We start from the raw sequence: 228122 nt of genomic DNA, 5'->3' as shown, positions 1-228122 counted from the left end.
ACGAGTACGGCGACATCATGGGTAACGGCTACATCTGGTACCAACGCCGCAACCGACGTAACAGCCTGGAAAACCAGTGCTGGAAGGACTCCTGGGACTCCATCTCCTACCGCGACGGCCGGCTGCCCGGCCTACCCCGCGCCACCTGCGAACTCCAAGGCTACGCCTACGACGCCAAAATCCGCGGCGCCCGACTCGCCCGCGAATTCTGGAACGACCCCACCTACGCCGACCAACTCGAACGCCAGGCAGCCGACCTCAAACACCGCTTCAACCACGACTTCTGGGTCGAAGACGGACAGTACTACGCCCTCGCCCTCGACGCCGACGGCAACCAGGTCGACGCCCTGTCCTCCAACATCGGCCACCTACTGTGGAGCGGCATCGTCGACCAACCCCGAGCCACGAAGATCGCCGAACACCTGCTCGGCCCCCGCCTCTTCTCCGGCTGGGGCGTACGCACCCTCGCCGAAGGAGAAGCCCGCTACAACCCCCTCGGCTACCACGTCGGCACCGTCTGGCCATTCGACAACTCACTCATCGCCTGGGGCCTACGCCGCTACGGCTTCAACACCGAAGCCGCCCGCATCGCCGAAGGCATCCTCGACGCCGCCAACTACTTCGACGGCCGACTACCCGAAGCCTTCGCCGGATACCCCCGACACCTCACCCGCTACCCCGTGCAATACCCCACCGCGTCCAGCCCACAGGCCGGGTCTACCGGAACACCGTTCCTGCTGCTGCGGACCATGCTCGGCCTTGAGCCGTATGAAGATGACCTGATAGTGGATCCGGCGCTGCCCGCCAGGTTCGGTCGCATCGAACTGCTTGACATCCCTGGACGGTGGGGCCGAATGGACGCCATCGGTAACGTGCACATCGGCAACGCAGACACGGCCGACGCGTAGAGGCCGGTCGCCAGGCGGACAACCCGTCGTCCAGCGGATACAGGCCCTGGGGGCGCGGGCCGGTATCCGACAGGTCAGACCGCGACGGTGACCCCCTGCGCGAGGTCTGCGGCCTTCTCGGCGATCATCACCGTCGCCGCGTTGGTGTTCGTCGACACGATGGTCGGCATGACCGAGGCGTCGGCGATCCGCAGTCCGGACAACCCCTTCACCCGGAGCTGCGGGTCCACGACCGCAAGCGAGTCCACGCCCATCCGGCACGAGCCGGCCGCATGTCCGTAGGACTGCACCGCCTCTCGGACGAACGCCGTGACCGTGGCGTCATCGGCGGCCAGGAGCGGGTGCGATCTCGCCTTCCAGCCGTCGAAGGCCGGTATCTCGCTGAGCTGCAGGGCGTGCCGGACACCGGATACCAGGGCCCGAGTGTCGGCAGGCTCGTCGAGATAGCGGAAGTCGATGCGGGGCGCCACCGCCGGGTCCGGGCTGGCCAGTTCCAGCACCGCTCGGCTGGCGGGACGCATGTGCCCGATGCCGAAGGTGTAGCCATGCTCGGGCGCCGACTGCCAGGGGTTGGTAAAGGGGACGTGAATGAACACGATCTGCAGGTCGATCGACGCCCGCCCGGGTTCACTGTCCAGCAGCAGCGTCGTCTCGCCGAGATTGCCGCTGGGGGGCGGGAGTGGGCGGTCGGCCTCGACGGTGAAGCCGGCCAGGATGATGTGGTCTTGGAGGCTCTGCCCCACGCCCGGCAGGTCGTGGAGCACCTTGACGCCGACGCGCTCCAGGACCTGAACGGGGCCGACCCCCGAGGTGAGCAGGAGGTGTGGGGTCCCGATGGCGCCTGCACAGAGGATGGTGTCGATCTCTGCCGCGCAGTGGCGCCGCTCGCCGTCGACGACCACGTCGACACCGAGGCACCGGTCACCGTCGATGACCAACCGCTCCACGAACGCCCCGGTCGCCAGGTCGAGGTTCGCCCGGCCGAGCGCCGGCTCGAGGTACGCCGTCGCGGTGCTCTGCCGCCGCCCGTCGACGATGAGCAGGTCGTGGCTGCTGGCGCCGCGCAGCTCGGGGCCGTTCAGATCGTCGACGACCGGGTGGCCGGCCTGGGCCGCGGCGGCCAGGTATGCCTGAGACAGCGGGTGCAGCTGCGCGGCCGGTGCCGGGCGGAGCGGACCGGTCTGCCCCCGGTACGCCGGGTCGCCGTGGGCGGACGTCTCGGATCGCTTGAAGTACGGCAGCACGGAGGCGTAATCCCATCCCGTACAGCCGTAATACGCCCAGGTGTCGAAGTCGCGACGATCGCCGCGCAGGAAGGCCATCGCGTTGATGCTGCCGGTGCCGCCGACGGTACGTCCGCGCGGGATGTCGTGGACCTTGCCGGTGCCGGTTTGCGGGACGGTCCGGAAGGCCCAGTCCACGTCCGTCCGCTGCAGCGCCGGCCAGGTGGACGTAGTGGTGATCCGTGCGCTGGGATCGGCCCGGCCCGCCTCGATGAGCAACACCCGGACCGCCGGGTCCTCGCTGAGCCTGGCGGCGAGCACACACCCGGCCGTACCAGCTCCGATCACGATGTAGTCGTAGCCGACACGGGAGGCACTCACAGGGACACCACGACCGTCTTGGTCTCGAGGTACTCCTCCAGCGACTCCCGGCAGGTCTCCCGGCCCCAGCCGGACTCCTTGGTCCCAACGAACGGGAGCGCCGAGTCGGCCGCCTGGTAGCAGTTGACCCACACCTGGCCGGACTCGATCTCGGCGGCCATCCGGTGCGCCCGCGACACGTCCCGGGTCCACACTGCGGCGCCGAGGCCGAAGCGGGTGTTGTTGGCCAGCACCAACACCTCCTCCTCGGTGTCGAACGGTACGACCGAGACCACCGGGCCGAAGATCTCCTCGTGCATGATCCGCGAGTCCGGGCGGGCGTTGACGAGGACGGTCGGCTCGACGAAGTAGCCGCCGGCGTAGGCCTCGCCCTGCGGCGCGCGGCCACCCATGACCACCTCGGCGCCCTCACCTACGCCGATCTCGACGTACCCGAGGACCTTGTCGCGGTGCTCGGCCGAGATCAACGGCCCCATCTGGGTGGCGGGGTCGGTACCTCGGCCGAGCGTGATCGAGGCGGCGTGCTTCGCGAGCCGCTGGACGACCTCGTCGAAGACACCGCGCTGCACATAGAGGCGGGAGCCGGCGATGCAGCTCTCGCCCTGAGTGGCGAAGGCGGCGGCGGCCGCGCCGGCGATCACGGCGTCGAGGTCGGCGTCGTCGAAGACGATGTTGGGCGATTTTCCGCCCAGTTCGAGTGAGACGCGCTTGAGGTTGCCGGTGGCGGCTCGCACGATCGCCTTGCCGGTGGGCACCGAGCCGGTGAACGTCACCTTGTCCACGCCGGCGTGCTCGACGAGGGCCGCGCCGGCGTCTCACCGAACCCGGTCACGTAGTTCACCACGCCGGCCGGGATGCCGGCCTCGGCTGTGAGCTGCGCGAGCAGCGCGATGGAGATCGGGGTCTGCTCGGCCGGCTTGAGCACGACGGTGCAGCCGGTGGCGAGGACGGGCGCGAGCTTCTTGATGGCCATGAGCAGCGGCAGGTTCCACGGCACGATCGCGGCGACCACCCCCACCGGCTCTTTGAGGGTGTAGGCGTGGAACCTCCCGCCGTGGCTGGCCGGGTAGGAGATCGGAATCGTCTCGCCGGTGATCTTCGTGGTCCAGCCCGCGTAGTAGCGCAGTACGTCCACCGAGAACGGAATGTCGAAGTACCGCATCTCGTTGATCGGCTTTCCGCTGTCGATCGAGTCGAGCACGGCGAGCCGCTCGGTGTTCTCCTCGATCAGGTCGGCCAGCCGCCAGATCAGCGTCTCTGATTAGCTTAGCGATCCTGAGTCGGATGGGGTTTCCGGGATCGTTTCCCACCGTGGTGGAGTTGCATGGGCGTGGAGATGGAATCCTGCGCCCAAGGCGGCTCCTCGTGGCCGGTGGCCGGTGGTGGGTGTGCTGATCGTGTTCACGTCCTGGTGTCGGTGGGCTGCGCGGGGCAGCCTCCGGTCCGTTGGTGCGTGTCCCTCCGGACGCTTGCCCGCCCGGCCGTGGGGCCGGGTGGGGGAGGGTGCCCTGCGTCGCCTGGGCGCGGGGCGTGACGTGCGGGGCCGGGTGGGGCCGGTCTTCGACCGGTCCCTCCGGCTGGTCTTGGACATGGTGGGGGTGACGACGGCTGCGGCTTCGAGCTCGTCGACGACCGTGCGGATCACCATGGCGCCGGTGGTCTTGTCGGTGACGGTTTTGGTCTGGTGGGTGAGTCCGCGGGCGGCGATACGCCGCCAGGCGCCGTGGTCGCGGTCGCCCTGCCACCGGCAGGACTGGTGGGGGCAGATGGCCCACTTCCATCCCGACGCGGTGGGGCGGTCGGGGGCTTTACGGTGCTGTAGCGGGGTCAAACATTGGGGGCAGTGTTTGGACGTGTTGCGGGCGGGGACGGTGACCACGGCGATCCCGTGCTCGGCGGCGAGGTGCCGCATCCGGTCGCTGATCTTTCCGCGGACCTGCTGGGACAGGCGGGTATTCAGGGTTCGCCCCATGCCCTTGGCTTCCATCGACCGCAGGTCTTCCAGGTAGATCGCCGTCGCCCGGGCGGCGATCGCCTGGTCGACCGTCCAGCGGGCGGCAGCCCAGGCGAGCGCGTCGTTGAGGTTTTGGCGGCGGGCGGACACGTGGCGGATCTCGTCCCGGATCACCGCATGCTTGCCGACAAGGTGATGCCGCTCGTCGACGCCGATGAGCCGCTGGTACTGGTCGGCCTTGGCATGCAGCCGCTCACTCTGGCGGCGCAGGCGGTGCTGCTTGGCCAGGATGCCGGCGGCGCGGAACTGTCCACCGGCCCCCAACACCGTGATCCGCCCATCCTGTCCCAGTCGTAGGGCTCCGGCGCTGAGGAGGGTGTTGAGGCCCCAGTCCACGCCAAGCGCCACCGAGTGACCGGTAGTCCGCGCTTTCGGCACGGCATGTGTGTATGCCATGTCGGCGCGCACCGTCCCGTCGGTGAGGCGCAGGGTGGGCAGGTGCAGCACCGCCGAGGCGGGAACCGTGGACGGCAACGTGATCCGGCACTCGACCCATGTCCAGTCCCGATACGTCTGCGGATCCGGACGGGTGGGCAGTTGCAGCCGCAGCAGCGCCCTCGCCGGGTCGGTGTCGCTGCGCTCGATGGTGGCCTGCTGCCGGTCACACGCGGCCAGCAGCAACATCCGCGGAATCCTCGGGACGCCTTCGAGTTCGAACACGTCCACCGGCAGCCGACCATTGGCCTTGACGAACGTGACAACCTGCCGGGTGCGGCCCTTGATGACATTGGACGGCAGATGCTGCCCGCCCGGGATCGCCTTGCGGACCTGGTCCCACTCGGCGGGGGTGCGCTGACGCGGATCGGCCGGCCACGTCGACAGGACCCCGGCGGTCACCTCGGCACGCCACGCCGCCGAACGAAGCGCACGTCCCGCCTGCTCCTGGGCCATCCGTACGATCCGGTCATTAACCCTCACACCCTCCGGCGCGGTCACCGCCCAGCCCAGCCGCCGCAACGCCATCCACGCGTTCGACGGCAACCGCCGTCCACCCGCATCCACCCCGGCCGCCAGCACCTCCACATCCGCCGTGTTCCAGTGCTCGCCGATCAGCGCGGCCACCATGCCCGCCACCAGATCAGCACACCAACCAACCCGCTGCACAAGCACCGCCGCAGACAGGACCTCACCGGATTCCTCATCCACACCGGTGCGCAGCACAGCACGGGCACACGCAGTCCGGACCGTCTCGCCTTCGCCCAGCCGCAGCTTCCCGCTCACCAACTCAACGACCCACCATCGATCGAGCAGAACCAACGCTCACAGCCGGCCCGCGTCACCGGAATCCTCCCCGAACCAGCCCACACACCAAGCATCACGGGGTGAACACCGACAGACGCGCCGTGGTCTGTGAGAATCGAAGAAGACCCACGCGACCAACCTATGATCACTGACGATCCATAATCAAGTTGGTCAGCCTGCCGCGGGCCTGAGGGGTGAGCGACCGCCACGAGCCGCCCGGCGCGAAGGCCGCGCGAGCAGCCGCGACCGCCCGGTCGACGTCACTCGCGTCGCCGGCGGACACCTCGACGACCACGCTGCCGTCGGCAGGGTCATAGACCGGCAACGTCTGACCGCTGACGGCCGCCACCCACTCGCCGCCGATGAACATCTTCTCCGCGAGCCTGATGTCGGCCTAGACCGACGAGGCGGTCCGGAGCATGCTCGTCATCCTGCAACCTCCTGATAGTCCTGCCATACCAATAAAAAGCGTGGTGGCCGTACCTCTGTGCCACCGGATCGACTGTGCTGGTATTCCAGCAGTTCCGGCGTAGCACCGCCGCTGTGCAGGCGTGCGGACCTCAGCGACGGGGAGCCAGCCGCACGCTGATGCTCTTGACGTGCGAGTAGTGGTTCAGCGCCTCGATCCCCTTCTCCCGCCCGTAGCCGCTCTGCTTGTGCCCGCCGAACGGCATCTGGACGGATTGGGTCGACCATGAGTTGATGTAGACCTGCCCCGCTTCGATCGATTCGGCGACCCGGAAGGCACGGGAGATGTCCTCGGTGAAGACTCCCCCGACCAGGCCGAATTCCGAGTCGTTGGCGAGGTCGATGGCCTCCTGCTCGGTGTCGAACGGGATGACCACCAGGACCGGCCCGAAGACCTCCTCCCGGGCGATCCGCATCTCGTTGGTGACGCCGGAGTAGATCGTGGGCTCGACGTAGAAGCCGCCGTCGAGCTCGGGATCGGTGACCACGCCACCGCCCAGCTCGGCTCGGGCCCCCTCCTCGGCGGCGATCGCAAAGTACCGCTGCACGGTGTCGTACTGGCCTCGGGTGATCATCGGACCAACGTCCTGGCCGGGGCGCATCCGCCGGGTGGCCGCCACCAGCGCGGCGACAAGCCGCTCCTGGACCGACCGCTCGACCAGAAGCCGGGTTCCGGAGGAGCAGACCTGACCCGCGTTGGTCGTGAAGGCCCGGACGGCCTCGGCGGCGGCAAATTCGAGATCGGCGTCGGCGAACACGATGTTGGCCGACTTGCCGCCGAGTTCGAGAGTCAGCGGGAGGATTCGGTCCGCCGCGATCCGTCCGATGTCCTGCCCGACCCGCACCGAAGCAGTGAAGGCCACCTTGCGCACCAGCGGGTGCTGCACGATCGCGGTGCCGACCTCGTCGCCGCGGCCGAGCACCACGTTGAGCACCCCCGGCGGCAGCCCTTCCTCGCTGGCGATCCGGGCCAGCGCCACGGTCGTCTGCGAGGTGCTCTCCGCGGGCTTCGCGACGATCGTGTTGCCGGCGGCGAGCGCCGGGGCGCAGGCCCGGGCCGCCTGGTTGAGCGGCAGGTTCCAGGGCGTGATCACCCCGACCACACCGAACGGTTCGCGCAGCGTGTAAACGTGCAGGTCGGGCCGGATGTCGAGCACGTCGCCCGCCGGCAGGTTCACCAGTGCCGCGTAGAACTCGAAGTACTCCGCGGCACCGCGGATCTCGGCCGTGGCGAGGGCGAGCGGCTTGCCGGTGTCGAGGCTCTCCAGTTCGGCCAGCACGTCGAGGTCCGCGAGTAGCCGCCGGCCGATGGCCGCCAGGATCCGGCCGCGTTCCAGCGACGCGATTCGGCGCCACCCGGGTGCCGCGGTATGGGCTGCCCGCACGGCGAGGTCGACATCGGCCGCCGTGCCCTGCGCGACCTGTGCTCCCACGCCGCCGGTCGACGGATTGGTGCCGGAGCGGAAACCCCCGGCGGTCGGGGGGACGGCCTCGCCGCCGATCCAGTGCAGCAGCGGGGCGTTCACCGGTCACCGCCGATCAGCTCGTACATGGCGGTGTGGTCGGTCTGCGGCGTGACTTCCCCGGCGATGCGCCGCCACTGTCGGGCCACGCCGTCGGCAACCTCGGTGGCCTGGCCGAGTTCGCGTGCCAGGTCGACGGCGATCCCGACGTCCTTGGCCATCAGCTGCAGCGCGAACCCCGAGTCGTAGCTGCCGCTGATCATGAACTGGGTGGCCTTGTTCTCGCTGGTGTTGGAGCGCCCGGAGGAGCTGTTGAGCACCTGGGTCATGGTTTCCGGCGGGATGCCGAACCGCTCCCCCAGCCGGAGCGCCTCCACGGTGACCGAGATGGTGGTGGCCGAGACCAGGTTGTTCAGGGCTTTCGCCGCGTGCCCGGACCCGATGGGGCCGACTGGGATGACGGTCCGGGCCAAACGCTGCAGGGCCGGGCGCACCTCGGCCAGATCGATCTCCTCACCGCCGACCAGTACCGCCAGCGTTCCGGCGACCGCGCCGCGTACCCCGCCGGAGACGGGCGCGTCGAGCATCCGCAGGCCCCGGGCGGCCAACCGCTGGGCCAATGCGCGGGTGCGCAGCGGCTCGGAGGAGCTCATGTCGACGACCAGAGTGCCGGGTCGCAGCATTTCCGCGATCGCGTCGCCCTCGAGCACCGACTCGACAATCGCCGAGTTCGGCAGCATCAGGATCAGGGCGTCCACAGCGCGGTATGCGTCGACCGTGTGGGCGGTAGCCGCCTTCGGGTGGTCGGTCACGAATTCCTCGGCGACGTCCGGGGCGGCGTCGGCCACCGTGAGTCGGTAGCCCGCCTCGTACAGTCGTGCGGCCATCGGTCGGCCCATCTTGCCGAGGCCGATGAACCCGATGTGCTCGATTCCCATCCCGGTCACTCGGCGTCCACAGCGGCGAACACCTCGGCCGCGAGGCGGAAGCTCTCCAACGCGGCGGGCCCGCCGCAGTAGAAGGCGGTCTGCATGAGGACCTCCTTGATCTTCTCCTGGGAGACCCCGTTGTTCAGCGCACCGCGGACGTGCGCCTTGAACTCGTGGCCCCGGTTGAGGGCGGTGATCATGGCGAGGTTGATCAGGCTGCGCTCCTCCAGGCTGAGCCCGGGGCGGTTCCAGATGTCGCCCCAGCAGTACTTCGTCACGTACTCCTGCAGGTCCATTGAGAAGTCGGTGGCGGCAGCCAGCGACGCGTCAACGTGGGCGTCGCCGAGCACCCGGCGGCGCATCGCCATGCCGGCCTCGTACAGGTCCTCAGTCACGGTGGTGGGTTCCTTCCGAGCGTTGGTTCAGATCCGGGTCAGGTCGGCCCAGTCGCGGATGACGAACACGTCGTCGGCGGCGGCGACGTGACAGGCGGAGTGCCCGCCGAAGTGGGCCGGAAAGACCAGCAACGAGCGCTCCGCGGCCTCGGCGAGGAGGCGGCGACGGGACGCCCGAGCCAGCGCCGGGTCTTCGCAGAAGCAGCTGTTGACGTCCGGGTTTGCTATCTGCACGGGTGAGTGGATGATGTCGCCGACGAAGAGCGCGCCGGCGTTCCCGGACTCCAGCCGCAGCACCGCGGAGCCGGGGGTGTGCCCGGGAGCGGCCTGCAACACGAGATCGGAGTCGATCCGGTACTCGCCGCTCCAGAGCTCGACGAGTCCCGCGCGGTGTACCGGGACGACGCTGTCCTCGAAGACGTTCTGGTTGCCGTCGGCCGGCGGCCGCGGGTTCTTCACCGGGTCCCAGAACTCGAAGTCCTCCTGGGTGATGAGGTAGCGCGCGTTCGGGAAGGTGGGAACCCAGCCGCGGCCCTCCAGGCGGGTGTCCCACCCGACGTGGTCGACGTGGAGGTGGGTGTTGATGACGATGTCCACGTCCTCCGGTGCGATCCCCGCCGCGGCCAGGTTCGCAAGGTACGCGGTGTCGTGGTGGGCGTAGACCGGGGCGTAGGGGCGTTCCTTGCCGTTGCCGGCGCCGGTGTCGAGCAGGATCACCGCCCCTTGGCTGCGGATCAGCCAGGTGTGCAGCACCGAGCGGAGCTGTCCCCGACGGGCGTCGAAGAAGTCCGGGTCGAGCCATCCGGCGTTGTCCCGCCAGTACGCCGGGTCGCTCTCGGGGAACAGGAAGCCGGGGGTCGCCGGGCTGGGGCCGGCGTACTCCTGGATTCGGGTGATCTCGACGTCGCCGATGACGACCGTGTGCGGCCCGGTCGTCATGACCGGTTCACCGCGGGCACCGGGTAGGCCGCCTCGATCTCGGGGGTCACCGCGGGAAGCGCGAAGTTCGCCGTCTCCATGACCTCAGGGGTGAAGCCGTTGCCCTTGGCCAGCGTGCGGGTCTCGGCCATGTAGGCGCTGCGGGCCTGGGCGGCGTCGGTCATGGCCCGCTCGCGCTCCTCCCACACTGCGAGCGCCTCGCCGATCTCGTCGTACTGATCGAGGGTGTGGGCGAGTTCGACCGCGTTGACGATGCCGACGCTGGCGCCCTGCCCGAGCGCGGGACACATGGCGTGGGCGGCATCCCCGACGAGCACCGCCCGACCGGTCGACCACGGCGTCACCCGGTTGGTCTGGTAGCTGTCGTGCCGGCCACCCTCGGCCTTGCCCGCCAACTCCACGGCCGTGGCCAGGTGTGGGAAGCGCTTCGACCAGACCTCGACGTCGATCGGGATTCGCGAGGCACGTTCGTTGGTGGTCGTCGCCATCATGCCCATGTAGATCGTGTCGGGTCCGGTGGGGATGAACAGGATGCGCATCGGGTCCGGCTCCAGGGTCCAGAAGTCGATGACCCGGTCCCACTCGGGGCCCTGGAACTCCGCCGGACGCGGGATCAGGACCCGGCAGACGCCGTCCTGGTACTTCTTGCGTTCCTGGGTGAACTCGCCCAGCGAGTTGCGTACCGCCGATCCGGCGCCGTCGGCGCCGATCACCAGGTCGGCCGTCAGCCGGCTCCCGTCCGCCAGGAGCAGGGCGCCCGCCGGGTCGGCGCCGACCGCCCGGGAACCGGTGACGATCTCGACCCCGGCCTCACGGGCAGCAGAGACGAGCAGCGCGTGCAGCTTCGGCCGGGTTATCGCCCAGTAGGGGTAGCCGGCCAACTCCGAGGAGACCGGCTCGCCGTTCAGGTTGGTGTCGTAGGTGCCGGGTCGCACGCCGTTCGCCCGGATTGCCCCGGCCACCCCGATGACTTCGAGGGCCAGCATCGCGTTGCGCCACCGCAGGATGCCGGCGCCGAAGTCGCGCACCTGGTCGTTCTGCTCGTGCAGACGTACGGTCCAGCCGCGCCGGGCGAGCGCGATGCTCATGGTGAGACCGGCGAATCCGGCGCCCGCGACCTCGGCACGCCGGGAGCGGCCGGTGGGGCCGGCCGAGAGAGTTCCTGTCATTTCAGTGCCTCCACGAAACGGACAGATGGCTGCTGAGCGATCACGTCACCGTCACCCCGCCGCGTCCACCCACACGGTCATGCTCCCTCGCGCCAACGTGTGAAAGTGCAGGTTGAAGCCCAGGACGACCGGGGTCAGCTCGGGATCGATCTCGAGCGTGGGGACGTCGACGGCGTGGATGATGAACACGTAGCGGTGGCGGCCCGAGCCCGGCGGCGGGTTGGGGCCGATGTACTGGCGCATCCGCAGGTCGTTGGGGAGGGTGAGGGATCCCGCCGGCATCGGCCCGTCCGGCGCGCCGGCGCCGGCGGGCAGCGAGGTCACGGAGGCGGGAATGTTCGCGACGGCCCAGTGCATGAAACCGACCCCGGTGGGAGCGTCCGGGTCGTAGCAGGTGATCGCGAAGCTCTTGGTTTCGGCCGGGAAGTCCGACCAGGCCAGGTGGGGTGAGGTGTTGATGCCGCCGATGTCCGGGTCGCGGTAGGTCGGCGGCATTTCCGTGCCGTCGACGAGGTCGTTGCTGAACACCCGCAGCGGCGGGGCCGGGGTCACGGCTGCGTAGGGGTCGTCGTTGATCACAGTTTCTCCTGTCATGATCACTTGTCGGCGATCGGTGCGGTGTCGACGTGGACTGTGCGGATCGGGGTGCGGATGTCCCAGGTGCCGGCCCAGCCGTCCGGCAGGGCGACGGCGCTGCCGGCGGTCAGCTCGTGCGTGGTGCCGTCCGCATCGGTGACGGTTGCCTCGCCGGAGATGACGTACAGGTAGGAGGCCCTCTTGGCCGCCGCTCGCCGGAACACCCCCGGTCCGCGCTCCTGGACGGCGCACCGGCCGTCGGGCCCGTCGAACACGACGGTCTCGGCGACCGGTGGCGCCCAGGAGGTCCCTACCGCCGGGTCCGGGAGCTGTAGGTCGCGCTCGAGCACGTCGGCCGCGGCCAGGAAGGCGGACGGCTGCACCCCCGCGCGGTACGGCGGCACCGGGGTCGTGTGCAGGTAGACCTTCCGGATGGTTTCGCGGATGTCCCAGGCGCCGACCCAGCCGTGCGGCAGCACGATCACGCTGCCGGCGGTCAGCTCGTGGGAGGTGCCGCCCTCGTCCGTGATGGTGGCCTCGCCGGAAATGATGTACATGAACGAGCCCCGCTTGTCCTTCACCCGGGGATAGACCCCGGCGTCGCACGCCCAGACGGCGAAGAATGCGCCGGCCGCGTCGTACAGGACTCTCTCGTATGCGAAGGGCGCCCCTTGAATGATCGGCTCCATCGAGATCTCGACGGGGAGCGGGCCGTCGAGTACGGCCGTGGCGTCCAGGAACACCGACGGATTCGTGGTCTGGTTCGTCGTCATGACTCTCTCCGTGGGACGGTCAGCAGGCGGTTCGGGTCAGCTCGGTCGGCAGAGTCGGCGGGGGCGCCGCGGGTGCCTCGATGCCGAGCAGGTCGAACGAGGGGCGGTGCAGGATCCCGTGCAGTTCCTCGTCGGTGATGGGCGTGTGCGCGATCTGCCGCATCCGCGCGACGACCCGTTCGAGGGCGGCGGCGGCGCTGGCCGCGGCCACCATCGGTGAGTCGCTACCGAAGAGCACCTTGGACAGGACGCCGTACTCCTTGGCGGCCGAGAAGGCGTTCGCCAGCACCGTTGGACGGCTCGCGATCGCGGATGTGTCGGCAAAGACGTTGGGGTGCCGGCGCATCACGACGACGGTCTCGTAGATCCACGGGTGGCCCATGTGTGCGACCACGATCCGCAGGTCGGGAAAGGTGCACGCCACGTCGTCGAGCAGCAGCGGGTTGGCGTCAGGCAGTCGGCCGGCGTTCGCGAAGATCGCGCCTTGGTGGATCATCACGGGCAGGCCGAGCCGCTCCGCGGTCTTGAAGACCCGCATCGTCATGGGGTGCAGCGGCGAGGTTCCCTGGTAGATCGGCCCCATCTTGATGCCGACCAACCCAAGTTCCGCGTGGCAGCGCTCCACCTCGTCGACCGCATCGTGGCGGGTCGGATCGACCGACATGAAGCCGACAGTCTGACCGCCGACTTCTCGTACGAATGCGGCGACGGCATCGTTAGGGACCATGATCCCGGAGGCCTGCGCCTGGAGTCCGAAGACGATCGTCCGCTCGGCAGGCGCGACGCCCCGGCGGTAGGACTCCACGGTGACCAGGTCGATCTCGTCGGAGGCCAGCGTCTTCGAGACCCGTCCCAGCCCGTCCGTCCAGGGAGAGCGCTGGTGCTCCCGGGTCCAGAAGTGCGTGTGCACGTCGGTGATCAAAGTCAGACCTCACTTCGCAGATAAGGAACGGCGAGCGCCTCCGGTGCCTTGTGCCGCCGTTTGCCCTCGGCGGCGAGGGCAACGAGCGCCAACACGTACGGCATGGCGAGCCACAGGGACACCGGCAACGTCACGGCCGGTCGGACAATGGCGAGCACGACCAGCACCGCGACCGCGGCCAAGCCGGCAAGCCCGGCAGCGCTGGCCCGCCGCCGGTCGAGGCGGGAGGTGGCCGCCGCACTCCGGACGCGCCGGGTGCCGAGAGCCACCAGGATGAGTAGGGCCGCGGCGACCCATACCTCACGAGGGATGTCACCGACAGCCTGCAGCCGCAACTGGGTGGCATCGGTGACCGCGAAGATCGCGACGGCAAGACCCAGCCCGCTCAGCCGCCAGCCTCCGAACAGGACCGCGGCAATCGCCAGATAGCCACGCCCGCCGGTCATGGCCTCACGGAAGACACCGACGTCACCGATGGAGATGTAGGCGCCCGCCGCTCCAGCGCAGACCCCCGAGAAGAGGACGCCGGCCCAGCGCAACCCGCGGACGCTGACGCCGGCAGCGTCAACGGATACTGGACTCTCACCGGTCGCCTTCAGGTTGATGCCCCAGGTCGTCCTAGTCAGCGCGAGGGCCACGACAACGACGACGACGGCCGTGGCGTAGATGAAGGCGTCCTGGGTGAACAGGGCGGGCCCGAGGACGGGCACGTCCGAGAGCACCGGGATCGCGAGTCGAGGTAGCGGGTCGAAGGCGCGCGGCTTGCTGAAGACGTCGTCGTTGAGGAACGCCGTCAGGCCGTAGCCGAGCAGGGTCAGTGCGATGCCGGAGACGATCTGGTCGACCTTGGTCTCGATTGCGAGCACGCCCATCAGCACCCCGAAAAGCAGGCCGCCGACGATGCCGCCGAGGAAACCGACTGCGATGTTCCCGGTGCCGGCCATCACGAGGTAGCCGCCGAAGGCGCCGACGAGCAGCACACCTTCGAGGCCGACGTTCAGTACGCCGGCCCGCTCGGAGACGAGTTCCCCGGTGGCGGCGAGCAGGATTGGGGCAGCGATCGTGATCGCCGAGACGAGGAACGCCACGTCGAAGATTCCCATCTCAGGCCTCCTCGGTCCGGGCACCGCTGTGGACGACGACGCCGGAGCGTCGACGGGCGGCGGACTTGGCTGCAGACGGCGTCCTCGTGCGGCCGTGCAGGACGACGGCCGCCACCAGGACCAGCACGATGACGGCGCCCTGGAGAACCGAGGCCAGCGAGGACGGCACATCCAACTGGGCCTGCATGGCGGTCCCACCGACGTTCAGCGCGGAGAACACGACGGCGGTGGCGACCGCGCCGACCGGTGAGTTGCGTGCCAGCAGGGCGACCGCGATGCCGTTGAAGCCGACGCCGGCTTCGAATCCGTCGCTCATCCAGGGCGCGGAACCGGCGAAGAGCAGCGCGGCGCCCGCGAGACCGGCGAACCCACCGGAGATCACGATGGCCGCGACCCCTTCACGGACCGGATCGATGCCGGACCACCGAGCGGCCTCCTGGTTGCCGCCGGCTACCCGCAGGCGGAAGCCGAACGCGGTGCGGGACAGCAACAGCACCACGGCGATCGCGCACACCGGGAGGAGCACCACGTCGTACGAGAGGGTGCGGCCGGGAATCGATTCGACGCTCGGCCACAGTGCGGCGGCCGGGAAGTTCGCCGACTGGGGTTGACCGTCCAGGGAGCCCTGCAGCGGCCCTCGGACCGACCAGTCCGCGACCTGGATCGCGACCAGGTTGAGCAGGAGCGACGAGACGATCTCAAGTACCCCGCGCGAGGCCCACAACCAGGCGGTCAGGCCTGCCCAGAGGGCGCCGCCACCGATGCCGGCGATGGCGATGAGCACCACCGCGACCGGGCCGGGCAGGCTACCGCACTGCAGCCCGACGGCCGTGGCCAGGGATCCCCCGGCGAGGATCTGACCGGGAAAGCCGACGTGCAGGCGTCCGGCCCGGGTGGTCAGGATCCAGCCGAGCGCGACCAGGAGCAACGGCACGGCCTGGGTGAGGGTCGTGCCGGCGTTGGTCGGCGTCCCGAATGTGCCGCTCCAGAAGGCGTGGAGTGCGTCGGGCGGCGCCACCCCGATCGCCACCAGCAGGAGCGCGCCGACGGCCAGTGCCGCCAAGGCCACTCCCACCTGCACGAGCAACCGCATGATCAGGTCTTTCGACAGCATCAGAGGGCCTCTCCGGACGACGTCATGAGGGCGCCGAGGTTGGCGCGGGTGGCCTTCGCGGCCTCGACGACGCCCTGGATGCGTCCGTGAGCGAGCACCGCGATCCGGTCGGACATCGAGATGACCTCGTCGAGGTCCATCGAGATCAGCAACACGGCACCGCCGCGTTCGCGGTGCGCGACGAGGCTCCGGTAGACGAAGTCCGCCGCCCGTACGTCGAGACCGCGCACGGGCTGTGCGGCGATCAGCAGGGCCGGATTCCCCGAGAGTTCCCGGGCGAGGACGGCCTTCTGCTGGTTTCCGCCGGAGAGCCGCCCGATCGGCAGGTTCTCGCTGTCGGCGCGTACGTCGAACTCGTTCATCAGCCGGCGCGCCTCGGCGGACGCCGCCCGGACGTCGAGCAATCCCTGCCTGTTCAACGGCGCGGAGCGCAGCGACCGTAGGGTGATGTTCTCCCAGAGGGTCATCCCGGGGACGATCGCCGCGTGGTGCCGGTCCTCCGGAATCACCGCACCGCCGGCTCGGAAGAACCTCCGCGGCGACCGATGGGTGAATGGCCGCCCCGCCAGCTCGATGGCGCCCGACAGCGCCGGCCGGATGCCCATGAGCACCTCGACGAGCTCGGACTGACCGCTACCGGCGACCCCGGCGATCCCCAGGATCTCGCCTCGACGCACCTCGAGGTCGATGCCCTGGAGCGCCTTCGGACCGGCCGGCTGGTTGTCGTCTCGCGCGACGTCGAGACTGCGGATGGTGAGGACGGCGGGACCCGGCGTGCCGGCGGGAAGCGGCGGGCGGTCGGCCATTCGATCGCCGACCATCAGGGTCACCAGGTGGTCGGGGGTTGCCTCCGCGATGGTTCCTGAACCGCTCACTGCGCCTCGGCGCAGCACCGTGTACCGGTCCGCGACGCTGAAGACCTCCGACAGCTTGTGCGAGATCAGGATGACCGCATGACCGTCGGCGGCAAGCCGCCGCATCAGGTTGGCGAGTTCGTCCCACTCACCCGGGCTCAGCGCGGCGCTCGGCTCGTCGAAGATTAGGATCCGGGCACCGCGGCACAGCAACTTGACAATCTCCAGCCGCTGTCGCTCCCCCACCGACGCGTCGGCGACCAGCCGGTCGGGCGTGATCCGCAGCCCGGTTGCCGTAGCCACCTCCTGCGACCGGCGGCGCGCCTCGGTCAGACCGTTGCGCCATGGAACGGCGGCTGGTGCGATAGCGAGGTTCTCCAGCTCGGTCAGTGTCGGTACCAGCGTGAAATGCTGGTGGACCATCCCGATTCCGGCCCGCAAGGCATGCTCGGGCTTGCGGAAACGCACCGGCTCTCCGTCGAGCTCGATGCCACCCTCATCCGGGGTGTAGAGGCCGGTGACGATCCGCATGAGCGTGGTCTTGCCCGCACCGTTCTCGCCGAGGAGGGCGTGGATCTCACCCCAGGCGATGTCGAGGTCAACGGCGTCGTTGGCGACGAAGGAGCCGAACCTCTTGGTCACTCCGGTGAGCCGGAGAGCGGAAGCTCCGGTGCCCGTGCCGCGGCGGGCGGGGCCGGAATCGGGACGAGTCTTCATCGACGGCGGCCTAACGCTGCTCGAAGTGGTAGGTCGGCTTCGGGAGAAGAACACCCTTGTCGGCGACGATCTTGCCGTCGGTGATGTCCTTGGTGATCTTCTCGACGAGTCCCTTCTCCTCCGCCGTCCCCTTGCCCGGACAGAACTCGAATCGCAGCGCGCCGGTGCCTAGGCCGTAGCTGATGGCGCCAGCCGGCAGCTTGCCAGCAGCAGCGTCGGAGACGGCGTTCTTCAGGATGTCGGACCAGCTCACTACGCCGGATCCGATGATGTGGGGACTCGATTCGCAGTGCAGGGCGAAAACGTCGTACACGTCGGCAGGGCTGGCGGACCCACCGGCGGCCTGGTAGACGCCCCCGGAGCCACTGTCGAGGTCGGAGAGGATCGAGTCGACGCCACTGGCGATCATTGCTTCGGCGGCCTGCTTGGCCTTGCCGACATCGTTGTAGTCGCCGGTGTAGGTCTGCACGACCTTGGTGTTCGGGTTCTCCAGTGCGGCTCCTTGAGCCATGCCGTAGTACCACGCGCCGGACGCGGGCACCTGGAGGCCGGCGATCATCCCGAGCTTCTTGGTCCGGGAATGGGCCGAAGCGACGGCCCCGACCACGATGGCGTTGTAGCCGACGGCCGCGCTGACCGAGGTCACGTTCTCGGCGTAGGCGTCGAGGTCGGCGGCCACCAGGATGAAGTGCACCTTTGGATACTTCGGCGCCACGACTGCGACGGCCTTGTTGAACGAGGCGCCGTCGGCGACCACGATCTGGTTCTTCGCGGCCAGCGACTCCAAGCCCTGGATCTGCTCCTGTGAGTTGGCGGCGTTGTCAACGATGGAGGAGAGCTTGAGGTTCGTGTCAGCTTCGACCGCCGCGTTCACGCCGGCCAGGCCGAACTGGGTGAACCCGCCGTCGTTGCGAGGGGCCTGGGAGATGGAACCGATGTTCTTGGTCCCGTCGGCAGCCGCTACGTCGCCCGAGGACCCACACGCCGAGAGGGCGAGGGGTATGACGGTAACGGCTGACACGATTGCGATCTTGGTACGCATGCGAGCCCTTTCGTCGGCTGCTGCCTGTGCAGGTAACAGGGGTGAAACGGACCGGTGAAGAGAACTGGTATGGCAGATGCGAGCGCCTAGAGCGCTGGAGCACGGTAACGTGCACCAGATACTGCTGATCTGCCATACCAGTTGTCAAGAGGTTGATCCGATCCGAACTCCGGATGACGTGCCTCGGGCCAGGCCGACTCACGTCGGCACCGGAAGGGCGGCGGAAGCAAGGGCCACCTGGGCCGGCTAGGGCCTCACCGGCCGAGGACGGCAAGACTGCGCGCACGCGCCCACCCGGACGCGCGATCAAGGGCTGCGTGCCGGTGCCGGGCTGGGCTCACATACAGGATGGCGGGGTCAAGCCGCTGCTCACGTCCAGCGACGGGCCTCTCCTGGCCGCCGAGGTCGTCTACGAAAGCGCCGGAGCGGTCAGCGGCCGAACTTCGCCGTGACCTCGTCCTGGAGTTCGAGGCGGCCCTGCTGCACGTGGGCGCGCATGGCCTGCTCCGCCGCATCGGCATCCCGCGCGCGGATGGCGTACACCACGTCGCGGTGCTCCGCGAGCGACCGCCGCATCCGCCCCTCTCGCCTCGTCACGATCGAGGACAGCAGGCCGCGGTTCAGATGCTGGACCAGCAAGCGGTAGTGGTCGCTCAACCGTTCATTGCCAGCACCCTCGGTGATGAGCTCGTGCAACCGCGCGTCGATGGCACTGTAGCCGTCGGTGTCGCCGGCCTCGACGCAGTCCTGCATCGATGCCATCACCTCGTCGATCCGCGCGATGAGCTCATTGCTGGCGCGGTTCGCACACAGCCGGGCTGTCATCCCCTCGACCGCCTCGCGCACCTCGAAGAGATCGAGGATCTCGTGCCGACTAAGGCTCTTGACGAAAGTGCCACGGCGACGCTCGATCGAGACAAATCCGGCGCCTTCGAGCTCTTTGAATGCCTCACGCACCGGCATGCGGCTGACCCCGAACCGCTCGGCGAGGCGCGCCTCTGAGAGCTTCTCCCCCGGCGCGATAGCCCCGGACACGATCTCCTCACGAAGCCTCTGGACGATCACGTCCTTCTTCGAGACGTCGTTTTCGGCGACCCCAGCGGATGCCCTCTGCGCCGCCGACATAGCTCCCAAACTTCCTCTAGACCGCTGCCCGAACTCCCCTGAGCTTGATGCATGATACCCGCTACGGTGGCCAGGCCAGCACGTGCAGCGACGGCCCAACCTCCGGCAGCGGGCGTGAACGACTCGCTCAGAGAGGCGACCGGGACGCTCGCGGAGCAGTCAGCCTTTGTCCTCGCCGCTGCCGCTCGCGCAGCGGGCCGACGCCACCCTTGGGTGATGGCACTGCCGGCACCAGGACCGGCCCGGCCGACCACTCGGTGCCGGTCAGCGTAGCCCGGCGAACAGGTCGTCCTCCGGCGTCGGCGCACCGGTGGTGTCGCGGACCCGGACGAAGGTCTCCCGGCCCATGAGGTCGGTGAACCGCTCCTGGCCGAGTTGCAGGAAGAAGATGTTCTCGGCTTGGCTGGCGTGTGCGGCCAAGGATTCGAACTTCTGGCCGCCGTAGGCGCTCGTGTCCACCCAGGTGGTGATCTCGTCGTCCGGCAGGCCGAGCGCCGGCATCTCCCCCGACGGTCCGTCCGGCTCCGGAAACTCCACGCCGATCTCCTTCATGATGCGGCCGAAGTCCTGGAACGCGCTGCGCGGCACGGTGGTCCAGTACACCTTTGCGGGGATGTCCGTACGCTCGACCGCGGCCATGGTGATGCGGTGGGCCTGGATGTGGTCCGGGTGGCCGTAGAAGCCGTTCTCGTCATAGGTGACGACGACGTCGGGCCGGTAGCGCCGGATCAACTCGGCCAGCCGGTCGGCGGCCTCCCCCACCGGGGTGTTCCAGAACGCGCCGGGCGCGTCGTTGGCCGCCCAACCCATCATTCCGGAGTCGGCATATCCGAGCGTCTCCAGGTGCGTGACCTTCAACGCCTCGCAGCTGGCCGTCAACTCGGCGCGGCGCATCGCCACCACGGCCTGCGGGTCGTGCCCCGGGTCGCCCGGCTTGACCCCACCGGGCCCGTCGCCGCACCCCCCATCCGTGCAGGTCACGAGCACTGTCGTGATTCCCTCCGCCGCGTACCGGGCGAGGATGCCGCCCGTGCTCGTCGCCTCGTCGTCGGGGTGCGCGTGTACGGCCATCAAGGTCAGGGATCGGTCAGTCACCCCACCACCATACGAGGGAGGCCCCGATGCACTGGGCTTTGCCGCAATCCGGGACGGCTGCTGGGACGGGTCGTCGCTATCTGGCGCTGCCCTCGGACGTATCAGGGCGGACGCGGTGCGGCAGCACCAGCGCTTGAGCGGCGATGACGCGTTCACCGTTGAAGGTCAGCGCCGGCGACCCATACAGCTGGTAGCCCTGGTCGAGCAGGCCGCTGACGCGGGCGCAGAATGCCGCATCATCGGGTCCGGTGATGCGGCGGTAGCCAGCGACTCAGAGAGATCTGACACTGTCGCAGTGCGCCCGCCCGGCACAGGACTGGCGGGATGTGCTCCTGGCGGGCGATCTTGCCGAGGATGACTGGCCGGACCGCCTCAATGCGGAACTCCCCGATCAGGATTCATCAACCCGGTGAACGTTCATGGCCAGCGTACGAGGCGGAAGTCAGGAGCTCCACCGCGCCCGTCACCGCGAGGTGGCGGGCGGTCTCGGCTCGGATGCCCTTGGCGGCGAGCGCGTCCCGCTGCTGGCCCGTGTAGCCGATGCAGTCGAGGAAGACCACGTCGGCGCCACCGGCGGTGACCCGTCGTCCGGCGACCGCTACCTCGTCGAGTCCAGCCGTGTAGGGGTCTACGGCCGCCGCGATGACCGAGCGGCCCAGGCGCCCCTCCCACCGTTCCCGGATGTCCGTCAACTGCTCTGGCACGGGGCACAGCACGCCCAGGGAGCCCTCGCCGACGAGCTGCTCCATGAGCTCGTGGGCGAGGTCCTCCGCGTGGAGCACCGGCACCGACGTCGGGCCGTGCTCGACCCGGCCGGTGCACAGCACGAGGACGACCCCGCACCGATCGGCTACGCACCGTCGGATGGCGTCGTCGAGTGCTGGGGCGATGCTCGTCGCGCCGAGGCGGACGCGCGAAGCGTCCCGTAGGCGGGAAACGAGGGTGCGCTCCCCGGCGCGCGGCGCGAGCCGGGCGATGCCGTCCGCGTCGAGGAGGTCCAGCGCGCCGTGTTCGACCCAGTCGACGCCGGAGAGGACGGCCCCGACATCGGGGATGAGGTCGGTGCGGGGCGCCTGGCCGATCGTGACGAGACCGAGCCTCGGCCTCGCGTGGTTCGCCCGGCCCACAACCGGCACGTGCATCACGCCACCGCCTTCTCGGGCAGGTCTGCGGCCGCTACCCCACGCTCGACGATGCAGCGTCGCACGGCGCGGTCGACGCGCGCGTTGGGGTCGGCGATCGGGATCGCGGCGAGGAGCGCCTTGGTGTAGGGGTGCTGAGGTGCTGTGAAGATCTGCTCGACGGTGCCCTGCTCGACGACGCGCCCCTGGCTCATGACGACGATCTCGTCGGCCATCATTTCGACGACGGACAGGTCGTGCGAGATGAAGACGTAGGTGAGTCCGAGGTCTCGCTGCAGTTGCTTCATGAGGTCGAGCACCTGGGCCTGCACCGACACGTCGAGTGCCGATACGGGCTCGTCGCAGACGACGAGGCTCGGGTTGAGGATGAGGGCCCGCGCGATGCCGATCCGCTGGCGCTGGCCCCCGGAGAACTCGTGCGGGAAGCGGTCGATGTGTTCTTCCCCCAGGCCGACCGTCTCGAGGACCTCGACGATGCGGGCGCGGATCGCCGCGTCGTCGAGGTCCGTGTGCAACCGCAGCGGTTCGGCGAGTGCCCGGTGGATGGTCCACCGTGGGTCGAGCGAGGCGTACGTGTCCTGGAAGACGATTTGCATCTGGGAGCGGAGGCGGCGCAGCTCGTCGTCACTGGCCGAGAGGAGGTCGGCCCCGTTGAAGGTCACGGTCCCCGATGTCGGCTCGTGCAGGCGCAGCAGGGCCCGACCGGTTGTCGACTTGCCCGAACCGGACTCGCCCACGATGGCGAGCGTGCGGCCACGGCGGACCCGGAAGGACACGCCGTCGACCGCCGTGATGGTGTCGGCCGGACGTCCCAGACGGCGGCGTCGCCCGGTGAAGACCTTCGTCAGGTCGGTGACCTCTAGCAGCACCGGCGCATCGTCGTCCGGTGCTTCGGTGGGAGCGTCCGTGCGTGCTTCGACGCGAACCGACCCGGAGCCGTCGCGCCCCGTGCTTCCCTCGGCGAGCGCCTCGACCGCCTCGATGACGTGCTCGTTGGCGGAGGGGATGAAGCTGAGCAGCCGCTTCGTGTAGTCGGCCTGGGGCGCGGCGAAGAGCTGGTCCGTCGGCGCCGTCTCCTGCAGCTCACCGCCGTACATCACGGCGACCCGCTGGCAGGTCTGGGCGACGACACCGAGGTCGTGCGTGATGAGCAGGACCGCCGTCCCGTGCTGCTCCTGCAGGTCCATGATGAGGTCGAGGATCTGCAGCTGGGTCGTCACGTCGAGCGCCGTCGTCGGCTCGTCGGCGATGAGCAGCTTGGGCTCGCATGCCATGGCCATGGCAATCATGACGCGCTGGCGCATCCCGCCGGACAGCTCGTGCGGGTATCCCGCGAGGACGCGAGCGGTGTTGCGGATCCCCACCATGTCGAGCAGTTGGCCCGCTCGGTCGGCCGCCTGCCGTCGGCCTAGGCGCAGGTGCTGACGCAACGGCTCGGTGAGCTGGTCGCGGATTGTGAAGACCGGGTTGAGCGCGGTCATCGGCTCCTGGAAGATCGTCGCGATGTCCTTGCCGCGGATCTCGCGCATCTGCCGGTCCGACAGTGCGGCGAGGTCACGTCCGTCGAAGCGGATGTGCCCACCGGTGATGTGCGCCTGCCGCGCCGGCAGCAATCCTGTGATGGACATGGCGGTGACGCTCTTGCCCGAGCCCGATTCGCCGACCAGCCCGACCATCTCGCCGCGTGCGATGGTCAGGTCGAGGCCCCGGACCGGGTGGATCGGGCCGCGGGACGTGTCGATGCGGATTGAGAGGTTCTCGATCGACAGCAGAGTGTCAGCCATGTCCGTGCTCCTTGGTTCCGTATGCCGATGGGCTCGGTCTCGCGCCCGCTCAGGCGTGCGCGGGGACCTGCCCAGTCGTCTGCAGGTGGGTGGCCGGCCCGTAGAGGCTCTCGAGGAGCGCAGCCTGGGCCTCGTCGTGGAAGGACACCGCACCCGCGGTGAAGCCCTTGGCGACCTCGACGGCGAAGCGGGCGGCCAGGGCGATGTCGACCTCGTGACTCGCGCCGGTCGCGCAGCCGGCCACGGGCGTCACCGTCGTGATGGCGACACCGACGACGGGCGCGGCCGTCGCGACGGCCGGCTGAAGGATCGAGTTGAGGTGGTAGAGGCCGTTGCCGTACGGCGTGATGTCCTGCGTCGACAGCGGGAAGACGACGGCGGGCTCACCCGACACGGTCTCGAGGACGCCGATGAGGTCGGCGCTCGCGGGGAGGATGTAGCCGGCGCGGACCGTCGGGGAGATGGCGATGCCACGGTGGTTGATGAGGCGGTTGCCCTTTGTGGTGTCGATGGAGAGGACGGCGTCCATCTCCGGGGTGACCTCGTGCTCGTTCATCGCGGTGATGTCGACGGGCGAGTCCATGAAGGGCACGGGATCGTGTGGACGGGTCGGCGCGTCGGGGCAGATGTGCGTCGAGATGACGACGTCGCCGGGCAGGACATCGCCGCGGGCGTGCATCGCGAGGAGCTTGGCGGCCGCCGCGATGGCCGCGGTCGCCCCGTCGCCGTCGGACACGTAGCCGATCAGCTCCGGTCGGGCGCCGATGCCGCCAAGGCGCCCGACGACACCGAGCGTCGGGGCGTCGCCGCCGGCGGTCTTGCCGCGGCTGCCCGGGACGGTGACGCAGATGAAGTCGGTCGAACCCAGCTCACCCGCCACCGTCTCGACGGTGATCGAGCAGGCATTGTCGCCGAGGGTACGCAGGTGCTCGGCGACGAGGTCACCGGATGCGTCGGGGCGGTCGAGGAGGTCGAGGGCCGTAAGGACGTGGGACAGCACGATCATTCGCTTTCGACAGCGGTCTCGGCGACGCCGAGGTACCGGAGGGTGGTCAGGGCGTAGGTCTTCGCGGCGAGCACGACGTCGGCGACGGGTGCCTTCTCGTCGAAGCCGTGGATGGTGGCCAGCTCGGCCGGCCCGTACTGGAGCACGGGAATGCCGTGGCTGCGGAAGGTGCGGGCGTCGGAGGACGCCCACTGGAGCACGCCCTCTGTGGTGGGGTCGCCCGTCAATTCGCGCAGGGCCGCGACGAGCTCGGTGACGATGGGATCGCTCGGCAGCGTCCAGTTCGGCTCGCTGCAGAAGCCGATCGGCTCGATCGTCGCGTCGACGCCCGCCTCGGCGAGCAGCTCGTCGACCCGGGCGAGGACCTCGGCGCGCGACAACCCGATCGGCACGCGGGTGTCGACCTCGACGACGCACCGGTCCGCGACCACGTTGGAGGACGTGCCGCCGCGAATCGTGCCGATGTTGACGGTGACGTGCTCGAAGACGGCGCCGATGCCGGGGGCGTAGCCCTCGCGCTCCTCGGCGAACGTCTTCGAGCTCTCGATGAGGTCGAGCACGTCCTCGGGCGCGGACGGCTTCATGTCCCAGAGCTGCTGCAGGGCGACGACGGCCCGGGCCGCGAGGAGGTTCGCGCTGACGCCGTGCAGCGGCTGGAGGCTGCCGTGCCCCGGCTTGCCGTCGATCGTCATGCGGAACCAGTTGCTGCCCTTCTGGCCGATCGTCGGGTGCGTCCGCTCGGCGGGCTCGGCGATGATCGCGCCGGTCGCGCCGTCGAGGACCCCCTGGTCGAGGAGCCAGTCCGCCCCGCGGGAGCCGCCCTGCTCCTCGTCGGGGACCGCGGCGAGCGACAGCCTCCCGGCCAGTGGGACACCGAGGCGGTGGAGGACGACGAGCGTGTGGATGACGCCGGCGAGGCCGGCCTTCATGTCGCTCGCTCCGCGACCGCGCAGGTAACCGTCGACGACGTCACCCGCGAAGGGCGGGAAAGTCCAGCGGCTGAGGTCACCGACGGGAACGACGTCGGTGTGGCCGGCGAGCACGAGGTGGCGCGCCGTCGTGGGGTCGCCGCCCACCGCGGCGTTGCTCGCGGCACGGTGGACGACGATGCTGAGGCGACCATCGCCCGCGTCGTGGACCTCGGGGTCGAGGCCCTCGGCGCGCAGATGGTCGGCGATGAAGGTGCCGACGTCCGTGCAGTCCCCCGGGGGGTTCTCGCTCGGGATCCGGATGAGGTCTCCGGCGAGCGTCAGCAGTTCGTCCCGGGTGCGCTCGATCTCGTCGAGGACCCGGGTCTCCCAGTCGGAGGATTGCGTGGCCACGTCAGGCTCCAAGTGTCGTTTTGTCGGGGCGTCGGATTCGTGATGGTGCGCGGGGAGGCGGCCGCTGGCCGCGCGGCGGGATGGCAGCGGGCCCAGCGGCGCGCCTCCCCTTCTCGGCGTCAGCCCTTGTTGCTCAACTGGAAGAAGCGGATGATCCCGTCGGGGTACGACGTGTACCCCTGCACGCCCGCGCGCTCCGCGACGACGATGTTGTACTCGTACAGGTACGCCCACGGCGCCTGGGTGTTGATGATCTCCTGCGCCTTGCCGTACAGGTCGTTGCGGACGTTCTGGTCCGGCTCGGTCGAGGCCTGCTTCCAGAGCTTGTCGACCTCAGGGTTGTTGAAGTTGACGTAGTTGCTCGTGCCGTCGCTGGTCAACAGGAGGCCGAGGTGGTAGCCCGGGTCGTTGACGAACGAGGTCCAGCGGCTGATGTAGCTCTGCACCTTCTTCGTCGCGAGCGCCTCGAGGAACTGTGGGCGCGCCATCTTGTGGATGTTCATCGTCACGCCGATCTTCGCCAGTTCGGCCTGGATGAGCACGGCGTCGTCCGACCAGTCGTCGAAGCCGCTGCCGAGGGTGAAGTCGAAGCTGAAGCCGTTGGCGAAGCCGGCCTCCGCGAGGAGCGCCTTGGCCTTGTCGAGGTCGTGCGAGTAGGCGTAGCCGGCGTCGGAGAAGCCCGGGGTCGAGCTGGCCACGGACGAGCGCATCGGCGACGCCTGGCCCTTCATGACGTCGCTGATGAGCTTGTCGTACGGGATCGCGTACGACACGGCCTGGCGGACCTTCGGGTTGTCGAACGGCTTGATGGCGTTGTTCATTCCGAAGAAGAGGATCTTGTTGCTGGCGCGGGAGTCGATGGCGACGCCGGACTGCTTCGACAGGGTGTCGACGTCCTTCGCCGGCACCTCGAGCGCGAGGTCGACCTCGCCCTTGGTGAGGAGCTGGACGCGGTTGCTCGCCTCGCCGATGAACTTCGTGTTGACCTTGCGCAGGGCCGGCTTCTCGCCCCAGTAGGTGTCGTTGCGCTCGAGCACGGCCTCGGTCGCCGGGTCCCACTTCGTCACCCGGTAAGGGCCGGAGCCTGCGGTGTGGGTGTCGAGCCAGGCGGCGCCACCCTCTGCGTTGACCTTGTCGATGTTGATGATCGAGAACGAGTACATCGGCAGGATCTGGAGGAAGAGGTGGTTCGGTGCGGTGAGATCGATCTTCACGGTGCGCGGGTCGATCGCCGTCACCGTGCCGATGCCGGCCATGCCGTAGAGGAAGCTCGCCGACTTGGACTTCTTGATGAAGTCGAACGTCTTGACGACGTCGTCGGAGTCGAGGGCCGAGCCGTCCTCGAACTTCACGCCCTGCCGCAGGGTGAAGGTGTAGCTCTTCGAGTCGTCGCTCGCCTTCCACGACTCGGCGAGCATCGGCACGATCTTGTCCGTCTTGGCGGTCGGCTTGCCGTTCGTCGTCGTACGGTCGTACGTGACGAGCTGGTCGTAGGCCGCCACGACGAACGTGTCGGAGGTGACGTCGTTGGCCTCGGCGGGGTTGAGGGTCTTGCCGCCCTCGGAGTAGGCGGCGACGAGGGTGTCCTTGGCGGCCGCACCGGCACGCGAGGAGCTGCCCTGGTTGGCGTTGGCTCCACAGCCGGCTGCGGCGAACATGACGGCGACCGCGGCGGCCAGGGTGGCGCTGCGCTTCACGCTGTTCTCCTTCATGTACGGGTGGGGGAAGATGCGATGGAAGGGAGTGGATGGGCTGGCGCCCGTCGCAGATGCGAACCGGGTCATCGGCTCGTCCGCAGGCGCGGGTCGAGGACGTCGCGTAGGCCGTCGCCGACGAGGTTGAAGCCGAGAATCGAGGTGGCGATGGCGATGCCGGGGAAGACCGTCATCCACCACTCGCCGCTGATGATGTAGCCACGGCCGTCCGAGATCATGACGCCCCACTCCGCCGTCGGCGGCTGCGCGCCGAGGCCGATGAAGCTGAGCGAGGCGGCCGTGAGGATCGCGTAGCCCATGCCGAGAGTCGCCCGGACGAGGATCGGGGCAACGGTGTTCGGGACGATGTGACGGGTGAGGATCGTCCGGTCACGCAAGCCGATGGCGCGCCCCGCCTCGACGAAGTCACGCTCCCGGAGCGAGCGGGTCTGGCTGTAGACGATGCGGGCGAACTCGGGGATGCCGACGACGCCCACGGCGATCATCGCGCTGGCCAGGCCCGGGCCGAGGGCGGCGGCGATCGCCATGGCCAGCACGAGCGACGGGAAGGCGAGCAGCACATCCATCACCCGCATGAGCACGGCACCCACCACGCCGCCGAGAAAGCCGGAGATGGCGCCGATCGGGACACCGATGAGCAGCGAGATCCCGACGGCGATGAGCCCGGTCCAGAGAGAGATCCGCCCACCGGCGAGCACCCGGGCGAGGATGTCGCGGCCGAAGTTGTCCGTACCGAACAGGTGTGCGGCGGAGGGCGGCTCGAGGAGCCCTCCCGCTCCGGTCGCGGTGGGCGAGTACGGCAGCAGGCCGGCCACGAGAGCGCCGATGGTCCAGATCGCGATGAAGACGAGACCGACCATCGCCAGGCGGTTGCGGACCAGCAGGCGCCAGGCCGTCGTGGGCCGCGACCCGGCCCGGTCGCACGACGCGGCCCGGACGCCACTCGCAGGGGCGGACACGGTGGTGTCAGGCATTCTCGATCCTCGGGTCCAGTCGGGCGTTGAGCAGATCGACGCAGAGGTTGACCGTCAGGTAGATGGCCGCGGCGAGCAGCGTGAAGGCCTGGACCGGCGCATAGTCGGTGGCGAGCACGGACTGGACGACATAGAAGCCGACGCCCGGCCAGCTGAAGACGGTCTCGGTGATGACCGCGCCGCCGAGGAGTTGGCCGAACTGGAGCCCGACGACGGTCACGACGACAGGGGCGGCGTTCTTCAGCGCGTGCTTGAGGATGACCTTGGCCGGCGGCAGGCCTTTGGAGCGAGCGGTGCGCACGTAGTCCTGGTTGATCACCTCGAGCATCTCGGACCGGGTCATCCGGGCGATGATCGCCGTGCTCCCGGTGGCGAGGCACAGGGCCGGCCAGATTATGTGGGCCAGCGACGACTTCAGCGCGACCAGGTCACCGGTCAGGAGCGAGTCGAGGACGTAGAGGCCCGTGATCGACGTCGGTGGGTTCACGTCCTGGGCGATGCGGCCCAGCGGGGCCGGCTCCCACCCGAGCTTGTTGTAGAAAACGAAGATCACGATGAGGGCGAGCCAGAAGAGCGGCATCGACGCCCCGATCAGCGAGAAGATGCGGCTGGCGTGGTCGACCGGCCGGTCGCGACGCGTCGCGCTGATGACACCGATGGGGACCCCCAGCAGCAGCGAGATGAGGATCGCCACGATGGCGAGTTCGACCGTCGCCGGCAGCCGGGAGACGAAGTCCGCGAGGACGGGCTGGCCGGTGTGCCACGCGAATCCGAAGTCTCCGGCGAAGAGGCCGCGCACGTAGGAGATGAACTGAGCGACCAGCGGCTGGTCGAGGCCCATCTCGGCACGGATCTTGTCGACGGTCGCCGGGTCAGCCTGCTCCCCGGCGAGAGTCCGGGCGGGGTCGCCGGGCAGGACGCGGGTGAGCAGGAAGATGCAGAGCACGACGCCGAAGAGTGCCGGGATCATCGCGAGGACTCGTCGCACCACGTGGTTCACGGCCACCTCCAATCTGCGCTTCGTTGGGTCTGACCTGGTCTCGGCGCCCAGGATTCGCTCGCTCGTAATCCCTGAGCAATACTTTCTCTGTATTTGAGAGGGCGTCCCTGATCGGATCGGGGTGCGGTAGGTTCTCACCCGTCCCGCCCATCCCGGAGGACCCATGTCAGACACGGGCGCTCGCCCCCGCTCGCCGCTCCAGACCGTGGACCGCGCCCTGGAGGTCCTGCTGTCGTTCACCGAGCGGCGCCGCGACTGGGGCGTCATGGAGCTTGCCGAGGCCTTCGCCATCGACAAGTCGACCGCGCAGCGCATCCTCGCCGCGCTCGCCGCCCGCGGCTTCCTCAGCGCCGATCCGGTGTCCCGGCGCTACAGCCTCGGCCCAACGATGTGGCGCATGGCCGCCGTCTGGGAACGCACGGGAGGCCTGGCCGCTCTGGCGCACCGGGTGCTGGAGCCGCTCGCCTTCCAGACCGATCGCACGGCCCTCTTCGCCGTCCCGGACGGGCTCCACGTCCGGTGTGTCGCGGCCGTCGACGGCGGCGGACCGCTGCGCAGTCATCCGCTCGTCGGCGAGCTGTACCCGGCCAACGCGGGAGCCACCTCCCGCGGCTACTTCGCCTTCCTTGACGGAAACGAGCGGCGCGCCCTGATCTCGGGGCGGGTCTTCGCGACATTCACCGAGCTCACCAGGGTCGACGAGCACGAGCTCGAACGGCTCTTCGTCGAGGCCGTCGCGCAGGGGTACGCCTACTCCGAGGGCGAATACGACTACGCCACCCGGGCGCTCGCCGTTCCCATCATGCTCAGGGGGCGGCCCGTCGGCTCGCTCAGTCTCGGCGAGAGCAAGTATCCAGCGCGTTCCGACGACATCCGGGACCACCTGCCTGCACTGCAGGCCGCGGCGGAGCAACTGTCCGCCCTACTCGACAACCGGGCGAACTCGGCCGCCGTAGCCCGGCAGACCAAGCCGACCCGAGCCCACTGAGCGCCGCGCCATTGAGCCAGACCGACCACCGCAAGGAGACACCCATGCCCCAGGGCCACCCGAACCTCCTGCTCCTGTCCAACTCGACGGCCCCCGGGCGGACCTACCTCGAGCACGCGCGCGAGGCGATCCTCGAGACACTCGACGGCCTGCGCTCCATCGTGTTCGTCCCGTTCGCGCTGGCGGACCACGACGCCTACACCAAGACGGTCCGTGGTGCCCTGGAGCCGCTCGGCATCACCGTCCGCGGAGCACACGAGGGCACGCCGCGCGACCTGGTCGCCGGTGCCGAGGCCGTCTTCGTCGGCGGCGGCAACACCTTCCGCCTCGTCAAGGCGATCCACGAGCTCGGCCTGATCGACGTCGTACGCGCCCGGGTCGCCGAGGGAATGCCCTACGTCGGGTCGAGTGCCGGCACCAACGCCGCGACACCGAGCCTGCGCACGACGAACGACATGCCCATCGTCCAGCCGCCGTCGTTCCAGACCTTCGGCCTCGTGCCCTTCCAGATCAACCCCCACTACCTCGACCCGGATCCGGCCTCGATGCACCAGGGCGAGACCCGGGAGGAGCGGCTCACCCAGTTCCTCGAGGAGAACGACGTCCCGGTGCTCGCCATGCGCGAGGGCACCTGGCTGCGGGCGAGCGACGGTGCCATGCGGCTCGATGGCGTGGCCGCGGGCGCACGAGTCTTCTGCCGAGGATCCGAGCCGGTCGAGGTTCCGAGCGGCGCCGATGTGACCTGGCTGGTCGAGAGGGTGGGTTCGTTCGATATCCACCGTTGAGGTCAATCAGTCGACGAGGTCAGCGAGCCGGCGTCCGCAGGCGTGTGGGACCTGCGGAGGGCCGCACCTGTTCCACGATGATTTCCTCCATGTGCGGCGCCGCAGGGCCGAGCCGGGGTTGACCCTCTCCGGTCCCTGGGGCGCTGGATCGCCGAGCAGGACCGGGTGCTGGCGGGCCCGGCAGAGGAGCGCTACCTCGTCCCGTCCGCGCCCGGCGTACCCACGGCCGCGCTCCGCACGGAGGTCGCCTGGCCGGTCCGACCCCCGTCCGGGCCGCCCGACCAGCAGATCAGGACACCGAATGATCATCGATAATGTGGCGTTCCCCGCCGGTCAGCACTGCGAGACCACCACGCTCGGCGCCCTGCTGCGCCACGAGGGCCTCAACCTGTCCGAGCCCATGCTGTTCGGCCTCGGCGAGGGTCTGGGCTTCGTCTACTGGGACGCCAAGAACATGGACTTTCCATTCCTCGGCGGCCGCACCAAGCCGACCGCGATCACCCGGACCGTGGCCGACCGGCTGGGCCTGACGCTGCACATCCAGGAGACCGCCTCGCCTCGAAAGGCCTGGCAGAACGTCGCCACCGCCCTCACCGCCGGACGCCCGGTCGGCCTGCAACTGGACTGCTACCACCTGGACTACTTCACCACGAAAGTCCACTTCGGGGGCCACTTCGCCGCGATGTACGGCTACGACGACACCCACGCCTACCTCATCGACACCGCCCAGCAGGGCGGCACCGTGACGACCACGCTGACGAGCCTGCAACGGGCCCGCGACGAACGCGGACCGATGACCGCCCGCAACCTCTCCTACACCATCGCCAAACCCACGGGCCAGCCCGATCTGGGCGACGCCATCCGGGCGGCCATCCGCAACAACGCACACGCCTTTCTCAACCCACCCATCGCCAACCTCGGTCACCGCGGCATCGCCAAGGCAGCCCGACGGGTGGCGCGGTGGCTCGACCGCTCAAGCGACCCGTACCGCGACCTCCCGCTGGCCGCGGCGCTGATGGAACGCGGAGGGACCGGCGGCGCCCTGTTTCGCAACATGTACCGCGACTTCCTCGCCGAATGCGCCACGATCGTCGACGACGACAACCTCCGCCGCGGTCACCAGCTGTACGCCGAGATCGCCCCGCTATGGGCCGAGGTCGCCCACCACATCACGGCCGCCGGAGAAGCCACCGACCCAGACCACCTGAGCCGCGCCTCGGCCATCCTCACCGAACTCGCAGACAGGGAACGCCACGCCATGCAGCTCCTGACCGCGATTGCTCCAGCCGGGCGCTGATCTTGCAGACGGCACCTCGCACGAAGGCTCGGCGCATAAGGAAGACTGGCGGGCATGGCTGACTTGGACGATGCGAAGGCTGCGCTGCACCACTACCTCCAGGCGGCTCGCGAAGACCTGATCTGGAAGCTCGACGGGCTGAGCGAACGTGAGGTCAGACTGCCCCGCACCGCGACCGGCAACAACCTGCTGGGAGTCCTCAAGCACTGCCTCAATGTCGAAGCCGGCTACTTCGGGCCTACCTTCGGGCGCGAATTCCCGGCGCCTGAGGAACTGGTCGCCATGGAGGCGTTCGAGGAGGACCCGCAGGCAGACTGGTACGCGCGGGAGGACGAGACGAAGGATGGGCTGATCGACCTGTATCGCCGTGTCGGGGTGTTCGCGGACCAGACGATCGAACAGCTACCGCTCGACGCGCCGGGGCGGGTGCCGTGGTGGCGGCCAGGTAGACAGGCCGTGACGCTGCAAAGGATCATCGTCCACGTGACCTGCGACCTCGCTCGTCACGCCGGTCACGCCGACATCATGCGCGAGCAGCACGACACGGCGATCGGCCTGCGGCGGGAGAACACCAACATCCCTCACGACTATGACTGGCCGGCGTACGTCACCAAGCTGACGAAGCTGGCCGACCGCTTCGGATAGCCGCCCGGTCCCCTCGGTGCAGTCGGTGATTTCAGCATCCCCTCTTCGACAGGACCGGGCCTTGGCTTGATCCGTTCGGGGTGACAGTGCGTAGCGTCGGCAAGCGCGCACCGAATCCCTGCCAGGCCCAGGTCAGCTTGAGGGTGGTTGCGCGGGGAGCCCGGTGGAATCCGGCACGATGGGCCGGTGAGTGATCTGGTCGACCAGGGCTCAGGCGTACTGGCTGGCCCAGCCGGTCACGGCGGCGTGAGGTCGCGCCCCGTGCGACCATGTCGGCGATGGGATCCTTGCCCGACAAACTCGTCCCAGCAGCTACGCGACGGCTACAGGAACGCCGAACATGCGGTGCGGTCGGCGCTTGTGCCGCTCGACCATGGACAGCTCGGCGCTCTGGTGAGGTTCCTCGACGGCCGTTGGGCATCAACTGCGGGGTGTGGGGCTGGCCAGGCACCGCCGGCACCGGTGTCGGTGCCGCGCTGTTGTTCGATGCGCACCTGAACGTCACCGCCATCGCGAGGATCGCGGCGATGGTCGGGCCGCCGGCGCCACGCTCATCAACCTCGGAGCGATCACGGGCGGATGACCCTCGCTAACCGACGTAGGAGGAGGACGCAATGCAGGCGATCCAGAAGGTCCGCCATCGACAGGCCGACGTCAACGGTCTGGAGGTGTTTTTCCGCGAGGCCGGGCACTCCGGCCGACCGACCGTACTGCTGCTGCACGGGTTCCCGAGCTCGTCGCACACCTTCCGGGAGGTCATGCCAACACTGGCCGAGGTCGCGTACGTGGTCGCGCCTGATCTTCCCGGCTTCGGCATGTCCTCGTCGCCAACCGTCGACAAGTACGACTACACCTTCGAGAACCTCTCACGGGCGATCGAGAGCCTACTCGACCAGCTTGGGGTCGAGCGCTTCTTCGTCTACCTGCACGACTTCGGCGCACCGGTGGGATACCACCTGGCCACCCGCGCCCCGAATCGCATCCGCGGCCTGATCGTCCAGAGCGGCAACGCGCACGAGGACGGCCTCGGCGAGCAGTGGGACAGCGCCAAGGCGTACTGGGCCGACCCGACCGACGACAAGCGCGCCGAGCTGCCGGACTGGTTGAACTTTGCTGGCACCCGCGACCAGTACCTCGCCGGGCTGCCCGAGTACCTGCGCACGCTGCACCCTCCCGAGTCGTGGCACCTCGACTGGGAGCGCATGAGCCGACCCGGCAACATCGACGCGCAGTTCGCACTCTTCAGCGACTACGGTAGCCACGTCGCCCGCTTCGATGAGATCGCCGAGTACCACCGGGCTCACCAGCCGCCGGCACTCGTGCTGTGGGGACGGCGCGACCCGTACTTCGACGTCGACGAGGTCCTCGCCTACCACCGCGCCCTTGAGCGCATGGACGCGCACATCTACGACAGCGGGCACTTCTTGTTGGAGACGCACGCGGCCGAGTGCGCCAAGCTCATGCGGGCGTTCGTGCTCGACAACGCTTGAGCTGATCGCCGCCTGCGTGGACGGCCTCGAATACGATCTTGCTTTGGGCAGCGGCAGGGTCCAGGACACCTCTCCCTGTCTGGCGCCGTCACTGTTGGTGAGGAGCGGTTCGCGGCTGGATGAGTGCGGCGAGCGTGTGGCAGGTCGAGTCCGCAGGGGGCCACCTAGACTCCTTCGCGCCGGACCCGGCGAGACTGCACCCACGCCCGACCAACAGGAGAACCGCCGTGCCGCCCCGTAGAACCCGCGTCCTTTACGTCACCGATCTGGCATACGAGGCGCGCGGGCGTCGCTACTGCGACGAGGACATCTTCTTGTCGACCCAACTGCGGGAGCACTTCGACATCGCCCTGTGCCACCCGATCGATGCAGTTGACTTGATGGACTCCTTTGATGTGGTCGTGGTTCGCAACAGCGGCCCCGTCCTCTACTACCAGGATCATCACGACGAGTTCCGCGCTCGTGCGAGGCAGACGGGTGTGCGAGTCTTTACCGAGTTGACCGGCAAGGCCGACATGGCCGGCAAGCAGTATCTACTGGATCTGTACGGAGCCGGCTACCCCGTCATCCCCACCGTTGACCGGTTGCAGGACATCGAACGCCTGCCACCGGCCACCCATTACGTGGCCAAGCCAAAGTTCGGCGCTGATTCCGTTGGTCTGCAGTTCGTTCAGCGCGAGCAACTGCAGGAGCTGACCTATGACAACCTGCTGGTCCAGCCACGTGTCGATTTCGAGTACGAAGTCTCCTTCTACTTCGTCGACCGCACCTTCCAGTACGCGTTGTACGCGCCTCATGCCGACCAACGGTGGCTGCTCGAGCCCTACGAACCGACCGATGCCGATTTGGCGTTCGCTCAGCGGTTCATCGACTGGAACGACATCAGCCACGGCATTCAGCGCGTCGACGCCTGTCGTACACGCACCGGCGAACTCCTACTCGTCGAACTTGAGGACCTCAACCCCTACCTCTCTCTGGACCGCGTTGCTGCTCCGACCAGAGATGCCTTTGTCAAGGACATGACGGCATCCATCGCGGCCCTGGCCTCGAAGAGCCCAACACCTCGCTAACCCGAGGAAGCACGATTCGGCCCCAGCCGCCCGTCCTGGTGGCTGGAAGAGGTCTTTCGCGGCCACTGTGCCGCGGTCAGGCCAGACGGAAGCGCTGGTTGCGGGTGCCCGGGGAGCGAGCTCGACGGCCCCATGTCCCGGGCAATGCGAGAACCGACGAATCAGGCGCGGCGGTTGACGCGCCAGGCTGACAGGGTGACCGGTTCGCGCGTGCCGCGGTCAGCCGGCGGCGCTGACGGCGGCAGCGCCCCGAAGACCGCCCGCCTCGGCCTGCGCGCCGGCATCTCGATCGCCGCACCGCTTGCCGGAGCTGGTGCCCAGATCGATGCCGACCGGGCTGCTCCACCATCCCGGCGTAAGGACCGACGTGCCTCCCGGCGCTGGCCCGACCCTGCTCGCCAATCCGAGAGCTCATATAGTCACGGGGTGAAGATGGAGGAGGTCCGGCGGGCATATGCGTCCGTCGCAGAGCTCTACATCGGGCTCTTCGGTACAAGCCAGCAGGTACACGCCGACGATCTCGCCTTTATCGGGCGACACCTGGCGGGCCGGCCTGGCACGGTGCTCGATCTGGGCTGCGGGCCTGGCCATATCACCGATTACCTCCGCTCGTTGGGCGTCGACGCAACGGGAATCGACATGGTCCCCGAGTTCATCGCCCATGCGCGGGCAGCCCACCCGAACGGTAGGTACCAGCTCGGGTCGATGGAAAATCTCGCCGTTGCCAATCACTCCATCGCAGGCATCCTGGCCTGGGGATCGTTGATCCATCTGCCGCCGGAAGATCTCGACGGCGTGCTCGGTGAGTTCCGGCGAGTAATGGCCCCGGCCGGGACGTTAGTGGTCGGTCTCTTCGTAGGTGACGAGGTCGCCGCCTTCGACCACAAGGTCGTGACCGCCTATCGCTGGCCCGTTGACGAATTCTCCGAGCGACTGGCGCGAGCCGGCTTCACGGAAGTTGAGCGTCTGCAGCGGCCCGCCGAAGGCACTCATCGGCCACATGCCGCCATCGCGGCATCGCGACCGTAGGGTGAGCTGAGTCCGCGAGCCTCCGCGCACTCACATCGGCACGGCCGTGCACAGCACCCCGGCACGCTTCACTACGCACCGTAGCGCCCGATGCGCGGCAGCAGCGGATGGAGCGGGTGGGCGCAGCCGACCAATCGGTGGTCGTGCGGCACGCCACTGGACCGACGCTTGGCCGTCGTTGGCACGTCTCGTGCCCCCTGTTTGCCCCCGAACACGTCCGGCGGCCTTCCCAGGGTGAACCATGATGCGCAAGGATCCACCTCATGGCTACGCCGGAGCCACATTCCGCTCCAGACGAGACGACCGGCCCCAGCGATATTTCTCCATCAGCCAACCGGGTCCCGTCAGGCATCAGCCTGCCACCCCGGCGGACATTCACCGACGGATGGAGGCGGATCTGGCGGCGCCAGCCAGACATGAGCCACGCGCCGGTTGATCTGGGTCACGCTTTTGTTTCGGCTTGGCGTGTCTCATCCCCGGGGCGATCATCGGCATGGGCCTCGTGCTGTTGACGCCCTCGATCCCGCCGACCATCTTGCTCCTGACGGCTGTGTCGCCCTACCTCCAGGTGCACATCGAGGGAGTACGGCATCGATGGTGGGCTCTAGCTGCTGGCGCAGCTGCAGGGGTGCCGGCTGGGTTGGCGACCAACAAGCTGCTCCAGCCCAGTATCGGCGCAGACTGGGCGGCACTGATCGGGCTTCTCGCCGGAGGCTGGCTCGGTGTCATGACACACGCGGCAGTAACCCATGTGCCAACCCGAAGGATGCAACGAACCCTGCCGTAACAGCGGGTATCCCCCGGGCCTCGCCGCCCGACCTGCACCCGCCCCCAACACGGCGGGATCTTGATAGGTTCGCTCTTCGCTCTGGATCGACAAGGGGATGCACATGTCCGACGCGGGGGCCGGACCTGATTCAGGATCGACGGCGGACTGGGTGCGAGGTCCGGAAGCGGCATGGACGCCGCTGCCGGACGGTGCGGCTCCCGAGCCGGCACCGGTCCACGGCGCGCCACCGCCGCAGGTGCCACCCACGGCAGTCCAGCCGTTCGGACCGCCCACGATGGTCACACCGTTCGGCCCGCAACTGCCAGCCGACCCACCGCCACCCGGCCACCGCAACCGCGGCCTGATCATCGCCGTCGTGGCGCTGAGCGTACTGCTGTTGGTGGCCTGCTCGGGCCTGGTCGGCGGGGCCTTCCTGCTGCGCTCCACGAAGCGCGACGCGGCCAAGCCGGCGACCGAGACGCGGCGGTCGTCCACGACCGGTAGCCCGGCCCCGAGCCCTCACGCGGCCGAGAGCGCGGAGCCGGTGCCGCAGGGGCCGCAGCCCAGCGACTACGCGGCAACCCAGATCTCCGATCTGAACAACGTGTGCGACGGCATCCTCTACTACCCCCAGTCGCCCAAGCGCGCCGGCAAGGCCCCGCACCCGGTTGTGCTGCTCATCGGAGACGGCCCGGGAAACCACCGCCGTCAGGACAACGGCTACTACTACGACGAGGGCCTGTCGAAGCGGGTGGAACAGACCTGGGCGTCGGAGGATCCGAAGAACGTGCAGATGGTCGCCTGCCTGGACCGGGTCAGCACCGGCGCGACGATCCGTCGGTGCAAGTACGACGACCCGAAGCCGGACACGTTGACGCTGCTGAAGGCCAGTTACCGCCTTCGGGTGTACGAGGTGGCGACCGGCCGGAAGCTGGTCGACAAGGCCATGGGCGGCGACGAACAGGCTTGCCCGTACGTCGTCCTGGTCGGTCCCGACAAGAAGATCTACGCCGAGGTCAGCGACCGGTCGCTGGTCGCCGCGCTGCGCAACCTGGTGAAGCGGTAGCCGAACCGGAGCACCAGGTCCGCTCCGCCGCCAACTCACCACCCGATCCGTCACCCGCGCCCGCGCCCGGTCCCGAGCGGGGCGGCGCCGTCCTGAACAACCGGTCGTGCCTGGATCTCGGAGGCGCTACCGGTGACGGGCCGCACGTCCGGCAAGGGCACACCGCCGTGGGAGAATCAGCGAGTGCAGGTCGGGATGCTTGGATCATTCGAGGTTCGCACGAACGAAGGCATCCTGGCCGACGTTCCCGGCGCCCGGTTGCGCGCACTGTTGGTCGCCCTGGCACTCGAACCAGGCCGAGTCGTGCCGAAGGCGGCGCTCATCGACTGGATCTGGGGTGAGAACCCGCCGGCCGATGCGGCGAACGCCCTGCAACGCTTGGCTTCCCGGCTACGGAAGGCGCTGCCTGGCGGGGTGATCGACGGGCAGACGGGCGGCTACCGATTGATGGTGGGCCCTGACGCCGTCGACGCCCTTCGGTTCGAACGCCTCATCGGCCGGGCTCGCCACGAGGAGGGTCTCCAGCGAGTTCGGCTGTTGCGCGAAGCCCTCACCTTGTGGCGCGGTGCGGCTATGCAGGATGTGGGGTTGGGGGACAGTGAGGCGTTCGACGCGGCGGTGACGCGGCTCGAGGGGCTGCGCCTGGCGGCGATGGAGGATCGCTTCGAAGCGGAGGTCAGCCTGGGCCACGGAGCGGAGGTGGTCGCGGAACTGACCGACGCGGTGGCCGCGCATCCGCTGCGGGAGCCGCTGGTCGCCGCGCTGATGCGGGCCCTGGTGGCAGCCGGCCGCGACTCCGAGGCCCTGCTCGCCTACGAACGTACGAGGGAGGCACTTTCCGACGCGCTGGGCGTCGACCCCTCGCCGGAGTTGTCGGCCTTACATGTCGCCTTACTACGGGGCGAACTGGGGCGGCGGGAGGAGCACCGGAAGACCAACGTGCGTGCCGAGCTCACCAGTTTCGTCGGCCGCGACGCTGATGTCGCTGCCGTCCGCGAGCTCATCGCGGAGCATCGTCTGATCACCTTGATCGGGCCGGGCGGTTCGGGCAAGACCAGGCTGGCCACGGAAACCGCACGCACGCTGATCGGTGACCTGCCGGACGGAGTCTGGTTGGTGGAACTTGCCGCCATCGGCGCCGACGGTGATGTCGCGCAGGCAGCGCTCACCGCGCTCGGGCTGCGGGATGCTCTGCTCGGCGCGGGTCCGAGCGCGGATCTGGCGGACGGGCTCATTGCCGCGATCCGCGAGCGGGAAGCGCTGCTGATCCTGGACAACTGTGAGCATCTGATCGAGGCGGCGGCGAGGTTCGCCGATCGGGTGCTCGGGCAATGCCGACGGCTGCGTATCCTGGCGACGAGCAGGGAACCGCTCGGCATCACCGGTGAGGCGCTGTGGCTGGTCGAGCCACTGGCCGTGCCAACCGACGCCGGCCTTGCCGAGACCGCGTCCTCGCCGGCCGTCCGTTTGCTGCGGGACCGGGCCGGCGCGGTGCGCAAGGATCTTGGAGTCGACGAGCACACCTTGTCGACGATGGTGCGCGTCTGCCGGGCGCTGGACGGGATGCCGCTGGCGATCGAACTGGCCGCCGCCCGGTTGCGCACCATGACCATCGATCAGCTCGCCAACCGGCTCGATGACCGGTTCCGCCTGCTGACCAGCGGGAGCCGTACCGCCTTGCCGCGGCACAAGACGCTGCGCGCGGTGGTCGACTGGAGCTGGGAGTTGCTCACCGAGGCCGAGCGGACGGTCCTGCGCCGGCTGTCGGTGTTCTCCGGCGGGGCGAGCCTGGAAGCGGCCGAGTGGGTCTGCGCCGGCGATAACGTCGAGCCGGATCAAGTGCTGGAGTTGCTCACGTCGCTGGCCGAGAAGTCGCTGCTGGTCACCGAGGGCGACGCCGCCCCGCGCTATCGGATGATCAGCACGATCAAGGAGTACGCCGCGGATCGGCTCGCCGAAGCGGGCGAATCCGACCTGGCTCGCCGGGCGCACCTCGCCTACTTCACCGACCTCACCGAGACCGCGGAGCCACATCTGCGCCGCGCCGAGCAGTTGGCCTGGCTCGCCACGCTCGAGGCCGAACACGACAACATCAGCGCCGCGATGCGGGCGGCGGTCGCGGCTGGTGACGCACAGGCGGCGATGCGGCTCGCGGCCGCCGCCGGCTGGTACTGGTGGCTCGGCGGGCGCCGGACCGAAGGCCTCGAGCTGATGCTCGCGGCCACCAACATCCCCGGCGACGTGACCGATGACGTCCGGGCCATGGCGTACGGGATCGTGGTGCTCTTCGTGACCTCCGGGCGGGGCGACGAACACCTGGGCGCGGAATGGATCCACCAGGCGTACCGGTTCAGTCAGCAAAGCCAGCACCGCAACCCGCTGCTGGGACTGGTCGACGCGCTGGAACGCCTGCTGCAGGAGCCGGACGCCGCGGTGACCGCGTTCGAGTCGGTGCTGGACAACGAAGACCCCTGGGTACGCGCCCTGGCCCGGTTCCAGCTCGGCAAGATGCGGATCATGCTCGGTCAGGGCGGCCGGGATGCGGAGGCCAACCTGGAGCTTGCGCTCGCCGAGTTCCGCACGCTCGGCGAAAGGTTCGGCATGTCCATCGCCCTGTCCGAGCTGGCGGGCCAACTCGCCCGGCGCGGTGAGTTCGCCGGTGCGTGTGCGCACTACGAACAGGCGGTCACGCTCGTCACCGAGGTCGGCGCCGTCGAGGATGTCATCCGGCTGCGGACCCAACAGGCCCTGCTGTACTGGCTGCACGGCGACCGGGACTCCAGTGCGGCCGCCATCGCCGAGGCGGAGCGGTGCGCCGAAGGGGTTACCTGGCCGCACGCGCTGGTCGAGCTGGCGCTCGCCAAGGCCGACCTCGCGCGTTGGGTCGGTGACGCCGCGGAGGCACGCCACCAACTCGGGGTCGCGACGGCCCTGCTCGGCGACGAGGCGGCGACGGCGGACATCCGCGCGGGCATCCACGACGTGCTCGGCTACCTGGTCGACGATCTTCGGGAGGCTCGTTCTCACCGCGTGGCGGCCTGGCAGGCGGCGTCCGAGGCGGGACACGCTCCCATGATCGCCCAGGCCCTCGTCGGTGTTGCGGACCTCGCGCTCCGGCACGACCAGTACGAGCAGGCGGCGCGACTGCTCGCGGCCAGCGTCGGCGCACGTGGAGTGCCGGATCTCGCCCACCCGGATGCGGCCAGGATCGAGCGGGACGTACGGCGACACCTCGGCGAAGCACGGTTCGCCGAGGTGTCGCAGGAGGGTACGCAGGCGAGCTCGGCTCAGCTGGTCGAGACCACGCTCGCCTTCTGACCTGCGCGTCGAATGACGATGTCGCCGTGCCGCGTGCGGGCGTGGACCGAGACCCTGGTGCCCGCCGGGCCAGGGTTTCCCAGCACGGAAACGGCGTCGCGCACCGATCCTCGCTCGCTGTTGACGTCGAGGTAGGCGGCGGTGCCCTCGCTGATGCCGACCTCGATGTTTCCCGAGCCGTTTGTCAGCTTCGCCGGACCGTGTGTCATCCGCCCGATCCGGATGGCACCGCTGGCTGTCATGGCGGCGATGCTGCCGTCGGCGCGGTCGATGTCGAAGTCGCAGCTGGCGCTGCTGAGATCGAGGTCGGCCGAGGCGTGGCCGATCCAGGCCTGCCCGCCGGAGTTCGAGAGCCGCACCGCGCCCTCGACCTCGCCGATCCGGATCGCGAACGCCCCGCCCTCGATGTCGGCGCGCCCTGCGATGTGGCCGATCGCGACCTCACCGGACGCGATGTTCGCCCGCAGCGTGTCGATGCGGTCCACCTGGACCCGGCCCGATGCCACGTGCAGCTCGCACCCGCCGAACGAGCCGTCGGCATGAACCTCGGAGTGCGCCAGGTAGGCGGCGAAACTGGAGCCGGTGGGCAGCTCGATCGTGATGGCGACCGACCTGTTCTTGTGCCCGGGGACGGTCGTCTTGACCGAGAGTTGACCGCCGGCGAATTCGACCTTGGTCTTCTCTGCCACCTTGACGTCGGACCGGCTCGCCTCGTTGATGGGTTCGACCAGCACCGCGGTGTCGGTGCGGTCGCTCGCGGTGACCCGCACCTGAGCACCGGCGACTTCCACGGTGGCGGCGATGGGCCCGGGGGTGGCGAATGTAGGCATGGCAACTTCTCCCTCTTGCCTGGTACGTGATTTGTTGGTGTGCCCGCCCCGGTTGGTCACGCCCGCTTCTTGAAGGTGGACAGCGACCACACATATCCGACCAGGGCGATCCCGACGCACCAGACGACGGCGATGACCACCTTGCTTCCAGCAGGTTCACCGGTCAGCAGCCCGCGCAGTGCCTCGATGATCGGGGTGAAGGGCTGGTACTCCGCGAACTGCCGCACCCCCGCGCCCATGGTTCCGGCCGGCACGATCGCACTGCTCAGGAACGGCAGCATGACCAGCGGCACGGAGATCAGTCCCGCCGATTCCGGGGTTTTCGCCGCCAGTCCCAGGGCGACGGTGATCCAGTTGGTCGCGAAGGAGACCAACACGATGAGGCCGATCGCGCCGAGCCATTCGAGGAAGCTCGCCGCCGGTCGGAATCCCACCGCGTACGCCACTCCGATGATGGCCGCGATGGCGATCAGACTGCGGAGCATGCTGGCGGCGACATGAGCGCTCAGTACGGCACTGCGGGAGATATCCATCACCTTGAACCGATTGATGATCCCCTTCGTCATGTCGGAGTTCACGGCCAACGCGGTCGCGCTCAACCCGTAGCAGATCGTCAACACGACCATGCCCGGCGTCGCGTAGTCGATGTAGTTGCCGCCGATGTCGAAAGCGCCGCCGATCACGTACACGAACATCAGCAGGATCACGATCGGGAACAGGACCGCGTTGAACACCGCGACCGGGTTCCGGAGCGTGTGCTTGAAGTTGCGACCCAGCATGGTCGTCGCGTTGCTCATTATGCGTTCACCTTCGCGCGAGTACGGCCGGTCAGGGCAAGGAAGACGTCGTCGAGGTCCGGCGTGTGCACCGAGAATTCCTCGACCTCGATCGAATGTGCGTCGAGTTGTGCCAACAGGGCGCGAACCGATTTCGCCCCACCGTCGCTGGGAACCCGCAGGACCAGATCGTCCTCGGCGTCCCGCGCGGAGTCGGTCAGGACCCGCACCGCGGAGGCGAGTTCGAGGTCGTCCGCGAACCGGAGCCGGACATGACTGCCGGGGATCTGGCGCTTGAGCTCGGCGGGAGTGCCCTGGGCGACCAGCTTGCCCTGATCGAGCACCGCGATCCGGTCGGCGAGCCGATCGGCTTCCTCCAGATACTGGGTGGTCAGGAAGATGGTGACGCCCTCGGCCACCAGCTGACGGATGATGTCCCACATCGTCCGACGGCTACGCGGATCCAAACCCGTCGTCGGCTCGTCGAGGAAAATGATCCTGGGCTGGCCGACCAGGGTCATCGCCAGATCCAGCTTCCGGCGCATACCCCCGGAATAGGTGGCCGCCATCTTCTGCGCCGACTCCGTCAGGTCGAACCGCTCCAGCAGGTCGGCGACCACCCGCTTGCTCTCGCCCGGGCGCAGACGCTTGAGATCCGCCATCAACTGGAGGTTCTCCTGGCCCGTCAGGAGATCGTCCACCGCGGCGAACTGACCGGTGACCCCGATGGCCGCGCGGACGGCCTTGGTCTCGGTCGCCACGTCATGCCCGGCAACGCGTACCGTGCCGCCGTCGGCCTTCATCAACGTGGTCAGCACGTTTACCGTCGTCGTCTTGCCCGCCCCGTTTGGGCCAAGCAGGGAGAAGATCGTGCCCGCGGCAACATCGAGGTCGATGCCGTCAAGAACGATCTTGCCCTTGTACGCCTTCCGCAGCCCTGAAGCCGCAATCGCTGAACTCGTCATGCGACCACCATCGGCACCGGGCCTGCCACCCACCTGACACGACCCTGACACGGCCGCTGACATGATCGGCCGTTCATCGGCTCGTCGCCTGATCCCAGGCGCACACCGCCGGCGCCGGGGTACGGTCGTGGAATGCGCCTCCCAACCGCAGCGACCACCGCGGGCTCCCTTATCGGCGGATGGCAGCTCGCCCGCCGGACCGGTAACCGTCCCCTCGGCGGCGTGGTCCTTGCGGCCGGCGGTGTGCTGGCGGGACGCGAGTGGGCCCGGCGGACGAGCCCGGCCGTGACCGCGGGTCTGGTCGCGGCCTACCTCGGGGCGTTCGGCCTGTCGCACCCGCTGGCCAAGCGCATCGGTGCCTGGCCCGCCGTACTGGCCGTCTCGGCACTCACCGCAGCCGCCTCGTACGCCGTCGCAGACCGCCGCGCTCCGCGCTAGAGCACGCACCACCCGGACTCCTCGGATGGGCGCCGCGAACGTCCGAGCTTCGGCAGCCACCTGCCAGCCTCGTCACCGGGCGCACGCAGATCGCGCCATGAGTGGGTGTGCTGGAGTTCGCTAGCCCTGTGAGCCGGCGAACGGTGCCGGGCGTTTGAACAGCCGGAGCAGGCGGACGGCGACTTCGCCGTCACCTCGGATCGTGACGTCAGCGGCATGCAGTGGGGTGCCGCCGAAAGTGAGCGAGCGGAACACCGTGACACTGGTTACGATCACCAGCTCGGGATCGGCACCGTCAGCCCGCGTCAGATCGAGCCGTCCGTTGTCGACAGTGACGAGCAGGATGTCGCCGTCGAGACGAAGCTGACACCGCACGCTAAAGTCGCGCGCCGCGGCCGGGTCGAAGGTGGTCTTCAGCGCGAGGGCCAGCGCGTCAACACTCAGCTCTGCTGACGAAACCAGCGCGCTCCGACTGCCCCACCTGGCCAGCTGCAGCAGAGCGGGCTCGAGGTCCCGTCCCCATTCGGTCAGCTCGTAGGCCGAAGCGCTCGTGGGTGGACCGAGCCGCCGCCGGCGTATTACCTGCGCCTCCTCCAGCTCCACGAGTCGGGAGGTGAGCATGCTCTGGCTGGCGCCGGGCAGGCCGCGCCGAAGGTCGGTGAAGCGCTTTGGCCCGAGCAGCAACTCACGGACGACTAACAACGCCCACCGGTCGCCGACGAGGTTGAGTGCCCGGGCCAGGCCGCAGGGATCGTCATATGCTCGCGCCACCGGCTTAGCGTATCGCTATCACACTACGCGGTGCTAAATTCGCACCGTGGCGACCTACATACTGATCCCTGGTGCCGGCGGCGACGCCTGGTACTGGCACCGGCTGATTCCCCACCTGCATCAGCGCGGCCACGAGGCGATCGCCGTCGACCTGCCAGCCGGAGACGACAGCGCGGGGCTGCAGGATTATGCAGACACGGTGGTGGACGCGGCAGGTCAACGGAGAGGCCTGGTGGTGGTGGCCCAGTCGATGGGCGGCCTGACCGCACCGCTGGTCTGTGGCCGGCTGCCGGTCTCACGGCTGGTCCTGGTCAACGCGATGATCCCGGCGCCTGGCGAGACCGGCCAGGATTGGTGGACCAACACCGGCCAGGACCAGGCGCGTCGTGAGTGCGACGTGCGCGAGGGCCGTTCCCCGGACGAGCCGTTCGATCCGCTGGTCTACTTCTTCCACGACGTACCAGAGGACATCACCAAGGAGGCCATGGCGGGCGAGTCACCGCAGTCCGGAGCGCCTTTCGAGCAGCCCTGGCCGCTGGGCGCGTGGCCCGACGTACCAACCGAGGTGCTGAGCAGCCGCGAGGACCGACTGTTCCCGGTCGAGTTCCAGATCCGGACAGCCCAGCATCGCCTTGGCGTCACGCCCAAGACCCTGCCCGGCGGCCATCTGGTGGCGCTCAGCCAGCCCGAGGCATTGACCGCCGCACTGGATCGGTGACGCCCCATCATCCGCCCGTCGGCAGCGTCGCGTACCGGTGACCCGTTTCTCGCCAAGGCCACCGATGTTCACGCGCCCGGTGTGAGCTGGGTAACTGCCGGTGCGAAACTTGATCAATGCGGTACTTCAGTGCGACTGGTTGGACGGCGATCTTTAGCGGGACGGAGACCGAGAGCGGACGCATGCGACCAGTGGAGGCGTGGGATCCGGCTACTGGGGTGGCGCTTGTCGTGGATCCTCAACGTGGTGCGCTCCGACCCGTCACCGACTGGCCGGACTTCTCCCATTTGGAACGTGGAGAGCGTGTTGTGGGCGTCATACCTGGGGGTGGATGGCGTGCCCACTGGAACGACGGGTACGACGGCACGCCGCTAACTGAGGCGGTCCTCGCCTGGCTTATCCATTCTGATGGTCGAGCTACTCCCATCAGCGTTGACCCCGATGGCACAGTTGATACAGCAGATGTGGCGGACCGCATTCTCGCGCCCGAACAGGATCTGGAGTGAGGTCACCCAGGTCCTGGCGTGCTCGATGAGCCTGCGGCGCCCTTCCAAGGTGAACGGGCATTGCGGTGAGTCATGCGGCCAGGACGTCTTCGGCCGGCAGGGCAGGTTCGAGGTGGCACAAGTGCGCTCGTTTGGGCAGCAAGAGTGGGGTGGCGAGCAGGAGAACGCCGGAAATGGTGATCGCCGCGAGGGGGCTCGTGAGTCTGGCGAGGATGCCCCAGATCACCATGAGGGTGGCCTGCACGAGTTTGCTGCTGACACTCCATGCGCTGAGGACCTGGGCGGCATGATCCGCGGGAGTCCGTTGCAGGCGTTCTGTGGCGTAGATCGGGTTGAAGATGCCCATGCATGTGATCAGCAGGCCCTCGACGATGATCACGGTGAGGAGTCCGGTGATGCCGGGATGGACGAACGCGAGACCGAGCGGGAAGAACGATCGCAGCCAGCCCGAGACGGTCATGACCCGGTGCCGGCCGTAACGCTTCACCAGGCGTGCGGAGAGACGGGCGCCCACGAAGCCGCCGAGTGCCGGGATGCCGAAGGCGAGACCGTATTGCCAGGCCGGGAAGTGGTATTCGCCCAGCAGCAGGACGGCCAGGAGCGGAACGGTGGCCATGATCAGGCCGCCGACCAGGATCGAGTTGAGGAACAGGCACCGTAGTGCGCGGTCGTGGAGGATGAACCGCCAGCCACCAAGAAGGTCGGCTCCGCGCAACGCGGCCGGGTCGCGGGGTGCCGCGACGTCGCCGCCGCGGATGCGGAGGACCCCGAGCGCGGATAGCAGGTAGCTGAGGGCGTCGACCATGATGGTGATGACCGGGCCGAGCAGCCCGACGAGCGCGCCGCCGAGGGGCGGTCCGGCCGCGGTCGCCACCCAGCTCGTGCCCTCGAATCTCCCGTTCGCGGTAAGGAGATGGTCACCGCGGACGAGGTATTTCAGGTACGCGCCGGAGGCGGCGGTGAAGGCGATGGCTGCGGCTCCGGAAATGACCGAGACGACCAGCAGTTGGCCGTAGGACAGCACGCCGAGGAAGTACGCGACCGGAACACTCGCCATCGCGAGGAACCTAGCCAGGTCCATCGCGATCATGACCGGACGCTTGGACCGACGCTCGACCCACGGCCCGAGCGGGACCGCAACGATCGCCGCGACGGCAAGCCCGGCTGCCTCCAGAAGCGAAACCGCGGATGCCGACGAGTGCAGCACTCGAACCGCGATGAGCGGGAACGCTCCGAATGCGATCCACGTGCCGTACGTGCTGACCGCGTAGGCCGACCAGAGCCAGCCGAAACTCGACCCCAGTTTCAGGTGCACACGACTCCCCCGCAACAACCGATGTTTGGGTCCCGGAATCACATCGGCTACCGGAGAGCGGGATCAAACAACCGTCGTTCGGCGAGCCACAACTATCAGTTGGGCGGGCATAAGCTGGACCGATGGATACCGAGGCAGTGCGATCGTTCGTCCGAGCGGCCGAGTTCGGGCAGTTGCAACACGCGGCCGACGAGCTGGGCGTGACCCAGCAGGCGGTCTCGAAGCGGGTCGCCGCCCTGGAGCGCGAGCTGGAGGTCCGCCTGTTCATCCGTACCGCCCGAGGGGTCGAACTGACGCTCGACGGCCAGGCATTCCTCCCACACGCGCGGAGCATCGTCGCGGGTGTTGATCGCGCCGTCACCGCGGTCAGGCCGGGTTCGCGGGCCCTTCGGATCGACGTGCTAGGCCTGCGAAGCGCGCAGGCCGTCGTTCTGCACGACTATTGGCGGTCGCATCCCGAAACTGACCTCGACGTGGTGACCCTCAGGGTCAACGACCCGCACGTGGCGGCCGCCGCCGTCCAGGCAGGCGATGTCGACGCCTCGTTCCGCACCGTCACCGATCCGGCCACGCTGCCGCGCGACGTACAAATGATCCACGCCTTCGACTCCCCGCTGGAACTCCTCGTCGGCCCCAGGCATCCGCTTGCCTCCGCGCGAACAGTGACACCACCCCAGCTGCGCAAGCTTCGGATCTGGGTGCCGGGTATCGTGCCCCGGAGCGAATGGGCGGAGTTCTACGATCAGCTCGCCACCGCCTTCGACCTCCGCATCGACGCGGCGGGCCCGAACTTCGGTAACGAGGTACTCCTCGACGCCCTCGTGGACTCCGCCGACGTGGCCACCCTCGTCGGCGCGCGCGACCGGTACATCTGGCCGGCAAGTTACGACCTACGCCGCATCCCGATCGTGAACCCGACGCTCGCCTACCCGCTCTCCCTCATGTTGCCCAGAACGACTCCGCACCCGGGACTTCGGGCGGTCATCAACCACTTCGCAAGCCTGGCACCGCTCCCCGGGGCGGTCTGGCTCCCGTCCTGGGCAACGACACCACGCCGCAGCGCCGGCGACATCGCGCACACCCGCCACTGACAGTCGCTTGCGCAGGTGCCTCACCAGCCTGGCTCGCTCAACCCGCTACCACCGTTGTCAGGTGCTGTTCGACGCCGTTCAGTGCACCCGACTGCCGCCCACATGCCACCAGCAGCTGGGTGCCTGGGTGGCCGCCCGGCCGACCGGGGCAAGATGGGCGGGTGCTCGAGCCGATCGGTGTCCGCCCCGAGGACGAGATGGTCTACCGCGAACTCCTGTCCCGCCCCGAGGCGTCCCAGCGCGACCTCGCCGCGGCACTTGACCGTGGTGCGGCCGAGGTGGGCAGCTCGCTGACCAGACTCGAGGAGCTGGGCCTGGTGCACCGGCTGCCCGGCCAGCCCGCCAGGATGCGCGCGGCGCGACCCGACGTCGCCGTTGACGCGCTGGTCGACCGACGCCGCGATGAGCTGGCGCGCACTCAGCTCGCCGCGCGCACCCTGCTCGCTGAGATGCCCGCCGAGGAGCGGTACCGCCCGGAGGAGATCGTCGAGGTGCTGGTCGGCCGGGCAGCGATCGCTGCCCGGTTCGAGCACCTGCTCAGCACCACCCGGCACGAGCTCATGGTGCTCGATCGCCCGCCGTACGTCGCCGATCCCCGGCGGTCGGACAACTCGGTCCGCCGGCTCCTGCGCGCGAAGGTGCGGGTGCGCGGCATCTACGCCCCAGAGGCGCTGGAGCTGCCGGGCGCGCTTGAGGAGGTCCAGGATGCAGCCGGCGTGGGTGAGCAGTCCCGGGTACACACCGGCCTGCCGATGAAACTGGCGATAGGCGACCGCCGGCTGGCGATCCTGCCGGTCGGCGGGCAGAGCGCCGATGCGGCGGTCTGCATCCGACCTTCCACCCTCCTCGACGCGCTGATCCAGCTCTTCGAGCTGCTCTGGGCGCAGGCGACGCCGATCGTCGCTCCGGCAGATGAGGGCGGGTTCAGCGATCGCCAGCTCGCCGCGCTGCTCGCCTCCGGCGCGAAGGACGACGCGGTTGCCCGCAGGCTGGGCACCAGCACCCGCACGCTCAGCCGCCGGATCGCGGAGCTGATGGACCACCTGCACGTCCGCACGCGCTTCCAGGCGGGCGTGCAGGCGGTCCGGCTCGGTTGGCTCGAGAGCTCAGTGCACGACGTCGAAGGCCCGGACGATCGTCTGGTCGACCACTGAGCCGCCGGTGTCCTCCGCGTGTAGCCGCAGCGACACCAGGCCGCTGCCTGCCGGCAGCTCGACGCGCCAGCCGTCGGTACCGTGGGTGACGGCCGCTGGCCGCCAGGTCGCACCGTCGTCGTACGACGCGTCGATGCTCGGCTCCCCGCCCGGCGTGGACGGTACGCCGTCGGGGCGCCGCAGCCGCAGATCGAACGCCACTCGGCCCTGGCGGTCGGCCCGGACCCGGCTGTGCAGGTCGACGCCGACGTCGTAGTCCGGCAGGAGCAGCGGCTGGGTCTCCGCCGCACCTCCGGCGGTCGTCGTCGACGGGAAGCTCCAGGCGGTGGCGGTGTGTGTCGACAGCTGATTCCACGCCTGCGGGTTGTCCGCGGTGAACGAGATCGAGACGCGAGACTCGCCGCCCGGAAGCCGGACCGTGCCGGAGGGGAGGTTGTCCGTCTCCCCGACCAGGGTGCCGTCGGCCCTGATCTCGAGATGGGTGCGCACCCCACTCGGGTGGGTGTACTCCGTTCCGTGGTTTCCGTCCGCGTCGGTGAAGCCGTCGACGGCAACGCGTAGTTGATCACCGGAGCGCTGGACGGGCCGAGCGGGATTCGGGGCCGCCGTGATCGGCGCCCGGCCGAAGGGCAGCTGGTCCTGTTCGCGGTCCGAGTACGCCTGGCGCCCGGGCATGCTCAGGCTCATCGGCAGCACTGGCGCCTTGGGGAACATCGCGTTGTAGGGGGCCTCCGGAGCGAACACCGCGTAGCTCCATGCTGTGTCCGGGTCGGGGATGCGGTACTCGGCGCGCGTACGCGGCCCGGCCGCGAAGGGGAACGTCGTCGAGACGACGAACGAGTCGCCGGGCTGCCACGGGTACGCCGCTTCGGAGAACGTCGAGGGAAGCGTCGGCTGCCCGTACACCTGACGCACCTGAGTGGCGAGCTGCCCGGGGATGGCGACGTAGTTGGGGTTCTCGGGGATCCGGTCCTTCACCTTCAGGTAGAGGTCGTAAACATAGGGGCTGGCCTGCTCTCCCTCGACGGTCACCATGGCTCCCTTGGGGAGGTGGGAGAGCGCGAGGCCCTCTTCCCGGTTCAGCCGGATCGTCGGCACCTGCAGCTTGACCCCGGTGCCGCCCGGGTCGCTGATGTCACCGGCGCCGTCGTTGCGGATCACGACCACCCCCGCACCGTGTGCGGCGGCGTTGTTGGACTGTTCGGCGATCGACATGCCGGCAGAGTGCGTGACCAGCGCCAGCGCACCGTGCAGCTGCTGGCCGGCGAGATCGGCCGCCGTGGCGTGACCGACGTCCACCACGGGAAGGCCGGACCGGCCGTTGACGACCGGGAAGTCCGAAGCGACATCGGAGAACCAGATCCGGTCGACGTACTCCGGGTGCAGAGCCGGCGCGGTCGGCGCGGACAGGGCGATGTCGGGCGCCTCCAGCCGGACCCGGGTGCGCGCCTGGAACGTCCCGATGGACACCTGCGGCGTCGGCTGCAGGTAGAAGTGCTGGTCGAGGAGGTATGCCGGGCGCATGTCCAGGTGGACTGCGGACCCGTCCGCGGCGGTGCGGTCGTAGCCGATGAGCATGGCACCCTGCGGCGGCACCTTGGTGCTGCGACCCGGTGTACTGATCGCGAGCTGCCGGGCATCGCGGGCGTCGAACGCGATGGTTCGCGCACCGCTCACCGTCGTCTCCGGCTCGCCCACGAGCGAGATGTTCTGGAACGTGCGGCTGCTTCCGATGGTCGGCTTCTCGGCGGGCAGAGTCGTGACGAACGCCATCACCGAGTACTCGCCGGGCGGTACGAGCACGCAGGTGGTCCGGGCGAAGGTGGCCTCGGAGCACTCGTTGCCCGGATCCGGGTCGGTGACCAACTGCCGGGTCCAGGCCGCGCCGTGCTCAAGGTCGAACACAGTGATGTACGCCTGGGCGGCCCGGCCGTCCCGGCCCACCGCGGAGAAGTGCAGCGGCACGGTGTCGGCAGCGCTGGCGGCCAGAGGTGCGGCGTGGCCCTCGATCACGGTCGGCGTGCTGGCGGCATCGGTCGTCTGCACGGTCGTGGCTGTCTTGTTCGTCGCGACAACAAGGCCAGGAGTCACACCGTCGGGGCCGGGCAGCGCGGCGAGCGAGGTGGCGCCGGTGTCTCCGAGCGGCGTCAGGGCGACCTCGGCTCCGCCGCCCACGGAGACAACCCGCCCGGCCGGCGCCGGGGCGAGGCCATCGGTGGAGGCCGCCGCGTTCGCCGTGGACCACGGCGCCGCGGTGAGCAGGCCGACCACGACGGCGAGCGAGGTGACGGAGGCGGTGCTCGCCCGGTGCAGGGCCGAGAGTGGCATGGTCATGGGACTCCCAGTGGTAAGAGATGCGTCCCCCTTTCATAGTCGAGCCGTACCGGCGGCGGACAGCATGATCGCTGGCGACTACCGGAAATGGCGAGCGGCCGCCATCGGGCGGGCCGGCTCAACCAACCGGTGGGGAGTGATCACGGTCCGAGCCGTAGGTCGTCGAACGAGGCGGTCAGGTCGGAGGCCGTGTAGGGGCTGCACCAGCCCCGTCCACATAGTTTTGCCGTGGCTCCTCAAGAGATGCTCAAGTCCGGCTCACCCGACCGTTCAATGACAATGAATGCGCATACGCTCACCCCGAATCCAGCCGGCTCGGATATCCGATCTATCCGGCTCGTACATCTTTGACCTGCGCGGAGGTTGCGGACACGGATCAGTTCGGTCGGTGGGGCGACGTCGATGCGGGAACGAATCAGCTTCGTGCGTTCATCAACCAGTCGACGGCCTTCGAGCGAGCCAGAAGCCTCCCGACCAAGCAGGCGCGGCCCGTCATCGGGTACGCAGAGCGCATGATCCGCGACGCCGACCAGCAGGCCGGTCAGTGACACCGAACCAAACGTTCGTCGATGGAGGGAAGGACATGACTCACTCTCGAAGAGCCCTCGGCTGCGTCCTGCTGGCAGGTCTGCTGGTGGGCACAAGTCCTGGCTCGATGGCAATCGCAGATACGGGCAGCAAGGATCCGTCGCTTGGCATCCAGTCCACCGTGTCCCTGCCGTCGCACGCCCAGGGCAACCCGCCGCCGTGGTCCGGCAAGGCATTCCGCCAGGGCGTCGTGGCGGTGGCCAACCCCTACGCCGCCGAAGCCGGCGCGCAGGTCCTCGAAGACGGTGGCAACGCGGTGGACGCCGCGGTGGCGATCGCCTACGCGCTGAACGTGGTGGAGCCGCAATCGGCCGGCATCGGCGGCGGCGGCTTCATGATGATCCACCTGGCGGAGACCGGCGAGACGGTCGCCATCGACTCCCGCGAGCGCGCGCCGGCCGGTGCGACACCCGGCATGTTCGTGGGCGTGCCGAACCCGTCGCTGCAGGGCGTGGCCGTCGGCGTGCCGGGGATGGTGCGCGGCACCGAAATGGCGCTGGAGCGCTACGGCAACCTGTCGCTCGCTCGCAACCTGCAGCCGGCCGTCAGACTCGCCGACGACGGCTTCGCCGCTACCCCGCGCTATTCGGAAGCCAGCTGCAGCAGCCGAGCGCGGAACTCGCCGGAGACCGAAGCGTATTTCTGCCCAGGCGGCGCACCCCCGGCGGTCGGCTCGCTGGTGCAGAACAAGCCCCTTGCCGAAACCTTCCGCAAGATCGCCACCAACGGCGGCGACTGCTTCTACGTGTACATGCCGGAGAAGGGCTGCGACATCGCCAAGGGCATCGTCGAGGGCCAGAAGTTCAACCGGCCGCAGGCGCCGAACGGCAAGGGTGGCAGCATGACCTTCGCCGACTTGGAGAACTACCAGGCGACGCTGCGTACACCCGTGGAGAGCACGTATCGCGGTTACAAGATCCGGGCGATGTCGTCACCGTCGTCAGGCGGCTTGACCGTGACCCAGATGCTGAAAATGCTCGAGCGCCTTCCGATCGGGGATGAAAGCCAGGGCTTCGGCTTCGGCTCCACGAAGACCGTGAACGTGATGGCCGATGCGATGCGGCTCGCGTTCGCCGACCGGTCGGTATGGATGGGCGACAGCGGCTTCGTGCCGGAGCCGAGCCGGGGGCTGCTGCACCCGAACTACGTCGCGCTCCGCGGGGCCGCGATCGTGCCGGGCGCGCGGATCACGCCGAACCCGTCGCCGGGAGACCCGCGTCCGTTCGAGAACCCGGACGTAGAAGCCGGCACGTTGATCCCGACGGCTGAACCGGTCACCGGGCCGGGCGAGACGACCACGCACTTCTCGGTCGTGGACAAGTGGGGCAACCTGGTGTCCTACACCAACACGATCGAGTCGGGGCACGGCATCGGCGTGTTCGCCGGCTACCGGGACACCGATGCCTCGTTCCGCAACTTCGGCTTCCTGCTCAACAACGAGCTGACCGACTTCAACCTGACACCGACGGTCAACCCCTACACCGGCGGGCCCGGGTTCAACGACGTGCAGCCGGGCAAGCGCCCGCGCAGCAGCATGACGCCGACCCTGATCCTCACGCCCGACGGCAAGCCGCTGGTTGCCTTCGGCTCGCCCGGGGGCTCCACGATCATCAACTCGGTGTTCAACGTCGCCCTCAATCTCATCGACCACAAGATGACGATCCAGGACGCGATCGATGCGCCTCGCGTGTCAGTGACCAGCGCGGCAAGTTCGGTCTCACTCGAGAACGGATTCCCGCAGGACACCGTTGACGGTCTGCGCACACTCGGCTACACGGTCAGCACCGGCGCCGACATCGGTTCGGTGCAGGCAGTAGTGGTCGATCCGAAGACCGGCAAGCAGTACGGCGGCGCCGACCCCCGCCGCGAAGGCACAGTGATCGGCTTGCCAAGGCCGCGGTCGTCCTGAACCAACGTCCGGCGCGGAGCCCCGGTATGAAGTGGTCTTCCGCAGATCAGCTTCAGAAGGGGCTCCGCGTCGGGCGGGCGAAACCGCTCGAACGGACGCCGCTTCCGGTGTCGCCAACCTGCACAGCATCCTCCTCGCCGGGTGAGCACCAACCGGCCGCCGGGCAACGCCTTCACCGAGTTTCGGGGCGGGCCACCTCCAGTTACAACACGGCGGTCACTGACAGTCGCGACGACGTTCAGATATCGAGATTCACACAGTGGACACTCACGGACTGTGGCGAATTAGAGACACGATGTAGAAAGATCCGATTAATCGGAAAGAGAGGTTTTGCCGACTCCAGACCGACAGTAGACTGCCCATCCATGTCGTACAACAACTACGACCCCGACGACCAACCACACCGGTTCCCCACCCAACCCACGCCGCCCCACCCCCCACCCCCACCTACACAGCGGATCGCGTACGTAGACGTACACCACGGCGACGGCCTAGCACCCACGGCGCACTATCCCCACCCCACGGCGCCGCACAACCAACCCCCGGCGCCGTACCCCCACCCCGCACCGCCCATCCCCCCACCCCCGACGACGGCCTACCCCCCACCCCCGACGCCGTACACACCACCTGCCTACGCGTCGCAGCCCTACCCGGCCGCGCCACCGCCACGACAACGGAACCAGGCAGATACCGCTACCATCGTCGCCCGTGCCACGGTCGGCCTGACCAGCAGCGTCGCTCTCATCTTCGCCTTGCACATTCTCTTTTCCTTGGCCGGGGCCAACCAGAGCAACAGCTTCGTTCAATTCGTCTACGTGCTTGCCAAAGCGTTCGTACTGGGATTCGGGGACGTGTTCACGCCGTACGACGCCAAAATTGGGCTCGTTCTCAACTACGGACTCGCCGCGCTGGTGTACTTGGTCATCGGCAGGCTGATCGCCCGGGCACTCCGACCATAGCCGTCCACATCGTGGTGGATATTTAGCCTTCACGGACGTCCGGCCTTAATTGCTCCGGCAACATCGATCGGGAGTGCTACCCAACCGGACCTCGCGGCGTTGAGGGCCGAATGTGCGTCGTCGTGACCAACTGCCCGAACCGCACTCCCCACGTTGTGCCCGATGCCCGACACACCGGGCCAACACTGGGAAACAACGGTGCGACGACGCGTCGGCTCTCAACGCTGCACAATGCAGTGCCAGCATCCGGACGGGGCCAAGGACGCAGCCCATCAGTTTCCGCCGTCCAGGTCGACTCGTCCGTCGCCCACCAGGCCGGTCGCTGTCACATCCCGCTGGCCTGCTGTTTCTTCGGGTACTGCTGGCCGTCATCGATCGTCGCTCGCCGGCGTTCAAGGTGTCCCCTACCGCAGCGAGTTGGCGATCTCGATCGCGTCGGCCTTGGCGAGGTCACCTTCGAGCCGGTAGCTCACCCCGGCCTCTTCCCAGATCAGGGTCGACGCGGCGAGCCGTGCGGTCTCCTCCCGGACCGTGCCAGTTCGATCCACGTAGGTCAGCGCGTGCGGGCCACCGACCCAGACGGCGTACCCGGCATCGACCTCGGTCAACTCTACGCCCGGCCCCATGGCCAGCTTGTGGAACGCCGGGTCGAGACGACCGTCGAAGGCATCGAGCCGCAGCGTGCCGCCGCGATAGAGCAGGGTGGCCACCCGGTACGCGCCGGTCCGGTCGGGGTCGGCGACCAGCACCTGCTCCGGTGGGCCCAGCTTCGCCGGCAGGCGGATCGGGAAGTGCACCAGCCGCTGCGCCTCGTGCAGGGTGGCGGGTCGCTGCGCGGGCAGCGGCGACGGGTCGCCAGTGGGCAGGGCCGGTGCGGGCGATGTGGCGATAGTGATGCCCGCGAAGCGCAGCAGCCCCGTCACGGCATCGGCGAGGGCGGCCCGGCCGGGCGGGAGCAGGGCGACGAGCAGGGCGGCGAGCACCGCGGCGAGGTAGTAGCGCCACCGGCGTCGCCGGGGCGCGGGTGCGGTGAGGCGGGCGCGTACCCGGGCGGTCACGTCGGGCGGTTCGGGGGTGTCCAGCCAGGCGGACAGGTCGCGCAGCTCCCGTTCGAGGTCATCCATGGTGGACCTCCTCGACACTGAGCAGGCCGCGGAGCTTGGCCAAGGCCCGGGAGGTCCGCGACTTCACGGTGCCTCTCGGCCAGCCCAGCATCGTCACCGTCTCGTCCTCGCTGAGGTCGAGGAAGAACCGGCAGACGATCACCTCGCGGTCCTTCACCGGCAGCCGGCGCAGGGCCTGCACCAGCATTGCGCGGCGTTCGCCGGCGAGGACGGCGCCGACCGCGCTGTCCTCGGCGACCTCCGATCCCTGGTTCGCCTCCGCGACCCGCAGGACGAGCCCGTCCCGCCGGCCGCGTGACCGGTGCAGGTTCCGCGTCTCGTTGGCGACGATCGCCAGGAGCCAGGAACGGAAGGAAGCCTCTCCCCGATAGCGGGCGAGACTGCGGTATCCCTTCACGAACGCCTCCTGGATGACGTCCTCGGCGTCCGGGCCGGCGCCGAGCAGCACCGCCGTCCGGTACGCGGACGCGGTGTGCCGGGCGACCAGGAGTTCGTACGCCTCCAGGTCACCAGCCCGAGCGCGGGTGACAAGCTCTCCGTCGTCCAGTGACAACCTCCCCGATCACCCTTCATGACACCGCCCACGCGGGGCGGGTTCCATCCCCGCTTCGGTGGAACTGCGGCGGGGTCGGCGGTGTCATCCGGGCATGATGGCAACGACAAGGATCTCGCGTCGCACCGTTCTGGCCCTGCTCGCCGGTACCGGCGCCGCCACGCTCGTCGGCTGCGAGCCCGCGCGGAACACGCCGCCCGCCGTTTCGCTTCCCGACGCCCTGCTCGTCGAACTGGACGAGGCGCTCGGCGTGCTCCGGGGCCCCGACCGGCTGTCGATCCCGCGCTCCGTCGCCACCGCCGACGGGTCGGCGATCTACGCCACCGCGCCCGACGGCGCCGACACCGCCTTCTGGCGGGTCGACACCGCCACCGGCCGCACGTCGGACCGGGTCAGGCTGCCCGGGCGCTGGCTGCCGCAGGCTGTCTCGGCGAACGGCGCGCTCGTGGCGCTCACCTCGGATGCGGTGAATGCGGCGCTGGGACGCCCGGACGGCCGGGACGTGACGCCGGTGCTGGTGGCCGACGTCACCGCGGTGCGGCACCAGCTTGAACTACGGGGCAACTTCGTGCCGGAGACGTTCACCGGGGATCAAGCCGGGCTCTTCGTCCTCGAGTGGCTCCCGGCGGCGGCGCCGGACCGGTACCGGGTCCGCGTCGTCGATCTGGCCACGAAGGCTCCCGGTCCGCTCTCCACCCGGGACAAGGCGGCGATCCCGCCCGGAGCTGAGGAGGAGATGCGCGGCGACGGGCGCCAGGCCGTGCTCGCGCCGGACCGCAGCACCCTCTACACCCTCTACACGCATCAGCCCGGCCACCAGCACACCCGTGACCTGGTCAGCGGGCGGCCGGGCAACGCACACGCGTTCGTCCACACGCTGAAGCTCACCGAGCGGTGGGCGTACTGCGTGGACCTGCCGCACCCGTTCGGGGAGGCGCCGGCGACCGGCCACGCCATGGCGATCAGCCCCCAAGGCGGTCGGCTCTTCGTCGCCGACGTCACGTCGGGCACCGTCGCGGAGATCTCCACCGAGGAGCTGACGGTACGCCGCACGGCCACCGTGGCCAGCGGAACCGGCAGCGGGCACGCCGCCGCGGACAGCGAGAGCCTGTTCCTCAGCTCCGGCACGGTGGTGCGGCGGGTGGATCTAGAGCAACTGCGCCCGGCCACCGACTGGTCGGTCCGCCAGCCGATCACCGGCCTCGTGCTGAGCCCCGACGGCAAGCGCCTCTACGTGGGCCAGACCGGGGCCGTGAGCTGGCACGATCCCGCCACCGGCAACGAGCTCGGCCGCGTCGCGGTGCCCGGGCTGGTCGCCGTCCGAGGTCTGGCCGGACGCGGCTGACCCTGCGGTGACCGGTCAGGGCCGGCACCCGCCGACACGCGTGATCGCCGGACCCCGCAGGGACCGGCGATCACCGCTGATACGCCTCAGGCGATCCGGCGGATCATGCGGATGGCGAGATAGAGCAGGACCACGGCGAGGGCCACGAAGATGCCCGTCTCGATGCTCTGGAACAGCCAGAACCGGTCGGCCGGTTGGTAGAGCTGCCAGTTGTAGGCGCCCGGCCCGAGTCCCAGCTCGGCGCCGCAGGCCCTGCCATCAGGTCCCTTCGTGCCGGGCGGGCAGACGATCTGAGAGTCGGCCAGCACCATCTTGCCGTCGGCATCCCGGACGCCGCTGGCGAGGACCCAGTCGCCCCGGCCGATGCTCGGTCCCTCCGTCCCTTCGATCGGGAAGGTGAGGGTACGGGCGGGCTGGTAGTGCGGCCTGGCCAGGATCGCCGCCGCCGCCCGTACGCCGACGAACCCGACGAGGGTGACGCCCATGGCAGGCAGCATCTTGCGCCACACGGTGCCGGCGAAGATGCCGAGCGCCACGGCGAAGAGGGTGTAGCCGATCGGCACGATCCCCTGCAGGTCGAAGACGATGACGCCCATCCGGCCCTCGTGCGCGGCCTGGGTCAGCGGGCTGACCCACCACGACATGCCCAGCCCGTAGCAGACCGCGAGGGCGACCGTGGCCACGCCGACCAGTCCGAACTTCACCAGCGCCCAGTGCGTGCGGCCCACGCCCTGGGTCCAGGCGAACCGGTGGGTGCCGTGCTCCACCTCGCGGGCGACCAGTGGGGCGCCCCAGAACAGGCCGACCAGCATCGGCAGGACGAGCAGCAGGACGGCCACCAGGTTCAAACTGCCGTACCGGGTGGCGAAGCGGCGGAACGCCGCATCGCAGGAGTCCCGGGTCGTCCGGGCGACGTCGGCGTCGGCCAGCTGGCGGACACAGTCCGGCAGCCCGAACTCGGTGAACGTGTGCCGCATCGACAGGCCGATGGGGATCATCAGGGCGGCGAGCGCCGCGAACCCGAGGAGGGTGAACAGCAGTTGCTTGCGGTGTTGTCGCCAGGCCAGCCAGATCATGCCGGCACCCCCCATTCGTTGTGGCTCGCCGCCGCGTCGCCGTCGGCCAGGTAGGCGAGGATGACGTCCTCCAGGCCGACGTCCCGGACCGTCCAGGAGGGATCGTTGATCGGCCCGTCGGTGCGGACCAGCAGGGTGGACTGCCGGTCGGTGTGGCTGGCCCGGACGACTGCGGCGACGCCGCCGATCGGGGCGCCGTCGTGGCGGGGGCCGACGAGTTGCCGATGCCCGGCCACCAGGTCATCGGCCGCGCCGGCGAGTTGCACGCGGGCGGCGTGCAGCACGATCAGGTAGTCGCAGACCCGCTCCAGGTCCGCCAACAGGTGCGAGGAGAGCAGGACGGTGGTGCCGGCGTCGGCGACGCTGCCCATCAGCGACTGGAGGAACTCCCGCCGGGCCAGCGGGTCCAGGCTGGCGACCGGCTCGTCGAGCAGCAGCAGTCGGGGCCGCTTGGCCAGCGCGAGCGCGAGGGCCACCTGGGCCCGTTGCCCGCCGGAGAGTTTGCCGACCGGCCGGTCGGGCGGGATGCCCAACTGGGCCAGCCGGTTGCGGGCCAGCGCCGCGTCCCACCGCCGGTTCAGCTTCCCACCGGCGGTAACCAGTTCCGCCGCGCTGAAGTCCCGGTACAGCGGGGTGTCCTGGGCGACGAACCCGATGTCGGCCAGGGCCTTCGTGTTGTCGTACGGCGATTCGCCGAACACCCGTACCGTCCCGGCGTTCGGCCGGAGCAGGCCCACGGCGAGGTGCAGCAGGGTGCTCTTGCCCGCCCCGTTCGGGCCGACCAGGGCGGCGATTCGCCCGGTCGGTAGCTGCAGCGAACAGTCCCGCAGCGCCCAGGTGCTCCCGTACCTCTTGCCGAGCTGGTCGGCCTCCAGAGCCACGTCCATCGGCTGTCCTCTCATTCCGCTCGCGCGGGTTCCTTGTGTGGTGTGTCGTCGGCGAGGGCGGCCCGCAGGGTGGTCTCCACCAGGGCGATGACGTCCTCGGGCGTGAGTCCGGCCGCCTGCGCCCGGTGCAGCCAGGCCACCAGGTCCTCGCGCAGCTCCGCCTGGTTGGGCAGGGACGCGCCCGCCAGGCTCCGTTCGACGAACGTGCCGACCCCCGGCCGCCCGGCGACCAGACCCTCGATCTCCAGTTCGCGGTACGCCTTGAGCACCGTGTTCGGGTTGATCGCCAACGACTGCGCGACGTCACGCACCTTCGGCAACTGGTCGCCCGGGGCCAGCAGGCCGACCCGGAGCGCCTGTTTCACCTGCTGCACCAGCTGCAGGTAGGTGTTCACCTTCGACCGACTGTCCAGCACGAACTCGATCACTCGAGACGATCCTCTCTATTGTCCTACGACAGTAGGACTAGTTGGCAGCATCATCGCGAAATCAGCCGCTGTCAAGCGCGGCGCCCGCGTGTCACGGCCCGCGTGTCGGTCCGACCGCGCCGGCGCCCGAGCAGCGCGAGCGGTACGCCGACAGGCACGACGCGGGTGTGACGGTGAAGCTGGCCGCCCCGGGCGAACGCCGCGACCGCCTGGTGCTACGCGGCTACGCCACGCTCCCGGTCACCACCGGCTGACATGGCCGCACCGTGTCACCAAGGGCGTGTCCAGGCCTCGCACCGCGGGCCCTGGCAATAACGCACAGTCAGCGGTCTTCGCACGGCAGATGCGTCGAACGGTCGCAGACCCCATCCAAGAAGGTGTCTGTCAGTGTGATCCGGCTAGTGCGGCGAGCGCCACGCTGAGACCGCCGGCGGCGGTTGCGAGCGCGACCGCCGCCAGCCAGGTGCCGGGCGGGCGGGCCGAGTTCAGCACGGCCGGGGCGGCGGAGGGCGGAAGGCGTCGGCGCAGCGCCGCTGCGGCGACGATGACGACCGTCATCGCGCTGGCGACGGCGGCCAGAAAGATCCATCCGCCGAGGTGCGGCAGGAGGAAGCGGCTGGCCCCGGCCGCCGCGACGACAAAGGCGGCTGCGGTACGCCGCCACGCCAGCACCGTCCGTTCCAGCTGCAACCCGGGATCACCAGACGAGACCGGCCCCGGGGAGGGGCCTGGGGACGGCGAGGAGCCGAGGTCGATCACAGGACGAGCCCCAGGAGGACCAGGACGCCGACGAGCATGAGACCCGCACCGACCGGCACGGCCATCATCGGTGGCGGGAGTCCTCTCCCCCGTCTCAGGGCGAGCTCGGTGCGGACCCAGCCGAACCAGGCCTGGGCCGGGGCGGCGGCACCCAGCAGGATCAGCACGATCGCAGCCGCTCGGCGCAACCCGGGCACGATCGGCAGGTTCACCGCCTCCAACGCCACGCCTGCGGCGAAGAGTGCCAGAGAGGTACGGATCCACGCCAGGAACGTGCGCTCGTTGGCGAGGCTGAACCGCGGATCCGGGTCGCTGCCCTGACTGAAGACGCGGCGAGGCCACCGGGTCGACGCGCCTGGAGACGTCGGCCCGCCCGAGTGCGGGGCTGAGGCACCACGTTTCACCACGCCGCCAGCCCCTTGACGATCGCTATGACGCTTCCGGCGAGGGCGAGCGCCAGCACCCAACGCCGGGCAGCCGTCTCCGGCAACCACCGCCCCAGGAAGTGCCCGCCACCGATCCCTGCCAGCATCGCCGCCCCGCAGGCCAGCAGCAGTCTCCACGACAGGACCGGGGGGCCCTTCGCCGCCAGCGACAGCACGTTCGTCACCAGGCCGACGAGCTGCACGGTCGGGACGAAGCTTCGGTGCTCCCAGTCGGTGCTCGCGGCGTAGACCGCGAGCGGCGGTCCGCCCGTCCCGGCCGTCGTGTTGAAGAAGCCTGATGCGAACCCGGACGCCACCGCACCACCCCGCTGCCGGAGGAACGGCATGCTCTGGCCCACCGCCACCCAGGCCACTGATCCCGCTGTGATCAGGCCGATGCCGACGAGCAGGACCGGGCCCGGCAGCTCCCGGACCACCCAGACCCCAAGTGGCAGGGCCAGGATCACCCCGGCGATCATCTGAAGGGCCACGCGGCGGCGCAGCGCCCGGGCGGTCATGGACAGCACGATCAGGTTGATCGCCGCTGAGAGCAGGTTGGCCAGGGTCACGCCCGAGAAGGGGCCGAGGATCACGACCAGAAACGGGGCGGCCACCAGGGCGAAGCCCAGGCCGGTTGCTCTCTGCATGGTGGCGCCGAGCGCGACCGCGCTGACCGCGAGCACGTCGGCGACGGGCACCATCTCAGCGCGACACGGCGTCGTCGACCACGTCGGCGAGGCGTCGCAGCCGGTCAACCGAGATCGTGCGCAGGTCGTCGGCCATGGTCGGGCTGCCGACCACCGAGGCCCAGACCGCGCGGCCGGCGAGGAAACCCGAAGCGCCGGCCCGGCAGGCGAGTCGCACGGCTTCGGGGAAGACCTCCGCGGGTACGCCGGAGGACAGCACCACCCACGGGCTGCTGATGACTGACGACAGCGAGGCGCACCCGGCGGTGATCTCGTCTGCGGTGCCCTTGCCGTGGGTTGGTACCTCCGACTTGTAGAGGTCGGCACCGAGGGCGCCGAGCTCGCGGGCCGCCGCGTGGATTCCCGCTTCGTGGTCGTACGCGCCGCCGTCGCGCGGGCCACGGGACACCGGTTCGATGATGCTGACCAGGCCGGCCTCGCGGCAGCGGGCGACGAAGTCGGTGACCATGGCGATCCGCGGCTCCGGCGCCTCGTCCGGCCGGTAGAGCACGAGCAGCTTGAGGGCCTTCGCGCCCTCCTTCCGTACGGTTGCGGGGTCGACCTCGGCGTCGATCGCCACGTCTGCGACGAATTCGGTGGCGCTCGGGGTGAACGCGTCGGCCGCTGCGATCAACGCGCAGGACGGGTCGACGGTGTTGTCCGCGATCACGGCGTCCCAGCCGAACTGCTTGTCGATGAGGATCGCCGACGCGTACGGGCTGAGCGTGCGTGCCGCGTCCACCTTGAACGCGGTCAGCTGCGCGTCGGTCACTGGCTCGGGCTGGCGGGCGGCGAACATGGCGCGCAGCGCCTCGCGCTGGTCGACGGCGAGCATGGCGTAGCCGCCGGAGGGACGGGCGAGGATCGAGGGGTCGGTGGTCACTGTTCCTCCAGTGCGGGAGCGGCCGGGGCGCCGCCGAGGTCGGCAACGTCGAGGCACCGAGATCAAAAGGATGTTTGAAAAATAACATCCATTGGTACTGGAAGAACAGAGGCTAGACTACGGACGTGTCAGTGGAAGCCATGCGCTACGACGGCGCCCCGCAGCGGCGGACGCACATCATGGCCGCGCTGCGCCGGGCCGGCTTCCTCTCGGTCGCCGACATCAGCGCCCAGCTCGGCGTCTCTACGATGACGATCCGCCGTGACCTGCGGCGACTCGCCGAGGCCGGCGAGGTCCAGCTGGTCCATGGCGGCGTCAGTCTTCCGCCGGGCGGCGTCGGGGCCCCCGGGTACGCGTCCCGCGCGCTCAGCCACGCCGGCGCCAAGCAGGCGATCGGCGCCGCAGCGGTCCGCCTGGTGCAGCCCGGCGACACGATCGGCATCGACAGCGGCACGACCGCGGCCGAGGTGGCCCATGCGCTGCCCGAGGACTTCGACGGCTGTGTGATCACCCACTCCGTCCCCGTGTTGGCCCACATGCTGTCCCGGCCCAGGTCAAGGGTCATCGGGATCGGCGGCGAGCTGCTGCACGACAACCAGGCGATGGTCGGTTTCGCAGCGCTGGATCTCGTCCGGCGCATGCGGGTGCGCCTGCTGTTCCTCGGGGCCAGCGCCGTCGACGAGCGGGGCGCGTACGTGCGCTCGGAGGTCGAGCTGAGCGCCAAGCACGCCCTCATGGACATCGCCGACGAGGTCGTGCTGCTCGCCGATGCGAGCAAGCTGACGGCCACCGCTCCGGTTCAGGTGTGCGGCTTCGACCGCATCGACACCCTGGTCGTGGACGGTCCGCTGCCCGCTGCGGTAGCCACGGCCGCACGCCGCAACGGCACCCGCGTTCTGACCGGGTAACCGGGTGAACTGCGCGAACGCGGTGTAGACCCGCCGCGGTAGTGGCGAAATCCTGCCGGGACCTCACGGGGAGCGGGAGGCAGCGCAACGCGCCCCGGTGAGGCATTGGCACCTTTGGCCGGACGCCAACTCTCCACCTTTTCTTTGTTTCGTGCTCTTGACGTCTGGGTGACATGCGTTCAACACTGCATGCAGATAGTGTCGACGTGAGAGAAGGCACATGGACCTCAAGGCAGCACCCTCAGCCACGGAGACCCGCGTGGTCACGTTGCCGGATGCCGCAGTGGTGGACGTACGGTGCCGGGTCTTCCGGGCGCGCCCCACCGAGCCGATCGCCATGTCGTTCGCGCCGCTGAACCACCGCGTGATGATCCTGATCGAAGTCGAGCTGGCCGACGGTTCGGTCGGCGTCGGCGAAAGCTGGGCGAACTATCCGTCCTGGGCGTGGCGCGAGCGGATCGCCACGATCCACGACGGCGTCGCGCCGCTCATGAACGGCCGCAGCTTTCCCGACCCGGCCACCGCCCAGCGCGCGCTGCTCGCGGAGCTGGCGCCCCTGGGCCGCCAGTGGGGCGCACCCGGCCCGGTCTACCAGGCGATCAGCGGCGCCGACATGGCGCTGTGGGACCTCGCCGCCCGGCACGCCGGCACCAGCCTGGCCCGGCTCCTCAGCGCCAACCCCCGCACGGAACTGCCGGTGTACGGCTCCAGCCTCGGACCCACCGGGGTCGCCGAGGTCGCCGACCGCTGCGCCGCGCTCGGGCTCACCGCCGTCAAGGTCAAGGTCGGCTTCGGCGCGGACACTGACCTCGCCAACGTTCGGACCGCCCGGCGGATCCTCGGCGACCAGGTGCAGATCTTCGCCGACGCCAACCAGGCGTGGCGGCTGACCGAGGCGCTGGAGATGGTCCGCGCGCTGGCCGACCTCGGCGTCGCGTGGGTCGAGGAGCCGCTGGCCGGCGACCGCCCCGCAGAGCTGGCCGAGCTGAGTCGCCGCACCGCGATGCCGCTGGCCACCGGGGAGAACCTCTACGGCGCCGCGGCCTTCACTCCATACCTGGAGGCCGTCGAGATCCTGCAGCCCGACCTCGGCAAGGCCGGCGGCGTCACCGAGTACCTCGACGTGTTGGCGGCCGCGGCAGCAGCCGGACGGACGGTCAACCCACACCTCTACAACGGCGCGGTCGCCACCGCCACGACCGTCCAGGCCGGCGCGATCTCGTCGGCGACCCGGCTCATCGAGTGGGACATCCGCTCCAACCCGCTGCGGCAGGCCGCCGACGGCCTGCTCACCGCCCACGGCACCGTCCGCGTGCCGGACGGGCCCGGATTCGGCATCGATCTCGACCAGGACCAGCTCGACGCGTACGAGGAGCAGCTACCGTGACCGACCCCATCGTCAACGACATCCTCTCGGCCGCCACTGCCGTGCGCGTGATCGGCCGGACGGCGGGCGGACCGCGGCTCGCGGTGCTCGACCCGGCCACCGGCGAGCCGTTCACCGAGGTCAGCACGGGTAACGATGCTGACGCGGCGGCGGCACTCGATCTCGCGCAGCAGGCCCTGCCGGTGTGGGCGGGTACGCCGCGGGCTGCCCGGTCGGCGGCACTGCGGGCCATCGCCGCAGACGTCGAGGCGCTCGCCGCGGAGCCCGAGTGGCCCGCACTGATCACCCGGGAGAGCGGCAAGCGGCTCGCCGAGTCGGCGGCCGAGCTGGGCCTGACCGTCGCCTACTTCCGGATCATGGCCGACCTGCTGGACCGGCAGGAGACCGAGCAGCTGTCCGTCGTACCCGGAATCACGCACCGGGTGACCACGCGGCCCGCCGGTGTCGCCGCGGTCCTCACTCCCTGGAACTTCCCGGTCTCCATCCCGGCTCGCAAGATCGCGCCGGCGCTGGCGGCGGGCTGCCCGGTGCTGTTCAAGCCCTCCGAGCTGACGCCGCTGTCGTCGATGGTGCTGGCCGCCGTCGTCGAACGGCACGTGCCCGCGGGCGTCCTGTCGACCGTGCTCGGCACACCCGCCGACGTCGTCGACCCGTGGCTCGCCGACAGGAGCGTCGGCGTCGTGTCCTTCACCGGGTCGACCCGGGTGGGGCGGCTGGTCGCCGCTGCCACCGCGCCGCGCTTCGTGCGCACGGTGATGGAGCTCGGCGGATGCGCACCGTTCCTCGTGCTGCCGGATGCGGATCCGCAGGCAGCCGCGCAGACGCTGCTGGTGGCAAAGTACCGCAACAACGGCCAGTCCTGTATCGCCGCGAACCAGATCCTCGTGGCCCGCGAGGTGGCGGCCGAGTTCACCGAGGCGTTCATCGCGGCGACCGAGAAGATGGTCGTCGGCCTCCCCACGGATCCGGCCACCGACCTCGGTCCCCTCGCTCCGGCCTCGGACCCGGCCCGGATGGCCTCGCTCGTCGAGGAAGCGGTGAGCAAGGGCGCGCGGAAGGTCACCAGCGGCGCCGTCCCCGAGAAGGGCCACTTCGCCCCGGCGACCGTGCTGCTGGACGCGCCCGTCGACAGCCGGGTGATGACCGACGAGATCTTCGGGCCGATCGCGCCGATCCACGTCTACGACGACCTCGACGACGCGCTGGCCCTGCACCATGCCACCGGGTACGGCCTGGCCGGCTACGTCTGCAGCGCGGACCTCGACCGCGCCCACGCCGTCGCCGACCGCCTCTCCGCCGGGATCGTCGGCATCAACACCGGGACCCCGAACACGCCGTGGATCCCGTTCGGCGGCGTGCAGGACTCGGGGCTCGGGTACGAGGGCGGCCGCGCCGGCCTGGAGGCCTTCCAGACCTTCCTTTCCGTCGGCTCGAAGGCGCAGGTGTGACGATGCGCCTGCTCATCGGACAGACCGGCGCACCGACCAGCGTCGTAAACGCCAGCCTCCGCGGCTTCCTCGAGGCGGCGGCGGATCACGACGTGCTGGCGCTGCGGGGCGGTCCGGACGGCCTGGTCGAGGGCCGACTCACCCCGGTCACCGCCGCCGACGTGCCGGCCGTCGCGGCCCGGCACGGCGGATCCTGGCTCGGCGCCGGGCGGCGGGCGGTCACCGAAGTCGACCTCGACACCGCACTCGACGTCCTGGCCGCGAACGGTATCGAAGGCGTGGCGCTGATCGGCGGCAACGGGACGATGGCGCTGCTGCACGCCCTCGCGAACCGGGCCGCCGCGGCCGGGCGCGAGCTGAGCGTCGTCGGAATCCCGAAGACCGTGGACAACGACCTGGTCGGCATCGACCACTGCCCCGGATACGGGTCCGCGGCGCGCTACCTCACGAAGGTCGTCCCGGACCTGGCCCGTGACCACGAGGCGATGTCCGGCATCGAACCGGTCCGCATCGTGGAGACCCTCGGCCGCTCGGTGGGCTGGCTGGCCCTCGCCGCGACCTGGCACCGCGACGATCGGGCGTACGCGCCGCACCTGGTGCTGATCCCGGAGCTCACCTTTGACCGGGCGGCGTTCCTCACCACCGTGCAGGATGCCCTGCGCGCCCACGGGCGGGCGTTCGTGGTCGTCAGCGAAGGCGCGGCGAGCGAGTTGACCGACGATCCGTTCGAGGCGGTCAACCACACCCGGATCATCCTCGGCGGCGTCTCCAGGGCGCTCGCCGGGCTGGTGAGCACCGAGCTCGGTGTCGCCGCCCGCGGCGAGGTGCTCGGCATGGTCCAGCGCAGCAGCGGCGCGCTCGCCAGCGACGTCGACCGGGCGGAGGCGGCGGAGGCGGGACGGCACGCGGCGAAGCTGCTGGCCGACCGTGCCACCGGCCTGATGGTCGGCCTGCACCGCAGCGCCGGCGAGACCGTGTACGACCCGGTGCCGCTCGCGGAGGTGGCCGGCCGGACCCGGCCCGTACCCCCGCAGTGGCGCAGTACCAATCCCGCCGACCTCGGCGACTTCCACGACTGGCTCTCTCCACTCCTCGGTCAGAACTGAAAGGCATAAAGATGCGAAACAAGATCTTGAGTGCCGGGTTCGCCCTGGCCCTCGTCGGCGGGCTCGCCGCTGGCTGCGGCGGCGGCGACTCGGGCGGCAGCGCCAACGAGATCTCCCTCGTCATGTCCAACCACCCGTGGCAGAAGGCCATCGAGCCGCTGATCCCCGAGTTCGAGAAGGCCTCGGGCGTCAAGGTGAAGGTGCAGACCTTCGCCGAGCAGCAGGCCCGTGACAAGATCTCGCTGAACCTGCAGTCGCGCAGTTCCTCCATGGATGTCTTCATGACGCTGCCGTCGCGCGAGGGCCTGCAGTTCAGCAAGGCCGGCTACTACGCTCCGCTCGACGACTACATGAGCAAGTCCGCCGCGTACGACGCCGCCGACTTCCCGGCCGCGGTCAAGACCGGCATGACGATCCAGGACAAGATGATCGCCGCGCCGGTGAACGTCGAGGGTGTTGTCCTCTACTACCGGACGGACCTGTTCAAGCAGTACGGCATCACGCCGCCGAAGACCCTCGACGAGTTGCCCACCGTCGCGGCCGCGATCAAGCAGAAGTCCGGGGGCAAGGTCACCCCGATCGCGCTGCGCGGCCAGTCCGCCGCCCTGCCGTTCACCTTCGGCCCGTTCCTGCACTCGCAGGGCCTGGAGTGGACCAAGCCGGACGGCACCCCGAACTTCGACACGCCCGGTGCCGCGGACGCGATCAACCGGTACGCGACCCTCGCCAAGGAGTACGGCCCGCCCGGCGTCGTCAACAACACCTTCACCCAGTCCTCGGCGCTCTTCGCGGCCGGCAACGCGGCGATGGAGCTGGAGTCCAGCAACGAGGTCAGCAGCATCAACGACCCGAAGACCTCGAAGGTGGTCGGCAAGATTGGCGTGCTGGACTTCCCGGCCGGCTCGGCGGGCTCGAAGTCGACCGTCCTGAACTGGGGCATCGCGATGTCCTCGTACTCGAAGCACAAGGACGCGGCCTGGAAGTTCATCGAGTGGGCGACCGGCAAGGCCACCCAGCTCAAGCTGACCGCGGACGGTATCGCTCCGCCGCGGACCTCGGTCGCGCAGGACAAGGCGTACACCGACACGCTGAACACCGAAACCCTGAAGGAATGGAGCACGGCGCTCGGCAACGTGCAGGCGAACGGCTCCACCGAGGTCGGCCCGGTCGGTGTCGCCGCCCCTGAGATGCGCAAGGTCGTCGGCGACGCCGTCGGCAAGGTGATCCTCGGCCAGGCGGACGCCAACGCCGCAGCCAAGGAGATCCAGGACGGCCTCACTCCGCTGCTGGCGAAGAACGCCGGATAAGTCTCATGAGCGACCTGATGACGAAGTCGCCCGCCGCCTCCGGCTCCGCCAACGCGGGGCCGGGGGCGGGGGCGCCGCCCCCGCGTCGCCGCCGGGTCGACCCGACGGCCCGGGGCGTGTGGCCGTTCGCGCTGCCCGCCGTGCTGGTCACGGCCGTGCTCGTGCTGGTGCCGATCGCGTACACGATCTGGCTCTCCGTCAGTGACCGGCAGTCCGACGGGACGAACTCGGGGTTCCTCGGGTTCGCCAACTACGCCGAGATGTTCGACAACCCGCAGTTCTGGAACTCGCTGAAGATCACGCTGTTCCTCTTCGTGGTCTGCCTGCTGGTGGAGACCCTCCTCGGGCTGGCCCTGGGCTACGTGATGAGCCTGGACGTGCCGGGTCGGCGGATCTTCCAGGGCATGATGCTGGTCCCGGCGATCACGGCCTCGGTCGCGGTCGGCCTGGTCTGGCTGCTGATCATGGACCCGTCGCTCGGCGCGGCCAACCAGATCCTCGCCAAGGTGGGTATCGACCCGGTGGTGTGGCTCGGCGACCCGGACATCGCGCCCTGGTCCATCGCCCTGGTCGACATCTGGCAGTGGACGCCGTTCATGGCGCTGATCATCTCGGCCGGGATCCGGTCGCTGCCCGAGGAGCCGTTCGAGGCCGCCGCGCTGGACGGGGCGAGCGGCTGGCGGACGGCCTGGAACATCGGCCTCCCGCTCCTGCGCCCGGTCCTCACGGTGGCGATGCTGCTGCGCACGGTGGACCTCGTGCGCTTCTTCGACACGATCTACATCATGACCCAGGGGGGTCCGGTGAACTCCACGAACACCCTCAACGTGTACGGCTACAACGCCGGCTTCGTCGACCACGAGCCGAGCTACGCGGCGGCCCTGCAGGTCGCCCTACTCGTCCTGGTGATCATGATCGCGGGCGGGTTCACCTGGTTCCGGCAGCGGGCCTCGCGATGACCAAGCGGCTCGGCGGCGTGTACGCCGCATACCTCGTCTTCGCGATCGTCTTCTTCGGCCCGGTGCTCTTCATGCTCTGGTCGTCGCTGCGCAACAACGTCGACATCACCGGCTCGCTGTTCAACATCGGCTCACCGCTGACGTTGGAGAACTTCACCAACCTCTTCGAACGCTTCGCGTTCGGCCGCTACATCGCCAACAGCTTCATCGTGGCCGGCGGGTCGACGATCCTCGGGCTCGTCCTCGGTGCGCCGGCCGCATACGTGATCGTGCGCCGCAAGTTGGCCGCGCTGGGCTTCGTCACCCTGCTGGCCCGCATGGCGCCCGGCGTGCTGTTCGTGCTGCCGCTGTTCGTGCTCTCGATCCGCATCGGTGGCCCGGACAGCGTGGCACTCAACTACGCGCTGCTGATCGTCGCGCACCTGATCATCACGCTGCCGCTGTGCATCTGGCTGCTGGTGCCGTTCTTCGAGGAGATCCCGATCAGCATCGAGGAGTCGACGCTGATCGACGGCGCGAACGCCTGGCAGCGGTTCCTTCGGATCGCGCTGCCGCTGGCCCTGCCCGGGCTGTCGGTCGCGCTGACGCTGAGCTTCATCTTCAGCTGGAACTACTTCCTCTTCGCGCTGGCCCTGGCAAACGAGCGGACGCTGCCGCTGACCGTCATCGCGTTCAACTTCATCGGCCAGGGATCCAACGACTTCGGCGGCCTGATGGCCGCGAGCACGCTCATCTCCGCCCCCGCCCTGCTGCTGACGATCTTCGCGCAGCGCTGGCTGGTCCGCGGCATCACCGGAGGAGCCGTCAAGTGACGTCCATACGAGCCCGCTTCCAGGGCAACGGCGAGATCACTTTCGAGAAGGTCGCCCTCGGCGACGTCGCCGAGGGCGACGTGCGCCTGCGGGTCGACGTCTGCGCGCTCTGCGGGTCGGACAAGCGGCTGCTGCACAGTGGCTCGACCGTCGTTCCGGGCCACGAGATCGGGGGCACCGTCGTCGGCGGAGCGCTGCCCGAGGGTACGCGCGGCATCGTCTACATTCCGGTCTTCTGCGGGACGTGTGTACGCTGCGCCGCCGGCCGTACGAACCAGTGCCTGAACCTGTCGCAGCTGATCGGCTGGCAGCGTGACGGCGGATTCGCCGAACACGTGGACGTCCCGGCGCGGTGCGTCGTGCCGGTGCCGGACGACATCCCGCTGTCGGTCGCGGTCCTCGGGCTCGACACGGTCGGCACCGCCGCACACGCCCTGCGGCTGGCCCTGCGGACGCAGGACACGGTGGACCGGGCGCTGGTCGTCGGCGCCGGGCCGCTCGGCCTCGGTGTCGTCGCGGTCGCCCAGGCCATGGGGATCGCCGTGGACGCCTTCGACCCCAATCCCACTCGCCTCGAGACCGCGGCGGCACTCGGCGCTACGCCCGCCGGTGACCTGACCGCCGAGAATCAGTACGACATGGTCGTCGAGGTCAGCGGCGCGAACGCGGCCCGGGAGACGGCACAGCGGGTGGTTCGGCCCGGCGGCACGGTCGTCGCGCTCGGCGAGTCGAACGAGCCGTACACGATGCCCGCTACGCCGCGCTGGCGGCGGACCGACTGCTACACCGTCCGGTCCTTCTACTTCCCTGTCAACGAGGTCGAGGCGAACTGGGACCTGCTGCGCGTCATGGGCGCGTCGCTGCGTGACCTCATCGTCAAGCCCCTCACCCTGCCCGAGCTGCCCGAGGCGTTCGCCCGCTTCGTGGCCGGCGACTACGTCAAGCCCTGCATCGTGTCGGCGGATGCCCATCTCGTGTCGGAGGTAACCCGATGAGCCTGTTGATCCTCGCCGTCGACCAGCGTCCCTGGCTCACCCAGGCCCTGTACGGCCACACCGCGGCCGCGCTGCCCGCGGAGCGCGCGGCGATCACCGACGGCAAGCACATGGTTCTCGAAGGACTGCTCGCCGCTCTCGAAGCCGAGCCCCGCCTGGCCGCGCACGCCGGCATCCTGGTCGACGAGCAGCTTGGAGCGGGTGTACCCGAGCGGGCCCGGGCCCATCGGGTCACGCTGAGCATGCCGGTCGAGCGCGGTGGCTGCGACGTGTACGAGACCGAACCAGCCGATCTGCCGGCGTTCCTCGCCCACTTCCGACCCGAGTTTCCCAAGGTGCTGGTCCGCTACAACGTCGAGGGGTCGGCGTCGGACAACCGCGAGCAGCGGTCCCGGCTGGCCAAGGTGTCGCAGGCGGTCCGGGACTCCGGGGGCCGGTTCCTCTTCGAGCTGCTCGTGCCGCCGACACCCGAGCAGCGGAACATCCCGAGCGAGGTGTTCGACACCGAGGTGCGGCCTGGGCTCATCCACCGGGCGATGGCGGAGATCGTCGAGGAGGTACCCGTCGACGTCTGGAAGCTGGAGCACCTGGGCGCGCCGGAGCACTACCGGACCGCCGCCGACCTCGCCGCGCAGACCGGCGGCGAATGCATCCTGCTGGGCGCGAACGCGCCGAGGGCCACAGTCGATGGTTGGCTCAGCGATGCCGCCGCCAACGGGTTCACCGGCTTCGCGATCGGCCGTAGCATCTGGTGGGACTCGCTGCGCGGACTTCTGGCCGGCGACTTGACGCGGCCCGAGGCGATCGCAGCGGTCGCTGCCAACTACCGCCACTTCGCAGGGACGTTCCTTCAGTGACCAGCTCTCTTCAGGCCGACCCGCAGCGCGTCGGTGAAGTGCTCTACAAGACCCTTCGCGACCGGATCATCTCCGGTGAGCTGCGCCCGGGCACGCGGCTGAGCGTCCCGGCCCTCGCCGAGGAGTTCCGGGTCAGCCGCAGCCCGGTCCGGGACGCGGTGATCCGCCTCGTCCAGGAAAACCTGGCCGCCGAGACGATGAACCGCGGTGCGGAGGTCGCACGCATCTCCCGCGCCGAACTGGTCAGCCTCTACGAGGCCCGCGAGGTCCTGGAAGGAGCGGTGGCCCGGCTGGCGACGGAGAAGTACGACGCCGCGCTGCGGCGTAGCCTGCTCGCGCTGCTCACCGAGCACCGCACGGTCGCGGAGCAGGGCGACTTCGCCCGCCACCTCGAGCTGGACGCGGCCTTCCACCGGGAGATCCGGCAGGCGGCGAAGAGCCCGGTGCTGGCCCGGATGCTCGACGGCGTCCAGAGCCGGGTCCTGGTGGCGATGCGCTCCACCAGCCTGACCGGCGGCATGGTCCAGGCCGTTCACGACCACCAGGCCATCTTCGAGGCCATCGGCTCTGGCGACCCGGAAGCCGCCGAGCTAGCCGCCCGCGCACACATCCACCGACTGAAGGAGTTACTCAGTGCTGCTGACTGAGGCCCGTTTCTTCGGCACCGGCGACGTACGGCTGCTCAAGTCCGAGCCGGCGCCGCTCGGCCCGGCGGAGGTGGCGATCGCGCCCCTCGCGGTCGGCGTCTGCGGCACCGACAGCCACATCGTCGCCGGCAGCTTCGCCGCCGCGCCCCAGGTCGTGCTCGGCCACGAGGTGTGCGGCCGGATCACCGAGGTGGGTGCGGCGGTCGACGGGCTCACCGTCGGCGACCTGGTCACCGTCGAACCGCACGACTACTGCACCCGGTGTACCTACTGCCGCCTCGGTCAGGAACACCTCTGCGACAGCAAGCGGGGGTACGGCGTGAAGCTTGACGGCGGCATGACCGAGCGGATGACGGTGCCGGCGCGGATCGCCTACCGGCTGCCGGACGCAACGCCGCCGTGGATCGGGGCGCTGACCGAGCCGCTCGCCTGTTGCCTGCACGGCATGGATCAGCTGAACCCGCGCTCCGGGCTGCCGATCCTCATCTTCGGCGCCGGACCGGCCGGGGCGATGATGGTCGCCCTCGCCAAGGCCCGCGGGCTCGCACCGGTCGTGGTGCTGGACCCGCGCGCCGACCGACGGGAGGCCGCCCTACGAATGGGCGCGGACGTCGCCCTCGACCCGGCGTCGCTGGACGAGGCCACCGCGCTGACCGACGGGCTCGGCTTTCCGCACGTGATCGACGCGGTCGGCTCCGGCCGGATCCTGGAATCGGCGATCACCGTGTCGTCGCGCGGCGGTCGAATTCTCGTCTTCGGGGTTGCCCGGCCCGACGACGAGGCCCGGGTACGCCCCAACGAGATTTTCGCGCGGGAGCTGACGCTCGTCGGTGCGGTGATCAATCCGTACACGCACCACCGCGCGGTGCAGATGCTGCCAACCCTGGGCCTGGACCGGCTGCGTCCGGCCTTCTACGGCCTGGACCAGCTACCGGAGGCCCTCGAAGCGCAGCGGAACGGCACGGCTGACAAGGTGTTCATCGCCCCACACGGCATCGCCGCAGCAAAGGGCTGACGAATTCACGTGCCGTTCGCAGGTGATGGACGGGAGGCTGAGGTGGCCGAGACGACGCTGAGCGAGACGATGGTGGCCGAGGTGATGGCCGAGTTGGCCGAGCTCGAGGACCCGAAGACACGCGAGGTGAACGAGAAGCACGGTGACGATCACGGTGTGCACCTCAGCAAGCTGCGCGCGCTCGCGAAGCGGCTGAAGACGCAGCAGGAACTCGCGTGCCGGCTCTGGGAGACGGATGACACCGCGGCGAGGCTGCTGGCGATCCTGATCTGCCGCCCGAAGGCGTTCGGGCGTGACGAATTGGACGTCATGTTGCGCGAGGCGCGCACACCCAAGGCGCACGACTGGCTCGTGAACTACGTGGTGAAGAAGAACCCGCACTCCGAAGAGCTGCGCCTGGCCTGGTTCGCCGATCCGGATCCCGTGGTCGCCAGTGCCGGCTGGGCGCTGACCACCGAACGCGTGACGAAGAAGCCCGAGGGCCTCGACCTCGCAGGACTGCTCGACGTCATCGAGGCGGAGATGAAAGACGCCCCGGATCGCCTGCAGTGGGCGATGAACGAGTGCCTGGGTCATATCGGGATCGAGCACGCCGAGTACCGCGCCCGTGCAGTTGCCATCGGTGAGCGCCTGGAGGTGCTCAAGGACTATCCGACATCCGCGGGCTGCACGTCTCCGTTCGCGCCCATCTGGATCAACGAGATGGTGCGGCGACAGCACGACAAGTAGGAAGCCGGCTGGTGCTGGCCTCGGTGGGTTGCACCCGTGGGGGCCTCTGTCCGGGCCTGCTCGACGGCATCCAGGACCTGCCGCCCGAGCACCTGCACGGCTCCGAGTTCCACGAGGAGTACCTGTGCTGTGCGCCCGACCCGGGCGGCTGACCGGCCCTGGTTGATTCTGCCCGGCACGATGCACAGGACCTTCCCCAGCGGAGTGGCTGGTCGCGATGGTCGACGAGTTCCTCGAGGTCTGACGGATCAGGCTGGCGACGCCGCATATACCTGACTAAGGTCAGGTATATGGATGCCGAGCTCATCGCCGCCGTGCGGCGGTTCAACCGGACGGTGACCCAGCGGGTGGGGGCGCTCGACGACGAGTACATGGCCCGCGGACGGCCCCTCGCGCAGGCGCGGCTGCTGTGGGAGATCGGCCCCGGCGGCGCCGAGGTCGCCGCGCTGCGCGCGCGGCTCGGCCTGGACTCGGGCTACCTGAGCCGACTGCTGCGCACCCTCGAGGGCGACGGGCTCGTCACCGTGGGGCCGGCCGACCAGATCGGCGGCGACGGGCGGGTACGGTCCGCCGCGCTCACCGAGACCGGCCAGGCCGAGTGGACGGAGCTCGACAAACGCTCCGACGAGTTCGCCTGGACCTTCCTCGAGCCGCTCAACGCGCACCGCCGCCAGCGGCTCGTCGCGGCGATGGCCGAGGTCGAGCGGCTGCTCGTCGCGTCGATGGTGGTCATCGCGCCATGCCCGCCGAGCGACCCGCGCGCCCGCGCGTGCGTGCGGGCCTACGCCCGAGAGGTCGCGCGACGGTTCGACGCCGGCTTCGACCCGGCCCTGAGCAACCCCGTCCACGACGACGCGCTCGTCCCACCCGCCGGCGTGTTCCTGCTCGCCACGCTCAACGACGAGCCCGTCGGCTGCGGCGCGGTGAAACTCCACCGCGACGCACCCGCCGAGATCAAGCGCGTCTGGGTGTCCGACGCGGTGCGTGGACTCGGGCTCGGCCGGCGGCTACTGGGCGAACTGGAACGCTATGCCGCCGACCGAGGCTGGAACGCCGTCCGGCTGGACACCAATCGCAATCTCACCGAGGCGATCGCGCTCTACCGCGCCGTTGGATACCGCGAGATCGAGCCCTACAACACCGAGCACTACGCCCACCACTGGTTCGAGAAGAGCGTCCCTGACGGCACCTGACGCTGCCGGCACGCAATTCGGTTGCCGGTAGCCGGGCGGTGCGATTGCCTTCGCGGGGACGGAGAGATCAGTGGCAACACCGGTACCGGCGCCCCACCCCACTTCGACGCGGACGGCATCACGCAGTACCTCACCATGATCCGGCGGCACAACGCGGCCTGGGCAGCGTGGTTCGCCTCGTGGGGAATCCGACCGCACGTCGTGCGCTACGAGGACCTGGACCGGGACATGGTCGCCACCACACGCGGCATCCTCGGCTTTCTCGGCCTCGACCTTGAGGCCGGACGCCCCATCACTGCCCAGCATCACCGGCAGGCCGACGACCTGAACCGACAGTGGATCAAGCGGTACCGCACCACTCGATCGTGAGGGCAGTCGCTCACATCGCCAACGCGGTAGCACCACGACCTCGCGGCCGTACGGTCGTGCCTCTCCTCAGCGTTGCTGATCGTCGAGGAAGGCGAGGGCGACCTCGGCGAACAGTGGCGAGCTGAAGATGTTGTAGTGGGTCAGGCCGGGCAGGATCGCGAGGGCGTGCCCGCCCTTCGGCCGGCCCTCCCCCATCCACCCGCCGTCGCGCAGACCGCCGTCGAGCAACTTGAAGACCTCGACGTAGTGGCTCGGCGGCGCCATGTCGGCATCGGCGGCGACGATCATCGTCGGCACCTGGAGGCCGCAGATGTCCTCGGTGAGGTCGAAGTCCTGCGCCATGGCCTCGCCGATCTTGTCCAGCAGCAGTGGGAAGTCCTCGGGGCGCGGCGCCACCCGCTGGTATAGCTGGTACATCGGCGTGTCCTTCATGAACTCGGCGGCGGCGGCGCTCACCTGTCCCTGCTGCGCCCGCATCTCCGGGTAGATCGCGTCGGACCGGATGTGCGCCGAGGCGGCGACGAGCCGGCCCACCTTGCCCGGGTATCGGGCTCCGGCACGCAGCGCCACCCCACCGCCGAGGGAGTAGCCGACCAGGTCCGGCTTCTCCAGCGCGAGGTGGTCGATGAGCGCCGCGATGTCGTCGGCCATGAACCAGATGTCGAGGGGTCGGTCGATGTCGGCGGTCCGGCCGTGCCCCTGCAGGTCGACGGTGATGACCTGATGGCGCGCGGCGAGCACGGGCAGCGCCGCTCCGAACATCTCGCCCGACCCCAGGCCGCCGTGCAGCAGGATCAGCGGGCGCCCGGACCCGTGCGTCTCGTAGTAGAGGTTGATGCCGTTCACTTCCGCGTACTGGCCGGCGCCCTTGGCCTCGGTGGTCCATTCGGTGGCGGTCACGGTGATCCTTCCGTCCTGGCTCCTGGTGCGGTGCGGATGTCCGTCCGCCCGGCAGGCTCGGAGACGGCCCATCGGCGGTCTTCCGGCGGGGGCGGCCATCCCACCTTACGTAGGCAACATGGCGCGTGGGGGGAGGCCGCGCTACGCGTTGTCATCGGCCGTCGAACGGTCGTGGGCCGGCCGGCCGCTCGACGTCGCGGTGCGCGAGGACGGCGGGGAGGGTGCCGGTACCCTGGGCGGATGGATCGGTGCGACGAGTGCACGTTCGTGTACGCGAGCGTGTCCGGCCAGGACCTGCCGCGGCTGCTGCGTGGGCTGCGGGCGCGCTACTCGGCCGCACTGAGCGAGGTGCCGGACCTACGTCGACGACCGGCCCCGGGCGTGTGGTCGCCACTGGAATACACCTGCCATGTGCGGGACGTGCTCCGTGTCCAGGGTGAGCGGCTGGCGCTGGCCCTCACCGTCGACGCGCCGGAATTCACGCCGATGGGGCGCGACGAACGCGCCATCGCCGACGCCTACAACGAGCAGGACCCCAGGGTGGTGCTCGACGAGCTGGCCGCGGCGGCCGACGACCTGGCCGCCCGGTTCAGCCTGCTCGGCCCATCGGAGCTGGCCCGCACCGGCGGCTACCCCTGGCCGCAGCCACAGATCCGGACGCTGCTCTGGCTCGGTCAGCACACGATCCACGAGGGCGAACACCACCTGCTCGATATCCACCGGGCCGCCCGGTCACCGACCGCCGGCGAGGTCTGATCCGCTCCCCCGCCGTCAGGCGGGCGGGGGAGCGACAAGATGAGCCCGGGCGGTTCAGCCAGGCCGGCCCGAGAAAACTGCCCGATTCGCCAGAATCAGGGCATGAACGACGAGCCAGCCGAAGCCTGCCAACGGCAGAACGTCGACGGCCACCAGAGCCGGAGCCGCACGCTGCAACGGGTCATCGCCTTCACCGACGCGGCCGTGGCCATCGCCCTGACCCTGCTGGCGCTCCCCCTCGTCGACTTCGCCGACCAGAGCACCGCCCGGCAGTCGGTGGCCGACCTGGTCCACCAACACGTGGGCGACATCCTCTCCTTCGCCGTGTCGTTCCTGGTCATCGCACTGTTCTGGCGAACGCACCGACAACTGTACGAACGGCTCGTCGACTACGACGAGGTCCTCGTCGTGCTGAACACGATCTGGCTGATGCTGGTGGTCTTTCTGCCGTTTCCCACCGCGCGGCTGTTCGTCGAGACACGCCTGCGCGCCGATTCCGCGGTCTTCTACGTCGCCAACATGCTGGCCATCAGTCTCCTTGCGCTCGCGCAGACCTGGTGGATCGGCCGCCGCCCCTCGCTACGCACGTCACCGGATCCGGAGGCGTCTCCGGCGCTGCTGCCGCCTGTGGCGCTGTCCGTGGTCTTCGCGGGCGCCACGCTGGCCGCCGTTGTTTCGCCGACCGGCGGCCTGGCGCTGATCGTCCTCGCGCCGGTGGTGCAGTCCGCGGCCGTCCGACTCCCCAGGTCGACCGGCGGCTGAGCGCGGCGGCCGGACCAGCCCGCCAGGGTGGCCCGGGGCCGGTGATGCCGAGAGCAGCCAGCCGGACGGTCGCGAGCTGTGGCGGCACGATCAGGCAGCCCGGCAACCGCGCCGGGCGGCCGCCGACGGCCGTGCCGGTAATCGCGCCTGCCACACCTCCAGACAGTGAGACGGCCGGGGCTGCCAGGAATCCTGGCAGCCCCGGCCGCAGCGTGGATCGGGCCCGGCCGTCGGGCCACCCGGGGTGCCGGGCGGCCCGACGGCGGATCAGTGGATGACGACCGGCGCCGGCGTCTGCTCCGTCTGCTGCCCGTCGAGCGGCTGCGACGGCTTGCGCCAGCGGGGCAGGAACGCGGCCGGGATGAACGTGGTCAGCACCAGCGCGAACCCGACCCAGAACGTGGTGGCGAAGGAACTGGCGGCAAAGTCCAGCCCGCGCTCGATGAGCTGCGCGGGCACCGGGAACTGCCGGAGGAGATCCGGCTGCAGCTGCGCCGCGATGGCCAGGCCGGACTCGGTGACCGGCTTGCCGCTGTTGGGGTCCACCGCACCCGGGATCGGCTGGGAGCCGTTCAGCTCGCTGGTGAGGATCACCGACATCACCGCGGCGCCCACGGACCCGCCGATCTGCTGGAGGATGTTGACCAGCGTGGAGCCGCGGGCCACCTCCTGCGCGTGCAGGGTCTTCAACGCCGAGGTCATGATCGGCATCATCGTGCCGCCCATGCCCAGACCCATCACGAACAGCGAACCGCAGAGCAGCCAGTACGAGGTGTGCGGGTCGATCTGGGTGAAGGTGAAGAACCCGGCGGCGATGAGCACCAGCGCGAACGGCACGGTGCGGCCGACGGGCACCCGGTCGGCCAGCATCCCGGCGATCGGCATGGTGAGCATCGCGCCGATGCCCTGCGGCGCCATCAGCAGCCCGGCGGTCAGCGTCGATTCGCCGCGGATCTGCAGGAAGTAGCTCGGGAACAGCAGGCCGGCGCCCATGAACGCGATGATGAACACGAACAGGGTCACTGACGCGATGGTCAGGTTGCGGTTGGCGAACAGCCGCAGGTCGAGCAGCGGGTGCCGGGGCTTGAACGAGTAGACGATGAAGCCCACCACGAGCGCGGCGCCGACGAGCATCGGCGCCCACACCTTGGTCTCGGCGATCGTGCCGGCCTCGGGCAGCGAGGAGATGCCGTAGAGGAACAGGGCGAGGCCCGGGGAGAGCATCAGCATGCCGATGAAGTCGAACGACTCGGACGGCTCGGGGTTGTCCTTCGGCAGGGCCAGCTGCGCGTAGACGAGCGCGATGACGCCGATCGGCAGGTTGATCAGGAAGATCCAGTGCCAGCTCGCGGTGTCGATCAGCCAGCCGCCGAGGATCGGACCGCCGATCGGACCGAGCAGCATCGGGATGCCGAGGACGGCCATCAGTCGGCCGATCCGGTGCGGGCCGGCGGCCTTCGTCATGATCGTCATGCCCAGCGGCATGAGCATGCCGCCGCCGAGCCCCTGAAGGACGCGGTAGGTGATCAGCTGGTTGATCGAGTCGGCGGTGGCGCACAGCCCGGACCCGATCGTGAACAGCGCCAGCGCGATCATGTAGAGGCGCTTGGTGCCGAACCGGTCGGCGGCCCAGCCGCTGAGCGGGATCACCGTGGCCAGCGCGAGCGTGTAGGCGGTCATGGTCCACGCGACTCGGGCGTAGGTGGCGTCGAACTCGCTCTGGAACGTCGGGATCGCGACGCTGACGACGGTGACGTCGAGGATCGACATGATCGCACCGAGAACGACGACTCCCGCCACCGTGAGAACGCCGGCGTCGAGCTTGTCCGATGTCGCGGCGGGTTGCTGGGTCACTAACAGTCTCCTGGGTTCGTGTTGATCGGGGGCGGTGGCGGCACCGCGCTGGCGAGCACGGGAAGTCACGGGAGGGGCGACGTCCGCTGGCACAGTAGCGACTGCGGGCGACAATTCGCGCTCGGATTCTCCGTGACCACCCACACTGGTTGGCCCGGTCAGCGCCGGCCGCCGGCGAGCCCACGCCCTGCGCGTCGCCGCGCCCCGAGTCTGGGCGCCCCACCTCAGGCCGGCACCGTACCGCGGCGGACCCGCAGCCGTCCGCCGTATCGTGCTTTGCGCCGGCTGTGAGACATCGACGGCTGACCTGTCGTGTCGTCCGGGTACACCGCGCATCGGTGGCAAGCCGCGCTGGTCAGAGCGCTGTTTGCACCGCCCCTGGAACCTCGATCCAGCGCCGGAGGCAGGCCCGGCCGGGGGTGCGCGCGGCCGCGGGCCACGGCCGGCGCGGCGCCTCAGGTCTCCGCTCACGACCGATGGCGCGGGGCGGAAGGCGGGCGGGACGACACCTGGGCGCGCCCGTCTCCCGCCGCCTTCGGAGGCGACACCGCCACCGTGATCCTCAGCACAGCGGCGGTTCGGCGGGTACCAGCACCGTCCCGTGCCGCCGGTCCGCCGCCACCGTCCGCCCGGCAGGCGGTCGGCCGACCAGCCGCCGGCTCCGCCGGTCAGGTTGTCCCGGCGCGGGTCACCGCTGCCGGGTGAGCGGCAGGTAGTCGGCGGCGGTGAGCGGCTGTCGGGACAGGGAACCGTCCGCGCGGGGCACGTCCAACGGCCGCCCGGCCCGCTGGAAGGACACCCCGTCCACGTCCTGCCGCCTGGTGAGCGTGCAGACGATCTGACCGAAGGCGAGGATCTCGTCGCTCCGACCCGTCTCGTCAACGGCTTCCTGGATGTCGACCTCGACGAGTCGGCCGTTCACCCGGGCCCCGGCCACCACGACCGTGCCCGGCAGCGCGCTGGTCAGGCCGCTGTCCCGTTCCGTGCTCGACGGCCCGGCGAGCAGGTGCTGCAGGTGGACGTCGACCGGGGGAAGCGCGTCGATCCGGCGCACCATCGGGTACAGCCGGTCGTCGCGGACGAAGCAGAGCGTCTCGTCCACCCGGCCCACCGATCCGGTCGGCGTGCCGGTCACCGGTGCCGGCTGCCGTCCGCGCGGTACCTGCACCGGGCGGGGGGACTCGTCGATGGGCACCCCGCACCCGGCGAGCAGGACCACGACGAGCAGCAGGGCCCGGGACGCCCGGCTCACGGCAGGCTCCCCGGCAGCTCCACCCGGAACCGGGCGCCGCCGCCCGGCCGGTCCGTCACGCTCGCCCGGCCGCCGTGCGCGGCGGTGTGCTGGGCGACAAGTGCCAGGCCGAGACCCGTGCCGTTGGTGTCCGCCCGGGCGTGGGCGGCGCGGCCGCGGACGAAGCGGTCGAAGATGATCTCGCGGTCCTGCACCGGCACGCCGAGGCCTTCGTCGTCGACCTCGATGACCCCGGTGCCGTCCTGCACCTGCAGGTGCACGGCGACCGGGCCGCCCCCGTAGCGGACGGCGTTGTCCAGCAGGTTCAGCAGGATCTGCTCAACCCGGCGCCGATCGACCAGCCAGCGGCTCGGTGTGCCGGGCGGGATGCGGACCAGGTCGCCGGGCAGGGAGCGGCTGCGGCACGCCTCCCCAGCCAGGGCCGCCAGGTCGACGGTCTCGCGCTGCGCGGGCCGTTCGGTGCGGGCCAGCTGCATCAGGTCGTCGACCAGGCGCTGGAAGCGCGCGACCTCGTCGGCGACCAGGCCGGCCGCGGTGGCGGTGCGCTCGTCGTGGTGGTCGCGGCGGCGGGTGAGCACGTCCGCGGCGGCGGCCAGGGTCTGCAGCGGCGACCGCAGTTCGTGGCTGACGTCGGCGGCGAACCGGCGGTCCCGCTCGATCCGCCGGACCAATTGGTCGACCATGTGGTTGAACGAGGTGGAGAGCCGGGTCAGGTCCGGGTCGGTGGTGGGGTCGAGGCGGGTGCTGAAGTCACCGGCGGCGATCCGCTCGGCGACGTCTGCGACGGCGGTCAACGGGCGCACGCTGTGGCGGGTGGCGTACCAGCCGAGGGCGGCGCCGGCGCCGGCGACCATGATGCCGACCGCGGTGAGGGTCAGCGCCATCACCTGGAAGGTCTGCTCCACCTCGCGCAGCGACGTGAGCTCGTAGTAGCCGGTGGACGCCGACAAGGGAACTCCGACGAGCAGGGTGGGCTGGCCGTCGAGGCGTACCCGCTGCACGCCGGGCTCCCCGGAGCGGACCAGCTGCTGCAGCTCGCCGGGGATGGAAGTCGCGCCGATGTCCGCCGAGCGGCCGTACCAGCGGCCGTTGAAGTACAGCAGCGGCCGGCGGATACTGCCGGTGTCCAGGGAGCGCAGCACCTCCACCACGTCGGGGGCGTCCGTGTCCAGCCCGGTCCGTACCACGGCCGCGTCGAAGTAGGCCGCCCGTACCGCCGCCCGTTCCCGCTCGTCGAGCAGCGACCGGCGGGTCAGGTCGTAGGAGAACAACGCCATGGACGCCGCGAGCAGTGACGCGCCGACCGCGAAGGCGGCGGTGACCCGGGCACGGAGTCCGAGGCGGATCATCGCTGAAGCTTGTAGCCGAGGCCACGCAGCGTGACCAGGTGCCGCGGGTTCGCCGGATCGGCCTCGATCTTCTGCCGCAGCCGCCCCACGTGCACGTCGACCAGCCGCTCGTCGCCCGTGTCGTATCCCCAGACCCGCTGCAGCAACTGCTGCCGGGACAACACCCGACCGGCGTGCTCGGCCAGTTCGCAGAGCAACCGGAACTCGGTGCGGGTCACCGCGACCCGCTGACCTGCCCGGCGTACCTCGCCGGCGTCCGGGCTGATTTCCAGGTCACCGAAGACCTGCGCGGGGACCGGCGCCACGAGCGCGCGCCCCCGCCGCCGCAGGGCCCGCAGCCGGGCCGACAATTCCTTGATCGCCACCGGCTTCACCAGGTAGTCGTCGGCACCCGCCTCCAGCGCGGCGACGATGTCGTGGGTGTCGTCCCGGGCGCTCACGACCACGATGGGCACGTCGTCGTCGCGGCGCATCTGCCGGATGCACTCGAAGCCGTCGAGCCCCGGCAGCATCAGGTCCACGAGCACGTTGTCGGCCGGGTTCTCCCGCTGCCGCCGCAGTCCCTCCTCCGCGGTCGCCGCGCCGTGCGCGGTGTAACCCTCCTCCTCCAAGGCGAGCAGCAGCGCGAGCCGGATCCGGTCGTCGTCCTCGATCACCAGTACGGCCGTCATACGGGCATCATCCACGGACCGCTGGCCGTGACCCAACCGTGTCAGCCGTTCCCGGGTTTTGTCACACAACTGTCATGAAACTGCGGACTCCCCTCCAAGGTCGCCGCACAGGCTGGTGAACCAGCCGGACAACACGCACGAAAGCAGGAGACATGACCGGGCCGCAACCGCCTCCGCCGGAATGCGCCGTGCCGCTGGTCGAGGTGGCGATCACCGAGGAACTGGACCTGGCGCGCCTGTCCGAGGTCAGTCACATTCTCGATCGAATCCTGTCCCTGCGACCCGCCGAGGTGGTGATCGACCTGTCGGGGTGCCGGCACATCGACGCCGCGGGCATCGGACTGCTGCTCGACGTGCACCGGCGCATGCTCCGCCGACAGGGCGCGGTCAAGCTGCGCAGCCCCAACCCGCGCATCCGTCGAATCCTGGAAACGGCCCGGCTGGACCAGGTCCTGCCGATCCTGGATCCGCCCGGGCGGTCCCGCTCGGGTGTGGTCGACCAGGACGCAACCACGCAGCGTCCGACGGGGGGTCCCGTTGCTCAAGGACGAGCGACGGTCACCGTACGTTCCTGAGGCCGGCGTACGCCCGGCGAGGAGGCAGCAGTGAGTGGCAGCGCGCTCATCAGCGCACTCACCATCGGGCTCGCCGTCGGCCTGGCTGGTCGGCTGCTCGTGCCGGGGCGCAGAGTGGCGCCGGTCTGGCTGACGGTCGCGCTCGGCGTGGCCGCCGCGCTGCTCGGTTCGGTCGTCATCCGCCTCCTCGGCGCCGACCTGGCCGAACTCACGGTCCTGCGGCTGGTCGCGCAGTCGGGCTTCGCAGGTGTCGCGGTGGTCCTCGCCGTGGTAACCGCCGAGCGGCAGTCGCGGCGTGACGCGTACGCACCGCTGTTCCGCGCGTCCGCTCCGGCGCCGCCGCCCTCCAGCGCCGCCGACGAGCGGAGAGAACGAGAGGATGGGTTATGACGGTCGTGCCGGCCGATCACCTGATGACTCTGATCTGCGACGGCTGTGGTGACACCGTCACTGCGGCGGCGAGTGTCCTGCCCGACGCGGAGGTCGTCTGGACGCTGGTGTTCGACAACGGCTGGGTCGGCTCGCCCTTCGCCTCCGGCCCGCACCACTGCCCCCGCTGCACCCTTGCTGCCGAGCTGGGCGGGGCGAACGCGGGCTCCAGAAGGTCGACGGCCGGGCTGGGCATCGACTATCTCGACGAGGTCGCTGCCGCACCCGCCGCGCGGGCCGCCGATCCGGCCGAGGCGGTGCGCCGGGCGCTGGCGGAGGCGATCCACCTCGGTGACCACGTCCTCGTGGACCTCAGCGAGGTGGAGGTGGTCGACCCGGCCGGGCTCGGTCTGCTGGTCCGGGCGCACCAGGAGGCCAGGCAGCGGGCCGCGGTGCTGTGTCTGGTGGCACCCACCCGGTTCGTCCTCACGGTTCTGCACACGATGCGGCTGGACGACGTCTTTCCGCTCTACGAGAGCCGGGCGGCCGCCCTGCGTGACCTGGCCGACCCCGCGTCGGCCGGCACGGCGCCGGTGGGCCGCGAGCCGGTTTCGCCATCGACAGTCAAGGAGTCGCCATGGTGATGCCCTGGGCATTTCCGCCGTTCCCCGACGACAACCCGTCCCAGCCGACGAACGAGGAGTCGGCGCAGGAGAGCGAGGATCTCCGCCTCGCGGCTCTGGTGGCGCAGCGGCTGAGCATCGACTGGATCACCCGGCGCCAGCAGATCACCATCACGGTGCAGAACCGGGTGGTGATCCTCGCCGGGATGGTGGCCAACGTGGAGACCCGCCGGGCGGCCGGCGAGCTGGCGTGGGAGGTTCCCGGCGTCGTCGACGTCTGCAACGCGCTGCAGCTGTACGGCCAGCGGCGAAGCCGCCGCTGACCGGTCGGCAGCTCAGCCGTCGCGCCGCGTATCGGGACCGGTCCCGCGGACTGGTTGACCGGTGCCGGGCTGAACGCGCCCGCGTTGTGGGCGGCGAGGCCGGCGGGGGCGAGCCGGTCCACCGATGGTGGTGGCGGTAATGACCGCGGTGCCCGACTCGCCGCTCGCCACTGCTGATGGTTGTCAAACGTTCGTCCGATGCGCAGCGTGCACCACGCCGTTACCGTGTGGGCATCGTGGTCGATTCCTGATACTCGGATGTTTCCCGACGAGCCTGCTGGTGGCGCCACCGGCCCGGACCGGAGGATTCGCGATGAGTGACCCGAGTGCCTCGCTGGTCAGCACCCCGCGTCCCGAGCAGCCGAGCGAGACCGGGGCACCGACCGCCGGCCTGCCGGAGTCCGCGCGAGAGCAGCAGCCGCGTGGCCTGCTGGGTGACGCGTGGCGGGATCTGCGCCGCAAGCCGCTGTTCTGGATCTCCGCCACGTTGATCCTGGTCTTCGTGCTGATGGCGGCCTTCCCCTGGCTGTTCACCTCCGGCGACCCGGTCAACGGCGACCTGGCACACAGTCGCGTCGATCCCTCGGCGTCCGCCTGGTTCGGCTACGACGTGCAGGGTCGGGACGTGTACGCGCGCACCATCTACGGTGCCCGGGCCTCCATCATGGTGGCGCTGCTCGCCACCATCGGCACGCTGCTCATCGGCGGCACAATGGGCATGGTCGCCGGTTACCGCGGCGGCTGGGTCGACAGTCTGCTCTCCCGCATCGCGGACGTCTTCTTCGGCCTGCCGTTCATGCTCGGCGCCATCGTCATCCTGACCACCTTCAACGGCTCGGGCACGGACAACAGCGAGTCGCAGATCATGGGCCTGGTCATCGTCTCGCTCGTGGTCCTGTTGTGGCCGGTGGTGATGCGGTTGATGCGCTCCTCCGTGCTGGCCACCAAGGAGGCCGACTACATCCTGGCCGCGCGGGCCCTGGGCGCCGGCACCGGCCGAATCGTCCTCAAACACCTGCTGCCGAACTGCGTCGCGCCGCTACTGGTGTACGGGACGATCATGATCGGCTCCTTCATCGGCGCCGAGGCGACCCTGTCCTTCCTGGGCATCGGCCTGAAGACCCCGGTCGTGTCCTGGGGCATCATGATCAGTGAGGCGCAGAACTACATCCGGGTCTCGCCGTACCTGCTCCTGTTCCCCGCCGCGTTCCTCGTCACCGCCGTGCTCAGCTTCGTGATGCTGGGCGAGACGGTCCGCGAAGCCCTCGACCCGAAACTGCGGTGACCGCGGGCGATCGGCGTCGGCTTTCGGTCTGGGCGGACCGTAGCCGGGTCGAGGTGCGGCGTCGGTCCTCGTAGGCTGTGCCGGTGATCTTTACGCCGCGTCTCGCCGACACCGCGGCACGTCGCCGGTCGCCCGACGTGCCGTCCGAAAGGAAGGGCAGTGCGGCCGCCTGGCGGCCCGTCGTGGCAGCGGCCGGAGCGGACGCGGCGAGGGCGCTGTGGTGAGCGGGCTGCCCGTACCCGGGCAGCGGGCTGTCCCGCCGGCGTCGGGCCGGTCGCGGGTAGCGCGGTGGTGTGCCCGCGTCGAGGGTTCACGCTGGTTCGAGGTGGCGATCGTCGTCGTCATCGGGGCGAACGCGGTGGTGCTCGGCGTCGAGACCTACCCGCACCCGGGGTCGCTCGGGACACTGCTGCGGGCATTGGAGTGGTTCTTCCGCACGGTGTTCATCGTCGAGATCGCCATCCGGCTGCTGGCGCACGGTCGTCGGCCCCAGGACTTCTTCCGGCGCGGGTGGAACGTCTTCGACTTCGTGGTGACCGCGGCGGCGTTCATCCCCGGCCTGCACGGCGAGTCCGCTGGGCTGCGGGTGATCCGCATCGCCCGGGTGGTGCGGCTGGTGCGCTTCTCACCCGGGCTGCGCACCATCGTCACGGCGCTGCTGCGCAGCCTTCCCGGGGTCGGTGGGTTCCTCGCCCTCGCCCTGGTGACCCTGTACGTGTACGGCATGGCCGGGTGGCTCATCTTCAAAGAGGCGTATCCCGACGACTACGGCACGATCGGGCGGGCCGCGCTGACCCTGTTCGTGCTGCTGTCCCTGGAGACGCTGCCCGACCTGATCGAGCAGGGCATGGCGCTGTCGCCGTGGACCCTCGTCTACTACGTCAGCTTCGTGCTCATCACCGTCAACCTGCTGGTGAACATCCTCATCGCGGTGATCGTCAACTCGATGGAGGAGGCTCGCCGGCTGGAGATGACCGAACGGATGGCGGTGGACGAGGACCGCGACGGCGTACCGGACGAGATCGACCGGATCATGATCAGCCAACGGCTCGACGACCTACGGGCGCTGGTGGCCGACCTGGAGCGGGAGCTTCGGATCGACCGCGACGCCGGGCAGCCCAGGGCGGGTACCCGGGACCGGTGACCCGGCGGCCCGTCACCCGTGCTGCGCCGCACCAGCCGAGACGACGACCACGTGCAGATGTCGAGGGCCGTGGACGCCCTCCACCCGGTTGAGTTCGATGTCGCTGGTGGCCGAGGGTCCGCTGATCCAGGTCAGCGGGCGACCCGGGTCGACCCGGGCGACGGCGTCCGGCACCGTGGCGACGACCTGGTCGGCCCGCAGCACGCAGACGTGCACGTCGGGCAGCAGGCTGATGACCCGCCGGCCCTGGTCCGGGGCGGCGTCGAGCACGATGGTGCCGGTTTCGGCGACGGCCACGGCCGCGGCGGTGACCACCCCGTCCACGGCGGCGATCTGCGCCGCGGTGAGGTTCTCGTCGGTCACCGCGGCGACGGTGGCGGGCAGCCAGTGCCGGGGCAGCCCGGGCGGGACCACGACGCGCCGGCCGCCGAGCACCTCGTCAACGACCTGCGCGACGTCGGCGTCCGCGCACCGGTGCACGGTGGCCCGGTAGTCGGTGAGCCGGTGCACCAGCAGGTCGAGGTCGACGGCGACGGCGCCGGCCGGCCGGTAGTCCCGGGGTACCGCGGCCGGGTCCGCCGGCGGCTCACCGAGGGCGACCCGGAGCCGGCCGAGGATGAGGTCACGTGCGGTCACCGCTCGGCCCACCACTGGCGGAAGGTCTGGGGTGGCGCGGCCGGCAGGTCACGGCTGGCGGTCCAACCGTTGAGCGGCGGGGGCAGGGCGGGGCCGGCGAGCCGGGCCAGGCCCGCGGCGCGCTGCGCGGCCGCGTACAGCCGGGGATGGTCCATGGTGTACGCGGCGGCGCCCATCGCGGCCTTCTCGCCGGCCGGGTGGGGGGCTTGGCCGCGCAGGTGCACCAGCAGCTCCGGAATGTTGATCATCACGGGGCAGGCGTCGTAGCAGGCGCCGCAGAGCGACGACGCGTACGGCAGGGAGGCGTTGTCCGGCATCCCGGTGAGCTGCGGGGACAGCACCGCCCCGATCGGCCCCGGATAGACCGACCCGTACGCGTGCCCGCCGGTGCGCTCGTACACGGGGCACACGTTGAGGCAGGCGGAGCAACGGATGCAGTGCAGCGCCTGCCGGCCGACGGCGTCGGCGAGCACCGCGCTGCGGCCGTTGTCGAGCAGCACCAGGTGCACCTGCTGCGGCCCGTCGCCGGGGGTGACCCCGGTCCACATCGACGTGTACGGGTTCATCCGCTCCCCGGTCGACGCCCGGGGCAGCAACTGCAGGAACACCTCGAGGTCCGCCCAGGTGGGGATGACCTTCTCGACGCCCATCACGGTGATCAGGGTCTCCGGCAGGGTGAGGCACATCCGGCCGTTGCCCTCCGACTCGACCACCGCCAGGCTGCCGGTCTCCGCTACGGCGAAGTTCGCCCCGGAGACGGCCACCGGGGTGCTGAGGAAGGTCTCGCGCAGATGCCGGCGCGCCGCGGCGGCCAGGACGGCCGGCTCGTCGGTGAGGGCGGGGTCGACGCCGGGCATCTCGCGCAGGAAGATCTCCCGGATCTCCGCCCGGTTGCGGTGGATCGCCGGGACCAGGATGTGGCTGGGCCGGTCCCGGCCGAGCTGCACGATCAGCTCCGCCAGGTCGGTCTCCACCGGTTCGATCCCGGCGGCCTCGAGGGCCTCGTTCAGGCCGATCTCCTGGGTGGCCATCGACTTGACCTTCATGACCCGCTGCGCGCCGGTGGCCCGGACCAGGTCGGTCACGATACGGTTGGCTTCCAGCGCGTCGGCGGCCCAGTGCACGGTGCCGCCGGCCGCGGCGACGGCCGCCTCCAACTGCTCGAGCAGCTCTGGCAGCCGGGCCATGACGTCGGTCTTGATCGCCGAGCCGGCGGCGCGCAGCTGCGCCCAGTCGGGCAGCTCGCCGATCACCGCTGCCGACTTGGCGCGGATCGTCGTGGTGGCATGCCGCAGGTTACGGCGCAGCTGCGTGTCCCCCAGCGCCCGGCGGGCCGCCGCCGGGAAGGACTCCTCGCCGCGCAGATTTCCCACCCCGCGCGGTGCGGTGGCCGGCATGCCTAGGAACGTCCGCGTCACGACCCCACCTCCAACCGGTCCCGCTCCCCCGCGGTCTCGGCCCCCTCGATGCTCGCCAGGATCTCCGCCAGGTGCACGGTCCGCACGCCGGCCCTGAGCCGGGACAGCCCGCCGCCGATGTGCATCAGACACGACGAGTCCCCCGCCGTGCACATTTCCGCACGGGTGGCGAGGACGTTGCGCATCTTGTCCGCCAGCATCGCCGTGGAGGTGTCCGCGTTCTTCACCGCGAACGTGCCACCGAACCCGCAGCACTGCTCCGCCTGCGGCAGCTCCACCAGTTCCAGGCCACGGACCTCCCGCAGCAGGCGCAGCGGCTTGTCCGCCACCCGGAGCATCCGCAGCGAATGGCACGTCGGGTGGTAGGTCACCCGGTGCGGGAAGTAGGCCCCCACGTCGGTCACCCCGAGCACGTCCACCAGCAGCTCCGACAGCTCGTACGTGCGCCGGGCGACCTCTTCCGCCCGGCTGGCCAGCCGCTCGTCCCCCGCCCGGCGGGCCACCATCGCGTGCTGGTGCCGGACCGAGCCGACGCAGGAACCGGAGGGGGCGACCACCACGTCGTACGGGGCGAAGACCCGCACGTGCCGGCGGACCAGCCGCAGCGCGTCGTCCGGGTAGCCGGTGTTGACGTGCATCTGCCCGCAACAGGTCTGGTCCGCCGGGAAGACCACCTCGTGGCCGAGGCGCTCCAACAACCGCACCGTCGCCTTCGCCGCCTCGGGGAAGAGCGTGTCGGCGAGGCAGGTGACGAACAGCGCGATCCGCATCCTCAACCGCCCATCCGGTCCTCGGCGGCCCGCCACGCCGCCTCGTCGCCGCGCGGTTCGTACCGCACGATGCGCTGAGTGTCGCGCAGCACGGACCGCAGGGCCGCCAGATCGCCGGTGACGGCGCCGGCGGCACGGGCCTGCACCAGGATGTTACCGAGCGCGGTGGCCTCGACGGGCCCGGCGAACACCGGCAGTCCGCAGGCGTCGGCGGTCAGCTGGCACAGCAGTTCGTTGCGGGCGCCGCCGCCGACGACGTGCACGGCGTCGACGTGCCGGCCGGACAGCTGCTGCGCCTGGCGTACGGCGCGGCGGTGGGCCAGGGCCAGGCTGTCGACGATGCAGCGGACGGTCGCGGCGGGGGTGGCGGGTACCGGTTCGCCGGTGCGGCGGCAGGCGTCGGCGATGCGGGTGGGCATGTCGCCGGGCGGCAGGAACCGCGGGTCGTCGGGGTCCACGACCGAGCGAAAGGCCGGCTCCCGGGCCGCCCGGCGCAGCAGGTCGGGCAGGTCGGTGGCGCCCCAGGTGCGCAGCGATTCCTGCAGCAGCCACAGGCCCATGACGTTGCGCAGGTAGCGGATCGTCCCGTCGACGCCGGATTCGTTGGTGAAGTTGGCCTGCCGGCTCGCCTCGGTGAGCACCGGGGCGTCGAGCTCGACGCCGACCAGCGACCAGGTGCCGCAGGAGACGTAGGCGAAGCGCTCCCCCGCCGCCGGCACGCCCACCACCGCCGAGGCGGTGTCGTGGGAGCCGACCGCCACCACGTCGGGGGTGCCGGGCAGGCCCAGGCCGGGCCGGACCGGGCCGATCCGGGTGCCCGGCTCGCGCAGCGGCGGGAACAGGTCGGCGCGGATGCCCGCGTCGGCCATCAGGTCGGTGGCCCAGGCCCGGCGGCGCAGGTCGTACAGCTGGGTGGTGGAGGCGTTGGTGACCTCGGCGGCGACCTCGCCGGTGAGCCAGTACGCGATGAGGTCGGGGATCAGCAGCAGCCACCGCGCCGCGGCCAGCTGCGGCGTGCCGGCCGCCGCGACGAGCTGGTAGAGGGTGTTGAACGGCAGCTGCTGCAGCCCGGTGGTGCGGTAGAGCCGCTCCGCACCGAGCTGCTTGGTGACCCGCTCGGCGACGCCGTCGGTGCGGGCGTCACGGTAGTGCACCGGGTTGCCGAGTAGCGCTCCGGTGTCGTCGAGCAGCCCGTAGTCGACGGCCCAGGAGTCGATGCCGATGTTGGTCACCGGGCCGGTGGCGCGCAGGCCGTCGAGGACGCCCCGGTGCAGCGCGAGGACGTCCCAGTGCAGGGTGTCGCCGAGGCGCACCGGTTCGTTGGGGAACCGGTGCACCTCGGTAAGGTCCAATCGGCCTGGTGCGACGCGGCCGAGCATGACCCGGCCGTTGGACGCACCCAGGTCAACGGCGGCCAGGTGGAGGTCGGTCACAGCATCCCCCGCCGGGCCGCCCACACCACCGCCTGGATCGGGGCGGTGACGCCGAGCCGGTCGCAGATGGCCCGGATCCGGCGGCGCACGGTCCGCTCGGACAGCCCGGACCGCCGCGCCACCGTCTCCAGCGGCACGCCCGTGGCCAGCAACCGCAGCAACCGCAGGTCCTCCTCGTCGAGCACCGGATTCTCCACGAGCATCTTGGTCCTCATTCCCGCACCGGGCCGGATCAGCGGAGGAAGGCCGCGGCGACGCCGGCGTCCACCGGGATGTGCAGGCCCGTCGTGTGCGACAGGTCGCCGCCGGTGAGCACGAAGACGGCGTTGGCGACGTGCTCGGGCAGCACCTCCCGCTTGAGCAGGGTGCGCTGGGCGTAGAACTCGCCCAGCTTCTCCTCCGGCACGCCGTAGACGGCGGCGCGCTGGGCGCCCCAGCCGGCGGCGAAGATGCCGGAGCCGCGTACCACCCCGTCGGGGTTGACGCCGTTGACCCGGATGCCGTGGCCGCCCAGTTCGGCGGCGAGCAGCCGGACCTGGTGCGCCTGGTCGGCCTTGGCCGCGCCGTAGGCGACGTTGTTCGGCCCGGCGAACAGGGAGTTCTTGCTGGCGATGTAGACGATGTCGCCGCCCATCTGCTGGTCGATGAGGACCCGGGCGGCCTCCCGCGAGACCAGGAAGGAGCCCTTGGCCATCACGTCGTGCTGCACGTCCCAGTCCGCCTCGGTGGTCTCCAGCAGCGACTTCGACAGCGACAGCCCGGCGTTGTTGACCACCAGGTCCAGACCGCCGTAGGCGAGGACCGCCGCGCGGACCGCGGCGGCGACCGCGGCGGCGTCGGTGACGTCCACCGGTACGGCCACCGCGACGTCCGGGCCGCCCAGCTCACCGGCGACCGTCTCGGCGGCGGCGGCGTCCCGGTCCGTGACGACCACGCAGGCGCCCTCGGCGGCCAGCCGGTGGGCGATGGCCCGGCCGATGCCGGAACCGGCGCCGGTGACCAGGGCGATCCGGGTGGCGAGGGGCTTCGGCTTGGGCATCCGGGCCAGCTTGGCCTCTTCGAGGGCCCAGTACTCGATGCGGAACTTCTCGGCCTCGTCGATCGGGGCGTACCGGGACACGGCTTCGGCGCCGCGCATGACGTTGATGGCGTTGACGTAGAACTCCCCGGCGACCCGGGCGGTCTGCTTGTTGGCCCCGAAGCTGAACATGCCCACGCCTGGCACCAGGACGATGGCCGGGTCGGCGCCACGCATCGGCGGGCTGTCGCCGGTGGCGTGCCGCTGGTAGTAGGCGCGGTAGTCGTCGCGGTAGGCGGTGTGCAGTTCCCGGAGCCGGGCGACCGTGTCGGCCAGCGGGGCGGCCGGTGGCAGGTCGAGCACCAGCGGGCGGACCTTGGTGCGCAGGAAGTGGTCCGGGCAGGAGGTGCCGAGCGCGGCGAGCGCGGGGTGCCGCTCGCGGGTGACGAAGTCGAGCACCACGTCGCTGTCGGTGAAGTGCCCCACCTGGGGGCGGTCGGTGGAGGCCAGGCCCCGGATGACCGGTGCCAGCGCCGCCGCGCGGGCGCGCCGTTCGTCCGGGGGCAGCGGCTCGTAGCCGGGGATCACCGGGCCGAACGGCTCGGGCCGGCCGTGCTCGTCGAGGTACGCCTGGGCGGTGCGGATGATCTCCCGCGAGTGAAGTTCGCACTCCTCGCTGGTTGATCCCCAGGCGGTGATGCCGTGCCCGCCGAGGATGACGCCGATCGCCTGCGGGTTGGCCTTCGCGACGGCGGCGATGTCGAGCCCGAGCTGGAAGCCGGGCCGCCGCCACGGCACCCACAGCACCCGGTCGCCGAAGATCTCCTTGGTCAGTTCGGGCCCGTCGGCCGCGGTGGCGATCGCGATGCCGGCGTCGGGGTGCAGGTGGTCGACGTGGGCGGCGTCGACCAGCCCGTGCATGGCGGTGTCGATCGACGGCGCCGCCCCGCCCCGGCCGTGCCGGCAGTAGTCGAAGGCGGCCACCATCTCGTCCTCCCGCTCGACGCCCGGGTAGACGTCGAAGAGGGCGCGCAGCCGGTCGATCCGGAGCACGGCCAGGCCGGCCTCGGTGAGGGTGCCGAGGTCGCCGCCGGAGCCCTTGACCCAGAGCAGCTCGACGGGGCCGCCGGTCACCGGGTCGGTGGCCTCGCCCTTGGCCGAGGTGTTGCCGCCGGCGTAGTTGGTGGTGGTCGGGTCGGCGCCGAGCCGGTTGCTGCGGGCGATGAGCGCCTGAACCTCGGAATGCATCGTCCTCATGTCCCCTGTCTGCGTACTCGGTGGTGGTCAGGCGCCCCAGCCGGCCTGCTGGCCGCCGACGCGTTCGGCGCGGATCTTGTCGAAGTAGCCGGAGCGGGCGTACGCGGCCATCGGATCGGGGTCCAGGCCCAGCTCGGCGCGCAGCTCGGCGAGCAGCGGCCGCACGTCGGTGTGGTACGCGTCCATCAGCACCGCGTTGGCGCCGAGCACGTCACCGGCCTGCTGCGCGGCGGCCAGCGCGGCGACGTCGACGAGCAGCGCCTTGGCGGTCGCCTCCTGCACGTTCAGCACCGAGCGGATGATCGCGGGGATCTTCGGCTCGATGTTGTGGCACTGGTCGAGCATGAACGCGATCCCGGCCTCCGGGCGCAGCGCGTCGCCGCGGACGATCTCGTACATGATGCGGAACAGCTGGAACGGGTCCGCGGCGCCGACCATCAGGTCGTCGTCGGCGTAGAAGCGGGAGTTGAAGTCGAACCCCCCCAGCTTCCCGGCCCGCAGCAGGAACGCCACGATGAACTCGATGTTGGTGCCCGGCGCGTGGTGGCCGGTGTCGATGACGACCTGCGCCTTCGGCCCGAGTTCCAGGCAGTGCGCGTACGCGGTGCCCCAGTCCGGCACGTCGGTGGTGTAGAAGGCCGGCTCGAACAGCTTGTACTCCAGCAGCATCCGCTGGTGCTCGCCGAGCCGGTCGTACGTCTCGCGCAGCGCGACGGCGAGCCGGTCCTGCCGGGCGCGGATGTCGTCCTGCCCGGGGTAGTTGGTGCCGTCGGAGAACCAGAGCTTGAGGTCGCGGGAGCCGGTGCGGTCCATGATGTCCACGCACTCGAGCAGGTGGTCGATCGCCTTGCGGCGCACGCCCGGGTCCGGGTTGGTGACGCTGCCGAGCTTGTAGTCGTTGTCCTGGAACACGTTGGTGTTGATCGCGCCGAGGGTGACGCCCTGGTCGGCGGCGTACTTCGCCAGGTCGGCGTAGTCGTCGACCCGGTCCCAGGGGATGTGCAGGGCGACCGTGGGCGCCACCTTGGTGAGCCGGTGCACCACCGCGGCGTCGGCGATCTTCTCGTACGGGTTGCGCGGCACGCCCTCCTGGGGGAAGACCTTGAAGCGGGTGCCGGAGTTCGCGTACGCCCAGGACGGGGTCTCGATGCGCTGGGTGCGCAGGGCCTGCTTGACCCGGTCGTGGGTCTGCGCGTCGGACTGGGTCATCGTGACTCTCCCGTCTGGGCGGCGAGCTGCGCCTCGAGGTTGAAGACCTCGTCCAGCGGCCGCATGGCCCGGTCGGCCGTGCCCTGGTCGAGGTCGAGGAAGTAGGACGCCATCTCCGCCTGCCAGCGGGCGTTGACGTCACGGGCCTGCATGGCGGCCTGGGCCGCCGCGAAGTCGTCGGTCACCAGGAACCCCACGAGCAGGCCGTCCTCGCGCAGGAACAGTGAGTAGTCGTGCCAGCCGCACTCGGCCAGGGCGGCGAGCATCTCCGGCCAGACCCGCTCGTGCCGGGCGCGGTACTCGTCGAGGCGGGCCGGGTCGACCTGCAGGGTGAAGCAGACGCGGGGCATGGTTCTCCCGTCGGGCGCCCCCGGGGCGGTGCCGGCGCGACCGGCGCCGGCACCGCCAGGGCGGTCAGAACTGGAACTGGTCGATGTTGTTCTTGTCGAACACGGTGGGCGGGCCGAGGACGACCACCCCGTCCTTGCCGACGGTGAACTCGCCGAGCTTTCCGGCCTTGAACTTGTCGCCCTCGGCGCCGGTGATCTGGCCCGAGGCGAGGGCCGCGCCGGCGTACGCGGCGAGGTAGCCGAGGTCGGCCGGGTTCCACAGGGCGAACCCGTCGACGGTGCCGTCCTTGACGTACTCGCGCATCTGGTTCGGGGTGCCCAGGCCGGTGAGCTTGACCTTGCCCTTGTACTGCGACCCGCTGAGGTAGCGGGCGGCGGCGGCCACGCCGACGGTGGTCGGGGAGATGATGCCCTTCAGGTTCGGGTACGACTGCAGCAGGCCCTGGGTCTCCTGGAAGGACTTCTGGTCGTCGTCGTTGCCGTAGGCCACGGTGACCAGCTTGAGCTTGCTGTACTCGGGCTTCTTCAGCTCCTCCTTCATCAGCGCGATCCAGGCGTTCTGGTTGGTCGCGTTGGCGGTGGCGGAGAGGATGGCGATCTCGCCCGCGCCGCCGATCTGCTCGGAGATGAGCTTGACCTGGTTCTCCGCGATGCCCTCGGCGGTCACCTGGTTGACGAAGATCTGGCGGCACTCCGGCTTGGTGTCGGAGTCGAAGGTGACGATCTTGGCGCCGGCCGCCTTCGCCTGGTTCAGCGCGCCGCAGATCGCGTTGGGGTCGTTGGCCGAGGTGACGATCACGTCCATGCCCTGCTGCGACAGGGTGTTGATGTAGCTGACCTGGGACGAGGCGCTGGCCTCGGAGGGCCCGACCTCCTTGTACTCGCCCTTGATCTCGGTGATCGCCTCCTTGCCACCGTTGTCGCTGGTGGTGAAGTAGGGGTTGTTCACCTGCTTCGGCAGAAAGGCGATCTTGAGCCCTTCCTTGAGCTTGGCGTCCGGGTTGGCGGCGCCGCTGGCCTGCGCGCCGCCGCCGGTGTCGTTGCCGGAGTTCTCCCGGGTGGTGCCGCCACAGGCGGCGGAGCCGAGCAGCAGCGCGGCGAGGGTGACGGCGGTGGCCCCGACGCGGAGTCGTCTGTAGGTGGACATCGTTATCCTTCCAGGGAGGTGGGGTGCGGAGACGGTCACGACGCGGTGAGGTGCGCGCGTTGCCGTCGGCGGTGCAGCCGGGCGCGGACGTCCGCGACGGCGTTGGGCAGTACCACGGAGACGATCAGCAGGGTTCCGGTGACGATGGTCAGCGCGTTGGCGTCCACGTCGGCGAGCTGCAGGGCGTTGCGCAGGACCCCGAGGAGCAGGACACCGGCCACCACGCCGAGCAGCCCGCCGCGGCCGCCGAAGATGGACACCCCGCCGAGCAGCACCGCGGTCACCACGGTCAGCTCCAGGCCGGTGGCGTTGTCGCCGCGGGCGCTGGCGTAACGCAGGGTCCAGAAGACCCCGGCCAGCCCGCAGACCGCACCGGAGACCACGAACAGCCAGAACTTGGTCCGGGCCACCGACACGCCGGCGAACGTGGCGGCCTCGTCGTTGTTGCCCATGGCGTACAGCGCCCGGCCGGCCGGCGTGGCGTGCAGCACGACGCCGAACACCAGCGCCAGCAGCAGCACCGGGACGACCGCGGCCGGGATCGACGTGCCGGGGATGGTCTGCACCGCGGCAGCGGTCCAGCTGGCCGGGAAGTCGGCCACCGCCTGGTCGCCGAGCACGACGAAGGACAGTCCCCGGTACAGGGCGAGGGTGCCGATGGTCACCGCCAGCGACGGCAGGCCGAACCCAGTGACGAACAGGCCGTTGACCGCGCCGAACGCGGCGCCGAGCAGCACCACCAGCACGCAGATCAGCTCCAGCGACAGGCCGCTGGACAGCCACAGCTGCCCCATCAGGGTGCTGCCCAGGCCGACCATGCTGGCCACCGACAGGTCGATCTCGCCGGTGATCACGATCAGCGTCATGGGCAGCGCGAGCAGGGCCAGCGGCACCAGGTCGAGCAGCAGGAACTGGGCGTTGCGGCCGGTGGCGAAGTTCGGCACCGACAGGCCGGCCAGCACTACGGCCACCACCAGGGCGGCCACGATCGCCGCGTCCCAGGAACCGAGCGCGCCGCGCAGGCCCGCCAGGCGGCCCGCCTCCCGCTCGGTGTCCGCGGCGGACGGCGGTGCGGCGTACAGGCTGTCATGCGCCATGTGCGCTCCTCCCTCGGAGCCGGGCCGCCATCCGGAGGGCCAGGAGCCGGTCCAGGCCGATGGCGGCGAGGATGAGCGCGCCGACCACGGCCTGCTGCCAGAACGGGTCGATGCGCAGGACGGCCAGCGAGCTGCCGATCGTGGTGAGCAGGACGGCGCCGAGCGCCGCGCCGTAGGCGCTGCCGCCGAAGATGGCCACCCCGCCGACCACCGCGGCGGCGACGACCTGCAGTTCCAGGCCGGTGCCGGCGGCCGCGTCGAGGGTGCCGAACCGGGCGGCGTAGAGCACCCCGGCGAGGCCGGCGAGCGCGCCGTTGGCGACGAAGACGGCGAAGACCCGCCGACCGACCGGGATACCGGACAGCCGGGCGGCGGCCGGCTCGGAGCCGATGGCGTACAGCTCGCGGCCGCTGCGGTAGGAGCGCAGGTAGAAGCCGACGGCGGCGACCACGATGAGCGCGACCAGGAAGAGCGCGGGTACGCCGAGCACCGTCTGGTTGCCCAGCCGCAGGAACGAGCGGGGCATGTCGGCGGCGTTGATCTGCCGGCCGGCCGCCCAGTAGTAGTCGATCCCGCGGAAGGCGTAGAGGGTGCCGAGGGTGATGACCAGGGCTGGGACCTTGGCCACCGCGATCAGGCCGCCGTTGACCACTCCGCAGACCGCGCCGAGGGCGACGCCGAGCAGGAGCGCGACCGGCCAGGGGGTGCCGGGCGCGGCGAGGAAGAGCTCGCCGGTGGCGAACGCGACCAGCCCCAGGATCGACCCGACGGACAGGTCGACGTTGCGGGTGACGATGACCAGCGTCTGGCCGACCGCGAGGATCACCAGGATGGCGCAGCCGAGCAGCAGGTCCTTGATGCTCTGGCCGCTGAGGAACCGGTCGTTGCGCAGCGTGGTGACCAGGATCAGCGCGCCGAGGGCGAGCAGCAGGCTCAGTTCGCGGACGGCGAGCAGCCGCTCGGTGAGGCCGCGTCGCCGGCCGGGTCCGGGTGGCGGGTTCTCGGCCGCCTGGGCGGGCGCGCCGGTGTCGGTGAGACTCATGCCGGCAATCCGCTTCGCCGAACGGTCCGAGCCCCGGCCGCGCCGGTCTGTGCCGCACCGTCGCCGGGGCCTCGGCCGGAGGTCGGACTGTGTGCAGTGCCGTCATGAGGCACCACGGCACTGCACTGATTCGCTCGCTGACGCTCGCTCATGAGATGGCTCCTTGGCCGGTGGCGGCGTACATCACGGAGGTCTCGTCGGCCTCGGCCCGGGGCAGCTCGCGGACCACCCGTCCCTCGTGCATGACCAGCACCCGGTCGGCCATGCCGAGCACCTCGGGCAGCTCGCTGCTGATCATCAGGATGGCCAGCCCCTCGCCGGCCAGTTCGGACAGCAGCCGGTGGACCTCGGCCTTGGTGCCGACGTCGATGCCGCGGGTGGGTTCGTCGATGATCAAAATGCGGGGTTCGGTGGCGAGCCACTTGGCGAGCACCACCTTCTGCTGGTTGCCGCCGGAGAGGGTGGCCACCGGCGCGGCGAGGCGGGAGGCCTTGACCTGCAGCCGACGGGTCCAGCGGCGGGCCTCGGCCCGCTCGGCGCCGCCGAGGAGCAGGCCCAGCCGGCTCAGCGCCCGGCGGCGGGCGAGGGTGGCGTTGCGCTCCACCGACAGCTCCATGACCAGGCCCTGCTGGCGGCGGTCCTCGGGCACCAGGGCCATGCCGGCGGCGATCGCCCGGCCCGGGTTGCCGGGCGGGAGGGCTCGGCCGGCCACGCGTACCTCACCGGCGTCGTAGCGGTCGACGCCGAAGACGGCGCGGGCGACCTCGCTGCGTCCGGCACCGACCAGCCCGGCCAGGGCGACGATCTCGCCGCCGCGAACCGAGAAGGACACGTCGGAGAAGACGCCGGCCCGGCTGAGCCCGCGCACCTCCAGCAGGGTGTCGCGCAGCGGCGCGTCCTGTTTCGGGTAGAGCGAGGACACCTCGCGGCCGACCATGCGCCGCACCACCTCGTCGACGGTGAGGTCGGCGGCCCGGTCGCTGGAGACCCACGCGCCGTCGCGCAGTACGGTGATCCGCTGGCACAGGTCGAAGACCTCGTCGAAGCGGTGCGAGATGAACAGCACGGCGGCGCCGCGCTCGCACAGCGACCGGGCGACGCCGAAGAGTCGTTCCACCTCGACGCCGGAGAGCGCGGCGGTGGGCTCGTCCATGACGAGGATGCGGGCGTCGAAGGAGAGCGCCTTGGCGATCTCGACGAGCTGCTGGTCGGCGATGGACAGCCCGCGCGCGGGGCGGGCGGGGTCGATCCGGACGCCGAGGCGCTCGAACAGCCGCTCGGCGTCCCGGTTCATCGCCCGGGTGTCGATGCGCCGCAGACCCCGCAGCGGTTGCCGGCCCATGAAGATGTTCTCCGCGACCGACAGGTCCGGGAACAGGGTCGGCTCCTGGTAGATGACGGCGATGCCGGCGGCGCGGGCGTCGGCGGGGCCGCGCAGCTGCAGCGGTCGACCGTCGAGGGTCATCCGGCCGGCGTCGGGGGCGTGTGCTCCGGCGAGGGTCTTGACCAGGGTGGACTTGCCGGCCCCGTTCTCCCCGACCAGGGCGTGGGCCTCTCCGGGGTGCAGCGCCAGGTGCACCCCCCGCAGCGCAGCGACGGCCCCGAAGGACTTCGTCACGCCGTCCAGTTCCAGCAGCGGAGCGCTGTCCGCGCCCGGTGCGCCGGGGCTCATCCGATCCCCTCCTGAATCGTTTCACGGGTTGTGCAAGGACGGTAGGGGTCGACATTCGTGACCGTCAAGGGTTTCCCGGCGATTTCTAGACTGTTGCCAGCGGGGGTGACGAGGTCGTGCGGTAACACGTCCCAAGGCCTGCGACGGAGGCGCGCCGGCAGGCTCGACCGACTGGATGAAACGTTTTAGACGCTATAGACTCCCCGTCGTCGCCCGGTCGGCCCCGTTCCGACCGGCGCCCCGTACGGCCGCGGCAGCACCGCGACCCCTGCCCGCACCCGAGAGCGGGCCGCAACCACCCACCGCACCGATCGTCAGGGGAGCCATGGCAGCGGCGAACATCAAGGAGGTGGCCCGGCACGCCGGCGTCTCCCTCGGCACGGTGAGCAACGTGCTCAACCGACCCGACACGGTCGCCCCGGCCACCCGGCAGCGGGTGCTCGACGCCATCACCGAACTCGGGTACGTCCGCAACGACTCCGCCCGCCAACTGCGCGCCGGGCACAGCCGGACCGTCGCCATCGTCGTGCTGGACGTGGCCAACCCGTTCTTCACCGACGTGGTGCGCGGCGCCGAACAGGTGGTCGAGGAGGCCGGCGCGATGCTCGTCGTCTGCAACAGCGGCGAGGACAGCGCCCGGGAACGCCGGCACCTGGAACTGCTGGAGGAGCAGCGGGTCCGCGGGGTGCTCATCACCCCGGTCGGCCACGGCCCCCAACCCAACCTGGACAAGCTCATCGACCGGGGCATCCCGGTGGTGCTCGTCGACCGCGGCTCCGGCCGGGCCAGCCGCTGCTCGGTGGCCGTCGACGACGTGCTCGGCGGCCGGCTGGCCATGGACCACCTGCTGGACCAGGGCCACCGGCGCATCGCGTACCTCGGCGGCCCGTTCTCCATCGCCCAGGTCGCCGAACGGCACGCCGGGGCCGCGGTCGCGCTGGAGGAACGCGGCGGCGCCGAACTGCGGGTGGCGACCACCACCAGCCTGACCGTCGCCGCCGGGCGGCGCGCCGCCGAGGACCTGCTGGCCCTGCCGGCCCGGCAGCGGCCCACCGCCGTGTTCTGCGCCAACGACCTGATCGCGCTGGGCGTGCTGCAGGAGGTGACGGAGCGCGGCCTGCGGGTGCCCGCCGACGTGGCCATCGTCGGCTACGACGACATCGAGTTCGCCGGCGCGGCGGCGGTGCCGCTGTCGTCGGTGCGTCAACCCCGCGAGCAGCTCGGCCGCACGGCGGCCCAGCTGCTCCTGGAGGAGGCGCGGTCCGGCGAGACGCACCGGCACCGGCACGTGGTGTTCCAGCCGGAGCTGGTCGTCCGCCGCTCCAGCGAGCAGCCCCGGCGTACCCGGCGCTGACCTCGGGCCCGCGCAGGCGCCGGCGAATGGTCGCCCGCCCGCCTGGCCCTGGAGGCGGCCAGGATCACGTGCCACGACGGCTACAGCGCGACGGCGCCGGCCCGCGCTCCCCCGCGCGACCGGCGCCGTCGCCGTCCTCAGGCAGTCGGCGCGGAACTGCTGACGAACCGCCAGGTTCCCGCGCCCACCGTGTGCACCAGGTAACCGTCCGCCATCCGGCGGGCGGTCACCAGCCCGCCCGGTGACGCCTCGACGTCCTCGGCCCGCGCGGCGGGCACGTGCACCTCGGCGGTGGCGCCGACCGGCACCTGCACGGTCAGCTCGAACCCGCCGTCCTGGCGCCGCCAGGCCGACGACGCCCGGCCGCGGACCGTGTCCACCGCCGCCGATGCGGCGGACACCTCGGCGCGGGCGTCCGGCCGCACCACCATGCGCGCCCAGCCGTCGGCGACCGGCCGCAGGCCGGCCACGTGCTCATAGAGCCATTGCACGACGGTGCCGTGGAAGTAGTGCTGGCGCGAGCGGGTCGACGTCGGCCACATCTCCCACATGGTGTCGGCGCCGTTGTCCACCCAGTAGCCCCAGCTCGGGTAGGTCCGCTGCCGGGCCACCCGGGCTGCCACGTCGGCGTGGCCGTGCTCGGTCAGCACCGGCAGCAGCACGCTGGTGCCGAGGCAGCCGGTGTTGAGGTGCCAGCCCCGCTCCCGGATGTCGGCGACCAGGTTGTCCACCACCTTCCCGACCAGGTCGTCGGGCACCAGCCCGAACGCCAGCGGCACCGCGTTGGACGTCTGCCGGTAGCCGGGATCGCGGTCGGTGCGGTACAGCCCGCGCGTCCGGTCCAGGAACGTCTCGTTCAGCCGGTTCCGCAGCCCCGCGGCCGCGGTGCGGAACCGGGCCGCCGGCCCGTTCTGTCCGGTCAGCTCGCCGACCTCGGCCGTGGCCACCAGCGCCCGGTGCAGGTACGCGGTCGCGGTGAGCCGGGTGTCCTCGGGCGGGTTGCCCCCGGTGCCGGGCGACAGGTAGTCCCCGAGCGCGGTCACAGCCAGGCCGTCGCGCAGCCGCCCCAGTTCCCAGTCCAGATAGTCGACCACCGGCTGCCAGTGCTGGCGCAGCAGCCGGTCGTCGCCGTACCAGCGGTGCATCTCGCGCAGCAGGAACGGGTAGACCGTCGTCCACTCCGGCGCCGGGGCGAGTTCCTGGTAGCCCCAGCCGCCGCTGGGCACGATCACCGGCACCTGCCCGGAGGTGACCTGGCTGTCGCGCAGGTCGCCGAGCCACTTGGTGAAGAACCGGGACAGGTCGAGCAGGCCCGCCATGGTGGGCGCGGCCACCTGCGCGTCACCGGTCCAGCCGTTCTTCTCGTACATCGGGGTGTCGGTGGGGATGCCGTGCAGGTTGTTGCGCACCGTACGGCGCATCATCTGCTCGAACTGCTCGAACAGCGGTTCGCTGCACCGGAACTCGCCGACGTCCCGGACGTCGGAGTGCACCACCCGCATGGTGACCGTGCCGGTGGTGGCCGCGCCGGGCAGGCCGTCGAGCTGCACGTAGCGGAAGCCCTTGTACGAGAACTGCGGCTCCCACACCTCCTCGCCGCCGCCCCGGGCGACGTACTCGTCCTGCTGGAAGCGGGCGCTCTGCACGTTGCCGTTGGACGCCTCGACGGTGCCGTCGGCGCGCAGCTTCTCGCCGTACAGGATGCGGATCGTGGTGCCGGCCGGGGCGGTGGTGCGCAGCCGGACCCAGCCGGCGGTGGTCCGGCCGAAGTCGGCCACCCAGACACCGGCGCGCGGCGAGCTGAGGGCGACCGGGGCGACGGACTCCACCACCCGGATCGGCTCGTGCTCCTGGGCGCGCAGCGTGCCGGCCGGGGCGTCCAGGACGCTCGCCCGGGCCCACCCGGCGTCGTCGAACCCGGCAGTCGTCCAGCCCGCCGGCTCCTGCCGGGCCTCGTAGGTCTCCCCCGCGAACAGCGAGTTGGACAGGGTGGGGCCGGCGGTGATCCGCCAGGCGTCGTCGCTGACGATCTCGGTGCGCGACCCGTCCGGGTGCTCCACGACGAGGCGGGCGAGCAGCCGGGGCTCGCCGTGCCAGGGCGGCTGGTGCCAGCGCCACACGTTGCGGGTGGTCATGCCGTAGAAGCCGCGGCCCAGCTCGGCGCCGAGGACGTTCTGCCCCTCGGCCAGCAGGTCGGTGACGTCGTGCGTCACGTACAGGACGGTGTCGTCGTAGTCGGTGAACCCCGGGTCCAGCACCGCGGTGCCGACCCGCTTCCCGTTGACGTGCAGCACCTGGTAGGCGACGCCGCTGGCGTACAGCCGGGCGCGGGTCACCGGCTTGGTCAGCCGGAACGCGCGCCGCAGCAGCGGGGCGGGCCGCTCCTCCACCGGCGGCTCGATGCCACTGCCCCACGGTCCCTGCCCGTACGGAGCGAGCACGACCGCCGGCGACCAGGCCGAGTCGTCGTGGCCCGGCTGCTCCCAGCCGGACTCGACGGTGCCGGTGGTCCGCCAGCCGGCGTCGGTGACCAGCACCAGCTCCCGGCTGTCGGTGGTGCGTACGACGAGCTTCACGATGAGGCCACCGGGGTTGACCGACGCACCCGCCCGGTTGGTGGCGATCGCGGCCAGCACCAGGTCACCGCCGACGGCCTGGCGGGCCAGCTCGGTGACGTCCGCGACCCGGGCGGTGCGCCAGCCGTCGGTCTGCTGGGGCGCCGACAGGGTGAGCCGACCGGCCAGGTACGCGGTGAAATCGTCGTCGGCGCTCATGATCAGCCGGGCGGAGGCGACGTCGTGCCCCGCGGGCAGGGTCAGCCGGCCGCGGAACCAGCGCGGGCCGACGGGCGCGTTGTTCACCGTGGCGCCCGGCCCCCATACCCAGGAGGCGCCGGCCAGGTCCAGGGACCGGGGCTGGGGCACGGTGACGTTGCCGCCCCACGGCCCCTGCCCGTAGGGGGCGAGCACGGCCACGGCGGCCCAGCCGGCGTCGTCGTACCCGGCCTCCTGCCAGCCCGGCCGTTCGGTGTCCGAGCTGCGCCAGGAGCCGTCGGTGACCAGCACGAGCCGCTGCCCGGCGGCGGTCACCAGCACCAGCTTGGCCAGCAGGCCGGCCGGGTTCACCGACGGGCCGGGCCGGTTCGTGGCCACCGCGGCCAGGGTGAGCGTGCGGCCGACGGCCGCGCGGGCCAGTTCGGTGACGTCGGCGAGCTCGGCGCTCTTCCAGCCGTCGGTCTGCTGCGGGGCGTGCAGCACCTGACGCCCGTCGAGGTAGGCGGTGTAGTCGTCGTCGGCGGTGACGACGAGGTGCGCGGCGGCGATCTCGACCCCGGCGGGCACCGCGAGCCGGCCCCGGAACCAGCGGGTACCGGCCGGCGCGTTGCTCGAGCTGGCCCCGGGCGACCAGATCCACGACGCCCCGGCGAAGTCGAGCGGTGCCTGCGCGACGTCCGGCTGCGCGCCGACCCAGCGGGCCGCGCCGAAGCCCTCGTCCAGCAGACCGGTCTCGAACCAGGTCGGCGTGCTCCACCCCGTCTCCCGGCCGGCGCCGTCCCAGACCCGCACCGTCCAGTGGTAGCGGGTCCGCGGGGCCAGGGGCGGGCCGGCGTACGGCACGCCGACCGACCGCGCCGAGGCCACCCGGCCCGAGTCCCAGACGTCGGCCGCGTCCGGGGTGAGCCGGTCGGCACGGGTGGCCACCAGCACCTGGTACGCGCTCTGCGTGGCACCGTGGCCGGGGGCGGTGCCGGTCCAGGAGAAGCGGGGCTGGGCGACGTCGGTGCCGAGAAGCTGGTCGGCGTACTCGGTGCGGGGGCGGCCGACCGAGAGCGGGCCGGCACCAACCCCGGGGGGCGGTGCGGCCGCCGCCGGCTCGGCGATGCCCGCGCCGAGCGCGACGGCTCCCGCGCCGGCGACGCCCCAGCCGAGCAGCGATCGGCGGGTGAGTTCGGTCCCCTGTGGCGGGACCGGTGGTGTCTGAGCCATGGGTGTCTCCTCGATGTCGGGTCAGGACGGCGAGCCGGCGGGCAGGGGTGCCGACCAGACGTCGGCGATCGACGGGTCGTAGCCGTCACCGGTGTCCCGGAACCGCACCCGCACCACCCCGTCGCGGGTCGCGTCCGGGAGGTCGACGACGAACTGGTAGCTGACCGTGCCGGCCCCGCCCGCGGTGCGCCGCCAGGAGCGGGCGTGCGCCACCACCCCGTCGACGACGATCTCGTAGTCCTTCAGCTGCGCCTGGTCGTACGTCTCGACGGCGCGCAGCACGAACGGTTCGCCGGGTGCGACGGCGAGGTCGAACTCGAACCAGCCGTCGGGGTAGCTGACGTTGGTGTAGCGGCGGGTCAGCCCGGCCTCGGTGTTGGTGCCCGAGTGGGTCGAGGCGGTCAGGTGGTGCGCCTGCTCGGAGGCCGCGTCGCCGAGGTCGACGTGGTCGTACGCGCCGGCCGGCGGGTTGGTGAACCGGACCGGGACGGCGAGGGTGCGCCGTTCGGCGTCCGTGCCGCCGGTGGCCATGGTGAGCTCCGCCGGCCCTTCCGTCACCGTCACCGGTGCGGTGACGACGGTCGACACGGTGGTCTCCGCGCCGGGTGCGAGGTCGTACCGGGCGGTCGGCGACGCCACCCGCCAGCCGTCGGGCGCCGTGGTGGTGAGCTGCCCGGTCACCGGCACGGCGGCCCGGTTGCGCAGCACGGCGCCGACGGTGGTCGCGGCGCCGGGAGCCACGGCGGCGGGGGTGGCGGACGCCGATTCGATGACCACGGCCGGCGCCGTGGTGATCGTGCCCGCGACGGGCAGGGTGGCGGCGCCGCCCTGGAGGAGGTAGCTGGCCGAACCGTCGACGACCACGTCGGCCGGGGACTGGCCGGCGGGGACGCGCAGGTCGTAGCGGTGGCTGACGGTGGCGCCGGGGGCGACGGTGGTGGGCCGGTCGCCGACCGGGGTCACCGTCCACTCGGCGGGAACGCGCAGGTCGGATGTCACCCCGGTCATCGGTGCGGTGCCGCCGTTGGCGACCACGACGCTGGCCCGGACGACGTCGCCGGGCAGCCTCTCACCCACCGGCAGGTCCAGCTTGACCACGGCGCCGACCAGGGCCGACGACGCCGCGGAGAGCCGCTGGTCGACCCGGGTGAGCAGGGTGTTGAACCGCTCGGTGTGGGCTGCGGCGACGCGGCCGACGCCGGCCTGGGTACGCAGCCACCGGTTCAGGTCGGCGGCGGTGGCCAGGGCGTGGTGCACCTCGCCGGCGGCGGCAGCGCTGTCGCCGCCCAGGTACGCGGTCCGCGCCGCGGTGGTCTCGTCGGCGAGCTTCCGCAGCTGGGCCCGCAGGTGCGCGGCCACCGGTCGGCCCAGGTCGTCGGCGAGCTCATCGGTCAGCGCCGACAGCGCCTGCACCGCGTCGGCGGTTTCGCCCAGGTCGCCCAGCACCCGGTCGACGGCGAAGGAGTAGGCGCCGGAACCGATCTCGTAGACGGCGGTCCCGCCGTCCATCCGGACGAACCGCACGCTGTCGGCCTGGTCCGCCGGCCGGCCGCCCTCGGTCACCGCGTGCCGCCCGGGTGCCGGGATGCGCACGGTCGCGGTGGTGTTCGCCGGGACGGTGACGTGTAGCCGCAGGTCGCTGCGGGCGTCGAGGTTCCAGTTGCTGCCGATCACGCCCTGAGCGGTGCGGTACAACGCCCGGGCCGAGGTGAGGCCGCCGCCCGGCTGGGGCGCGAAGGTGAGGTGGGTGTAGCCGGGATTGCCGGAGTCGGGCTGGATGCCGGCGACGGTCCGGTACATCCAGTCGCCGACGGCGCCGTAGGCGTAGTGGTTGAACGAGTTCATCGACACGTCGCCGAAGCTGCCGTCCGGCATGATCGAGTTCCAGCGCTCCCAGACCGTGGTCGCGCCCTTGGCGATCTCGTAGCCCCACGACGGGTAGGTGTCGTTGAGCAGCAGCCGGTAGGCGACGTCGAGGTGCCCGGTGTCGCTCAGCGCCGGCAGCAGGTCCGGGGTGCCGAGGAAGCCGGTGGACAGGTGCCAGTTGTGGCGGCGGACGTTGTCGACCAGCCGGTCGGCGGCCTTGCCGCGCAGCGGCTCGGGCAGCAGGTCCATGCCGATGGCCAGCACGTACCCGGTCTGGCTGTCGCCCTGGACGGTGCCGTCGGCCGAAACGTACGCGTCGACGAAGGCCTTGCCGATGTCCCTGGCCAGCGCCGCGTAACGGGCCGCGTCGGCGTCCCGGCCGATGGCCGCGGCCATCTCCCCGAGCAGCCGGACGCTGTACGCGTAGTACGCGGTGCCGATGACGCCGGCGGGCGTCGGGTCGTCGAGGTTGAGCCAGTCGAGGTACGGGCCGGCGTTGGTGCGCCGGTTGCCGGAGCTGGTGCTCTGCAGCCAGGCGGCGTACCGCACCATCGACGCGTAGTGCTCCTCGATCACCCCGGTGTCCCCGTAACGCTGCCAGAGCGTGTACGGCACCGTGATGCCGGCGTCGGCCCAGCCGGTCGCGCCGTCGCCGCAGCAGGCGCGGGGTGCGACGTCGGGGTACGCCCCGTTGGCGGACTGCGCGTCGCGCAGGTCCTGCAGCCACTTGGTGAGGAACGTCAGGCTGTCCATGTTGAACGTCGCGGTCTCGGCGAAGACGTTGATGTCGCCGGTCCAGCCGAGCCGCTCGTCCCTGGCGGGCGTGTCGGTGGGGATGGACAGGAAGTTGCCGCGCTGCCCCCAGGTGATGTTGCTGTGCAACTGGTTCACCATCGCGTTGGAGGTCTCGAACTCGCTGGTCAGCTCCCCGTCGGTGTGCATGACCAGGCCGGTGACGGTGGAGAGGTCGGGGGTGCCCGGGTAGCCGGTCAGCTCGACGTAGCGGAAGCCGTGGAAGGTGAACGTGGGTTCGTAGACCTCGGCGCCGCCGCCGCGGAGGGTGTAGTGGTCGGTGGCCCGGGCCGACCGCAGGTTGGCGGTGTAGGCGGTGCCGTCGGGGTTGAGCACCTCGGCGTGCCGGATCCGCACGGTGGTGCCGGCGGGCCCGTCGACCTTCAGCCGCACCTTGCCCACCATGTTCTGGCCGAGGTCGAAGATCCAGGTGCCGGGGGTGGGCTGGGTCAGCGCCCGCGCCGGCAGCTCCTGCGCGACCCGCACGGGCGGGTCGACCTGGGCGACGATCGGGCCGGTCGCGCCGGGGGCGTCGACGGTGGCGGCCGACCAGCCGGCGTCGTCGAAGCCGGGCCGGTCCCAGCCGGCCGGCAGCCGGCGCGCGTCGTAGGTCTCGCCGTGGATCAGGTCGCTCAGCAGGAACGGCCCGGGTGCGGCACGCCAGGAGCCGTCGGTACGGACCGTCTCGGTGCGGCCGTCGGTGTAGTCGATGACCAGTTGGGCCCCCAGGTGCGGGCGGGAGCCGTAGTGGTCGGTGCCGAAGGAGGCGATGGTGCCGGAGTACCAGCCGTCGCCGAGCATGGCGCCGAGCGCGTTGTCGCCGTGGCGCAGCTGCCGGGTCACGTCGTACGCCTGGTACTGCACCCGCTTGCGGTAGTCGGTCCAGCCGGGTGCCAGTTCGTGGTCGCCGACCCGCTGCCCGTTGAGCGACAGTTGGTAGACGCCGAGCGCGGTGGCGTAGATCCGGGCGCGGGCGACCTCCCCGTCGACCCGGAAGCCGCGGCGCAGCAGCGGGTTCGCGTCCAGGGCGGTGAGCATGGCCTCGGTGTTGCCGGTGACCCGCAGCCCACTCGACGTGGGGGTGCCGCCGCCGAACGGGTTCTCGCCGTCGGTGAGCGCGGCCGCGAAGAGGGTGTCTGCGCCGCTGGTCACGGAGAAGTCGGAGAAGACCCCGGTCTCAGCTCCGTCGGTGCGCAGGCCGACCGAGCCGCCCTGGTGCCGGGTGTCGCGGGTGACGTCGACCTGGGTGCCGTCGACCCAGGTGGTGATGGTGTCGCCGGCCGCCGTGATCCGCAGGGTGTGCGGGGCGGTGAGCTTGTCGGGCGGCACGACCGCGCCGAGCGGCACCTCCTTGAGCACCGTCCAGGCGCCGTTGACGCGCACGTGCGGGCGCAGCTTGGCCGTGCCGCCGGTGCTGGAGAACTGCCACATGTAGGCGTTGGTCGGGCCGTGGGCGCGCAGATAGATTCCGGCCGCGTCGCGCTCCAGGCGCACCGTGGTCTGCACGGTGTAGTCGCGCCACGACTCGGTGGGCGGGGGCAGCCCGATCCAGTCGGCCCGCCAGCCCTCGGCGCCCCGCAGGCCGGTCTCCCACGAGGCCGGGGCGCTCCACCCGGAGGCGCGGCCCGCGGTGTCCCACACCCGGACCTGCCAGAGGTAGCGGGTGCGGGGTTGCAGTGCCGGGCCGGTGTACGGGACGAGGGTGCTGCGCCGGGACGTGACGCGGCCGCTGTCCCAGACGTCGGCGTCGTCGAGGCGGGCCTGGCTGGTGGCGACGCGGACCTGGTACGACTCCTGGAGCACGCCCCGGACGGCGGATTCGATCCGCCAGCCGAGGCGGGGCTGCGCCACGTCGAGCCCGATCGGGTCGGTCGCCCGCTCGGTGGTCAGGCCGGTCACCGTGAGCTGGGGAGCCTCCGGTGCGGCGGCGGCCGGGGCCGCCGTCACCACCGCCGGCGTCAGCCCGAGGAGCAGTGCGACGACCGCGGAGAGCAGGGGTCGGCGCCGCGTCGTGAGCTTCATGGTCCAAACCCTTCTGTGCGGCGGTCCGCACCAACTTTCGTGGGCGTCCGGACCGATGGGCGGCCGGACGGGTGATCAGCGGGGCTGGGCGGCCGAGTCGGCGACCGGGTGGAAGCTGGACCGGCCGGAGCCCACCTCGAACACGGCACGGCCGTTCTCGATCCCGATGAAGGTGGCCTTGCTCGGACCGGCGGCCCGGTAGGACCTGCCCTCGGTGACCGGTAGGGCCACCCGGGCGGTGACGTTGACCGGCACCTCGAGGTCGACCAGCAGGCCGGCACCGGTGCGCCGCCAGTCGAGGCGCACCGGTCCGCGCTGGGTGGGCACGACACCGGACGCGTGGTCGAGCCCGACAGCGGGCGGCGCCACGTCCACCACGGCGGCGCCCGGGGCGGCGGTGCGGACGCCGAGCAGGGTCTCCTGCACGTCGACCACGGCCTGCGCGCCCCAACCGTGGGACTGGCTGAAGTTGGTGCCCGGGTCGAGGGTCCAGGCCTCCCAGGTGAAGCTGCCGCCCTGGGCGAGGATGTTCGCCCAGCCCAGGTCGTCGGGGTTGGTCAGCAGCCGCAGCACCGCGTCGGGCCGGCCGGCGTCGGCGAGCGCGGCCAGCAGCCAGTGTGCGGTCATCGGCCCCTGCTTCATGCCCATGGCCGAGAGGTGGTCGGCGAGCGCCGGCAGGTCGGCCTGGGGGGCCACGCCGTGGGCGATCGCGTACGAGGTGGCGTGCTGGCCGGCGTGGCCGCTCTGCGCGCCGGTGGCCGACAGCCCGTCGACGTAGTTGCCGTCGGCGCGGCGCAGCTTGGCGTTCATCGTCGCGGCGAGGTCGGCGGCCCGGCCGTCGTAGGAGGTGACCTCAGCGGCGGGGCGGCCGAGCGCCTCGGCCATCCGGGCGGTCGTTCGCAGCACGTCGGCACCCTGGGCGTTGATGGTCGTGCGGGCGGCGGCGGACATGTCGTACCCGAACCGGCCGGGCTCCGGCCAGTCGACGATGCCGTAGCGGTAGGCGCCGCTGCCGCCGGCCAGTTCAGTGACCAGGCCGGCCGTCGGGCCGGTGGCCGGGATGTGGCGCAGCACGTAGTCGGCGGTGTCGCGGATCGCCGGATACGCCTCGGCCAGCAGCGCCCGGTCGCCGGTCTCGGTCCAGTACCGCCACACCCAGTCGACGAACATCAGGGAGTAGTCGGGGATGTCCCGCTTGCCGTCGCCGTTGGGGTAGACGGCGTTGTACCGACCCCGGTCGTTGCCGGCGTTCCAGTAGCGGGCGGCGGAGCGGAGGAACTCGCGGATGGCCTGCTGGGTGGCGTCACGCTCACCGAAGGCACCCATCGTGGCGTAGGAGATGTTGGCGGCGTCGCCGAGGAACTGGCCCTTCTCCCGCGTGGGCGTGTCGACGAACGCCTCCTGCACGGAGTAGAGCGCGGACCGCTTCATCATCGTCCACACCGCGTCGAGGGTGGCGTCCGAGCTGGCGAAGCTGGCCTCCCGGCCGGCGGGGACGTCGCTGTGCACCACCACGGCGGAGATGTCGTCGAGCGCGATCTCCTCGCCCGCGTCGGGGATCTCCAGGTAGCGGAAGCCGAGGTGGGTGAAGGCGCGGAACTGCTGCGGGCCGTCCTTCTGCAGGTAGGGGAAGCTCATGTTGGTGCCCTGCGACTGCAGGGTCGACGTGGCGACCCGGCCGGTGTCGGTGAGGGTGTAGCCGGCCCGCACGGTCACGGTGCGACCGGCCACGCCGGCGTCGAACCGTACGGCGGGGCGGGCCGGGATGACCACCCCGAAGTCGGCGACCACCGTGCCGTCGTCGGCGGTACGCAGTGCGACCGGAGCGACCGTGGTCTCGGCCAGCCGGGTCTCCTGCCCGATCAGCCGCGGGTACGCCGCGTTCGGATGCGCGCCGACCACCTCGGCGGCCCTGAACGGCGCGACGCTGTCGTCGTAGCCGGGCCACGTCCAGCCGGTCACCTCGGCGCGGGCGTCCTGCCGCTCGACCCGGTCGCCCTCGCCGTTGCGGCGCTCGGCGTTCGCGACGAACTGGGTGTCCCGAGCGACCCGCCACGATCCGTCGGTGACGAACACCTCCCGGGTCCCGTCCGCGTGCTCGACCACCAGCTTCATCAGCAGGCCCCGGGCGCCGGCGGGCCGGCCCTGGCCGCTGCCGTACCAGTGGTAGCGCACCCCGATGGCCAGCGGCTCGCCGGCGGTCACGAGGTCGGTGACGTCGGCGGCCTGGTAGTAGTCCTCGCCGGGGTAGCCGAAGGAGGTGCCCCGGTCGGCGCGGGTGCCGTTGAGGTAAAGCTCGTAGGTGTGGTCGGCGGCGGTGTAGGAGCGGGCCCGGACCACCGGGCTGGCGCTGGGGCGTACCTCGGTGCGGGCCAGGGTGTAGTCGTCGGCCTCGGTGGTGGTGCGGCGGATCCAGGCGGCGCCCTCCCACTGGGTGTCGGAGATGCCGGTCTCGAAGGCGCCGGTGCCGGGCGGGGACTGCTGGTCGGTGCGGTCCCAGGTGCGCACCGACCACTGGTACGCCGCGCCGGCGCGCAGGGCGGGCCCGCCGTAGGGCACATAGGACTGCTGGTCCGAGACGACCTTGCCGGAGTCCCACACCTGGTCGCCGCCGGACTCGCTGACGGTGATCCGGTAGGCCGTCTGCGTCTCCCCCGGGTCGGCGTCCTGTGGCAGCCAGCCGAAGCGCGGGGTGCCCTCGACGTTGAGCGGGTGGGTCCGGTCGTCGACCGTCAGCGCGGCCGGGGCGCCCGGGGCGTGACCTCGGGCGGCCGAGGCCGGTGGGGCCCCGGCGACGACCGTGGCGACGGCGGTCGCCGCCGCCAGGGCCAACGCCGTCCGGCGCCTGGCGAGCAGCGGGGATCCGGGAGTCTGAGGTGTCACGCCTGCCTCCGCCCATGAATCGTTTCAGGCAGGCTACGTGCTCGTGTCCCTCCTGTGAAGACATTCACGATGGCCGGATCCGGCCACCCAGCAGGTCCAGCCACGCCTCGCGCAAGCTACTTTCCATTGAATCGTTCGCAGGTGCCGGTGGGCTGACTCGTCTACGCCATCAGCTCGACACGACCAGACGAGAAACAACCCCAGGCCCAGTCCGATTCATTCTCGTCATCAAGTTCGTAGCGCCGCACACTCGTCGTGGCGGGTCGATACCTTCGTGCACCCGGCTGAGCAGAAGCCGGGCGTGTGGTGCTGCCTCATGCCCACCGGCGGCACCCCCGTTGAGGCAGCACCGTCACGCGCTGCCGCTGGCGTCCCGTCGACTACGGGCCGGTGACCTCCTTGGCGGCGCGCTCGCCGGACTCGACCGCCCCGTTGAGGTAGCCGAAGTACTCGATCGAGGTGTGCTCGCCCGCGAAGTGGACGTTGCCCTCGCGGGCGGCCTCGATGCCGAAGAAGCGGGTGTACTGGCCCGGCTTGAGGCTCGAGTAGGCGCCCTTCGACCAGGGGTTGAGCGGCCAGGCGTCCCGGTATGCCTTGCCGTTGTAGGCGGCGGTGATGCCCGGGTAGATGGGTTCCAGTTGGGTCAGGAACGACGTGACCTCGGCGGCCGGTGCCGCGCCGAACGGCGCGCCGGTCCACGCCTTCGTCTGGCTGCCGCCCGGGAACTCGCAGAGCACGCCGGTGGTGGTCGCCTGGTTGACCGCGTCGTCCCAGGCGCACTGGAATCCGGTGACGTTGGTGTAGGTGGAGCCGCCGTAGCCCTGCGTCACCCAGGGCCGCCGGGTGAACTGGACGTGGATCTTCGCGTTGCTGCCCAGGTCAAACTCGTTGATGGAGCGCATCTTCACGGTCGAGAACCCGGCCTTGGACAGGTCACACTCCCGCAGCATGGTGAAGGGCAGGGCGAGGATGACCTTGCCGGAGGTCACGTCGACAAACGTGTTGCCGGCCTGGAAGGTGCAGGTCACCGAGCCGTTGGCGTTCGCCTTGACCGCCACCAGCTTTCGGTCCAGGGTGACGGTGCCGGCCGGCAACTGGGCGTGCATGGCGGTCAGTAGCTGGTCGTTGCCGCCGATGATGGTGTACTTCTCGTCGCCGCCGGTGAGCGGGGCCAGTGAGTTCGGCCCGTTCCAGGCGAGCAGGTAGATCAGGTTGAGCGCGGACTGCTGGTCCGGATCCATGCCGTACTCGGCGACGGCGTTGCTCTGCATGAGCTTGGCGAAGCGGCTGGAGAGACCGCCCGGCACGTTGGCGTCCAGCCACTGGTTGACCGTCTGGTTGTCCAGCGCCAGGCCCCTCGCCGTGTAGCTGTCGTACCGCTGCGGGTACGGCGCCGCCTGCTGAGCGGCCTTGAACGCCTGGTAGACCTGACCCCAGTCGGCGTTCGCCGCGCTGTAGGGGTAGTCCGCTCCGTCGATCCAGTACCTGTCCCCGCCGGGTGGCTGGTTGCCGCCGCCCACGTCGCGGAGGCTGAGTCCGAGGCTGTTGGCGAGGTTGCGGATCGTGTTGTGTTCGGTGTTGATGAATGCCCCGCCGTGCTCGACGACAACGCCGTCGTCGAAGAAGTTCCGCAGGGTGTAGCAGCGGCCGCCGATCCGGGAGCTGCCCTCGTATACGGCGGCCCGGATCCCCTTGACCTTGTAGAGCCAGTGGGCGGCGCGGATGCCGGCGAGACCCGCTCCCACGATGGTCACCGACGGCGGCGGGGCGGGCGCGGCCGCCGCGCTGACGGGGCGGGGCAGGCCGGCCGCCGCGGCGACGGTGGCGGCCCCGACGGCGGCGGCGCCGCCGAGCAGCTTGCGGCGGGACAGCCCCGCGGCGTGCATCTCGATGACTTCGTCGACCGGGATGCCGGTCCGTTCGGATTCGGCGTGCGCGGCGAGCGTGGCACGCAGGCGGCTGGTGAGTGGTGTTCGACCTCTGGATCTCATGACTGACCTCCGGTCGCGAACGCCTGAGCTGGCGTGCCCGACATTTAAAGCCGGATTCAGTTAGACAGTCAAGAAGTTCACTGGCCTCGAACACAGCAACGCGTCGGAGCTGATCACGCTTTCAGGAGTCAGCCCACCACCGGGCGGCCGCGAGCTCGGCGACCAGCGTCTCGGTGAGCAGGCGTACGGCGGGCTCGTCGTCGCCGCGATAGCGGACCGTCGCTGCGGCGCCGGTAACCTCGGCGCCGACGGCGAGCACCGTGGCCGCCCGCTGCCGCAGCCAGTCCAGCGCTGGTCCGTCGTAGCGGGAGCCGGGAAAGAGCAGGGCGCGGTAGTCGAGTGTCTTGGTGAGGTAGACGTCGACGTGCGACCAGTCCCCCGTCTCGCATCCGTCGGCGGGACGGCGGGGACCCTCGCGCACCATCAACGCCGACTGCATCGCCGACGAGAGCCGCTCGGCCGGCGCGAGGGTGTAGACGCCGTGCGGACCGTCCAGGACTTCGACGGCCACGGGCAGCCATTCGTCCCGGCGGGTCAGCAGATCCTCGGTGGCGTCCGCGGCGCGCCGGGCCAGGCCCGCGATGTCCCGCCGGCGGTCACCCGGGGCGGCCCGTTGCGCGGTCAGTCGGGCCACCAGATCCAGCAGCAGCACCAGGGTGTGTTGGAAGGTCCGGCAGGCCACCCCGCCGGCCTCGACGCCGGCGTGCATCGGGACCACGAGGTCGGCCACCTTCGCCAGCGGCGAGTCCGGCACGTTGGTCAGCGCGACGAGTGGGGCCGAACCCTGGTAGTGGCTGGTGGCGTCGAGGGTCTCCTGGCTGGTCCCGGTGGCGGAGATGGCCACCACCAGGGTCCGCGGCCCGGGCGGATAGCTGGTGGCGGTCGAGGCGTACTCGGCGACCGCGTCGACACCCGCGGCGCGCAGCCGCAGTGCGGCCATCTCGGCCGCGTAGCGGGAACTGCCCATCCCGAGCAGGAGGACCCGCTCGACCCGGTCGGGCAGCCCGTGCCACGGGTCGCCGTCGGTGAGCGTCGCGGCCAGGCGGCGCAGCGACTCCGGCTTGGCTTCCAGGTCGGCCAGGAACAGGCGGGGGTCCACGGTTTCTCCTCGGGTCAGTCGTACCAGCTACGCAGGACGCCCATCGGGGCGTACCGCCAGCGGGGCAGGAAACGGGCGGCGTAGCACAGCTCGCGGCACTCCTGCTCGACCTCGAACGGTCGCAGCAGCCGCTCGTCGAACAGGTGCGCCATGCCGCGCTCGTGCAGGGTGCGGAGGTAGGCCGCGAGCAGGTCGTCGACGCCGCGCCGGCACCAGTCGGCGACGGCGGGCCGGTGCCGGCCTTCGGTCCGCCGGTTGGCGATCTGCCCGACGTGCAGCAGGCTGGTGCGCAGCTGCGCCACGTCCCGCGCGGCCGGTTCGGTGAGGGTGCCGCCGGCGGCCGCCGCGAGGGTCGGGTTGCCGTCGAAGTCGGTCACCGCGAGGCCGCCTCGCCAGCGCAGCACCTGTCCCACGTGCAGGTCGCCGTGCGGTTGGATGACGTACGCCCGGTCCACCTCGCGGGACCGCCAGATGTCGGCGGCGAGCCGGGGCACCCGGGCGGTGAACCACCGGGCGTCCTCGTCGTCGGCGGCGGCGACGAGCCGGCGTGCCTGGTCGAGGACGGCCAGGCCGTCGGCCGCCCAGTCCCGATGGCTGACCGCCACGGGCGCCGGGATGGCCTCGGACGGGGTGGCCAGGGCACAGTGCAGTTCGGCGGCCAGCGCCCCGAGGTCGCCGGCCAGATCGGCGGGCGGTCCCCCGTCGAGCTGGTGGAGCAGGGCGTCGACGCACCAGTCCCACCCGTCGGCGGCATCCGGCAGGAAGCCGGTCACGACCGCCGCCAGACCGCCATCCGGCTCGTCCCGGTAGACGGCCGCGTACGGGGTGGGCGTACGGGTGAAGTTTGCGGCCGCCAGGTGGGCGAGCAGGTCGGGGGCGCGGTCGGGCGTCGCAACGGGGCGCATCCACTTGACCACGACGCGTTCGCCCACCACGACCGAGGTGTTGGTCTGGTCGACGGTGATCAGTCGTTCCCCGAGGGGACCTCGGGCGAGCGGGACGAAGCGACGCACCCGTAGGCCGGTGATCGCGCCTCCGGTGGCGAGGGCCTCGACGAGCGCGGCGGAGGCACCGGGCGGCACTGGGGCATGTGTTGAATCCAAGTTCAGTTTCCGGCGTAAAAAGTCGGCTACAAAAGGCGGCACGAGTCTTGCGCACGTTGACTTGCATTGCAACACTCCGGTGCACTGTCTCGACTCTCGACGGGAGTGCCGAGTGTTGCCGTTCAGAAGTGCCCGGCGTACCGCCGTTTCAGCCGCCCTCGTCGCGGGCCTCGTGCTCGCCGTGGCGGCGTGCGGCGGTGGCTCCGACAACGCCGGCGCCGCCGGCCCGGATGCCCTCGACCCGAACGCGGACCTGAGCAAGCAGAAGCTCACGGTCTCCAACTGGGACGGCTACATGCCGGAGGATCTTCCCGAGAAGTTCAAGACGGCGAAGGGTCCGGCGGTCACCGTCACCAAGCACGCCACCAACGAAGAGATCATGGCGAAGCTGACCGCGGGCGCGGACAGTGGCATCGACGTCGCGTTCGTCTCCGGACAATTCGCCCAGGCGCTGGCCGAGCAGGGCCTGCTCGAGCCGATTCACACCGATCTCGTACCCAACCTCAAGAACCTCTACCCGGAGGCCGGGCAACTGGCGTACGACAAGGGCAACAAGTTCTCCGTGCCGTACACCTGGGGCACGACCGGCCTGTGCTACCGCACCGACCTGACCGGCTACACCCCCGACAGCTGGGAGGACCTGCTCTCGCCCAGGCCGCAGCTGGCCAAGAAGGTGACCATGATGGCCACCGAACGGTGGCTCATGCTGCCGGCCCAGAAGGTGCTCGGCTTCTCGGCTAACACCACCGACGCCGAGCAGTTGGAGCAGGTGAAGCAGAAGCTGCTCACCGCGAAGAAGACGCTGCTGGCCTACGACGACACCACCTTCGGCGACCGGCTCAAGTCCGGCGAGGCCGCCCTGGTCGAGGCGTGGGACGGCTGGTGCCCCACCGACGACCCGAAGATCAAGTTCGTGGTGCCCAAGGAGGGCAGCGACCTCTGGGTGGACACCATGGTGGTCTTGAAGACATCGAAGAACAAGGAGGCGGCGCACGCCTTCATCAACTACATCCTCGACCCGGGCAACCACTCCTGGGCCGCCGAGAACATCCTCTACAAGGTGCCGAACGCCGCGGCCATGGCCAAGGTCGACGCCAAGCTGCTGGACACCCACCCGGAGCTGAAGACGCCCCCCGCCGAGCTGCTCAAGGGCGAGGTTCCGGTCGACCTGGGTGACGCCGCGCCGGCGTACACCCGGATCGCGACCGAGGTGTCGGCCAGCAAGTGAGCTCAACTCTCACCCCCCAGCGCGCCGCCCGCACGGACGTCGGTCCGCGCGGGCGGCGCGCCGCCCGACGGGAGCGCCTCGCCGGGCGGCTGGCCACCCTCGGGCCCGGGCTGGGCTACCTGGTGGTCTTCCTGCTCGTGCCGCTCGCGCTCGTGCTCAGCTACACGCTGTTCCACCGGGGCCGCTTCGGTGGGATCGTGTACGAGGCTTCGACGGACAACTTCACCCGGGTCGCCGACGGGCTCTACCTGGGCGTCATCTGGACCTCGGTGAAGCTGGCCGGGCTCACCACACTGCTCGCGCTGCTGCTCGGCTATCCGACCGCGTACCTCATCGCCCGGCTCCCCCGCCGCTGGCGCACGGTGGCGCTCGTCCTCGTGGTCCTGCCGTTCTGGACCAACTTCCTCATCCGCACCTACGCGTGGATCATCCTGCTCAACAGCGAGGGCGTGATCAACCGGACGCTGACCGGGATCGGGGCGATCGACCGGCCGTTGGAGCTGCTCTACACGCCCGGAGCCGTCGTCGGCGGCCTGCTCTACGCCTACCTGCCACTGATGGTCCTGCCGCTGTACTCGGCGATCGAACGGCTCGACCCCCAGCTCCGCGAGGCGTCGGCGAACCTGGGCGCCCGGCCGGCCCGAACCTTCTGGTCGGTGACCCTGCCGCTCACCCTGCCCGGTGTGCTGACCGGCTGTGTCTTCGTGTTCGTGCCCAGCCTGGGCAACTTCGTCGTCCCCGAACTGCTCGGCGGCGGTCGCACGGTGATGGTCGGCAACCTCATCCGCGACCAGTTCCTGAAGGCGCGGGACTGGCCGTTCGGCTCGACCCTGGCGCTCGTCGTGATCGCCCTGCTCGTCCTGCTGCTCATGGCCCAGGCGTGGGCGACACGACGGCTGGCAGGGGGAAACCGTGCGTAGGTTCAGCTGGCTGTACGTCCCGGCGGGCCTGACGTACCTCTTTCTCTACCTGCCGATCGTGGTCCTCGTGGTCATGTCGTTCAACGCCGCCGAGACCCCGTACCGGTGGGACGGGTTCGACACCGCCTGGTACGGGCGCCTGTTCGACGACCGGGCGGTGCGCGAGGGGCTGATCAACACGCTGGTCGTCGCGGCCGGCGCCACCGCGCTGTCCACGGTGCTCGGTACCCTGCTCGCCGTCGGCCTCGCCCGCTACACGCGGTCGAAGCTGCTCGACGCGATCGCCGTGGCGCCGGCGGTGCTGCCCGACATCGTGCTCGCCATCGGGCTGCTCGCCTTCTACACCGCCGTTCAGTTCACGCTCGGCCTGCACTCGATCCTGCTGGCGCACACGGTGTTCGGCACGGCCTTCGTCGCGGCGGTGGTCCGCACCCGGCTGGCCCACATCGACGGGTCCCTGGAGGAAGCCTCCCGAGACCTGGGCGCCACGGCGGTGCAGACTTTCGTCCGGATCACGCTGCCGTCGCTCGCCCCGGGCATCATCGCCGGTGCGCTGCTGGCCTTCTCCCTGTCCATCGACGAGTTCGTCATCGCCTTCTTCACCGCCGGCCCGCAGGACCCGACGCTGCCCATCGTGATCTATTCGATGGTGCGTTTCGGTGTCACCCCCGAGATCAACGCCCTGGCCACGCTGCTGCTGGCGGTCAGCTTCACGTTCGTGATCGCGGCCCAGCGCCTGTCCCGTCTCACGGAGTCCCTATGAGCGAGCATCGTGGTGCGCCAACCGGCGAACCCCTGGTCAGCATCCAGTCCGTCAGTCGACGCTTCGGCGACGTGCAGGCGCTGGAGCAGGTCAGCCTGGAGATCCGCCAGGGGGAGTTCTTCGCCCTGCTGGGCCCGAGCGGCTGCGGCAAGACGACCCTGCTGCGGATCCTCGCCGGCTTCGAGCACCCGGACAGCGGCTCGGTGACCCTCGACGGCGCCGACCTGCTCGCTATGGCACCGCACCGGCGGCCGGTCAACCTGATGTTCCAGTCCTACGCGCTGTTCCCGCACATGAACGTGGCCAAGAACATCGCGTACGGGCTGGAGCGCGAAGGCGTGCCGAGGCGGGAGATCCGCGAACGGGTGGACGAGGTGCTCGCCACCGTCGGGCTCACCGGACTGGCCCGCCGTCGCCCGCACCAGCTCTCGGGCGGCCAGCGGCAGCGCGTCGCACTGGCCCGGGCGATCGTGAAGCGGCCCCGGCTGCTGCTGCTCGACGAGCCCCTGTCGGCGCTGGACAAGAAGGTGCGCGCCGAGATGCAGCTGGAGCTCAAGCGGTTGCAGCACGAGGTGGGCATCACCTTCGTGGTCGTCACCCACGACCAGGAGGAGGCGATGTCGCTGGCCGACCGGATCGCCGTGATGAGCGAGGGCCGAGTGCGGCAGATCGACGCGCCGGTGCCCCTGTACGAGCGGCCCGCCGACCTGTTCGTGGCGGACTTCATCGGGGCTAACAACCTGATCACCGGCGTGGTCACCACCGACGGGCTGCGGGTGCCGGACGTCGGGGTGCTGCCCTGCCCCGCCGCCCCGGACGCCGTCGGGGCCACCGCGACCCTGGCGGTGCGTCCCGAGCGGGTGCGCCTGGGTGCCGACGGCGGCCTGGTCGGGGTGGTGCGCGACGTGACCTTCTTCGGTGGCACCACGCGGGTGGCGGTGGACGTGACCGGGCTCGACCGGCCGCTGCTGGCCACGGTCGCCGGCGCCGCCGCGGTGGGGCTCGGCGACAAGACCCGGGTGGACTGGTCGGGTGCCGACGCCGTGCTGCTCGACCGGGCCTGACCGCCGGGCGCCATGCCGTCCGCGCTACGCCGTGGCCTTCCGGGCACGCGGGGGCTTGGCCGGCTCCTCCGGTACGTCCAGCGGGTTGCCGGTGACCAGCCGGGCGTACGACAGGATCAGCTCGACCGCCTCGGCGGCGTGCAGGGTCGGGTGCCGGGCCACGATCCGGTAGCCGTACGCGTCCTCGAGCGCCACCAGGTTGCGGGCGATGGCCTCGGACGGCACGGCGAGGGTGAACACGCCGTGGGCCGCGCCGAGTTCGAGGATCGTCTGGTACATGGAGACCTGCCGGTCGTAGAGCGTGGTCAGCAGGGCGGCGTAGACCCGGTTGCGGCCGGCCGCCCCGCCGAGTTCGCAGAGCAGGCGCACGTCGGCGTCCTCGGCGTCGGTGGGCAGCCCGGAGCGGATCGTCACCACCAGCTTCCGTACCGGGTCGGAGATGCCGGCGATCCGCTTCACCCGCAGCTCGTAGAAGCGTTCCATGCCGGCGTGGTGCGCCTCGAGCAGCAGGTCCCGCAGGTCGGGATAGTGGTAGAGGACCGCGCCGGAGGTGAGGCCCGCCTGTTCGGCCACCTGGTTGAGCAGCACCGTGTCGGTCCCATGCTGGATCATGGCCCGGCGCGCGGCCTCGATGAGGTCCTGGCGGCGCTGGGCGCGGGACTTGCGGGTCTTCATGGGCACCGATCCGAGGTACGACGTCAACACTCTCCCGAACACCATAGTGCCTGCGTATTGACGGCCGAGCGAGGACCTTGTTGAATTTCGATTCAACAGTCACCCCCGGGAGAGTCGATGTCTCAGCTGACGGTTCTGTTCATGCCCGAGAGCGCGTACGGCCCCACCAACAACTGCATCGGCATCGGCGACGTGCTGCGCCGACGCGGGCACCGGGTGGTGTTCGCGGCCGAGGCGTCGTGGCGGGGCAAGCTGACCGCGCTCGGCTTCGAGGAGGACCTGGTCGACCTCGCCCCGCCGCCCGAGAACGCCGAGGAACAGGACGCCGGCCAGTTCTGGAAGGACTTCATCCGCGACACCGCACCCGAGTTCCGCAAGCCGACGATCGAGCAGCTCGAGACCTGGGTCAAGCCGGTGTGGGTCGAGCTCATCAACGGCGCGAAGTACTGCCAGCCGCGGCTGCTGGACATCATCGACCGGGTACGGCCGGACGTCATCGTCGAGGACAACGTGGTCGCCTTCCCCGCGCTCAACACCGCCGGGGTGCCCTTCGTGCGGATCGTCTCCTGCAACCCGCTGGAGATCAAGGGCCCGGACATCGCCCCGGTCTTCTCCGGATACCCGGCCGCGGACCGGTCGGGCTGGGCGGCGTTCCGGGCCGAGTACGACCGGGTCCACCGTCCGGTGTGGGAGGAGTTCGACGCCTGGGTACGCGAGCAGGGCGCACCCGGCCTGCCCGACCTCGAGTTCATCCACGACGGCGACCTCAACCTCTACGTCTACCCGGGCATCGCCGACTACACCGACACCCGGCCGCTCGACCCGACCTGGCAACGGCTCGAGTCGTCGGTCCGCGAGACCGACGAGGCGTTCACCATGCCGGCCGAGCTCGCCGACCGGGACGGCGCACTGATCTACTTCAGCCTCGGTTCGCTCGGCTCCGCCGACGTCGAGCTGATGCGACGGGTCATCGACTCGCTGGCCAAGACGCCGCACCGCTACATCGTGTCCAAGGGGCCGCTGCACGCCGAGATCGACCTCGCCGAGAACATGTGGGGTGCCGAGTTCGTGCCGCAAACGAAGATCATCCCCATGGCCGACCTGGTCATCACCCACGGTGGCAACAACACCACCACTGAGGCGTTCCACTTCGGCAAGCCGATGATCGTGCTGCCGCTGTTCTGGGACCAGTACGACAACGCGCAGCGGGTCGACGAACTCGGCTTCGGGGTGCGGCTCGACCCGTACCGGTTCACCGACGAGCAGCTGCACGAGGCCATCGAGCGCCTGCTCGGCGACGAGGATCTGCGCGGCCGGCTCGCGGCGCACGGCGCGGCGATCCGAACCGCCGACGGCCTGCGCCAGGCCGCCGACGCGATCGAGCGGTTGGGTAGCACCGGGGCCCGTCGTTGACGAACTGGTACGCACCTGCCCGCACCGACACCGCCACCGCGGTGCGGGCGAAGGCCCGGCAGGCGATCGCCGACGCAGCACCGGCGAGCTTCTGGACCGACCGTCCGGACCGGCCGGCGCCACGGGCCCGGCTGACCGGCCCGCGCACCGCCGACCTGGTGGTGATCGGCGGCGGGTTCACCGGCCTGTGGACCGCCATCCTGGCCAAACAGGACAACCCCGCCGCCGACGTGGTGCTGGTGGAGGCCGAGCGGATCGCCTTCGGCGCCTCCGGGCGCAACGGCGGGTTCGTCGCGGACTCACTCACCCACGGCCTGTCCCACGGCCTGTCGCGGTGGCCCACCGAGATGGACTCGCTGGTCCGCCTCGGCCGGGACAACCTCGCCGCGATCGCCGAGACCGTGCAGGAGTTCGGCATCGACGCCGGTCTGCGCCTTTGCGGCAAGACGACCGTCGCCGTCGCCCCCCACCAGGTGGCCGAGCTCGCCGCCCTGGCCGACCTGCACCGGGCCTACGGGGACGACGTGACGCTGCTCGACGCCGGCCAGGTACGCGCCGACGTCGCCTCACCCACCTACCTCGCGGGCGTACGGCTGCGCGGCGCCGGCGGCCTGGTCGACCCGGCCCGACTGGCCTGGGGGTTGGCGCGGGTCGCCGAGTCGCTCGGGGTGACGATCCACGAGGACACCCGGGTCACCGGCTTCGACCGGTCCCGCGCCGGCGTCGTGGTCCGGACCAGCGGCGGACCTGTCAGCTGTCGCCAGGTGGTCATCGGGACCAACGCCTATCCCCCGCCGCTGCGACGGCTGCGGCACTGGATCCTGCCGGTCTACGACTACGTCCTCGTCACCGAACCGCTCAGCGACGCGCAGCGGACGCAGTTGGGGTGGCCCGAAGCGCAGGGCCTCACCGACGCCGGTAACCAGTTCCACTACTACCGCCTCACCGACGACAACCGGATCCTGTTCGGTGGCTACGACGCCATCTACCGGTTCGGCAACCGGGTGGACCCGGCCCTCGACCAGCTCGACACCACCCACCTGCTGCTCGCCGAGCACTTCGCGCAGACCTTCCCCCAGCTCGACGGGATCCGGTTCACCCACCGCTGGGGCGGGGTGATCGACTCCACCACCCGGTTCACCCCGATCTTCGGCACCACCCGCGACCGGCGGATCGCCTACGCGGTCGGCTACACCGGACTCGGCGTGGCCGCGTCCCGCTTCGGCGCGCAGGTGGCGCTGGACCTGCTGGCCGGCCGGGACACCGACCGGACCCGGCTGCAGATGGTACGGCGCCGACCGGTGCCGTTCCCGCCCGAACCGCTGCGGTACCCGGTGGTGGAGCTGACCCGCCGCGCACTCGCCGCAGCGGACGCGCACGACGGGCGCCGGGGGCCGTGGCTACGGCTCCTGGACCGCTTCGGTGTCGGTTTCAACAGCTGAGGAGCGACCGTGGCCATCCTGACCAACCCCGCGACCGGTGCCGTCATCGGCGAGGTCGCGGACACCGATCCCGCAGACGTCGCGAAGCGGGTGGCCACCGCCCGGACCGCGTTCGACCAATGGCGGGACGCCACCCCGGCGGACCGGGCGCGGATCCTGCTGCGCCTGGCCGACCTCGTCGAACGGGACGCGGACGAACTGGCCCGTCTGGAGGTGGAGGAGACCGGCAAACCGGCGTCGGTCATGCGCGACGGCGAGTTGCCGTTCGGCGTGGACAACCTACGATTCTTCGCCGGCGCGGCACGCTCGCTGGACGGGACGGGCGCCGGCACCCTGTCCGCCGGCTACACGTCCCTGCTGGTACGCCGGCCCGTCGGCGTCGTCGGCTCGATCGCGCCGTGGAACTTCCCGCTCATCATGGCGATCTGGAAGATCGCTCCGGCCGTCGCGGCCGGCAACGCGGTGGTCATCAAGCCCGCACCGCAGACCCCCCGCACCACCCTCGCGTTGGCGCGACTGATCGAGGAGGCGGGCGCGCCGGCCGGCCTGGTGCAGGTCGTCACCGGCGGCGCCGAGGTGGGAACCGCCCTGGTCACGGACCCGGGCGTGGACATGGTCAGCGTCACCGGATCGACCCGGACCGGCCGGGAGGTGATGCGCGGCGCCGTGGCCGGGCTCAAGCGGGTACACCTCGAACTCGGCGGGAAGGCGCCGGCGGTCGTCTTCGACGACGCGGACCTGTCCGAGATGGCGTCCGGCGTGGCCATGGGCGCGACGTACAACACGGGCCAGGACTGCACCGCCGCCACCCGGGTATACGTCCAGCGGTCCGCCTACCGCGACGCGGTTGACGCACTCGAGGCGACGCTGGCCACGGTACGCACCGGCGACCCCTGGTCCGCCGAGACCGACATCGGTCCGCTCATCTCCGCCGACCACCGCGGCCGGGTGGCGGACTTCGTGGCCCGCGCCGCAGCCGACGGCGCCACCGTCGCGCTCGGCGGTGCCCCCGCGGACGGGCCCGGGTTCTTCTTCCCACCCACCCTGGTCGTCGACGCCGACCAGCGCAGCGAGATCGTGCAGGGCGAGGTATTCGGACCGGTCGTCGTGGTGCTTCCCTTCGACGACGAGGACGACGCGGTACGACTGGCCAACGACAGCCAGTACGGCCTCGCCTCGTCGGTGTGGACCCGCGACGTCGCGCGGGCCCTGCGGGTCAGCCACCGCCTCGACGTCGGCGTCACCTGGATCAACGACCACCTGCCGATCGCCTCCGAGGCACCACACGGCGGCGTCAAGGGCTCCGGCTTCGGCAAGGACATGAGCCAGGAGGCGGTCGCCGAGTACTCGGTCACCCGACACCTGATGATCAAGCACGCGGCGCCCGCCGCCCGCGACTCCTTTCGGCCAGCCTGACCGCCAAGCGTCCACGACAAAGCCGGCGCGGGGGGGGTGTCCCTATGGGTTTCGTCAAGCCGCGAGGCGGGATTCGTGGGCTGGTTTCGGTTGGTAGGGGGCTTTCGTGCGGAGCATGGCGTGGAGGACGTCGATCCGGCGGCGGGCGAGGCAGATGAGGGCGGCGTTGTGCTTCTTGCCCTCGGCGCGTTTCCGGTCGTAGTAGGTGCGGCTGGCAGGGTCGGCCAGCGCGGCGAACGCGGACAGGAAGAAGGCGCGTTTGAGCTGCTTGTTGCCGCCCTTCGGTGGGTGCTCGCCGCGGATGGAGCTGCCGGAGCGGCGGGTGACCGGGGCCAGACCGGCGTAGGCGGCCAGGTGGCCGGAGGTGGGGAAGGCGGTGCCGTCGCCGACTTCGAGCAGGATGCGGGCTGCGGTCCTGACACCGATGCCGGGCATCGAGGTCAGGACCCCGGCAAGAGGGTGCGCTTCAAGCATCCCCTCGACCTGGCCGGCGAGTTGATCACGTTGGCGCAGCAGATCACGCAGGTTGTCAGCCAGTCGAGGCAGGACGGTCTCGGCCGCGGCCGTGCCGGGCACGACCACGGTCTGCGCGTCCAGCGCGGTCAGGATCTGCTCGACCAGGTGGGTGCCCATGCGTGGTGCTCGGGCCTTGACGATCTCGAGGAGCTTCGCCTGGCCTGCCTTGCGGATCCCGGCTGGGCCACCGCACCGCGACAGCAGCTCCAGCACTGCGGGATGCTGCAGTTTCGGGCCCAGGACCCGTTCCAGGGGTGGGTGGATCTGGGTGAGCAGACCGCGGATCCGGTTGGAGATGCGGGTGACCTCGCCGGCGAGGTCGTCGTCGTAGCCGACCAGGACTTCCAGCTCGGCGAGGGCCTCGTCGCCGGTGTCGACCCGGCGCAGCGTGTGCGGCAGGGTTCGGGCGGCGTCGGCGATCACGTACGCGTCTCGGGCGTCGGTTTTGGCCGTGCCCGGATGCAGGTCGGCCAGACGGCGCATGACCAGACCCGGCAGGTAGGCCACCTGATGCCCGCACGCCCGGGCGACGGCCACGGGCAGCGCGCCGATCGAGGCGGGCTGGTCGACCACGACCAGGATCAGGCCGTGTCGGCCGAGCTTGTCGAACAACCTGCGCAGCCCCGCCTCGGTGTTCGGCAGTGTGGCGTCGTGCAGCCGCTTACCCTCCGGGTTCAGCGCGACCGCGTGGTGCCCTTCCTTGCCAACATCCAGCCCTACAAAGACGCCGAACCCGTCGTGCACCCGTGGCCTCCTCACCACCATCGTGGTCACTCGGCCGCTGGTCAAAGCGCCGGACTGCCGGCATCCACGTTACGAAGAGACCTACCCCACGGCGGGGTGGCCGGGTCCCTATCAGCGGTCCGCCGACGCCACCCGACCCGGCGACACCACCCCCCGGATCATGCGTACGACAGGGGCAGAGAGTCATACCGGGCCAGGCGACCGAGCAGTCCCCGGCTGGGGACGATCAAAAAGGTAACGGGGGGGGAGCAGCCACCAGTGGTTGCTTTCCTCTCTAGAGCTGTCCATAAAAGAAGCGAGGTGCCCGGAGTCAGGTGGGTTGAGTATCGTGTGGGCCATGTCGAGCCCAGAGGCATCCAGGGTGGGGGCTTTCGGTCACCCCGTCAGCCCCCTGAACCACTGAAGCCATAGCCCTGCCCCCGCCGCGCTGGTCGGGGGATGTCAGGAGTTCCTTGGGCCGCTGACCGCGGTGACGAGACGTCTCATCCGATTTCTCATCACCTCGGAGTCACTCGATGCCGTTCCCGCTCTACCTGCTTGCCGTGGCCATCTTCGCCATGGGCACCTCAGAGTTCATGCTCGCCGGCCTGCTGCCGAGCATCGCCGCAAACCTCGACGTCCCCGTCGGAACGGCAGGTCTGCTCACCTCAACCTTCGCGATCGGCATGATCGTCGGCGCGCCGTTGATGGCCGCGCTCGCCCGCCACTGGCCGCAACGCTCGGCGCTGCTCGGATTCATCTGGCTGTTCCTGGCGGCACACGTCCTCGGCGCCGTCACCGGGAGCTTCGTCGTGCTGTTGGTGACTCGGGTCGTCGCAGCGCTCGCCAACGCGGGATTCCTGGCGGTCGCACTCACGGCGGCCGCAGGGCTGGCCCCACCGGACCGGAAGGGCCGCGCCCTGGCTGTTCTGCTGTCCGGCACCACCGTCGCCACCATCGCCGGGGTCCCCGCCGGCGCCCTGTTGGGCACCTTGCTCGACTGGCGCGCCACCTTCTGGGCAGTGGCCCTGCTGTGCCTGCCCGCGACCCTCGGTGTGCTGCGGGGAATCCCCACACAAGCGGGACAGCCGGACCGGCCGACCGGACCGGTCCTTCGAGGTGAGCTCGCTCAGCTGCGACGTCCGCGACTGGCCCTCGTCATGCTGCTCGGCGCGCTGGTGAATGCGGCGACGTTCGGCACCTTCACCTTCCTCGCCCCCATCGTCACTGACGCCGCCGGACTGGGATCCCTCTGGGTCTCCGCCGTGCTGGTGCTGTTCGGGGTCGGATCCTTCGTCGGCGTCACCACCGCCGGACGGTTGTCGGACCATCGCCCCGGTCTCGTCGTTGCCGTCGGAGGCCCCCTTCTGCTGCTCGGCTGGGTCGCCCTGGCCGTCTCCGCCACCAACCCAGGTGCCCTGCTCGTCCTTGCCTTCGTCCAGGGGGCGCTCTCGTTCGCGCTCGGGAGCACGCTCATCGCCCGCGTGCTGTACGAGGCCGCCGGAGCCCCGACCATGGCCGGCTCGTACGCCACCGCAGCACTCAACGTCGGTGCCGCAGCGGGACCACTCATCGCCGCGGCCACGCTGAACACCGGTGTCGCCGAACGTGGTCCCCTCTGGGCGAGCAGCGTCCTGGTCGCGGTGGCACTTCTCCTCGCTCTGCCCTTCCGGCAGGTGATCGCGAGTGGCCGACCGACGAGCCAGCCCGGTGACGGCGCAACATCACCCTCTGCTCTTCCCGCCCGACAAGGGAGCTGATCAGCAGTAGGCGGGCGACGGTCTAGGGTCGTCGAATGCGGATCACCAAGTACACCCATTCCTGCGTACGCGTGGAGCACGACGGCGGGGTGCTGGTGATCGATCCGGGTACCTGGAGCGAGCCGCGCGCGCTCGCGGGCGCGGACGCCGTGCTGGTCACGCACGAGCACACCGACCACGTCGACGTGCTCCGGCTGGCCGGCCTCGGCGTGCCGGTGTACGCGCCGGAGGGCGCGCGACTGCCCGACCTGGCGCCGCTGTCAGTGACACCGGTCCGCGTCGGGCAGCGGTTCACCGCCGCCGGCTTTCCAGTGACGGCGGTCGGCGGCCGGCACGCGGCCGTGCACGACGGCCAGCCCGGCTGCGCCAACCTCGGTTACCTGGTGGGTGACGGCCTCTACCACCCGGGCGACGCGCTGCACGTGCCCGACGAGCCGGTGCAGACCCTGCTGATCCCGGGGCAGGCATCCTGGATGCGACTGGGCGAGGCGATCGAGTTCGCCCAGGCGATCCGGCCACGCCACGCTTACACCATTCACGACGCCCAGATCAACGAGCGCGGCCTGGCCAGTGTCACCGGCTGGCTCACCGAGACCGTTCCCGGCTATCGCCACCTCACCGCGGGCGAGACCGCCTGACCTGCCGACGCGGCGACTGGAGCCTCCCGGTGCGCGACTATCGGCAGTACGCCGACCTGTTGCGCCGGGCCATCCGGGCCGCACCCGACATGCGGTATCCGGCGCTGATCGGCGGCGGTGCGGATCGCCAACCGGCGGCACACCAACGGGCGGAGCCGCCACGACGGCGTTCGGGATCGCTCGTGGTCCGACGGGCACGGTGGCGCGTTGGGCTATGGTGTCGCGATGCGGGTCCATGACGGGCGACAGGTGGTCGAGCAGCGCAGGCTGCCGATCCTGGTCGTGGCCGCCGTGCTCGCCGCGTTGGTGTCTGCCACCGACCGCGTCGTCGGAATGTGCATCGTCTTCCGGCTGGCGAAACGGTCGATCCCGGGATGCGTGCCGGTGTGGTCGGCCGATCGGGCGCCGCCGCGCGTGCCCAACATCGCCTGATCTCCCCCGACACCCTGCCGGTCCGGGACCGGCACCATTCCTGGAAGGCACCATGTCCGCGCCCCTCGCTGCCTGTCTGACGGCTGATCGCCCGATCCGCCGCGCCTGTCCGCCGGTGCTCCGGCGGCGTCAGGTGACCAGCTCCGTCACCCGGCGCCTCGCCGTGAGCCCGGACCGGCTCGACGGTCGCCGTACGCCCGCGGGCGACGTCACCACTCCCCGAGGGGTGGTGACATGTTGACCCCGGGGGCGTACGCCCGTCGCGGGCTGCGGCAGATGCTCGCCATCGACCTGGGCACGGCGACCGTACGGCTCTGGTCGCCCACCCTCGGGCGGGTGATCGAGGAGCCCACGGTGGTGGCCTGGGGACCGCCCGGTTCGCGACGGGCGGTGGGCCGTGCCGCCCTCGACCGGGCCACCCATGACGACGCTCCCCTCGTGTGGCCGGTGCGTGCCGGCGTCATGGACAACTACCCGGCCTGCGTGCATCTGCTGCGCGTCCTGGTCACCGCCAACGACCTGACCTGCCGTCCCCACACGCCGGTGCTGGTGGGGGTGCCGGCCACCGCGACGCTGCGGCAGCAGAACCTGGTGCGGGCGGCGGTCCGCCGGGCGACCGACGGCCGGGTCACCGTGGTGGAGGAACCCTTGGCGGCGGCGCTCGCCTGCCGGATCGACCTCGCCAGGACCGACGACGTGGTCGTCGTCGACATCGGCCACGGCCGTACGGAAGTCGTCCGGCTCGCCTGCGGCACGGTGACCGCCGCCGAGCGCGTCGACGTCGCCAACGCGGTCGATCAGGTGCCCGCCATCGCCGCGGTGGTCCGCCGGTTCACCCCACGGGCGCACCGGGTTGGTCCCCGACGGCTGCTGATCACCGGCGGAGGGGCGGTCCCCGGCGTGGCCGCCCGCCTCGCCGCCCTCACCAACCGGTCCGTCACCATGCCGGCGAACGTTCGGCTGGCCACCATCCAGGGGCTCACGATGCTCCTGACCACCGGGCAGGACCACCCAACGGGCAGCGAACCCGGCCCACCCGGACAGTGACGGCGCAGGTGTGCCCGGACCGGATGCGACGGAACCAAGGAGGGACGTGAAGATCAGCGCGCGGCGACTCGTTTCCCGGGCCGCCAGGGTGACGACACCGCGCGCCCTGGAGCCGGCGGTCAGGACCCGGGGCGCAGCGCCGCGAGCTGGATCTGCAGCGCCAGCCGGGTTCGCGGCGCCTCGAGGTCGAGGTGGACGACCTCGGCAAGGCGGCGCAGGCGGTGCCGCAGCGTGTTGGGGTGTACGTGCAGCTGCTGGGCGGCCTTCCTCGGGTCACCCTGTTGTTCGAGCCAGGCGGCGACCGTGACGACGTAGTCGGTGCCGTGCTTGCGGTCGTGGGCCATCAGGTCGGGCAGTGGCCCGCCGACCAGCAGGTCCTCCTGCGGCACGGTGCTGACCACGCGGTGTACGACGACCTCGGCCCAGACGTCCTCGAACCGCAGCACGGATCCTCGCTGCCGGGCCGCGCCGTGCAGGGCGAGCAGCTCCGCCGCCTCGGCGCGTGATCGCGGCAGGTCGACCAGCTCCGTGGCGACGCCGCCGGACGCCGCGCGCAGCCCTGGGTCGTGCACGGCGATGTCGCGGATCAGCCGTTCCAGCCACCGCCAGGAGCCGGGCAGCGCGCCCTGGTCGACCACGACCGCGAACAGGACATCTCCCACGTCCGCGAGCAGTGGCTGGCGCCACCCGTGCCGGCGGCTGATCGACTCCCACAGGGCCAGGTTGTGCACCATCTCCCCGGTCCCGCCGTGCGCCCCGAGCGCGACCGCCCGCCACGGCCCCGTGGGGAGGCCCAGTTCCTCCCGGCCCGTCCGAGCCGGGGCCCGCAGAGCGGCCCTGAGCCGGTCGGCCGACACCCGGCGGGCGACGTCGGCCTGCACTCGGAGGCGGAGCAGGTGCAACGCCAGCACGGACGCCGCGCCCTGGAGATCGCGGAGGCGCTCGTCCGGCAGCGGCCCCTCCACGACGGCCCAGATCGAGCCCAGCAGCTCACCTCCGGCACGGATCGGAATCACGAGCCGGGGCAGCGTCCCGTCCGGGCCCTGCGGCACGAAGACCAGCTGGCTGCCCGTGGCGAGCTTGCGGAAGACGCCCCGGGACCGGAAGTGCGCGATCACATCGCCGGGGACGCGTCGCCCGACGATGGTCGACACGCGGGCCGGGTCGGTGCGGTCCTGCCGCGACGAGTAGGCGAGCACCCGGTACTGGGCATCCTCGATCGTCACGGGCGCGTCGACGATGGCTGCGGTCGCGTCGGCGAGGGCGAACAGTTCGTCGTACACCCCGGTTTCGCCGGTCTCCGGCGAGCCCGGCGCGGCGGCCCTGTCGATCACCCCGCGGAGCAGCCAGACCAGCTGGGCCCACGATCCGTGGCTCTGCAGCTCGACCAGCGTCACCTTGCGCTCGGCGGCGGACGACGTGACGTCGGGGTGTGCGGCCAGCGGAGGCTTGAGGACGAGGCCGGCCGCCGCGGCGTCCGCGCAGCGGTCGATGACGGCGAGCGCCTGGTCCGGGGTGGCGACGCCGGCGCCGAGGACGAGGTCCCCGCTCTGGCCGGTCGGTGTTTCGTCGAGCTCGGCGAGGGTCACGTCGCGCACCTCCGCCTCGCCGGCGGAAATGACGACCTTGAGCAACGCGGCGCCGACCGCGTCCACGATGCCAGCCACGGTGATCATCACCCGATTGTGCCTCGGCATTGTTCGTTTCACCCAATCACCAGGACCAGCATTGGCCTGACAGAACAATGACGTACCGGCGCGGCACGGCCAGGATTGGCGCCGATCCCCCATTGTCGTGAAGGAGACAACGATGCCCGCCATCGAGCCCACGCCCGCCCCTCAACGCGTCGCCGTCATCGGCGCGGGGATGGTCGGGCTGGCCACCGCCTGGTTCCTGCAGGAACGGGGGGTCCAGGTCACCGTGCTCGACCGGACGGGCGTGGCGGCCGGCGCGTCGTGGGGCAACGCGGGCTGGCTCACCCCCGGCATCACCACTCCCCTGCCGGAGCCGGCGGTGCTCCGCTACGGGCTGCGCGCCGTCCTGAGCCCGTCGTCGCCGGTCTACGTGCCGCCGCGCGCGGACGCCCGGCTCCTGCGGTTCCTGGCGGGCTTCACCCGGCACAGCACCGCCGCGAAGTGGCGGACCGCGATGCGGGCCTACATTCCGATGAACCGGCGCGCGTTCGGGGCGTTCGACGCCCTGGCAGCCGGCGGGGTCCAGTCGATGACGCACGAGGCGAAGTCGTTCATCGCGGCCTACCGGACCGAGGCCGAACGGTCGGTCCTGCTGGACGAGCTGGGGCACATCCACTCCGCCGGGCAGGAGATCGAGTTCGACGTCCTGACCGGGGCCGAGGCGCGTGAGGTGGAGCCCTCGCTGTCCGACACCATCGGCGCCGCGATCCGCCTGCATGGCCAGCGGTTCATCAACCCCGGCGAGTACGTGCACGCGCTCGCCGACTCCGTTCGCGCCCGGGGCGCCTCGCTGGTGACCGGGTCGGCCGTCGTCGGCGTGCACGACGAGGGGGCGGGGGTCCGGGTGGTGACCTCCGCCGGCGCGGACGAGCGCTATGACGCCGTGGTGCTGGCAACCGGCACCTGGCTCGGTGAGCTGGGCCGGCGGTTCGGGGTGCGGACCGTCGTGCAGGCCGGTCGCGGATACAGCTTCAGCATCCCGATCGAGCACGTCCCGTCCGGTCCGGTGTACTTCCCGGCGCAGCGCGTCGCGTGCACGCCTCTGGGCGACCGGCTGCGCGTCGCGGGGATGATGGAGTTCCGCAGCGCCGAGGCGCCCCTGGACCGTCGCCGGGTCCTGGCCATCGCGGAGGCGGCACGACCGCTGCTGCGCGGCGCCGACCTGGACGCCCGCACCGACGAGTGGGTCGGGTCGCGCCCGTGCACCCCGGACGGGCTGCCGCTGATCGGCCGGACCCGGTCTCCGCGGGTCTTCGCCGCCGGTGGCCACGGCATGTGGGGCATCACCCTCGGCCCGCTCACCGGCGACCTGCTCGCCGAGCAGATCACCACCGGTCGCCAGCCCGCCGAGCTGCGCCCCTTCGACCCCCTGCGCTGATGCGTCACCTCGTCGTGTCGGCGGTCGCTCGCGGCCGCCGGGGCACGGTCACGCCCATCGCCACGCCGCCGACCCGGTGGCAGCGCGCCCGGCGCCGTCCGCCCTCACGACGGCCGACACGCAGATGACCGGCCCCAGCGGGCGGAGCGCCACGGCGCTCCGCCCGCTTTCATTTTTGAAAGGAAGCGATCGTGTACGTGGTGAGCCGGCAGGACGAGCTCGGTGTGCTGCGGATCGTCCTGGAGGAGCAGTACGAGCGGCACAGCACCCAGCTGGCGCTGCTGGCCCGACAGGCCCGCCAGTTGCCCGGTGACCGGACGGACCTTGCGGCCGCGTCCGCGTTGACCGCCGCGTCGCGGCAGGCGCTGGGCGACATCGCCCGGGCGCTGCACTACCTGGAACAGGGCCGCTACGGAACCTGCGAGGAGTGCCGCGGCGACATCCCCATCGAGCGGCTGGCGCTTCGGCCGGCGACCCGGTTCTGCACCACGTGCCAGCCCGAACCTCACCACCAAGGCCGCCCGTAGCCGGCGCGTCGCTCGCGCACGAGTGGCGGAGGCAGTTTCCGCGCATCAGCGAGAAGGTGAGCCGGTCGTTCCGGTCAGGTCATCTCGGTGAACCGTACCCAGCAAGTGGCCTTCCGGATCGGTGATGATCGCGTAGGTGAGGTGGTGGTCGCGCAGGTGGGACTCGACGGCGGCCAAGGCTACGTGGGGACGCAGCGTCGAAGGGCCGGACTCCATCGCCTCGTGGGCCAAAGCGGTGCCGGGGGCGGCTTCGAGGGCGGCGTGCCGGAGTCGGCCGAGCAGAGTACGGTCACCGGCGACAACAAGGGCGAATCGGTACGGAGAGGCGTCGACGCGGGCCCGAACGGCGGCGAGCGCCTCCTCCGGGCGGGCGGTGGGAACGTCGTGGCGCAGGCAGCTACCCACGGTAGGTGAGCTGGCCGCAGCGCCCTCGATGGGCAGGTTGTGCGCAAGCCAGTCCACCTTGCCGGCCGCGTAGTCGTAGACATCGGCGAATCCGAGGGACTCGAGCCGGCACGCGGCTCGTGGGCTCACGTCTCAAAGGCCGTCCCAGCAGTAGACGATGATCGGGCGGGCGCGGTCGAGGCCTGCAGCCGTGTGCGGGCTGATGGTCTTGAGAGGGATGTTGTGCGCGCCGGGCAGATGCTGGTCGGCGTACTCGGCCGCGGGCAACACCTCGATGAGTTGGGCGCCCGCGTCAAGCAACGCACGCAGCCGCGGCAACTCGATCCGGGTGACCATCAGTCGGCCGTCAAGGCGGCCCCCCGGCGCTGCAGGGCAGCCAGGATCCACTCATCGGGCGGGGTACCACGAACACCATCCGGGGTCGGATAGAGCCGACACTGCAGGCCGTAGTCCGTGGGGTGCGCGGCCGTCGGGTCGACGTCCACGCCGTCGATCCGCAGCGTCGGCGAGCCGAGGAACCGGTGCGCCTGGGCGTCGACGTCAGTCTCCACCGCCTGCTCGTGGATCGGATCCTCAATTCCAGCGGCGTCGAGCAGCGCCCGCAGGCGCGGCATGAAGACCTCATGGCTCGGGCAGCCGTCGAAGTACAACACCTCGATCACGCTCGCCCTCCCCTTCAGGTGTCCCGCCCTTCTCGCCGGCCTACCGGCATCGCCCCGCGGACCCGACTCTAGTGGCAACGCGCCCATCGCGTACCGGATCGATGACGCGTAACCCGGCCGTCTGCCGCACGGCGTGGCAGGATCCGAGGATGCGGATGCCCAAGGCCAGCGAAGCTGACCGGGAATTTTTCCGGTCCATCGTCGCCGACGCGCCGGGAGTCGAGGTCAAGCCGATGTTCGGCAACCTCGGCGCGTTCGTCAACGGCAACATGTTCGCCGGGCTGTTCGGCTCGTCGGTCGGCGTGAAGCTCGCCGCCAACGACCTGGCCGAACTGGCGAAGATCGAGGGCGCGGGACCGTTCGGCCCGGCTGAGCGGCCAATGGGTGGATACCTGTCGCTACCCCCGTCATTCACCGCCGAGGAAGCGACCCGCTGGGTCAACAAGGCGCAGGCGTACGTCGCGACCCTGCCGCCCAAGCTCAAGAAGAAGAAATAGCCGGCACGAGGGAAAGAAGGTGGAGCGATGGCACCACTGGTTTCCACGATCGCGATCGCGCGCCCGCCAGCGGAGGTTTTCGCCTACGCCACCGACCCGTCGCGTTTTCCCGAGTGGCAGCACGACGTGGTGAAGGTGCGCCTGCTCGACGACGCGCGGTTCAGCACCACCCGGCGGATCAGGGGCGCCGAACGCACGATGAGCCAGGAAATCACCCAGAACCAACCGCCGCGCAGCTGGGCGGCCCGGGGCATCGACGGACCCATCCGCCCGAACGCCACCATCACCGTCGAGCCGATCGAGGACGGCACCCGCTCTCGAGTCACGTTCACGCTCGACTTCGAGGGCCACGGACTCGGCGTCGCCCTGGTGCCGCTGGTACGGCGGCAGGCGGGGAGCGAGGCGCCGACCAGCTACCAGAACCTCAAACGGCTCCTCGAGGGCGGCAGGTAGTCCGCACCGCCCCGGCCGGGCGGTGAACACTGAGCGTCTCGCCTGATGGTGCCGGTCGCTGGGGTCTGCTAAACCTTCCGCGACGATCACAGGATTGGGGAACCATGGACACCTGGCAGATGATCAAGGCGGAACGCGCGTCGCTGGTCGACGCGCTGGACAAGCTCTCCGATACCGACTGGGACCAACCGTCGTTGTGCGTGAACTGGACGGTGCGCGAGGTCGTCGCTCATCTCGTGGCCACCGCGAACATGACACCGCCGAAGTTCTTCGCCAAGCTCGTCGGCAACGGCTTCAGCTTCCAGAGCATGGTCCGCAAGGACATCGCACAGGTCACCGCCGGCAGGACCAACGCCGAGCTGGTGGGCCTGCTGCGCTCACGCGTCGATGCGCGCACGGCGCCACCTGGCCCGACCCTGTCGTGGCTCGGCGAGACGATCGTGCACGGCGAGGACATCTTCCGCGCCGTCGGCGTACCACACCAACACCCGGTCGAGCGCGTGGTGGTGGTGGCCGACTTCTACAAGAGCAGCAATTTGCTCATCGGCGCGAAGAGCCGGATCAGCGGCATCACCCTGCGGGCCACGGACACCGACTGGCAGCACGGCAGCGGCCCCGAGGTCAGCGGGCCGGTCATCGCGCTGCTCATGGCCATGACCGGCCGCAAGGCCGCACTCGATGACCTCACCGGCGACGGCGTCGCCGTTCTCCGCGAGCGCGACTGACCAACGGGCCAGCGGTGGTCGGTACCGGCGTTTGGCAGCGGCCGGCGGTCAGATGATGATCACGGCCTTCCCGGTCGCGTGGCCGCCCTTGAGGTGACGGATGGCGTCGGGGACGCCGGAGAGCGGCCAGGTCCGGTCGACGAGCGGGGTGAGCCGGCCGGCGTCGACGAGCTCGGTCAGCGCAGCCAGGTTGTCGCTGCTCTCCTTCGCGACCAGCGGCACCAGCCGCTGCCCGACCCACGGCGACAGGGCCAGCGCCCGCAGCTGCCGGTCGAAGCCCTGCAGCCACTTCCCGGCGCGCGCCTCGCCGCCGACGAGGACCAGCGTGCCCTTCGGGGCGAGCACCCGACGCAGCCGGGACAGCGGCCGGTTGCCGGCGGTGTCGATGACGGCGTCGTAGCGGCGGCCGGGAAGGTCGGCTCGGGTGTAGTCGACCACCTCGTCGACGCCGAGTCCGCGTACCAGGTCGAGCTTGGCGGGGCCGCAGACGCCGGTGACGTGCGCCCCGGCGGCCTTGGCGAGCTGGACGGCGTAGGAGCCGACGCCGCCGCCTGCGCCGATGACCAGGACGCGTTGCCCGGGGCGTACCCGGGCGGCGTCGCGGACGGCGGTGAGTGCGGTCTGCCCGGACACCGGGACGGCGGCGGCCTGCGCGAAGCTGAGGGTGGCGGGCTTCGGGGCGAGCCGGCCGGCGGACGCGACGGTGTACTCGGCGAAGGAGCCGGCGCCGGTGCCGAACACCTCGTCGCCGGGGTTGAACCCGGCGACTCCGGGTCCGACGGCGGCGACCACGCCGGCCAGGTCCATGCCGCGGACGCGGCTGCGGGGTCGGCGCAGCCCGTAGCCGAGGCGTACCGGGTAGGGCAGGCCGGTCATCAGGTGCCAGACGCCCGGGTCGACGCCGGCCGCGCGGACTTGGACCAGCACCTGGCCGGCGCCGGCCGACGGTACGTCGATGTCGGCGAGGCGGAGCACGTCGGCCGAGCCGTAGCGGTCCTGCACGATCGCTTTCACGATTCCTCCTGCGGGTATTCGAACACCTCGGTGAGGGGCACCCCGAACACGGCGGCGATCTGGAAGGCCATCTCCAGCGACGGCGAGTAGCGGCCCTGCTCGATGGCGATGACGGTCTGCCGGGTGACGCCGATCCGGCGGGCCAGCTCGGCCTGGGTCATCTCGTTGTGCGCGAACCGCAACGCCCGGATGGAGTTGGTGATCCGGGTCGGCTTCACCACGACTGGAACCCCCGCCGGTAGGCGACGATCTTCGCGGCCGAGCCGACCACCGCGGAGAGCACGAAGCCCAGGTAGATGACGTTGGCGATCCAGAACTGCTCCCAGTCGGCCAGGGCCATGGCCAGCGCCGCGACGCCGCCGACGATCAGGAAGGACTGGCCGATGTGGTCACCGAGCCGGTGGATCTCCCGGTCCCGCTGGTCCTTTTCGTTGGCGCCCTCGGGCGAGACGGCCGAGACGACGATGTGCAGCGCGATCGACGCCACGATCGACCCGGCGACCGTCGCCAGCAGCGGGCCCGCGTAGGAGACGTCCGCGAGTGGGTGACCGTCCGCGCGCCCGAGCACGATCACCACGTACGCGGCATAGGCGGCGACCGCCACCAGCCCCATGATCCAGGCGCGCTTCTCCTCGAACGCCATCGACCCCTCCCCGAGGTAAAGAATTCTTGACACGGCCGAGTGTCAAGCACAGCCGACACAGTGTCAAGAGTTCTTTACCCATCTGAACGAGGTCGCCCCCCGCCGCTCCCAACAGGGCCCGACGTACGCCGCACCGTCAAGGCGGTGCGATCATGGCGGCTCGACCAATCCGGCGGGCCCGGGTTACGGAGGGTGGCTGCTCTCGTGCCACACGCGTTCATGACGATGGTTCTCGACACGCTCCGGGTGACGACCGACCAGAAGCCCGAAGCACGGCTCGAATCCCGGTCCGGCGCCAACGTCCACGCCGCGCGCACGAGCGACGGGCACGCCGCGTACCTCAAGGTCACTCCCGCCACGCTGGGCGCTCCGGCGATCGCCGCCGCCCGGCGTGAGCTGCGCTTCTACGCGGAGGTTGCGCCGGTCGCGCCGGTACGCGCCCCACGGCTGCTCGACTACCTCGACGCCGAGAGCGGCGTGGCAGTGCTGCTCGAGGCGGCGGGCGAGACCCGACAGGCGCCCGCCTGGACCACGAGCATGTGGGCGGACCTGGGTCGAGACCTGGCCGGCCTGCACGGCATGGCGATCCCGCCGGGTGCGGACTGGCAGCACCCCGATGCGCTGCAGGAAGCGCTCATCGACCCGAACCTGGACGAGATCAACTCCTTCTGGGCCCCAATGCTCCCCCACCTCGGTGAACTCCTGGCCCGGCGGGTCGAACTGATGGAGCAGACCCGAGCACTGCCGCCGGCCTTCGTCCACGGCGACTGCCACACGGCCAACCTCGTGCACTCCGCCGGCGCCATCGTCTTCTGCGACTGGCAGGCGGCGGGCATCGGCCGACCCGCCTCCGACCTGGCCTTTCTCAGCGTCCGCGCCACGCCCACCGGCACCACCGTCCCCCCGGCGCTGGTCAACGCGTACCTGGGCACCCGGGCGTGCGACCGCCGGACGCTGCAGCGGGCGCTGCTGGCGGAGGAACTCGCCGTCTTCGTCTTCCTGTGGCCGGTTTTCGCGGCGTTCAACACCCCGGAGGGAATCGCCCGCGTCCGCCGGAGAACCCGCGAGCTCGCACAGCGGTGGCTCTCGGCCGAGGCGGGCGTCGCCTGACACCACGCCGCCACCGCAGGGCGATTAAATAGATAGGCCTTGATATCGACACGTACCAATTTATAGGCTGGGCCGGTCCCCGCTCGACCCATCCAGTTTGGAGCGTGAACGATGCGTCTACCCAGGATGTCCCGGATCCTCGCCACCCTCGCCGCCGCGGCGATGGCGGCGATCGGCGCCGTCGCCGTCGGCTCGGCACCGGCCTCCGCCGCCGTCCGCAACGTCTGCTACAACACCAGCCAGGCCGGGCCGTTCGCCGGGTACGCCAACCAGGCCGCCACGATCTGGAACAACGCCACGAACAACATCAACATGGCCCAGTGCGGCTCGAACCTGATGATCTACTACACCTACGGCGGCGGCTCGTACGCCGTCCGCAACAGCCTCGGCAACGGCTACGTCGTCATCGACTACTACCAGGCCCAGCAGTACTCCCCGCTGCGGATCATGACCCACGAGATCGGGCACATCCTCGGCCTGCCCGACAACTACAACGGCAACTGCGCCATCCTGATGTCCGGCGGCAGCGCCGGCACCAGCTGCACCAACCCGTACCCGAGTGCCGGCGAGGCCGCCACGGTCGACTCGTACTTCCGGACCGCGGTCCGGAGCGCGACGACCGCCCAGGTCTTCACCGGGAGTTGGCCGGCACCCGTTGGCGCGCTGCGCTGACACCGCGCCAACGGTGACACTCCGGCCGGGTCGGCGGTTCGCCGACCCGGCCGGCCCAGTGATATCGGAACGAGCTCCGCCAGCGGGCCGGTCAGTTGTTCGGCCCGTTGACGATCCAGGAGAGGTTGAACCGCCGCCAGACGATCGCCCGGTGCGAGCGAGGGTCGCTGCCGTACTCGTAGAAGTCGGTCTCGACGAGCGCTCCGATCTTGTAATCGGCGGTCTTCGTCATGCTTGAGTAGCCGCCCTCGTGCCCGACGCCGGAGATCGGCGCGTCGCTGAGGTTGCGGCCATAGGTGTACGCCCGGGCGTCGGCGTCGTAGCTGATCCGGACGCGCATCGCCCGGCGGCTGTCGGTCGACGCCGAGTTGAGGAAGATGGTCCGAGCCGGCGCGTCGATGTTGTAGGCGAGCACCGATCCCTGGCACTCCGGGTCAGGAAGCCCGGTGTCGTCGGCGAATGAGCCGAAACTGGACAGCGTTCCCCGGGCCACCCGCCGGTAGTTGCCAGAATTCGGCCGGTCGTTGCGGTAGAGATTGCCGTCGGGCGTCTGCGTGATCGTGCCCTCGTTGTTCGTCTCGCTCAACCGCTGGTACCGCCATTGCCGCTGCCCGTCCGGGCCTAGGATGCCGATGATGTTGCGGCCCCGCGCGGGGACGACGAGCTCACCGGAGCGCAACTTGATCCCGTTGCCCGGGCCCACCGCATCCCACGCCCAGCCGCTCGGCGTCAGGTCCGCGGTCATCTTCACCGGCGCCGACCAACTGGCGCCGTCGTCCGTGCTCTTGCTCAGGTAGAGGTGACGCCGACCGGCGTCGGTCGAGTCGATCGCCTTGGTGCGTGTGCCGTCCGGCAACGGATCGTTGCCCGACGAGCTGCGGTCACCGGCGTTCCAGGACATGAAGAGATAGATGGTGTTGCCGTCGGCCACCGGCGTGGGGTTACCCCAGGTGCCGGGGCCGACACCGACCACCTCCTGCAACGGCTCCCAGTCGCTCGCCGCCGCGCCGTGGCTCGTGGCGGTCCTGATGCGCTTGTAGACGAGGTTGATGTCGCCGTAGTCGGCATTGTTGTGGCGGCGGCCCTCGGCGAAGGCCAGCAAGCGCCCGCTGCTGGTCTTCACCACCGCCGGGATCCGAAAGGAGTGGAACCCCACACCGCTCGCCAGCCGGTCCGGACTGGACATGTTCGCGCTGCGGAACAAGGGGAAGCCGACGTGGTACTGGGCTGCCGACCCGGCCGGGTCCTCCACCGCGGCGGAGGCGGAGCCTGGGGTGCCGCGACCGCGACCACAGCGGCGGTAAGGCAGGCCAGTCCCAGGGCGACAGCTCGCTTGGCCATCAATCTTCTCTCCTCAGCCCTCGACGGGTGTCGGCGGCGGATGCTAGTCGTCCAATGTGAACGGCCAACACCACCACCGGACTGAGGTTGGGTTGCCTCCCGCGTGGCCGCACGGGAGGCAACCCGCTCAGAGCTGCTGCACCCAGTACGGGGCCACGTCCATCCAACCGTTGGCGGCCGCCCCGTGGAGCCGGCCGGAACTTCCGGTGCTGAGTGTGTACCACGAGTCCACGTAGTCCGGGTCGTCGGTCCACCAGCTGTCCGGCATCGCGTCGATGAGCGCGTTGACCAGCGGGGTGTAGGTGCCGTAGTCGACGATGGTCAGCAGCGCGGTGATCAGCGCCTTGGCGAGGTCGCGGTAGTTGGTGTCGCCGTCGTCCTCCCACATCACCACGTCGGCAAGGTTGTATTTGTAGTTGTTGAAGTGGACCAGCAGTTGGTTGGGGTAGTAGACCGTGCCGTCGTTGTCGAGGTAGGGCATCTCCACGATGTTGACCGTGGCCTTGCCGTCGAGGCCGAAGCCGCCGACCACATTGAAGATCTCGGCGCCGCCCTTGATCCACGGCTCCTTGTCATCGTTCAGCCGGATGGCGTTGACCTTGGTGGCCCAGTAGCCGGCCTGCGTCGTGACCGCGGCCTTCACGCCGGTCCGGCCCTGTAGGGTCAGTTCCTCCCGGAGCTGCGCCAGGCCCCACCTCATCGCCTTGGCCACGTTGACCTCGACCACGAGCACCGGACGGTCGGGGAGCCGGACCGGGTCCAGCAGGACCTGTCCACCGGCCGGGTCGTGGCCGACCACGCTGGTCACGGCGTCGTCGGTGGACGCCGCCGCCACGAGCGGGATCTCGGCCCGGCTCAGCGCGGCGGCCATGTCCTCGTGCCCGAGCCGGAGTTGCAGCACCGACCCGGTGGCCGCCGGCAGCCCCTTCGCCCCCAGCACCGCCCGGTTAGTCGACCAGACGGCGCGGTCGGCCCGTGAGTTGAGTCTGGCCGTCAGCAGGTCCACCGGACCGGCGGTGACTGCCGCGACGACCCGGTTGCGGGTGACCGGGTCGGCGAGCGCGGCGGCGACCTCGCGGGCGAGCCGGTCGGTGGCCGGGAAGACGGGACCCACCCCGGACGGAGCCGCCTGGGTGGCCTGCCGTGCGTCGTCCGGACGGGCCTGGGCAGGTGCCGCCGCCGAGGCGAGCACGGTGGCCGCCAGGGCCAGGGACAACACGGCATGCCGGAAGGTACGTGGATGCATGGGCAACTCCTCTGCGGTCGCGGCGTCGGCTGGTGGCCGGCGCAGCCGGCTACGCCAGATGATCGCATCCATGCATGGGCATTCGTCAATGGCGGACGGCTGGGAAAGATCGGAAGCGAGTCGCGGATGTGAGTCAGGGCATCCATCCTTGTCGCGACGTCAGGCGGCTGGTTGGGTCGACACCATGGCACGCATCGCGTACGACGACGAGGCCGCCGCGGCGTTCGAAGCCACCCGCCACATCCCTGATCAGGGGCTGGCCGCGTGGCGTGCGGCGGTCACCCGGCATCTGGACCCCAGGCCCGGCGCGCGGGTGCTCGACCTCGGCGCGGGTACGGGCAGGTGGGCGGCGGCCTTCACCGACTGGTACGACGACCTGGACGTCATCGCCGTCGAGCCGTCCGCGGCCATGCGGGCCCGCTGCGTTCATCCCCGGGTGCTGCCGGGCGACGCCGCCAACATTCCCCTGCCCGACCACAGCGTGGACGCGGCCTGGCTGTCGACCGTGATCCACCATGTACCGGATCTGGCGGCCGCGGCGCGGGAACTGCGCCGCGTGGTACGCGGCGGCGGCCCGGTGTTGATCCGGTCAGCTTTCGCCGGCCGGCACGAGGCGATCACGCTGTTCCGGTTCTTCCCGGAGGCCATCCGGGTCCTGGATACGTTTCCGAGCGTGGCCGACGTCGCGGCGACCTTCGGCGCGTGCGGGTTCGCCGTCACCGCATTCGACCAGATCCCGCAGACGACCGCGTCATCGCTGAGCGAGTGCGCGACCAGACTGCGCCGGGAGGCGCACACGCCGCTGCAACTGATCACTGACGACGAGTACGCCGCCGGGCTGGCCCGGCTCCACCGGGCTGCCCGATCGGAGCACGGTCCGGTGATCGACGCCCTGGACCTGCTGGTCCTTCGCTAACGCCTCGCCGCGACCCGTCCGTCCGGCGGACTCGCTGGCAACGACCACCGCTCAGGTTGACGGAGGGTCAGTCGCGGGCGGCGACCAGGGCGCCGACCGCACCTGCCGCCACGGTCAGGCCGGCGGCGGCGACCAGCCGGTGCCGGGACAGCCACGCCTGGGCGCTGTGGCTGTGCGCTCGCCCGGTGAAGCTGCCCTGGGCACCGAAGTCGTGGCCGCCCGGCCCGTCGATCGGCTGCCACAGGTTCGTCGGCCGGTGCGGGTCGGCCGACTGGTCGGTCTGCTGGGACTGGTAGCCGGTCCGGGCCAGGTAGCGGTCGAGCAGGCCCGGCGCGATGCGGTTGCCCAGGATGGTCAGGGCCGTGGAGGCGCCGACCCAGTATTCGCGGCGGCCGGGCCGGTCCGCGGCGCCCACGATGGCCCGAGCCGCCACCTCCGGCTCGTAGATCGGCGGTACCGGCTGGGCGTTGCGGGGCAGCCGGGACAGCAGCCAGTCGAACTGGGGTGTGTTGACCGCGGGCAGGTGGACCATGGTCAGCCTGATCTTGCTCTTGTCGTGCATCAGCTCGCACCGCAGCGACTCGGTGAACCCGACGATCGCGTGCTTGGCCCCGCAGTAGGTGGCCTGCAGCGGGATCCCGCGGTACGCCAGCGCCGATCCGACCTGCACGATCGTCCCACGGTCGTGGGGCGTCATGTGGGCGAGCGCGACCCGGGTGCCGTGCACGTACCCCAGGTAGGTGACCTCCATCGCGCGCCGGAACTCCTCCGGCCGGGTCTCCTGGAAAGGCGCGAAGACGGAGCTGAAGGCGTTGTTGATCCACAGGTCGATCGGGCCGAGCTCGTCCGCCACCCGCTGCCCGGCGGCGACGACCTGGTCGTAGTCGGCCATGTCCACCTCGACGGGCAGGGCCCGGCTGCCGGCCGCCCGGACCTCGGCGGCGGCGGCGTCGAGTCCGGTGCGTCCCCGGGCCAGCAGCGCGATGGCGATGCCCCGCCGGGCGAGCAGCCGGGCGGTGGCCCGGCCCACTCCGGCACTGGCGCCGGTGATCACCGCAACCTGTGCCTGCCGTCTGGTTCGCCGCATGTCGCCCTCCCAGCGTCGCCTGTCCGTACTGGCTACCCCGGCGGCGGCCGAGATAACCGCGCACGGCGGGTGAGGTGTAGGGCGGAGTGGGGCGGGTAGTGCCGTGCAACGCTGCGGGGAGGTGCGGCGGTGGATCAGGACGTGGGGCCGGGCCGACCAGCGGGTGAGGATGTCCGGGGCCCGAGTGTGCTGCGGGAGTACGCGCTGATCGCCGACGGGCGCCGGGGCGCGCTGGTCGGCCCGGACGGGAACGTCACCTGGCTGTGCGCCCCCGGCTGGGCCGATCCCCCGGTGTTCAGCCGGCTGGTCGGCGGGCGGGGCGACTACCTGGTGACGCCGGCGAACCGGCGGTTCGTGTGGGGCGGCCACTACGAGGCGGCCTCGCTGGTGTGGGTGAGCCGTTGGGTGACCACGGACGGGATCATCCAGTGCCGGGAGGCGCTGCTGTTTCCCGGCGAGCGGCACCGGATCGTGCTGCTGCGTCAGATCCACGCCGTGGACGGTGACGCGGTCGTGCACATCCGGCTGGATCCGCGGGCCGACTTCGGCCGGGAGCCGGTACGCGAGGTGCGCCGGGCGGGGCGGCACTGGCTGGCCCGCACCGGCGGGCTGTACCTGCGGCACTCCGGTGGCGAGATGCTCGGGCAGACCAGCGACGGCCCGCTGTGCGGCGAGCTGACTGTGCCGGCCGGCGGCCGGCACGACCTGGTGCTGGAGATCGCCGGGCGGCCGCTCGACGAGCCGCCGCCCGAGCCCGCCGAGCTGTGGCGAACCACCGAGCAGGCCTGGCGGCAGGCCGTGCCGGGCCTGGCCGGCGGCCACGCGCGGCGGGACGCCGTGTTCGCGTACGCCGTGCTGCGCGGCCTGACCCGGCCGGGTGGTGGGATGGTGGCGGCGGCGTCCGCGTCGCTGCCGGAGCGGGCGCTGGCCGGCCGCAACTACGACTACCGCTACGCCTGGCTCCGCGACCAGTCCTTCGCCGGCCGGGCCGGTGCGCTGGTCGGCCGGTACGACCTGCTCGACGACGCGGTGGCGTTCGTCACCGAGCGGGTGCTGGCGGACGGGGACCGGCTCGCCCCCGCCTACACGGTCGACGGCCGCCCGGTGCCGCCCCAGGAGGAACTGGCGTTCCTGCCCGGCTATCCGGGCGCGCCGGTGCGGGTCGGCAACTGGGTCGGCGGGCAGTTCCAGCTCGACGTCTTCGGGGAGGTCCTGCTGCTGTTGGCGATCGCCGGGCGGCACGACCGGCTGGACGACGCCGCGCGGCGGGCGATGGAGCTGACCGCGCGGGTGATCGGCGACCGCTGGAACCAGCCGGACTCGGGCATCTGGGAGCTGGCGCCGCGCCCGTGGACCCACTCGAAGTTGATGTGTGTGGCCGGGCTGCGGGCGGCGGCCCGCGTCGCGCCGGCCGGGCTGGCCGGGCGGTGGGCAGCCCTCGCCGATGCCGTCCTCGCCGACGCGGCGGCGCACGGCCGCCACCCGTCCGGACGCTGGCAGCGGGCGTACGACGACGAGCGGGTCGACGCTTCGCTGCTGTTCCCCGGGATCCGGGGTGCGTTGCCGCAGGGGGATCCGCGTACCGAGGCGACCCGCCGGGCGGTGCTACGGGAGTTGGAGTGTGACGGTTACCTGTACCGGTTCCGCCCCGACCTCCGGCCGCTCGGGGACGCGGAAGGCGCCTTCCTGCTCTGCGGCTACGGGGCGGCGCTGGCCGCGTGGCAGGCCGGTGACGTCGTCGAGGCGAACCGGTGGTTCGAACGCAGCCGCGCCGCCTGCGGCCCGCCGGGGCTGTACACCGAGGAGTACGACGTGCAGCAGCGACAGTTGCGCGGCAACCTGCCGCAGGCGTTCGTGCACGCGCTGATGCTGGAGACCGCGGTGACGCTCGGCCAGGCAATCCCCTGTTCGCCGCCCGCCTGACCGGCGGCGGTGCCCGCGCCGTCGCCCTCGGCGGCCGCGCCGGTGCGGTAGGCCGCGCCGCCGTCAGCGCCTCCGGCGCCAGGGGGCGAGCGCGACGGCCGGAGCGAGCGCGGCCAGGCCGACGACTCCGGTGGCGAGCAGCCGGGTGGCGCGGGACGGCCGCTCCGGGCGCCGTGCCCACTGTCGCTCCGGGCGGGCCGTCACCGGGTCGTCGTGCAGGCCGGCCCGGAGCAGCTCGGCGAGGTGGATCGCGGTCCGGCCCGCAGACGTGCCCTGCTCGACCTGGGTACGGCAGCTGAAGCCGTCGGCCAGGATGACGTCGGTGTCGGCGGCGTCCCGTACGGCCGGTAGCAGCACGCGTTCGGCGCACGCCTCGGAGACCTCGTAGTGCCCTGCCTCGAAACCGAAGTTGCCGGCCAGGCCGCAGCAGCCGGAGTCGAGGAACTCCGGCTGGGCCCCCGCCTTGGCGAGCACCGCCTGGTCCGCAGCAGTGCCGAGGATGGCGTGCTGGTGGCAGTGGGTCTGGATCAGCGCGTGCGCGGGCAGCTGCGGCGGCTGCCACCCCGGGGTGTGGTCGTGCAGCAGTTCGGCCAGGGTGACGGTCTGCTTCCGCAGCCGGGAGACGTCCTCGTCGTCGGGGAAGAGTTCGCGGGCGTCGCTGCGGAAGACCGCCGTGCAGCTCGGTTCCAGGCCCACCACCGGGGTACCGGCCCGCAGGTGCGGGCGCAGCACGTCGACGGTCCGCTGGAGCACCCGCTTGGCGACGCCGAGCTGCCCGGTGGAGATCCAGGTCAGGCCGCAGCAGACCGCCTGGTCGGGCACCCGCACCCGCCAGCCGGCCGCCTCCATCACCTCGACGGCGGCCTGGGCGATGCCGGGGTGGAAGTGGTTGGTGAAGGTGTCCGGCCACAGGAGGACCTCGCCCCGCGAGCCGTCGCCGCCCGGGGTCCGCCGGGCGAACCAGCGCTGGAAGCTCTCGGCGGCGAACACCGGGATCTCCCGGCGCTGGTCGACCCCGCCGACCAGCTTCGCGAGCCGGCTCAGCCCGGGCGCCTGGGCCAGCGCGTTCACCATGCGTGGTGCCCGCGCGGCGACCGCGGCCACCGCGGGCAGCCAGCCCATCGAGTAGTGCGCGCGGGGGCGGAGCCGGCCCTGGTAGTGGTGGGACAGGAACTCCGCCTTGTACGTCGCCATGTCCACGTTGACCGGGCAGTCGGCCTTGCATCCCTTGCAGGCCAGGCAGAGGTCGAGGGCGTCCCGGACGGCGTTCGACCGCCACCCGTCGGCGATGACGCCACCCCGGGCCGTCCCGTCGAGCATCTCGAAGAGCAGCCGCGCCCGGCCTCGGGTGGAGTGCTCCTCCTCCCGGGTGGCCATGTACGACGGGCACATCACGCCACTGTGCGGTCGGCGGCATTCGCCGACACCCACGCAACGCAGCACGGCCCGGCCGAAACTGCCGGAGTCGTCGGGGTAGCGGAAGTGGGTCGGCACGTCGCCGTGGTTGTAGTCGACGCCCAGCCGGAGGTGGCTGTCCAGCGGATAGGGGGCGACGACCTTGCCCGGGTTCATCCGGTCGGCGGGGTCGAAGATGGCCTTGAACTGCCCGAACGCGCGGATCACTCGCTCGCCGAACATCTTCGGCAGCAGTTCGCCCCGGGACTGGCCGTCGCCGTGCTCGCCGGAGAAGGAGCCCCCGTAGGAGACGACCAGGTCCGAGGCGCGCTCGATGAAGGAGCGGTACTGGCGAACCCCCTCGGCCGTGGTCAGCTTGAACGGGATGCGGGTGTGGACGCAGCCCTGCCCGAAGTGCCCGTACAGGGACGCCTGCTCGAAGCCGTACTCCCGGTACAGGGTGTCGAGATCGCGCAGGTAGTCGCCGAGTCGCTCCGGTGGGACCGCGGAGTCCTCCCAGCCCTCCCAGGTGTCCGCCTCGCCCGGCACCCGGGCGGTGGCACCGAGGCCGGACTCGCGGACCCCCCACATCTGCTCCTCGTGGGCCTCGTCGTCGAAGCGGTGCACGGTCGGCCCGTTCTCTCGCCGCAGCGCGTGGAGCAGCCGGGCGAGGGCGTCCTCCGCCTCCTCCGGCGTGTCGCCGCCCATCTGGAGCATCAGCCAGCCGCCGCCCTGCGGGATCAGGTGCAGCGCGGCGGGGTGCAGGTGCTTGCGCTTCTCAAAGTTGATCAGCTTGTCGTCGAGGCCCTCGAGCGTGATCGGGTTATGCGGCAGGATGCGCGGCACGTCGTCGGCCGCCGCGGCGATGTCCGGGTAGCCGAGGAACACCATCGCCTTGCAGGGCACCACCGGGACCAGCTTCAGCCGGGCCCGCAGCACGGTGACCAGGGTGCTCTCCGAGCCGGTCAGGGCCTGCGCCACGTGGAAGTTCTTCTCCGGCAGCAGGCTGTCCAGGTTGTAGCCGGAGACCCGCCGGGGGATGTGTGGGTAGCGGGTGCGGAGGTCGGTCAGGTACTCGTCGCGCAGCGCGCGCAGCTGGCGGTAGATCTCGGCCGGCCGGCCACCCCGGCGCTGGATCTCGGCGTACGCCTCGTCGCTGGTCTCGCCGACCCACATCCGGGTGCCGTCGTAGAGCAGCACCTCCAGCTCGACGAGGCTGTCTACCGTCTTGCCGGTGCGCTGCGCCGTCGACCCGCAGGAGTTGTTGCCGATCATCCCGCCGATGGTGCAGTGGTTGTGGGTCGACGGCTTCGGCCCGAACTCCAGCCGGTACGGGGCCAGCAGCTCATTGAGCGTGTCGAGCACGATGCCCGGCTCCACCAGGCACGTCTTCGCCTCGGCGTCCACCTCGAGCAGCCGGTTGCAGTACTTCGACCAGTCGATCACCACAGCGGTGTTCGTGCACTCGCCGGCCAGGCTGGTTCCCCCGCCCCGGGAGAGGACAGGGACGCCCAGCTCACGGCACACCTCGATGGTGGCGACGGCCGCGTCGACGGTGCGCGGCACCACCACGCCGAGCGGGACCTGACGGTAGTTGGAGCCGTCGGTCGAGTAGGCACCCCGGGACCCGGCGTCGAACCGGACCTCGCCGTCCACCACCGGGCGCAGCCGGGCGGCCAGGGCGGCCAGGTCCACGTCGGTGGCGGGAGCGGGCGCCCGGGTCACCGGGTCAGGCAGTCCGACCCGCGCAGGGGCTACCCGGGTCATGACCGCAACTCGTTGATCTTGTCCCGGGCCACCGTGGCGAGGGTCGCCTTCTTGTGCGGCTCACCACGCAGGAATGCCTCGGTGAAGTGCTTGGCCTGCTCGTAGCGGACCTTGCCGGGCATCGGCGGCTCGTTCGGGTTGACGTCGCAGTCCACCAGCGCCGGCCCCGGATGCGCCAGAGCCTCCCGGACCGCCCCGGACAGCGACTTCGGGTCGGTGACCTTCACGCCGTAACCGCCGCAGGCCCGCGCCCAGGCCGCGAAGTCGGGCTCCGGCTGCCCGTGCCGAACCTCGTACTCCGGGTAGCCCAGGATGATCTGCTCCCACAGGATCTGCCCGTACGCGTTGTTGTTGTTGATGATCACCTTGATCGGCAGCTCGTGGCGGACGGCGGTGAGGAACTCGGCCATCAGCATGGCGAACCCGCCGTCGCCGACGAACGCGATCACCTGCCGGCCCGGGTACGCGTGCTGCATGGCGACCGCGTACGGCAGGCCCGGCGCCATGGTGGCCAGGTTGCCGGACAGGTAGAACTCCCGGTTGCCGCGGATGGTCCAGTGCCGCGCCGCCCAGGTGGCGATGGTGCCGGAGTCGCAGGTGAGGATGGCGTCCGAGGTTGCGGCCTCGTCGACGCAGCTGATCAGATACTGCGGGGCGATCGGGTCCCGGCCCGGGTCCTCCAACGCTTCCATGTCCGCGCGCCAAGCGTCCCGCGCCTGCTGGTACTTCGTCAGGAAGGACCGGTCCGATCGGGCCTGGAGCATCGGCAGCAGCTGCTGCAACGCCACCGTGGCGTCCGCGGTGACGGCCGCGTCGATCGGCAGGCGCAGGCCGATGAGGCTCGCGTCGATGTCGATCTGGACCACCCGCGCCTGGCCCGGCGAGGGCAGGTACTTCCCGTACGGAAAAGAGGTGCCCACCATCAGCAGGGTGTCGCACTCCTCCATCAGCTCCTCGCTCGGCTTGGTGCCGAGCAGGCCGAGACCGCCGGTGGTCAGCGGATGATCGTCGGGGACCACCATCTTGCCCGACAATGTCTTCACGATCGGGCTGGCCAGCGCGTCGGCCACCGCGAGGACCTCGTTGCGAGCACGGCGGGCGCCGACGCCGACCAGCATCGCGACCTTCTTCCCGGCGTTGAGCACCTCAGCCGCCCGGGCCAGATCCGCCTGCACGGCCGACACCGCCGGCTGCGACACCACCGGGCTGCTCATCGGCGGCTTCCCCGGGCTGACATGCCGATACGGGTCCTCGCCCGCCGCGGCGACCTGCACATCATTGGGGAAGGACAGGTGTGCGACGCTGCGCCGGGCCAGAGCGTGCCGGATGGCGATGTCCACCACCCCCGGCACCTGCTGTGGATTCGTCACCATCAGGTTGTAGGCCTCCGCCACATCCTGATACAGCAACGCCGCGTGCACCTCCTGCTGATAGTGCGAACCCAGCACCGAGCTCTCCTGCATGCCGGTGATGGCCAACACCGGCACGTGGTCGAGCTTGGCGTCGTAGAGGCCGTTGAGCAGGTGAATCGCCCCCGGCCCGGACGTCGCGACGCACACCCCGACTCGCCCTGTCGCCTTCGCATAGCCGGTGGCCATGAAGGCCGCCGCCTCCTCGTGGTGCACCAGCACGAACCTCAGCTTGTCCCGCTGCCGGCGGAAGCCCTCCATCAGGCCGTTGATGCCGTCTCCGGGCAGGCCGAAGACCGTGTCGACGCCCCAATCCACCAGCCGTCGGGCCAGGCTCTCGCCTACGATCTCCTGCACGTCACGCCTCCTGATCCTGGAGTTACCGCGGTCTCCGCCCGCAGGTGCCGGCCGCTGGAGCGCGGCGCAGTCCCAGCGCCGGCCGCCGTTCCTCGTGCCACCTGGGCCGTGGCAGGGACTGGTGCTCGCGTACCGGGGTGTCACCGGCACGTCCCGAGTTTCCGGCAGCTACCCGGGCCTGTGCCGGCGAACCGGCAAATGGCCGCTCTGCTCCCCCGGCCGCGATGCCACCCCGGCGTTGCCTGGAAGTCACCTGCGGCGACCGAGTCGCGCCGCCAGATAGCCGATGACCAGCCCGGCGGCCACGGTGGCGAGGGTGCGGCCGGGGACCGCCGCCCGGAGCCGGGTGAATCCCTCGCGGGGGTCGACGACCGCACCGGCCACGTTGCCGGCCGCGCCGACGACCACGTCACTGAACCGGCTCTTGTTCATCGCCCGCCACCTCTCCTGCCCGCTCCTCTTACCGCCCGTACCCGTCGTTCAGGGCGCCAAACGGGCGGCTCCGGCGCGGGCGGCCAACCGGTCGCGCCGGGCGGCTCGGTCGACCGCGCTGTCCGGCGGTCAGGTGGGAGACCTGACCGCCCTGCTGGTCGGCTGTCCAGCTCGCGTCCCTACGGCAAAGCGGGGTCAAGGACACCCGAGCCGGTGGGATACTCCTCCTGCTGGCGCTGGCGAGCCGCGGACGTTCCGGCCGCCCGCGCGACCACGATCCGCCCTTGGCCGGCGCTGCGGCGTACGCCCACTACGGCACGGGCCCGCCGCCGGCGGCGGCCTGTCTCGCGGACAGGAGGGCCGATGCACCAGCCGCAAGGCAGGCGTCTACCCCGCGCCGGGACCGGGCCCGCCGCGGCGGGCCCCTTCGTCTGCAACGCCCGCGATCACGGCCTGACCGGCGACGGAACCACCAACGACCAGCCGGCACTCCAGCGGTTGGTCGACCAGCTCGGCGCCGCCTACGTCCACGACGGTCAGCCGCGCACCATCTACTGCCCGTCCGGGGTGTACTCGATCAGGGACAAGGGCACCGTGTGGAGAAGCGGTGTCTCGCTGATCGGCGCGGGGGCCGCCGCCACCCGGTTCGTGCTGGCCAATCCGGGCGATCCGCGCTCCCCCACTCCGCTGGCCTACTTCACCGCCCGGGAACACGGCGCCAGCCGCGACAACCACATCGCCGCCTGCACCTTCGCGTACTTCGAGATCGACGGCTCGGGGGTGCGGCTGCCCGAGTACGACGTGCTCGCCAAGGGCCTGGGCATGCAGTACGTGTGGCGGGGCCGCTTTCACGACCTGTACATCCACGACACGGCGGCCACCGGCTTCGGTTGCGACTTCCTGCAGGACACGTTCGTCGACAGTCTGTTGATCGAGCACTGCGGCCGGCTGGAGAACGGCGAGTGGATGGGCGGCGCCGGCATCGGCATCGGCATCGGCGGCTGGGGCCCTGTGGAGCGGTGCACGGTCAGCGCCTGCACCACGATCCGCAACGGCACCAACGGCATCTTCTTCGAGCTGCAGGGCAGGGACTGGACCCCGCCTCGGGGGATCCGCGTCATCGGCTGCCACGCCGAGGGCAACCGGTTCGGCATCTCCGACTGGGGCGCCGACGGGCTCATCGTCTCCGGCTGCACCCTGATCGGCAACCACCAGGCCGGCTACGACGTGTCCTCGCTCGGCACCACGGGCGTCGCCGGGCGGGGCGGCATCGTGACCGGCTGCGTCATCGAGGACAACGTCTGGGACGGGGTAGCCATCGGCAACACCCCGGGCCCCTACACCGTCGAAGGCAACCGCATCAGCCGTAACGGCCGCTACGGCTACTGGCAGCACAACCTCGCCGGCGGGCCCCAGGCGCCCGCCACCGACATGATCATCAAGGACAACGAGTTCTGGGACAACGCCCTCGAGGGGATCCTCGCCGACTCCTCGCTGGCCGACGTCGCCATAGCCGGCAACCGCATCCGCAACAACGGCCGGCGCACCGCGCCCGCCTCGTCCGGCAGCGGCGACACCGTCTCCTACACCGAACGGTCCCTCACCGACACGTCCGCGAACTGGGTGCCGGACGGCCACCGCGGCAAGTGGATCACCGCTGGTGGGCACCGGGTCATCGTCATGGGCAACACCGCGACCAAGTTGGTGCTCGCGCCGCGCCGCCCCGGCGCGCTGACCGCCTGGCCGGACCGCACCCCACCGCCGGGCGCTCCCTACGAGATACCCGGCGCCCCGCCCACCAGGGCCGGCATCACCGTGGCCGCTGCCACCTACCACCCCACCATCCACAACAACCGTGTCTGGGACAGCCAGCCCCACCGGACCCAGACCCACGGCCTCCAGATCACCACCGCCGGCACCTGCGAATCCGGGTGGGTCCACGACAACCACCTGGAAGGCAACGCCGTCGCGGCCGTGCGCTTCGACACCGCCCCGTCCGGCGGGTGCTGGTACCACAACATCGGCCTGGATGACTGTCCCGGGCCCTGACCACGGCGTGGAAATTCCGATGCCGGTGTGGCACCAGGATGGGTAGTTTGCCCAGATGACCGCTGTCCCGATGGCCACCTCGCGCCTGCAGTTCCACACGGATCCCGGCGAGTTCCTCGCCGCGGCCGGTGACCACCTGGCCGCCGATCCGGTGATCAGTACGGTGGTGGCCGGCTTCGCGCACCGGCGGTCGGCGCAGCAGGCCGATGGGATCGCGCAGCCCGACCGCGACTGGTGGTTGGTGGTCAGGGACGAGTCCGGCGCCGTGGTCGGTGCCGGGATGCGCACGGCTCCGTTCGCGCCCTACCCGCCGTTCCTGCTGCCGATGCCCGACGAGGCGGCCGTGGCCCTGGCCTGCACGTTGCACGAGCGCGGGGAGGAGGTGCTCGCGATCAACGGGGCGCTTCCCGTCGTCGAACTGTGCGCCGCCGAGCTGACCCGGCTCGGTGGGGGGCGGGTGCAGGTCAGCCAACACACGCGGCTGCACGAGCTCGGCGAGCTGGTCCGGCCGGAGCCCGCGCCCGGCTGCCTGGTGGCCGCGACCGAGGACGACGTGGACCTGGCCACGGAGTGGTTCGGCGCGTTCATGGGCGATGCCGACGAACAGGCGGGCCGTCCGCGGGGGCCAGCGCGCACAAGGCGCCCGAGCGTGCGGAGTTGCTGCGCCGGCTCCGTGCCGGGCGGATGTGGTTCTGGGTCGACGAGGAAGGGCAGCCGGTGCACCTGACGGGTGCCAAGCCACCATCGTTCGGGGTCGCGCGGGTGGGTCCGGTGTACACGCCCCCGACGCAGCGCGGGCGCGGCTGGGCCAGCAACGCGGTCGCCGAGGTTTCCCGGCGGCTCCAGGCCGAGGGTGCGCGGGTGTGCCTGTTCACCGACCAGGCGAACCCGACCTCGAACAAGGTCTACGCGAGGCTCGGCTACCGCCCGGTGGTCGACATGGCCAACCTCGTCATCGTGCGCTGACGCGATACCAGCTCGGCGGTGCGGCCGGGTGCCAGTCCGGCTGACCGCGACCGGCAGCTCTTCGTCACGGCGAGAGCGCCCGGCCGTCAGGTTGGCGTTCCGGCTCGCACGTCCCGGCCCGAAGCTTAGGCTGAACATTGGCGCCTCGGTGGCGCCAAGGAGATTCCGTGCTCTGGCCAGCCGGCGCCGCATCGGCCGGCTTGCGTGTTGTGGCCACGCTCGACCGCCTCCGGTCGAAGGCAGGTCGGCGTCCGCCCGGACCGCGCCAGGTAGTCGGCGGAAAGAGGATTCTGATGGCGACAGCAACGATGGCGACAGACGTACGCGCGTTCCGCGTTGATGTCCCGGCGGGAGATCTCGTCGATCTTCGCCGACGCCTGGCCACGACCCGGTGGCCCGATCCGGAGACGGTTCCGGATCAATCACAGGGCGTGCAGCTGAGCCACCTTCAGAAGCTCGCCCGGTACTGGACGGCGGACTACGACTGGCGCAAGGTGGAGACGAGGCTCAACGCCCTGCCGCAGTGCATGACGAACATCGACGGCCTCGACATCCACTTCATCCACGTCCGCTCTCCCCATCCGAACGCTCTGCCGCTGATCATCACCCATGGCTGGCCCGGCTCGATCCTGGAATTCCTGAAGGCCATCGGTCCGCTCACCGACCCGCCGGCTCATGGTGGCCGGGCGGAGGACGCCTTCGACGTCGTCATACCCTCGATGCCCGGCCATGGCTTCTCGGAGAAACCGCAGGATACGGGCTGGGATCCCGACCGAATCGCGCGCGCCTGGGCCGAGCTGATGGGACGCCTGGGATACGAGCGTTATGTGCACCAGGGCGGCGACTGGGGGGCACTCGTCGCGCATGCGATGGCGCGCCAGGCGCCGCCGGGGCTTCTGGGCATACATCTGAATATGCCGGCGACGGTGCCGGGCGACCTGGCGCAGGTAATCATGGGTGGCGATCCGGCCCCGGCCGGGCTGTCCGCTGACGAGAGGCGGGCCTTCGAGACGCTGAGCGGCTTCTTCCTGAAGAACGCCGCCTACGGGGTCATGATGCAAACCCGACCACAGACCGTGGGCTACGGCATCACGGATTCGCCCGTCGGCCTGGCAGCCTGGCTTCTTGACCACGGTGACGGTGATGGCCAGCCGGCCGGGGCGATCCAGCGGGTGCTCGAAGGGCAACCCGCGGGCGACCTCGCGCGGGACGATGTCCTCGACGACATCTCGCTCTACTGGCTGACGAACACCGCCGTCTCTTCCGCGCGGCTCTACTGGGAGAACAAGTACGACTATTTCAGCGCCGCGTCACAGCAGACGGCGGAGATCTCGCTCCCCGTGGCGGTGACCGTGTTTCCGGGCGAGATCTACCGTGCGCCGAGGAGTTGGGCGGAGCAGGCCTACCGACAGCTCAACTACTTCAACGAGGTCGACCGGGGCGGTCACTTCGCGGCATGGGAGCAGCCCCAACTGTTCGCGGCGGAGCTTCGAGCGGCCTTCCGATCGCTGCGATGACGGGTGAGCCGACCGGCGCCATCAGCGTCCACCGGAGACGGTCGGCTAAGCCGGCTGGAAGGGCCACTCCTCGAACGAACGGCAGCGCCCGTCCTCGGCAAATCGCATGATCCACAGGTCGCGGTACTCCTGCTCGACCGGTTCGCCGTACCGGACCTCCACTCGGGCGACCGCGGTGTCGCCCTCGACCGCGACGATCTCGCTGGTCAGCTGGAACACCTCGTCGGGGCCGTCGCGCTCGTCCTCCCACATCCGGGCTATGGCCGGCAGGCCGATGACCGGCGTCCGGTAGGGCCCCTGCAGATAGCTCGCCGCTTCGGTGAAGATCGTGGCGAGCACCTCGGTCCCCGGCGTGCGCCACGCCTGCTCGTAGGCCGCGACCCAGCCCGTCACCTGCTTCCGATCCACAAGTACCCAGCTTGCCAGCTGACCGCCGTCAGGTGGCGCGGTCGGGCCAGGCCGCGCCGCGCGGATGTCGCCGTCCGCGGCCGTCCCGGCCTGACCGGCCCTGCCGGCGAGCGGTCAGGCCAGCAGCTCGGCGAGTGCGTCGGCGAAGACCTCGTGGTGCCGGGCGACGTCCTCGACGGTGGTCTGCGGGCACATCAGCGCCATGTTGTGGAACGGGGTCAGGAGGACGCCCCGGTTGATCAGGTAGACGTGCAGGTAGTCCTCCAGGTTGGGATCGGCGCAGGCCGCTGACTCGGTGCCGGTGCGGGGAGCCGGCGCGGCGAAGCGGTACTCCACCCGCGCGCCGAGTTGGCTCACCGACCAGGGCAGCGCGTGCCCTTCGATGATCTTGCGAATGCCCTCGGCGAAAACGGTCGCCACGTCGATCATGCCGGCGAACGCGTCGTCGGTGAGTACCTCCTGCAGGGTGGCTCGGGTGGCCGCGATCGACACCGGGTTGCCGGCGAGGGTGCCCCCGACACCGCCCATGTCCACCAGGTCCAGGTCCGCCCGGCCGGTCAACGCGGCGGCCAACTCGGCGGACAGGCCGTACGCGCCGACCGGGACGCCGCCACCGATGGCCTTGCCGATCGTGACCACGTCCGGCGTCAGCCCCCAGGCGGCTGTCGCGCCGCCCGGCCCGGCAGAGAAGGTGTGCGTCTCGTCGTTGATGAGGTAGGTGCCGTGCTGCCGGGTGAGCGCGCGAACCCCATCGAGATAACCGGGCTCGGGCAGCACGATGCCGATGTTGGTCAGCGCCGGCTCCATCAGCACCGCGGCGACGTCGCCGTGTGCGAGTTCGCGGGCCAGGCCGTCGAGGTCGTTGAATTCGGCGACCCGGCTGGTCACGGTCACGTCGCAGGGGGCGCCGACGTTGCCCTCGCGGCTGCGCGATCGCCCGTCCGGCCCGACCACGATCAGTGATTCGTCCACCGAGCCGTGGTAGCAGTAGCTGTTGACCAGGATGCGGGGTCGGCCGGTGACGGCGCGCAGCAGCCGGATCGCCCACCGGTTGGCGTCGGTGGCGGTCAGGGTGAAGCTCCAGGCGGGCAGCCCGAAGCGTCGGCTCAGCTCGGCCCCGACCGTCGCCGCCTCCTCGGTGGGCAGCATGGTGCTCGCTCCGCCGAGCTCGGCCAGTCGACGGGTGACCGCGGCGACGACCGGGTCCGGGGAATGTCCGGCCATCGCGCCGGTGTCGCCGAGACAGAAGTCAACGTAGTCGTTTCCGTCGATGTCGGTGAGTCGGGCCCCGCGGGCCCGGTCCACGTACACGGGGAAGCCGGCGGCGTTCTTGTTCATCCAGGTCATCGGCACCTTGCCGAACAGGTGCTCGGCCCGGGCGTACGCGGCGGCCGACCGGGGGTGCCGGTCGACGAACTCGGCCCGCTCCCGCTCAAGGAGCCTGTTGAGACGCGCGCGGTCAATCCCGTCAGCTACGAAATCCGTCGACATCGGGCGAGGTTACCAACGAAGTGCTCATCGAACCAGTAGCTGTGCGACTGATTCCCTCCTCTCGCGCCGGGCAGCCCAACGTTCCCTTCCGTCCGCGGGATGAGCGGAGGACCGGCCGCGCACCCGGCATGATGGGAGGAGCCGCCAGGAACTGGAGGAATGAGGCATGAGGCTTGGCCTGCACTACTGGAACTTCTCCACGCCCGCCGACCCGGCCGAGATCGCCCCGGCCCTGGCGGAGACCGCAAGGATCGCGGAGCAGGCCGGCGTCTCGACATTCACGGTCATGGACCACTACTTCCAGATGGAGTTCACGACGTCGGCCGACGAGCCGATGCTCGAGGCCTACACAACCCTGGGCTACGTGGCCGCGAAGACGGAACGGATGACACTCGGCGTCCTCGTCACCGGAGTGATGTACCGCCACCCGGGCCTGCTCGCCAAGATTGTCACCACTCTGGACGTGCTCTCCGGCGGGCGCGCCCAGCTCGGCATCGGCGCGTCGTGGTACGAACGCGAGCAGCGCGGCCTCGGCGTACCGGTCGTCCCGGTCGGCGAGCGCTTCGAACGGCTCGAGGAGACGTTGCAGATCTGCCGGCAGATGTGGAGCGCCAACAACGGCCCGTTCGACGGCAAGCACTACCAGCTGGCCGAGACGCTGTGCGTGCCGGCGCCGATCAGCCGGCCCCACCCCCCGATCATGATCGGTGGAGGTGGCGAAAAGAAGACCCTGCGGCTCGTGGCCCGCTACGCCGACGCCTGCAACCTGTTCGGCGAGAGCACCGCCCAGGTCGCACACAAGCTCGACGTCCTGCGGCAACACTGCGCCGCCGAGGGCCGGGACTACGACAGCATCGAGAAGACCGTGCTGGTCATGCGGCCTCCCCTGGCCGACGTCGACGCGTTCGTGGCCGAGGTGGCCGAGTACGCCGCGCTCGGCGTGACGGAGGTGCAGACGATGCCCGACCGCCACCCGGTCGAGTTCGCGCAGCAGCTGGCCAAGCAGCAGGTCGCGACGCTGCTGGCCGAACTCCCCTGAGCTACCCCTGGCCGATCAGCGGCGAACCAACGCTGACGACCCGTGGCGACCCGCCTCGCGTGGGCCCCGACGTCGAGGCCGATCGTCACCTATCCTTTCGGAGGTGCCGGCATCGCTGTCGCCCCGCCTCGCCGCGATCGTGAACGCCCTTCCCCTCCAGCCGCACTCCCGCGTCCTGGAGGTCGGGTGCGGCCCCGGGGCCGCCGCACGAGCCGTGGCAGCCCGGCTCACCACCGGCCACATCCTGGCCATCGACCGATCCGCCCGCGCCATCGCACAGGCGGAGGCCGGTGCGGCGCCCGAGATCGCCTCCGGCCGCATGAGTGTCTGCCAGGTCGCGGCCGAGGATTTCGTCCTGCACGACGGCGAAGAACCGTTCGACATCGTGTTCGCCGTCCGCGTCGGTGCCCCCGACGGGCGACATCCCCAGGCGGGTCAACGGGTGTTGCCGCGGATCGCCGTGGCGACCAGGGCCGACGCCCGCCTCTTCGTCGACGGCGGCGACCCGCTTCGCGAGATTCCCATCCCGCGGTCGTGAGAGCTCCTGCCGGCGGTCCCGGTGGTGGCCGGGCGCGTCAGCGCGCCCGGCCACCAGGACCGAGGTCAGGTCAGCCCTGACCCCCGAGGTACATCGCGTTGAACAGCAGGCGGTAGGTGCCGTGCGACTGGGCCCGGTGCTGCGGCTTGAAGCCGATCATCACGACCTGTCCGTCGCCCACCTTGGCCGTGACCACGGCGCCCTTCCCGCCGATGACGTCGTCACCGAGGAGGAAACCGCTCTTCAGCAGGTTCGTCTTCGGCCAACTGGCCGCCACCGTGACGCCCGTGGCTCCCTGCTCGACCTCGAACGCGGGGCCGTTGGCGACGAACACCGACGCGGTCAAGCCAAACCCGGCGCCGACCGGGTCGGTGGCGTCGACGTTGAGGTTCAGCACCGATCCCGGGATGTTGTACCGGGTGTCGGCCACCCCTTCGGTGACGTCCTTGACCGGGACCCCGAACGCCTTGATCGGCAGCTGGGCCGCCTTGTTCAGGGTCACCAGCGTGCCGCCCGCCTCGACGAACGCCTTGAGCTTGGCCACGCCCGCGTCGGTCATCCCGCCGGTGTACTCCGGCGGCAGCGATCCCGCCGCCCGGCCGTTGCGCATCGAGTTGTACGTGGCGTCGGGCAGCACGATCGTGTCGTACTTCGCCCGCAGGTCACCGGCCCGAACCGCCGCGTTCGTCAGCTTCTCGTAGCGGAAGCCGAACTGGTCGAGGATCAGCCGGGTCCAACCCTCGTCGTAGTTGTTGAACCCGTCGTACAGGCCGATCCGTGGTGCGGCGAGGGTGGTCACCTTCGCCGGTTTCACGTCCACCGCCGCGATGCTGAGCCCGAGCCGGGTGGCGAGCGACGTTACCCGCTCGTCCGTGCCTGCCGCGGGCGTGACCAGGAAGGTCCCGGCCGGCAGGGTGCCGGTTCGGGTGGTCGCCTCGCCGCCGCTCCGGGAGACCTTCTCCCCCGCCGCGAGCAGCGAGTTCACCGCGGCCGAGCTGTCGTTGACGCGGGCGTCGAGGGCGTACGCGTACTTCGGTGCGCCCGCCACCACCCCGGCCGGCACGGCCGGCCAGTCGACCTGGCGGGTGGTCGCCGGGACCGGCTGGTCGAGCTTGTCGACGGTGACGCCCATCTGGAACGACAGGGTGTAACCGGTGATGTCGTACGGCGGCTCCAGCGGACCGCCGGGGTAGAGTCGACGGTCCGGGTACTTCTGCGCGTTGAGCAGGTCCAGGACCGCCGCCCGGTAGGGCTGGGCCTCCCGGACGAGGTAGCTGCCGGCCGGGTAGGTGCGGTTGCCCACGGTGAACGAGCTCACCGCCTGCTCGACCCGGATGTTGTTCCACCGCAGCTTGTCCACCAGCTTCGTGGCGGTCGGGAAGTCGGCCTGGTCGGCCGGGATGACGTAGGTCGTGCGGGCGCCGTCACGCGCGCCGTCCCGGGCCATCTGCGACGCCCCGTAGAGCAGGGACTCCCGGTCGTCGCTGGCCACGCGCAGCATCGCCCACGAGGCCGTCTTGATGTAGTCGCAGCTCTGCGAGAGGTGCCACTCGCCGCCCTTCCACGGGCTGGGGTAGAACACCGACGGCTCGCTGGTCGAGGTGCCGTCCGCGAAGGTCTTCGGGAACGTCGCGGGGTCGTACACCCGGGGCGTCGCCGAGGCGTGCGCCGTCTCGGTCAGGATGCCGATCTGGTTGTGGTAGTACGGCGCGGTCCGCGCGCCGCCGTTCCACCAGATGTCGTACGACTGGCGCGCCAGCGCACCGCCCTTGTCCTCCCGTTCCAACCGCTGCCCCATCGCGTCGCCGACGAGGTTGACGCCGCGGACCACCTGGGGGTGGATGTTCGGGTTCAGCGGGTCCTCGTACGGCGGGATGCTGATTCGCGCCGGGAAGACCGCCGTCTGGTGCACGTTGTGCATGACCTGCGGGATCCACTCGTGGAACAGCTGGCGCCCGACGTTCTGGGTCTCCTGCAGGTTGAACATGTACCAGTCACGGTTGTTGTCGTGCCCGGCGTACTTCTGGTAAAGCTCCGGATAGCCGGCGTCCTGGTAGGGGCCACCGAGGTTCTGGCGGTACCACTCGGCGACCTTGGTCCCACCGTCCGGGTTGACGTTCGGCACGAGCAGGGTGATGACGTTGTCGCGGATCGCGCGCGCCTCGGGCGTCTCGCTGGTCACCAGGTCGTAGGCGAACTGCGGGGCGGTCTGGTGACCGGCCACCTCGGTGGAGTGGATGCCGAAGTCGACCCAGGCGATGGTCTTGCCGTTCTTCGCCAGGTCACGCGCCTCCGGTGCGGAGAGCGCGTCGCCTTGGGACAGCTGTACCGAGGTCTTCCGGTAGCGCTCGAGGTCCTTGTCCTTGAGGTTCTTCTCCGAGGAGACGATGGCCATCAGTTGCGGCCGGCCCTCGCTGGTCTTGCCGATCTCGACCAGCTTCATCCGGTCGCTGGCCTTGTCCAGCGCGCGGTAGTAGTCGGCGATCTGCTCGTACGTGGCCAGCTTGTAGTCCGCGCAGGGAACCCAGCCGATCACGGACTCCGGCTTGGGTACCCGGTCTCCTGCGGTGGCGACGGTTCCCGACGTCAGCACCGGCGTACCGATCAACGTCAGTACGCAGGCGAGTGGCACCGCGGTCCGAGACAGTCTTCGTTTCACCTGACACCCCTTCACAGCACATTGCACGACGGAAAAGGGACCGACAGGGGCGGCCGCGCCAGATCGGATGAGATCGATTCAACAGGCTTCGATCAATTTCAGGAACGCTCTCGGCGGCAATTGAGCAAATCTTGAGCCTTGCTGATGTTGCCGAACCCGGCCCGGACAGCCTGGTCCGGAGTGATCGGCGTCGCGTCCGCGATCCGGCTCGTCAGCAGGTGAGGTATTGAACGAAGCCGGACGTTTCAATGGCACGGCAGAATTGCGGTCGAGGTTTCCTCAACGACCGCACACATATTCGCCCCGCGACCCGTCGACAATGACGGAGGGCGGGAACACTTTCCCGCCCTCCGTCTGGGCTACTGGGTGAGCTCGGCGACCTGTTCAGCCGTCAGCCGAAGCGCCTCCGCAGGAGCTTCAGCGCGCATCCTGGCCGTCGCGGGCGGGTCGGCGGGCCGCCGCAGATGCCAGTCCGTCGTCGCCTGGTAGGCGGCCACCACCGACAACAGCCGGTCCTCGGCGTACGGCAGTCCACCGAGGATGGTGCCGATCGGTACGCCCGCGGCGGTGAACCCGATCGGGAAGGCGATCTCCGGCAGGCCCAGGATGTCGAAGGGCACCGGGTCGGTCTGCACCACCACGTCGCACACGTCGAACAGGTCGTTGAGCACCCGTTCCATCAGCAGCAGTTTGGCCCGCTGGCCGGTGAGGAACTCGTTGCCACCCAGCAACGCTCCCTGCAGCCAACTGGTCACCGACACGCCGAAACCGCGCAGGTCTGTCCGCAGGTACGGCATGAACGGCTCGCTGCGCTCCGGCAGCCGTATGTTGTTGAAGGTGCTGCCGGTCAGTTGGCTCCACCCGTCCGGCAGGGACACGTCCACCAGCGTCGCCCCGGGAATCTCGGCGAGCTGGGCCAGGTACCCCTGGCGGGCCGCCGCGGTGGCCGAGGTGCCGTTGGTGAAGCCGGGCAGCACGCCGATCCTGGTGTTCCACCGCAACCTGACCCGGTTCCTCCGGTAGACCGGGGTGGCCGCGTCGATGAGATCGGGCACGTCGGGCAGCCCCTGGCTGCGCGGGTCCGCCGGGTCCTCGCCCGCCATCGCGGTCAGCATGATGGCGGCGTCCTTGGCATCGCGCGCCAGCGGGCCCGGATGGTCCCGGGTGTAGCTGAGCGGGATGACGCCGGTCGCCGAGACCCGGCCCATGGTCGGCTTGAGTCCGGTCAGGTTCTGGGCGTTGGAGGGTGCGGTGATCGAGCCACCGGTCTGGGTGCCGATGCCGGAGGTGGCCATCCGGCCGGCCACCGCGGTGGCGGTGCCGGTGGACGATCCGCCGGGGTCGGTGTTGCGGTTGGTCGGCGTCCAGGCGTTCACCGTGGTGATCACGCCGGCGGGGGTGGTGGCCCGGGTGGTGGCCAGCGGACCCATCTGCGTCTTACCGAGGACGATCGCGCCGCCCGCCTTGAGCCGGGCCACCGCGGTCGCGTCGTACGGCGGCACGAAGTCCTTGAACAGGAAGGAGTTCGCGGTCGTCAGGACGCCTTCGGTGTAGTAGTTGTCCTTGATGGCCAGGGGAATGCCATGGAGCGCGCCGAGTCGTGGCGCGCGGACGGCAGCGCGTGCCGCCGCGGTGGCCGCGTCGGCGAGCACCAGGTTGAATGCCTGATAGGTGCCGTCGTACGTGGAGATGCGGGCCAGGTACGCCTCGACCAGCTGTTCGGGGGTCAGCTTGTTGGCACGGATGAGCCAGGCTGCCTCGGCGATGGTCAGCTCGGTCGGATCCGCGACCGCCTCCGGCCGGGGCTGGGTGTAGGCGTTGGGCTGGTCCAGGGCCCGGTTCCTGGTCTCCGCTCCGGGGTCGACGGACAGCGGGCCGACCGCCAGCGCCAACGACGGCGAGGCCACGGTGGCGCCTGCCGCGGAGGCGATGGCCAGCGCGGCGGCGCGGGCCAGGAACGCCCGGCGGTCGATCGAACGGTCGAGTGGTTCGGCAGTCATGCCTTCCGCCATTCTGTGCTGTTCGAGGGGTACAGAATCGGCACATGTTGCTGCGACAGCGCCCTCCCGACCTCGGGATCCGTGGCGTCGGGGGCGGGCAACTGGTACGCGGCCAGCGCCGCCACGGTGCCGCGCAGAAACGAGCGCAGCGAGGCGAGCACCGAATCCCGGCCCGGCGAGCCGGTCTCCGGGTCGGCGGCGCTTCCTGGCGGAAGTTGATCGAGATCGATACCGAGCGTGGCCAGCCGAGCTCGGATCAGGGTGTTCAGCTCAGCATCGGTGGGCGGAGTAGGGGCCATGGTGCTCCTCTGGTGATGCACGTCGCCGTGTTCCATCGAAGTGAGCCGAACCTAGGCTGGCCACACTGCCTGGAGGCACCTCGGGCATGGAAATTGAGGGACTCTTGAGTCTGCCCGTCCGACATGGACGAAGGCCGCCACGGTGACGAGCATGGGGGTGACGAGTTGCCCGGACAGTCAAGGGCGCGACGTGGAGCTGATCTCTGACTGTGCCGAGCGCTGTCCGCATCCGTGCCACGGTCACCACGACCGCCGGCGTATCCCACGCCGGCGGCACCCATCTCCGCGCAATTCCCGGCTGCGGCTCTCCCGCGAGCTCCGGCGAACGCGGCAATACGCACTATACATCTAGGCAGGTCAATGCCAAAGGGAGGGCGTCGCTACTTTCGTTACATTTTCCTTCATCTGCCTACTTGATATTCAAGTGATGACCGTCAATGCTCCTCGGGCAGTATTTTGGGCTCCCCAACCCGCTATCCGAAAGGTAGGGAACATGTCCACAAGACTGCTCCGCGGCCTGGCAGCTGTCGCGGTGGCGACCGCGGCGACGCTGGTCACGGCGGGCACCGCAGGCGCCGCCCCGGCCACCCTCACCACGCCGAACAGCGCCGTCATCGGAAGCTCCGCACAGCTCAGCCCCGAGGTGGCCCGTACCGCCACGGGTAACGGCCCCGACGCCCGGCAGCGGGCCCTGGCAGCGTACTGGACCCCGACCCGGATGAAGGCGGCCAAGCCGGACACCGAGATCCCCGCGGTGAAGTCCGCGCTCGCCGCGCGCGAAAGCGCCGGGCAGCGGGCGACCAGCACCACCCGCCCGCAGGGGCCGTCCGGCAGCGTGGCCCCGGCCGCGCCCGCCGTCGAACCGAAGGCCAGCGGATCCACCGTCACCTCGCCCGACATGTCGACGCAGGCCTACTACCCCAACTACCCGGTCGGCCACCCGGTGGCCCGCACCTCCGGCAAGGTCTACTTCACCCTCAACGGCGGCAACTACGTCTGCTCGGCGACCATCGTGAACACCGAGGGCAAGTCCGAGGTGTGGACCGCGGGTCACTGCCTCACCGGCAACCGGGCGTGGGCGACCAACTGGACCTTCGTCCCGAACTACAACAACGGATCGGCCCCCTACGGCTACTGGTACGCCACCCAGTTGTGGACGACCACGGCCTGGTTCAACAACAACGGTGACTTCGCCAACGACGTCGGGTCGGCAGTGATGGCCCGCAGCAACGGCTGGCGGATCACCGACTACCTCGGCGGACAGGGAATCGCCTGGAACTACCCGATCGGCCAGTACGACTACGCCTTCGGCTACCCGGCCGCGTCCCCGTTCAACGGTGAGGTGCTCACCGCGGAGAACGGCCCGACCTACGACGGGGGCGGCGGCACCATCTACATGCTGAACTACATGACGGGCGGTTCATCCGGCGGGGGCTGGCTGATGTCGTTCGACGGCAACTGGGGCTACCTCAACGGACACAACGACTTCAAGTACAACACCCTGCCGCAGTACATGTTCTCGCCGTACTACGGCAACCAGGTGGCCGACCTGTACAACACGGTCCGGAACATCTCCAGCTAGTGCGACCGAATGGCGCCGGGTCCGAGGCGGACCCGGCGCCATCCGTCGTCCAGGTCGCACGGATCCTGGCCCATCGCGCCGCCGCCTGATCGACACGCTCAGACGGGGACCTCGGCGCTGAGGACGATGGTCTTCTCCTCGGGGAGGTGGAGGAACTCGGCCTGACTGGCGGCGTTGTGGGCGAGACCGATGAACAGGCGTTTCCGCCAGGTGGCCAGCCCGGGATGTGGGGTGCACCGCAAGGTGATCCTCGAGACGAAGTAGGAGACCTCGTCGAGGTCTATCCCGCTGGCGAGGGGGTGGGTGGCGGCGCGGCGCAGGACCTCGGGGAAGTCGGTGGGATCCTGGAAGCCGAACACGGCGGTGATGTGGATGATCCCGTCGTTCGGGTCGCCGAGGTCATCGAGGGTCAGCCGCTGATCCCAGGGAATGTGCGGGACGTTCGCGGTACGGCCGGTAATGAGCACAATTCGCTCGTGCCGGACATGGTTGTGCGCGACGTTCGCGCGCAGTGCCAGTGGGGTGGTGTCCTTGTTCGGGTGGGGGAAGACCGCGGTGCCCGGCACCCGCGGGATGTCCGCGGCGTGCAGGGTGTCGATGAAGTCGCGTAGCGGGCCTTCGCGTTCGGTCCGTCGCGGGGTGACCAGCTCGGCTCCGCGCCGCCAGGTCACCAGGATCGTGAACAGGGCTACCGCGATGAGCAGCGTCAGCCAGCCACCGTGGCTCACCTTGGCCAGGTTCGCGGTGAAGAAGATCAGCTCGATGCTGCCGAAGACGACCCCGAACAGCACCACCCGCCGAGCGGACCAGCGCCACAGCGCCCGCGCGACGACCAGGACCAGAGTCGTGGTGATCAGGAAGGTGCCGGTGACCGCCACCCCGTAGGCCGCGGCGAGTTTCGTCGAGGAACCGAACGCGAACACCACCACCAGGACCGCCGCGAACAGGCTCCAGTTCAATCCGGGCAGGTAGATCTGCCCGTACTCGCGCTGGGACGTCTGCCGGATGCGCAGGTGCGGCAGGAACCCCAGCCGCATGGCCTCCCGGGACACCGAGAAGGCCCCGGAGATCACCGCCTGGGACGCGATCACGGTGGCCACGGTGGCCAGGACGACCATCGGCAGCCGCGCCCATTCCGGCATCAGGAGGAAGAACGGATTGGCCCGGCTGTCCGGTGCTCGCAGGATCAGCGCGCCCTGACCCAGATAGTTGAGGGTCAGCGCGGGAAACACGATGGCGAACCAGGCCCGGCGGATCGGGGCACGCCCGAAGTGGCCCATGTCGGCGTAGAGCGCCTCGGCGCCGGTGATCGCCAGCACCACCGCGCCCATCGCGACGAACGCGATGATCGGGTGGTCGACGACGAACAGAGCGGCATACGTCGGCGACAGCCCGCCCAGGATGCTCGGGCGACGGAACACCTCGGCCGCGCCGGCCACGCCCAGGCAGGCGAACCAGAGCATCATGATCGGCCCGAAGATGTTCCCGACCCGTCCGGTGCCCCACTGCTGCCCGGCGAACAGCACGGTGAGGATCACCGCCGACACCGGCAGCACGACCACTGCCAACTGCGGAGACGTGACCTCCAGCCCCTCCACTGCCGACAGCACGGAGATGGCCGGAGTAATCACACTGTCGCCGTAGAACAGGGCGGCGCCGAGCGCCCCGAGCGCCAACACGCTGGCGGCCCGCCTTCCGTTGGCGTTGCGCAGCGCCTGTCGGGCGAGGGCGGCCAGGGCCATCACCCCGCCCTCGCCGTGGTTGTCGGCTCGCAGAATGAAGATCACATACTTGATCGACACGATCAGGGTGATCGACCAGAAGACCAGCGAGATCACGCCGAACACGTCACGCGAGCCCGGGTCCAGGCCCCGGTCGAGCGTGAAGACGGTCTTCAGCGCGTACAGCGGGCTGGTGCCGATGTCGCCGTACACCACACCCAACGCGCCGAGCAGCAAGGTCGCCCCCGCCGCTCTTCCCGCCGCCGGGCCCGCCAGCGATGTCTGGGACGCCGTTCCACCGTCTTCCGTCGGCTCGGTGCCGCCTACCGCAGGCTGCTCGTTGTTCGCTTGCTCCGACACCCCACAGGCATACCAACCCGCACGCCGCCGTCTACCCGGGAAACCGGAACTGCACGGACGTGATTTTCTGTCGCTTTCGCCCGCCGAACTCGCTGGGATGGACGCCAGTTCACCCTGCGACCAACTCCTCGACCTGCGCCGCCGGTTCGCGGTGGGCCACCTGAGGCGTGGAGCGCCGGCCGGACCACAGCACCCGGGCCACGATGCCCGGCCCGAAGAGCCCCGGCGGCGGCGTCATCAGGTTGGCCACACTCAGGAAGCGCCGACCCACGACCGGGTGCCGCGCGGCGGCGGCATGCAGCCGGGTGACGTACCCGTTGAGGAAGCGGGTCCGGCGGCTGCGCGGTCCGACGACCGCCGGGTAGCGCAGGTCGGCGCCGACGGCCATGTCCCAGGGCACGTCCACCACCTTCGCCGCTCCGGCGAAGAAACGGCGGGGCAGTTCCCGCCTGCCCTGCCGGAGACAGTCGCGCAGCACCATCGCCTCCGCCGCGGCCACCGTCATGCCCTGCCCGTACGCCGGGTTGAAGCTGCAGATCGCGTCGGCGAACGCGATGAAGCCCTCCGGCAGGCGGGCGAGACGCTCGTACCGGCGGCGCACGCTGGTGTGCAGTCGCATCCGCTTCGGCGGGCCAAGCGGCTCCGCCCGGCTCAGCAGCGCGTGCAGCTCCGAGGCGGGCAGCCGCCCGGCGAAGGCGAGGTAACCCTCGGGGTCGATCGGCGGGGCCTGGTCCGGGCCGACGCCGAACAGCGTGACCATCCACCGGTCGCCCTCGGCCGAGATGGCCACCCCGCCGTACGGGACGGCCGGCGACGGGCTGCTGACGAAGGCGGCGAAGTTGGCCTCGCCCGGCGTGCGGCGGTAGTCGCGGGAGACGTACACCGTGTGGGGGTCCACCCGGTCCTCGACGGGCGGCTGGTAGCCGAGCTCGGCGAGCCAGGTGGGACCGCGGTTGCCGCGGCCGGTCGCGTCCACGACCAGGTCGGCGGCGTGGCGCTCCTCCCGTCCACCTCGAGGCAGGATCCGGGCGCCGGTGACGGTGCCGCCGTCGGCGTCGACGAGCAGTCCCAACGCCTCGCACCTGTCCCGGATCTCCACGTTGGGCAGGGCACGGACCCGGTCCCGGACGTACGCCTCCAGGGCGCGCCGGCTGACGCAGAGACCCTCCAGCCCGGAGGCGACCCGGGGGATCCGGTGGCCGTCGTTGACCCAGAGGCAGTCCCGCTGGATGTCGATGGCGGCGGCCCCCTGGGCGGTCAGGTCGCCGGTCAGACCGGGAAAGAGCTCCTCCAGGATCTGCCGGCCCCGGGCGAGCAGGCCGTGCGAATGCCCGCTCTGCGGCACACCCTTGCGGTCGGCGGCCGCCGCCGGCAACTCGTCCCGGTCGAAGACGGTCACCTTCGCGTACGACTCGCTCAGCACCCGCGCCGCAAGCAGACCGCCGATGCTGCCGCCGAGGACGATCACCCGCCCGGTGTCATTGGTGGTGGACACGGTTGACTCCGTTTCAATCAAATGGATGCATACAGTCAGCGGCACGGCGCCGCCGCAGGGAGAGCGAATTGGCGGACGGCTAGCTGACAGTGAATTTCCCGTCAGCGGCTCCGCCCTTCCGATCTGTCGACCGATCGATTTCCGACGGACAGAATCGCTGCTCAGGCCGCAACTATGGGCCTCGCGGCGGACGTGGTGACCGACATCTCAGTCGTCTACCGGTCAGTAGTTGCCGGCTATCAGCTCACCGAAAGGAGGACGGGGCGACCCGGCCGATCAGGCACCGCGAAAAGACGTAAAGGCAACTGCCCCCGGCGACGAACGGTCAGCACCCCGTCAAATTGGCAGGACCTCCCGAACCGCCGCCGAGCGCCGTCGTCGGTCGTCAGGGTGACCATCGGCTGCGCGTGTCCGGTTGCAGCAATGGCCAGGTCGCGCCGAGTTGCACCAGCAGTCGGGCTGACAACGCGGTCGCCTGGTATGAAGCCCGGTTCGGGTCGACCGCGTACGAGGGCTACTGCAACGGAGCTCGTGTCCCCGTCGGCGCGTCCCGCACTACAGAAAGCGTCCGCCTGGGCAACCTGCTTGCCCACCCCGGCGGCCCTGGGTTAGCCTTCCGACGGGCCCGGATGCCGGCGCGCAGCGCCACCCGGATCCCGATCTCCGTACTCTCCCGCCGGCGCATCGCCCGCCACACTGCGGACGCCTCGGCCCGAACTCCTGAGCCGCAGCCGATCCGGGAGCCCCAAGCGATTCGTCGCTGTGCATGACGCCCGCTAGTGGCGAAGCAGGCGGGCAGTCGAACGCGCCCGCATCTCGCGGACCAGGCGGCTGGCCGCGGACCGGCGAGGTGGCGACCAGGTGTGGCCGGACACGCGCTCGCGCCAGCGTCCGCCGGTGCGCTCCCCGCTCGCACGGCATCCATTTCCGCCCCCGGCTGCTCACCTCACCACCCGCCGGCACCGTCGCGCCGTCCTTGGCACCGGCACGCCCGGGCCCGGCGTTTCAGCCCGTCGCCGCCAGTCTCCGGCAGGCGACCGGACCCCACCACACCGAAAGGCACCCGATGAACACCGTGTCAACCTCACCGGTCCCGGTCAGCGGCATCCTCGACACCGTCGACGACCACGCCCTGCTCCGGGTCGACGGCTACCTGCCCTCCGCCGCCGACGCCTACGTCACCGCCGCCCAACTGCGCCGGTACGGCCTACGTCGCGGCGACCTGATCACCGGCGCGGCCGCCGCCGCACCGCACCGAGGCCGACATGCCCCGTTGGTCCGGCTGGACACCATCAACGGGATGGAGCCGGACGAGGCGAAGCGCCGTCCGGAGTTCTACAAGCTCACTCCGCTGTACCCGCAGGAGCGGCTGCGGCTGGAGACCGAGCCGCACATCCTGACCACCCGGGTGATCGACCTGGTGATGCCGATCGGCAAGGGTCAGCGGGCGTTGATCGTCTCGCCGCCGAAGGCCGGTAAGACGATGGTGCTGCAGGCGATCGCGAACGCGATCACCCGCAACAACCCGGAGTGCCACCTGATGGTGGTGCTGGTCGACGAGCGGCCGGAAGAGGTCACCGACATGCAGCGGTCGGTGAAGGGCGAGGTCATCGCGGCCACGTTCGACCGTCCGCCGCAGGACCACACCACGGTGGCGGAGTTGGCGATCGAGCGGGCGAAGCGCCTGGTCGAGCTGGGGCACGACGTGGTCGTGCTGCTCGACTCACTGACCCGGCTGGGCCGCGCCTACAACCTTTCCGTGCGCTCGGCCGGCCGTACGCTCTCGGGTGGAGTCGACGTCGCCGCGCTCAACCCGCCGAAAAGGCTGCTCGCCGCTGCCCGCAGGGCCGAAGAAGGCGGCTCCCTGACCATCCTCGCGTCCGCGCTGGTGGAGACCGGCTCCGCCGCCGACACGCTCATCTACGAGGAGTTCAAGAGCACCGGCAACGCCGAGCTGCGGTTGGATCGGGCGCTCGCCGACCGGCGCACGTATCCGGCCGTCGACGTCCGCGCCTCCGGTACCCGACGCGACGAGTTGCTGCTGAGCGACGGCGAGCGGCACCTGCTGCGCGGCCTGCGGTCCGCGCTGTCCCAACTGGATCGCCAGCCGGCCCTCGACCAGTTGCTTCACCAACTGGCCGCTACTCCTGACAACCTGGCCTTCCTCGGCCGGCTGGGCACCGTCGTTCGTGGCTAGAGTGCTGCTGTCGGGGTGGTGGCGGGCGCGGGGCCGTCGCCTCGGCACTTCGCTGCCGAGGCGACGGACGGGCAGGCCGGTCTAGCAGCGTGGCACGTTGGGGATGAAGCCGTCGTACCCGGTGAGCACGTACGCGTCGGCGATGTACCGGTTGGTGCCGATGCGGTTCCAGATGTTGCTCGTGCCGTAGGTGCCGGTCACGGTGGTGCCGGTGGTCTGGCAGTAGATGCTGACACTCGCGCCGTTGGCGACGGAGCCGACGATGGCGTAGCTGGTCCCGGGCCCGGAGCGGACGTTGAGGGTCCCGCCCCCGCCGGTGTTCACCGTGCCGGTGCCGATGCCGGTCACGCCGTTCACCAGCTGCATGTAGTACGTCCAGTTCCAGTTCGGGCCGGGATCGGTGTGCGTCGCCCCGGGCACCTCGATGTGGCCGATGATGTGCGCCCGATCCTTCGGGATGCCGTACTTGTTCGCCACGTTGCGGGTCAGCGCCGCCGAGGCGCGGTACATGGCGTCGGTGAACCAGCCGGGGTCGTCGACGTAGCCCTCGTGCTCGATGCCGATGGACTGGGTGTTGTAGGTCCAGTTGCCGGCGTGCCAGGCGATGTCCTTCTCCCGGACCGACTGGGTGACCGCCCCGTCGGAGGACCGGAACGTGTAGTGCGCGCTCACCTTGGCCGATGGGTTCTGGAACCAGCTGATCGACCCGGCGTAGGAGCCCTGGGTGACGTGGATGACCACGTAGTTAATCCGGTAGTCGGAGGGGCGGTTCGCCACGGTGTAGTTGCCGGAGTAGGCGGGCGCCCAGGCGGCGGGCCCGTAGTCGGTGCTCATCGTGCCGACGCCGCCCGTGCCGAGGGCCGGCACCCGGGCCAGTTCGCCCCGCTGCGGCACGACCCGCCGGCCGGTGACCGTCACCGTGCCATCCCTGGTGGACGTGAATCCGGCCGCGAGCAGGTCGTAGACGGTGTCCGCGTAGAGCCGGGCGACTGCCGGGTCGGTCGCGCCGCCGTACCAGGCGACTGAGCCGTACCACCGGCCGATGTCCTTGCGGTCGGCGGCGGTCAGGCCGGCCCGGTCGGCGTACGACCGCAGCACGGCGGCGGCTCCGGTGATGTTCGCGGCCGGGTCGGTGCGCAGTGCCGCGCGTTCGAGTCCCGTCAGCGTGGCCGCTTCGTCGAGGGTGTGCATGGACGGGTTGGTGGTGAGGTGCATCGGACCGTAGCCACCCGACGCGCTCGGGGCGCCGCCGTGCCCGTCCAGCCGGGTCTCGGCGTAGCCGAGCGCGACGAGCAGATCCCGTGGCACGTCGTAGCGGGCGGCGGCGGTGGCGAAGGCGGCGCTCAGCGGGCTGGCCGCGGCGCCGCCCGGTGCGGCGAAGGCGGGCCCGGCGGCCAGGACGGGCGGGGCGGACAGACCGAGGGTCAGGATCAGCATGGTGCCGACCAGCCGATTCGGTCGGCGCAGCGGGAACCGAAGGCGCACAGTAGCTCCTTTCCGGATGACCGGACGTTTCCGGCCGGGAAAGCCGGGTGGCCGCACCGTACACTGTGACGGTCGTCGATGTATAGTTCTTGCGATCATGTCGATCGCCCCGGCGAAAACTTCCATCAGGGCCGGCTGCAGCTCGACGCGAGGGACGACCCGCCGGCCGCCCGACGGGTAGATTGCCGTTGGCGAGGCGTTCCACGGCCTGCCAGGACGGCTGTGGCCAGCGGTTCAACATGCGGGAGGATGTCGTGCCGGCACAGCGCGCGGTGTTGGTCATCCCGGGCAGCGGTGGCTGCTAGCACCTGCCCCACCAGTTGTTCGCGGCCGATGCGGCGCGGCTTCGTGGCGGGAAGCTGCATGCGGATCACGGGCTGCGCGTACCGGGACCACTTGCGCGGTCGGCGGCGGTGCTGGGCGAGCTGGCCACGGCGGTGGAGGACTTCCTCGACCGCGTTCTCTGGCCCGACGAGCGGCGGTAGCAGCGGCGTCACTCCCGCGCTCAACCGACAGCGGCTGCCCCGCCGGTCGGTCCGTCCTGGACCGGGCCGGCAGGAGCACTCACCGGGTGAGTCTCGCCGAGACCCAGTTGGCCGCCTGCTCGACCGCCCGCCGAGACTCGTCGGTGTGGTCCAGCATGTCGAACGCGTGGCGCCCGTTCGGTACGTCGATCACCTCCACCGGCACGCCGGTGTCGGCCGCCGCCTTGAGGAACACCGCGACCGTCCCGGCCACCGCGACCGCCTCCAGGCCGACCCGGGTGAGCAGCAGCGGCGGTACGGGCGTACCCGGCTCGGTGACCGCGGCGGACGGCTCGAATCGCGGGTCGACGCCCCAGCCCGGCATCGGCGCGAGGACCGGGTACGTCAGCGCGATGGCCCGCAACCACGCGGGCCGCTCGCGGAGCCAGTCCGTGCTCAGCAGGCCCCCGCCGGAGAAGAACCAGAGGGCGATGCGATCGGGGTCGACGCGCGGGTCGGCACGTACCCGCCCCACGGCCGAGGCGACGTCGAGGACAGCGGTGGCGCAATCAGTGGCCGGGCCCTGCGCGGTGGCAACCACCCGCATCCGGTGCTCCACGGTGACCGCGACCAGGCCGAGCGAGGCGAGCAGGTTGCCGTAGCCGCGATAGACGGGCCAGTCGCGCGGTGTCGCGTGAAGCTCGGGCGGGAGCGGGCCGCCATGCACGAGGATCACGGCGGGCCGCGGCTCGTCGCTCTCCGGTAGGTACCAGTCGAGGTTCGACTCGCGCTCGTGTCGACACTCCGCCGGGCTCAGCACGGAAGGGCGAAGGTAACCGGGCACCTCTTCCATGATCAGAGTCTGGCACATAGGGGCCGGGGGACGCTGTCCCCAATGGGCGAACAGCCGGCCAGGAACACCTCGGCCCGGCAGTTCTCCACGGCGGTCAGTCGCCGGACCTGGGGGCCGGTCAGCGGGCGGCGGTGCGCAGCAGTTCCGCCACTCGCCGGTGTGGGAGCCCGGGTACGAAATGCCCGTCGCGGCCGGTCATGTCGGTGCCCGCGACGAGGGCGTTGACGACGGCTTCCTCGACCGCCTGGACACACGCCTCGTAGAACGGATCCAGGTGCCCCCACGGGACGAAGGCGAGCTGCTCGAGCCGTTCCGTCGACGGGCCGGGGTAGTGGCTGACGAGCGTGCCGGGGTTCGCGGTGGAGAAGGCCAGGAACAGGTCCCCGGAGAAGTGCGAGCCGCTGGTGCCGGTACGGGCCAGGCCCAGCGGTACCCGCCGGGCGAGGGCGGTGCACTGACCGGGCAGCAGCGGCGCGTCGGTGGCGACGACGACGATCACGGAGCCCGCTCCCGGCGGCGGGGCGCCGCCCGGCATGGGCACCTCGCCGCCGACCAGCCGCCCGACGGGCACGCCGGCGAGCGTCAGCTCGGGACGTGCGCCGAAGTTCGCCTGCAGGAGCACGCCGACGGTGTACGTGACGCCGGCGAAGCGAACGATCCGTGACGCGGTGCCGGTGCCGCCCTTGAAGTCGTAGCACGTCATGCCGGTGCCGCCGCCGACCGATCCCTCCGGTACGGGGCCGCCGGCGGCGGCATCGAGTGCCGCGACGACGGTCGCCGGCCTGACGTGGTCGCCGTTGATGTCGTTCAGGCGACCGTCGAAGGTCTCGGCGACCACGGGCAGCAGCCAGGCGTCGGTGTCGGGACGCTCGCGCAGCATCCAGTCGATCGCGCCCCGGTGGCCGGCGCCGACCGCGTGCGTGTTGGTCAGGATGACGGGCGTGGCCAGGATGCCGCTCTCGGCGATCCACGCGGTGCCGGTCATCTCTCCGTTGCCGTTGAGGACGTGCACGCCGGCGGCGCAACCGTCCCGGACGCCGGAGCGCCCCCGGGGCAGGATGGCGGTCACGCCGGTGCGTACGGGCCCGTGCCCGACCCGCAGCGGCCCGTCGCCGGAGATGAGCGTCTGCATCCCCACCTCGACGCCGGGCACGTCGGTGATGGCGCCGAACGGCCCGCTCGTGCCCTGGCGGGGGAACCCGATCGCCTCGGCTCGCGCTCTCGCCGCCCGCTGCCCGCCCTGCTGCTCCACGCGGTCAGTCTTTCAGCGCGACCGTGTGGAGCTTGCGCCGGAGGAGGGCGCGTTCGGGTTCGGTGCCGGCCAGCGCGAGCGCCTCGGCATACGCCGCGGCGGCCTCGGCGTTCCGTCCCAGCCGGTGCAGCAGCTCCGCGCGGGCGGCCGGATAGGGATGGTAGCCGCGCAGCTGGGGCTCGCCGAGCAGCGCGTCGAGCAGCGCCAGGCCGGCCTGTGGGCCGTCCCGCATGGCCACCGCGACGGCCCGGTTCAGCGCGACGACCGGTGACGGCGTCAACGCGTGCAGCACCTCGTACAGCGCCGCGATCTGCGGCCAGTCCGTGCTGGCGAAATCGACCGCCTCGTCGTGCAGCGCGGCGATCGCGGCCTGCACCCCGTACGGCCCAGGCGGCCCGCCGGACAGCGCCACCTCGACCAGCCCGCGTCCCTCCTCGATCATCGCGCGGTCCCACCGGCCGCGGTCCTGCTCCTCCAGCAGCACCAGCGCGCCGTCCGGGCCGCTGCGCGACTCCCGCCGCGCATACACCAGCAGCATCAACCCGAGCAGCCCCGCGACCTCCCGCTCGCCGGGCAGCAGCCGGCGCAGGATCCGCGCCAGTCGGATGGCTTCCTCGGCCAGGCCCAGCCGCTGCAGGCTCGGGCCGGAGCTCGCCGCGTACCCCTCCGTGAAGATCGAGTAGCTGGCCTGGAGCACCACCGGCACCCGCTCGGGCAGCTCGTCCACGGCCGGCACCCGGAACGGGATTCGCGCCTCGCGGATCTTCTTCTTCGCCCGGGTGATCCGCTTCGCCATCGTCTCGATCGGCACGAGGAAGGCGCGCGCCACCTCGGGCGTACTCAGCCCGGCCAGACAGCGCAGGGTCAACGCCACCCGGTCCTCGGCGGGAAGGGCCGGGTGGGCGCAGGTGAAGAACAGCTGCAGCCGCTCGTCCGGTAGCTCGCCGTCGGCGTCCGGGGGTGGGGCGGGGTCGGCCCGGTCCGCGTCCACCTGCAGCAGCGCGAGCCGTGCCGCGTACGCGCGATCGCGCCGCAGCCGATCGACGGCCCTGCGCCGCGCCGTGGTCATCAACCAAGCCCCCGGCTTCGGCGGGACGCCGTCCACCGGCCAGTGCGCCAGCGCCGCCTCGACCGCCTCGGAGGCCGCCTCCTCGGCCAGGTCGAGGTCGCCGAACCGGCGGACGAGCGCCGCCAGCAGCCGGCCGTGCTCCTCGCGGAACACCGCCTCCACGGACGCCGACGACGCCCCGCCCGCCATCCCGGAGCCAGCAGGCGCCACCTCAGACCCCAAACTCGGCGACCGGCCGCACCACGACGGATCCGCCCCCGCGCGCGCCCGGGCAGCGGGCGGCCCAGTCCAGAGCGATGTCAAGGTCCGGTACGTCGATGACGTAGAAGCCGCCGAGCACCTCCCGGCTCTCGGCGAACGGCCCGTCGGTCACGATCTGCCGGCCGTCCTGCCCGACCCGCACCGCCGTGGCGGTGACCAGGTCCGCCAGCGACTCCCCGGAGACGAAGATCCCCGCCTCCCGCACCTGCTTGTCAAAGGCGATCCAGTCCTGGACGTCACAGCCGGCGGCCTGCCCGTCCCCGTCGACCTTGCCGGCGTTGATCAGCAGCATGTACTTCATGTCCAAACTCCTATCCCGTTGTCGGGTACGGCGGGCCGCCGTACGCCATAACCACGGACGGGACATGGCCTAATGGACACGCCCGGTAGGAATTTTCTCGCAGTGACGCTCCGCTTTCTTGGGCGTAGTCACCGAGCCGGCTGGCCGGCCGGGCACGCCGGCATTCCGTCCGTCCCGGTTCAGCAGCGGCGCTCAGCCGGTCTCGGGGCGGCAGTCGGCCTTCGTCCGGCCGGCCGCGTAGCGGATGCCGCCGAGCAGGTGGGCCCGGAACGCCGCCTCCGTGTAGGAGGCCCGGGTGTGTCCGCCGCCGGTGTAGAAGGCGCGGCCGCCGGCGTACGACTTGCACCAGGCGTGCGGGTGGTCCCTTCCCATCGAGCCGCCGGAGTATGACGACTCGTCCAGGCTGGCGAGCACGTGCGCCGTGGTGCGGGCGTTGGTGCGGTAGTCGTACCACTCGTCGGTGCGGAGCCAGGCCGCCGGCAGGTGGGCGGTGGCGGGGTGCGTCCGGTCCTCGACGGTGATGGTGGCCGGTTGGACGGCGGGGTGGGAGGCGAACCAGGCGCCGACGAGGTTGCCGTAGAACGGCCAGTCGTACTCGGTGTCGGCGGCGGAGTGCACCCCGACGAAGCCGCCGCCGGCGCCGATGTACGACTCGAACGCGTCCTGCCGGGTGGGGTCGAGCACGTCGCCGGTGGTGTTGAGGAAGACCACCGCCTCGTATCTGGCGAGGTTGTCGGCGGTGAACTGCGCGGCGTCCTCGGTGGCGGTGACGGTGAAGTTGTTGGCCGCGCCGAGGTCGCGGATGGCCTGGATGCCGGCCGGGATGGAGTCGTGCAGGAAGCCGGCGGTCTTGGCGAACACCAGCACGTCGTAGGGGACGTCGGTGGCCGCTGTCGGGGTGACCGGGGTGGTGCAGGCGAGGGTGGCGAGGACAGCGGTGGCCGCGCCGAGGGCCGGTCGGAGGTGTCTCATCTCGCTCTCCAGGGCCGTACGGGGTGCCGGGCCGGAACGTCGTCAGTATGCGCCGCGCGGTTCCGCGCGCCGTTACGCTGGGGAGATCACCCTTGCGGGGGTGTGGCAGGCCGGGGTGGCCTGCCAACTCGAGAGGCAACCGATGACCAGCGAGGAAGCCCGCCCTGGCCTGGCACCCGGTGCCCGCTCCCCGGTGGGCACCATGTTCGCGGCGCTGTACGGCGAGCTGGCGCCGCATCCGTGGCGGGACCCGGACGCCGACCCGGATACGTACATCCTGTTCTACGACAGGTCGCTCGCGATGGGCTGGCTCGACGACATCGGCGGGGTGCTTCGGAAGACCGCCTGGGGCATCGAGGAGCGAGAGGTCGGGGCGGCGGGCCTGTGGGGCATGAACGACGCCGGGCAAGCTCACCCGCGCGCGGCTTCAGAGGCGTCACTGGCCGCATGGTTTCAGGTGGGGGTCGAGGCGGTGCCCGGCGATCGGCCGCTGCCGGTGCAGCCGTTCCTCCGCTGCGCCGGCGATGCGGTGGCGCGGATCGGCACCTTGCAGCTGCGGGCGGTGCAGGTGTTGTTACCCGTCCAGGGCCTTGACCCCGGGTCGCGCCCGGCGTACGCCCCGATACCTTCGGTCCGCACCGCCGGGTGGTTCGGCGGCGGTGATCCGCGGTCGAGGACGCCGGTGCGGGTCACGCTGGACAGCGGCCAGGCGGCGTCCATCCTCTCGGCGGCGTCGGAGATGCGGGAGCGGATGAGCGGGCTGGACCAGGATGTGTTCGTGTGCGAGTCGCATTCCCTGGCCGATCACGATCCGCTGGCCGGGACGGCCCTGTTCGACGACGGGCTCTGGAACGGCCCGTCGTCGCTGCACCGCGTGACCTTTCACGGGACGCTCGCCGAGTGGTCACTGGATGCGCTCGGCTGGCTGGGCGGCTTCCTCGCCGACCTGGGTGCTTGGCACGGGGTCACCACCCCGCTGCTGCTCACCGCCAGCCGGGCGTAGGCACGCTGGCGGTTATCGGCGCTGCTCCCAGTCGGCGCGGGTGAGTGCGTACTCGACCTCGCCGTGTTCGGAGCCTTCGATCGCGTCGGGCCAGTCCCCGGTGAAGTTGCGCAGGAACGACAGGCCCGCCTTCTCCATCACCCGCCGGGATCGGCTGTTGACCGCCATGGTGTTCGCGGTGACCCGCTTTACGCCGAGGTCGGTGAACCCCTTGTCGATCAGGGCCCGCGATCCCTCCGTGGCGTAGCCCTTGCCCCAGGCGGCCTGGTTCAACCGGTAGCCGAGTTCGACCGCCTCGGGGCTGTGCTCGTCGAGGGGACGGAACTCGAACCATCCCAGGAAGGTGCCGGTGGCCTTCTCCTCGGCGGCCCAGTAGCCGCGGGTACCGAAACACGGGTAGTCGCGCAGGAGGTGCGGCAGGGTCCGCTCCTGGATCGTGTCGCGGCTCGTCGGCCGGCCACCGTTGATGAAGCGCATGACGTCGGGGTCGTTGTCCAGGGCGACGAGGTGGTCGACGTCGGCGTCGGTGAACGGGCGCAGCACGAGCCGCTCGGTTTCCAGGAAGGCATCCACGACGCGATCTTCACCGGCGTGGGCCGGCCCCGCCACCGGATATTGGTGTCTCGTCAGATGGATCGGGCGTCGGGTGATCCGGCCGGTCCGCGCAGGCCTGGTGACTGACTTGCCGGGCCTGGCAGCTGTTCAGGTGTTGAAACCGAAATGTCTAGAAGTTGGCGGGAGTCCACAACTGCGGTTGGCGGATGTCCACAACATTCGCCGTCCGCCGGTGGCGGGTCCGACGATTTGCCTACCGGCCGGTAGCGGACAAAGTTGTGACGGGGACCCCTGCCCCGAGGGAGTCCCCGTCATGTTGTGAACGCACTTTTGGGAGGCTTACTCGGTGTTCAGCCGCATCGCCATCGTCAACCGGGGAGAGGCCGCCATGCGGCTGATCCACGCCGTTCGCGAGCTCAACGCCGAGACCGGGGCCCCGCCAATCGAGACCATCGCGCTCTACACCGACGCCGAGCGCGCCGCCACCTTCGTCCGCGAAGCGGACGACAGCTACTGCCTCGGGCCCGCGTCGGCGCGCCCGTACCTGAACCACAGCATCCTCGAACGTGCGCTGGTCGAGACGCGCGCGGACGCGGCGTGGGTGGGCTGGGGCTTCGTCGCCGAGGACCCGGCGTTCGCCGAACTCTGCGAGAAGGTCGGTGTCACCTTCATCGGTCCGAGCGCGGGCGCGATGCGTGAGCTCGGTGACAAGATCGGCGCGAAGCTGATCGCCGAGGAGGTCGGCGTCCCGGTGGCGCCGTGGAGCCGCGGCGCGGTGGAGAGTCTGGACGCGGCCAAGCGCGCGGCGGCCGACATCGGCTACCCGCTGATGCTCAAGGCGACCGCGGGTGGTGGCGGCCGGGGCATCCGGGTCGTCCGCAGCGAGGAGGAACTCACCGACGCCTACGAGCGCACGAGCCTGGAGGCTGAGCGCGCGTTCGGTAGCGGCGTGGTGTTCCTGGAACGCCTGGTCACCGGCGCACGGCACGTCGAGGTGCAGGTGATCGCCGACGGTCAGGGCACCGCGTGGGCGCTGGGGGTCCGGGACTGCTCGGTGCAGCGGCGCAACCAGAAGGTCATCGAGGAGTCCGCCTCCCCCGTTCTCACCCCCGACCAGACCCGCGAGCTGAAGGCGGCGGCCGAGCGGCTCGCGCTGGCCGTGAACTATCGCGGTGCGGGCACCGTCGAGTTCCTCTACCACCCCGGCGACAAGCTGTTCGCCTTCCTCGAGGTGAACACCCGGCTGCAGGTCGAGCACCCGATCACCGAAGCCACCACCGACTTCGACCTGGTCAAGGCCCAGATCCACGTGGCCGCCGGCGGCCGGCTCGGGGAACGGATCCCGGCCGAGGCCGGCCATGCCGTCGAGGCTCGGCTCAACGCCGAAGATCCCGACCGGGACTTCGCGCCGTCGCCCGGCCGGATCGTCCGGCTGGCGCTGCCCAGCGGCCCCGGCATCCGGGTGGACACCGGGGTCAGCGAGGGCGACGTGATCCCGGCGGACTTCGACTCGATGATCGCCAAGATCATCGCCTACGGCCGTACCCGCGACGAAGCGCTGGGCCGGCTGCGCCGCGCGGTGGCCGAGACCACGGTGATCATCGAGGGTGGCGCCACCAACAAGAGCTTCCTGCTCGATCTGCTCGACCAGCCCGAGGTGATCGACGCCAGCGCTGACACCGGCTGGATCGACCGGGTCCGGGCGCAGGGCCGCCTGGTCTCCACCAAGCACTCCGGCATCGCGCTGGCCGCGGCGGCGATCGAGGCGTACGAGGACGAGGCGCTCGTCGAGCAGCAGCGGCTGCTGTCCACCGCCCACGGCGGCCGCCCGCAGGTCCAGCACGAGAGCGGCCGGCCGGTCGACCTCAAGCTCCGCGGCGCGAGCTACCGGGTGACCGTCGCGCAGACCGGGCCGCACCGGTTCCGGGTCGGCATCGGGGAGGCGTCCGCGGTGGATGCCGAACTCGATCGGTACGACGACCACACCGGTCGGATCCTCGTGAACGGCCGGCAGTTCCGGCTGGTCACCCACACGCACGGGCCCGTCCACCTGGTCGAGGTGGACGGCATCACGCACCGCGTCAGCCGCGACGAGGGCGGCGTGCTGCGCTCCCCCGCGCCCGCGCTGGTCGTCGCCACCCCACTCGAAGTCGGGGACGAGGTCGAGGCGGGCGCGCCCGTGCTCGTCCTGGAGAGCATGAAGATGGAGACCGTGCTGCGCGCGCCGTTCCGGGCGAAGCTGCGCGAGTGCCAGGTCTCCGTCGGCAGCCAGGTGGAGGCCGGTGCCCCGCTGCTGCGTCTGGAACCGGTCGGCGACGAAGCCCCGGGCGAGGCCGCGGAGGGCGAGGCCGTCGACCTGGAGCTGCCGTCCGAGCCGACCGGTCTGTCCGCCGAGGCCCGGGTCGCCCGCGGCATCGCCGACCTGCGCAGCCTGCTGCTCGGCTACGACCTCGATCCCCGCGACGAGCGTCGGGCGCTGTCCCACTACCTGGCCGCGCGGTCCGAGCTCACCCGGCCTCCGCTGGAGGCAGAGGTCGAGCTGCTGCAGCTGTTCGCCGACCTGTCCGAGCTCAGCCGCAACCGGCCGGTCGGCGAGGAGACCAGGGCCGACACCCGGGTGCACAGCCCGCGCGAATACTTCCACGCCTACCTGCAGTGCCTTGACGTCGAGCGGGCCGCGCTGCCGGACACCTTCCGCAACCGGCTGGCCCGGGTGCTCGCCCACTACGGCGTCAAGGACTTCGAGCGCACGCCCGCGCTGGAGGAGGCCGTGTTCCGGATCTTCCTTGCGCAGCGACGGGCGTCGGCCGACGTCTCGGTGATCGTGACGTTCCTGCAGCAGTGGCTGACCGAGCCGCTGCCCGGCGACGGACTGCGCGAGCTGGTCGGGCAGGCGCTGGAGCACCTGATCTTCGCCACCCAGCTCCGGTTCCCGGTGGTCGGCGATCTGGCCCGCAGCATCGTGTTCCGGTGGGCGGCCCAGCCGATGCTGCGCCGCAAGCGTGCCGAGGTGTACGCGGGCGTCCGTAGCCACCTGCGCTACCTCGACCAGCACCCGGATGCGGCCGACCGCGCCGAGCGGATCACGAAGATGGTCGCCTCGCCCGAGCCGCTGGTCCGGCTGCTCGGTCAGCGCGTCGGCAAGCCGGGCGCCGATCACGGCCCGATGCTCGAAGTGCTCAGCCGGCGCTACTACGGCAACCGCGGCGCGAGCGACGCGCGAACGGTCGAGGTGACGGGGCGCTCGTTCTTCACCGCGGAGTACGACCGCGACGGCGAGCGCTTCCGGCTGATCGCGGCGGCCACGGACTTCGCCGAGCTGCCGGCGATTCTGACAAAGGTCGCCGAACTGTCCGGCTCGGACTCCGGCGACGGCTCTGGCTCGGCGCCTCCGACGCCGCGCCGCGACCCGGAGCCGTCGGTCGCCGATGTGTACCTGACCTGGGCCGACCAGCCCGAGACGGAGGCGATGGCCGCGACGCTGCGGGAGATCGTCGACCGCGCCGGACTGCTGGACGTGCTCCAGCGGGTGACGGTGTCGGTGGCCGGGCGCAACGGCACGCCGATGCACCACCAGTTCACGTTCCGGCCGGGCGTGGGCGAGGACCGGGTCATCCGCGGGCTGCACCCGCTGATCGCCGAGCGCCTGCAGCTGCCGCGGCTGCGGAACTTCGACCTGACCCGGCTGCCGTCCGCGGACGAGGAGGTCTACCTCGTCCATTGCGTCGCCCCCGACAACCCAGCCGACGAGCGGCTGGCGGCGATGGCCCAGGTCCGTGACCTGACGCCGCTGCGCGACGCCGACGGCCGGATCCTCGCGCTGCCCGCGGTCGAGGGCGCGCTGGACGCGTGTCTCGACGCGATCCGCAAGGTCCAGGCGCAGCGGCCGGCGAAGAAGCGGTTCGACACCAACCGGATCACCATCTACGTCTGGCCGCCGAACGAGCTGACCATGGAGGAGCTGGACGCCGTCGCCCAGCGCGTGCTGCCGATCACGGCCGGCGCGGGCCTGGAGGAGGTGCTGTTCCTCGGTCGGCAGCGCGACGGGGTCACCGGCGAGCTGACCGACATCGCGGTCCAGATCTCCTACGACGCGGGCATGCGGGTGTCGGTCACCGAGCCGACGGACGAGCCGATCCAGCCGCTGGACGACTACCGGCAGAAGGTGCTCTCGGCGCGGCGCCGCGGCACGACGTACCCGTACGAGCTGACCGAGATGCTGGCCGGTCAGCGCGGCACCTTCACCGAGTACGACCTGGACGACACCGGCGCGCTGGCCCCGGTCGACCGGCCGAAGGGGCACAACAAGGCGGGCATCGTCGCCGGTGTGGTGAGCACGCCGACCGAGCGGTATCCCGAAGGCGTCACGCGGGTGGTGCTGCTCGGCGATCCGACGAAGGCGCTGGGCGCGCTGGCCGAGCCGGAATGCGCGCGGGTGATCGCCGCACTCGACCTGGCCGAGCGGATGCGCGTACCGGTCGACTGGTTCGCGCTGTCGGCGGGCGCGCGGATCTCGATGAGCTCGGGCACCGAGAACATGGACTGGGTGGCCGCCGCGCTCAAGCGGATCGTGGAGTTCACCCAGCAGGGCGGCGAGATCAACATCGTGGTCGCCGGGATCACCGTGGGTGCTCAGCCGTACTGGAACGCCGAAGCCACGATGCTCATGCACACCAAGGGCATCCTGGTGATGACTCCGGACTCGGCGATGGTGCTGACCGGCAAGCAGTCGCTGGACTTCTCCGGCGGGGTGTCGGCCGAGGACAACTTCGGCATCGGCGGCTACGACCGGGTGATGGGCCCCAACGGCCAGGCCCAGTACTGGGCGCCGGACCTGCGGGCCGCCCGCAACCTGCTGATGACCCACCACGACCACACCTACATCGCGCCCGGCGAGACCCGGCCGCGGCGGGCGGTCACGGCCGACCCGGTCGACCGGGACATCTCCGACTACCCGCACGCGATGCCGGACAGCGATTTCACGACCGTCGGCGAGATCTTCTCCCGTGAGCGCAACCCCGACCGCAAGAAGGCGTTCGACATCCGTACGCTGGTGCGGGCCCTGGCCGACCAGGATCACGCGGTCCTGGAGCGCTGGGCGGGCATGGCCGACGCCGAGACCGCGGTGGTGCAGGACGTGCACCTCGGCGGCATCCCGGTGTGCCTGCTCGGCATCGAGTCCCGGTCGGTGCCGCGGCGGGGATTCCCGCCCACCGACGGCCCGGACACCTACACCGCGGGCACGCTGTTCCCGCGCTCGTCGAAGAAGGCCGCGCGGGCGATCAACGCGGCGAGCGGGAACCGGCCGCTGGTCGTGCTGGCGAACCTGTCCGGGTTCGACGGCTCGCCGGAGTCGATGCGGCAGTTGCAGCTGGAGTACGGCGCGGAGATCGGCCGGGCGATCGTGAACTTCGAAGGCCCGATCGTGTTCTGCGTGATCTCGCGGTATCACGGCGGCGCGTTCGTGGTGTTCTCCAAGGCGCTCAACCCGAACATGACCGTGCTCGCGGTGGAGGGCTCGTTCGCGTCTGTCATCGGCGGGGCGCCCGCGGCGGCCGTGGTGTTCGCCGGTGACGTCAACGCCCGTACGGCAAAGGATCCGCGGGTGGCCGAACTGGAGGCGCGCATCGCCGCGGCGACCGGTGGGGAGCGTGCGGCGCTGGTCACGCAGCTCATGGACGTCCGGGCCACGGTCCGGGCGGAGAAGCTGGGCGAGGTGGCCGCCGAGTTCGACGGCGTGCACAGCATTCAGCGCGCGGTCGAGGTCGGCTCGGTGGATGCCATCATCCGGCCGGAGGAGCTGCGCCCGCAGATCATCGCGGCCGTCGAGCGCGGCCTCGCCAGCGCCGCCGATGGCAACCGGCCTCGTCACCAGCGGGCCTGATCGGCGTAACCACTGCCAAGCGGCCCGGCGCATCATCGCGCCGGGCCGCTTTGTCGCGGCGGCCGCTGGCGGCTGGTCCATGGGTGGTCCGCCAACCTGCCGGGCGACGCAGAGTTACGGTGCCAACTACCCTGATCGCCGTGACCACGATCGAGGAGCTTGAGCGGGACGTCTGGTCGGATCCTGGCCCGGACGACAGCTTCCTCGTGAGACGCTGCCTCGAGCTGCGACGCAAGCCGTTGGCCGAGTTCGCGATCGAAGACCTGCGCATCATGCTCGGTCAGCAGATCGGCGTGCCGGCTCTGCTGCCCCTCGCGGTGCAAGTCCTGCTCAGCGATCCCCTGGCCGAGGGCGACTACTACCCGGGCGACCTGCTCGCCAACGTCCTGCGGTTACCCGACTCGGTGTGGTCAAACCTGCGGGCGGAGCGGAAGCAACTGGCCTCAGTGCTGGCTGAGCTCGTTGCCGGTCCACCGGTCGCCGACCCTCACCTTGGGCCTCGCGACCCGGACCGGTTGCTCCGCGACGCCATTCTGCGGTTTCTTGATTCTTGAGAAGCTGGTCCTCGCCGGGCAGCGGGCGACGTAGACGTACTGGTGCCTTTGCACCTTGCCGCTACTCCGCGTACGCCCGCACCTGCCCCCGAACGGTGATGGCGACCCGGGTGCCGGCGGTCAGGCCGTTGTCCTCGTCCAGCATCCGCGCGGTCAGCACCGTGCCGTCGTCGAGGCGGACCGTGGTCAGCGCGTCGTGGCCGTGGAAGTCTTGTCGCACCACGGTGGCCGGCGCCCCGCCGGACGGGGTGAGCCGGATCTGCTCGGGCCGGACAAGGACGGTCGCCGCGCCGCAGGCGGCGGATCCGCGCAACGGCAGCCGGCCGAGCGGGGTGGTCGCCACGTCGGCGTCGACGGTGGCCGGGAGCAGCACGGCCTCCCCCACGAACCGGGCGATCCACGGGGTGGCCGGGTCCCGGTAGACCGCTGCGGGAGCGCCGCACTGGACGATCAGCCCGGCGTCCATGACCGCGACCGCGTCCGCCATGGACAGCGCCTCGCCCTGGTCGTGGGTGACCAGCACGCCGGTGGCGCCGTCGGCGCGCAGCGCCTGTCGCACGTCAGCGCGCAGTTCGGCGCGCAGCCGGGCGTCCAGGGCGCTGAACGGCTCGTCCAACAGCACCAGCGCTGGCCGGGGAGCCAGCGCCCGGGCGATGGCGACCCGTTGCTGCTGGCCGCCCGACAGCTGGTGCGGCATCCGCGCGCCGTACGCGGCGAGGCCGACCAGTTCGAGCGTCTCCTCGACCCGGCCGGAGCGGCGGGCCGCCCGGTCCAGCCCGTAGCCGACGTTGTCGGCGACGGACAGGTGTGGGAACAGTGCCCCCTCCTGTGGGACGACGGCCACGCCGCGCCGGTGCGGCGGCACATGCAGCCGGTTGCCCGCGACCGTCCGGCCGGCGACGGCAACCATGCCCTCGTCGGCGCGCTCGAATCCTGCGACGCAGCGCAGCAGGGTGGTCTTGCCGCAGCCGGACGGTCCCAGTACCGCCAGCAGCGTGCCGCGGGTGACGTCGAGGTCGACGCCGGCCAGGGCGGGCATCGGGCCGTAGGACTTGGCCAGGCCGGTTACGGTCAGCATGCTGTTGGTCATCGGGTGGCTCCGGTTTGGGTGAGTCCGGTGCGGGCTGCGAGCAGCCAGGTGGGCACGGCGGCGAGCGCGACGAGGATGGCGGCGTACGGGGCTGCGGCGGCGTACGCGGCGGTGGACGTGTGGGTCCACAGCTCGGTGGCCAGGGTGTCCATCCCGGTCGGGCGCAGCAGCAGGGTGGCGGGGAGTTCCTTCATGCAGGTGAGGAAGGTCAGCGCCGCCCCGGCGCCGATGCCGGGCAGGGTGAGCGGCAGGGTGACGGTGCGGAACACCGTGAACGGGCCGCGCCCGAGGGACCGGGCGGCCTCCTCGACGGCGGGCGGGCTCTGCGCGGCGGCGGAGGCCACCGCGCCGACGGCCAACGGCAGGAAGAGCGTCGCGTACGCCAGGGCGAGCAGCCAGGCGCTCTGGTAGAGCGGGTACGCCACGTTGACCGCGAAGAACACCAGGGACAGGCCGATCACCACGCCGGGCAGGGCGTGGGCTAGGTAGGTGAGCCGGTCGAGGGCGGTGGCGACCGGTCCCGGAGCTCGGGCGGTGAGCAGGCCCAGGGGCAGGGCGAGAAGCATGGTCAGCGCGGTGCCGGCGAGGGAGACCGACAGGGACGCGCCGGCGGCGGCGGCGATCTCGGCGAGGGAGCCGGGGCGGGACACCCCGGCCGCGAGCCACCGGGCCAGGCCGGCGGCCGGCACGCCGAGAGCGAGCCCGTTCACCGCGAGCAGGCCGGCCAGCGCCGGCCCGCGCCACCGGGCCAGCCGCAGCCGTACGGGGAGTCGGACGGCGGTGCTGGCGTATCGGGCGTCGCGGGTGCGGGTGGTGAGCTCGGCGCCGATCAGCAGGACTGTGAGCAGCACCAGCACGGTGGACAGCACCAGCGCGCCGGTGCGGTCGAAGCCGAGGTTGAACGCGGTGAAGATGGCCCGGGTGAAGGTGTCGACCCGGACGATGGAGACGGCGCCGAAGTCGCTGAGCACGTAAAGGGCGACCAGCAGCGAGCCGGCGGCGACGGCCGGGCGGATCTGACGCAGGGTGACCCCGAACAGGGTGGCCCACGGTCCCTTCCCCAGTGACCGGGACACCTCTTCCTGGCCGGGGTCGGTCCGGTTGAGGGCGGCGACGGCGGGCAGGAACACGTACGGGTAGGAGCAGACGGTGAGCAGCAGGGCGGCGGCCCAGAAGCCTTCGAATCCGGTGACGGTGGCGGTCCAGGCGAAGCCGGCCACGTAGGTGGGGACGGCCAGCGGCAGCGCGGCGAGGACGCCGAAGACCCGCCGGCCGGGCAGGTCGGTGCGGGTCACCAGGAGCGCGGTGCCGACGCCGAGGACGGCGCAGGCGGCGGTGACCACGGCGGCGAGGGCGAGGCTGCGTCCGGCGAGCATGGCGACCCGGGCGGTGAGCAGCTCGGCGACGATTCGCTCACCACCCGCCTCGGCAGTCCGTACGGCGAGGTAGACCAGCGGTAGCAGGGCGACCGCGACGGCGGCGGCCGAGGCGGCGGTGAGCGCCGGGCGCCGGATCAGCCGGCGTGGCGACCGTCGGGTGGTGCCCCGACGGTCGCCGGCCAGGATGGTGCTCAGGCCAGCCCCGCTTCCTTGATCATGGTGACGGTGGCGTCGAGCGTGTCGAGGTCGTTGAGGTCGATCTTCGGGGCCTCGAGGGCGGCGAGCTGCGGCAGGCCCGGCGCGGCGGGTACCCCGGCAGCCAGGGGGTACTCGAAGGTCTGGGTGGCGAAGTAGGTCTGCGCCTCGGTGCCGAGCAGGTAGTCGACCAGCGCCCGGGCGTCCGGGTCCGTGCCGGCCCGCTCCAGCAGGCCGACGCCGGCGGCGTTGACCAGGCCGCCGGTGTCGCCGTCCGGGAAGAAGTGCAGCTTCGCCTTCAGCACGTCGGGGCTGCCGCCGCGCTCCTTGGCCAACTCGTACACGTAGTAGTGGTTGACCAGGCCGACGGCGAGGGTGCCGGCGTCGATGTCGGCGACGATCTGGACGTTGCCCTCCCGGACCTGCGGCTGGTTGGCCTTGAGGCCGGTGAGGAACTCGCGGGCCTTGGCGTCGCCGTGCTGCACCCGTAGGGCGGTGACGAAGGCCTGGAAGGAGCCGTTGGTGGGCGCGAGGCCGATCTTGCCCTGCCACTTCGGATCGGTCAGCTCGAACACGCTCTTCGGCAGCTCGGCGGCGCGGACCTGGTCGGCGTTGTAGGCCAGGACGCGGGACCGGCCGCTGACACCGACCCACCGACCGTTGGCGTCGCGGTACGTGGCCGGGACCCGGTCGAGCTGCTCGGCGGGCAACACCGCGAAGAGTCCGGCCTTGCTGACCGCGCCGAGCGCGCCGGCGTCCTGGGCGAAGAACGCGTCTGCGGGGCTGCGCTTGCCCTCCTCCAGCAGCTGGGCGGCCATCTGCGAGGTGGTGCCGTAGCGGACGTCGACAGTGATACCGGTGGCTTTTTCGAACTTCTCCAGCACCGGCTTGACGAGGGCTTCGCTGCGGCCGCTATAGACGGTGAGCCGCTTGTCGCCGGGCTTGCCCGGGTCGCTGTCGGAGCCGCCGCACGCGGTCAGGGACACCAGGCCGGCAAGGGTGCCGGCCAGAACGAGACTGAGACGCTTTCGCACAGGTAAGGCTTACCTTACTCAGCCCCTTCGATGCAAACCACCCCCCGTTGGAATTTAGGTGAGGCTCCCCTAACCTTTCGGCCATGCGCCTCCTCCCCGACACCGGGCCGGCGCCGTTCGTCCGCGCCCTGGCCGAGCACGGCGATCGGCCGGCAGTGATCACCGCCGACGGTCGGCTCAGCTACGCCGAGCTGGCCGAGCGGGTCGACGCGCTGGCAGCCCGGCTCGACCCGGTCCGCCGGCTGGTGCTGCTCGCCTGCGCGAACCGGGTCGACGAGCTGGTCGCGTACCTGGCGGCGCTGGCCGGCGGGCATCCCCTGCTGCTGGTGCCCGGGGACCACGACGCCGCGGCCACCGAACTGACCCGGGCGTACGACCCGGACGTGGTGATCCGCCGCGTCGACGGAGAAGTCGTCCTCGACGAGCGCCGTCCCGGCAGCCGACACGAGCTGCATCCCGAGCTGGCGCTGCTGCTCAGCACCTCCGGGTCGACCGGCTCCCCCAAGCTGGTCCGGCTGTCGTCGGCGAACCTGCAGGCCAACGCCGAAGCGATCGCCGAGTACCTCGACATCCGGGACACCGACCGGGCCGCCACCACCCTGCCGCTGCACTACTGCTACGGCCTGTCGGTGGTGAACAGTCACCTGCTGCGCGGGGCGGCGCTGATCCTCACCGGGCTCTCGGTCACCGACCGCTGCTTCTGGGAGCTGTTCCGCGCCGAGCAGGGCACCAGCCTGGCCGGCGTGCCGTACACCTTCGACCTGCTGGACCGGGTCGACTTCGACCGAATGCACCTGCCCCACCTGCGCCACCTCACCCAGGCCGGCGGCCGGCTCGACCCGGAACGGGTGGCCCGGTACGCCGCCCTCGGCCGCCGCCGCGGCTGGCGGTTCTTCGTCATGTACGGCCAGACCGAGGCCACCGCCCGGATGGCGTACCTGCCGCCGGACCTGGCCGAGCACCGGCCCGAGGCGATCGGCGTGCCGATCCCGGGCGGCTCGTTCCGGCTGCGTTCCCTGCCGGACCGCCCCGAACCGGACACCGGCGAGTTGGTCTACGCCGGACCGAACGTGATGCTGGGCTACGCCGAGCGGCCGAGCGACCTGGCCCTCGGGCGCACCGTGGCGGAGCTGCACACCGGGGACGTGGCCCGACGCGGGCCGGACGGGATCTACGAGATCGTCGGACGGGTCGCCGACTTCGCGAAGATCTTCGGCCTGCGGGTCGACCTGCGCCGCGTGGAGGAGCACCTGCGGCAGGCCGGCGTCGAGGCGTACTGCGCCGGCACGGACCGCGAGCTGGTCGTCGCCGCGACCGGCGCCCACCACCCCGATCGGGTGCGGCGCCTGGCCGCCGCCGCGGCGGGCCTGCCGGCCCGCGTGGTCCGCGCGCAGCTGCTGGCCGAGCTGCCCCGACTGGCCAACGGCAAGCCGGACCTGGCGGCCGTCCGTGCCCTCGCCACGCCGCCGGCGGCCGCCACCGTGCCCACCGGGGCCGGCCCGGAACAGCTCTGCTGGCTCTACGCCGAGCTGCTCGACCAGCCCGAGGTCAGCCCCGACCAGAGCTTCGTCGACCTCGGCGGCGATTCGCTGTCCTACGTGGAGGCGTCCATCCGGCTGCAGGAACTTCTCGGGGACCTGCCCGCCGACTGGCACACCGTCCCCATCCGGGACCTGGCCCGGCCGGTGCCGGACCGGCCGGTTCCACGTCGGGTGCTGGAGACCGGCGTGGCGCTACGGGCGCTGGCGATCGTCGTCATCGTCGGCTCACACATCCCGCTCTTCACCATCAAGGGCGGCGCGCACCTGCTGCTCGCCGTCGCCGGGTTCAACTTCGCCCGCTTCCAGCTCACCGCCGCGCCCCGGCGGGAGCGGGTACGCGCCGCCCTGCGCACGGTCGGCCGGATCGTGCTGCCGTCGGTGGCCTGGATCGCCGCGGCCGGCGCCGTCACCGGCGACTACACGCTGACCAACGTGCTGCTGCTCAACAGCGTCCTCGGCCCGCACGACGGGACCACCGAGTGGCAGTTCTGGTTCATCGAGGCGTTGGTGTACATCCTGCTCGCCGCGGCAGCGCTCCTGGCGATCCCGGCACTGGACCGGTTGGAACGACGGCTGCCGTTCGGGTTCCCACTCGCGCTGGCCGCGCTCGGCCTCGTCACCCGCTACGACCTGCCGGGGCTGACCTCCCACGGCCACGTCCCGTCCGCGATCCTGGTGTTCTGGCTGTTCGCCCTCGGCTGGGCGGCGGCCCGGGCCCGCACGACCGGCCAGCGGGTGGTGGTCACCGCCACCGCGCTGCTCACGGTGCCCGGCTTCTTCGGACAGCCGCTGCGGGAAGCGTTCATCGCAGCCGGGTTCGCGCTGCTGATCTGGGTACCGAGGTTGCCGAGCAGTCGGTCCGTCAACCGGGTGGCGGGGTTACTGGCCAGCAGTTCGCTGTACATCTACCTCATCCACTGGCAGGTGATGCCACTGGTCGGCCCGTGGTCGCGAGGCGCGGCGCTGGTCGTGTCCCTGGCCGTCGGGGTCGGTTGCGCGGCGCTCACCCGGCTGGCGGCCCGCCGGCTACGCGCGTCCCACCGCGCACAGCGGGCCCGATCAGTGCCCTCCCACGCCCTGCCGCCCCGTGCCGCGGCACGATCGATGGCCCGTCCGCCCTCGGCAGCCCGACGCACGCCGGTGGGATGAGTCAGCAGGGCCGTCAGGCCAGAGCGGGCGACGGCACGGCACGGCGCGCGTCCAGCAGGTCGACGCGGGTCGCCATGAACACGTCCAGCTCGGCCACCCGCCAACCGGCCGCGAGCAGGGGGCGGACTGCGGGGTGCGGCGCCGGCAGGCACAACTGCGCGTACCCGTCCCCGCTGTCGAGCGACGCGAGGACCGCCAGCACGCTGTCGGCAACCTGGGCGTCGGTGAGACGCGGGTCCGATGCCAGGTGCACCAGGCCGTAGCCCGCGCCCTCCCCCGCCGCGACCCCGGCGGCCCGTGGCTGGCCGTCAAACGCCGCGACCAGCGCTACTCCATTCGACCGCCGGGCCCATGCGTGATGGTCGTCGGCGCGGTCCAGGCCCGTCCAGCCCGCCTCGAACGCAGCGACCGCATCCGGCGAGGACGGCTCGACAGTCCAACCAGCAGGCGGCCGCACGGTACGGGTATCACCGGTCAGATACAGCAGCGGCCACCAGGCGTCCAGACCGGCACTCGTGTAGAGCGGCAGCGCATGTGGGTGCTGGCTGCTGAAGGTCATCCGCAGGGTGTTTCGCTCGGGCCACAGCTCGGCGAGCAGCGCCCTGCCATGGCCGCGGCCACGGTACGACGGGTCAACGAACAGATCGCACAGCATCGAGGTCACCCCAGCGCGGCCGGCGATGTCCCGGGTCGCACCGAATCCGGCAACCCGGTCGTCATCGACCGTGACAACGACTTGCCCGTACCGCAGCAGGTGCCTAACGTACGCGGGGTCTGCGCCGGTCCATTCGCCTCGCTGACCCGCCGCCTCCGCGACACGCGCGATGGCATCGAGATCACCGACGGTGGCACCGCGAACCATCAGGACAGGTTCTCTCCTCATCCGCCACATCCTGCCCGACCAGCGCGTAGGCATTCAGTGGGTCTGGAGGGCGCTGGCAATGGCTACGTGGAACACCGCCAACGACGCGGTCCTGGCCGAGCGCCGACGGGTGCTGATCAACGATCCCGGCCGGTTGAACGGTGTGAAGGTCATCGGGGTCGATGAGCAGGCCGCTGGTCGAGATCGCCTCGGCCGCACCCTGAGCAAGCGAGCCGCTGACGTGCTGGCCTACTTCGACCGGCCCGGCACCAGCAACGGTCCAACCGAAGCGATCAACGGCCGCCTGGAGCACCTGCGCGGCTCCGCCCTCGGCTTCCGCAACCTCACCAACTACATCGCCCGATCCCTACTCGAGACAGGCGGATTCAGACCCCGACTACACCCTGCATTGTGAGAGCCGCTCTTCCTGAGGGTCGGCCAAGATACGACGGAAATCGGCAACCAGTGATCTTGAGTTGACCTTGCCCCAGGTGAGGTGCTGGGGCGGATCGGCGTCGGCTGCCCGACCAGGGACAGCGATGCGCAAGCACAGCCGGAGGCCCGATCTTGTGTCACCGTTCGCAGTGGACTTCTTCGCGTTCCCGCTCAGATCGGTCAACGGCGCACCCGATAGCGCAGGTGAAGCACCCGGTTGCCCTGAATCACCTCGTCAGGATCCTCCAACAGGTGCTGCGCGTGGACCGACCCGAAGTAGCGCTTGCCGGACCCGAACACGACGGGTACGACGTCCATGCGCACCTCGTCGACCAGGCCCGCGGCAAGCACCTGGCCACCGGCGTCGCCAGCGGCGATCTCGACCATGCGGTCACCCGCAAGCTCCTGCGCCTTGGCCACGGCTGCCTCGACACCGTCGACGAAGTGAAACGGCGCCTCGGGGTCCCAGCCCTCGGGCGCCGGCCGGTGCGTCACGACGACCACGTGGTCGATCCCGCCCGGAGGCTTCCCGTCCCAGCCGTCCGTCATGTCGAAGACGTGGCGGCCGACGACTGTCGCCCCGATCTGGTCCCAGTACGGCCGGGTGTAGTCGTAGGACGTCTGCGACACCTTCAGCTCGCCGCTCTCGTCCAACGGAACGTCCCCGCTGGACAACCAGTCGAACAGCGGTCCGGGCTGGTCATTCTCGTCCGCGATGAAGCCGTCCACCGACACCGAGCTGTACATGACCACCTTGCCCACGGGGCTCTCCTCTGCTTTCGGGTGCCCCCAAATTAGCGTGTCGTGAGCTGTCGCTCTTGTAAGAAATCAATCGGCCGGCAGCGGCCAGCTGTCCAGCACGTGGCCGGGATGTTCGCGCAGGAACCGCCGCCGGACTTCGACGTACCGGGTCGGCGTGAGCCCGGTGAACGCCCGGAACTCGTGGCCGAAGTGGGCCTGGTCGAAGTAGCCTGCGCCACCGGCGAGTTCGCCCCAGTCGATCGGTCCGGCGGGGTCGATCGCGAACACGGTGGCGGCGAAGCGGTGGGTGCGGGCCAGCCGCTTCGGCGTGACGCCGATGAGCTCCTTGAACCGCCGTGCCAGATGAGTGCTGCTGACACCGGCTGCCACCGTCAGGTCGCCGATCGCCACCGCCCCGCTGGTCGCCGCGATGACGCTGCTCGTATGGCGGACCAGCCCCAGGCCGGCGGTCTCGCACAGCCGTCGCATCAGCTCCTCCTCGAGCAGCGTCAGCATCTCGTGCGGTCCGTCCGCCGTGGCCAGCCGGTCTCGCAGCTCAGCAATGGCGAGCCGGCCCCAAACCTGCTCTACTGTCACCGGCCGGTCACACAGCTCGGCCGCGGGCATCGGCAGGAACGGCGCCAGTCCCCACGGCTTGAAGTGCACACCGACGGACCGGGTCCGGAGCGGGTAGCCGAACTCCAACGCGCGGGTGGGCATGGTGACCACGCAGCCGTCGGCGTACTCGGCCGTCTCGATGTCGGTGCCGGCGCGGATGCGGAACGGCGCCCCGAGGTTGACGATGAGCAACGCCGACGGCATCGGCGGCAGCATCAGCCGGGCGTACGGCGGCGCACCCTCCAGGTAGTAAAGGTCGTCGATCAGCCCGTCCAGCGGCGGTCGCGGCACTCTGGACACGTACTCCACGCCCACAGCATCGCCGCCACCGTGTTCGCGATCAACCCCGCCGGCATCGCGCGCCGGCATGGTCCAGCCGCGCTGCCGCCAGCATCGCGCCGGCGCCGATCCCGGACGAGCGCCCGGCCGCGGACATTTGCGTGGGATACGCGTGCTGCGTGAGAGATGGAGGATTCTCGGCCCACCAGTTGTCACCCTGCATGGGGAGGCGCTAAACCACCCTCTGCTGCGCTACCGCGCTCTGCCACGCGGCCGCGGGCTGTTCGCCGCCAAAGTCGACCTCGTCCAGCGCGAGGACGAACACGTCCGGCGGGATGTGCAGTTCGTCGGTTGCGTAGGCGCCGAACCGGAGGATGTGGGAGGTCAGGTAGGGCGAGAGCTGGGAAGGTCCTCAGCGGTCACCTGCCACCCCTCGGCAACCAGCTGCCGGATGACCTCCATCATGTCGATCGCGGTGTGGAACACGATCAGGTTGCACAGCAGCGAGTGCCATTTGACCGACTTCTCCTGCTCGGCCGGGTCGTTCTCGGCGATCACGCCCGGGTGCTGCGATCATCGTGCAATTCCGGCCGACGAAGAATTGCATCGTCACCACACCGAGAACCTTGCCCGGGCCGATGCACTTCTCTTTGGCCGGGTGATGCACCAGATGATGGAGGCAGCGTGGCGGCCGACGGCACCGACGGGGTCGAGACCTGATTGGATGGAACCGTTCGCCCAGACGGTCAACGCGGCGAAGAAGTACGTCGTGTCAAGCGCCCTGGAGCGGGTCGACTGGAACGCGGAGCTCGTGCGCGGGGATCTGGGCAAGGCCGTTGAGCAGCTCAAGCGGGAGCCGGGCAAGGGGCTGTTCGTGTCGGGCGTGACGTTCCCGCTGGCGTTGGCGGAGCTCGGGTTGATCGATGAGTACGAGTTCGGGGTGCATCCCCGGATGGCGGGCCACGGGCCGACATTGTTCGCGGGGCTATCGAAGTGTGTCGACTTGAAGCTCGTGAGCCGGCTGGAGTTCGCCTCGGGGGCGGTGGTGATGCGGTACGAGCCGAGAAGGTAAGTATCGGTCTGCAACGCGGTCAGGGCCTCTCGCCACACTCCAGCGCGCTGCCACCCGACCGACGCGTCGCAGGCAGCAGCGGCTGCAGCACCGCCCACTCGGCGTCGGTCAGGGCGTGGCGCCTCGGCACCGCCAAGGTGGCCACGAGGTCTCCGGTGTTCAGGGACAGCACGACCGGCTACCGACGCTGGCATGCGTAAAATCAGCTGGCGGGCTTGCCGAACCAGCGGGAGAGCTGGTCGTCCAGATCCTGCTGATCGTCGCCGATCCAGGCGACGTGGCCGTCGGGGCGTAGCAGGACGCACGGAGCATCCAGTACCGCAGTGGGATCCCCGAGGTAATCGACCCGGTCCAACCAGCCGCCGACGGTCAGGCGTTCGGTGCGGTCCAGCAGCAGGCCGCGGCCGCGATGCAGCAGACCGTAGAGGTGGCCCTGTTTCACGTCGATGTCGCGCAGGCGGCGGCCGAGCAGGTCGGGGCCTGTGCCGAAGTCGTAGCGGATGCCGATCGCGGTGATCTTCTCGATCAGATAGCGGTTCACCTCGTCGAAGTCCATCAGTTCGGTGAGCAGCCTACGCACGGCCTGCGGGCCCGGTTCGGTGGACAGCAGTTCCATCTGGGCGCGGGTGTTGTCCAGCACGTCCTCGGCGACCGGATGACGCTCGGCCTGGTAGGTGTCCAGCAGTGTTTCCGGCGCCCAGCCACGGATCTGTGCGGCCAGTTTCCAGCCGAGGTTGAATGCGTCCTGAACGCCCAGGTTGAGGCCCTGCCCGCCGGTGGGTGGATGGATGTGTGCCGCATCGCCGGCCAGCAGTACCCGTCCGACCCGATAACGTTCGGCTAGCCGGGTGGCATCCCCGAAGCGGGACAACCAGCGCGGGGAGTGCACGCCGAAATCGGTTCCGGCGATGGTGCGCAGCGCTTGTTTGAAATCCTCGAGGGTGGGCGGTTCCGCGCGATCGCTGACTCCCGCGGCGGGGACGACGACGCTGTAGACCCCTGCGCCGAAGGGCCGGAGCCAGAACGGCCTATGGGTCTCGTTGATTTCGGTCACCTTGGCGGCGATCTCCTCCTGCGGCACACCCACTTCCATCTCGCCCATCAGCGTCTCGGTCCGCGAGGGCTCGCCGGGGAAGCCGACGCTGAGCAGTTTGCGCACCGTACTGCGCCCGCCGTCACAGCCGACGAGATAGCGCGAACGCAGCTGTTCCCCGTCGGCCATCTCGACGGTCACACCGTCGTCGTCCTGCTCGAAGTAGGCCACCGCACAACCGCGCCGGACCTGCGCACCCAGCTCGATCGCATGTTCTTCGAGCAGGCGTTCGATGACCGGCTGCGGGATGCCCAGCAGATAGGCGTGCGCGGAATCCAGGATCTTGGGCGCGGGTTTGTTGATGGCGGCGAAGAAACCGCCGGCCGGACGCTGTCTTCCGTGTTCGAGAATGCGCTGAAGCAGTCCGCGCATTGCCATCAGCTCGAGACTGCGAATATGCAGACCGACTATGCGGACAAACGACTTGGGCTCGGTTTCCTTCTCCAGAACGAGTACCCGCACGTCGTGCAGCCGCAGTTCGGTGGCCAACATCGCGCCAGTCGGCCCGCAGCCAGCAATGATCACGTCGAACATGACGGGCGCGCGATCGGCGCCGGAGGCCGGCGAGGGGAGCGCGGGGACGTCGCCCGCGGTGGAGTCGCGCTCGACCGTATCGGTCGATGAGGGCTCGGCGGTGAACTGCAGAGAGTGCATAGGTGTTGCCTTTCGGGAGTGCCTTGTTGGCGAGGCGCTCCCGGCGACACCTACGTCAATCGCCCAACCGTGACGGGAAGGGGGAGCACCCACATCGATACAGCGTTCATGGGTCTCACCTCCTCGGGCGGTGTCACGGGCAACTGCAAGTTACAAGCCCGAGCATCATCCCGTCCAGTCCTATCCCCGCCACGTGATCACGACTCCGAACGTCCAGTGCGGTTGCCGGGCGAATCCGGGGTGGCGAGGGTGACCAGCGGATCACCCAACCGCTCGGCGCCGTCCATCAGTAGGGCACGTGCGGGGATGGCTGGTGATGCCGTCCAGGATGGTGATCAGGTTGTGGTGGAAGGTTTCCTCGGCGTTGAGGTGGGCGCCGTCGATGACGAGCCGGGCGACGGTGGGGTAGCGGCCTGTTTCGAGCATGCGGGTCAGGTAGGGCCCGAGCGTGGCCTGCCAAGCGGACATGTCAGTGCCGGTTGAACGGGCGGTGCGTCGCTCGGTGATCTCCCTGCGGAGCGCTCCGACGATGAACGCGTTGAGGGCGCCCAAGGCCCGCTGGAGATCGTCGACACCGCGCACGCCAGGGGCCTGGCTGAGCGCCGCCGCGGTCGATTCGCCCACGGCGAGCGCGTGAGGTCCTAAGTGTGGCCTTGCACCGAGCAGGTCGACGAACCACTCATGATCAAGAGCGGCATCGCGGGTCCGGTGCACGATGGCCAGTACCGTGGCCCGCCACTCGGAGTGCTGGCTGGCCTCGGCGATCTGGGCATACACGGCGTCGACCATCAGATCGAGCAGTTCGGATCTGTTGATCACGTAGTCGTAGAGCCGCATCGGACCGACACCGAGCTCTTTGGCGATCTTGCGTACCGACAGCCCGTCGAGGCCGTGTGCGTCGGCGAGCCGGATCGCCGTGGCGGCGATCTTCGCGCGGCTCAGCGGCACCGGCGCCGCCCGCGGCTGAGGCTCGGGCCGTTCCCAGACAGGCAGCGGTGCGCTACCGTACGGCGTATCCATGAGATACAGCGTACGGCAACGGAGATGATGATGCGAATTGCGATCGCCGGTGGCGGCCTCGGCGGCCTGACGCTGGCCCGAATCCTGCACCGCCACGGCATCGGCGCGGTGGTGTACGAACGCGAGGCAAGCCGATCCGCGCGATCACAGGGTGGATCGCTCGACCTGCACCCGGAGTCCGGACAACGGGCCCTGGCCGATGCGGGCCTCGCCGGCCGATTCCGGTCCGAGGCACGGCCGGAGGGCGAGGAACATCGCATCCTCGACCCGGCCGGACGCACCCTCGTGCACCACAAGCCACAACCCGGCTCATTCTCCGGACGCCCCGAGATCGACCGCAGCGCACTGCGTGATCTTCTGCTCGATTCGCTCCCCGGCGACGCGGTGGCCTGGCAGCACCGGCTCGTCGCGGCGACGCCACGACCCGACGGAGGCTTCCGGCTGACGTTCGATGGCGACCACAGCGCCGACTGCGACGTCCTCATCGGCGCGGACGGCGCACGCTCGGTCGTCCGGTCGCTGCTGACCGACGCGACACTGTCCTCCGTGGCCACTTTGGCCGAGCTCAGCATCAGCGACGTCGACCGGCGCCACCCGGATCTCGCCGAGCTGGTCGGCCCCGGAAACCTCTGGTGCATCGGCGTGAACCAGATCCTGGCAGCACAACGCCTCGGCGACGGCAGCATCCGAGTCGGCATCTCCCTAGGCGCGGACGATCGCCACCTAGACGCCTACCGCAGCAAGCGCGCTCTGCTGGACATGTTCGATGGCTGGGATTCCAGCCTCACCGCACTCATCGAAGCCGGCGACAGACCGCCGACCCCAAGCAGGATCGAGGCGATGCCCACCGGTACACGCTGGGCCCACCAGCCGGGCATCACCCTCATCGGCGACGCCGCGCACCTCATGCCGCCGGTCGGCGAGGGCGCCAACCAAGCCATGCTCGACGCCGCCGAACTCGCCGCCGAACTCGCCACCCACCCCGCCGACCCCGACACAGCGATCCAGACGTACGAGGAGGCGATGTTCACCAGAATCCACCCGATCGCCGAAATGTCCGTACGAGTCCAGGCAATGATGCTGTCCCCCACCGCAGCCGACGACATCATCCGTTTCTTCACGCCGCGGCCCACCGAGCCGGCACCCGCATATTGACAACGCGCAACGCGGCCGGCCTCGCCCTGATAGGCGCTCCTGCCCTGGAGGATCTGGCGTCGACCGGCGCCGCGAGCATGGGCGCGACCGGCCGGCACAGCACCGGTTCGGGTGCCGCGCTCGCGCGAGGCCGGGCAGGAGTCACGTCTGGGCTCTGACGCCTCTCACCTGCCCGATCGGGTCAGGAGCGAGAGCGGGCTCTCGTTCCTGACGCCTCAATCGCTGGCGCCGACGTAGGCCGCGAGGTGCTCGCCGGTGAGGGTGGAGCAGGCGGCGACGAGATCGGCCGGGGTGCCCTCGAAGACGATCCGCCCGCCGTCATGGCCGGCGCCGGGGCCGAGGTCGATGATCCAGTCGGCGTGCGCCATGACCGCCTGGTGGTGCTCGATGACGATGACCGACTTGCCGGAGTCGACGAGCCGGTCGAGCAGGCCGAGCAGCTGTTCGACGTCGGCGAGGTGTAGGCCGGTCGTCGGCTCGTCGAGGACGTAGACGTCACCCTTCTCGGCCATCTGGGTGGCCAGCTTGAGCCGCTGCCGCTCGCCGCCGGACAGTGTGGTGAGCGGCTGGCCGAGGGTGAGGTAGCCGAGCCCGACGTCGACGAGCCGGTCGAGGATCTTGTGCGCGGCCGGGGTACGCGCCTCGCCGCCCTTGAAGAACTCCTCGGCCTCGGTCACCGACATCGCGAGCACTTCCGCGATGTTCCGGCCGCCCAGCGTGTACTCCAGCACTGATGCCTGGAAGCGCTTGCCCTCGCACTCCTCGCAGGTGGATTCGACGGTGGCCATGACGCCCAGGTCGGTGTAGATGACGCCGGCGCCGTTGCAGGTGGGGCACGCACCCTCGGAGTTGGAGCTGAACAGCGCCGGCTTGACCCCGTTGGCCTTCGCGAACGCCTTCCGAATCGGGTCGAGCAGCCCGGTGTACGTCGCCGGGTTGCTGCGCCGCGAACCGCGGATCGCGCCCTGGTCGATCACCACCACGCCGTCGCGGTCGGCGACCGAGCCGTGGATCAGGGAGCTCTTGCCGGAGCCGGCCACGCCGGTGACCACGCAGAGCACCCCGAGCGGGATGTCGACGTTCACGCTCTGGAGGTTGTGCGTCGACGCGCCGCGGACCTCCAGCGCGCCGGAGGATGACCGCACCGACTTCTTGAGGGCCGCCCGGTCGTCGAGATGGCGGCCGGTGGTGGTGTCGCTGCCCCGTAGCCCGTCGACGGTGCCCTCGAAGCAGATGGTGCCACCCGCCGTGCCGGCGCCGGGGCCGAGGTCGACGACGTGGTCGGCGATCGCGATCGTCTCGGGCTTGTGCTCCACGACGAGCACGGTGTTGCCCTTGTCCCGCAGCCGCAGCAGCAGGTTGTTCATCCGCTCGATGTCATGGGGGTGCAGGCCGATCGTCGGCTCGTCGAAGACGTAGGTGACGTCGGTGAGCGACGAGCCGAGGTGCCGGATCATCTTGGTGCGCTGGGCCTCTCCCCCGGACAGGGTGCCCGCCGGCCGGTCCAGCGAGAGGTATCCCAACCCGATCTCCGCGAACGAGTCGAGGAGGTGTTGCAGCCCGGTGAGCAGCGGGGCGACGGACGGCTCGTCGAGGCTCCGGACCCAGTCGGCCAGGTCGCTGATCTGCATCGCGCAGACGTCGGCGATGCTCTTGCCATTGATCTTCGACGACCGGGCCTCCTTGCTGAGCCGGGTGCCGTCGCACTCGGGGCAGGTCGTAAACGTCACCGCCCGCTCCACGAAGGCGCGGATGTGCGGCTGCAGCGCGTCGACGTCCTTGGACAGGAACGACTTCTGGATCTGTGGGATCAGCCCCGCGTACGTCAGGTTGATCCCCTCGACCTTGATCTTGGTCGGCTCCTTGTAGAGAAGGTCGTGCAGCTCCCTCTTGTTGTACTTGCGGATCGGCTTGTCCGGATCGAAGAAGCCGCAGCCGCGGAAGATGCGGCCGTACCAGCCGTCCATGCTGTAGCCGGGGATGGTGAGCGCGCCCTCGTTGAGCGACTTGCTGTCGTCGTAGAGCTGGGTCAGGTCGATGTCGTTGACCGAGCCCATGCCCTCGCAGCGCGGGCACATGCCGCCCAGCCGGTGGAAGGTCGCCTTCTCGGTCTTCGTCTTGCCGGCACCGCGCTCGACGGTGATCGCACCGCTGGCCGTCACCGACGGGACGTTGAACGAGTACGCGTTGGGCGAGCCGATGTGCGGCTGCCCGAGCCTGCTGAACAGGATGCGCAGCATCGCATTGGCGTCGGTGGCGGTACCGACGGTCGAGCGGGGGTTGGCGCCCATCCGCTCCTGGTCGACGATGATCGCCGTCGTCAGGCCCTCCAGTAGGTCGACCTCCGGCCGCGACAGCGTCGGCATGAAGCCCTGCACGAAGGAGCTGTACGTCTCGTTGATCATCCGCTGCGACTCGGCGGCGATCGTGGCGAACACCAGCGAGCTCTTGCCCGAGCCGGAGACGCCGGTGAACACCGTCAGCCGGCGCTTCGGGATCTCGACAGTGACGTCCTTGAGGTTGTTCTCGCGCGCGCCGTGCACGCGGATCAGGTCGTGGCTGTCGGCAACGTTCAGCGCAGGCGACTGCGAGTCCGTCCTCGTGGCAATGCTCATCGTGTCTCCATCTGTTGGGCGGGGACCGCCTTCGCGGCGCCCGTCGGCACCGCGTTGGCGAGGCGTCAGACCAACCAGCGGCCGTCGCGCATCAGGTCGCGGTCGGGCAGCTCGTTCACTTCGCGCCACGCCTGGATGCGGCGCGGGGAGATGCGGAACCAGCGGTACGGCATGGCCAGCACACGCGGGTCGAAGCCGGTGCGCGCGGCGAACCGGTCGCCCAGCTCCCGCGGCAGCGCGTCGATCTCGAGGACCTCGACCTCCCCCTCGATCATGGACACGTCGCGGGTGTGGCCCAGCCCCAGCCGAACTGCCCGGGTGGCGGCCAGGTTCCTCCCGGTCGGGCTGTCCGTCGGCGTGGCCATCAGCAGTACCTCGCCGTCCCAGTCGAAGGACAGCGGCACCAGGTACGGCGCGCCGTCCCCCGAGGCGCTGGCCACCCAGACATCGATGTCGTGGGTGAGCCGATGCTCGGTGTCGCGACGACGCTGAACGCGGGAGCGGGCGGCGGCGCTCATCGGTCCTGAAGCAGGCCGAGGACGTTGCCGTCGGGGTCGGTGACGGTGGCCACCAGGCGACCCCCACCGACGTCGTGCGCGGGCTCCTTCACGGTGGCACCCGCCGCGGTCACCTCGGCCAGCTTCGCCTCGATGTCCGGCACGTGCCAGTAGGCCACCGGTGAGGTCATGCCCTGCGGTCCACCGGCCGGCACCAGCCCGATCTGCTGACCCGCGGCCTCGAAGCCGACGTAGTAGGACGAGTCGGTCTGCGGCGGTACGCCGAGCAGGGCGGTGTACACCGCCTTGGCCGCCGCCAGGTCGGACACGGGATGCAGCACGGTCATGATTCCCTGCGTGGCAGTCATGGTCACTCCTGAGGTCGTGGATCGCAACGTCGGTCAGGCTAGTTGCGGCCCATGACCCCCCGCTTCTTGATTCCTGATCGGTCTGGTCACCTGTTTCGCCACGCACGACGGCATCCCCGCCGCCGCCCCCGCCGCCTGCCGCCGGTACACGCTCGGCGGCACACCGACCAGCTCGGTGAACCGACTGCTGAAGGTACCCAGCGACGCGCAACCGACCGTGAAACAGACCTCGGTGACACTCAGGTCACCACGACGCAGCAGCGCCATCGCACGCTCGATACGCCGCGTCATCAAATACGCGTACGGCGACTCACCGTAAGCAGCCCGGAACTCACGACTGAGATGGCCGGCCGACATGTTCACACCCCGCGCCAGCGCCTCGACATCCAACGGCCGCGCGTACTCCCGGTCGATCCGATCACGCACGCGACGCAGCCGCGCAAGGTCAAACAGCCGCTGGGCCGCGGCGGATCTGCTGGTCACCCGCGAAATCGTGCCACGCCTCGCCGGAGTTGCCCAACACCGGTGGCTCCACTCCGCGTCAGCGCCTACCGGGTGAGGAGAGAGCGCAGCTTCTTGACGATCCCTGCCGGCGCCTCCTCCGCCATGAAGTGCCCCGCGGACGTGGTGTGGTGCTCCAGGTCCGGGGCCCAGGCCCGCCACAGCGCGGCGGCGTCGTACCCGAGCGCGGCACCCCAGTCCTGCTGAACGACGGCGACCGGCATGGCCAGCCGGTTCCCGGCGGCCCGGTCGGCCTGGTCGTGCTCGATGTCGATGCCGGCCGAGGCGCGGTAGTCGGCGACGATGGAGTCGACCGCCCCGCGCGAGGCGGCCAGGTACTCGGCGCGCACGTCCGCCGGGATGGCCTGCGGGTTCTGCGCCCACAGGTCGAGGAAGTAGCCGAAAAAGGCGTCCGCGCTCGCGCTGATCATCTGTTCGGGCAGGCCCGGCGGCTGGGCCATCAGGTAGAGGTGGAAGGCGACCGCGGCGGGCGCACCGTGCAGGATGTCCCACATGTCCAGGGTGGGGAGGACGTCGAGCGCGGCCAGGTGGGTGATCGCGTCGGGGTGGTCCAGGCCGGCGCGGATGGCCACGAGGGCACCGCGGTCGTGTCCGGCAAGGGCGAAGCGGTCGTGCCCGAGCCGGCGGGCGAGGGCGACGACGTCGGCGGCCATCGTCCGCTTGGCGTACGTGTCGGGGCGGTGCGCGGCGGGTTTGTCGCTGGCTCCGTAGCCGCGCAGGTCGGGGCAGATCACGGTGTGATCGGTGGCCAGGTCGACGGCGACGTGCCGCCACATGAGGTGGGTCTGCGGGAAGCCGTGCAGCAGCACGATCGGGCTGCCGGCGCCGCCCACCGCCAGGTTCAGCGTCACGTCGTCGGCGACCGCGACGCGCTGGTACTCGAAACCGGGGATGACGGTTGTCATGGTTGTCCCTTCTCGTTGGCTCGTTCAGCGTGCCGGAGGCGGATGAGCAACGGATGAGCGCGATACGTTGCTCTCAGGCGCGGGAGGGTGGGTCGGGGTGCAGGTCAGGTTCGGTGTTCTCGGGCCGGTGGACGCCTGGGACGAAGCCGGCACCCCGATCGACCTGAAGGGGCCCCGCCACCGGGCAGTGCTTGCGCGGCTGATCGTCGCGCGCGGCCGGGTCGTCCCGGTCAGTCGCCTCGTCGATGACCTGTGGGCGGAGCCGCCCGGCGGAGCGGTGAGCGCCGTCCGCACATTCGTGGCCGCGTTGCGGCGCGCGCTGGAGCCGCAGCGACCGCCGCGGGAGCCGGCCAGGCTGTTGATCACCGAGGGGCCGGGCTACGTGCTGCGGGCGGCCCCGGAGACGGTGGACGCCTGGCGGTTCGAGGACGAGGTCGCCGCCGCTGCCGGCGCGTCGGCGCAGGAGGCGCTAGAGCGCCTCGACCGGGCCCTGAACTGGTGGCGGGGGCCCGCCTATGCGGGCGTCGACGACGAGCCGTGGGCGCGCGCGGAGCGTTCCCGGCTTGACCAGCGACGGCTGAACGCGGTCGAGCGGCGGGCTCAGGCGCTCCTGGCGCTCGGGCGACCCGCCGACGTCGTACCCGATCTTGATGCGCACGTGGCGGAGCATCCGTGGCGGGAGGAGGCGTGGCGGCTGCTGGCGCTGGCCCTGTATCGGGCCGGACGCCAGGGCGACGCGCTCGCCGTGCTGCGCCGAGCCCGCGGCCTGCTCCTGGCGCAGCTCGGTGTCGATCCGGGCCCCCGTCTGCGTCGCCTGGAAGTCGACATCCTCCGTCAGTCCGAAGAAGCGGGTGGCGCTCTCGGTGCGCTGGGTCCGGAGCGGGTGTGGGCGGACGCCGCGGCGGCCTACGACCGTGCCGTCGCGTCCGGCTCGCGGACTCGGCTCGAGTCGACGGTCGGCCTGTTGCGCAGCCTCGCGGTGGCCGGGCCGGGCGGGCTGGAGGCGGCGCGGGAACAACGGGTCGCGGCCATCGCCGCGGCTGAGCAGCTGGGCGATCCCGAACTCACCGCGCGGGTGATCGGAGGATACGACGTACCGGCGATCTGGACCCGCTCGGATGATCCGGACCAGGCGGCGCGGATCGTGGCAGCGGCCGAGCGGGCCCTCGCCGCCCTTCACCCCACCTCCCCCGAGGCCACTCGCGCCGGCCTGCTGGCCACCATCGCGGTGGAGTCCCGGGGTACCCGGTCGGCGCGCGGACCCGAGGCGGCCCGGGACGCGGAACGGATCGCCCGCCGCCTGGGCGACCCGGCCCTGCTGGCCTTCGCCCTCAACGGCGCCTTCATGCAGACCTTCCACCGCGCGGGCCTCGCCCCTGAGCGCGACGAGATCGGCGCCGGCCTCGTCGCCCTCTCCGCGCGGCACGGCCTGGCCTCGTTCGAGATCCTCGGGCACCTCATCCGCCTGCAGGCCCGCAGCGCACTCGCGGACTTCCACACGGCCGACCAGCACGCCGCCGCCGCCGACCGGCTCGCCGCGCGGCACGAGCGCCCCCTCGTGGGAGTGTTCACCCAGTGGTACCGCGCGCTGCGGCTGGCCGCGACCGGGGCGTCACCGCCGGACGCGGAAGCCGCCTACCGGGAGGCGGGGGCGCAGCTCCCCGGCGCCGGCATGCCCGGGGTCGAGCAGGGCCTCCTGCCGCTGGCCCTGTTGTCCCTGCGGGTGTGGCGCGGTCTCCCGGTCGACGTCGGTGAAGACACCGACTGGGGCCCGTACGCCCCGTGGGCCCGCCCGCTGCTCCTGCTGGCCCGGGACCGTCGACCCGACGCCGCCACGGCCCTGCGTCAGACTCCGAACCCGCCACCCGACCTGCTCTTCGAAGCCCTGTGGTGCCTGACCGCCCAGGCCGCAATCGCGCTGGACGACCGAACGATGATGCGACGCGCCCAGACGGAACTCGCGCCGGCGGCGAGAGAGCTTGCCGGAGCCGGCAGCGGCATGCTCACCGTCGGCCCCGTCTCAGGCCACCTCAACGATCTCGCTGCCGCGCTCGGCGGTACGCCGGGCCCATGACCCGCCCAGTTGCCCGGCGTGTCGACTGGGACAGGATTTCGAAAGCCGCGAGGCAGCCGTACCATACCGGACATGGCTCCACGAATCGGGCGGATTCCCACGCACTCAGTCACTGCCGGGTAGTCCATGGCGGAGACCGTGGGGGATCAAGAGTGGGCGGCGTCCCCTGCCCAGGACGCCGACCGACAGGACATTCGACTTGCCGCGGTCATGACCGGTGGAGTCAGCCTGGCAGTCTGGATCAGCGGCGTCACTCTTGAACTCTTTCGGCTCGCCACGGCCCGCAGAGGCGCGGGATCGGCGTACGCATCGCTGCTGGATCTGCTTCGGGCCGACGTCCGCGTTGATGTGATCTCAGGGACGTCGGCGGGCGGTCTCAACGGGGCTTTCCTGGCGCTCGGGCTCGCCCGGGGCGGGGACCTGTCCGTCATGCGCGACCTGTGGCACGAGCACGGCAGCCTGGACCGACTATTGCGCGATCCCTTGACCCGCAACCCGAAGTCCCTGCTCAAGGGCGACGACTACTTCCTCCCCAAGGTGAGGGAAGCGCTGGAGAAGGTGATCTCGGAGGTCCGGCGCCCCGCAAGCCGAACCGACGACGACCGGGTGCCGATCGAGTTGGTCCTGACCGGAACGCTCTGGCAGGGCAGGTCCACGACGTTCACCGACGACCTGGGCGTCGCCATCACCGAAACCGACCACGACGCCACCTTCCGGTTCGCCGACCTACGGGCTGGCTACCGCGATGGTCGGCCCGTCAGCGGTGACCTCGCCGCGGACGCCGTACTCGAGGAGTTGGCCGCCGCGGCGCGATGCACCTCCTCCTTCCCCGGCGCGTTCGAGCCGCATTTCGTTCGGGTGCGCCCCGGAGCCCCGGCCGGGGACCTGCGGTGGGATTCCGCGGCGGGTCGAGCCAACTTCTGCGAAGCACAGTACGTGGTGGACGGCGGAGTCCTGCTCAACAAGCCGATCAGGCCGGCGCTGGAGGCGGTGTACCGGCAGACCGCCGGCTTTCAGGTGCGTCGAGTGCTCGCATACGTCGCGCCGGATCCGGGCGAGGTCTACTCCCCCGCAGCCGACGCGATGCTTCAACCGGATTCGGCCGATCGGCCGGCATCGCCGCTGCCGTCGGCCCGCGAGGTACTGCTGGGCGTCCTCACCCGCCTGCGGGCGACAGACTCCGTTTCCCGGGAGCTCACGGAGATTCGCAACCGCAACGCCAATGCGCGGCAGCGCCGCCGGGCACGTGACCGGTTCGCGATGACCATGACGGACGTCGCCGACCAACTGTCCGAACGGGCGTGGCCGGCCTATCTGGAGGTTAGCGCCGAGCACGCAGCCCGAACGCTGGCTCCGCTGCTGGCGACCGGGCAACGCGGCCGGCCCGCCGAGCAGTGGAGCCGGCAGGAACTCCTTACCGCGCTACGGCGACAGCCGATGTCGTTCATCCCGCAGGGCGCCTTCCCGGAGGCGCTCGGAAGAGTCGGGGTGAGCTGGGACTGGGGGCAGACCACCGTCCAACGGCTGGCAGACATGACCGTCGACCTGCTCAAACGAGCGGTGTGGCTGGCCCACCTCGGGTCGCCGGAGCGCGCGGCCATCGTGCGCTGCCGCGAAGAGGTGGCTGCCACGCTGAAGGAGATCCACGCCGACCGGGAAGATCTCAACCGCTACTGGTCCACGGCGCCGACCGGACCGACGCGGTACGGCATCGGCCCGATGCCGGCACGCCGGGGCTCGCTGAACCAGACCGCCGAGAACCTCCCAGAACTGGAACGATGGCTCGCAGCCGCGTTGGTCGCGTGGGATGCCCTACCCGCGCCCGACGACGCCGCCCGGCGGGCTCGGCTGTACCGGCAGGCCCTCGAACTGGCCCGGCGCCTCCGCGAGGTCGCCCCGGCCGTACGGGCGGTGAGCGAGGCAGGAAACGATGTTCTCGATCCGGACGGCGAGTGGGCGCAGCGGCTTGCCGCACTCCACCGGTTCCTCGTCCCGGCGCAATCCACCCAGGCCGCGAGCGGGGCGATGCACCCGGTGGCAATGGCCGATGCGGGCCCTGCCGGCGGTGCGGAACGGGCGAGCGACGAGACCGTGCTGCAGAACATGCTGCGCCTCGACGTCGTACAGCTGGCGTACACCAGCGCCAGCCCCGAGCCGGAGCAGGAGGTGGAACTGGCCAAGGTCTCCTCGGTGAACCCGGACCGGTTGACCGGCATCCAGCTGCACCATTTCGGCGCCTTCTACCGCGGCTCCTGGCGAATGAACGACTGGCTGCACGGCCGGATGGACGGGGTCGAACAGCTCATCCGGATCCTGCTGGCGCCGGAGCGACTGCGGCAGTGCCTGCTGACACCCGGCTCGACGGCCGCCGCCGATCCTCGGCCGGCGCCCTCGGAGGCCGTGGCCCAGCTCATGGCGGCACTCGAGCGTTGCGCGGTTCCCGACCAGTCACCGGACCGCCGGTGGCTGGCCGAGCAGTGGGCACAGGACCGGGCGGCATGCGAACGCGAGGTGGAACAGATCATTGCTGGCCGGGACGCACCGTCCTTGTGCGCCTGCCCCCGAGCCATGGCCCGACCGATCCAGACCGCAGTGCTCAGGGAAGACCTCCCCAGCCTCGCCATCGCGGTGCGCGGTGAGGGCAATGACCGGTCCCGGACGAGCAACAGCTGGTTGGAGTCCTTTGACGCCGCCGACCGCAAGGCCGGTCAGAACCTGCCGGCCGAGGAGCTGTGGCGGCTGTGGGACGAGGCCGCGAAGATCGGCAGGGAACGCATCGAGGGCGACGTCGGAAGTGACACGTTCGCGCGAACCGTGTCGCACACCGCCACCGTCCTCGCCAATGTCGCCGGGGACTCGGCTCGCATCAAGCCGGTGACCACTGTCCTCTCCGCCTTCCGCGGCTACGCCCTCGCCGTATGGGCGATGGTGGCCATGCTCACCCGCGGCAGCGCCGTGGGTACGCGTGCGGTGGAGATCGCGGTGGCCGCCGGCGGAGTCCTCCTCGCCGTCACACTGCTGGTGCCTGCGGTACCGGTCGCCCTGACCCTGCTCGCTGTTCTCCTTCTCCTGGCCGGCTTCTCGTCTGCTGCCCTGCTCTCGCCCCGGGCCAGGCCGGTCGGTGTGCGCCTGGCAGCGGCGGCGCTCGTCGCCCTCCTCGCTCTCGGTGGCGTTCTGTGGTGGGACTGGGCCCGCAACGGCTCGGCGGCGCTGATCTGGAGTCTGTCGATCAAGCTCGGGGTTTCGGTGCTCGTCGTCCTGCTCGGCTGGTGGGTCGCCCGGGCACAACCCCGCCGGCCCGGACGCGACCGGCGATAGGCGGATACCGCGCTTGCGGTACGCGTCCGATGTGCTGCCTTCGTACAGTGACCGGATGCGGCGGTGGGGTATCGACGCGGGCGTCGTGGCAGTGAGCGGTGCCCTCACCTGGCTGCGGATCACGTCGACGGCGGTAGCGCCGGACGACCGGGGAGCCGACGGGGTGGCGTACGGGCTCTGCGCCGCCATGGTCCTGGCGCTGTTGGCTCGGCGGCGGTGGCCGGCTGCCGTCCTGTCCGTGGTGGGCGGCCTATTTCTCCTGTACCACGTCCTTCGTTATCCCGGTGGGGCGCCGGCCGTTCCGGTCTGGGTGGCGCTGTACTCGGTGGCCGTGGCGCCTCGTCGCCGCGTCGGTCTGGCGGTGGCGGCGCTGTTCATCGCGCTGGACGCGCAGGGGCGCACGGCGGTCGCCGGGGTGGGCTTCCTGGACGCCACGCTGGACAGTTCGACGGTGGTGTTCGTGGCGGCGCTGCTGTTGGGTGAGGTGGTTCGCGAGCGGCGAACCCGGCTGGCGTTGCTGGCCGCCGAACGGGACCGGGCCGCCGACCGGCAACTCGCCGACGAGCGGCTGCGCATCGCCCGTGAGCTGCACGATGTCACCGCGCACACGCTCGCCGTGGTCGGTGTGCAGGCGAGCGTGGCCCGTGACGTGCTCGACGACGACCCGGCGCAGGCCCGCGCGGCGCTGGACGCGGTACGCCGGGCCAGCCGGGAGGCGATGGTGGAGTTGCGCGCCGCGGTGGGCCTGCTGCGCGACGGCCTGCCGGCGCAACCGCAGCCGCCGATCCCCGGCCTTGACCGGCTGCCGCTGCTGGCGGCGGAGACCGGCGCCGTGCTGGTGTGTGACGGCGAGCCGCGGGCGCTGCCGCGCGCCGTGGAGGCGGCGGCCTACCGCATCGTGCAGGAGGCGGTGGCCAACGCGGTACGGCATGCCCGTGCCGGACGGATCGAGATCGGGTTGGGCTACCGACCTGACGGGCTGTCCCTGACGGTGCGCGACGACGGGCGTAACCCCGCCGGGCCACCAGGGAACGGGCTGCGCGGGATGACGGAACGGGCCGTGGGCCTCGGCGGTTGGCTGCGTGCGGGCCCGGTCGACGGTGGTGGTTTCGAGGTGCAGGGGTGGTTGCCGCGATGACCGTGAAGGTGCTGCTCGCCGACGACCAGCGGTTGGTGCGCGCCGGTTTCCGGGTCCTGCTGGAACGGGCGCCGGACATCGAGGTGGTCGCCGAGGCGGCCGATGGGGACGAGGCCATCGCCCTGACCCGGGCGCACCGGCCGGACGTGGCACTGATGGACATCCGCATGCCGGGTACGGACGGGCTTACCGCGACCCGGCGGATTCTCGCCGACGGCCGGCTGCCGGGCGTTCGGGTAGTCGTTCTGACCACGTTCGAGCTGGACGAATACGTGTACGCGGCGTTGCAGGCGGGCGCGAGTGGTTTCCTGCTGAAGGACGTGGAGCCGGACGAGCTACGCCGCGCGGTACGGGTGGTGGCTGCCGGGGACGCGCTGCTGGCTCCGGCGGTGACCCGCCGGCTCATCGCGGCGTTCGCGGCCGGCCCGCGGGTGCCCGGCACGGAGACGCTGACCGTGCGCGAACGTGAGGTGGTCGGGCTGGTCGCGGCGGGCCTGTCCGACGGGGAGGTCGGGATCCGGCTGGGAATCAGCCCGGCCACCGCCAAGACCCACGCCAACCGGGCGATGGCGAAGCTCGGCGCGCGGGACCGGGCCCAGCTGGTCGTGTTCGCCTACCGCAGCGGGCTGGCCGGTGTACCGCGACTGCGGTAGGCCGACATCAGCGCTTGGCGAATTCGATACCGGCGGCGCGTTCGTAGCGTTCGGGCATGTTTCTCATCCTCGGTTCCACCCTGAATTTCCTCGCCAGCTTCTTCTGGGAGGACGATCGACAGGGCAGCACCGCCGGCGCGCTCGTCGCGCTCTCGACCGCGTGCTGGTTGATCGGCCTGTTCGGCCTGTACGAGCGGCTGCGGCCGGCCGCTCCTCGGTTCGTGGCGGTCGCGCTGCCGGTGGCGGTGTTCGGAGCGGTCGGCGGCGTCGCGTTCGGCGTGCAGAGCGTGCACGAGGGCCTGTTCGACGTCTCGCACGCGACGGCGGTCGAACTGCTCGACGAGCGGTCCGCGTTCGCCGCGTACACGCTGTTCTGGACCGCCGGGCCGCTGTTTCCGCTCAGTTTGTTCGCGCTGGGCCTCGTCCTGGCCTGGACGCGGGCCGCCCCGGTCGCCGTCGGTCTGCTGATCAGCCTGGGCGCCGCCGCCTTCCCGCTGAGCCGTATCAGTCGGGAGGTGTGGATCGCGCACCTCGCCGACGTGCTGCTGATGCTGCCGTTCGTGTATCTCGGGTTGCGGGAGTTGATGCGGCGCCGACGCGGGGCGGCGCCGCAGGTTCCGGCGCCGGCATAGCAGGGCCCAGCTGCTCCCTGCCGGGCCGCACACCGCCCGCCTGCCTGCTCAGGGGCTTCGCCTCCTGGTTGCCGCTTGAGCAGGCGGGCGGCTTGCCCAGCACTACCTGGCGAGGATGTCCCAGCGCACCAGGCTGCCGCCCTCCGGCGGGTCGTTGGGCGTGACGATGCCTCGAACATCGCCGAGGAGCTGCCAGGCAGGCATGTCGTAACCGCAGCTGAGCCCGTCGCGGCCGTAGATCAACGGCGTCGGGGCCACCGACCAGCGCACGGCGTCAGCGCTACGCGCGATGCCGACCACCGTCTTGGTGTCCGTCCGGCCACACGCTCCGCTGGCGCCCGAGAAGGCCTCGAAGACGATGTACCAGTAGCCGTCGGGCTCCCGAGTCATGTCCGCCATACCCACACCGAAGTTGGCCCAGTCCGGGGTCGGCGACAGATCGATCTTCTGACGGACGCCGGTGTATTCACTGGCCAGCGTGTCGAGCCGGGCCACCCCGCGCGTCTGCTTCAGGCGCCCGGTCGCGTCGTGCCCGTGGAACGTCAGGAGGTAACCCGTTCCGTCCTTCTCGATATCGGGCGTGCCGACCTCGTCGTCCCACGCACCGACCGCCCCGGGCCGAATCAGAAGGGCGCTGTTTGACCAGTTACGCCCGTCGGTGCTGGTGACATATCGAACGGAGTGCAGGCTCCGTCCCTGCCCTGGGGCGACGTAGTTCGGGTCGTGATCACGCTGCTCAAACACCATGACCAAGCGTGATCCGTCGGCGATGACGTCGGGCGAGTACACCCAGGTGCTCGTGACGTTGTCGTCGAACTGGCAACTCTGGCCCTGCTGGACTGTCTGTAGGGCCGACAACGGACGTCCTCCGTTGACCGGTGTCCAGGTGGCTCCGCGGTCGTTCGAGGTCGCCATCGCCACGCCTTGCGGAATGGCGCAGGTGGTCCCGGTCGGGCTGATGAAGGTCCGGTAGTACATCAGGTACTGCCCGTTCCAGATGATCGAGGTGCTCTCGGCGTGACTGCCGATGGCCTCCGGGAACGGGGACCGGCTCGGCTGGCTCACGGTTGCCGTCCCGTTGAACAGATCGGCCGGCTCGGCCGTTCGCCCGTCGTTGTTCGTCACATCCGGGTCGGACGCGCCGCTATGGGACGACGCTGTCGCGACGTCCGTTTCGAACGGACTCGCGCCGGCGGCACGGCCGACGGTTATCGCGGCGGAAACGGCAACGAGCAGGACAGCGGCCAAACCTCGCATCTTCTTCGTCATGTCTCTCCACGCCGCGTCGGTCGCAATGGGGGCAGTCTCGGACGGCTTTGTCCTGGCCGGCGCTTCCAGCCATATTTTCGTGCTGGGCGCCGGCCTTACCAGTACGGCGGGCAAGAATAGTGCTCGTACGCCCAGAACTGCGACCGCACTCTTTCGGGTAGGCCGGCTCCCCCAGGCAGCGATCTTTTTTCGTCCGAATTCGCTGGCGTGGTTCAGCGCTGCTCGCGGCGGACCAGGACGACGTGGTCGACGAGGTTGCCCGTCTCGCCGTCCGGGCCCGTGCCCGTCCGGTACGCGGCCCTGAGCCGTTCGGTGTGCCAGCGGTCCGGGTCGAGGTCGAGGGCGGCGAGGATCTCCTGGGGGCTGGCGAAGCGGGCGTGCGGGTGGCTGTCACGGGCCCACGGCGGCGGCGCGCCGTGCTCCACGACCAGGAGCCGACCGCCGGGCGCGACCGCGCGCGCCGCCGCACGCAGCACCGCCTCCCGGGGCAGTTCCAGCGGGGACTGGAGGAACTGCGCCGAGACCAGGTCGTACCGGCCCGCCGGGAAGGTCCGGGTCAGGTCGTGCCGGGCCACGGTGATCCGGGACGCCACGCCGGCCCGGGCTGCCTCGGCGGTGAGCCGGTCCAGGGCGGTGGTCGAGATGTCGACGGCGTTGACCTGCCAACCCTGGCCGGCCAGCCAGATCGCGTCGCCGCCCTCGCCGCAGCCCAGGTCGAGCGCGGTGCCGGGCGGCAGCGGCTCCACCACCTCGGCCAGGACGGCGTTTGCCCGGCCGCTCCACACCCGCTCGCGTTGTTGGTACAGCTCGTCCCAGAACCGGGCGGTGGCGTCGTCCACGGCCGAGTCCACCGGGTACGCGTCGTGCTCGATCATGTTGCCTTCCTCACCGGGCGGACGCCCGCCCGCCCCGACCGGGCGATGGTGCGCCGCCGAGACACGAAACGGCAAGGAATCTTGCTGGTTCGGCAAACGCCCGAGGTGGCGGTGGCAGCCGGCCGGAGCCGGGACGTGGCGGCGGAGGGATTGGTGGTTACTCGACGGCACGCGGGGTAGGCATTCGGGCCCCGACCTGTCGAGGCCGGGTGAACGGATTTCTTGCCGCTGACCGATATCCGGAGGAAGCGCCGTGCCGCACGAGTACCGCAAGAGCGCCGAGGCAATTTCCAGGCTGTCGCCGGAGCAGTACCGGGTCACTCAGGAAGCTGGGACAGAGCCGGCCTTCGACAACGCCTATTGGGACAACAAGGAGCCGGGCATATACGTCGACGTCGTCTCCGGTGAACCGCTGTTCACCTCCGTCGACAAGTTTGACAGTGGTACCGGCTGGCCCAGTTTCACCAGGCCCGTCGAAGCGAAGAATGTGGTCGAAGCACAGGAGTCGAGCCTGGGCATGGTCCGCACGGAGGTCCGGTCGGCGCACGGGGACAGCCACCTCGGCCACGTGTTCGACGATGGCCCCCCGGAGGCGGGCGGGTTGCGCTATTGCATGAACTCGGCGGCGCTTCGGTTCATACCGCGCGACGAGCTCGAGCGCGAGGGCTACGGCGAGTACCGAGCGTTGTTCGCCTGAGCACCCGAGATCGGATCCCGACCGCAGCGGGCGGGGCCGCCGGCATGCGGACGACGCCGGCCAGGACCTGTGATCCCGGCCGGCGCGCCGGTCGTATCCGTCAACTGATCAGCTCCCAGGGGCCCTGGGGTCACCGGGGCGCGACGCGCGAGCGCTACGGCGCCCCCGGACGGTCAGCCGGCTCTGCCCGGCGAAGGGTGGCGAACGGAACGGTGTCGACGCCGAGGGCGAGCGCGATCCCCCCGTACGCCGCCGCCCGCAGCGCCAGGTCGCTCTGCACCACCTCGACCGCCTCGGCCGCCGCAGCGAACGCGGTCTCGGCGAGACCGCGCTGCAACGGCTCGCGAAGCAGGTCGGTGGCGGTGCCGAGTTCGTCACCGAGGACGACGCGCTGCGGGTTGATGAGGTTGACCAGATTGCCGAGCGCGTAGCCGAGCTGCGTCCCGGCGTCGGCGACGAGCCGGCGGCAGCCGGGGTCGCCGTCCCGGGCGGCGGCGATGAGCGCGGCGAGGTCGGCCAGCTCGGGTTTGGCCTGCCGGGCGTGGGCGAGCAGCGCCCGGCCGCCGACGGCGAGCTCGACGCAGCCGCGGTTGCCGCAGCGGCAGACCGCGCCCCTGGCGTCGAGGGTGACGTGACCGAGCTCCCCGGCCGTGCCGGCGGCGCCGCGATACAGCCGGCCGTCCAGCACGATGCCGGCACCGACCCCGGTGGCCAGCTTCACGTAGACGAGATCGCTGCAGCCGCGACCGGCACCCCAGACGTACTCGCCGAGCGCGCCGAGGTTGGCGTCGTTCTCGGCCCGGACGGGCCGGCCGAGCAGGTCGGCGAACGCGTCGGCCGGACGCAGGCCGGCCCAGCCGGGCAGCATTGGTGGAGAGCCGATACGCCGATCGCGGGTGATCGGGGCCGGCACGCCGAGACCGACGGCGACGATGTCGTCGCGACCGGCGCCGATGCCGGCCAGGGCGGAGTCAAAAAGGCCGACGGCCGTCGCGAGCGCGTCGTCCGGTCGGTCGTCGAGGTCGAAGTCGGTGCGGGTCTCGTGCACGTTGAGCACCTCGTGCGCGAGGTCGGCGAGAGCGAGCCGAACGTGGCGGCGGCCGATGTCGATGCCGGCGGCGAGCCCGGCGCGACGGGTCAGCCGGACGACCGAGGCGGGCCGGCCCCCGCCGGAGGGGCCGTGCGCGCTGGCGCGCTCGCCGATGAGACCGGCGGCGCCGAGGTCGGCCAGGGCGGCCGAAACGGTGGTTCGGGACAGGCCGCTGAGCGCGACCAGCTCGGCCCGGGTGCTCGGTCCGTACACCCGCAGAGTCGTGGCCACACGACGCACGATCGCGGAGGCGCCGGGACGCCACAGGGTCCGCGGGTCGATCCGCTGCCTGGCCACGGCGCGATCTTCCTGGCCACGCCAGAGTTCTGTCAAGGATCGACAAAACCAGCCGAGCTGGCCCGAACATTGCCCCGGGATCACATTTTGATTGCCAACAGTTGACACAACTCGGGCGACAGGACGAGGGTCACAGTAGACGCTGCTACCAAGCTTGAACATGTTCCATCACAGCCCCACATCCCACGAGAACCTGATGGAGGACGTATGCGCTTGCGCACTCGCACGGCCGTTGCCGCGGCCGGCATGGCGCTCGCCCTGCTGGCGAGCGGCTGCGGCGCCGACGATGGCGACGGCGGAGCCGGCAGCAAGAAGGTCGAGGTCTTTACCTGGTGGGCCGACGGCGGCGAGAAGGCCGGCCTCGACGGCCTGGTCGCCCAGTTCAAGACCGACTGCGCGCAGTACGAGTTCGTCAACGGCGCGGTCGCGGGCGGTGCGGGGTCCAACGCCAAGCAGGTCCTGGCCTCACGGCTGCAGCAGAACGACCCGCCGGACACCTTCCAGGCACATGCCGGCGCCGAGTTGACCGACTACATCAAGGCCGGCCAGATCGAGGACCTCAGCGGGGACTACAAGGAGTGGGGCCTGGACTCGGCGTTCCCCAAGGGACTCGTCGACAGCCTGACCGTTGACGGCAAGATCTACTCGGTGCCGGCCAACATCCACCGCGCCAACGTGCTGTGGGGAAACAAGACCGTGCTGGCCCAGGCCGGCATCACCGTCCCGGCGACGACGCTGCCGGAGTTCTTCTCCCAGCTCGACACGCTAAAGGCCAAGGGGGTCGCGACGCCCCTCGCGCTCGGCAAGGACTGGACGCAGCAGATGCTCTTCGAGGCGGTGCTGATCTCGAAGCTGGGGCCGGAGAAGTTCAGCGGCCTCTGGACCGGCCAGACCGACTGGGCCGCCGCGGACATCACCGACGCCATCAACGACTACAAGAAGCTGCTGTCGTACAGCAACAAGGACCGCGACACCTTCGACTGGACCGATGCCGAGAAGCTCGTCATGGAGGGCAAGGCCGCCTACCAGCTCATGGGCGACTGGGAGGCCGCCGACCTCGACGCCAAGGGCTTCAAGGACTACAACTACTCGGTCTTCCCGGGCAACGGCGACGCCTACCAGTGGCTGGCCGACTCGTTCGTGCTGCCCAAGAATGCGAAGAACCCCGAGGGCACCAAGTGCTGGCTGAAGACGCTGGGCAGCGCCGCTGGGCAAAAGGCCTTCAACACCAAGAAGGGCTCGATCCCGGCCCGGACCGACGCCAACGCCACGGACTACCCCGCCTACCAGCAGGCCGCGATCGCCGACTGGGCCAAGGGCAAGCCCGTCCCGTCCTGCCCGCACGGCTCGGCCTGCTCGCAGGGCTGGCAGGGCGCGGTGGCCTCGGCGCAGGGCAAGTTCTCCAGCGACGGTGACGTCGCGGCGCTGCAGAGTGCGCTCGTCGCCGCGGCGAAGCAGTACGCGAGCAAGTAGAACCGACGGCTGCGTTGGGACAGGTCCCCTGACCTGTCCCAACGTATGTCCATGATGGAGGATCGGTGACCACGAGAACCGCCACCCCGACGCCGCCACGGACCCGACCGAGCCCGAGCCCGGGAGCGCGGCGGGCCCGGCTGCGCCGTTGGTTGCCGGGTCTGCTGCTGCTCTCCCCGTCGCTGATCGTGCTGGCCGTCTTCGTTTACGGGCTGATCGGCTGGACCGTGACGCTGTCCCTGTCCGACGAGCACGACGCCCTGGGCAACAAGGGCTTCGTCGGCTTGTCGAACTTCGTCGTCCTGTTCACCGAGGACATCAACGGCCGCTTCACCCACTCGCTGAAGAACCTGCTGATCTTCACCGTCGTGTTCATGGTCGGGGCCCTGCTGATGGGCGTGCTGTGGGCGTTCCTGCTGGAGCGCGGCGTGCGGGGCGAAGGTTTCTTCCGCGCCGTGTACCTGTTTCCGATGGCCGTGTCGTTCGTCGCGTCCGGCGTGGTGTGGCGCTGGCTGATGAACTCCGGCACGGGCGACCAGGCCGGTGGCCTCAACCGGATCTTCCATGACCTGCACCTGGGCTTCCTGGAGAACCCGTGGTGGACCGACCCCGACTGGGGCATGGCGGCCATGGCGCTGCCGGCGATCTGGCAGCTGTCGGGCTACGTGATGGCGCTGTTCCTGTCCGGGTTCCGCGGCATCCCGGCCGACCTGCGCGAGGCGGCGGCGATGGACGGGGCGAGCACCTACCAGTTGTACCGGCACGTGATCTTCCCGCAGCTGACGCCGACCGCCCTGTCCGCCATGATCATCCTCGGTCACATGTCGATGAAGATGTTCGACCTCATCATGTCGGTCTCGGGCGCCCAGTGGATCACCGAGGTCCCCGCGGTCTACGTCTGGCAGACGCTGCTCACCAGCGACTACGCCAAGGCCGCCGCGATCTCGATCATCCTGCTGCTGCTCGTCGCCGTGGTGATCGTGCCCTACCTCATCTACAACAACCGGGTGGAGCGTCGTTCATGAGCGCCAGCACCATCACGCCCGCGCCGGAGGCGCCGATCAGCAAGCCGCTGGCCCGCAGGCCGCGCGGCGGAATCAACCGGCGCTCACCGCTGGGTCGCGCCGCGACGTACGTGCTCCTGGTCATCTTCCTGGTCATCGTCCTGATGCCCGCCTACGTACTGCTGGTGACCAGCCTCAAGTCGGGGCGGGAGATCGGCGTCAACGGCCAGTGGAACCTGCCGACGGAGTGGACGTTCGCGTCCTGGGAGAAGGCGTGGACCGCGCTGCGGCCGTCGTTCATCCGGACCTTCGAGCTGGCGATCCCGGTGGCGCTCATCTCCTCGGCGCTCGGCGCGGCCAACGGCTTCGTGCTGTCGCGGTGGCGGTTCCCGGGTGCCGACGTGGTGTTCACGCTCATCCTGTTCGGCATGTTCATTCCCTACCAGGCGGTCATGATCCCGCTGCGCCAGGTCGTGCACGAGATCGGACTCCCGCCCGGCATCCCGACGCTGGTGTTCGTCCACTGCGTGTACGGCATCCCGATCTGCACGCTGATCTTCCGCAACTACTACGCGACCACCGTGCCGGTCGAGCTCATCGAGGCGAGCCGGGTCGACGGGGCCGGGATGCTGCGCACGTTCGCCTCGGTGATCCTGCCGCTGTCCGCGCCCGGCTTCGTGGTGACCATCATCTGGCAGTTCACCTCGGCCTGGAACGACTACCTGTTCGCCATCTTCATGTCGAACACCCGCAACGGACCCATCACCATCGCGCTGAACGCGCTGGCCGGCGCTCAGTCCCCGGACTACGCGGCCTCGATGGCTGGGGCGCTCATCACGTCACTGCCGACCCTGCTCGTGTACATCGTGCTGGGCCGCTGGTTCATCGGCGGGCTCATGGCGGGCTCGGTCAAGAGCTGAGCCCACCCGTCGACAAGATGATTCAACGGCTGCGGCCGTTAGGGTCGCGGAATGGGCCCGGGCAGTGAGCAGGACGTGGAGCAACCCCTGGCCGGCGGGCGCTTGACGGCTGGTGTGGTCCGGGTTGGAGACACGGTGCGTCGTCCCGCCTCGCCTGCGTCGCCCTTCGTGGCGCGGCTGCTGGCTCATCTCGCCAAGGCTGGTTTCGACGGCTGCCCTCAGCACCTGGGGTGGGACGGACATGGGCGGGACAGGTTGTCGTTCGTGCCCGGTCATGTCCCGCCGCGCTGGCAGCACTTCGTCGACGAGCAGGTCAGACAGGCAGCGACGCTGCTGCGGCAGCTGCACGACGCCACGCGAGACTTGGCGTCCAGCCTCGGGGGTGAGGTGGTTTGTCATCACGACCCCGGCCCGAACAACACCGTTTTCCGCGACGGCCAGCCGGTCGCGTTCATCGACTTCGACTTCGCGGCGCCTGGCGAGCCGTTGGAGGACGTGGGATACATGGCGTGGGCGTGGTGCATCTCGTCGCGCCCCGACCGGGGGCCCGCGACAGGGCAGGCCCGCCAGGTGCGGACCCTGGCAGACGCCTACGGCCTAAGTCCGACCGACCGTGACCGTCTGCCGGCCGCCATCTGCGGACGGTTACGCCGCAATGAGGCATTCTGGCGAGACATCCTCGAGGGCGGAGCGGCCTCGAACCCGCGCGCACGCTCTGCCGAAGTGCTCGCCTGGACCCAACGCGAACTCGCCTACTTCGCGGCCAACCAGGAGACGTTCGCCGCCGCACTGAACGCCGTGGGTTAGGGCCGCGATCCGGTCGCTACCGTGGTCGCGGCGGCGGCCAGCAGCTTCCTGAGCCGGGTATGCGGAAACCGCTTCTCGGCCTCCGCCGGGGGTGTTACCCGGGTGCTGTAGAAGTCGGCCTCGTGGTCGCCGTCTTGCTCAGCCCACAGGTTGCCTGCCTCGTCGCGGTGCCACACCACCTGTTGGCCGCGGAAGTCGGCGCGTTCGAGCCAGTCTGCGCCACTTGGCCAGTAGCCGTCCCAGCCCTGGGGCCGCAGTGCGTCGTACGCCGCCTCCACGCTGGCAACGGCGGCGTCCACGTCGTCGTCCTCGAAGACCGCGGCGAACCGGCACAGCAAGGCCATCGGCGCCCCGGGGTGCGACAGCAGTGGATCCCGTACGGCGACTGCCCGGCAGATCACATCGAGCTCCGACCAGCGCAGCGCGTACGGGTGCCAGTGCGCCAGGTCGTCCCAGCCGAGCTCGGCAGGCTCGGCGTCCCCAGGTCCGGTGATGCCCAGCTCGTACGAGCCGAGCCGGGTGTCGACGTCGAGCAGGATGAGATGGCCGTCACCGACGTCGAAGGCGACGTTGAGTGCGCTGTCCCGCTCGTCATCGTCATCGTCATCGAGCAGCTCCGCCAGGACGCCGAGCCGATCGGCGCCGGGGCCGTCCTCCGCCGCGAAGGTGTACCGCGCCCAGAATGCAGGATCGCGCAACGACTCGCGCAGGGGTACTGGAATGCCCATAGCACGATCATCGCCTGCCGACGCGGCACTCCGTCAGGCAGGGCTGGCTGCCGTCGACGATCGGCGCCCCCAACCGGGGGCCTGCCTCCCGCTGCTTTGATCCGCGTCCCACCTGACGTTTGCCATGATCGTCTGGAACGTCGGCCCGACCGAAGGGACAGCAACGATGGCTCGCACGCTTTTGTACCTGGTCCGTCACGGCGAGCAGGACCCAACGCTCGGCCATACGGCAGCCGGTGGCCTCTCCGAACTGGGCCGCCATCAGGCAGATCGGCTCGGCCGACGGCTGAAGGGCGTGCCGTTCTCGGCGATCCACCACAGCCAGCTTCCCCGGGCGGTCCAGACCGCTGACGTGATCGCTCACTACCTGCCAGACGTCCCACGGCACGCCTGCGACTTCGCCATGGATCAAACGCCGGTGCCCTCCGTCGAACACCGCAGCGAGTACCCCGAACGCTTTCTCCCCTGGCTGGACCGGGTGCCGAGCGAGGAGCGCGACGACGACGCTGCCGGATTGCAGGCCGCCGTCGAGCACTTCGGTACCGCCGATGTTGAGGACCGGCAGGAGCTCGTGATCACGCACAACTTCGTGATCGGCTGGTTCGTCCGGCACGTCCTCGACGCTCCGACGTGGCGGTGGATGGGCCTCAACCAGGAGAACTGCGGTCTGACCATCGTGCAGTGGGACACCGACCGACCGCCGACTCTGGTCTGCTTCAACGACACCGGACACCTCTGATCCGATCCCGCCGAGCCAGCCCGCGCGGTTCGGTCGGTAGCTGATTGCCGGCCGTGCGGTCCGCTCGGCGGCCCTGCGCCGCTGCGCTGTTCACCTCGACGAGCAGGCGGCCCGTCCGCTCGCCCTAGGCCAGGGCGGCCCAGGACATGTGCCCCCGTCCTCGCGCGGGACCACATCCGGCAACATGCAAGTCTTCCGATCCGTTAACCAACCAGCTAGCTTCCTTCCATCGATTGGTTGAGTTGCTGATCAGCCGATCGGTGCTCCAGAGAGGACCGGAAGGGGAGGAAGCAGTTGGCAGATTCCGCATGCGCCAGGAGGTTTCTGGCAGCCGGGTTCGCCGCGGTGGTCACGACCGCCGCGATCGGCGTTGGCACCGCGGCAAGCGCCGCTCCAGCGGAAGGCACG

The 228122-nt window shown here is 70.7% G+C and carries 195 protein-coding genes and 4 pseudogenes; 87 read left to right on the top strand and 112 right to left on the bottom strand.

Annotation, left to right across the window (positions count from 1 at the left end; genetic code table 11):
- On the top strand, positions 1-908 hold a 908-nt coding region (locus tag A6A27_RS32905; RefSeq protein WP_443190021.1), incomplete at its 5' end, for an amylo-alpha-1,6-glucosidase.
- Between the two features lie 74 nt (positions 909-982).
- Here A6A27_RS32905 and A6A27_RS32900 read toward each other — a convergent pair.
- The 26 genes and pseudogenes from A6A27_RS32900 to A6A27_RS32770 all read right to left on the bottom strand — a co-directional run bounded on the left by A6A27_RS32900 (position 983) and on the right by A6A27_RS32770 (position 29395).
- Positions 983-2512: a GMC family oxidoreductase gene (locus A6A27_RS32900; protein ID WP_073838505.1), complete on the bottom strand. Its 1530-nt coding sequence runs from the start codon at positions 2510-2512 to the stop codon at positions 983-985.
- Positions 2509-3713 (bottom strand): annotated as a pseudogene (locus A6A27_RS32895) (aldehyde dehydrogenase family protein). Before A6A27_RS32895 ends, A6A27_RS32900 begins: the two are co-directional and overlap by 4 nt.
- A 60-nt stretch (positions 3714-3773) precedes the next feature.
- Complete coding sequence (locus A6A27_RS32885) at positions 3774-5747, bottom strand: zinc ribbon domain-containing protein (protein WP_073838563.1); 1974 nt, start codon at positions 5745-5747, stop codon at positions 3774-3776.
- A gap of 166 nt (positions 5748-5913) precedes the next feature.
- Positions 5914-6138, bottom strand: a complete 225-nt coding sequence (locus A6A27_RS32880) for an aldehyde dehydrogenase family protein (protein ID WP_073838501.1) — start codon at positions 6136-6138, stop codon at positions 5914-5916.
- Between the two features lie 190 nt (positions 6139-6328).
- A complete protein-coding gene (locus tag A6A27_RS32875) occupies positions 6329-7762 on the bottom strand; it encodes an aldehyde dehydrogenase family protein (RefSeq protein WP_073838500.1) in 1434 nt (477 codons plus the stop codon).
- Positions 7759-8637 (bottom strand): NAD(P)-dependent oxidoreductase, encoded by an 879-nt coding sequence (locus A6A27_RS32870; RefSeq protein ID WP_073838562.1) that lies wholly within the window; start codon positions 8635-8637, stop codon positions 7759-7761. The genes A6A27_RS32875 and A6A27_RS32870 overlap by 4 nt, the downstream gene beginning before the upstream one ends.
- Positions 8638-8642: 5 nt before the next feature.
- Positions 8643-9023, bottom strand: a complete 381-nt coding sequence (locus A6A27_RS32865) for a carboxymuconolactone decarboxylase family protein (RefSeq protein WP_198940545.1) — start codon at positions 9021-9023, stop codon at positions 8643-8645.
- 27 nt (positions 9024-9050) lie between these two features.
- On the bottom strand, positions 9051-9962 hold the full coding sequence (locus tag A6A27_RS32860) for an MBL fold metallo-hydrolase (protein ID WP_073838499.1): 912 nt from the start codon (positions 9960-9962) through the stop codon (positions 9051-9053).
- Complete coding sequence (locus A6A27_RS32855; protein ID WP_073838498.1) at positions 9959-11131, bottom strand: FAD-dependent monooxygenase; 1173 nt, start codon at positions 11129-11131, stop codon at positions 9959-9961. The genes A6A27_RS32860 and A6A27_RS32855 overlap by 4 nt, the downstream gene beginning before the upstream one ends.
- Before the next feature lie 51 nt (positions 11132-11182).
- Positions 11183-11710, bottom strand: coding sequence for a YbhB/YbcL family Raf kinase inhibitor-like protein (locus A6A27_RS32850; protein WP_274534607.1), 528 nt, complete (start codon positions 11708-11710; stop codon positions 11183-11185).
- A gap of 17 nt (positions 11711-11727) precedes the next feature.
- Positions 11728-12480 (bottom strand): cupin domain-containing protein, encoded by a 753-nt coding sequence (locus A6A27_RS32845; protein WP_073838497.1) that lies wholly within the window; start codon positions 12478-12480, stop codon positions 11728-11730.
- A 19-nt stretch (positions 12481-12499) separates the two neighbouring features.
- The gene (locus tag A6A27_RS32840) at positions 12500-13390 is read right to left on the bottom strand and encodes an amidohydrolase family protein (protein WP_158074102.1); all 891 of its coding nucleotides are present in this window, start codon (positions 13388-13390) and stop codon (positions 12500-12502) included.
- Between the two features lie 14 nt (positions 13391-13404).
- Positions 13405-14505 (bottom strand): ABC transporter permease, encoded by a 1101-nt coding sequence (locus A6A27_RS32835; RefSeq protein WP_073838494.1) that lies wholly within the window; start codon positions 14503-14505, stop codon positions 13405-13407.
- 1 nt (position 14506) lies between these two features.
- A complete protein-coding gene (locus A6A27_RS32830; protein ID WP_073838493.1) occupies positions 14507-15619 on the bottom strand; it encodes an ABC transporter permease in 1113 nt (370 codons plus the stop codon).
- Entirely contained in the window at positions 15619-17115 is a 1497-nt protein-coding gene (locus A6A27_RS32825) for an ABC transporter ATP-binding protein (RefSeq protein ID WP_158074101.1), read from the bottom strand. Before A6A27_RS32825 ends, A6A27_RS32830 begins: the two co-directional genes overlap by 1 nt.
- Before the next feature lie 85 nt (positions 17116-17200).
- Complete coding sequence (locus tag A6A27_RS32820; protein ID WP_158074100.1) at positions 17201-18211, bottom strand: BMP family lipoprotein; 1011 nt, start codon at positions 18209-18211, stop codon at positions 17201-17203.
- Positions 18212-18661: 450 nt separating this feature from the next.
- A complete protein-coding gene (locus tag A6A27_RS32815; RefSeq protein ID WP_083673049.1) occupies positions 18662-19357 on the bottom strand; it encodes a GntR family transcriptional regulator in 696 nt (231 codons plus the stop codon).
- 264 nt (positions 19358-19621) lie between these two features.
- On the bottom strand, positions 19622-20452 hold the full coding sequence (locus tag A6A27_RS32810; RefSeq protein ID WP_073838490.1) for a PIG-L family deacetylase: 831 nt from the start codon (positions 20450-20452) through the stop codon (positions 19622-19624).
- Positions 20453-20528: 76 nt separating this feature from the next.
- Positions 20529-20705 (bottom strand): DUF1737 domain-containing protein, encoded by a 177-nt coding sequence (locus A6A27_RS32805; RefSeq protein WP_073838558.1) that lies wholly within the window; start codon positions 20703-20705, stop codon positions 20529-20531.
- Positions 20706-20853: 148 nt separating this feature from the next.
- Complete coding sequence (locus A6A27_RS32800) at positions 20854-21594, bottom strand: AroM family protein (RefSeq protein WP_073838557.1); 741 nt, start codon at positions 21592-21594, stop codon at positions 20854-20856.
- On the bottom strand, positions 21594-23378 hold the full coding sequence (locus tag A6A27_RS32795; protein ID WP_073838489.1) for an ABC transporter ATP-binding protein: 1785 nt from the start codon (positions 23376-23378) through the stop codon (positions 21594-21596). Before A6A27_RS32795 ends, A6A27_RS32800 begins: the two co-directional genes overlap by 1 nt.
- A gap of 49 nt (positions 23379-23427) precedes the next feature.
- Positions 23428-24384: a DUF1177 domain-containing protein gene (locus tag A6A27_RS32790; protein ID WP_073838488.1), complete on the bottom strand. Its 957-nt coding sequence runs from the start codon at positions 24382-24384 to the stop codon at positions 23428-23430.
- Positions 24381-25706 carry a M20 family metallopeptidase gene (locus A6A27_RS32785; protein WP_073838487.1) on the bottom strand — a complete coding sequence of 442 codons (1326 nt, stop codon included), beginning with the start codon at positions 25704-25706 and terminating at the stop codon, positions 24381-24383. The genes A6A27_RS32790 and A6A27_RS32785 overlap by 4 nt, the downstream gene beginning before the upstream one ends.
- A gap of 119 nt (positions 25707-25825) precedes the next feature.
- Positions 25826-27403 carry an ABC transporter substrate-binding protein gene (locus A6A27_RS32780; protein ID WP_198940544.1) on the bottom strand — a complete coding sequence of 526 codons (1578 nt, stop codon included), beginning with the start codon at positions 27401-27403 and terminating at the stop codon, positions 25826-25828.
- An 83-nt stretch (positions 27404-27486) separates the two neighbouring features.
- On the bottom strand, positions 27487-28395 hold the full coding sequence (locus tag A6A27_RS32775; RefSeq protein WP_073838486.1) for an ABC transporter permease: 909 nt from the start codon (positions 28393-28395) through the stop codon (positions 27487-27489).
- Entirely contained in the window at positions 28388-29395 is a 1008-nt protein-coding gene (locus A6A27_RS32770) for an ABC transporter permease (protein WP_198940543.1), read from the bottom strand. The genes A6A27_RS32775 and A6A27_RS32770 overlap by 8 nt, the downstream gene beginning before the upstream one ends.
- Before the next feature lie 163 nt (positions 29396-29558).
- Between A6A27_RS32770 and A6A27_RS32765 the strand changes: the two genes are divergently transcribed.
- The 9 genes from A6A27_RS32765 (at position 29559) to A6A27_RS32720 (ending at position 41852) form a co-directional block, all read left to right on the top strand.
- Positions 29559-30383, top strand: coding sequence for an IclR family transcriptional regulator (locus tag A6A27_RS32765; protein WP_073838485.1), 825 nt, complete (start codon positions 29559-29561; stop codon positions 30381-30383).
- A 44-nt stretch (positions 30384-30427) separates the two neighbouring features.
- On the top strand, positions 30428-31168 hold the full coding sequence (pepE, locus tag A6A27_RS32760) for a dipeptidase PepE (protein ID WP_073838484.1): 741 nt from the start codon (positions 30428-30430) through the stop codon (positions 31166-31168).
- A gap of 301 nt (positions 31169-31469) precedes the next feature.
- Complete coding sequence (locus A6A27_RS32750; RefSeq protein ID WP_073838483.1) at positions 31470-32465, top strand: BtrH N-terminal domain-containing protein; 996 nt, start codon at positions 31470-31472, stop codon at positions 32463-32465.
- Between the two features lie 54 nt (positions 32466-32519).
- Positions 32520-33110, top strand: a complete 591-nt coding sequence (locus tag A6A27_RS32745) for a DinB family protein (RefSeq protein WP_073838481.1) — start codon at positions 32520-32522, stop codon at positions 33108-33110.
- 614 nt (positions 33111-33724) lie between these two features.
- A complete protein-coding gene (locus A6A27_RS32740) occupies positions 33725-34600 on the top strand; it encodes an alpha/beta fold hydrolase (protein WP_073838479.1) in 876 nt (291 codons plus the stop codon).
- A gap of 227 nt (positions 34601-34827) precedes the next feature.
- The gene (locus A6A27_RS32735; protein WP_073838478.1) at positions 34828-35670 is read left to right on the top strand and encodes a hypothetical protein; all 843 of its coding nucleotides are present in this window, start codon (positions 34828-34830) and stop codon (positions 35668-35670) included.
- Positions 35671-36096: 426 nt separating this feature from the next.
- Positions 36097-36699, top strand: coding sequence for a class I SAM-dependent methyltransferase (locus A6A27_RS32730; RefSeq protein ID WP_198940542.1), 603 nt, complete (start codon positions 36097-36099; stop codon positions 36697-36699).
- A 1064-nt stretch (positions 36700-37763) separates the two neighbouring features.
- Positions 37764-38534, top strand: coding sequence for a hypothetical protein (locus A6A27_RS32725; protein ID WP_241825560.1), 771 nt, complete (start codon positions 37764-37766; stop codon positions 38532-38534).
- Positions 38535-38717: 183 nt separating this feature from the next.
- Entirely contained in the window at positions 38718-41852 is a 3135-nt protein-coding gene (locus tag A6A27_RS32720; RefSeq protein ID WP_073838477.1) for a BTAD domain-containing putative transcriptional regulator, read from the top strand.
- Here A6A27_RS32720 and A6A27_RS32715 read toward each other — a convergent pair.
- Genes A6A27_RS32715 through A6A27_RS32705 form a run of 3 tightly spaced genes read right to left on the bottom strand, consistent with a single transcriptional unit; the run spans position 41822 to position 44423 of the window.
- A complete protein-coding gene (locus tag A6A27_RS32715; protein ID WP_241825559.1) occupies positions 41822-42802 on the bottom strand; it encodes a DUF4097 family beta strand repeat-containing protein in 981 nt (326 codons plus the stop codon). The genes A6A27_RS32720 and A6A27_RS32715 overlap by 31 nt on opposite strands.
- Positions 42739-43479 (bottom strand): ABC transporter permease, encoded by a 741-nt coding sequence (locus A6A27_RS32710; RefSeq protein ID WP_143194284.1) that lies wholly within the window; start codon positions 43477-43479, stop codon positions 42739-42741. The genes A6A27_RS32715 and A6A27_RS32710 overlap by 64 nt, the downstream gene beginning before the upstream one ends.
- On the bottom strand, positions 43479-44423 hold the full coding sequence (locus A6A27_RS32705; RefSeq protein ID WP_073838474.1) for an ATP-binding cassette domain-containing protein: 945 nt from the start codon (positions 44421-44423) through the stop codon (positions 43479-43481). Before A6A27_RS32705 ends, A6A27_RS32710 begins: the two co-directional genes overlap by 1 nt.
- Before the next feature lie 132 nt (positions 44424-44555).
- Between A6A27_RS32705 and A6A27_RS32700 the strand changes: the two genes are divergently transcribed.
- Positions 44556-44861, top strand: a complete 306-nt coding sequence (locus A6A27_RS32700) for a hypothetical protein (protein WP_073838473.1) — start codon at positions 44556-44558, stop codon at positions 44859-44861.
- A gap of 120 nt (positions 44862-44981) precedes the next feature.
- Here A6A27_RS32700 and A6A27_RS32695 read toward each other — a convergent pair whose 3' ends face one another.
- The gene (locus tag A6A27_RS32695) at positions 44982-45632 is read right to left on the bottom strand and encodes a winged helix-turn-helix transcriptional regulator (protein WP_198940541.1); all 651 of its coding nucleotides are present in this window, start codon (positions 45630-45632) and stop codon (positions 44982-44984) included.
- Positions 45633-45678: 46 nt separating this feature from the next.
- On the opposite strand from A6A27_RS32695, the gene A6A27_RS32690 reads away from it, so the two are divergent.
- Positions 45679-46350 carry an alpha/beta fold hydrolase gene (locus A6A27_RS32690; RefSeq protein ID WP_073838472.1) on the top strand — a complete coding sequence of 224 codons (672 nt, stop codon included), beginning with the start codon at positions 45679-45681 and terminating at the stop codon, positions 46348-46350.
- 576 nt (positions 46351-46926) lie between these two features.
- On the opposite strand, the gene A6A27_RS32680 is transcribed toward A6A27_RS32690, so the two are convergent.
- Positions 46927-48213 (bottom strand): MFS transporter, encoded by a 1287-nt coding sequence (locus tag A6A27_RS32680; RefSeq protein WP_241825558.1) that lies wholly within the window; start codon positions 48211-48213, stop codon positions 46927-46929.
- 80 nt (positions 48214-48293) lie between these two features.
- Here A6A27_RS32680 and A6A27_RS32675 point away from each other — a divergent pair, with 80 nt between their 5' ends.
- Both A6A27_RS32675 and A6A27_RS32670 read left to right on the top strand, forming a co-directional pair.
- Positions 48294-49262 (top strand): LysR family transcriptional regulator, encoded by a 969-nt coding sequence (locus tag A6A27_RS32675; protein ID WP_073838468.1) that lies wholly within the window; start codon positions 48294-48296, stop codon positions 49260-49262.
- Between the two features lie 161 nt (positions 49263-49423).
- A complete protein-coding gene (locus A6A27_RS32670) occupies positions 49424-50416 on the top strand; it encodes a helix-turn-helix domain-containing protein (protein ID WP_073838467.1) in 993 nt (330 codons plus the stop codon).
- On the opposite strand, the gene A6A27_RS32665 is transcribed toward A6A27_RS32670, so the two are convergent.
- Positions 50369-52750 carry a PA domain-containing protein gene (locus A6A27_RS32665; protein WP_073838466.1) on the bottom strand — a complete coding sequence of 794 codons (2382 nt, stop codon included), beginning with the start codon at positions 52748-52750 and terminating at the stop codon, positions 50369-50371. The genes A6A27_RS32670 and A6A27_RS32665 overlap by 48 nt on opposite strands.
- Positions 52751-52986: 236 nt before the next feature.
- Positions 52987-53301 carry a hypothetical protein gene (locus A6A27_RS43645; RefSeq protein ID WP_143194283.1) on the bottom strand — a complete coding sequence of 105 codons (315 nt, stop codon included), beginning with the start codon at positions 53299-53301 and terminating at the stop codon, positions 52987-52989.
- Positions 53302-53405: 104 nt separating this feature from the next.
- Here A6A27_RS43645 and ggt point away from each other — a divergent pair, with 104 nt between their 5' ends.
- A complete protein-coding gene (gene ggt / locus A6A27_RS32655) occupies positions 53406-55247 on the top strand; it encodes a gamma-glutamyltransferase (protein WP_083673047.1) in 1842 nt (613 codons plus the stop codon).
- Between the two features lie 752 nt (positions 55248-55999).
- Entirely contained in the window at positions 56000-56206 is a 207-nt protein-coding gene (locus A6A27_RS32650; protein WP_198940540.1) for a hypothetical protein, read from the top strand.
- A gap of 404 nt (positions 56207-56610) precedes the next feature.
- Here the strand turns inward: A6A27_RS32650 and A6A27_RS32645 are convergent, their stop codons facing one another.
- Complete coding sequence (locus A6A27_RS32645) at positions 56611-57330, bottom strand: hypothetical protein (RefSeq protein ID WP_073838463.1); 720 nt, start codon at positions 57328-57330, stop codon at positions 56611-56613.
- The gene (locus tag A6A27_RS32640; protein WP_241825557.1) at positions 57323-57883 is read right to left on the bottom strand and encodes an RNA polymerase sigma factor; all 561 of its coding nucleotides are present in this window, start codon (positions 57881-57883) and stop codon (positions 57323-57325) included. Before A6A27_RS32640 ends, A6A27_RS32645 begins: the two co-directional genes overlap by 8 nt.
- A 94-nt stretch (positions 57884-57977) precedes the next feature.
- On the opposite strand from A6A27_RS32640, the gene A6A27_RS43635 reads away from it, so the two are divergent.
- A complete protein-coding gene (locus tag A6A27_RS43635; RefSeq protein WP_241825556.1) occupies positions 57978-59228 on the top strand; it encodes a YncE family protein in 1251 nt (416 codons plus the stop codon).
- Positions 59229-59314: 86 nt separating this feature from the next.
- Here the strand turns inward: A6A27_RS43635 and A6A27_RS32630 are convergent, their stop codons facing one another.
- The 7 genes from A6A27_RS32630 to A6A27_RS32600 all read right to left on the bottom strand — a co-directional run bounded on the left by A6A27_RS32630 (position 59315) and on the right by A6A27_RS32600 (position 64372).
- Positions 59315-60304, bottom strand: coding sequence for a transporter (locus tag A6A27_RS32630; RefSeq protein ID WP_073838547.1), 990 nt, complete (start codon positions 60302-60304; stop codon positions 59315-59317).
- Positions 60301-61191, bottom strand: a complete 891-nt coding sequence (locus A6A27_RS32625) for an ABC transporter ATP-binding protein (protein WP_073838462.1) — start codon at positions 61189-61191, stop codon at positions 60301-60303. Before A6A27_RS32625 ends, A6A27_RS32630 begins: the two co-directional genes overlap by 4 nt.
- An 11-nt stretch (positions 61192-61202) precedes the next feature.
- Positions 61203-61619, bottom strand: a complete 417-nt coding sequence (locus A6A27_RS32620) for a GntR family transcriptional regulator (RefSeq protein WP_073838461.1) — start codon at positions 61617-61619, stop codon at positions 61203-61205.
- Between the two features lie 384 nt (positions 61620-62003).
- Positions 62004-62309, bottom strand: coding sequence for a DUF202 domain-containing protein (locus tag A6A27_RS32615; protein ID WP_198940539.1), 306 nt, complete (start codon positions 62307-62309; stop codon positions 62004-62006).
- Between the two features lie 65 nt (positions 62310-62374).
- Complete coding sequence (locus A6A27_RS32610; protein WP_241825555.1) at positions 62375-62785, bottom strand: YidH family protein; 411 nt, start codon at positions 62783-62785, stop codon at positions 62375-62377.
- Positions 62779-63504 (bottom strand): sulfite exporter TauE/SafE family protein, encoded by a 726-nt coding sequence (locus A6A27_RS32605; RefSeq protein ID WP_073838460.1) that lies wholly within the window; start codon positions 63502-63504, stop codon positions 62779-62781. The genes A6A27_RS32610 and A6A27_RS32605 overlap by 7 nt, the downstream gene beginning before the upstream one ends.
- A gap of 1 nt (position 63505) precedes the next feature.
- Positions 63506-64372, bottom strand: a complete 867-nt coding sequence (locus A6A27_RS32600; protein ID WP_274534606.1) for a hypothetical protein — start codon at positions 64370-64372, stop codon at positions 63506-63508.
- Between the two features lie 125 nt (positions 64373-64497).
- Between A6A27_RS32600 and A6A27_RS32595 the strand changes: the two genes are divergently transcribed.
- From A6A27_RS32595 to A6A27_RS32530, 15 genes are all read left to right on the top strand, one after another.
- Positions 64498-65280: a DeoR/GlpR family DNA-binding transcription regulator gene (locus A6A27_RS32595; RefSeq protein WP_143194281.1), complete on the top strand. Its 783-nt coding sequence runs from the start codon at positions 64498-64500 to the stop codon at positions 65278-65280.
- Between the two features lie 259 nt (positions 65281-65539).
- Complete coding sequence (locus A6A27_RS32590; protein WP_073838457.1) at positions 65540-66667, top strand: mandelate racemase/muconate lactonizing enzyme family protein; 1128 nt, start codon at positions 65540-65542, stop codon at positions 66665-66667.
- On the top strand, positions 66664-68115 hold the full coding sequence (locus A6A27_RS32585) for an aldehyde dehydrogenase family protein (protein ID WP_073838456.1): 1452 nt from the start codon (positions 66664-66666) through the stop codon (positions 68113-68115). Before A6A27_RS32590 ends, A6A27_RS32585 begins: the two co-directional genes overlap by 4 nt.
- A 2-nt stretch (positions 68116-68117) precedes the next feature.
- Positions 68118-69221, top strand: a complete 1104-nt coding sequence (locus tag A6A27_RS32580) for a 6-phosphofructokinase (RefSeq protein ID WP_073838455.1) — start codon at positions 68118-68120, stop codon at positions 69219-69221.
- An 11-nt stretch (positions 69222-69232) separates the two neighbouring features.
- Complete coding sequence (locus A6A27_RS32575) at positions 69233-70528, top strand: ABC transporter substrate-binding protein (protein WP_073838454.1); 1296 nt, start codon at positions 69233-69235, stop codon at positions 70526-70528.
- 5 nt (positions 70529-70533) lie between these two features.
- Positions 70534-71487, top strand: coding sequence for a carbohydrate ABC transporter permease (locus A6A27_RS32570; protein ID WP_083673041.1), 954 nt, complete (start codon positions 70534-70536; stop codon positions 71485-71487).
- Entirely contained in the window at positions 71484-72299 is an 816-nt protein-coding gene (locus tag A6A27_RS32565) for a carbohydrate ABC transporter permease (RefSeq protein WP_073838453.1), read from the top strand. Before A6A27_RS32570 ends, A6A27_RS32565 begins: the two co-directional genes overlap by 4 nt.
- Positions 72296-73294 carry an alcohol dehydrogenase catalytic domain-containing protein gene (locus A6A27_RS32560; RefSeq protein ID WP_158074098.1) on the top strand — a complete coding sequence of 333 codons (999 nt, stop codon included), beginning with the start codon at positions 72296-72298 and terminating at the stop codon, positions 73292-73294. Before A6A27_RS32565 ends, A6A27_RS32560 begins: the two co-directional genes overlap by 4 nt.
- Positions 73291-74151 (top strand): 2-deoxy-5-keto-D-gluconate 6-phosphate aldolase domain-containing protein, encoded by an 861-nt coding sequence (locus tag A6A27_RS32555; protein WP_241825554.1) that lies wholly within the window; start codon positions 73291-73293, stop codon positions 74149-74151. The genes A6A27_RS32560 and A6A27_RS32555 overlap by 4 nt, the downstream gene beginning before the upstream one ends.
- Complete coding sequence (locus tag A6A27_RS32550; RefSeq protein WP_143194280.1) at positions 74148-74798, top strand: GntR family transcriptional regulator; 651 nt, start codon at positions 74148-74150, stop codon at positions 74796-74798. The genes A6A27_RS32555 and A6A27_RS32550 overlap by 4 nt, the downstream gene beginning before the upstream one ends.
- The gene (locus A6A27_RS32545; RefSeq protein ID WP_073838451.1) at positions 74785-75813 is read left to right on the top strand and encodes an alcohol dehydrogenase catalytic domain-containing protein; all 1029 of its coding nucleotides are present in this window, start codon (positions 74785-74787) and stop codon (positions 75811-75813) included. The genes A6A27_RS32550 and A6A27_RS32545 overlap by 14 nt, the downstream gene beginning before the upstream one ends.
- Before the next feature lie 69 nt (positions 75814-75882).
- Positions 75883-76542: a DNA alkylation repair protein gene (locus tag A6A27_RS32540; RefSeq protein ID WP_198940550.1), complete on the top strand. Its 660-nt coding sequence runs from the start codon at positions 75883-75885 to the stop codon at positions 76540-76542.
- A gap of 11 nt (positions 76543-76553) precedes the next feature.
- Positions 76554-76694 carry a hypothetical protein gene (locus A6A27_RS44570; RefSeq protein ID WP_158074097.1) on the top strand — a complete coding sequence of 47 codons (141 nt, stop codon included), beginning with the start codon at positions 76554-76556 and terminating at the stop codon, positions 76692-76694.
- 138 nt (positions 76695-76832) lie between these two features.
- The gene (locus A6A27_RS32535) at positions 76833-77735 is read left to right on the top strand and encodes a MarR family winged helix-turn-helix transcriptional regulator (RefSeq protein ID WP_073838449.1); all 903 of its coding nucleotides are present in this window, start codon (positions 76833-76835) and stop codon (positions 77733-77735) included.
- A 21-nt stretch (positions 77736-77756) separates the two neighbouring features.
- The gene (locus A6A27_RS32530; protein ID WP_073838448.1) at positions 77757-78104 is read left to right on the top strand and encodes a Stf0 family sulfotransferase; all 348 of its coding nucleotides are present in this window, start codon (positions 77757-77759) and stop codon (positions 78102-78104) included.
- Positions 78105-78170: 66 nt separating this feature from the next.
- Here A6A27_RS32530 and A6A27_RS32525 read toward each other — a convergent pair whose 3' ends face one another.
- A complete protein-coding gene (locus A6A27_RS32525; RefSeq protein WP_073838447.1) occupies positions 78171-79004 on the bottom strand; it encodes an alpha/beta fold hydrolase in 834 nt (277 codons plus the stop codon).
- A gap of 240 nt (positions 79005-79244) precedes the next feature.
- Here A6A27_RS32525 and A6A27_RS32520 point away from each other — a divergent pair, with 240 nt between their 5' ends.
- Together A6A27_RS32520 and A6A27_RS32515 are read left to right on the top strand one after the other, a co-directional pair.
- Positions 79245-79760, top strand: coding sequence for a DinB family protein (locus A6A27_RS32520; protein ID WP_073838446.1), 516 nt, complete (start codon positions 79245-79247; stop codon positions 79758-79760).
- Between the two features lie 102 nt (positions 79761-79862).
- Positions 79863-80522, top strand: coding sequence for a TMEM175 family protein (locus tag A6A27_RS32515; protein ID WP_073838445.1), 660 nt, complete (start codon positions 79863-79865; stop codon positions 80520-80522).
- A gap of 267 nt (positions 80523-80789) precedes the next feature.
- Here the strand turns inward: A6A27_RS32515 and A6A27_RS32510 are convergent, their stop codons facing one another.
- The 4 genes from A6A27_RS32510 to A6A27_RS32495 form a co-directional block, all read right to left on the bottom strand.
- Positions 80790-82376 (bottom strand): DHA2 family efflux MFS transporter permease subunit, encoded by a 1587-nt coding sequence (locus tag A6A27_RS32510; RefSeq protein WP_073838444.1) that lies wholly within the window; start codon positions 82374-82376, stop codon positions 80790-80792.
- A gap of 688 nt (positions 82377-83064) precedes the next feature.
- A complete protein-coding gene (locus tag A6A27_RS32505; protein WP_073838443.1) occupies positions 83065-83628 on the bottom strand; it encodes a GerMN domain-containing protein in 564 nt (187 codons plus the stop codon).
- Entirely contained in the window at positions 83625-84977 is a 1353-nt protein-coding gene (locus A6A27_RS32500) for a sensor histidine kinase (protein ID WP_073838442.1), read from the bottom strand. Before A6A27_RS32500 ends, A6A27_RS32505 begins: the two co-directional genes overlap by 4 nt.
- The gene (locus A6A27_RS32495) at positions 84974-85648 is read right to left on the bottom strand and encodes a response regulator transcription factor (RefSeq protein ID WP_073838441.1); all 675 of its coding nucleotides are present in this window, start codon (positions 85646-85648) and stop codon (positions 84974-84976) included. Before A6A27_RS32495 ends, A6A27_RS32500 begins: the two co-directional genes overlap by 4 nt.
- Positions 85649-85851: 203 nt before the next feature.
- On the opposite strand from A6A27_RS32495, the gene A6A27_RS32490 reads away from it, so the two are divergent.
- The 6 genes from A6A27_RS32490 to A6A27_RS32465 all read left to right on the top strand — a co-directional run bounded on the left by A6A27_RS32490 (position 85852) and on the right by A6A27_RS32465 (position 89967).
- Positions 85852-86223 (top strand): STAS domain-containing protein, encoded by a 372-nt coding sequence (locus A6A27_RS32490; RefSeq protein WP_241825552.1) that lies wholly within the window; start codon positions 85852-85854, stop codon positions 86221-86223.
- Between the two features lie 30 nt (positions 86224-86253).
- On the top strand, positions 86254-86613 hold the full coding sequence (locus tag A6A27_RS32485; protein WP_073838438.1) for a GlsB/YeaQ/YmgE family stress response membrane protein: 360 nt from the start codon (positions 86254-86256) through the stop codon (positions 86611-86613).
- On the top strand, positions 86610-87236 hold the full coding sequence (locus tag A6A27_RS32480; protein WP_073838437.1) for an STAS domain-containing protein: 627 nt from the start codon (positions 86610-86612) through the stop codon (positions 87234-87236). The genes A6A27_RS32485 and A6A27_RS32480 overlap by 4 nt, the downstream gene beginning before the upstream one ends.
- Positions 87230-87538: a BON domain-containing protein gene (locus tag A6A27_RS32475; RefSeq protein WP_073838436.1), complete on the top strand. Its 309-nt coding sequence runs from the start codon at positions 87230-87232 to the stop codon at positions 87536-87538. The genes A6A27_RS32480 and A6A27_RS32475 overlap by 7 nt, the downstream gene beginning before the upstream one ends.
- A 313-nt stretch (positions 87539-87851) precedes the next feature.
- Positions 87852-88823: an ABC transporter permease gene (locus A6A27_RS32470; RefSeq protein WP_073838435.1), complete on the top strand. Its 972-nt coding sequence runs from the start codon at positions 87852-87854 to the stop codon at positions 88821-88823.
- 217 nt (positions 88824-89040) lie between these two features.
- The gene (locus tag A6A27_RS32465; protein WP_338013326.1) at positions 89041-89967 is read left to right on the top strand and encodes an ion transporter; all 927 of its coding nucleotides are present in this window, start codon (positions 89041-89043) and stop codon (positions 89965-89967) included.
- A gap of 12 nt (positions 89968-89979) precedes the next feature.
- Here A6A27_RS32465 and A6A27_RS32460 read toward each other — a convergent pair whose 3' ends face one another.
- From A6A27_RS32460 to A6A27_RS32405, 12 genes are all read right to left on the bottom strand, one after another.
- Entirely contained in the window at positions 89980-90603 is a 624-nt protein-coding gene (locus tag A6A27_RS32460; protein ID WP_073838539.1) for a LutC/YkgG family protein, read from the bottom strand.
- On the bottom strand, positions 90600-92000 hold the full coding sequence (locus A6A27_RS32455; protein ID WP_073838434.1) for a lactate utilization protein B: 1401 nt from the start codon (positions 91998-92000) through the stop codon (positions 90600-90602). Before A6A27_RS32455 ends, A6A27_RS32460 begins: the two co-directional genes overlap by 4 nt.
- Positions 92001-92017: 17 nt before the next feature.
- A complete protein-coding gene (locus tag A6A27_RS32450) occupies positions 92018-92791 on the bottom strand; it encodes a (Fe-S)-binding protein (RefSeq protein WP_073838433.1) in 774 nt (257 codons plus the stop codon).
- Positions 92792-92793: 2 nt separating this feature from the next.
- Positions 92794-94224 (bottom strand): rhamnulokinase, encoded by a 1431-nt coding sequence (locus tag A6A27_RS32445; protein WP_073838432.1) that lies wholly within the window; start codon positions 94222-94224, stop codon positions 92794-92796.
- Positions 94221-94439 carry a helix-turn-helix domain-containing protein gene (locus A6A27_RS32440; protein WP_083673034.1) on the bottom strand — a complete coding sequence of 73 codons (219 nt, stop codon included), beginning with the start codon at positions 94437-94439 and terminating at the stop codon, positions 94221-94223. The genes A6A27_RS32445 and A6A27_RS32440 overlap by 4 nt, the downstream gene beginning before the upstream one ends.
- 17 nt (positions 94440-94456) lie before the next feature.
- On the bottom strand, positions 94457-96499 hold the full coding sequence (locus A6A27_RS32435) for a bifunctional rhamnulose-1-phosphate aldolase/short-chain dehydrogenase (RefSeq protein WP_073838430.1): 2043 nt from the start codon (positions 96497-96499) through the stop codon (positions 94457-94459).
- Between the two features lie 27 nt (positions 96500-96526).
- Positions 96527-97708 (bottom strand): L-rhamnose isomerase, encoded by a 1182-nt coding sequence (gene rhaI / locus A6A27_RS32430; RefSeq protein WP_073838429.1) that lies wholly within the window; start codon positions 97706-97708, stop codon positions 96527-96529.
- Positions 97705-98058 carry an L-rhamnose mutarotase gene (locus A6A27_RS32425; protein WP_073838428.1) on the bottom strand — a complete coding sequence of 118 codons (354 nt, stop codon included), beginning with the start codon at positions 98056-98058 and terminating at the stop codon, positions 97705-97707. The genes rhaI and A6A27_RS32425 overlap by 4 nt, the downstream gene beginning before the upstream one ends.
- A gap of 64 nt (positions 98059-98122) precedes the next feature.
- Positions 98123-99205: a rhamnose ABC transporter substrate-binding protein gene (gene rhaS / locus A6A27_RS32420; RefSeq protein ID WP_073838427.1), complete on the bottom strand. Its 1083-nt coding sequence runs from the start codon at positions 99203-99205 to the stop codon at positions 98123-98125.
- 35 nt (positions 99206-99240) lie between these two features.
- Entirely contained in the window at positions 99241-100302 is a 1062-nt protein-coding gene (locus A6A27_RS32415; protein WP_083673033.1) for an ABC transporter permease, read from the bottom strand.
- The gene (locus A6A27_RS32410) at positions 100292-101344 is read right to left on the bottom strand and encodes an ABC transporter permease (RefSeq protein ID WP_073838426.1); all 1053 of its coding nucleotides are present in this window, start codon (positions 101342-101344) and stop codon (positions 100292-100294) included. Before A6A27_RS32410 ends, A6A27_RS32415 begins: the two co-directional genes overlap by 11 nt.
- A gap of 148 nt (positions 101345-101492) precedes the next feature.
- The gene (locus tag A6A27_RS32405; RefSeq protein WP_073838425.1) at positions 101493-103016 is read right to left on the bottom strand and encodes a sugar ABC transporter ATP-binding protein; all 1524 of its coding nucleotides are present in this window, start codon (positions 103014-103016) and stop codon (positions 101493-101495) included.
- Between the two features lie 325 nt (positions 103017-103341).
- Between A6A27_RS32405 and A6A27_RS32400 the strand changes: the two genes are divergently transcribed.
- A complete protein-coding gene (locus A6A27_RS32400) occupies positions 103342-104370 on the top strand; it encodes a LacI family DNA-binding transcriptional regulator (RefSeq protein ID WP_073838424.1) in 1029 nt (342 codons plus the stop codon).
- A 137-nt stretch (positions 104371-104507) separates the two neighbouring features.
- On the opposite strand, the gene A6A27_RS32395 is transcribed toward A6A27_RS32400, so the two are convergent.
- The 6 genes from A6A27_RS32395 to A6A27_RS32370 all read right to left on the bottom strand — a co-directional run bounded on the left by A6A27_RS32395 (position 104508) and on the right by A6A27_RS32370 (position 120091).
- The gene (locus A6A27_RS32395) at positions 104508-108356 is read right to left on the bottom strand and encodes a family 78 glycoside hydrolase catalytic domain (protein WP_073838423.1); all 3849 of its coding nucleotides are present in this window, start codon (positions 108354-108356) and stop codon (positions 104508-104510) included.
- A 21-nt stretch (positions 108357-108377) separates the two neighbouring features.
- Positions 108378-113036: a family 78 glycoside hydrolase catalytic domain gene (locus tag A6A27_RS32390; RefSeq protein ID WP_083673032.1), complete on the bottom strand. Its 4659-nt coding sequence runs from the start codon at positions 113034-113036 to the stop codon at positions 108378-108380.
- A 75-nt stretch (positions 113037-113111) separates the two neighbouring features.
- Entirely contained in the window at positions 113112-115919 is a 2808-nt protein-coding gene (locus A6A27_RS32385) for a family 78 glycoside hydrolase catalytic domain (protein ID WP_198940537.1), read from the bottom strand.
- A 380-nt stretch (positions 115920-116299) separates the two neighbouring features.
- Positions 116300-117910 (bottom strand): flavin monoamine oxidase family protein, encoded by a 1611-nt coding sequence (locus tag A6A27_RS32380; protein WP_073838422.1) that lies wholly within the window; start codon positions 117908-117910, stop codon positions 116300-116302.
- A 121-nt stretch (positions 117911-118031) separates the two neighbouring features.
- Complete coding sequence (locus A6A27_RS32375; RefSeq protein ID WP_073838421.1) at positions 118032-119009, bottom strand: SIS domain-containing protein; 978 nt, start codon at positions 119007-119009, stop codon at positions 118032-118034.
- 14 nt (positions 119010-119023) lie between these two features.
- Positions 119024-120091 carry a hypothetical protein gene (locus A6A27_RS32370; protein WP_073838420.1) on the bottom strand — a complete coding sequence of 356 codons (1068 nt, stop codon included), beginning with the start codon at positions 120089-120091 and terminating at the stop codon, positions 119024-119026.
- A gap of 133 nt (positions 120092-120224) precedes the next feature.
- Here A6A27_RS32370 and A6A27_RS32365 point away from each other — a divergent pair, with 133 nt between their 5' ends.
- The 4 genes from A6A27_RS32365 to A6A27_RS32350 are packed head-to-tail and all read left to right on the top strand — an operon-like array spanning position 120225 to position 124087.
- Positions 120225-121340, top strand: coding sequence for a polyamine ABC transporter substrate-binding protein (locus A6A27_RS32365; protein ID WP_198940536.1), 1116 nt, complete (start codon positions 120225-120227; stop codon positions 121338-121340).
- Entirely contained in the window at positions 121337-122260 is a 924-nt protein-coding gene (locus A6A27_RS32360) for an ABC transporter permease (protein WP_198940535.1), read from the top strand. The genes A6A27_RS32365 and A6A27_RS32360 overlap by 4 nt, the downstream gene beginning before the upstream one ends.
- Positions 122253-123023 (top strand): ABC transporter permease, encoded by a 771-nt coding sequence (locus A6A27_RS32355; protein ID WP_073838419.1) that lies wholly within the window; start codon positions 122253-122255, stop codon positions 123021-123023. Before A6A27_RS32360 ends, A6A27_RS32355 begins: the two co-directional genes overlap by 8 nt.
- On the top strand, positions 123020-124087 hold the full coding sequence (locus tag A6A27_RS32350) for an ABC transporter ATP-binding protein (RefSeq protein WP_073838418.1): 1068 nt from the start codon (positions 123020-123022) through the stop codon (positions 124085-124087). Before A6A27_RS32355 ends, A6A27_RS32350 begins: the two co-directional genes overlap by 4 nt.
- 24 nt (positions 124088-124111) lie before the next feature.
- Here A6A27_RS32350 and A6A27_RS32345 read toward each other — a convergent pair whose 3' ends face one another.
- Positions 124112-124762, bottom strand: a complete 651-nt coding sequence (locus tag A6A27_RS32345; protein ID WP_073838417.1) for a TetR/AcrR family transcriptional regulator — start codon at positions 124760-124762, stop codon at positions 124112-124114.
- A gap of 117 nt (positions 124763-124879) precedes the next feature.
- Here A6A27_RS32345 and A6A27_RS32340 point away from each other — a divergent pair, with 117 nt between their 5' ends.
- Genes A6A27_RS32340 through A6A27_RS32330 form a run of 3 tightly spaced genes read left to right on the top strand, consistent with a single transcriptional unit; the run spans position 124880 to position 129033 of the window.
- The gene (locus A6A27_RS32340) at positions 124880-126175 is read left to right on the top strand and encodes a glycosyltransferase (protein ID WP_073838416.1); all 1296 of its coding nucleotides are present in this window, start codon (positions 124880-124882) and stop codon (positions 126173-126175) included.
- The gene (locus A6A27_RS32335; protein ID WP_241825550.1) at positions 126172-127617 is read left to right on the top strand and encodes an NAD(P)/FAD-dependent oxidoreductase; all 1446 of its coding nucleotides are present in this window, start codon (positions 126172-126174) and stop codon (positions 127615-127617) included. Before A6A27_RS32340 ends, A6A27_RS32335 begins: the two co-directional genes overlap by 4 nt.
- Positions 127618-127626: 9 nt before the next feature.
- Complete coding sequence (locus A6A27_RS32330) at positions 127627-129033, top strand: aminobutyraldehyde dehydrogenase (protein WP_143194278.1); 1407 nt, start codon at positions 127627-127629, stop codon at positions 129031-129033.
- Positions 129034-129087: 54 nt separating this feature from the next.
- On the opposite strand, the gene A6A27_RS32325 is transcribed toward A6A27_RS32330, so the two are convergent.
- A complete protein-coding gene (locus A6A27_RS32325) occupies positions 129088-130293 on the bottom strand; it encodes an IS110 family transposase (RefSeq protein WP_198940534.1) in 1206 nt (401 codons plus the stop codon).
- Positions 130294-130808: 515 nt separating this feature from the next.
- Here A6A27_RS32325 and A6A27_RS32315 point away from each other — a divergent pair.
- From A6A27_RS32315 to A6A27_RS32300, 4 genes are all read left to right on the top strand, one after another.
- Positions 130809-132032 carry a Cmx/CmrA family chloramphenicol efflux MFS transporter gene (locus A6A27_RS32315; RefSeq protein WP_073838414.1) on the top strand — a complete coding sequence of 408 codons (1224 nt, stop codon included), beginning with the start codon at positions 130809-130811 and terminating at the stop codon, positions 132030-132032.
- A 35-nt stretch (positions 132033-132067) separates the two neighbouring features.
- Complete coding sequence (locus tag A6A27_RS32310; protein ID WP_073838413.1) at positions 132068-132670, top strand: MBL fold metallo-hydrolase; 603 nt, start codon at positions 132068-132070, stop codon at positions 132668-132670.
- A 117-nt stretch (positions 132671-132787) separates the two neighbouring features.
- Positions 132788-133102, top strand: a complete 315-nt coding sequence (locus tag A6A27_RS32305; protein WP_241825549.1) for a hypothetical protein — start codon at positions 132788-132790, stop codon at positions 133100-133102.
- 234 nt (positions 133103-133336) lie between these two features.
- Complete coding sequence (locus tag A6A27_RS32300; protein WP_073838412.1) at positions 133337-134149, top strand: rod shape-determining protein; 813 nt, start codon at positions 133337-133339, stop codon at positions 134147-134149.
- A gap of 119 nt (positions 134150-134268) precedes the next feature.
- On the opposite strand, the gene A6A27_RS32295 is transcribed toward A6A27_RS32300, so the two are convergent.
- Positions 134269-135825 carry a helix-turn-helix domain-containing protein gene (locus A6A27_RS32295; RefSeq protein WP_073838411.1) on the bottom strand — a complete coding sequence of 519 codons (1557 nt, stop codon included), beginning with the start codon at positions 135823-135825 and terminating at the stop codon, positions 134269-134271.
- 133 nt (positions 135826-135958) lie between these two features.
- Here A6A27_RS32295 and A6A27_RS32290 point away from each other — a divergent pair, with 133 nt between their 5' ends.
- Together A6A27_RS32290 and A6A27_RS32285 are read left to right on the top strand one after the other, a co-directional pair.
- Complete coding sequence (locus tag A6A27_RS32290; RefSeq protein WP_073838410.1) at positions 135959-137221, top strand: NAD(P)/FAD-dependent oxidoreductase; 1263 nt, start codon at positions 135959-135961, stop codon at positions 137219-137221.
- Between the two features lie 191 nt (positions 137222-137412).
- On the top strand, positions 137413-137748 hold the full coding sequence (locus A6A27_RS32285; protein WP_073838409.1) for a TraR/DksA family transcriptional regulator: 336 nt from the start codon (positions 137413-137415) through the stop codon (positions 137746-137748).
- 45 nt (positions 137749-137793) lie between these two features.
- Here A6A27_RS32285 and A6A27_RS32280 read toward each other — a convergent pair whose 3' ends face one another.
- The 3 genes from A6A27_RS32280 to A6A27_RS32270 are packed head-to-tail and all read right to left on the bottom strand — an operon-like array spanning position 137794 to position 138815.
- Complete coding sequence (locus A6A27_RS32280) at positions 137794-138282, bottom strand: CBS domain-containing protein (protein WP_073838408.1); 489 nt, start codon at positions 138280-138282, stop codon at positions 137794-137796.
- A 3-nt stretch (positions 138283-138285) separates the two neighbouring features.
- Positions 138286-138489 (bottom strand): rhodanese-like domain-containing protein, encoded by a 204-nt coding sequence (locus A6A27_RS32275; RefSeq protein WP_073838407.1) that lies wholly within the window; start codon positions 138487-138489, stop codon positions 138286-138288.
- Positions 138489-138815: a DF family (seleno)protein gene (locus A6A27_RS32270; RefSeq protein WP_083673030.1), complete on the bottom strand. Its 327-nt coding sequence runs from the start codon at positions 138813-138815 to the stop codon at positions 138489-138491. The genes A6A27_RS32275 and A6A27_RS32270 overlap by 1 nt, the downstream gene beginning before the upstream one ends.
- Before the next feature lie 149 nt (positions 138816-138964).
- Between A6A27_RS32270 and A6A27_RS32265 the strand changes: the two genes are divergently transcribed.
- The 3 genes from A6A27_RS32265 (at position 138965) to A6A27_RS32255 (ending at position 140490) form a co-directional block, all read left to right on the top strand.
- Positions 138965-139312: a TfoX/Sxy family protein gene (locus tag A6A27_RS32265; RefSeq protein WP_073838406.1), complete on the top strand. Its 348-nt coding sequence runs from the start codon at positions 138965-138967 to the stop codon at positions 139310-139312.
- 27 nt (positions 139313-139339) lie between these two features.
- Positions 139340-139765, top strand: a complete 426-nt coding sequence (locus A6A27_RS32260; RefSeq protein WP_073838405.1) for an SRPBCC family protein — start codon at positions 139340-139342, stop codon at positions 139763-139765.
- Between the two features lie 104 nt (positions 139766-139869).
- On the top strand, positions 139870-140490 hold the full coding sequence (locus A6A27_RS32255; RefSeq protein ID WP_073838404.1) for a maleylpyruvate isomerase family mycothiol-dependent enzyme: 621 nt from the start codon (positions 139870-139872) through the stop codon (positions 140488-140490).
- A gap of 48 nt (positions 140491-140538) precedes the next feature.
- Here A6A27_RS32255 and A6A27_RS32250 read toward each other — a convergent pair whose 3' ends face one another.
- Genes A6A27_RS32250 through A6A27_RS32240 form a run of 3 tightly spaced genes read right to left on the bottom strand, consistent with a single transcriptional unit; the run spans position 140539 to position 142147 of the window.
- Positions 140539-141504, bottom strand: a complete 966-nt coding sequence (locus A6A27_RS32250; RefSeq protein WP_073838403.1) for an NAD(P)-dependent alcohol dehydrogenase — start codon at positions 141502-141504, stop codon at positions 140539-140541.
- On the bottom strand, positions 141501-141725 hold the full coding sequence (locus tag A6A27_RS32245) for a helix-turn-helix transcriptional regulator (protein ID WP_073838402.1): 225 nt from the start codon (positions 141723-141725) through the stop codon (positions 141501-141503). Before A6A27_RS32245 ends, A6A27_RS32250 begins: the two co-directional genes overlap by 4 nt.
- Positions 141719-142147: a hypothetical protein gene (locus A6A27_RS32240; protein ID WP_073838401.1), complete on the bottom strand. Its 429-nt coding sequence runs from the start codon at positions 142145-142147 to the stop codon at positions 141719-141721. Before A6A27_RS32240 ends, A6A27_RS32245 begins: the two co-directional genes overlap by 7 nt.
- A gap of 204 nt (positions 142148-142351) precedes the next feature.
- Between A6A27_RS32240 and A6A27_RS32235 the strand changes: the two genes are divergently transcribed.
- Together A6A27_RS32235 and A6A27_RS32230 are read left to right on the top strand one after the other, a co-directional pair.
- Positions 142352-143257 (top strand): phosphotransferase family protein, encoded by a 906-nt coding sequence (locus A6A27_RS32235; RefSeq protein ID WP_143194277.1) that lies wholly within the window; start codon positions 142352-142354, stop codon positions 143255-143257.
- Positions 143258-143368: 111 nt separating this feature from the next.
- Positions 143369-143929 (top strand): snapalysin family zinc-dependent metalloprotease, encoded by a 561-nt coding sequence (locus A6A27_RS32230; RefSeq protein ID WP_073838399.1) that lies wholly within the window; start codon positions 143369-143371, stop codon positions 143927-143929.
- 91 nt (positions 143930-144020) lie between these two features.
- Here the strand turns inward: A6A27_RS32230 and A6A27_RS32225 are convergent, their stop codons facing one another.
- Positions 144021-145181, bottom strand: a complete 1161-nt coding sequence (locus A6A27_RS32225) for an exo-alpha-sialidase (protein WP_073838398.1) — start codon at positions 145179-145181, stop codon at positions 144021-144023.
- Positions 145182-145397: 216 nt separating this feature from the next.
- Positions 145398-146516, bottom strand: a complete 1119-nt coding sequence (locus A6A27_RS32220) for a DUF3103 family protein (protein ID WP_073838528.1) — start codon at positions 146514-146516, stop codon at positions 145398-145400.
- A gap of 184 nt (positions 146517-146700) precedes the next feature.
- Here A6A27_RS32220 and A6A27_RS32215 point away from each other — a divergent pair, with 184 nt between their 5' ends.
- A complete protein-coding gene (locus A6A27_RS32215; RefSeq protein WP_073838397.1) occupies positions 146701-147432 on the top strand; it encodes a class I SAM-dependent methyltransferase in 732 nt (243 codons plus the stop codon).
- Between the two features lie 67 nt (positions 147433-147499).
- Here A6A27_RS32215 and A6A27_RS32210 read toward each other — a convergent pair whose 3' ends face one another.
- Positions 147500-148519 (bottom strand): SDR family oxidoreductase, encoded by a 1020-nt coding sequence (locus A6A27_RS32210; RefSeq protein ID WP_073838396.1) that lies wholly within the window; start codon positions 148517-148519, stop codon positions 147500-147502.
- A gap of 129 nt (positions 148520-148648) precedes the next feature.
- Between A6A27_RS32210 and A6A27_RS32205 the strand changes: the two genes are divergently transcribed.
- Positions 148649-150442 carry a glycoside hydrolase family 15 protein gene (locus tag A6A27_RS32205; RefSeq protein WP_241825548.1) on the top strand — a complete coding sequence of 598 codons (1794 nt, stop codon included), beginning with the start codon at positions 148649-148651 and terminating at the stop codon, positions 150440-150442.
- Positions 150443-150505: 63 nt separating this feature from the next.
- Here the strand turns inward: A6A27_RS32205 and A6A27_RS32200 are convergent, their stop codons facing one another.
- From A6A27_RS32200 to A6A27_RS32190, 3 genes are all read right to left on the bottom strand, one after another.
- Positions 150506-153604, bottom strand: a complete 3099-nt coding sequence (locus A6A27_RS32200) for an FAD-binding and (Fe-S)-binding domain-containing protein (RefSeq protein ID WP_073838395.1) — start codon at positions 153602-153604, stop codon at positions 150506-150508.
- Positions 153601-155370 carry a thiamine pyrophosphate-dependent enzyme gene (locus A6A27_RS32195; RefSeq protein ID WP_073838394.1) on the bottom strand — a complete coding sequence of 590 codons (1770 nt, stop codon included), beginning with the start codon at positions 155368-155370 and terminating at the stop codon, positions 153601-153603. The genes A6A27_RS32200 and A6A27_RS32195 overlap by 4 nt, the downstream gene beginning before the upstream one ends.
- 249 nt (positions 155371-155619) lie before the next feature.
- Positions 155620-155802 (bottom strand): hypothetical protein, encoded by a 183-nt coding sequence (locus A6A27_RS32190; RefSeq protein ID WP_073838393.1) that lies wholly within the window; start codon positions 155800-155802, stop codon positions 155620-155622.
- 363 nt (positions 155803-156165) lie between these two features.
- On the opposite strand from A6A27_RS32190, the gene A6A27_RS32185 reads away from it, so the two are divergent.
- From A6A27_RS32185 to A6A27_RS32175, 4 genes are all read left to right on the top strand, one after another.
- Positions 156166-157851 carry a right-handed parallel beta-helix repeat-containing protein gene (locus A6A27_RS32185; protein ID WP_073838392.1) on the top strand — a complete coding sequence of 562 codons (1686 nt, stop codon included), beginning with the start codon at positions 156166-156168 and terminating at the stop codon, positions 157849-157851.
- Between the two features lie 55 nt (positions 157852-157906).
- Positions 157907-158578: a hypothetical protein gene (locus A6A27_RS32180; protein WP_241825547.1), complete on the top strand. Its 672-nt coding sequence runs from the start codon at positions 157907-157909 to the stop codon at positions 158576-158578.
- On the top strand, positions 158536-158817 hold the full coding sequence (locus A6A27_RS46420; RefSeq protein ID WP_241825546.1) for a GNAT family N-acetyltransferase: 282 nt from the start codon (positions 158536-158538) through the stop codon (positions 158815-158817). The genes A6A27_RS32180 and A6A27_RS46420 overlap by 43 nt, the downstream gene beginning before the upstream one ends.
- 167 nt (positions 158818-158984) lie before the next feature.
- A complete protein-coding gene (locus A6A27_RS32175) occupies positions 158985-160334 on the top strand; it encodes an epoxide hydrolase family protein (protein WP_241825545.1) in 1350 nt (449 codons plus the stop codon).
- A gap of 45 nt (positions 160335-160379) precedes the next feature.
- On the opposite strand, the gene A6A27_RS32170 is transcribed toward A6A27_RS32175, so the two are convergent.
- A complete protein-coding gene (locus A6A27_RS32170; RefSeq protein ID WP_073838390.1) occupies positions 160380-160742 on the bottom strand; it encodes a YybH family protein in 363 nt (120 codons plus the stop codon).
- A gap of 114 nt (positions 160743-160856) precedes the next feature.
- On the bottom strand, positions 160857-162233 hold the full coding sequence (locus tag A6A27_RS32165; RefSeq protein ID WP_073838389.1) for a transaminase: 1377 nt from the start codon (positions 162231-162233) through the stop codon (positions 160857-160859).
- Between the two features lie 166 nt (positions 162234-162399).
- Between A6A27_RS32165 and A6A27_RS32160 the strand changes: the two genes are divergently transcribed.
- A complete protein-coding gene (locus tag A6A27_RS32160) occupies positions 162400-163272 on the top strand; it encodes an LLM class F420-dependent oxidoreductase (RefSeq protein WP_073838388.1) in 873 nt (290 codons plus the stop codon).
- Positions 163273-163375: 103 nt separating this feature from the next.
- Positions 163376-163810 (top strand): methyltransferase domain-containing protein, encoded by a 435-nt coding sequence (locus A6A27_RS32155; RefSeq protein WP_073838387.1) that lies wholly within the window; start codon positions 163376-163378, stop codon positions 163808-163810.
- A gap of 70 nt (positions 163811-163880) precedes the next feature.
- Here the strand turns inward: A6A27_RS32155 and A6A27_RS32150 are convergent, their stop codons facing one another.
- From A6A27_RS32150 to A6A27_RS32140, 3 genes are all read right to left on the bottom strand, one after another.
- Positions 163881-166469: a M14 family metallopeptidase gene (locus tag A6A27_RS32150; RefSeq protein ID WP_143194276.1), complete on the bottom strand. Its 2589-nt coding sequence runs from the start codon at positions 166467-166469 to the stop codon at positions 163881-163883.
- A gap of 359 nt (positions 166470-166828) precedes the next feature.
- Positions 166829-168469, bottom strand: coding sequence for an amidase (locus A6A27_RS32145; protein WP_198940533.1), 1641 nt, complete (start codon positions 168467-168469; stop codon positions 166829-166831).
- On the bottom strand, positions 168466-168804 hold the full coding sequence (locus A6A27_RS32140) for a hypothetical protein (protein ID WP_241825544.1): 339 nt from the start codon (positions 168802-168804) through the stop codon (positions 168466-168468). The genes A6A27_RS32145 and A6A27_RS32140 overlap by 4 nt, the downstream gene beginning before the upstream one ends.
- Before the next feature lie 457 nt (positions 168805-169261).
- Here A6A27_RS32140 and A6A27_RS32135 point away from each other — a divergent pair, with 457 nt between their 5' ends.
- Entirely contained in the window at positions 169262-170350 is a 1089-nt protein-coding gene (locus tag A6A27_RS32135; RefSeq protein WP_073838385.1) for a trypsin-like serine peptidase, read from the top strand.
- Positions 170351-170448: 98 nt separating this feature from the next.
- Here the strand turns inward: A6A27_RS32135 and A6A27_RS32130 are convergent, their stop codons facing one another.
- Together A6A27_RS32130 and A6A27_RS32125 are read right to left on the bottom strand one after the other, a co-directional pair.
- On the bottom strand, positions 170449-172431 hold the full coding sequence (locus tag A6A27_RS32130; protein ID WP_241825543.1) for a potassium transporter Kup: 1983 nt from the start codon (positions 172429-172431) through the stop codon (positions 170449-170451).
- Positions 172432-172540: 109 nt separating this feature from the next.
- A complete protein-coding gene (locus A6A27_RS32125) occupies positions 172541-173926 on the bottom strand; it encodes an FAD-binding protein (protein WP_073838384.1) in 1386 nt (461 codons plus the stop codon).
- Positions 173927-174983: 1057 nt separating this feature from the next.
- Here A6A27_RS32125 and rho point away from each other — a divergent pair.
- Positions 174984-176123 (top strand): annotated as a pseudogene (gene rho, locus A6A27_RS32120) (transcription termination factor Rho); the annotation flags it as partial.
- Positions 176124-176204: 81 nt separating this feature from the next.
- On the opposite strand, the gene A6A27_RS46415 reads toward rho, so the two are convergent.
- From A6A27_RS46415 to A6A27_RS32090, 6 genes and pseudogenes are all read right to left on the bottom strand, one after another.
- Positions 176205-177608 carry an N-acetylmuramoyl-L-alanine amidase gene (locus A6A27_RS46415; protein WP_073838383.1) on the bottom strand — a complete coding sequence of 468 codons (1404 nt, stop codon included), beginning with the start codon at positions 177606-177608 and terminating at the stop codon, positions 176205-176207.
- Between the two features lie 564 nt (positions 177609-178172).
- Entirely contained in the window at positions 178173-178925 is a 753-nt protein-coding gene (locus tag A6A27_RS32110; protein WP_143194275.1) for an alpha/beta hydrolase, read from the bottom strand.
- A gap of 118 nt (positions 178926-179043) precedes the next feature.
- On the bottom strand, positions 179044-180177 hold the full coding sequence (locus A6A27_RS32105) for a DmpA family aminopeptidase (protein ID WP_073838381.1): 1134 nt from the start codon (positions 180175-180177) through the stop codon (positions 179044-179046).
- A gap of 4 nt (positions 180178-180181) precedes the next feature.
- Positions 180182-181435: an RNA polymerase sigma factor gene (locus A6A27_RS32100; RefSeq protein WP_073838380.1), complete on the bottom strand. Its 1254-nt coding sequence runs from the start codon at positions 181433-181435 to the stop codon at positions 180182-180184.
- 22 nt (positions 181436-181457) lie between these two features.
- The gene (locus A6A27_RS32095) at positions 181458-181808 is read right to left on the bottom strand and encodes a YciI family protein (RefSeq protein ID WP_073838379.1); all 351 of its coding nucleotides are present in this window, start codon (positions 181806-181808) and stop codon (positions 181458-181460) included.
- 195 nt (positions 181809-182003) lie between these two features.
- A pseudogene (locus A6A27_RS32090) lies at positions 182004-182780 on the bottom strand (ThuA domain-containing protein); the annotation flags it as partial.
- A gap of 142 nt (positions 182781-182922) precedes the next feature.
- Between A6A27_RS32090 and A6A27_RS32085 the strand changes: the two are divergent.
- Positions 182923-183783, top strand: coding sequence for a hypothetical protein (locus tag A6A27_RS32085; RefSeq protein ID WP_073838378.1), 861 nt, complete (start codon positions 182923-182925; stop codon positions 183781-183783).
- Positions 183784-183795: 12 nt separating this feature from the next.
- On the opposite strand, the gene A6A27_RS32080 is transcribed toward A6A27_RS32085, so the two are convergent.
- Positions 183796-184356 carry a GNAT family N-acetyltransferase gene (locus A6A27_RS32080; protein WP_073838523.1) on the bottom strand — a complete coding sequence of 187 codons (561 nt, stop codon included), beginning with the start codon at positions 184354-184356 and terminating at the stop codon, positions 183796-183798.
- Between the two features lie 328 nt (positions 184357-184684).
- On the opposite strand from A6A27_RS32080, the gene A6A27_RS32075 reads away from it, so the two are divergent.
- A complete protein-coding gene (locus A6A27_RS32075; RefSeq protein WP_073838377.1) occupies positions 184685-190222 on the top strand; it encodes an ATP-binding protein in 5538 nt (1845 codons plus the stop codon).
- Between the two features lie 140 nt (positions 190223-190362).
- A complete protein-coding gene (locus tag A6A27_RS32070) occupies positions 190363-190776 on the top strand; it encodes a contact-dependent growth inhibition system immunity protein (RefSeq protein ID WP_073838376.1) in 414 nt (137 codons plus the stop codon).
- Between the two features lie 61 nt (positions 190777-190837).
- Here the strand turns inward: A6A27_RS32070 and A6A27_RS32065 are convergent, their stop codons facing one another.
- Genes A6A27_RS32065 through A6A27_RS32055 form a run of 3 tightly spaced genes read right to left on the bottom strand, consistent with a single transcriptional unit; the run spans position 190838 to position 194474 of the window.
- Entirely contained in the window at positions 190838-191866 is a 1029-nt protein-coding gene (locus tag A6A27_RS32065) for an ABC transporter ATP-binding protein (RefSeq protein ID WP_073838375.1), read from the bottom strand.
- Positions 191863-193383: an ABC transporter permease gene (locus A6A27_RS32060; RefSeq protein WP_073838522.1), complete on the bottom strand. Its 1521-nt coding sequence runs from the start codon at positions 193381-193383 to the stop codon at positions 191863-191865. Before A6A27_RS32060 ends, A6A27_RS32065 begins: the two co-directional genes overlap by 4 nt.
- Before the next feature lie 53 nt (positions 193384-193436).
- Complete coding sequence (locus tag A6A27_RS32055) at positions 193437-194474, bottom strand: iron ABC transporter substrate-binding protein (protein WP_073838374.1); 1038 nt, start codon at positions 194472-194474, stop codon at positions 193437-193439.
- An 83-nt stretch (positions 194475-194557) separates the two neighbouring features.
- Between A6A27_RS32055 and A6A27_RS32050 the strand changes: the two genes are divergently transcribed.
- Entirely contained in the window at positions 194558-197164 is a 2607-nt protein-coding gene (locus A6A27_RS32050; RefSeq protein ID WP_073838373.1) for an AMP-binding protein, read from the top strand.
- A 13-nt stretch (positions 197165-197177) separates the two neighbouring features.
- Here the strand turns inward: A6A27_RS32050 and A6A27_RS32045 are convergent, their stop codons facing one another.
- Positions 197178-198026 (bottom strand): GNAT family N-acetyltransferase, encoded by an 849-nt coding sequence (locus A6A27_RS32045; RefSeq protein WP_073838372.1) that lies wholly within the window; start codon positions 198024-198026, stop codon positions 197178-197180.
- A 205-nt stretch (positions 198027-198231) separates the two neighbouring features.
- Between A6A27_RS32045 and A6A27_RS32040 the strand changes: the two are divergent.
- A pseudogene (locus tag A6A27_RS32040) lies at positions 198232-198441 on the top strand (transposase); the annotation flags it as partial.
- Positions 198442-198641: 200 nt separating this feature from the next.
- On the opposite strand, the gene A6A27_RS32035 reads toward A6A27_RS32040, so the two are convergent.
- The 3 genes from A6A27_RS32035 to A6A27_RS47770 form a co-directional block, all read right to left on the bottom strand.
- Entirely contained in the window at positions 198642-199223 is a 582-nt protein-coding gene (locus tag A6A27_RS32035) for a dihydrofolate reductase family protein (RefSeq protein WP_073838371.1), read from the bottom strand.
- Between the two features lie 66 nt (positions 199224-199289).
- On the bottom strand, positions 199290-200129 hold the full coding sequence (locus A6A27_RS32030; protein WP_241825542.1) for a helix-turn-helix domain-containing protein: 840 nt from the start codon (positions 200127-200129) through the stop codon (positions 199290-199292).
- Positions 200130-200483: 354 nt separating this feature from the next.
- Positions 200484-200603, bottom strand: coding sequence for a hypothetical protein (locus tag A6A27_RS47770; protein ID WP_443190022.1), 120 nt, complete (start codon positions 200601-200603; stop codon positions 200484-200486).
- Between A6A27_RS47770 and A6A27_RS32020 the strand changes: the two genes are divergently transcribed.
- The gene (locus A6A27_RS32020; protein ID WP_241825541.1) at positions 200551-201171 is read left to right on the top strand and encodes a dihydrofolate reductase family protein; all 621 of its coding nucleotides are present in this window, start codon (positions 200551-200553) and stop codon (positions 201169-201171) included. The genes A6A27_RS47770 and A6A27_RS32020 overlap by 53 nt on opposite strands.
- Before the next feature lie 202 nt (positions 201172-201373).
- On the opposite strand, the gene rox is transcribed toward A6A27_RS32020, so the two are convergent.
- Both rox and A6A27_RS32010 read right to left on the bottom strand, forming a co-directional pair.
- Positions 201374-202798 carry a rifampin monooxygenase gene (rox, locus tag A6A27_RS32015; RefSeq protein ID WP_198940546.1) on the bottom strand — a complete coding sequence of 475 codons (1425 nt, stop codon included), beginning with the start codon at positions 202796-202798 and terminating at the stop codon, positions 201374-201376.
- Between the two features lie 381 nt (positions 202799-203179).
- Entirely contained in the window at positions 203180-203938 is a 759-nt protein-coding gene (locus A6A27_RS32010; RefSeq protein ID WP_073838368.1) for a TetR/AcrR family transcriptional regulator, read from the bottom strand.
- A 30-nt stretch (positions 203939-203968) separates the two neighbouring features.
- Between A6A27_RS32010 and A6A27_RS32005 the strand changes: the two genes are divergently transcribed.
- Positions 203969-205093 (top strand): FAD-dependent oxidoreductase, encoded by a 1125-nt coding sequence (locus A6A27_RS32005; RefSeq protein ID WP_073838520.1) that lies wholly within the window; start codon positions 203969-203971, stop codon positions 205091-205093.
- A gap of 215 nt (positions 205094-205308) precedes the next feature.
- On the opposite strand, the gene A6A27_RS32000 is transcribed toward A6A27_RS32005, so the two are convergent.
- From A6A27_RS32000 to A6A27_RS31980, 5 genes are all read right to left on the bottom strand, one after another.
- The gene (locus A6A27_RS32000; protein WP_073838367.1) at positions 205309-207708 is read right to left on the bottom strand and encodes an ATP-binding cassette domain-containing protein; all 2400 of its coding nucleotides are present in this window, start codon (positions 207706-207708) and stop codon (positions 205309-205311) included.
- Positions 207709-207773: 65 nt separating this feature from the next.
- Entirely contained in the window at positions 207774-208226 is a 453-nt protein-coding gene (locus A6A27_RS31995) for a pyridoxamine 5'-phosphate oxidase family protein (RefSeq protein WP_073838366.1), read from the bottom strand.
- Positions 208223-208573, bottom strand: a complete 351-nt coding sequence (locus tag A6A27_RS31990; protein WP_198940531.1) for a VOC family protein — start codon at positions 208571-208573, stop codon at positions 208223-208225. The genes A6A27_RS31995 and A6A27_RS31990 overlap by 4 nt, the downstream gene beginning before the upstream one ends.
- Before the next feature lie 33 nt (positions 208574-208606).
- On the bottom strand, positions 208607-209056 hold the full coding sequence (locus tag A6A27_RS31985) for a helix-turn-helix transcriptional regulator (RefSeq protein ID WP_073838364.1): 450 nt from the start codon (positions 209054-209056) through the stop codon (positions 208607-208609).
- Positions 209057-209121: 65 nt separating this feature from the next.
- A complete protein-coding gene (locus A6A27_RS31980; protein ID WP_073838363.1) occupies positions 209122-210000 on the bottom strand; it encodes an alpha/beta fold hydrolase in 879 nt (292 codons plus the stop codon).
- A 97-nt stretch (positions 210001-210097) separates the two neighbouring features.
- On the opposite strand from A6A27_RS31980, the gene A6A27_RS31975 reads away from it, so the two are divergent.
- From A6A27_RS31975 to A6A27_RS31955, 5 genes are all read left to right on the top strand, one after another.
- Positions 210098-212074, top strand: a complete 1977-nt coding sequence (locus A6A27_RS31975; RefSeq protein WP_073838362.1) for an AfsR/SARP family transcriptional regulator — start codon at positions 210098-210100, stop codon at positions 212072-212074.
- A 126-nt stretch (positions 212075-212200) separates the two neighbouring features.
- Complete coding sequence (locus A6A27_RS31970; protein WP_083673024.1) at positions 212201-215392, top strand: patatin-like protein; 3192 nt, start codon at positions 212201-212203, stop codon at positions 215390-215392.
- 55 nt (positions 215393-215447) lie between these two features.
- Entirely contained in the window at positions 215448-216530 is a 1083-nt protein-coding gene (locus A6A27_RS31965) for a sensor histidine kinase (protein ID WP_073838519.1), read from the top strand.
- The gene (locus tag A6A27_RS31960) at positions 216527-217183 is read left to right on the top strand and encodes a response regulator transcription factor (protein WP_073838518.1); all 657 of its coding nucleotides are present in this window, start codon (positions 216527-216529) and stop codon (positions 217181-217183) included. Before A6A27_RS31965 ends, A6A27_RS31960 begins: the two co-directional genes overlap by 4 nt.
- A 56-nt stretch (positions 217184-217239) precedes the next feature.
- The gene (locus A6A27_RS31955; RefSeq protein ID WP_073838360.1) at positions 217240-217815 is read left to right on the top strand and encodes a hypothetical protein; all 576 of its coding nucleotides are present in this window, start codon (positions 217240-217242) and stop codon (positions 217813-217815) included.
- 102 nt (positions 217816-217917) lie between these two features.
- Here A6A27_RS31955 and A6A27_RS31950 read toward each other — a convergent pair whose 3' ends face one another.
- Positions 217918-219084 (bottom strand): hypothetical protein, encoded by a 1167-nt coding sequence (locus A6A27_RS31950; RefSeq protein ID WP_143194273.1) that lies wholly within the window; start codon positions 219082-219084, stop codon positions 217918-217920.
- A gap of 212 nt (positions 219085-219296) precedes the next feature.
- The gene (locus A6A27_RS31945) at positions 219297-219959 is read right to left on the bottom strand and encodes a methyltransferase domain-containing protein (RefSeq protein ID WP_073838358.1); all 663 of its coding nucleotides are present in this window, start codon (positions 219957-219959) and stop codon (positions 219297-219299) included.
- Between the two features lie 253 nt (positions 219960-220212).
- Here A6A27_RS31945 and msrB point away from each other — a divergent pair, with 253 nt between their 5' ends.
- Positions 220213-220656 (top strand): peptide-methionine (R)-S-oxide reductase MsrB, encoded by a 444-nt coding sequence (msrB, locus tag A6A27_RS31940; protein WP_073838357.1) that lies wholly within the window; start codon positions 220213-220215, stop codon positions 220654-220656.
- Positions 220657-220810: 154 nt separating this feature from the next.
- On the opposite strand, the gene A6A27_RS31935 is transcribed toward msrB, so the two are convergent.
- Positions 220811-221977, bottom strand: a complete 1167-nt coding sequence (locus tag A6A27_RS31935; protein WP_158074096.1) for an ROK family protein — start codon at positions 221975-221977, stop codon at positions 220811-220813.
- A 273-nt stretch (positions 221978-222250) separates the two neighbouring features.
- Between A6A27_RS31935 and A6A27_RS31930 the strand changes: the two genes are divergently transcribed.
- From A6A27_RS31930 to A6A27_RS31915, 4 genes are all read left to right on the top strand, one after another.
- Positions 222251-223516, top strand: a complete 1266-nt coding sequence (locus tag A6A27_RS31930; RefSeq protein ID WP_073838356.1) for an ABC transporter substrate-binding protein — start codon at positions 222251-222253, stop codon at positions 223514-223516.
- Positions 223517-223698: 182 nt separating this feature from the next.
- Positions 223699-224541 (top strand): carbohydrate ABC transporter permease, encoded by an 843-nt coding sequence (locus tag A6A27_RS31925; protein ID WP_073838516.1) that lies wholly within the window; start codon positions 223699-223701, stop codon positions 224539-224541.
- The gene (locus tag A6A27_RS31920; RefSeq protein WP_073838355.1) at positions 224538-225440 is read left to right on the top strand and encodes a carbohydrate ABC transporter permease; all 903 of its coding nucleotides are present in this window, start codon (positions 224538-224540) and stop codon (positions 225438-225440) included. The genes A6A27_RS31925 and A6A27_RS31920 overlap by 4 nt, the downstream gene beginning before the upstream one ends.
- A gap of 168 nt (positions 225441-225608) precedes the next feature.
- Entirely contained in the window at positions 225609-226247 is a 639-nt protein-coding gene (locus tag A6A27_RS31915; protein WP_198940530.1) for a phosphotransferase family protein, read from the top strand.
- On the opposite strand, the gene A6A27_RS31910 is transcribed toward A6A27_RS31915, so the two are convergent.
- Complete coding sequence (locus A6A27_RS31910) at positions 226244-226975, bottom strand: hypothetical protein (protein ID WP_073838353.1); 732 nt, start codon at positions 226973-226975, stop codon at positions 226244-226246. The two genes, A6A27_RS31915 and A6A27_RS31910, sit on opposite strands and share 4 nt — an antisense overlap.
- A 166-nt stretch (positions 226976-227141) precedes the next feature.
- Between A6A27_RS31910 and A6A27_RS31905 the strand changes: the two genes are divergently transcribed.
- Positions 227142-227714: a histidine phosphatase family protein gene (locus tag A6A27_RS31905; RefSeq protein WP_073838515.1), complete on the top strand. Its 573-nt coding sequence runs from the start codon at positions 227142-227144 to the stop codon at positions 227712-227714.
- Positions 227715-228122: the final 408 nt, after the last annotated feature.

Source organism: Micromonospora sp. CB01531 (genome assembly GCF_001905095.1).
GTDB lineage: Bacteria > Actinomycetota > Actinomycetes > Mycobacteriales > Micromonosporaceae > Micromonospora.
This window is presented reverse-complemented; position numbering and strand designations above follow the sequence as displayed.

Bases quoted from the DNA above. Each gene is read 5' to 3' on its own strand.
- A6A27_RS32815 (WP_083673049.1), bottom strand. From the start codon at position 19,357: ATGTCGGCGGCGCAGAGGGCATCCGCTGGGGTCGCCGAAAACGACGTC.
- A6A27_RS32495 (WP_073838441.1), bottom strand. From the start codon at position 85,648: ATGACGGCCGTACTGGTGATCGAGGACGACGACCGGATCCGGCTCGCG.
- A6A27_RS32765 (WP_073838485.1), top strand. From the start codon at position 29,559: ATGTCAGACACGGGCGCTCGCCCCCGCTCGCCGCTCCAGACCGTGGAC.
- A6A27_RS32160 (WP_073838388.1), top strand. From the start codon at position 162,400: ATGAGGCTTGGCCTGCACTACTGGAACTTCTCCACGCCCGCCGACCCG.
- A6A27_RS32450 (WP_073838433.1), bottom strand. From the start codon at position 92,791: ATGCGGATCGCGCTGTTCGTCACCTGCCTCGCCGACACGCTCTTCCCC.
- A6A27_RS32790 (WP_073838488.1), bottom strand. From the start codon at position 24,384: ATGATCGTGCTGTCCCACGTCCTTACGGCCCTCGACCTCCTCGACCGC.
- A6A27_RS32190 (WP_073838393.1), bottom strand. From the start codon at position 155,802: ATGAACAAGAGCCGGTTCAGTGACGTGGTCGTCGGCGCGGCCGGCAAC.
- A6A27_RS32725 (WP_241825560.1), top strand. From the start codon at position 37,764: ATGGTCACACCGTTCGGCCCGCAACTGCCAGCCGACCCACCGCCACCC.
- A6A27_RS32240 (WP_073838401.1), bottom strand. From the start codon at position 142,147: ATGGCGTTCGAGGAGAAGCGCGCCTGGATCATGGGGCTGGTGGCGGTC.
- A6A27_RS32540 (WP_198940550.1), top strand. From the start codon at position 75,883: ATGGTGGCCGAGGTGATGGCCGAGTTGGCCGAGCTCGAGGACCCGAAG.
- A6A27_RS32435 (WP_073838430.1), bottom strand. From the start codon at position 96,499: ATGAGGACGATGCATTCCGAGGTTCAGGCGCTCATCGCCCGCAGCAAC.
- A6A27_RS32645 (WP_073838463.1), bottom strand. From the start codon at position 57,330: ATGGATGACCTCGAACGGGAGCTGCGCGACCTGTCCGCCTGGCTGGAC.
- A6A27_RS32210 (WP_073838396.1), bottom strand. From the start codon at position 148,519: ATGCGGCGAACCAGACGGCAGGCACAGGTTGCGGTGATCACCGGCGCC.
- A6A27_RS32575 (WP_073838454.1), top strand. From the start codon at position 69,233: ATGCGAAACAAGATCTTGAGTGCCGGGTTCGCCCTGGCCCTCGTCGGC.
- A6A27_RS32065 (WP_073838375.1), bottom strand. From the start codon at position 191,866: ATGACCAACAGCATGCTGACCGTAACCGGCCTGGCCAAGTCCTACGGC.
- A6A27_RS31905 (WP_073838515.1), top strand. From the start codon at position 227,142: ATGGCTCGCACGCTTTTGTACCTGGTCCGTCACGGCGAGCAGGACCCA.
- A6A27_RS32255 (WP_073838404.1), top strand. From the start codon at position 139,870: ATGGACACCTGGCAGATGATCAAGGCGGAACGCGCGTCGCTGGTCGAC.
- A6A27_RS32500 (WP_073838442.1), bottom strand. From the start codon at position 84,977: ATGATCCGCCTCGGACTCCGTGCCCGGGTCACCGCCGCCTTCGCGGTC.
- A6A27_RS32705 (WP_073838474.1), bottom strand. From the start codon at position 44,423: ATGACGAGTTCAGCGATTGCGGCTTCAGGGCTGCGGAAGGCGTACAAG.
- A6A27_RS32710 (WP_143194284.1), bottom strand. From the start codon at position 43,479: ATGAGCAACGCGACGACCATGCTGGGTCGCAACTTCAAGCACACGCTC.
- A6A27_RS32300 (WP_073838412.1), top strand. From the start codon at position 133,337: ATGTTGACCCCGGGGGCGTACGCCCGTCGCGGGCTGCGGCAGATGCTC.
- A6A27_RS32750 (WP_073838483.1), top strand. From the start codon at position 31,470: ATGATCATCGATAATGTGGCGTTCCCCGCCGGTCAGCACTGCGAGACC.
- A6A27_RS32180 (WP_241825547.1), top strand. From the start codon at position 157,907: ATGACCGCTGTCCCGATGGCCACCTCGCGCCTGCAGTTCCACACGGAT.
- A6A27_RS31990 (WP_198940531.1), bottom strand. From the start codon at position 208,573: ATGACTGCCACGCAGGGAATCATGACCGTGCTGCATCCCGTGTCCGAC.
- A6A27_RS32580 (WP_073838455.1), top strand. From the start codon at position 68,118: ATGCGCCTGCTCATCGGACAGACCGGCGCACCGACCAGCGTCGTAAAC.
- A6A27_RS32095 (WP_073838379.1), bottom strand. From the start codon at position 181,808: ATGAAGTACATGCTGCTGATCAACGCCGGCAAGGTCGACGGGGACGGG.
- A6A27_RS31995 (WP_073838366.1), bottom strand. From the start codon at position 208,226: ATGAGCGCCGCCGCCCGCTCCCGCGTTCAGCGTCGTCGCGACACCGAG.
- A6A27_RS32520 (WP_073838446.1), top strand. From the start codon at position 79,245: ATGGATCGGTGCGACGAGTGCACGTTCGTGTACGCGAGCGTGTCCGGC.
- A6A27_RS32775 (WP_073838486.1), bottom strand. From the start codon at position 28,395: ATGCCTGACACCACCGTGTCCGCCCCTGCGAGTGGCGTCCGGGCCGCG.
- A6A27_RS32475 (WP_073838436.1), top strand. From the start codon at position 87,230: ATGGTGATGCCCTGGGCATTTCCGCCGTTCCCCGACGACAACCCGTCC.
- A6A27_RS32630 (WP_073838547.1), bottom strand. From the start codon at position 60,304: ATGATCTGGCTGGCCTGGCGACAACACCGCAAGCAACTGCTGTTCACC.
- A6A27_RS32100 (WP_073838380.1), bottom strand. From the start codon at position 181,435: ATGGCGGGCGGGGCGTCGTCGGCGTCCGTGGAGGCGGTGTTCCGCGAG.
- A6A27_RS32555 (WP_241825554.1), top strand. From the start codon at position 73,291: ATGAGCCTGTTGATCCTCGCCGTCGACCAGCGTCCCTGGCTCACCCAG.
- A6A27_RS32085 (WP_073838378.1), top strand. From the start codon at position 182,923: ATGACCAGCGAGGAAGCCCGCCCTGGCCTGGCACCCGGTGCCCGCTCC.
- A6A27_RS32140 (WP_241825544.1), bottom strand. From the start codon at position 168,804: ATGGAACACGGCGACGTGCATCACCAGAGGAGCACCATGGCCCCTACT.
- A6A27_RS32350 (WP_073838418.1), top strand. From the start codon at position 123,020: ATGAGCGAGCATCGTGGTGCGCCAACCGGCGAACCCCTGGTCAGCATC.
- A6A27_RS32185 (WP_073838392.1), top strand. From the start codon at position 156,166: ATGCACCAGCCGCAAGGCAGGCGTCTACCCCGCGCCGGGACCGGGCCC.
- A6A27_RS32455 (WP_073838434.1), bottom strand. From the start codon at position 92,000: ATGCCGGCCACCGCACCGCGCGGGGTGGGAAATCTGCGCGGCGAGGAG.
- ggt (WP_083673047.1), top strand. From the start codon at position 53,406: ATGGCAATCGCAGATACGGGCAGCAAGGATCCGTCGCTTGGCATCCAG.
- A6A27_RS32135 (WP_073838385.1), top strand. From the start codon at position 169,262: ATGTCCACAAGACTGCTCCGCGGCCTGGCAGCTGTCGCGGTGGCGACC.
- A6A27_RS32845 (WP_073838497.1), bottom strand. From the start codon at position 12,480: ATGACGACGAACCAGACCACGAATCCGTCGGTGTTCCTGGACGCCACG.
- A6A27_RS31930 (WP_073838356.1), top strand. From the start codon at position 222,251: ATGCGCTTGCGCACTCGCACGGCCGTTGCCGCGGCCGGCATGGCGCTC.
- A6A27_RS32425 (WP_073838428.1), bottom strand. From the start codon at position 98,058: ATGCCCCGCGTCTGCTTCACCCTGCAGGTCGACCCGGCCCGCCTCGAC.
- A6A27_RS32855 (WP_073838498.1), bottom strand. From the start codon at position 11,131: ATGACAGGAACTCTCTCGGCCGGCCCCACCGGCCGCTCCCGGCGTGCC.
- A6A27_RS32400 (WP_073838424.1), top strand. From the start codon at position 103,342: ATGGCAGCGGCGAACATCAAGGAGGTGGCCCGGCACGCCGGCGTCTCC.
- A6A27_RS32605 (WP_073838460.1), bottom strand. From the start codon at position 63,504: ATGGTGCCCGTCGCCGACGTGCTCGCGGTCAGCGCGGTCGCGCTCGGC.
- A6A27_RS31965 (WP_073838519.1), top strand. From the start codon at position 215,448: ATGCGGCGGTGGGGTATCGACGCGGGCGTCGTGGCAGTGAGCGGTGCC.
- A6A27_RS32395 (WP_073838423.1), bottom strand. From the start codon at position 108,356: ATGGCTCAGACACCACCGGTCCCGCCACAGGGGACCGAACTCACCCGC.
- A6A27_RS32570 (WP_083673041.1), top strand. From the start codon at position 70,534: ATGAGCGACCTGATGACGAAGTCGCCCGCCGCCTCCGGCTCCGCCAAC.
- A6A27_RS32000 (WP_073838367.1), bottom strand. From the start codon at position 207,708: ATGAGCATTGCCACGAGGACGGACTCGCAGTCGCCTGCGCTGAACGTT.
- A6A27_RS31945 (WP_073838358.1), bottom strand. From the start codon at position 219,959: ATGATCGAGCACGACGCGTACCCGGTGGACTCGGCCGTGGACGACGCC.
- A6A27_RS32410 (WP_073838426.1), bottom strand. From the start codon at position 101,344: ATGAGTCTCACCGACACCGGCGCGCCCGCCCAGGCGGCCGAGAACCCG.
- rhaI (WP_073838429.1), bottom strand. From the start codon at position 97,708: ATGACCCAGTCCGACGCGCAGACCCACGACCGGGTCAAGCAGGCCCTG.
- A6A27_RS32700 (WP_073838473.1), top strand. From the start codon at position 44,556: ATGCGCCTCCCAACCGCAGCGACCACCGCGGGCTCCCTTATCGGCGGA.
- A6A27_RS32230 (WP_073838399.1), top strand. From the start codon at position 143,369: ATGCGTCTACCCAGGATGTCCCGGATCCTCGCCACCCTCGCCGCCGCG.
- A6A27_RS32830 (WP_073838493.1), bottom strand. From the start codon at position 15,619: ATGCTGTCGAAAGACCTGATCATGCGGTTGCTCGTGCAGGTGGGAGTG.
- A6A27_RS32665 (WP_073838466.1), bottom strand. From the start codon at position 52,750: ATGACCATGCCACTCTCGGCCCTGCACCGGGCGAGCACCGCCTCCGTC.
- A6A27_RS32165 (WP_073838389.1), bottom strand. From the start codon at position 162,233: ATGTCGACGGATTTCGTAGCTGACGGGATTGACCGCGCGCGTCTCAAC.
- A6A27_RS31980 (WP_073838363.1), bottom strand. From the start codon at position 210,000: ATGACAACCGTCATCCCCGGTTTCGAGTACCAGCGCGTCGCGGTCGCC.
- A6A27_RS32340 (WP_073838416.1), top strand. From the start codon at position 124,880: ATGTCTCAGCTGACGGTTCTGTTCATGCCCGAGAGCGCGTACGGCCCC.
- A6A27_RS32215 (WP_073838397.1), top strand. From the start codon at position 146,701: ATGGCACGCATCGCGTACGACGACGAGGCCGCCGCGGCGTTCGAAGCC.
- A6A27_RS31955 (WP_073838360.1), top strand. From the start codon at position 217,240: ATGTTTCTCATCCTCGGTTCCACCCTGAATTTCCTCGCCAGCTTCTTC.
- A6A27_RS32800 (WP_073838557.1), bottom strand. From the start codon at position 21,594: ATGCACGTGCCGGTTGTGGGCCGGGCGAACCACGCGAGGCCGAGGCTC.
- A6A27_RS32480 (WP_073838437.1), top strand. From the start codon at position 86,610: ATGACGGTCGTGCCGGCCGATCACCTGATGACTCTGATCTGCGACGGC.
- rox (WP_198940546.1), bottom strand. From the start codon at position 202,798: ATGTTCGACGTGATCATTGCTGGCTGCGGGCCGACTGGCGCGATGTTG.
- pepE (WP_073838484.1), top strand. From the start codon at position 30,428: ATGCCCCAGGGCCACCCGAACCTCCTGCTCCTGTCCAACTCGACGGCC.
- A6A27_RS32440 (WP_083673034.1), bottom strand. From the start codon at position 94,439: ATGAGGACCAAGATGCTCGTGGAGAATCCGGTGCTCGACGAGGAGGAC.
- A6A27_RS32050 (WP_073838373.1), top strand. From the start codon at position 194,558: ATGCGCCTCCTCCCCGACACCGGGCCGGCGCCGTTCGTCCGCGCCCTG.
- A6A27_RS46420 (WP_241825546.1), top strand. From the start codon at position 158,536: ATGTGGTTCTGGGTCGACGAGGAAGGGCAGCCGGTGCACCTGACGGGT.
- A6A27_RS32740 (WP_073838479.1), top strand. From the start codon at position 33,725: ATGCAGGCGATCCAGAAGGTCCGCCATCGACAGGCCGACGTCAACGGT.
- A6A27_RS31920 (WP_073838355.1), top strand. From the start codon at position 224,538: ATGAGCGCCAGCACCATCACGCCCGCGCCGGAGGCGCCGATCAGCAAG.
- A6A27_RS32145 (WP_198940533.1), bottom strand. From the start codon at position 168,469: ATGACTGCCGAACCACTCGACCGTTCGATCGACCGCCGGGCGTTCCTG.
- A6A27_RS32675 (WP_073838468.1), top strand. From the start codon at position 48,294: ATGGATACCGAGGCAGTGCGATCGTTCGTCCGAGCGGCCGAGTTCGGG.
- A6A27_RS32405 (WP_073838425.1), bottom strand. From the start codon at position 103,016: ATGAGCCCCGGCGCACCGGGCGCGGACAGCGCTCCGCTGCTGGAACTG.
- A6A27_RS32745 (WP_073838481.1), top strand. From the start codon at position 32,520: ATGGCTGACTTGGACGATGCGAAGGCTGCGCTGCACCACTACCTCCAG.
- A6A27_RS32625 (WP_073838462.1), bottom strand. From the start codon at position 61,191: ATGGACGTGGCTCTGGAGGCCGACCAGCTCGGCAAGAGGTACGGGAGC.
- A6A27_RS31910 (WP_073838353.1), bottom strand. From the start codon at position 226,975: ATGGGCATTCCAGTACCCCTGCGCGAGTCGTTGCGCGATCCTGCATTC.
- A6A27_RS32415 (WP_083673033.1), bottom strand. From the start codon at position 100,302: ATGGCGCATGACAGCCTGTACGCCGCACCGCCGTCCGCCGCGGACACC.
- A6A27_RS32275 (WP_073838407.1), bottom strand. From the start codon at position 138,489: ATGGTCACCCGGATCGAGTTGCCGCGGCTGCGTGCGTTGCTTGACGCG.
- A6A27_RS32535 (WP_073838449.1), top strand. From the start codon at position 76,833: ATGGATGCCGAGCTCATCGCCGCCGTGCGGCGGTTCAACCGGACGGTG.
- A6A27_RS32265 (WP_073838406.1), top strand. From the start codon at position 138,965: ATGCGGATGCCCAAGGCCAGCGAAGCTGACCGGGAATTTTTCCGGTCC.
- A6A27_RS32870 (WP_073838562.1), bottom strand. From the start codon at position 8,637: ATGGGAATCGAGCACATCGGGTTCATCGGCCTCGGCAAGATGGGCCGA.
- A6A27_RS32795 (WP_073838489.1), bottom strand. From the start codon at position 23,378: ATGGCTGACACTCTGCTGTCGATCGAGAACCTCTCAATCCGCATCGAC.
- A6A27_RS32565 (WP_073838453.1), top strand. From the start codon at position 71,484: ATGACCAAGCGGCTCGGCGGCGTGTACGCCGCATACCTCGTCTTCGCG.
- A6A27_RS32345 (WP_073838417.1), bottom strand. From the start codon at position 124,762: ATGAAGACCCGCAAGTCCCGCGCCCAGCGCCGCCAGGACCTCATCGAG.
- A6A27_RS32260 (WP_073838405.1), top strand. From the start codon at position 139,340: ATGGCACCACTGGTTTCCACGATCGCGATCGCGCGCCCGCCAGCGGAG.
- A6A27_RS32315 (WP_073838414.1), top strand. From the start codon at position 130,809: ATGCCGTTCCCGCTCTACCTGCTTGCCGTGGCCATCTTCGCCATGGGC.
- A6A27_RS31950 (WP_143194273.1), bottom strand. From the start codon at position 219,084: ATGACGAAGAAGATGCGAGGTTTGGCCGCTGTCCTGCTCGTTGCCGTT.
- A6A27_RS43635 (WP_241825556.1), top strand. From the start codon at position 57,978: ATGATGGCAACGACAAGGATCTCGCGTCGCACCGTTCTGGCCCTGCTC.
- A6A27_RS32880 (WP_073838501.1), bottom strand. From the start codon at position 6,138: ATGTTCATCGGCGGCGAGTGGGTGGCGGCCGTCAGCGGTCAGACGTTG.
- A6A27_RS32860 (WP_073838499.1), bottom strand. From the start codon at position 9,962: ATGACGACCGGGCCGCACACGGTCGTCATCGGCGACGTCGAGATCACC.
- A6A27_RS32310 (WP_073838413.1), top strand. From the start codon at position 132,068: ATGCGGATCACCAAGTACACCCATTCCTGCGTACGCGTGGAGCACGAC.
- A6A27_RS32290 (WP_073838410.1), top strand. From the start codon at position 135,959: ATGCCCGCCATCGAGCCCACGCCCGCCCCTCAACGCGTCGCCGTCATC.
- A6A27_RS32010 (WP_073838368.1), bottom strand. From the start codon at position 203,938: ATGGATACGCCGTACGGTAGCGCACCGCTGCCTGTCTGGGAACGGCCC.
- A6A27_RS32020 (WP_241825541.1), top strand. From the start codon at position 200,551: ATGACCTCCATCATGTCGATCGCGGTGTGGAACACGATCAGGTTGCAC.
- A6A27_RS31970 (WP_083673024.1), top strand. From the start codon at position 212,201: ATGGCGGAGACCGTGGGGGATCAAGAGTGGGCGGCGTCCCCTGCCCAG.
- A6A27_RS32295 (WP_073838411.1), bottom strand. From the start codon at position 135,825: ATGATCACCGTGGCTGGCATCGTGGACGCGGTCGGCGCCGCGTTGCTC.
- A6A27_RS32005 (WP_073838520.1), top strand. From the start codon at position 203,969: ATGCGAATTGCGATCGCCGGTGGCGGCCTCGGCGGCCTGACGCTGGCC.
- A6A27_RS32515 (WP_073838445.1), top strand. From the start codon at position 79,863: ATGAACGACGAGCCAGCCGAAGCCTGCCAACGGCAGAACGTCGACGGC.
- A6A27_RS32110 (WP_143194275.1), bottom strand. From the start codon at position 178,925: ATGGAAGAGGTGCCCGGTTACCTTCGCCCTTCCGTGCTGAGCCCGGCG.
- A6A27_RS32045 (WP_073838372.1), bottom strand. From the start codon at position 198,026: ATGGTTCGCGGTGCCACCGTCGGTGATCTCGATGCCATCGCGCGTGTC.
- A6A27_RS32470 (WP_073838435.1), top strand. From the start codon at position 87,852: ATGAGTGACCCGAGTGCCTCGCTGGTCAGCACCCCGCGTCCCGAGCAG.
- A6A27_RS32835 (WP_073838494.1), bottom strand. From the start codon at position 14,505: ATGGGAATCTTCGACGTGGCGTTCCTCGTCTCGGCGATCACGATCGCT.
- A6A27_RS32220 (WP_073838528.1), bottom strand. From the start codon at position 146,516: ATGCATCCACGTACCTTCCGGCATGCCGTGTTGTCCCTGGCCCTGGCG.
- A6A27_RS32200 (WP_073838395.1), bottom strand. From the start codon at position 153,604: ATGACCCGGGTAGCCCCTGCGCGGGTCGGACTGCCTGACCCGGTGACC.
- A6A27_RS31960 (WP_073838518.1), top strand. From the start codon at position 216,527: ATGACCGTGAAGGTGCTGCTCGCCGACGACCAGCGGTTGGTGCGCGCC.
- A6A27_RS32380 (WP_073838422.1), bottom strand. From the start codon at position 117,910: ATGAGATCCAGAGGTCGAACACCACTCACCAGCCGCCTGCGTGCCACG.
- rhaS (WP_073838427.1), bottom strand. From the start codon at position 99,205: ATGTCCACCTACAGACGACTCCGCGTCGGGGCCACCGCCGTCACCCTC.
- A6A27_RS32390 (WP_083673032.1), bottom strand. From the start codon at position 113,036: ATGAAGCTCACGACGCGGCGCCGACCCCTGCTCTCCGCGGTCGTCGCA.